General features: G+C 55.6%; 225 protein-coding genes, 4 tRNA genes and 1 other RNA gene (1 of these 230 only partly in view). 121 read left to right on the forward strand and 109 right to left on the reverse strand.

Translation table 11 applies throughout. The features are described 5' to 3' along the window. The 6 genes in view from citF to ACG1VR_RS20210 are tightly spaced (at most 23 nt apart) and all read right to left on the reverse strand, a layout consistent with a single transcriptional unit that may run on beyond the window. On the reverse strand, positions 1-514 hold the 5' end (the start) of the coding sequence (citF, locus tag ACG1VR_RS20185; protein WP_279049734.1) for a citrate lyase subunit alpha. It extends 1,010 nt beyond the left edge of the window; only the first 514 of its 1,524 coding nucleotides appear in the window; its start codon is at positions 512-514; the stop codon falls past the left edge of the window. A 10-nt stretch (positions 515-524) separates the two neighbouring features. Continuing rightward, a complete protein-coding gene (citE, locus tag ACG1VR_RS20190; RefSeq protein WP_395489659.1) occupies positions 525-1,400 on the reverse strand; it encodes a citrate (pro-3S)-lyase subunit beta in 876 nt (291 codons plus the stop codon). Beyond that, positions 1,397-1,690 (reverse strand): citrate lyase acyl carrier protein, encoded by a 294-nt coding sequence (gene citD / locus ACG1VR_RS20195; RefSeq protein ID WP_016534705.1) that lies wholly within the window; start codon positions 1,688-1,690, stop codon positions 1,397-1,399. Before citD ends, citE begins: the two co-directional genes overlap by 4 nt. Before the next feature lie 23 nt (positions 1,691-1,713). Continuing rightward, on the reverse strand, positions 1,714-2,757 hold the full coding sequence (citC, locus tag ACG1VR_RS20200; RefSeq protein WP_395489660.1) for a [citrate (pro-3S)-lyase] ligase: 1,044 nt from the start codon (positions 2,755-2,757) through the stop codon (positions 1,714-1,716). Positions 2,758-2,761: 4 nt separating this feature from the next. Next, positions 2,762-3,631, reverse strand: a complete 870-nt coding sequence (locus tag ACG1VR_RS20205; protein WP_395489661.1) for a fumarylacetoacetate hydrolase family protein — start codon at positions 3,629-3,631, stop codon at positions 2,762-2,764. Positions 3,632-3,654: 23 nt separating this feature from the next. Beyond that, on the reverse strand, positions 3,655-5,019 hold the full coding sequence (locus tag ACG1VR_RS20210; RefSeq protein ID WP_016534702.1) for a 2-hydroxycarboxylate transporter family protein: 1,365 nt from the start codon (positions 5,017-5,019) through the stop codon (positions 3,655-3,657). Between the two features lie 306 nt (positions 5,020-5,325). Between ACG1VR_RS20210 and ACG1VR_RS20215 the strand changes: the two genes are divergently transcribed. Next, on the forward strand, positions 5,326-6,942 hold the full coding sequence (locus ACG1VR_RS20215; protein ID WP_172568446.1) for a sensor histidine kinase: 1,617 nt from the start codon (positions 5,326-5,328) through the stop codon (positions 6,940-6,942). A 10-nt stretch (positions 6,943-6,952) separates the two neighbouring features. Continuing rightward, positions 6,953-7,642 (forward strand): response regulator, encoded by a 690-nt coding sequence (locus tag ACG1VR_RS20220; RefSeq protein WP_016534699.1) that lies wholly within the window; start codon positions 6,953-6,955, stop codon positions 7,640-7,642. A gap of 26 nt (positions 7,643-7,668) precedes the next feature. Here ACG1VR_RS20220 and ACG1VR_RS20225 read toward each other — a convergent pair whose 3' ends face one another. Further along, on the reverse strand, positions 7,669-9,189 hold the full coding sequence (locus tag ACG1VR_RS20225; RefSeq protein WP_279049726.1) for a PAS domain-containing methyl-accepting chemotaxis protein: 1,521 nt from the start codon (positions 9,187-9,189) through the stop codon (positions 7,669-7,671). Between the two features lie 305 nt (positions 9,190-9,494). Here ACG1VR_RS20225 and proP point away from each other — a divergent pair, with 305 nt between their 5' ends. The 7 genes from proP (at position 9,495) to ygjG (ending at position 17,939) form a co-directional block, all read left to right on the forward strand. Further along, positions 9,495-11,000, forward strand: a complete 1,506-nt coding sequence (gene proP, locus ACG1VR_RS20230) for a glycine betaine/L-proline transporter ProP (RefSeq protein ID WP_115586304.1) — start codon at positions 9,495-9,497, stop codon at positions 10,998-11,000. A 249-nt stretch (positions 11,001-11,249) separates the two neighbouring features. Next, positions 11,250-12,818, forward strand: coding sequence for an ABC transporter substrate-binding protein (locus tag ACG1VR_RS20235; RefSeq protein ID WP_395489662.1), 1,569 nt, complete (start codon positions 11,250-11,252; stop codon positions 12,816-12,818). A 99-nt stretch (positions 12,819-12,917) separates the two neighbouring features. Then, positions 12,918-13,961 (forward strand): ABC transporter permease, encoded by a 1,044-nt coding sequence (locus ACG1VR_RS20240; protein WP_395489663.1) that lies wholly within the window; start codon positions 12,918-12,920, stop codon positions 13,959-13,961. Beyond that, entirely contained in the window at positions 13,961-14,794 is an 834-nt protein-coding gene (locus ACG1VR_RS20245) for an ABC transporter permease (RefSeq protein WP_395489664.1), read from the forward strand. Before ACG1VR_RS20240 ends, ACG1VR_RS20245 begins: the two co-directional genes overlap by 1 nt. After that, positions 14,787-15,620, forward strand: coding sequence for an ABC transporter ATP-binding protein (locus ACG1VR_RS20250; RefSeq protein WP_395489665.1), 834 nt, complete (start codon positions 14,787-14,789; stop codon positions 15,618-15,620). Before ACG1VR_RS20245 ends, ACG1VR_RS20250 begins: the two co-directional genes overlap by 8 nt. Beyond that, the gene (locus ACG1VR_RS20255; protein WP_395489666.1) at positions 15,607-16,335 is read left to right on the forward strand and encodes an ABC transporter ATP-binding protein; all 729 of its coding nucleotides are present in this window, start codon (positions 15,607-15,609) and stop codon (positions 16,333-16,335) included. The genes ACG1VR_RS20250 and ACG1VR_RS20255 overlap by 14 nt, the downstream gene beginning before the upstream one ends. 206 nt (positions 16,336-16,541) lie before the next feature. Further along, the gene (gene ygjG / locus ACG1VR_RS20260; RefSeq protein ID WP_216845781.1) at positions 16,542-17,939 is read left to right on the forward strand and encodes a putrescine aminotransferase; all 1,398 of its coding nucleotides are present in this window, start codon (positions 16,542-16,544) and stop codon (positions 17,937-17,939) included. A 101-nt stretch (positions 17,940-18,040) separates the two neighbouring features. Here the strand turns inward: ygjG and lsrG are convergent, their stop codons facing one another. Then, entirely contained in the window at positions 18,041-18,331 is a 291-nt protein-coding gene (lsrG, locus tag ACG1VR_RS20265) for a (4S)-4-hydroxy-5-phosphonooxypentane-2,3-dione isomerase (protein ID WP_172568455.1), read from the reverse strand. Continuing rightward, a complete protein-coding gene (lsrF, locus tag ACG1VR_RS20270; RefSeq protein ID WP_216375371.1) occupies positions 18,328-19,218 on the reverse strand; it encodes a 3-hydroxy-5-phosphonooxypentane-2,4-dione thiolase in 891 nt (296 codons plus the stop codon). Before lsrF ends, lsrG begins: the two co-directional genes overlap by 4 nt. A gap of 170 nt (positions 19,219-19,388) precedes the next feature. On the opposite strand from lsrF, the gene lsrK reads away from it, so the two are divergent. From lsrK to ACG1VR_RS20300, 6 genes are all read left to right on the forward strand, one after another. After that, positions 19,389-20,969, forward strand: coding sequence for an autoinducer-2 kinase (lsrK, locus tag ACG1VR_RS20275; RefSeq protein WP_395489667.1), 1,581 nt, complete (start codon positions 19,389-19,391; stop codon positions 20,967-20,969). A gap of 173 nt (positions 20,970-21,142) precedes the next feature. Beyond that, complete coding sequence (locus tag ACG1VR_RS20280) at positions 21,143-22,126, forward strand: alpha/beta fold hydrolase (protein WP_395489668.1); 984 nt, start codon at positions 21,143-21,145, stop codon at positions 22,124-22,126. A gap of 80 nt (positions 22,127-22,206) precedes the next feature. Further along, positions 22,207-22,947, forward strand: a complete 741-nt coding sequence (locus ACG1VR_RS20285) for a response regulator (protein WP_016534686.1) — start codon at positions 22,207-22,209, stop codon at positions 22,945-22,947. Continuing rightward, a complete protein-coding gene (locus ACG1VR_RS20290) occupies positions 22,944-24,248 on the forward strand; it encodes an ATP-binding protein (RefSeq protein ID WP_395489669.1) in 1,305 nt (434 codons plus the stop codon). The genes ACG1VR_RS20285 and ACG1VR_RS20290 overlap by 4 nt, the downstream gene beginning before the upstream one ends. A gap of 135 nt (positions 24,249-24,383) precedes the next feature. Next, positions 24,384-25,574, forward strand: a complete 1,191-nt coding sequence (locus ACG1VR_RS20295) for a cytochrome c biogenesis protein/redoxin (RefSeq protein WP_395489670.1) — start codon at positions 24,384-24,386, stop codon at positions 25,572-25,574. A 134-nt stretch (positions 25,575-25,708) separates the two neighbouring features. Then, complete coding sequence (locus ACG1VR_RS20300; protein ID WP_395489671.1) at positions 25,709-27,727, forward strand: FAD-dependent oxidoreductase; 2,019 nt, start codon at positions 25,709-25,711, stop codon at positions 27,725-27,727. Here the strand turns inward: ACG1VR_RS20300 and rlmG are convergent. Next, entirely contained in the window at positions 27,724-28,860 is a 1,137-nt protein-coding gene (gene rlmG / locus ACG1VR_RS20305; protein WP_172568462.1) for a 23S rRNA (guanine(1835)-N(2))-methyltransferase RlmG, read from the reverse strand. The two genes, ACG1VR_RS20300 and rlmG, sit on opposite strands and share 4 nt — an antisense overlap. Positions 28,861-28,944: 84 nt before the next feature. On the opposite strand from rlmG, the gene ACG1VR_RS20310 reads away from it, so the two are divergent. From ACG1VR_RS20310 to sstT, 4 genes are all read left to right on the forward strand, one after another. Further along, positions 28,945-29,445, forward strand: coding sequence for a M48 family metallopeptidase (locus ACG1VR_RS20310; RefSeq protein ID WP_172568463.1), 501 nt, complete (start codon positions 28,945-28,947; stop codon positions 29,443-29,445). A 46-nt stretch (positions 29,446-29,491) separates the two neighbouring features. Continuing rightward, positions 29,492-30,490 (forward strand): Gfo/Idh/MocA family protein, encoded by a 999-nt coding sequence (locus tag ACG1VR_RS20315; protein WP_016534680.1) that lies wholly within the window; start codon positions 29,492-29,494, stop codon positions 30,488-30,490. 241 nt (positions 30,491-30,731) lie between these two features. Continuing rightward, on the forward strand, positions 30,732-31,700 hold the full coding sequence (locus tag ACG1VR_RS20320; RefSeq protein ID WP_395489673.1) for a TerC family protein: 969 nt from the start codon (positions 30,732-30,734) through the stop codon (positions 31,698-31,700). Positions 31,701-31,965: 265 nt separating this feature from the next. Next, a complete protein-coding gene (gene sstT, locus ACG1VR_RS20325) occupies positions 31,966-33,210 on the forward strand; it encodes a serine/threonine transporter SstT (protein WP_172568465.1) in 1,245 nt (414 codons plus the stop codon). 28 nt (positions 33,211-33,238) lie between these two features. On the opposite strand, the gene ACG1VR_RS20330 is transcribed toward sstT, so the two are convergent. Together ACG1VR_RS20330 and uxaC are read right to left on the reverse strand one after the other, a co-directional pair. Further along, positions 33,239-34,726 (reverse strand): UxaA family hydrolase, encoded by a 1,488-nt coding sequence (locus ACG1VR_RS20330; RefSeq protein WP_395489674.1) that lies wholly within the window; start codon positions 34,724-34,726, stop codon positions 33,239-33,241. An 18-nt stretch (positions 34,727-34,744) separates the two neighbouring features. Continuing rightward, positions 34,745-36,157: a glucuronate isomerase gene (uxaC, locus tag ACG1VR_RS20335; protein WP_016534676.1), complete on the reverse strand. Its 1,413-nt coding sequence runs from the start codon at positions 36,155-36,157 to the stop codon at positions 34,745-34,747. 370 nt (positions 36,158-36,527) lie between these two features. Here uxaC and ACG1VR_RS20340 point away from each other — a divergent pair, with 370 nt between their 5' ends. The 11 genes from ACG1VR_RS20340 to ACG1VR_RS20390 all read left to right on the forward strand — a co-directional run bounded on the left by ACG1VR_RS20340 (position 36,528) and on the right by ACG1VR_RS20390 (position 43,841). Then, positions 36,528-37,829: an MFS transporter gene (locus ACG1VR_RS20340; protein ID WP_395489675.1), complete on the forward strand. Its 1,302-nt coding sequence runs from the start codon at positions 36,528-36,530 to the stop codon at positions 37,827-37,829. 106 nt (positions 37,830-37,935) lie between these two features. Continuing rightward, positions 37,936-38,712, forward strand: coding sequence for a transcriptional regulator ExuR (gene exuR, locus ACG1VR_RS20345; RefSeq protein WP_172568467.1), 777 nt, complete (start codon positions 37,936-37,938; stop codon positions 38,710-38,712). A 320-nt stretch (positions 38,713-39,032) separates the two neighbouring features. Further along, a complete protein-coding gene (yqjA, locus tag ACG1VR_RS20350; RefSeq protein ID WP_016534671.1) occupies positions 39,033-39,695 on the forward strand; it encodes a DedA family general envelope maintenance protein YqjA in 663 nt (220 codons plus the stop codon). Between the two features lie 9 nt (positions 39,696-39,704). Beyond that, positions 39,705-40,082 carry an EnvZ/OmpR regulon moderator MzrA gene (gene mzrA / locus ACG1VR_RS20355; RefSeq protein WP_016534670.1) on the forward strand — a complete coding sequence of 126 codons (378 nt, stop codon included), beginning with the start codon at positions 39,705-39,707 and terminating at the stop codon, positions 40,080-40,082. A gap of 176 nt (positions 40,083-40,258) precedes the next feature. Beyond that, positions 40,259-40,627, forward strand: a complete 369-nt coding sequence (locus tag ACG1VR_RS20360) for a DUF1090 domain-containing protein (protein WP_039897856.1) — start codon at positions 40,259-40,261, stop codon at positions 40,625-40,627. A gap of 51 nt (positions 40,628-40,678) precedes the next feature. Continuing rightward, positions 40,679-40,984 carry a YqjD family protein gene (locus ACG1VR_RS20365; protein ID WP_016534668.1) on the forward strand — a complete coding sequence of 102 codons (306 nt, stop codon included), beginning with the start codon at positions 40,679-40,681 and terminating at the stop codon, positions 40,982-40,984. A gap of 1 nt (position 40,985) precedes the next feature. After that, positions 40,986-41,381 (forward strand): phage holin family protein, encoded by a 396-nt coding sequence (locus tag ACG1VR_RS20370; protein ID WP_016534667.1) that lies wholly within the window; start codon positions 40,986-40,988, stop codon positions 41,379-41,381. Next, positions 41,381-41,671 carry a YqjK-like family protein gene (locus ACG1VR_RS20375; protein WP_016534666.1) on the forward strand — a complete coding sequence of 97 codons (291 nt, stop codon included), beginning with the start codon at positions 41,381-41,383 and terminating at the stop codon, positions 41,669-41,671. Before ACG1VR_RS20370 ends, ACG1VR_RS20375 begins: the two co-directional genes overlap by 1 nt. Before the next feature lie 216 nt (positions 41,672-41,887). Next, positions 41,888-42,280 (forward strand): DoxX family protein, encoded by a 393-nt coding sequence (locus ACG1VR_RS20380; protein WP_016534665.1) that lies wholly within the window; start codon positions 41,888-41,890, stop codon positions 42,278-42,280. A 74-nt stretch (positions 42,281-42,354) separates the two neighbouring features. After that, positions 42,355-43,347, forward strand: a complete 993-nt coding sequence (locus tag ACG1VR_RS20385; protein ID WP_395489676.1) for a glutathione S-transferase family protein — start codon at positions 42,355-42,357, stop codon at positions 43,345-43,347. A gap of 104 nt (positions 43,348-43,451) precedes the next feature. After that, complete coding sequence (locus tag ACG1VR_RS20390) at positions 43,452-43,841, forward strand: DUF805 domain-containing protein (RefSeq protein ID WP_016534663.1); 390 nt, start codon at positions 43,452-43,454, stop codon at positions 43,839-43,841. Between the two features lie 54 nt (positions 43,842-43,895). Here the strand turns inward: ACG1VR_RS20390 and mpl are convergent, their stop codons facing one another. Further along, a complete protein-coding gene (mpl, locus tag ACG1VR_RS20395) occupies positions 43,896-45,281 on the reverse strand; it encodes a UDP-N-acetylmuramate:L-alanyl-gamma-D-glutamyl-meso-diaminopimelate ligase (protein ID WP_016534662.1) in 1,386 nt (461 codons plus the stop codon). Between the two features lie 175 nt (positions 45,282-45,456). Here mpl and fbp point away from each other — a divergent pair, with 175 nt between their 5' ends. Both fbp and ACG1VR_RS20405 read left to right on the forward strand, forming a co-directional pair. Next, the gene (gene fbp / locus ACG1VR_RS20400; RefSeq protein WP_016534661.1) at positions 45,457-46,455 is read left to right on the forward strand and encodes a class 1 fructose-bisphosphatase; all 999 of its coding nucleotides are present in this window, start codon (positions 45,457-45,459) and stop codon (positions 46,453-46,455) included. Between the two features lie 115 nt (positions 46,456-46,570). After that, on the forward strand, positions 46,571-47,713 hold the full coding sequence (locus ACG1VR_RS20405) for an IS481 family transposase (protein WP_395488908.1): 1,143 nt from the start codon (positions 46,571-46,573) through the stop codon (positions 47,711-47,713). A gap of 110 nt (positions 47,714-47,823) precedes the next feature. Here the strand turns inward: ACG1VR_RS20405 and ACG1VR_RS20410 are convergent, their stop codons facing one another. Next, positions 47,824-49,032 (reverse strand): IS256 family transposase, encoded by a 1,209-nt coding sequence (locus ACG1VR_RS20410; protein WP_395488870.1) that lies wholly within the window; start codon positions 49,030-49,032, stop codon positions 47,824-47,826. A gap of 86 nt (positions 49,033-49,118) precedes the next feature. Further along, complete coding sequence (locus tag ACG1VR_RS20415; protein ID WP_395489677.1) at positions 49,119-50,672, reverse strand: methyl-accepting chemotaxis protein; 1,554 nt, start codon at positions 50,670-50,672, stop codon at positions 49,119-49,121. Between the two features lie 283 nt (positions 50,673-50,955). Between ACG1VR_RS20415 and ppa the strand changes: the two genes are divergently transcribed. After that, positions 50,956-51,486: an inorganic diphosphatase gene (ppa, locus tag ACG1VR_RS20420; RefSeq protein WP_016534659.1), complete on the forward strand. Its 531-nt coding sequence runs from the start codon at positions 50,956-50,958 to the stop codon at positions 51,484-51,486. A 51-nt stretch (positions 51,487-51,537) separates the two neighbouring features. Here the strand turns inward: ppa and ACG1VR_RS20425 are convergent, their stop codons facing one another. From ACG1VR_RS20425 to tamA, 5 genes are all read right to left on the reverse strand, one after another. Continuing rightward, a complete protein-coding gene (locus tag ACG1VR_RS20425; RefSeq protein ID WP_016534658.1) occupies positions 51,538-51,888 on the reverse strand; it encodes a type II toxin-antitoxin system ChpB family toxin in 351 nt (116 codons plus the stop codon). Further along, positions 51,882-52,133: an AbrB/MazE/SpoVT family DNA-binding domain-containing protein gene (locus tag ACG1VR_RS20430; protein WP_016534657.1), complete on the reverse strand. Its 252-nt coding sequence runs from the start codon at positions 52,131-52,133 to the stop codon at positions 51,882-51,884. The genes ACG1VR_RS20425 and ACG1VR_RS20430 overlap by 7 nt, the downstream gene beginning before the upstream one ends. A gap of 226 nt (positions 52,134-52,359) precedes the next feature. Continuing rightward, complete coding sequence (locus ACG1VR_RS20435; RefSeq protein ID WP_039897855.1) at positions 52,360-52,704, reverse strand: gamma-glutamylcyclotransferase; 345 nt, start codon at positions 52,702-52,704, stop codon at positions 52,360-52,362. A 2-nt stretch (positions 52,705-52,706) separates the two neighbouring features. Further along, positions 52,707-56,483, reverse strand: coding sequence for a translocation/assembly module TamB domain-containing protein (locus tag ACG1VR_RS20440; RefSeq protein WP_395489678.1), 3,777 nt, complete (start codon positions 56,481-56,483; stop codon positions 52,707-52,709). Continuing rightward, on the reverse strand, positions 56,480-58,216 hold the full coding sequence (gene tamA, locus ACG1VR_RS20445) for an autotransporter assembly complex protein TamA (RefSeq protein ID WP_395489679.1): 1,737 nt from the start codon (positions 58,214-58,216) through the stop codon (positions 56,480-56,482). Before tamA ends, ACG1VR_RS20440 begins: the two co-directional genes overlap by 4 nt. A 213-nt stretch (positions 58,217-58,429) precedes the next feature. Between tamA and msrA the strand changes: the two genes are divergently transcribed. Both msrA and ACG1VR_RS20455 read left to right on the forward strand, forming a co-directional pair. Further along, positions 58,430-59,068, forward strand: a complete 639-nt coding sequence (gene msrA / locus ACG1VR_RS20450) for a peptide-methionine (S)-S-oxide reductase MsrA (protein WP_395491127.1) — start codon at positions 58,430-58,432, stop codon at positions 59,066-59,068. A gap of 256 nt (positions 59,069-59,324) precedes the next feature. Continuing rightward, positions 59,325-60,662 carry a hemolysin family protein gene (locus ACG1VR_RS20455; protein WP_395489680.1) on the forward strand — a complete coding sequence of 446 codons (1,338 nt, stop codon included), beginning with the start codon at positions 59,325-59,327 and terminating at the stop codon, positions 60,660-60,662. Between the two features lie 57 nt (positions 60,663-60,719). Here ACG1VR_RS20455 and ACG1VR_RS20460 read toward each other — a convergent pair whose 3' ends face one another. Then, on the reverse strand, positions 60,720-60,926 hold the full coding sequence (locus ACG1VR_RS20460) for a DUF1107 domain-containing protein (protein WP_008460430.1): 207 nt from the start codon (positions 60,924-60,926) through the stop codon (positions 60,720-60,722). 328 nt (positions 60,927-61,254) lie between these two features. Between ACG1VR_RS20460 and ACG1VR_RS20465 the strand changes: the two genes are divergently transcribed. Next, the gene (locus tag ACG1VR_RS20465; protein WP_039897852.1) at positions 61,255-61,812 is read left to right on the forward strand and encodes a YtfJ family protein; all 558 of its coding nucleotides are present in this window, start codon (positions 61,255-61,257) and stop codon (positions 61,810-61,812) included. Here the strand turns inward: ACG1VR_RS20465 and cysQ are convergent. Continuing rightward, positions 61,802-62,548: a 3'(2'),5'-bisphosphate nucleotidase CysQ gene (gene cysQ, locus ACG1VR_RS20470; RefSeq protein ID WP_395489681.1), complete on the reverse strand. Its 747-nt coding sequence runs from the start codon at positions 62,546-62,548 to the stop codon at positions 61,802-61,804. The two genes, ACG1VR_RS20465 and cysQ, sit on opposite strands and share 11 nt — an antisense overlap. A 202-nt stretch (positions 62,549-62,750) precedes the next feature. Here cysQ and ACG1VR_RS20475 point away from each other — a divergent pair, with 202 nt between their 5' ends. Continuing rightward, positions 62,751-64,682: a bifunctional 2',3'-cyclic-nucleotide 2'-phosphodiesterase/3'-nucleotidase gene (locus ACG1VR_RS20475; protein WP_395489682.1), complete on the forward strand. Its 1,932-nt coding sequence runs from the start codon at positions 62,751-62,753 to the stop codon at positions 64,680-64,682. Positions 64,683-64,687: 5 nt separating this feature from the next. Here the strand turns inward: ACG1VR_RS20475 and ACG1VR_RS20480 are convergent, their stop codons facing one another. Next, positions 64,688-65,083: a helix-turn-helix domain-containing protein gene (locus tag ACG1VR_RS20480; protein WP_016534647.1), complete on the reverse strand. Its 396-nt coding sequence runs from the start codon at positions 65,081-65,083 to the stop codon at positions 64,688-64,690. 92 nt (positions 65,084-65,175) lie between these two features. Here ACG1VR_RS20480 and ACG1VR_RS20485 point away from each other — a divergent pair, with 92 nt between their 5' ends. The 3 genes from ACG1VR_RS20485 (at position 65,176) to ACG1VR_RS20495 (ending at position 67,970) form a co-directional block, all read left to right on the forward strand. Beyond that, positions 65,176-66,024: an SDR family oxidoreductase gene (locus tag ACG1VR_RS20485; RefSeq protein ID WP_395489683.1), complete on the forward strand. Its 849-nt coding sequence runs from the start codon at positions 65,176-65,178 to the stop codon at positions 66,022-66,024. Positions 66,025-66,102: 78 nt separating this feature from the next. Continuing rightward, complete coding sequence (locus ACG1VR_RS20490; protein ID WP_395489684.1) at positions 66,103-66,924, forward strand: AraC family ligand binding domain-containing protein; 822 nt, start codon at positions 66,103-66,105, stop codon at positions 66,922-66,924. 80 nt (positions 66,925-67,004) lie between these two features. Beyond that, a complete protein-coding gene (locus ACG1VR_RS20495; protein WP_039897851.1) occupies positions 67,005-67,970 on the forward strand; it encodes a DMT family transporter in 966 nt (321 codons plus the stop codon). A 69-nt stretch (positions 67,971-68,039) separates the two neighbouring features. On the opposite strand, the gene ACG1VR_RS20500 is transcribed toward ACG1VR_RS20495, so the two are convergent. Next, on the reverse strand, positions 68,040-69,695 hold the full coding sequence (locus tag ACG1VR_RS20500) for a methyl-accepting chemotaxis protein (protein ID WP_016534643.1): 1,656 nt from the start codon (positions 69,693-69,695) through the stop codon (positions 68,040-68,042). A gap of 244 nt (positions 69,696-69,939) precedes the next feature. Here ACG1VR_RS20500 and ytfE point away from each other — a divergent pair, with 244 nt between their 5' ends. After that, entirely contained in the window at positions 69,940-70,602 is a 663-nt protein-coding gene (gene ytfE, locus ACG1VR_RS20505) for an iron-sulfur cluster repair protein YtfE (RefSeq protein ID WP_172568475.1), read from the forward strand. A 72-nt stretch (positions 70,603-70,674) separates the two neighbouring features. Here the strand turns inward: ytfE and cycA are convergent, their stop codons facing one another. After that, a complete protein-coding gene (gene cycA / locus ACG1VR_RS20510; RefSeq protein ID WP_016534641.1) occupies positions 70,675-72,087 on the reverse strand; it encodes a D-serine/D-alanine/glycine transporter in 1,413 nt (470 codons plus the stop codon). 278 nt (positions 72,088-72,365) lie between these two features. Continuing rightward, a complete protein-coding gene (gene fklB, locus ACG1VR_RS20515) occupies positions 72,366-72,986 on the reverse strand; it encodes an FKBP-type peptidyl-prolyl cis-trans isomerase (protein ID WP_039897848.1) in 621 nt (206 codons plus the stop codon). Positions 72,987-73,209: 223 nt separating this feature from the next. On the opposite strand from fklB, the gene ACG1VR_RS20520 reads away from it, so the two are divergent. Further along, a complete protein-coding gene (locus ACG1VR_RS20520) occupies positions 73,210-73,800 on the forward strand; it encodes an OapA family protein (protein WP_395489685.1) in 591 nt (196 codons plus the stop codon). A gap of 231 nt (positions 73,801-74,031) precedes the next feature. Here ACG1VR_RS20520 and rplI read toward each other — a convergent pair whose 3' ends face one another. From rplI to rpsF, 4 genes are read right to left on the reverse strand one after another with little or no spacing between them, the layout of a single operon-like run. Then, the gene (gene rplI, locus ACG1VR_RS20525) at positions 74,032-74,481 is read right to left on the reverse strand and encodes a 50S ribosomal protein L9 (RefSeq protein WP_008460412.1); all 450 of its coding nucleotides are present in this window, start codon (positions 74,479-74,481) and stop codon (positions 74,032-74,034) included. Between the two features lie 41 nt (positions 74,482-74,522). After that, positions 74,523-74,750, reverse strand: coding sequence for a 30S ribosomal protein S18 (rpsR, locus tag ACG1VR_RS20530; RefSeq protein ID WP_000135199.1), 228 nt, complete (start codon positions 74,748-74,750; stop codon positions 74,523-74,525). Between the two features lie 4 nt (positions 74,751-74,754). Further along, positions 74,755-75,072 (reverse strand): primosomal replication protein N, encoded by a 318-nt coding sequence (gene priB, locus ACG1VR_RS20535; RefSeq protein WP_016517637.1) that lies wholly within the window; start codon positions 75,070-75,072, stop codon positions 74,755-74,757. Positions 75,073-75,077: 5 nt separating this feature from the next. Then, positions 75,078-75,473: a 30S ribosomal protein S6 gene (gene rpsF, locus ACG1VR_RS20540; RefSeq protein WP_016517636.1), complete on the reverse strand. Its 396-nt coding sequence runs from the start codon at positions 75,471-75,473 to the stop codon at positions 75,078-75,080. Positions 75,474-75,821: 348 nt separating this feature from the next. Here rpsF and yjfY point away from each other — a divergent pair, with 348 nt between their 5' ends. Next, complete coding sequence (gene yjfY, locus ACG1VR_RS20545; RefSeq protein ID WP_016517635.1) at positions 75,822-76,097, forward strand: DUF1471 family protein YjfY; 276 nt, start codon at positions 75,822-75,824, stop codon at positions 76,095-76,097. A gap of 96 nt (positions 76,098-76,193) precedes the next feature. Here the strand turns inward: yjfY and ACG1VR_RS20550 are convergent, their stop codons facing one another. From ACG1VR_RS20550 to ulaA, 6 genes are read right to left on the reverse strand one after another with little or no spacing between them, the layout of a single operon-like run. Then, positions 76,194-76,883 carry an L-ribulose-5-phosphate 4-epimerase gene (locus ACG1VR_RS20550; protein ID WP_016517634.1) on the reverse strand — a complete coding sequence of 230 codons (690 nt, stop codon included), beginning with the start codon at positions 76,881-76,883 and terminating at the stop codon, positions 76,194-76,196. Next, complete coding sequence (locus ACG1VR_RS20555; RefSeq protein WP_395489686.1) at positions 76,870-77,739, reverse strand: L-ribulose-5-phosphate 3-epimerase; 870 nt, start codon at positions 77,737-77,739, stop codon at positions 76,870-76,872. The genes ACG1VR_RS20550 and ACG1VR_RS20555 overlap by 14 nt, the downstream gene beginning before the upstream one ends. A 10-nt stretch (positions 77,740-77,749) precedes the next feature. After that, the gene (locus ACG1VR_RS20560; RefSeq protein ID WP_395489687.1) at positions 77,750-78,406 is read right to left on the reverse strand and encodes a 3-keto-L-gulonate-6-phosphate decarboxylase UlaD; all 657 of its coding nucleotides are present in this window, start codon (positions 78,404-78,406) and stop codon (positions 77,750-77,752) included. Between the two features lie 10 nt (positions 78,407-78,416). Next, positions 78,417-78,881, reverse strand: a complete 465-nt coding sequence (gene ulaC, locus ACG1VR_RS20565) for a PTS ascorbate transporter subunit IIA (protein ID WP_016517631.1) — start codon at positions 78,879-78,881, stop codon at positions 78,417-78,419. A 9-nt stretch (positions 78,882-78,890) separates the two neighbouring features. Further along, positions 78,891-79,196, reverse strand: a complete 306-nt coding sequence (gene ulaB, locus ACG1VR_RS20570) for a PTS ascorbate transporter subunit IIB (RefSeq protein WP_039897845.1) — start codon at positions 79,194-79,196, stop codon at positions 78,891-78,893. A gap of 13 nt (positions 79,197-79,209) precedes the next feature. After that, complete coding sequence (ulaA, locus tag ACG1VR_RS20575) at positions 79,210-80,601, reverse strand: PTS ascorbate transporter subunit IIC (RefSeq protein ID WP_016517629.1); 1,392 nt, start codon at positions 80,599-80,601, stop codon at positions 79,210-79,212. Between the two features lie 368 nt (positions 80,602-80,969). Between ulaA and ulaG the strand changes: the two genes are divergently transcribed. Both ulaG and ulaR read left to right on the forward strand, forming a co-directional pair. After that, positions 80,970-82,034 carry an L-ascorbate 6-phosphate lactonase gene (gene ulaG, locus ACG1VR_RS20580; RefSeq protein ID WP_395489688.1) on the forward strand — a complete coding sequence of 355 codons (1,065 nt, stop codon included), beginning with the start codon at positions 80,970-80,972 and terminating at the stop codon, positions 82,032-82,034. A gap of 99 nt (positions 82,035-82,133) precedes the next feature. Next, entirely contained in the window at positions 82,134-82,889 is a 756-nt protein-coding gene (gene ulaR, locus ACG1VR_RS20585) for an HTH-type transcriptional regulator UlaR (protein WP_016517627.1), read from the forward strand. Between the two features lie 2 nt (positions 82,890-82,891). On the opposite strand, the gene yjfP is transcribed toward ulaR, so the two are convergent. Continuing rightward, positions 82,892-83,620 (reverse strand): esterase, encoded by a 729-nt coding sequence (gene yjfP / locus ACG1VR_RS20590; RefSeq protein WP_395489689.1) that lies wholly within the window; start codon positions 83,618-83,620, stop codon positions 82,892-82,894. Between the two features lie 166 nt (positions 83,621-83,786). Between yjfP and bsmA the strand changes: the two genes are divergently transcribed. Beyond that, positions 83,787-84,116, forward strand: coding sequence for a biofilm peroxide resistance protein BsmA (gene bsmA / locus ACG1VR_RS20595; protein WP_016517625.1), 330 nt, complete (start codon positions 83,787-83,789; stop codon positions 84,114-84,116). 156 nt (positions 84,117-84,272) lie between these two features. After that, on the forward strand, positions 84,273-84,548 hold the full coding sequence (gene yjfN / locus ACG1VR_RS20600; RefSeq protein ID WP_016517624.1) for a DUF1471 family protease activator YjfN: 276 nt from the start codon (positions 84,273-84,275) through the stop codon (positions 84,546-84,548). Between the two features lie 19 nt (positions 84,549-84,567). On the opposite strand, the gene ACG1VR_RS20605 is transcribed toward yjfN, so the two are convergent. From ACG1VR_RS20605 to nnr, 15 genes are all read right to left on the reverse strand, one after another. Further along, positions 84,568-86,202: an isovaleryl-CoA dehydrogenase gene (locus ACG1VR_RS20605; RefSeq protein WP_395489691.1), complete on the reverse strand. Its 1,635-nt coding sequence runs from the start codon at positions 86,200-86,202 to the stop codon at positions 84,568-84,570. Positions 86,203-86,312: 110 nt separating this feature from the next. Next, the gene (gene rlmB, locus ACG1VR_RS20610) at positions 86,313-87,044 is read right to left on the reverse strand and encodes a 23S rRNA (guanosine(2251)-2'-O)-methyltransferase RlmB (RefSeq protein WP_016517622.1); all 732 of its coding nucleotides are present in this window, start codon (positions 87,042-87,044) and stop codon (positions 86,313-86,315) included. Between the two features lie 195 nt (positions 87,045-87,239). Beyond that, the gene (rnr, locus tag ACG1VR_RS20615) at positions 87,240-89,684 is read right to left on the reverse strand and encodes a ribonuclease R (RefSeq protein WP_395489692.1); all 2,445 of its coding nucleotides are present in this window, start codon (positions 89,682-89,684) and stop codon (positions 87,240-87,242) included. Between the two features lie 37 nt (positions 89,685-89,721). Beyond that, positions 89,722-90,147 carry a nitric oxide-sensing transcriptional repressor NsrR gene (nsrR, locus tag ACG1VR_RS20620; protein ID WP_039899082.1) on the reverse strand — a complete coding sequence of 142 codons (426 nt, stop codon included), beginning with the start codon at positions 90,145-90,147 and terminating at the stop codon, positions 89,722-89,724. Between the two features lie 177 nt (positions 90,148-90,324). Next, the gene (locus tag ACG1VR_RS20625) at positions 90,325-91,623 is read right to left on the reverse strand and encodes an adenylosuccinate synthase (protein ID WP_016517619.1); all 1,299 of its coding nucleotides are present in this window, start codon (positions 91,621-91,623) and stop codon (positions 90,325-90,327) included. Positions 91,624-91,725: 102 nt separating this feature from the next. Further along, complete coding sequence (locus tag ACG1VR_RS20630; RefSeq protein ID WP_039897843.1) at positions 91,726-91,923, reverse strand: DUF2065 domain-containing protein; 198 nt, start codon at positions 91,921-91,923, stop codon at positions 91,726-91,728. A 61-nt stretch (positions 91,924-91,984) separates the two neighbouring features. Continuing rightward, positions 91,985-92,989, reverse strand: a complete 1,005-nt coding sequence (hflC, locus tag ACG1VR_RS20635; protein ID WP_016517617.1) for a protease modulator HflC — start codon at positions 92,987-92,989, stop codon at positions 91,985-91,987. A gap of 2 nt (positions 92,990-92,991) precedes the next feature. Next, the gene (gene hflK, locus ACG1VR_RS20640; protein ID WP_016517616.1) at positions 92,992-94,248 is read right to left on the reverse strand and encodes an FtsH protease activity modulator HflK; all 1,257 of its coding nucleotides are present in this window, start codon (positions 94,246-94,248) and stop codon (positions 92,992-92,994) included. Positions 94,249-94,332: 84 nt separating this feature from the next. Beyond that, positions 94,333-95,613 carry a ribosome rescue GTPase HflX gene (gene hflX, locus ACG1VR_RS20645; RefSeq protein ID WP_172568484.1) on the reverse strand — a complete coding sequence of 427 codons (1,281 nt, stop codon included), beginning with the start codon at positions 95,611-95,613 and terminating at the stop codon, positions 94,333-94,335. Between the two features lie 75 nt (positions 95,614-95,688). Then, a complete protein-coding gene (gene hfq, locus ACG1VR_RS20650) occupies positions 95,689-96,000 on the reverse strand; it encodes an RNA chaperone Hfq (RefSeq protein ID WP_016517614.1) in 312 nt (103 codons plus the stop codon). A 101-nt stretch (positions 96,001-96,101) separates the two neighbouring features. After that, positions 96,102-97,046 carry a tRNA (adenosine(37)-N6)-dimethylallyltransferase MiaA gene (gene miaA, locus ACG1VR_RS20655; RefSeq protein WP_016517613.1) on the reverse strand — a complete coding sequence of 315 codons (945 nt, stop codon included), beginning with the start codon at positions 97,044-97,046 and terminating at the stop codon, positions 96,102-96,104. After that, entirely contained in the window at positions 97,039-98,919 is a 1,881-nt protein-coding gene (gene mutL, locus ACG1VR_RS20660) for a DNA mismatch repair endonuclease MutL (protein ID WP_395489693.1), read from the reverse strand. Before mutL ends, miaA begins: the two co-directional genes overlap by 8 nt. 9 nt (positions 98,920-98,928) lie before the next feature. Then, positions 98,929-100,260 (reverse strand): N-acetylmuramoyl-L-alanine amidase AmiB, encoded by a 1,332-nt coding sequence (gene amiB, locus ACG1VR_RS20665; protein ID WP_395489694.1) that lies wholly within the window; start codon positions 100,258-100,260, stop codon positions 98,929-98,931. A gap of 13 nt (positions 100,261-100,273) precedes the next feature. Continuing rightward, a complete protein-coding gene (gene tsaE, locus ACG1VR_RS20670; protein WP_016517610.1) occupies positions 100,274-100,735 on the reverse strand; it encodes a tRNA (adenosine(37)-N6)-threonylcarbamoyltransferase complex ATPase subunit type 1 TsaE in 462 nt (153 codons plus the stop codon). Between the two features lie 4 nt (positions 100,736-100,739). Then, positions 100,740-102,251 carry a bifunctional ADP-dependent NAD(P)H-hydrate dehydratase/NAD(P)H-hydrate epimerase gene (nnr, locus tag ACG1VR_RS20675; protein ID WP_395489695.1) on the reverse strand — a complete coding sequence of 504 codons (1,512 nt, stop codon included), beginning with the start codon at positions 102,249-102,251 and terminating at the stop codon, positions 100,740-100,742. Between nnr and queG the strand changes: the two genes are divergently transcribed. Next, on the forward strand, positions 102,250-103,389 hold the full coding sequence (queG, locus tag ACG1VR_RS20680; protein ID WP_395489696.1) for a tRNA epoxyqueuosine(34) reductase QueG: 1,140 nt from the start codon (positions 102,250-102,252) through the stop codon (positions 103,387-103,389). The two genes, nnr and queG, sit on opposite strands and share 2 nt — an antisense overlap. A gap of 273 nt (positions 103,390-103,662) precedes the next feature. Here queG and ACG1VR_RS20685 read toward each other — a convergent pair. The 4 genes from ACG1VR_RS20685 to orn all read right to left on the reverse strand — a co-directional run bounded on the left by ACG1VR_RS20685 (position 103,663) and on the right by orn (position 104,693). Further along, positions 103,663-103,738: transfer RNA gene (locus ACG1VR_RS20685), tRNA-Gly, on the reverse strand. Positions 103,739-103,774: 36 nt separating this feature from the next. Next, a tRNA-Gly gene (locus ACG1VR_RS20690) sits at positions 103,775-103,850 on the reverse strand. A gap of 36 nt (positions 103,851-103,886) precedes the next feature. After that, positions 103,887-103,962 (reverse strand) — tRNA-Gly (locus ACG1VR_RS20695). A 185-nt stretch (positions 103,963-104,147) separates the two neighbouring features. Further along, positions 104,148-104,693: an oligoribonuclease gene (orn, locus tag ACG1VR_RS20700; RefSeq protein WP_016517605.1), complete on the reverse strand. Its 546-nt coding sequence runs from the start codon at positions 104,691-104,693 to the stop codon at positions 104,148-104,150. 113 nt (positions 104,694-104,806) lie between these two features. Between orn and rsgA the strand changes: the two genes are divergently transcribed. From rsgA to mscM, 3 genes are all read left to right on the forward strand, one after another. After that, a complete protein-coding gene (rsgA, locus tag ACG1VR_RS20705; protein ID WP_039897842.1) occupies positions 104,807-105,862 on the forward strand; it encodes a small ribosomal subunit biogenesis GTPase RsgA in 1,056 nt (351 codons plus the stop codon). 79 nt (positions 105,863-105,941) lie between these two features. Further along, positions 105,942-106,907, forward strand: a complete 966-nt coding sequence (gene asd / locus ACG1VR_RS20710) for an archaetidylserine decarboxylase (RefSeq protein ID WP_016517603.1) — start codon at positions 105,942-105,944, stop codon at positions 106,905-106,907. A 36-nt stretch (positions 106,908-106,943) separates the two neighbouring features. Continuing rightward, positions 106,944-110,282, forward strand: a complete 3,339-nt coding sequence (gene mscM, locus ACG1VR_RS20715) for a miniconductance mechanosensitive channel MscM (protein ID WP_039897840.1) — start codon at positions 106,944-106,946, stop codon at positions 110,280-110,282. A gap of 38 nt (positions 110,283-110,320) precedes the next feature. Here the strand turns inward: mscM and ACG1VR_RS20720 are convergent, their stop codons facing one another. Continuing rightward, positions 110,321-111,211, reverse strand: a complete 891-nt coding sequence (locus tag ACG1VR_RS20720; protein WP_395489697.1) for a LysR family transcriptional regulator — start codon at positions 111,209-111,211, stop codon at positions 110,321-110,323. Between the two features lie 105 nt (positions 111,212-111,316). Here ACG1VR_RS20720 and ACG1VR_RS20725 point away from each other — a divergent pair, with 105 nt between their 5' ends. Further along, positions 111,317-112,018, forward strand: coding sequence for a pirin family protein (locus ACG1VR_RS20725; protein WP_172568490.1), 702 nt, complete (start codon positions 111,317-111,319; stop codon positions 112,016-112,018). Positions 112,019-112,086: 68 nt separating this feature from the next. Here the strand turns inward: ACG1VR_RS20725 and ACG1VR_RS20730 are convergent, their stop codons facing one another. The 3 genes from ACG1VR_RS20730 to ACG1VR_RS20740 all read right to left on the reverse strand — a co-directional run bounded on the left by ACG1VR_RS20730 (position 112,087) and on the right by ACG1VR_RS20740 (position 114,674). Then, positions 112,087-113,184 carry an AAA family ATPase gene (locus ACG1VR_RS20730; protein WP_395489698.1) on the reverse strand — a complete coding sequence of 366 codons (1,098 nt, stop codon included), beginning with the start codon at positions 113,182-113,184 and terminating at the stop codon, positions 112,087-112,089. Positions 113,185-113,427: 243 nt separating this feature from the next. Next, positions 113,428-113,806, reverse strand: an RNA gene (rnpB, locus tag ACG1VR_RS20735) — RNase P RNA component class A. Positions 113,807-113,864: 58 nt separating this feature from the next. Further along, entirely contained in the window at positions 113,865-114,674 is an 810-nt protein-coding gene (locus ACG1VR_RS20740; RefSeq protein ID WP_016517598.1) for a DeoR family transcriptional regulator, read from the reverse strand. Between the two features lie 251 nt (positions 114,675-114,925). Between ACG1VR_RS20740 and kbaZ the strand changes: the two genes are divergently transcribed. The 8 genes from kbaZ (at position 114,926) to ACG1VR_RS20780 (ending at position 123,125) form a co-directional block, all read left to right on the forward strand. Then, complete coding sequence (gene kbaZ, locus ACG1VR_RS20745; protein WP_395489699.1) at positions 114,926-116,218, forward strand: tagatose-bisphosphate aldolase subunit KbaZ; 1,293 nt, start codon at positions 114,926-114,928, stop codon at positions 116,216-116,218. Positions 116,219-116,242: 24 nt separating this feature from the next. After that, positions 116,243-116,716: a PTS N-acetylgalactosamine transporter subunit IIB gene (gene agaV / locus ACG1VR_RS20750; protein ID WP_395489700.1), complete on the forward strand. Its 474-nt coding sequence runs from the start codon at positions 116,243-116,245 to the stop codon at positions 116,714-116,716. 10 nt (positions 116,717-116,726) lie between these two features. Beyond that, positions 116,727-117,509 (forward strand): PTS N-acetylgalactosamine transporter subunit IIC, encoded by a 783-nt coding sequence (gene agaW, locus ACG1VR_RS20755; protein WP_016517594.1) that lies wholly within the window; start codon positions 116,727-116,729, stop codon positions 117,507-117,509. Then, positions 117,499-118,374 (forward strand): PTS N-acetylgalactosamine transporter subunit IID, encoded by an 876-nt coding sequence (gene agaE, locus ACG1VR_RS20760; protein ID WP_016517593.1) that lies wholly within the window; start codon positions 117,499-117,501, stop codon positions 118,372-118,374. The genes agaW and agaE overlap by 11 nt, the downstream gene beginning before the upstream one ends. Before the next feature lie 15 nt (positions 118,375-118,389). Beyond that, a complete protein-coding gene (agaF, locus tag ACG1VR_RS20765) occupies positions 118,390-118,824 on the forward strand; it encodes a PTS galactosamine/N-acetylgalactosamine transporter subunit IIA (protein ID WP_172568494.1) in 435 nt (144 codons plus the stop codon). Positions 118,825-119,168: 344 nt separating this feature from the next. Next, entirely contained in the window at positions 119,169-120,323 is a 1,155-nt protein-coding gene (locus ACG1VR_RS20770; protein WP_279051387.1) for an SIS domain-containing protein, read from the forward strand. A gap of 10 nt (positions 120,324-120,333) precedes the next feature. Then, positions 120,334-121,212: a tagatose-bisphosphate aldolase subunit KbaY gene (gene kbaY, locus ACG1VR_RS20775; RefSeq protein ID WP_227318419.1), complete on the forward strand. Its 879-nt coding sequence runs from the start codon at positions 120,334-120,336 to the stop codon at positions 121,210-121,212. A 23-nt stretch (positions 121,213-121,235) separates the two neighbouring features. After that, complete coding sequence (locus ACG1VR_RS20780; protein WP_395489701.1) at positions 121,236-123,125, forward strand: enterotoxin; 1,890 nt, start codon at positions 121,236-121,238, stop codon at positions 123,123-123,125. Positions 123,126-123,133: 8 nt separating this feature from the next. On the opposite strand, the gene ACG1VR_RS20785 is transcribed toward ACG1VR_RS20780, so the two are convergent. Together ACG1VR_RS20785 and rsmI are read right to left on the reverse strand one after the other, a co-directional pair. Continuing rightward, positions 123,134-123,769: a hypothetical protein gene (locus ACG1VR_RS20785; RefSeq protein ID WP_395489702.1), complete on the reverse strand. Its 636-nt coding sequence runs from the start codon at positions 123,767-123,769 to the stop codon at positions 123,134-123,136. Positions 123,770-123,911: 142 nt separating this feature from the next. After that, positions 123,912-124,778: a 16S rRNA (cytidine(1402)-2'-O)-methyltransferase gene (gene rsmI, locus ACG1VR_RS20790; protein ID WP_016517587.1), complete on the reverse strand. Its 867-nt coding sequence runs from the start codon at positions 124,776-124,778 to the stop codon at positions 123,912-123,914. A 62-nt stretch (positions 124,779-124,840) separates the two neighbouring features. Between rsmI and ACG1VR_RS20795 the strand changes: the two genes are divergently transcribed. Genes ACG1VR_RS20795 through dolP form a run of 4 tightly spaced genes read left to right on the forward strand, consistent with a single transcriptional unit; the run spans position 124,841 to position 128,522 of the window. Continuing rightward, on the forward strand, positions 124,841-126,949 hold the full coding sequence (locus ACG1VR_RS20795) for a penicillin-binding protein activator (RefSeq protein WP_395489703.1): 2,109 nt from the start codon (positions 124,841-124,843) through the stop codon (positions 126,947-126,949). Continuing rightward, the gene (locus ACG1VR_RS20800) at positions 126,907-127,302 is read left to right on the forward strand and encodes a YraN family protein (protein WP_395489704.1); all 396 of its coding nucleotides are present in this window, start codon (positions 126,907-126,909) and stop codon (positions 127,300-127,302) included. Before ACG1VR_RS20795 ends, ACG1VR_RS20800 begins: the two co-directional genes overlap by 43 nt. Positions 127,303-127,323: 21 nt before the next feature. After that, on the forward strand, positions 127,324-127,914 hold the full coding sequence (gene diaA / locus ACG1VR_RS20805) for a DnaA initiator-associating protein DiaA (RefSeq protein WP_008453676.1): 591 nt from the start codon (positions 127,324-127,326) through the stop codon (positions 127,912-127,914). A gap of 32 nt (positions 127,915-127,946) precedes the next feature. Further along, on the forward strand, positions 127,947-128,522 hold the full coding sequence (dolP, locus tag ACG1VR_RS20810; protein WP_039899080.1) for a division/outer membrane stress-associated lipid-binding lipoprotein: 576 nt from the start codon (positions 127,947-127,949) through the stop codon (positions 128,520-128,522). Between the two features lie 102 nt (positions 128,523-128,624). Here the strand turns inward: dolP and ACG1VR_RS20815 are convergent, their stop codons facing one another. The 10 genes from ACG1VR_RS20815 to ACG1VR_RS20860 form a co-directional block, all read right to left on the reverse strand. Beyond that, on the reverse strand, positions 128,625-130,535 hold the full coding sequence (locus tag ACG1VR_RS20815; protein WP_039897836.1) for a transcription antiterminator: 1,911 nt from the start codon (positions 130,533-130,535) through the stop codon (positions 128,625-128,627). 46 nt (positions 130,536-130,581) lie between these two features. Beyond that, positions 130,582-131,733, reverse strand: a complete 1,152-nt coding sequence (locus ACG1VR_RS20820; protein WP_172568500.1) for a lactonase family protein — start codon at positions 131,731-131,733, stop codon at positions 130,582-130,584. 185 nt (positions 131,734-131,918) lie between these two features. Further along, complete coding sequence (locus ACG1VR_RS20825) at positions 131,919-132,659, reverse strand: KDGP aldolase family protein (protein ID WP_395489705.1); 741 nt, start codon at positions 132,657-132,659, stop codon at positions 131,919-131,921. Positions 132,660-132,661: 2 nt separating this feature from the next. Beyond that, positions 132,662-133,774, reverse strand: a complete 1,113-nt coding sequence (locus ACG1VR_RS20830; RefSeq protein ID WP_395489706.1) for a DgaE family pyridoxal phosphate-dependent ammonia lyase — start codon at positions 133,772-133,774, stop codon at positions 132,662-132,664. Between the two features lie 13 nt (positions 133,775-133,787). Continuing rightward, positions 133,788-134,891, reverse strand: a complete 1,104-nt coding sequence (locus ACG1VR_RS20835; RefSeq protein WP_016517579.1) for an amidohydrolase/deacetylase family metallohydrolase — start codon at positions 134,889-134,891, stop codon at positions 133,788-133,790. A gap of 54 nt (positions 134,892-134,945) precedes the next feature. Beyond that, positions 134,946-135,587 carry a DUF4310 family protein gene (locus ACG1VR_RS20840; protein ID WP_016517578.1) on the reverse strand — a complete coding sequence of 214 codons (642 nt, stop codon included), beginning with the start codon at positions 135,585-135,587 and terminating at the stop codon, positions 134,946-134,948. A 9-nt stretch (positions 135,588-135,596) separates the two neighbouring features. After that, complete coding sequence (locus ACG1VR_RS20845) at positions 135,597-136,373, reverse strand: DUF4311 domain-containing protein (RefSeq protein WP_395489707.1); 777 nt, start codon at positions 136,371-136,373, stop codon at positions 135,597-135,599. A gap of 24 nt (positions 136,374-136,397) precedes the next feature. Then, positions 136,398-136,694: a DUF4312 family protein gene (locus ACG1VR_RS20850; protein ID WP_016517576.1), complete on the reverse strand. Its 297-nt coding sequence runs from the start codon at positions 136,692-136,694 to the stop codon at positions 136,398-136,400. A gap of 2 nt (positions 136,695-136,696) precedes the next feature. Next, complete coding sequence (locus ACG1VR_RS20855) at positions 136,697-137,059, reverse strand: SFCGS family glycine-rich protein (protein ID WP_016517575.1); 363 nt, start codon at positions 137,057-137,059, stop codon at positions 136,697-136,699. A gap of 17 nt (positions 137,060-137,076) precedes the next feature. Beyond that, a complete protein-coding gene (locus ACG1VR_RS20860; protein ID WP_016517574.1) occupies positions 137,077-137,379 on the reverse strand; it encodes a PRD domain-containing protein in 303 nt (100 codons plus the stop codon). Positions 137,380-137,829: 450 nt separating this feature from the next. Between ACG1VR_RS20860 and ACG1VR_RS20865 the strand changes: the two genes are divergently transcribed. The 3 genes from ACG1VR_RS20865 to ACG1VR_RS20875 are packed head-to-tail and all read left to right on the forward strand — an operon-like array spanning position 137,830 to position 139,391. Then, positions 137,830-138,150: a type II toxin-antitoxin system RelE/ParE family toxin gene (locus ACG1VR_RS20865; protein WP_395489708.1), complete on the forward strand. Its 321-nt coding sequence runs from the start codon at positions 137,830-137,832 to the stop codon at positions 138,148-138,150. After that, complete coding sequence (locus ACG1VR_RS20870; protein ID WP_016517571.1) at positions 138,140-138,418, forward strand: helix-turn-helix transcriptional regulator; 279 nt, start codon at positions 138,140-138,142, stop codon at positions 138,416-138,418. Before ACG1VR_RS20865 ends, ACG1VR_RS20870 begins: the two co-directional genes overlap by 11 nt. Before the next feature lie 34 nt (positions 138,419-138,452). Further along, on the forward strand, positions 138,453-139,391 hold the full coding sequence (locus ACG1VR_RS20875; RefSeq protein ID WP_016517570.1) for a LysR family transcriptional regulator: 939 nt from the start codon (positions 138,453-138,455) through the stop codon (positions 139,389-139,391). On the opposite strand, the gene mdcH is transcribed toward ACG1VR_RS20875, so the two are convergent. The 8 genes from mdcH to mdcA all read right to left on the reverse strand — a co-directional run bounded on the left by mdcH (position 139,375) and on the right by mdcA (position 146,454). Beyond that, the gene (gene mdcH / locus ACG1VR_RS20880) at positions 139,375-140,283 is read right to left on the reverse strand and encodes a malonate decarboxylase subunit epsilon (protein ID WP_172568504.1); all 909 of its coding nucleotides are present in this window, start codon (positions 140,281-140,283) and stop codon (positions 139,375-139,377) included. The two genes, ACG1VR_RS20875 and mdcH, sit on opposite strands and share 17 nt — an antisense overlap. Beyond that, complete coding sequence (locus tag ACG1VR_RS20885; protein ID WP_395489709.1) at positions 140,280-140,900, reverse strand: malonate decarboxylase holo-ACP synthase; 621 nt, start codon at positions 140,898-140,900, stop codon at positions 140,280-140,282. Before ACG1VR_RS20885 ends, mdcH begins: the two co-directional genes overlap by 4 nt. A gap of 3 nt (positions 140,901-140,903) precedes the next feature. Beyond that, positions 140,904-141,863 (reverse strand): AEC family transporter, encoded by a 960-nt coding sequence (locus tag ACG1VR_RS20890; protein WP_016517567.1) that lies wholly within the window; start codon positions 141,861-141,863, stop codon positions 140,904-140,906. A 133-nt stretch (positions 141,864-141,996) separates the two neighbouring features. Then, complete coding sequence (mdcE, locus tag ACG1VR_RS20895) at positions 141,997-142,797, reverse strand: biotin-independent malonate decarboxylase subunit gamma (protein WP_395489710.1); 801 nt, start codon at positions 142,795-142,797, stop codon at positions 141,997-141,999. Next, positions 142,797-143,627: a biotin-independent malonate decarboxylase subunit beta gene (locus ACG1VR_RS20900; RefSeq protein ID WP_016517565.1), complete on the reverse strand. Its 831-nt coding sequence runs from the start codon at positions 143,625-143,627 to the stop codon at positions 142,797-142,799. Before ACG1VR_RS20900 ends, mdcE begins: the two co-directional genes overlap by 1 nt. Next, the gene (mdcC, locus tag ACG1VR_RS20905; RefSeq protein WP_016517564.1) at positions 143,620-143,919 is read right to left on the reverse strand and encodes a malonate decarboxylase acyl carrier protein; all 300 of its coding nucleotides are present in this window, start codon (positions 143,917-143,919) and stop codon (positions 143,620-143,622) included. The genes ACG1VR_RS20900 and mdcC overlap by 8 nt, the downstream gene beginning before the upstream one ends. Before the next feature lie 10 nt (positions 143,920-143,929). Beyond that, positions 143,930-144,799 carry a triphosphoribosyl-dephospho-CoA synthase gene (locus ACG1VR_RS20910; protein ID WP_395489711.1) on the reverse strand — a complete coding sequence of 290 codons (870 nt, stop codon included), beginning with the start codon at positions 144,797-144,799 and terminating at the stop codon, positions 143,930-143,932. Further along, positions 144,799-146,454: a malonate decarboxylase subunit alpha gene (gene mdcA, locus ACG1VR_RS20915; protein ID WP_395489712.1), complete on the reverse strand. Its 1,656-nt coding sequence runs from the start codon at positions 146,452-146,454 to the stop codon at positions 144,799-144,801. Before mdcA ends, ACG1VR_RS20910 begins: the two co-directional genes overlap by 1 nt. Positions 146,455-146,843: 389 nt before the next feature. Here mdcA and ACG1VR_RS20920 point away from each other — a divergent pair, with 389 nt between their 5' ends. Continuing rightward, the gene (locus ACG1VR_RS20920) at positions 146,844-147,476 is read left to right on the forward strand and encodes a CatB-related O-acetyltransferase (protein WP_395489713.1); all 633 of its coding nucleotides are present in this window, start codon (positions 146,844-146,846) and stop codon (positions 147,474-147,476) included. Positions 147,477-147,512: 36 nt separating this feature from the next. On the opposite strand, the gene cybC is transcribed toward ACG1VR_RS20920, so the two are convergent. After that, positions 147,513-147,899 (reverse strand): cytochrome b562, encoded by a 387-nt coding sequence (gene cybC, locus ACG1VR_RS20925; RefSeq protein ID WP_016517560.1) that lies wholly within the window; start codon positions 147,897-147,899, stop codon positions 147,513-147,515. Between the two features lie 58 nt (positions 147,900-147,957). Continuing rightward, the gene (gene pmbA, locus ACG1VR_RS20930; RefSeq protein WP_039899078.1) at positions 147,958-149,310 is read right to left on the reverse strand and encodes a metalloprotease PmbA; all 1,353 of its coding nucleotides are present in this window, start codon (positions 149,308-149,310) and stop codon (positions 147,958-147,960) included. 100 nt (positions 149,311-149,410) lie between these two features. On the opposite strand from pmbA, the gene yjgA reads away from it, so the two are divergent. Further along, on the forward strand, positions 149,411-149,965 hold the full coding sequence (gene yjgA, locus ACG1VR_RS20935) for a ribosome biogenesis factor YjgA (protein ID WP_016517558.1): 555 nt from the start codon (positions 149,411-149,413) through the stop codon (positions 149,963-149,965). A 59-nt stretch (positions 149,966-150,024) separates the two neighbouring features. Here the strand turns inward: yjgA and ACG1VR_RS20940 are convergent, their stop codons facing one another. The 3 genes from ACG1VR_RS20940 to epmA form a co-directional block, all read right to left on the reverse strand. Further along, entirely contained in the window at positions 150,025-150,654 is a 630-nt protein-coding gene (locus ACG1VR_RS20940) for a LysE family translocator (protein ID WP_172568511.1), read from the reverse strand. A gap of 65 nt (positions 150,655-150,719) precedes the next feature. Continuing rightward, complete coding sequence (locus ACG1VR_RS20945) at positions 150,720-151,250, reverse strand: GNAT family N-acetyltransferase (RefSeq protein WP_395489714.1); 531 nt, start codon at positions 151,248-151,250, stop codon at positions 150,720-150,722. A gap of 68 nt (positions 151,251-151,318) precedes the next feature. Beyond that, entirely contained in the window at positions 151,319-152,296 is a 978-nt protein-coding gene (gene epmA / locus ACG1VR_RS20950) for an elongation factor P--(R)-beta-lysine ligase (protein WP_039897831.1), read from the reverse strand. A 383-nt stretch (positions 152,297-152,679) separates the two neighbouring features. Between epmA and frdA the strand changes: the two genes are divergently transcribed. From frdA to frdD, 4 genes are read left to right on the forward strand one after another with little or no spacing between them, the layout of a single operon-like run. After that, positions 152,680-154,470 carry a fumarate reductase (quinol) flavoprotein subunit gene (gene frdA / locus ACG1VR_RS20955; RefSeq protein ID WP_395489715.1) on the forward strand — a complete coding sequence of 597 codons (1,791 nt, stop codon included), beginning with the start codon at positions 152,680-152,682 and terminating at the stop codon, positions 154,468-154,470. Then, positions 154,463-155,197: a succinate dehydrogenase/fumarate reductase iron-sulfur subunit gene (locus tag ACG1VR_RS20960; protein ID WP_216375057.1), complete on the forward strand. Its 735-nt coding sequence runs from the start codon at positions 154,463-154,465 to the stop codon at positions 155,195-155,197. The genes frdA and ACG1VR_RS20960 overlap by 8 nt, the downstream gene beginning before the upstream one ends. Before the next feature lie 10 nt (positions 155,198-155,207). Then, positions 155,208-155,603, forward strand: coding sequence for a fumarate reductase subunit FrdC (gene frdC / locus ACG1VR_RS20965; RefSeq protein WP_395489716.1), 396 nt, complete (start codon positions 155,208-155,210; stop codon positions 155,601-155,603). 10 nt (positions 155,604-155,613) lie between these two features. Next, on the forward strand, positions 155,614-155,973 hold the full coding sequence (frdD, locus tag ACG1VR_RS20970) for a fumarate reductase subunit FrdD (RefSeq protein WP_016517551.1): 360 nt from the start codon (positions 155,614-155,616) through the stop codon (positions 155,971-155,973). A 41-nt stretch (positions 155,974-156,014) separates the two neighbouring features. Here frdD and ampR read toward each other — a convergent pair whose 3' ends face one another. Next, positions 156,015-156,890 carry a LysR family transcriptional regulator AmpR gene (gene ampR / locus ACG1VR_RS20975; RefSeq protein WP_395489718.1) on the reverse strand — a complete coding sequence of 292 codons (876 nt, stop codon included), beginning with the start codon at positions 156,888-156,890 and terminating at the stop codon, positions 156,015-156,017. 128 nt (positions 156,891-157,018) lie between these two features. Between ampR and ampC the strand changes: the two genes are divergently transcribed. Both ampC and ACG1VR_RS20985 read left to right on the forward strand, forming a co-directional pair. Continuing rightward, entirely contained in the window at positions 157,019-158,170 is a 1,152-nt protein-coding gene (gene ampC / locus ACG1VR_RS20980) for a CMY2/MIR/ACT/EC family class C beta-lactamase (protein ID WP_395491128.1), read from the forward strand. A gap of 107 nt (positions 158,171-158,277) precedes the next feature. After that, complete coding sequence (locus tag ACG1VR_RS20985; RefSeq protein WP_016517548.1) at positions 158,278-158,811, forward strand: lipocalin family protein; 534 nt, start codon at positions 158,278-158,280, stop codon at positions 158,809-158,811. On the opposite strand, the gene sugE is transcribed toward ACG1VR_RS20985, so the two are convergent. After that, entirely contained in the window at positions 158,808-159,125 is a 318-nt protein-coding gene (gene sugE, locus ACG1VR_RS20990) for a quaternary ammonium compound efflux SMR transporter SugE (protein WP_016517547.1), read from the reverse strand. The genes ACG1VR_RS20985 and sugE overlap by 4 nt on opposite strands. 288 nt (positions 159,126-159,413) lie before the next feature. On the opposite strand from sugE, the gene ACG1VR_RS20995 reads away from it, so the two are divergent. Beyond that, a complete protein-coding gene (locus tag ACG1VR_RS20995; protein WP_016517546.1) occupies positions 159,414-160,022 on the forward strand; it encodes a response regulator transcription factor in 609 nt (202 codons plus the stop codon). A gap of 31 nt (positions 160,023-160,053) precedes the next feature. Here ACG1VR_RS20995 and ecnB read toward each other — a convergent pair whose 3' ends face one another. The 3 genes from ecnB to efp form a co-directional block, all read right to left on the reverse strand. Beyond that, positions 160,054-160,200 (reverse strand): lipoprotein toxin entericidin B, encoded by a 147-nt coding sequence (gene ecnB, locus ACG1VR_RS21000; protein WP_016517545.1) that lies wholly within the window; start codon positions 160,198-160,200, stop codon positions 160,054-160,056. A 101-nt stretch (positions 160,201-160,301) separates the two neighbouring features. Further along, positions 160,302-160,436, reverse strand: a complete 135-nt coding sequence (locus ACG1VR_RS21005; RefSeq protein ID WP_016517544.1) for an entericidin A/B family lipoprotein — start codon at positions 160,434-160,436, stop codon at positions 160,302-160,304. A gap of 62 nt (positions 160,437-160,498) precedes the next feature. Continuing rightward, on the reverse strand, positions 160,499-161,065 hold the full coding sequence (gene efp / locus ACG1VR_RS21010) for an elongation factor P (protein WP_016517543.1): 567 nt from the start codon (positions 161,063-161,065) through the stop codon (positions 160,499-160,501). Between the two features lie 41 nt (positions 161,066-161,106). Here efp and epmB point away from each other — a divergent pair, with 41 nt between their 5' ends. Beyond that, complete coding sequence (epmB, locus tag ACG1VR_RS21015; protein WP_172568518.1) at positions 161,107-162,135, forward strand: EF-P beta-lysylation protein EpmB; 1,029 nt, start codon at positions 161,107-161,109, stop codon at positions 162,133-162,135. Between the two features lie 40 nt (positions 162,136-162,175). On the opposite strand, the gene ACG1VR_RS21020 is transcribed toward epmB, so the two are convergent. The 4 genes from ACG1VR_RS21020 to ACG1VR_RS21035 form a co-directional block, all read right to left on the reverse strand. After that, entirely contained in the window at positions 162,176-162,547 is a 372-nt protein-coding gene (locus ACG1VR_RS21020; protein WP_262360750.1) for a DUF4156 domain-containing protein, read from the reverse strand. Positions 162,548-162,658: 111 nt separating this feature from the next. Beyond that, positions 162,659-164,302, reverse strand: coding sequence for a chaperonin GroEL (gene groL / locus ACG1VR_RS21025; RefSeq protein WP_016517540.1), 1,644 nt, complete (start codon positions 164,300-164,302; stop codon positions 162,659-162,661). A 40-nt stretch (positions 164,303-164,342) separates the two neighbouring features. Further along, entirely contained in the window at positions 164,343-164,636 is a 294-nt protein-coding gene (locus ACG1VR_RS21030) for a co-chaperone GroES (protein WP_008453772.1), read from the reverse strand. 134 nt (positions 164,637-164,770) lie between these two features. Beyond that, positions 164,771-165,247 carry an FxsA family protein gene (locus tag ACG1VR_RS21035; RefSeq protein ID WP_016517539.1) on the reverse strand — a complete coding sequence of 159 codons (477 nt, stop codon included), beginning with the start codon at positions 165,245-165,247 and terminating at the stop codon, positions 164,771-164,773. A 343-nt stretch (positions 165,248-165,590) separates the two neighbouring features. Between ACG1VR_RS21035 and aspA the strand changes: the two genes are divergently transcribed. The 6 genes from aspA to ACG1VR_RS21065 all read left to right on the forward strand — a co-directional run bounded on the left by aspA (position 165,591) and on the right by ACG1VR_RS21065 (position 171,368). Beyond that, positions 165,591-167,027 carry an aspartate ammonia-lyase gene (aspA, locus tag ACG1VR_RS21040; protein ID WP_016517538.1) on the forward strand — a complete coding sequence of 479 codons (1,437 nt, stop codon included), beginning with the start codon at positions 165,591-165,593 and terminating at the stop codon, positions 167,025-167,027. Positions 167,028-167,142: 115 nt separating this feature from the next. Further along, positions 167,143-168,444: an anaerobic C4-dicarboxylate transporter gene (locus ACG1VR_RS21045; RefSeq protein ID WP_016517537.1), complete on the forward strand. Its 1,302-nt coding sequence runs from the start codon at positions 167,143-167,145 to the stop codon at positions 168,442-168,444. A gap of 87 nt (positions 168,445-168,531) precedes the next feature. After that, positions 168,532-168,855, forward strand: a complete 324-nt coding sequence (cutA, locus tag ACG1VR_RS21050) for a divalent cation tolerance protein CutA (RefSeq protein ID WP_039897826.1) — start codon at positions 168,532-168,534, stop codon at positions 168,853-168,855. Then, complete coding sequence (locus ACG1VR_RS21055) at positions 168,831-170,564, forward strand: protein-disulfide reductase DsbD (RefSeq protein WP_395489719.1); 1,734 nt, start codon at positions 168,831-168,833, stop codon at positions 170,562-170,564. Before cutA ends, ACG1VR_RS21055 begins: the two co-directional genes overlap by 25 nt. Positions 170,565-170,602: 38 nt before the next feature. Further along, the gene (locus ACG1VR_RS21060) at positions 170,603-171,178 is read left to right on the forward strand and encodes a transcriptional regulator (RefSeq protein WP_016517534.1); all 576 of its coding nucleotides are present in this window, start codon (positions 170,603-170,605) and stop codon (positions 171,176-171,178) included. Positions 171,179-171,292: 114 nt separating this feature from the next. After that, positions 171,293-171,368: transfer RNA gene (locus tag ACG1VR_RS21065), tRNA-Phe, on the forward strand. A 441-nt stretch (positions 171,369-171,809) separates the two neighbouring features. Here ACG1VR_RS21065 and ACG1VR_RS21070 read toward each other — a convergent pair. Both ACG1VR_RS21070 and asr read right to left on the reverse strand, forming a co-directional pair. Next, a complete protein-coding gene (locus ACG1VR_RS21070) occupies positions 171,810-172,952 on the reverse strand; it encodes a Fic family protein (protein WP_395489720.1) in 1,143 nt (380 codons plus the stop codon). A gap of 584 nt (positions 172,953-173,536) precedes the next feature. Continuing rightward, positions 173,537-173,968, reverse strand: coding sequence for an acid resistance repetitive basic protein Asr (asr, locus tag ACG1VR_RS21075; RefSeq protein ID WP_216375068.1), 432 nt, complete (start codon positions 173,966-173,968; stop codon positions 173,537-173,539). 366 nt (positions 173,969-174,334) lie between these two features. Here asr and ACG1VR_RS21080 point away from each other — a divergent pair, with 366 nt between their 5' ends. The 11 genes from ACG1VR_RS21080 to ACG1VR_RS21130 all read left to right on the forward strand — a co-directional run bounded on the left by ACG1VR_RS21080 (position 174,335) and on the right by ACG1VR_RS21130 (position 185,293). Further along, positions 174,335-176,479, forward strand: a complete 2,145-nt coding sequence (locus ACG1VR_RS21080; protein WP_395489721.1) for a TonB-dependent receptor plug domain-containing protein — start codon at positions 174,335-174,337, stop codon at positions 176,477-176,479. Further along, positions 176,479-177,363 carry a hemin ABC transporter substrate-binding protein gene (locus tag ACG1VR_RS21085; protein ID WP_395489722.1) on the forward strand — a complete coding sequence of 295 codons (885 nt, stop codon included), beginning with the start codon at positions 176,479-176,481 and terminating at the stop codon, positions 177,361-177,363. Before ACG1VR_RS21080 ends, ACG1VR_RS21085 begins: the two co-directional genes overlap by 1 nt. Further along, the gene (hutW, locus tag ACG1VR_RS21090) at positions 177,353-178,699 is read left to right on the forward strand and encodes a heme anaerobic degradation radical SAM methyltransferase ChuW/HutW (protein WP_395489723.1); all 1,347 of its coding nucleotides are present in this window, start codon (positions 177,353-177,355) and stop codon (positions 178,697-178,699) included. Before ACG1VR_RS21085 ends, hutW begins: the two co-directional genes overlap by 11 nt. Continuing rightward, a complete protein-coding gene (hutX, locus tag ACG1VR_RS21095) occupies positions 178,696-179,193 on the forward strand; it encodes a heme utilization cystosolic carrier protein HutX (protein WP_395489724.1) in 498 nt (165 codons plus the stop codon). The genes hutW and hutX overlap by 4 nt, the downstream gene beginning before the upstream one ends. Next, the gene (locus tag ACG1VR_RS21100; protein WP_395489725.1) at positions 179,190-179,813 is read left to right on the forward strand and encodes an SDR family oxidoreductase; all 624 of its coding nucleotides are present in this window, start codon (positions 179,190-179,192) and stop codon (positions 179,811-179,813) included. The genes hutX and ACG1VR_RS21100 overlap by 4 nt, the downstream gene beginning before the upstream one ends. A gap of 115 nt (positions 179,814-179,928) precedes the next feature. Beyond that, positions 179,929-180,774 carry a glutathione-dependent disulfide-bond oxidoreductase gene (yghU, locus tag ACG1VR_RS21105; protein ID WP_016517519.1) on the forward strand — a complete coding sequence of 282 codons (846 nt, stop codon included), beginning with the start codon at positions 179,929-179,931 and terminating at the stop codon, positions 180,772-180,774. A 166-nt stretch (positions 180,775-180,940) separates the two neighbouring features. Then, positions 180,941-181,855, forward strand: a complete 915-nt coding sequence (locus ACG1VR_RS21110) for a metal ABC transporter substrate-binding protein (RefSeq protein WP_395489726.1) — start codon at positions 180,941-180,943, stop codon at positions 181,853-181,855. Beyond that, positions 181,852-182,670, forward strand: coding sequence for a manganese/iron ABC transporter ATP-binding protein (locus ACG1VR_RS21115; RefSeq protein WP_016517517.1), 819 nt, complete (start codon positions 181,852-181,854; stop codon positions 182,668-182,670). The genes ACG1VR_RS21110 and ACG1VR_RS21115 overlap by 4 nt, the downstream gene beginning before the upstream one ends. Further along, entirely contained in the window at positions 182,670-183,527 is an 858-nt protein-coding gene (gene sitC, locus ACG1VR_RS21120) for an iron/manganese ABC transporter permease subunit SitC (protein ID WP_016517516.1), read from the forward strand. Before ACG1VR_RS21115 ends, sitC begins: the two co-directional genes overlap by 1 nt. Beyond that, complete coding sequence (locus ACG1VR_RS21125) at positions 183,524-184,372, forward strand: metal ABC transporter permease (RefSeq protein WP_172568529.1); 849 nt, start codon at positions 183,524-183,526, stop codon at positions 184,370-184,372. The genes sitC and ACG1VR_RS21125 overlap by 4 nt, the downstream gene beginning before the upstream one ends. A gap of 57 nt (positions 184,373-184,429) precedes the next feature. Then, positions 184,430-185,293 carry a MurR/RpiR family transcriptional regulator gene (locus ACG1VR_RS21130; RefSeq protein WP_016517514.1) on the forward strand — a complete coding sequence of 288 codons (864 nt, stop codon included), beginning with the start codon at positions 184,430-184,432 and terminating at the stop codon, positions 185,291-185,293. A gap of 4 nt (positions 185,294-185,297) precedes the next feature. Here ACG1VR_RS21130 and ACG1VR_RS21135 read toward each other — a convergent pair whose 3' ends face one another. Next, positions 185,298-185,690, reverse strand: a complete 393-nt coding sequence (locus ACG1VR_RS21135) for a RidA family protein (RefSeq protein ID WP_395489727.1) — start codon at positions 185,688-185,690, stop codon at positions 185,298-185,300. A 20-nt stretch (positions 185,691-185,710) separates the two neighbouring features. After that, entirely contained in the window at positions 185,711-187,147 is a 1,437-nt protein-coding gene (locus ACG1VR_RS21140) for an amidohydrolase family protein (RefSeq protein WP_395491129.1), read from the reverse strand. 202 nt (positions 187,148-187,349) lie between these two features. Between ACG1VR_RS21140 and ACG1VR_RS21145 the strand changes: the two genes are divergently transcribed. Together ACG1VR_RS21145 and ACG1VR_RS21150 are read left to right on the forward strand one after the other, a co-directional pair. Then, positions 187,350-188,570 (forward strand): amino acid deaminase, encoded by a 1,221-nt coding sequence (locus ACG1VR_RS21145; protein WP_395489728.1) that lies wholly within the window; start codon positions 187,350-187,352, stop codon positions 188,568-188,570. 118 nt (positions 188,571-188,688) lie between these two features. Continuing rightward, the gene (locus tag ACG1VR_RS21150; RefSeq protein WP_395488908.1) at positions 188,689-189,831 is read left to right on the forward strand and encodes an IS481 family transposase; all 1,143 of its coding nucleotides are present in this window, start codon (positions 188,689-188,691) and stop codon (positions 189,829-189,831) included. Between the two features lie 160 nt (positions 189,832-189,991). Here ACG1VR_RS21150 and ACG1VR_RS21155 read toward each other — a convergent pair whose 3' ends face one another. From ACG1VR_RS21155 to ACG1VR_RS21170, 4 genes are all read right to left on the reverse strand, one after another. Further along, positions 189,992-191,317: a PTS sugar transporter subunit IIC gene (locus ACG1VR_RS21155; RefSeq protein WP_039897820.1), complete on the reverse strand. Its 1,326-nt coding sequence runs from the start codon at positions 191,315-191,317 to the stop codon at positions 189,992-189,994. After that, a complete protein-coding gene (locus ACG1VR_RS21160; RefSeq protein WP_395489730.1) occupies positions 191,310-192,707 on the reverse strand; it encodes a glycoside hydrolase family 1 protein in 1,398 nt (465 codons plus the stop codon). Before ACG1VR_RS21160 ends, ACG1VR_RS21155 begins: the two co-directional genes overlap by 8 nt. 11 nt (positions 192,708-192,718) lie before the next feature. Beyond that, entirely contained in the window at positions 192,719-193,030 is a 312-nt protein-coding gene (locus tag ACG1VR_RS21165) for a PTS sugar transporter subunit IIB (protein ID WP_039897817.1), read from the reverse strand. A 559-nt stretch (positions 193,031-193,589) separates the two neighbouring features. Continuing rightward, positions 193,590-194,333, reverse strand: coding sequence for an SDR family oxidoreductase (locus tag ACG1VR_RS21170; protein WP_395491130.1), 744 nt, complete (start codon positions 194,331-194,333; stop codon positions 193,590-193,592). Positions 194,334-194,455: 122 nt separating this feature from the next. Between ACG1VR_RS21170 and ACG1VR_RS21175 the strand changes: the two genes are divergently transcribed. After that, entirely contained in the window at positions 194,456-194,815 is a 360-nt protein-coding gene (locus tag ACG1VR_RS21175) for a winged helix-turn-helix transcriptional regulator (RefSeq protein WP_395489731.1), read from the forward strand. 14 nt (positions 194,816-194,829) lie between these two features. On the opposite strand, the gene ACG1VR_RS21180 is transcribed toward ACG1VR_RS21175, so the two are convergent. The 3 genes from ACG1VR_RS21180 to ACG1VR_RS21190 all read right to left on the reverse strand — a co-directional run bounded on the left by ACG1VR_RS21180 (position 194,830) and on the right by ACG1VR_RS21190 (position 198,840). After that, positions 194,830-195,705, reverse strand: coding sequence for a diguanylate cyclase regulator RdcB family protein (locus tag ACG1VR_RS21180; protein ID WP_016517503.1), 876 nt, complete (start codon positions 195,703-195,705; stop codon positions 194,830-194,832). Then, entirely contained in the window at positions 195,705-198,068 is a 2,364-nt protein-coding gene (crfC, locus tag ACG1VR_RS21185) for a clamp-binding protein CrfC (protein WP_395489732.1), read from the reverse strand. Before crfC ends, ACG1VR_RS21180 begins: the two co-directional genes overlap by 1 nt. A 103-nt stretch (positions 198,069-198,171) precedes the next feature. Beyond that, complete coding sequence (locus ACG1VR_RS21190) at positions 198,172-198,840, reverse strand: WYL domain-containing protein (RefSeq protein ID WP_115586368.1); 669 nt, start codon at positions 198,838-198,840, stop codon at positions 198,172-198,174. A gap of 409 nt (positions 198,841-199,249) precedes the next feature. Here ACG1VR_RS21190 and ACG1VR_RS21195 point away from each other — a divergent pair, with 409 nt between their 5' ends. The 13 genes from ACG1VR_RS21195 (at position 199,250) to phnP (ending at position 208,632) form a co-directional block, all read left to right on the forward strand. Further along, entirely contained in the window at positions 199,250-199,585 is a 336-nt protein-coding gene (locus ACG1VR_RS21195; RefSeq protein ID WP_016517500.1) for a zinc ribbon domain-containing protein YjdM, read from the forward strand. Positions 199,586-199,686: 101 nt separating this feature from the next. Beyond that, positions 199,687-200,121, forward strand: coding sequence for a VOC family metalloprotein YjdN (gene yjdN, locus ACG1VR_RS21200; protein WP_395489733.1), 435 nt, complete (start codon positions 199,687-199,689; stop codon positions 200,119-200,121). A 468-nt stretch (positions 200,122-200,589) separates the two neighbouring features. Beyond that, positions 200,590-201,315 (forward strand): phosphonate metabolism transcriptional regulator PhnF, encoded by a 726-nt coding sequence (gene phnF, locus ACG1VR_RS21205; RefSeq protein ID WP_016517498.1) that lies wholly within the window; start codon positions 200,590-200,592, stop codon positions 201,313-201,315. Beyond that, positions 201,316-201,777, forward strand: a complete 462-nt coding sequence (gene phnG, locus ACG1VR_RS21210) for a phosphonate C-P lyase system protein PhnG (RefSeq protein WP_395489734.1) — start codon at positions 201,316-201,318, stop codon at positions 201,775-201,777. Continuing rightward, positions 201,774-202,358 carry a phosphonate C-P lyase system protein PhnH gene (gene phnH, locus ACG1VR_RS21215; RefSeq protein WP_016517496.1) on the forward strand — a complete coding sequence of 195 codons (585 nt, stop codon included), beginning with the start codon at positions 201,774-201,776 and terminating at the stop codon, positions 202,356-202,358. Before phnG ends, phnH begins: the two co-directional genes overlap by 4 nt. After that, complete coding sequence (locus ACG1VR_RS21220; RefSeq protein WP_395489735.1) at positions 202,358-203,422, forward strand: carbon-phosphorus lyase complex subunit PhnI; 1,065 nt, start codon at positions 202,358-202,360, stop codon at positions 203,420-203,422. The genes phnH and ACG1VR_RS21220 overlap by 1 nt, the downstream gene beginning before the upstream one ends. Continuing rightward, the gene (phnJ, locus tag ACG1VR_RS21225; protein ID WP_016517494.1) at positions 203,415-204,260 is read left to right on the forward strand and encodes an alpha-D-ribose 1-methylphosphonate 5-phosphate C-P-lyase PhnJ; all 846 of its coding nucleotides are present in this window, start codon (positions 203,415-203,417) and stop codon (positions 204,258-204,260) included. The genes ACG1VR_RS21220 and phnJ overlap by 8 nt, the downstream gene beginning before the upstream one ends. Further along, entirely contained in the window at positions 204,257-205,015 is a 759-nt protein-coding gene (gene phnK / locus ACG1VR_RS21230) for a phosphonate C-P lyase system protein PhnK (RefSeq protein WP_016517493.1), read from the forward strand. The genes phnJ and phnK overlap by 4 nt, the downstream gene beginning before the upstream one ends. Positions 205,016-205,024: 9 nt before the next feature. After that, the gene (gene phnL, locus ACG1VR_RS21235; protein WP_395489736.1) at positions 205,025-205,729 is read left to right on the forward strand and encodes a phosphonate C-P lyase system protein PhnL; all 705 of its coding nucleotides are present in this window, start codon (positions 205,025-205,027) and stop codon (positions 205,727-205,729) included. Continuing rightward, complete coding sequence (gene phnM / locus ACG1VR_RS21240) at positions 205,716-206,852, forward strand: alpha-D-ribose 1-methylphosphonate 5-triphosphate diphosphatase (RefSeq protein WP_172568544.1); 1,137 nt, start codon at positions 205,716-205,718, stop codon at positions 206,850-206,852. The genes phnL and phnM overlap by 14 nt, the downstream gene beginning before the upstream one ends. Beyond that, on the forward strand, positions 206,849-207,436 hold the full coding sequence (phnN, locus tag ACG1VR_RS21245; RefSeq protein WP_395491131.1) for a ribose 1,5-bisphosphokinase: 588 nt from the start codon (positions 206,849-206,851) through the stop codon (positions 207,434-207,436). Before phnM ends, phnN begins: the two co-directional genes overlap by 4 nt. After that, positions 207,429-207,896: an aminoalkylphosphonate N-acetyltransferase gene (phnO, locus tag ACG1VR_RS21250; RefSeq protein WP_395489738.1), complete on the forward strand. Its 468-nt coding sequence runs from the start codon at positions 207,429-207,431 to the stop codon at positions 207,894-207,896. The genes phnN and phnO overlap by 8 nt, the downstream gene beginning before the upstream one ends. Next, entirely contained in the window at positions 207,874-208,632 is a 759-nt protein-coding gene (gene phnP, locus ACG1VR_RS21255; protein WP_395489739.1) for a phosphonate metabolism protein PhnP, read from the forward strand. Before phnO ends, phnP begins: the two co-directional genes overlap by 23 nt. On the opposite strand, the gene yjdP is transcribed toward phnP, so the two are convergent. Further along, positions 208,629-208,952: a DDRRRQL repeat protein YjdP gene (gene yjdP, locus ACG1VR_RS21260; RefSeq protein WP_395489740.1), complete on the reverse strand. Its 324-nt coding sequence runs from the start codon at positions 208,950-208,952 to the stop codon at positions 208,629-208,631. The two genes, phnP and yjdP, sit on opposite strands and share 4 nt — an antisense overlap. A gap of 69 nt (positions 208,953-209,021) precedes the next feature. Further along, positions 209,022-209,471: a bifunctional allose-6-phosphate isomerase/ribose-5-phosphate isomerase RpiB gene (gene rpiB / locus ACG1VR_RS21265; protein WP_016517486.1), complete on the reverse strand. Its 450-nt coding sequence runs from the start codon at positions 209,469-209,471 to the stop codon at positions 209,022-209,024. Between the two features lie 357 nt (positions 209,472-209,828). Here rpiB and alsR point away from each other — a divergent pair, with 357 nt between their 5' ends. From alsR to alsK, 6 genes are all read left to right on the forward strand, one after another. Beyond that, positions 209,829-210,719: a D-allose utilization transcriptional regulator AlsR gene (gene alsR / locus ACG1VR_RS21270; protein ID WP_039897815.1), complete on the forward strand. Its 891-nt coding sequence runs from the start codon at positions 209,829-209,831 to the stop codon at positions 210,717-210,719. A gap of 57 nt (positions 210,720-210,776) precedes the next feature. Beyond that, positions 210,777-211,712 (forward strand): D-allose transporter substrate-binding protein, encoded by a 936-nt coding sequence (alsB, locus tag ACG1VR_RS21275; RefSeq protein ID WP_395489741.1) that lies wholly within the window; start codon positions 210,777-210,779, stop codon positions 211,710-211,712. Between the two features lie 135 nt (positions 211,713-211,847). Further along, a complete protein-coding gene (gene alsA / locus ACG1VR_RS21280; RefSeq protein ID WP_395489742.1) occupies positions 211,848-213,380 on the forward strand; it encodes a D-allose ABC transporter ATP-binding protein AlsA in 1,533 nt (510 codons plus the stop codon). Continuing rightward, positions 213,359-214,339 (forward strand): D-allose ABC transporter permease, encoded by a 981-nt coding sequence (gene alsC / locus ACG1VR_RS21285; RefSeq protein WP_395489743.1) that lies wholly within the window; start codon positions 213,359-213,361, stop codon positions 214,337-214,339. Before alsA ends, alsC begins: the two co-directional genes overlap by 22 nt. 135 nt (positions 214,340-214,474) lie before the next feature. Beyond that, complete coding sequence (gene alsE, locus ACG1VR_RS21290) at positions 214,475-215,170, forward strand: D-allulose 6-phosphate 3-epimerase (protein ID WP_039897812.1); 696 nt, start codon at positions 214,475-214,477, stop codon at positions 215,168-215,170. Further along, on the forward strand, positions 215,154-216,098 hold the full coding sequence (alsK, locus tag ACG1VR_RS21295; protein WP_395489744.1) for an allose kinase: 945 nt from the start codon (positions 215,154-215,156) through the stop codon (positions 216,096-216,098). The genes alsE and alsK overlap by 17 nt, the downstream gene beginning before the upstream one ends. Here the strand turns inward: alsK and ACG1VR_RS21300 are convergent. Then, positions 216,031-218,613 (reverse strand): ATP-binding protein, encoded by a 2,583-nt coding sequence (locus tag ACG1VR_RS21300; RefSeq protein ID WP_395489745.1) that lies wholly within the window; start codon positions 218,611-218,613, stop codon positions 216,031-216,033. The genes alsK and ACG1VR_RS21300 overlap by 68 nt on opposite strands. A 105-nt stretch (positions 218,614-218,718) precedes the next feature. Next, positions 218,719-219,861, reverse strand: a complete 1,143-nt coding sequence (locus ACG1VR_RS21305; RefSeq protein WP_395488908.1) for an IS481 family transposase — start codon at positions 219,859-219,861, stop codon at positions 218,719-218,721. 286 nt (positions 219,862-220,147) lie between these two features. Here ACG1VR_RS21305 and ACG1VR_RS21310 point away from each other — a divergent pair, with 286 nt between their 5' ends. The 5 genes from ACG1VR_RS21310 to ACG1VR_RS21330 all read left to right on the forward strand — a co-directional run bounded on the left by ACG1VR_RS21310 (position 220,148) and on the right by ACG1VR_RS21330 (position 224,841). Beyond that, positions 220,148-221,671 (forward strand): sugar ABC transporter ATP-binding protein, encoded by a 1,524-nt coding sequence (locus tag ACG1VR_RS21310; RefSeq protein ID WP_395489746.1) that lies wholly within the window; start codon positions 220,148-220,150, stop codon positions 221,669-221,671. Further along, the gene (locus ACG1VR_RS21315) at positions 221,664-222,656 is read left to right on the forward strand and encodes a ribose ABC transporter permease (protein ID WP_395489747.1); all 993 of its coding nucleotides are present in this window, start codon (positions 221,664-221,666) and stop codon (positions 222,654-222,656) included. Before ACG1VR_RS21310 ends, ACG1VR_RS21315 begins: the two co-directional genes overlap by 8 nt. Before the next feature lie 30 nt (positions 222,657-222,686). After that, positions 222,687-223,631, forward strand: a complete 945-nt coding sequence (locus ACG1VR_RS21320) for an ABC transporter substrate-binding protein (RefSeq protein WP_172568556.1) — start codon at positions 222,687-222,689, stop codon at positions 223,629-223,631. Between the two features lie 72 nt (positions 223,632-223,703). Next, positions 223,704-224,387, forward strand: a complete 684-nt coding sequence (locus ACG1VR_RS21325; protein WP_395489748.1) for a D-lyxose/D-mannose family sugar isomerase — start codon at positions 223,704-223,706, stop codon at positions 224,385-224,387. A gap of 301 nt (positions 224,388-224,688) precedes the next feature. After that, entirely contained in the window at positions 224,689-224,841 is a 153-nt protein-coding gene (locus ACG1VR_RS21330) for a Hok/Gef family protein (RefSeq protein WP_071704069.1), read from the forward strand. Positions 224,842-224,887 lie beyond the last annotated feature (46 nt).

The raw sequence follows: 224,887 nt of genomic DNA on the forward strand, positions 1-224,887 counted from the left end.
CATTGCCGAACTCATCGCTACACGGCACGCCCAGAAACGCCACGTCGATGTTCAGCTCGCCGTCCTGCAACAGCTTCACGCGGCCGCCGTGGGAGTGAATTTGCACCGGCTCGTCCATCAGGCCGTGAGAAATAGCCTCCGCCAGCTTGCCGCGCATGCCCGAGGTGTAAATACGGGTGATAACGCCGGAGCGGATGTGCTCGATAAGCGCTTCATTGCAGGTCATCAACGAACTGGAGGCCAGAGTGAGGTTTTTAAAGCCGAGGCGAGCGAGCGTGGCGACTACGTGGTTAATCACGCGGTCTCCCTCGCGAAACGCGTGATGGAAGGAAATGGTCATGCCGTCTTGCAGGCCGCTACGGGCAATCGCCTGCTCCAGCGTGCCGCAGAGTTTGCGGTTTTTCTTCGCCTCAGCGTCCTTAAGCCACGGGGTAATCTGGTGCGCACCTTCAAAATCAGTGAGATGCGAAAGATGCGGGTAATCGAGGTGCAAAAGTTCAGTCATATTGCTCATTGTTTTATCCTTAGCGACGCACGCCGGAAGCAGAAGCGCGTTCCAGCACCACCTGCGCGTGATTGATAATTGGCGCATCAATCATCTTGCCGTTGAGCGACACCACGCCCAGCCCGTTACGCTCGCCTTCATCCGCCGCGGCAATCACCCGGCGAGCATAATCAACCTCTTCCTGAGTCGGCGCGTAGGCGTTATGCAGCAGCTCAATCTGCCGTGGGTTAATCAGCGATTTCCCGTTGAAGCCCATCTTGCGGATCAGCTCGACTTCGCGCAGGAATCCCGCTTCGTTATTCACGTCCGACCAAACCACATCGAAGGCATCAATTCCTGCGGCACGAGCGGCATGCAGCACCGCACAGCGGGCATAGAAAAGCTCCGTGCCGTCGCCACGTTCGGTCTGCATATCCATCACGTAGTCAAACGCCGCCAGCGCAATACCGATAAGGCGCGGGGAGGAACGAGCAATAGCCACGGCGTTTATCACGCCCACGGCGGACTCAATCGCCGCCATTAATTTGGTGGAACCTAGCTCGCGCCCGCACGCTTTTTCAATGCGTTCAAGGTGCGATTCAAGCAGGAAAATGTCTTCCGGCGTATCGGTTTTCGGCAGGCGCACCACGTCCACACCGGCGCGGACAACAGCTTCAAGATCGGCAAGACCAAAAGGCGTATTCAGCGGATTGATGCGTACCACGGTTTCAATATCGCGGTACATCGGATGCTGGAGCGCGTGGAATACCAGCACGCGGGCGGTATCTTTCTCGCGCAGGGCAACCGCATCTTCCAGATCGAACATGATCGAGTCCGGGCGGTAGATAAAAGCGGTTGAAAGCATGGCGGCATTGGCGCCGGGGAGAAATAGCATGCTGCGACGGAGTTTTTTCATTGTAATTTTTCCCAGTCAATTTGCTCGACGTTGGCCGCACGCAGCACCGCGCTTTGCAGCCGGGCGCGGATCACGCAGTCCAGCGCGCCTTTGTCTTCAAGAATAAAAATGCCCTCTTTCACCCCGAGCTGTTGCAGGGTCTGCTCCGCTACTTTGCGAATCTGCTCGCCAAACTGCTTTTGCACTTCGCTGTGGGTAATCAGGCTGAATTCCCCTTCGGCGGGAGCCACCCGCACCAGCAGATCGCTGGACTCGAGCGTGCCGGCTAAAGCTTCCTTAACTATTTTCATAAGGCTTTGTCCTGGTTAAAAAATCAGGCCACATCCAGAGTGTAATAACGCTGGAGATGGCTAAAGGTTGTTTCCGGGACAATTTCCCGGATGCGGGCCATTTGCTGGCTCTTGAGTAAGGCACGGACTTCCGAGGCGGATATCGCCCGTCCGGCGGCGTGGCATTTACGCGGCAGCTCCACCACCTGAAGCGAGGCGGCGCTATGGTTGCGGTGTACCTCAAGCCAGTAGCGCATGGCCTGGTTGTACTCACGCGTGACGGCGCAAAACGGTTCGTTACCAACAAAACGGTGGGTAATACCGAGCGCGGGAGCGATGTAGTCGCGGAAAATCATCAAGTCCATCGCGCTCCAGGTTTTGTCGATAAGGCCGCTCTCCTTCAGGAAATAGCCCGGAAAAGTGGCGCGGGAAATCAGGTAGTCGGAACCCCGATGCACGATGACGTTCGGCAAATGCGCCACGCCCCGGCAAACCATCTCCCAGCGCTCTTCAAACGGGAAAAAAGAGGCGTCTTCACGTACCACGAACAGATGCAACCAGTCGCAGCGCGCCGCCGCCTGCTCCGCTAAATAGCGGTGACCCAGGGTGAACGGGTTGGCGTTCATCACAATCGAGCCGATGCGGCTCCCGGGCTTGCGCTTTTTTTCCAGCCCGGCGCAGTAGCGGCTGATGCCGACGGGCGTGTTTTCCATCAGCACTGCCGTCTCGTCCACCTGCACCAGCGGCCAGAAGCCGCCCTGGCGAAAGCGCTCGAGATTGTGCGGCCGGGTAAACAGAAACAGATGCGCATTGCCGCGATCCATCGCAATGTGCTGTATCTCGCCCAGCAACCGAACGCTGAGGTTGTCGCCGCGCCAGGCCTCATCCACCGCTACGCATTTGATGGTGCGCCACGCCAGCCCCGCACAGCCCACGATCCGGCGTCCCGCAGCGGCAACCACAAACAGCTGAATATCGCCGTCGAGGCCGAGCTGATTGCATTCCAGTAGCTCACGGATCGCCGCCAGCTCATTCGGCTGCCTTAGAGGATCGACGGTTCTGAACTCAATGGGTGTGGAGTGGTACATGGCGTTAGTGGGCCACCGCCACGGCGGCCTGCGGCGCACGCGCTTCAACGATCACATTGCTCAGATGGCCGATGCGTTCAATTTCAACTTCAATGCGATCGCCCGGTTTCATAAACAGCGGCGGCGTACGTTTTTTACCTACCCCGCCCGGCGATCCGGTAATGATCACATCGCCTGCGCCGAGCGAAGTGAAGGTGCTGATGTATTCGATAAGCTCCGCCACTTTGTGGATCATGCTGCGCGTGTTGTCTTCCTGCACCATGCGGCCGTTAAGCCAGGTGCGGATCGCCAGATCGTGAGGATCGGTAATTTCGTCGGCGGTGGTCATCCACGGCCCAAATGAACCGGTCTGTGGCCAGTTTTTTCCGGCGGTAAACCAGCTGTGCTGCCAGTCCCGCGCCGAACCGTCCATGTAGCAGCTGTAACCGGCAACGTGGTTCAGAGCGTCTGCGGCGGCGATATTCACTCCGCCTTTGCCGATGATCACCGCCAGCTCGCCTTCGTAATCAAATTCGCTGGAGTGGTGCGGTTTAACTACCGGGCCGTTATGTCCAGTCTGAGAATCCGCAAAGCGCACGAACAGCGTGGGTGCAGGGTTGTGCTGGTCAAACTCTTTGCGCTTGTCGGCATAGTTCATGCCGACGCAGAGGATCTTTTCCGGGCGCTCAATCACCGGCAGCCAGCTGACATCGGCGGGAGAGAAGTCGGCGGCCAGCGCGGCAAACGGCAGCGCTTCGTGTACGGCATCCGCCGCCAGAAGGGCTTTAAGATCCGCAAAGCGGGTGCCTAAGCGACGGCCAAGATCAACAATACCTTCCGGCGTAACGATGCCGTAGCTACGCCGACCCTGTAGTAAATAACTCGCGAGTTTCATAACAGTTCCTGGTTAATCAAAAATCAGACAAGAAAGTTGCCAAGCACCAGCAGCGCCACCGAAACGTTAATTGCGCCGCCGATGCGGGTGGCAATTTGTGCGAACGGCATCAGCGACATGCGGTTGCCTGCGGTAAGAATCGCAACGTCGCCGGTGCCGCCCTGTCCGCTCTGGCAGCAGGAGACAATCGCCACGTCGATAGGGTGCATACCGATTTTTTTACCGACGAAGAAGCCGGTCGCCACCAGCGCGCTGACGGTGCTGACGATGACCAGCAGGTTGTTGATGGTGAAAGCGTCAACCAGCTCGTTCCACGGCGTAATCGCCACGCCCACGGCGAAGAGGATTGGGTAGGTGACGGCGGTCTGGAAGAATTTATAAACCACCTGCGAACCGGCAAGCATGCGCGGAGAAACGCCGTGGCAGAGCTTGATAAGAACGGCAACAAACAACATGCCGACCGGTGCAGGCAGGCCAATCAGTTTGTGCAGCAGCATGCCGACCATGTAGAGCAGCACCGCCAGCAGCGCGCCGGAAGCGATAGTAGTAACATCCGCTTTACCGCTGAACATCGACGTGGAGGGCTCTTTCTCACCGTTGGCTTTTTTGCCCGGCATCAGCTCCCCTTCCCCGGTCAAATGCGGGAAGCGCTTACCCAGTTGGTTCAGGCAGCCGGAGATAACAATCGCCGTCAGGCTACCCAGCATCACGATAGGCAGAATGCGGCCCAGCGCCACGCCCTGGTCCATATGCAGCAGGGTGGCATAGCCGATGGAAAGCGGAATAGCCCCTTCGCCCACGCCGCCGGCCATAATAGGCAAAATCAGGAAGAAGAAGATCTGGAAGGGTTCAAGGCCTAACGCCAGCCCAACGCCCATGCCAACAACCATGCCAACCACTTCACCGCACAGCATAGGGAAGAAGATGCGCAGGAAGCCCTGAATCAGCGCGGTGCGATTCATGCTCATGATGCTGCCGACGATAATGCAGCAGATGTAGAGATAGAGAATGTTGGTGGATTTGTAGAATTTGGTGGTGGACTCCACCACTACATCCGGCAGCAGCCCGTAATAGACCAGCGCGGAAGGGATAAAGGTGGCGCAGATGGCGGCGGCACCCATTTTGCCGATAACCGGCAGGCGCTTACCGAACTCGCCGCAGGCGAAGCCGAAGAAAGCCAGAGTGGCCACCATCACCACGATGTCGCTCGGCAGCTTGCCGCCCAGGCAGTCAATGGCTATCAGCGCGCCGGCCAGGACAAACAGCGGCAGCGGGATAATGCCCACTTTCCAGCTGTCGAGAATATGCCACCAGCGCTCCTTCATCGACGGCTTATTAATATCAATAGGTTCTGGAATGATGTTGTAGGAATCATCGGTCGTGCTCATAATCAAGCTCCTTATTTTAATTTGTCGGAGCAGACTAAAAGATTAAATACCCATGTAATGTGAGGGCAAGCAGATTAAAACCGTTAATTTAAAGGCATCTATGGCGTTAATGGTTTTAATTGTTGTCGTGGTTTTTATGGTTTTTATTAATAGGCTTAGAGAAACCTTAAGCTGGCCTAAAAAACAGCAGATAGAGGATGAAAAACGCCGTTGCGTGAGGTTGTTCAAACTTTCACTCAAAGCCACGTAGACTGCGGCTCATCAGTGTTAAGCTGGCGTCTTGCTCTGCTGAATACACGCTGGATTATGAAAGTCTCTTTTCAAATACGCTTATTTATCTACCTCGTCGCCTTTTTTTCGGTGCTATTTTGCATGCTCGGCACCTATTACTATTTCGACGTTGGCCGCCAGCTTTATCAGGAAATGAGCACCCGCGCCAGAATTCAGGCAGAAGATATTGCCTTAATTCCCACATTACAGGATTCTGTAGCCAGAAAGGATATTCCGGCAATCCATAGCTTTATGCAAAAACTGGTTAGCCACAGCGACGCCAGCTTTATCGTTATTGGCGATGACCACGGCATCCATCTCTACCACTCGGCCTACGCAGACCGGGTGGGCAAAACCCTGGTCGGCGGCGATAACGAAGAGGTTTTACAGGGCAAAAGCATTACCACTTTGCGCCAGGGCGGCCTTGGTCTTTCATTACGCAGCAAAGCGCCGATTTTTGACCAACACGGCAAAGTCATCGGCATCGTTTCCGTCGGCTACCTGAAAAGCTATCTCGACGATGTCACCTCCGGCAAAGTGATTAATATTCTGCTGGCCGCCGCTTTTCTGCTGGTCGCCTTATTCGTTTTTTCCTGGTACTTCACCCGCAGCATTAAAAAGCAGATGTTTTCCCTGGAGCCCAGGCAGATAAGCCTGCTGGTGCGCCAGCAGAAGGCGATGATGGAGTCGATTTATGAAGGGGTGATAGCCATTGATAGCCAGTCGCATATTGAGGTTATCAATAAGGCGGCGAAAAAACTGCTCGGACTGAACCAGCCTTCGCGCGAGATCAGAGGCAGGCAGCTTGCCGAGGTGATTAACCCGGTCGCGTTCTTCAACCCTGAAGTGATGCTGGCTCGCGATACCCACGACGAAATTTGCGCCTTCAACGATCTCAGCGTAGTGGCAAGCCGGGTGCGCATCGAACTGGAAGGCAAGTTGCAGGGATGGGTTATCACCTTCCGCGACCGCAAGGATATCGACAGCCTGAGCTTCCAGCTAAGCCAGGTAAAACGCTATGTCGACAACCTGCGCATCATGCGTCATGAGCAGTTAAACCGTATGGCGACGCTTGCCGGGCTGCTGCATATGGCACGCTACGACGAGGCAAAACGCTACATCAAAGCGCAGTCCGAACATGCTCAGGAAGTGCTGGATTTTGTCTCAGCGCGTTTCTGCTCCGCCACGCTTTGCGGGCTGCTGCTCGGGAAATATGCCAGAGCGAGAGAAAAAGGGGTGGTGCTGGCGTTCGACCCGGCCTGCAGCATGACCCGCATGCCCGCTAACGTGCCGGAGTCAGAGCTGATTTCGATAATTGGCAACCTGCTGGATAACGCAATTGAAGCCACGCAGCGCGCCGAAGGCGAACACCAGCCGGTTGAAGTGTATATCGTGCTCAACGAACGAGAACTGGTGATTGAAGTGGCCGATCACGGCGTAGGCATTGCCCCGGAGCTGCGTGAGCATATTTTCACCCCCGGCGTCACCACCAAAACCCACGGCGATCACGGGCTGGGGCTGCACCTTATCGCCAGTTATGTTGCGCTGGCAAAAGGCAGCGTGGAGGTTTCCGACAACCTGCCGAGCGGAACCGTTTTCTCGGTCTTTATTCCAGACGTTGTCGTTCCGGGCAGCAACCTCAACCCAACGTAAGGCTTTTAGTATGCAGAATGAAATGATTAATGTGCTGATCGTGGAGGATGAGAGCGAGCTTGCCGCCCTCCATGCGGAGCTTATCGATAAGCACCCTCACCTCCATCTGGTTGGCATTGCCAGCAGTCTGGCCGCCGCCCAGCGCCTGATGCGCGAAAAGCAGCCTCAGTTGCTGCTGCTGGACAACTATTTGCCCGACGGCAAAGGCATCACGCTGTTCGGCAGCGACCTGCTCAAGCAGTATCCGTGCTCGGTCATTTTCATTACCGCCGCCAGCGATATGGATACCTGTAGCCAGGCCATCCGCAGCGGCGCGTTTGACTACATCCTGAAGCCCGTTTCGTGGAAGCGTCTGAGCCACTCTCTGGAGCGCTTCGTACAGTTCAGCCAGCAGCAGCGCGAATGGAAAGTGGTCGATCAGCAAAACGTCGATAAGCTTTATGAACTACAGGCAAGAAACGCCCCGCTCGACGCGGGCAGCAAGGGGATTGAGGAAAATACCTTAGAGCTGGTGCAGCGCCTGTTTCGCGAGGGCGAAGCGCAGCGCTGTTTTTCAGTGGACGACGTGGTAAGCGAAACCAAACTGAGTAAAACCACCGCCCGCCGCTACCTGGAGCACTGCGTCGAAAAAGGTTTTCTCAGCGTAGAGATGCTGTACGGCAAAATTGGTCACCCCCGCCGTTTATATAAGCGCAGCTGAGCGGATAATTTATCCGCTCTACGTCGTTATCCCAGCACGGTTACCGCATCCTGCAGGCGGGTAGCGCGGTGTTTAACCATCGCTGAAACCTGCGCACCTTCCTCCACCAGCGCGGCGTTTTTCTGAGTGATGGAATTTAATTCCGCCACCGCGCGGGTGATATCCGCCAGGCCATCGGCCTGTTCCGAAGTGGCATGGCTAATCTGGCCAAGAAGCTGGGTCACGTTTTGCACCTGAGCCACGATGTCCTGCATGGTTCGGCCCGCCTCGTGAACCTGTACCGTGCCCGACTGTACCTTGCTGGCGCTGGCGTCGATAAGCTTACGGATATCGTTGGCCGCGCTGGCGCTGCGCTGAGCCAGATTGCGAACCTCACCGGCAACCACCGCAAAGCCTTTGCCCTGCTCACCGGCGCGGGCCGCTTCTACCGCCGCGTTAAGCGCCAGAATATTGGTCTGGAAGGCGATGTCGTTGATAAGGGTGGTGATAGAGCCGATGCGCTGCGTGCTATCTGCAATATCGTCCATGGTGGTCACCACGGTTTCCATCGCGTGGCCGCCCTGGGTGGCTGCATCGCTGGCGGAGCTGGAAAGTTTGTCTGCCGCCGCCGCGGTTTCCGAGTTGGTTTGTACCGAAGCCGCCATTTGGTTCATGGTCGCCACGGTTTGCTGCACGTTGACCACCGTCTGACGGGTACGCTCGTTAAGATCGTCATTACCTTTAGCCATGGCTTCGCTGCCGGTACGCACGTTTGCCACCTGGCTGCTGACATCATTAATCAGCCAGCGGCACATCAGGCCAAGCTGGCCGATAGAGCGCAAAATGGTGCCAATTTCGTCGCTACGCTGGAGGTGCTTAACGCGATGGCTGTTACCGGTTGCGACTTCCAGCGCCTGGCGTTTAACGTTTTCCAGGGGACGTGCGATTTGCCACTCCAGCAGGATACAGGCGAGCGCGGTAAATGCCGTAATGGCCAGCATTTGCAGCGGGTTCTCGCCGAGCGCAAAAGCGGCCGCCATCAGCAGCACAAACAGTCCGCCCATCAGCCCGCGAATACGCCAGCGCAGGGAAAGCGTCGGCAGCTTGCCAAACAGGCCTTTGCGCAGTACCAGGCCTTTGTAAACGGTCTTGTTGCTGCGCCCTTCGTTCAGGGCCTTATACAGCGGCTCGGCGGCGGCAATTTCTTCCGGCGTGGCCTTGGTGCGAATCGACATATAGCCGGTCGTTTTTCCGTTGCGCACCACCGGTACGGCATTGGCCCGCACCCAATAATGGTCGCCATTTTTACGGCGATTCTTCACGATGCCGGTCCACGGCTCGCCCTGTTGCAGGGTAAACCACATGTCGGCAAATGCCGCTTTCGGCATGTCGGGATGCCGCACGACGTTGTGTGCAGCGCCGCTCAGTTCATGAAGCTGGTAACCGCTGACCTGCACGAAGGTATCGTTAGCGTGGGTAATGTAACTTTGCAGATCGGTGGTGGACATCAGGGTCGTATCGTCATCGAGCGTGTATTCGCGCTGGGTGACCGGCACATGGGCGGACATAGCAACTCCCTTTGAGAGGTTATCCAGATGTTAATGCTTTAGTGGTATCTATGTTATGTCGGCGCAGTGAAATTTTACTTTAGTTAAAAAATTTGATATTGATCACACTTCCAGGTATTAGCCACAATATTAATGAGACTAGCTTAAGCATTGCATTTTAAATAGTTTCAATGTGTTATTACTTGTTCACCTCTCTTTGCTGGCACCTGAACTGAGTGCTGCTGTTTTCGCCAGCGTTTGTTCATCGGCACACTACACTTACAGAGGGAATTTTTACCCCCGCAAGGAAAACTCGAGGATAAAAAATGTTAAAAAGGAAAAAGAAAGTCAGGCCGATTAAGGTCAGTGATGTCACTATCATTGACGATGCGCGCCTGAAAAAAGCCATCACTGCCGCCTCACTCGGTAACGCGATGGAATGGTTTGATTTTGGTGTTTATGGTTTTGTTGCTTACGCCCTGGGTAAAGTCTTCTTCCCGGATGCCAGCCCAAGCGTGCAGATGATTGCCGCGCTGGGGACCTTCTCTGTTCCTTTCCTGATTCGCCCGCTGGGCGGCCTGTTCTTTGGGATGCTAGGGGATAAATACGGTCGTCAGAAAATTCTGGCTATCACCATCGTCATCATGTCGCTCAGTACCTTCGCCATCGGGCTTATCCCGTCTTATGCCACCATCGGCATCTGGGCACCTATCCTGCTGCTGCTGGCCAAAATGGCCCAGGGCTTCTCGGTAGGCGGCGAATATACCGGGGCGTCTATCTTTGTGGCCGAATACTCACCCGACCGAAAACGCGGCTTTATGGGCAGCTGGCTGGACTTCGGTTCAATAGCCGGATTTGTCTGCGGCGCGGGCGTCGTGGTGCTGATTACCGCGATTGTCGGCGAGGAAAGCTTCCTCGAATGGGGCTGGCGTATTCCGTTCTTCCTGGCGCTGCCGCTGGGCATCATCGGCCTCTACCTGCGCCACGCGCTGGAAGAGACTCCGGCGTTCCAGCAGCACGTTGAGAAAATGGAACAGGGCGACCGCGAAGGGCTGGCCGAAGGGCCGAAGGTGTCGTTTAAAGAGATTGCCACCAAACACTGGCGCAGCCTGCTGGTGTGTGTCGGTCTGGTGATTTCCACCAACGTAACCTACTACATGCTGCTGACCTACATGCCGAGCTACCTCTCCCATAACCTGCATTATTCGGAAGAGCATGGGGTGCTGATAATCATCGCCATTATGGTGGGGATGCTGTTCGTACAGCCGATGATTGGCCTGCTGAGCGACCGTTTTGGCCGCCGTCCGTTTATCTTCCTCGGCAGTCTCGGCCTGTTCCTGCTGTCCATTCCGGCGTTTATGCTGATTAACAGCAACGAAATTGGGCTGATTTTTGCCGGTCTGCTGATACTGGCGGTGGTGCTGAACTTCTTTATCGGCGTAATGGCATCCACTCTGCCAGCGATGTTCCCGACCCATATTCGTTATAGCGCCCTTGCCAGCGCCTTTAACATCTCGGTGCTGATTGCGGGCGTGACGCCTACGCTTGCGGCCTGGCTGGTAGAAACTACCCAGAACCTGATGATGCCTGCTTACTACCTGATGGTCGTGGCGATTATCGGCTTTATCACCGCCATCACCATGAGAGAGACGGCGAATAAACCGCTGAAAGGCGCAACGCCGGCGGCCTCTGATATTGCCGAAGCTCGTGAGATTGTTCAGGAGCATCACGATAATATCGAGCAGAAGATCGAGGACCTGGATAAGGAAATCGAAGACTTACAGGCGAAACGTACCCTGCTGGTGCAGCAGCACCCGCGCATAAACGAGTAGTTTTTCCCTCCTGACTAAGGGGTACAGGGAAAGAATGAGAAAGCCTCCGCCTTTGCGTGGAGGCTTTTTTTTGCGCCTTTTCCCTGCGAGGAAAACTGAAGGAATGAGGATTCTCAGCACTTTATGGCATTGGATATATCGTATATTTATATGCAAAGCGCAATTTTGACTTTGTGAATTGCGATAACTCACCTAACGTAAATACACTTAGAAAAAGCCGATAAAAAACACAATTTACAGGGTGCACACATGCAAAGAAAAGTTCTGCCATTACTGTTGCTTGCCGCGCTGTCCGCGGCTTCTCATGCCGCCACGCCGCCGGATACCCTGGTTGTCGCTCAGGGGCTGGACGATATCGTCAGTCTCGACCCGGCCGAAGCCAACGAGCTTTCCAGCATTCAGACCGTGCCAAGCCTTTACCAGCGCCTGGTGCAGGCCGACCGTACCGACCCGGCTAAAGTTGTGCCAATTCTGGCCGCCAGTTGGGAAGGCGATGCCGCCCATAAAAAGCTGACTATTAAGCTGCGCCCGGATGCCAAATTTGCCTCCGGCAACCCGCTGCGCCCGGAAGACGTTATTTTCTCATACACCCGCGCGGTGACGCTGAACAAGTCCCCGGCCTTTATTCTCAACGTGCTCGGCTGGCAGCCGGATAACATCGCAAGCCAGCTGAAAAAGGTCGATGACCACACGCTGGAAGTACACTGGACGGCGGACGTCAGCCCGGCGGTAGCGCTGAATATTCTCTCCACGCCAATCGCCTCCATCGTCGATGAAAAGGCGGTAGAGCCTAATGTTAAAGCTGGCGACTTCGGTAACGAGTGGCTGAAAATGCACTCCGCCGGTAGCGGCCCGTTCAAAATGCGCGTCTATCAGCCGCACCAGGCCATCGTGCTGGACGCCAATCCAACCTCGCCTGGCGACGCGCCAAAAGTTAAAAACATCATCATTAAAAACGTGCCCGATCCGGCCGCCCGCCGCCTGCTTATCCAGCAAGGTGACGCCGACATCGCCCGTGATTTAGGCTCTGACCAGACCAGCGCTCTGGAAGGTAAACCGGGCGTGAAAGTGCTGAGCATTCCGTCCGCCGAGCAAAACTATCTGGTATTTAACGTCGGCAATAACGCTAACCCACTGCTGAAAAACCCGGCGCTGTGGGAAGCGGCTCGCTACCTCGTGGACTACCAGGGGATTACTAAAGATCTGCTGAAGGGCCAGTATTTCGTGCATCAGAGCTTCCTGCCGGTCGGTTTCCCGGGCGCGCTGGAGAACTCACCGTTTAAATTTGACCCGGCTAAAGCCAAAGAGATCCTCGCCAAAGCGGGAATTAAAGACGCTCACTTCTCTCTGGACGTGGAAAACAAGCCGCCGTTTATCACCATTGCCCAGTCCATGCAGGCGAGCTTCGCCCAGGGCGGCGTGAAGGTTGATTTACTGCCTGCCGCCGGTAGCCAGGTTTACGCCCGCGTTCGCGCCAAACAGCACCAGGCGGCGATTCGCCTGTGGATCCCTGACTATTTCGACGCCCACTCCAACGCCAGCGCCTTCGCCTATAACGACGGCAAGGCCAGCACCGTTGCCGGACTGAACGGTTGGCAGATACCAGAGCTGAGCAAGCAAACGCTGGCGGCAGTTGCCGAAGCTGACCCGGCCAAACGCAAAACGCTCTACACCAAACTGCAGGAAGAATTGCAGCGTAGCTCCCCGTATGTGTTTGTTGACCAGGGTAAAACCCAGGTGGTGGTCCGCGATAACATTAAAGGCTACCAGCAAGGTCTGAATGCGGATATGGTGTATTACGACAACGTCACTAAGTAATCAGACAACCCTCACTCTACTAAGATTGTTCCCCTCTTCCTGACCGGGAGAGGGCGGGGTGAGGGTTTTATTACCCTCAGCGCATAAAAAGAGTACCCCATGTCCGAAGTTTCGCCTTCGTCGCACCGCCTGCGCCGACCGCTGCTAACCCTGCTGCAGGGAATATTTACCCTCGCTCTTACCCTGCTCGGCCTGCTGCTCATCACCTTCGCTTTGTCCGCCCTTTCACCGGTCGACCGGGTGCTACAAATTGTCGGCGATCACGCCAGCCAGTCCACTTACGATCAGGTTCGCCACCAGCTCGGGCTGGATCAATCGCTTCCCGTCCAGTTCTGGCACTATCTGGTGAACCTCGCCCATGGTGATTTAGGCACGGCAAGCTCCACCGGCCAGCCGGTGCTGCATGACCTGCTTGCCGCCTTCCCCGCGACCCTGGAGCTGGCTACTCTGGCGCTGATTATCGGTAGCGTACTCGGCGTGCTGTTTGGCGTGCTCTGCGCGCGCTTTGCCGGTTCACCGTGGGATTTAGCGGTTCGCACCTTTACCCTGCTCGGCAACTCGGTGCCCATTTTCTGGTTAGGGCTGCTGATGCTGGCGCTGTTTTACGCCCGCCTGCAATGGAGTTCAGGCCCCGGCAGGCTGGACGATATTTACCAGTACAGCGTCGAAGCCAAAACCGGCTTCGTGCTGATTGATACATGGCTTTCCGGCGACAAAGGCGCGTTTATCAACGCCGTCAGCCACATGATTTTGCCGGTGCTGCTGCTGGCCTATTACTCGCTTGCCAGCATTACGCGCCTGACGCGCACCGCCTGCCTGAGCGAAATGAACAAAGAGTACATCACCCTGGCACGCGCCAAGGGCGCCGGTGATATGGCCATCCTGTTCCGCCACGTGCTGCCGAATATTCGCGGCACGCTGCTGACCGTTATCGCCCTCGCCTATACCAGCATGCTCGAAGGTGCGGTGCTGACGGAAACCGTCTTCTCCTGGCCGGGCATTGGCCGCTATCTCACTACCGCGCTGTTTGCCGGTGATACTACCGCCATCATGGGTGGTACGCTGGTGATTGGCGTGTCGTTTGTGATTATCAATAACCTGACCGACATTCTGGTGCGTGCCACCGACCCGAGGATCCGCTAATGCCGTCTTCTCTTTTTCTGCGACGCATGCTGCGCTCCCCGGCCGCCCTCAGCGGGCTGTTGATCATCGCCGTGCTGGTGCTTATCGCGATTTTTGCCCCGCTGCTGGCCCCGTTCGATCCCAACTGGCAGGACGCTGCGGCTCGCCTTCAGGCCCCGAACGCCCATCATTTGCTGGGCACGGACAGCTACGGCCGCGACCTGCTTTCTCGCCTGCTGTACGGCACCCGTCCGGCGCTTGGCCTGGTGCTGCTGGTCACGGTCATTACCCTGCCGCTGGGCCTCCTTATCGGTATTCTTTCCGGCTATTACGGCGGCTGGCTTGAGCGGATCCTGATGCGCTTTACCGACGTGGTGATGTCGATGCCGCGCCTGATTCTGGCTTTTGCTTTCGTGGCGATGCTCGGGCCAGGGCTGGTTAACGGCGCGCTGGCGCTGGCTTTGACCACCTGGCCTGCCTACGCACGCCAGGCCCGAAGCGAAATTCAGCGGCTGCGCCATAGCGACTATCTCGCCGCCGCCGAGATGATGGGCATTAAAGGATTACGCCTGCTGGGCGGCCATATTCTGCCGCTTTGCCTACCGTCGGCCATCGTGCGCCTGGCGCTGGATCTGGCGGGAATTATTCTGGCAGCCGCCGGGCTTGGCTTCCTCGGCCTGGGCGCTCGCCCGCCGATGTCGGAATGGGGCGCGATGATTGCCGACGGCATGCAGGTCATTTTCGACCAGTGGTGGATTGCCGCAATCCCGGGTACCGCCATTCTGCTGAGCAGCCTGGCATTTAATCTGCTGGGCGACGGCCTGCGTGATGTACTGGAGCCGCAACATGACTAACAGAATTAGCGTTTCGGGGCTGAATATCGACTATCCGGGCAGCCGTGTGGTCAGCAACCTCTCTTTTACACTGGGCAACGAACGCCTGGCGCTGGTGGGCGAATCTGGCTCCGGCAAATCAATGACCGCCAGAGCGCTAATGGGCCTGGTGCGTAAGCCCGGCAAGGTGAGTGCGGAGCAATTAAACCTGCTGGGGCATGATCTGCTGGATATGAATGCTCGCGCCTGGAACCAACTGCGCGGGAGCGAGATTTCGATGGTGCTGCAAGACCCGCGCTATGCGCTGAACCCGGTGAAAAACGTGGCGCAGCAAATCGACGAAGCGCTGCGCCTGCATCAGAAATTGTCTTCCGCAGAGCGCCGCGAGCGTTGCCACGAGCTGGTGCGCTCCGTTGGCCTGCCGGATGCGGTACTCGCGCGCTACCCCGGTGAGCTGTCCGGCGGTATGGGTCAGCGCGTGATGATTGCCATCGCGCTTGCTAACAATCCTAAAGTGCTGATTGCCGACGAACCCACCTCGGCGCTGGACGCGCGCCTGCGTAACCAGATCCTTGAGTTACTCGTGGCACAGTGCGAGCAGCGGCAGATGGCACTCCTGCTAATCAGTCATGACCTGCCTCTGGTGGCTGAACATTGCCAGCGCGTGCTGGTGATGTATCAGGGCCAGAAGGTGGATGAAATGGCCGCCAGCAAGCTAGCGCAGGCAGAGCATCCTTACACCCGAACGCTCTGGACCTGCCGCCCGAATGCGGACACTTATGGGCATATGCTGCCGACGCTAAACCGCGGTGAATTCCAGCAAGGAGAAACGAATGGCACTCGTTAATGTCAGCGGCCTGAACGTACAGTTTGCGGCAAAAGGCGGCGTAAAAACCGCCGTGGCCGGTGCCAGTTTTGGGGTTGAGCAAGGGGAAACATTTAGCCTGATAGGCGCTTCCGGCTGCGGAAAATCGACTATTCTGCGCGTGCTTGCCGGTCTACAGCGCGAGTGGCACGGTTCCGTGGCGCTGCTGGGTAACAACATCGCTCCCGGCAAACGTTTTCAAGGTGCGCTGCGCCGGGATGTACAGATGGTTTTTCAGGATCCTTATGCCTCGCTGCACCCGAATCACACGCTCTGGCGCACGCTGGCCGAGCCGCTGAAGATCCACGGGGAGAGCAATATTGAGGCGCGGGTGGAAGAAGCTTTAAGCCAGGTGGGCCTCCCGGCGGACGCGGCTAAACGCTACCCGCATCAGCTTTCCGGCGGCCAGCGCCAGCGTGTGGCGATTGCCAGAGCGCTGCTGTTGCGCCCAAAAATTCTGCTACTGGACGAGCCAACATCGGCGCTGGATATGTCGGTACAGGCCGAAATTCTTAACCTGCTAAACCGCCTGAAACAGCAGCACGGCATGACCTATTTGCTGGTCAGCCACGATGCGGATGTGATTGCCCACATGTCCGACCGCGCGGCGTTTATGGCAAACGGCGTGATTGAGCGCAGCTTCGACCGCGCTGCGCTGGTTGCCGGTGAGCACCGGATGGAAAACTCTGCACCTTAACAGTGCATAGAGGTGAACTTCAGCGCTTCCTGCTGCAAATTCCGACAGCAGGAAAGCACGCAAAATGTAATCCGATGTGATTAATTATTGCACAGCATGATATTTAAGGAGGTTTATCCCGATTTAGCTTACGGAACGCTACCTGGCGCAATCCCTGCAATACTTATCCTGTGTATCGCGTGATACGCCACATCCAGGAGCACATTTTGAACAGGTTACCTTCCAGCGCCTCGGCCCTTGCCTGTACGGCGCACGCATTGAGCATTATCGAAAAGAAGTCACTCAGCCATGAGGAGATGAAGGCGCTAAACCGGGAAGTTATCGACAGCTTCCAGCAGCATGTTAATCCGGGTTTTCTTGAATATCGCAAGTCCGTTACCGCCGGTGGGGATTACGGAGCCGTAGAGTGGCAGGCGAACAGTTTAAATACGCTTGTCGACACCCAGGGTAAGGAGTATCTCGACTGCCTGGGCGGGTTCGGCATTTTTAACGTGGGGCACCGTAATCCAGCCGTTGTTTCCGCCGTACAGCACCAGCTTGAAAAGCAGCCGCTGCACAGCCAGGAACTGCTCGACCCCCTGAGGGCAATGCTTGCTAAAACGCTTGCGACGCTGACCCCGGGTAAACTTAAATACAGCTTCTTTAGCAACAGCGGGACGGAATCGGTTGAAGCGGCAATAAAACTCGCTAAAGCCTATCAGTCGCCACGCGGTAAATTTACCTTCATCGCTACCAGCGGTGCGTTCCACGGTAAATCTCTTGGGGCTTTATCCGCCACCGCAAAATCCACATTCCGCAAACCTTTCATGCCTCTGCTGCCTGGCTTCCGCCACGTACCCTTTGGCAATATCGACGCGTTACGCAGCCAGTTCAGCGAATGCCGTAAAACCGGGGATGACGTAGCCGCGCTTATTCTGGAACCTATTCAGGGCGAGGGCGGCGTTATTCTGCCGCCACAGGGCTACCTGCCCGCCGTGCGCCAGCTTTGCGACGAGTTTGGCGTATTGCTTATTCTGGATGAAGTACAAACCGGGATGGGGCGCACCGGCAAAATGTTCGCCTGCGAGCACGAAAACGTGCAGCCGGATATTCTCTGCCTGGCTAAAGCGCTTGGCGGCGGCGTGATGCCGATTGGCGCAACGGTTGCGACAGAAGAGGTGTTCTCGGTTTTGTTCGACAACCCGTTCCTGCACACCACCACGTTTGGCGGCAACCCGCTGGCCTGTGCCGCGGCGCTGGCGACCATTCACTACTTGCTGGAAGAGAATCTGCCCGCTCAGGCCGCCCAGAAAGGGAGATTCCTGCTGGATGGCTTCCGCGCGTTGGCCCGTGAGTTCCCGGATCTGGTGGTTGAGGCTCGCGGCCAGGGGATGCTGATGGCAATTGAGTTCCGCGATAACGACATCGGCTATAACTTTGCCAGCCAGATGTTCCGCCAGCAGGTGCTGGTTGCGGGCACGTTGAATAACTCAAAAACCATCCGCGTAGAGCCGCCTCTGACCCTGACGCTTGAGCAGTGCGAACAGGTGCTGGGCTGCGCTAAGCGTGCGCTTGTGACGTTGCGCGTGACGCAGGATGAAACGGCTGAAGCGCAGGAAAGCTGATTGACCCTCACCCCAACCCTCTCCCTGAAAGGGAGAGGGAGTTTTCAGCTCCCACTTTGCTTTATCCCCTCCGGGAAGAGGGCCAGGGTGAGGGGCAGCCCTTAAGGCAGCAGTCCGATAAAACTCCGCTTCTTACGCGGCTCCGACATCATCTCATCCAGCTTCTCAACGCAGGCCAGATAGTGCGGGGTTTTCTTATGCGCCAGCACCGCTTCGTCATCCTGATAAGCTTCGTAAATAAAAAACCTCGTGGCAACTTCCGGGTCCTGCAACACGTCAAAACGCAGGTTTCCCGGCTCTTTAATCGCCCCTTCGTGATTGGCGCGGAACACTTCCAGAAACTCGTCCACGCGTTCGGGCTTAATGTTTATCTCTACCAGCGTCACGTTCATGCTTTCACTCCCTGATGTTTTGCTTCAAGCCATAGCTGATAAGCTTCCCGGGCGGAAAAGTTTTCGTGAACCACCTTTTTCACCGCCTGTAGCATGGCGAGCGGGGCTTCTGACTGGAAGATATTGCGCCCCATATCCACGCCGGACGCGCCCTGGTCTATCGCCTTAAAGCACATCTCCAGCGCCTCCAGCTCCGGCAGCTTTTTGCCTCCGGCGATGACTATCGGCACCGGGCAACTGGCCGCTACTTTCTCAAAGCCTTCTTCTACAAAGTAGGTTTTCACAAACTGCGCGCCAAGCTCAGCCGCAATGCGGCTCGCCAGCGAAAAATAGCGGGCGTCACGCGTCATCTCTTTGCCTACGCCGGTAACCGCCAGCGTAGGAATGCCGTAGCGGGTTCCTTCATCCACCAGCTTGATGATGTTGTTGATCGACTGGTGCTCATATTCACTGCCAATATAAATCTGCGCCGCCACCGCGCTGGCGTTCAGGCGCAGCGCATCTTCCATAGTGACGGCTACGCTCTCGCGAGAGAGTTCGCTAAGAATTGAGTTCCCGCCGGAAGCCCTAAGCACCACGGGTTTGTTGGTGGCCGGAGGCACTACGCTGCGCAGGATGCCGCGGGTACACATCAGCACATCGGTTTCAGGAAACAGCGGGGCTATGGACAGGTCGATACGCTCCAGGCCGGTGGTCGGCCCCTGAAAATAGCCGTGGTCAAAAGCCAGCATCACGGTACGCCCGGTGTCCGGGTTGAAAATGCGCGCCAGCCGCGACTGCATGCCCCAGTCCAGCGCGCCGCTGCCCTTCAGGTAAAAGGCCCGGTTCTCCTGCGGGCGGCCAATGCCGAAGTCTTTTCCGTCTTTGATGTCATCCAGATCTGCCATGATGTCCTCTCCCGGAATTCGTCTTTGAATAACAGATAGTGTTCAAAAACTTAGTCATGGATCGGCAATTGCAACCGTGCAGCGATCACAAAACATTCAAATAGATCGGTCAGATCGCTCGCTATGGCTAAGAGTTTATCTATTGAACGGATGACGCAAGAGGCATGCTAATGAGTTATTTACTTGCACTGGACGCCGGGACGGGCAGCATTCGCGCCGTTATCTTCGACACAGCAGGCCACCAGATTGCCGTCGGCCAGGCAGAGTGGAAGCATCTCAGCGTGGATAATGTGCCGGGCTCTATGGAGTTCGATCTTGCCGTCAACTGGCAGCTAACCTGCCGCTGCATTCGCGAAGCGTTGCATAAAGCCAATCTTTCCTCCGCCGCGATTAGCGCGGTTTCCTGCTGTTCCATGCGTGAAGGGATCGTGCTGTACGACAGCGGCGGTGAACCTATCTGGGCCTGCGCCAACGTTGATGCCCGCGCCAGCCGTGAGGTCAGCGAGCTTAAAGAGATCCACGACTTCCGGTTTGAGTCCGAGGTGTATCACGTTTCCGGCCAGACGCTTGCCCTGAGCGCCATGCCGCGCCTGCTGTGGCTGGCGCATCATCGCCCGGATATTTATCGCAAAGCCGCAACCGTCACTATGATCAGCGACTGGCTGGCGGCCAGACTCTCCGGCGAGCTGGCCGTTGATCCTTCTAATGCTGGCACCACCGGCATGCTTGATCTGGCGACCAGAGACTGGCGCCCCGCGCTGCTGGATATGGCCGGGCTGCGGGCAGATATTCTTTCCCCGGTGAAAGAAACCGGGACGGTGCTTGGCGGCGTGACGCAACAGGCGGCAGAGGAAAGCGGCCTGCTGAAAGGCACGCCGGTAGTGATGGGCGGCGGCGACGTGCAGCTTGGGTGCCTCGGGCTGGGCATTGTCAGAGCCGGGCAAACCGCGGTGCTGGGCGGGACTTTTTGGCAGCAGGTGGTTAACCTTCCGGCGATCAAAACCGATCCGGAAATGAACATCCGCATTAACCCGCACGTCATCCAAAATATGGTGCAGGCGGAGTCCATCAGCTTCTTTACCGGCCTGACGATGCGCTGGTTCCGGGACGCCTTCTGCGCGGAAGAAAAGCTGCTGGCCGAGCGGCTGGGCGTAGACACTTACGCCCTGATGGAAGAGATGGCCAGCCGCGTTCCGGCAGGCTCCCACGGCGTGATGCCGATTTTCTCAGACGCGATGCATTTCAAGCAGTGGTATCACGCCGCGCCGTCGTTTATTAACCTCTCCATTGACCCTGAGAAATGCAACAAGGCGACGCTGTTCCGCGCGCTTGAAGAGAATGCGGCAATTGTTTCGGCCTGCAATCTCGAACAAATATCCGGATTTTCAGGGGTAAAATTTGATTCGCTGGTGTTTGCCGGAGGCGGCTCAAAAGGCGCGCTCTGGAGCCAGATTCTTAGCGACGTAACCGGGCTGCCGGTTCGCGTTCCGGTGGTTAAAGAGGCAACGGCATTAGGCTGCGCCATTGCGGCGGGCGTGGGGGCCGGGCTGTTTGACTCGCTGGCCGCTACGGGAGAACGCCTGGTGCAGTGGCAGCGCGAATTCACGCCAAATCCGGAGCACCGCGAGCTGTACAACGAAATGAAGCGCAAATGGCAGAAGGTTTATGCCGACCAGTTGACGTTGGTGGACAGCGGCTTAACGACCTCGATGTGGCAGGCTCCGGGGCTTGCGCCGAGAACGCCGGTGTAATCTTTCCCCTCACCCCAAAGGGGCTAGGGGGAAAACAAACCGCTTTGTATCACACTGTATCCAGAACCCGGTCAGATACGCCGCCATGCAAAAAGGACGGTTTGGAAAACACGCCGCCTACAATCCCATGATGTGATAGCCGAACACTTTGTTACGGCTTCGGAGAAAACATCATGTTCAACAAACTCACCCTGTCTGCACTGATTGCTCCACTTTCCCTCTCGGTGGTTTTCGCCTGCCAGGCGGAAGCTGCTGGTTTTGACTCAAAGCAGATAAAACAGATCGATGCGGGCGTGCTGAGCGTCGGCTATGTCGACCTCGGCCCGAAAGACGGCCAGCCGGTTATTCTCCTGCACGGCTGGCCCTACGACATCAACAGCTTCGCCACGGTAGCGCCCGAGCTGGCGAAGCAGGGCTACCGGGTTATCGTCCCTGACCTGCGTGGCTTCGGCAGCACCCGCTTCCTTTCGGCCACTACGCCACGTAACGGCGAGCCGGTCGCGATTGCAGACGATACCCTGGCGCTAATGGACGCGCTGCATATCAGGCAGGCGGTATTCGCCGGTTATGACTGGGGCGCACGCACCGCAGATATCGTCGCGGCGCTGCACCCTGAGCGAGTTAAAGCTTTGGTATCGGTCAGCGGCTATCTGATTAGCAGCCAGCAGGCGGGCAAGAAACCGCTGCCGCCGAAGGCCGAGCTGCAATGGTGGTATCAGTTCTATTTCGCGACTCCGCGCGGCGCGGCGGGCTATGCGCAGAATACTCACGACTTCGCCAAACTTATCTGGCAGCAGGCTTCTCCGGGCTGGAAGTTCAGCGACGAGACGTTTAATACCAGCGCCAAATCGCTGGATAACCCGGACCACGTCGCCATTACGTTAAGTAATTATCGCTGGCGTCAGGGGCTGGAAAACGGTGAGCAGAAATACGCGGCAGACGAGGAAAAGCTGGCGGCGCTGCCGAACATCAGCGTGCCGACTATCACCATCGAAGGGGATAACAACGGCGCGCCGCATCCTGCACCGCAAGCCTATGCCGCAAAGTTTACCGGCAAGTACGAGCACCGCACCTTCAGCGGCAATATCGGTCATAACCCGCCGCAGGAAGCACCGGAGGCCTTTGTTAAGGCAGTGGTGGATGCCAGCAAGCTGTAGTACAAAAAGAAGCACGGCCGTTTTGCAGCGAGCGGCTATGCTGGTTTCAGCCCCCCATTTTTTAGCGCCAGGAGCCCCAGGTGGAACACATTGATCATATTCTCGTTGTGGACGATGACCGCGACATTCGCGAACTCATTGTCAGCTATCTGGAGAAGTCCGGCTACCGCGCTAGCGGTGCGGCCAACGGTAAAGAGATGCGGGCGACGCTGGATAAGCAGCACGTCGATTTAGTGGTGCTGGACGTCATGATGCCGGGCGACGACGGGCTGACGCTGTGCCGCCAGCTGCGCAGCGACAAACATAAAGACCTGCCGATCCTGATGCTGACCGCAAGAAACGAAGATACGGACAGGATCCTCGGCCTGGAAATGGGTGCCGACGACTACGTGGTCAAACCCTTTGTCGCCCGCGAGCTGCTGGCACGGATCAAAGCGATCCTGCGCCGTTTCCGCGCCCTGCCGCCTAATTTGCAGGTTACCGAAGCCGGGCGGATCATCGCTTTCGGCGAATGGCAGCTAGATACTTCAGCCCGCCACCTGATTGACCATCAGGGCACCATTGTCGCGCTTAGCGGCGCGGAATATCGCCTGTTGCGCGTATTTCTGGATCACCCTCAGCGCGTGCTGTCCCGGGATCAGCTTTTAAACCTGACGCAGGGCCGCGACGCCGAGCTATTCGAGCGTTCTATCGATCTGCTGGTCAGCCGCGTGCGTCAGCGCCTGAATGAAGACGCGCGAACGCCGGCCTATATCAAAACCGTGCGCAGCGAAGGCTACGTGCTCTCCGTCCCGGTGGTGATTGTCGAGGCGCGAGAATGAGGCTCTGGCCACGCTCCCTGCTCTACCGCCTGTTTCTCATCGTTTTGCTGGGACTGGTGCTCGCAAACGCGCTTACGCTCTCGCTGACGACCGCCGAGCGCATGAGCAGCGCCCGAAACGTCATGCTGGATAATCTGCAAAACAACGTTGCCACCAGCGTGGCAATTCTCGACAAGCTTTCTGCAGGCGAACGCCCGGGATGGCTTGAGCGACTGGCGCGTGAAAATTATCACTATATTCTCGGGCCGGGCACGCCGGGGAAAAGGCCCGTCGACGAGCGTTCAAAAGATGCAATTAACTCGCTAAAAGAAGCGCTCGGCGGCAGCTATGCGCTGAATTTTACCGCCCTGCCCGGTGCGGCATCGCACGTTCAGGCTCATTTGACCCTGGCCGACGGCTCTCCGCTCACGATTGATATCACGCCGAGAATGCCGCCGATTGAGAGCTGGCTGCCGGTGGTAATTGTTATTCAGCTCCTGCTATTAGCGCTGTGCGCGTGGTTTGCAGTGCGCCAGGTTGTCCTGCCGTTTACCCGCTTTACCCATGCAGTAGAGGCGCTGGAGCCTGCGGCATCGGCCCCTTCCACCATGCCGGAGAGCGGCCCGGTTGAAGTACAACATGCCGCCAAAGCGTTTAATGCCATGCAGGCGCGGATCCAGATGCACCTGAAAGAACGTACGCAAATTCTGGCGTCGATCTCTCACGATCTGCAAACGCCGATCACCCGCATGAAGCTGCGCCTGGAAATGAGCGACGAGCCGGAGCTACGCGACAAGCTAATGCAGGATCTCGACAACATGACCCATCTGGTGCGCGAAGGCATCGCCTATGCGAGATCCTCAGAAACGCTTGAAGAACCGCAGCAACGTATCGAACTGAGAGCCTTTGTCGACAGCCTGACCTGCGACTACCAGGACGTGGGTAAGCCGGTGCAGTTTGCCGCACCTCAGGCCGCGCTTGCGCTCTCGACCTGCCCGCAGGCGCTGCGCCGTATCCTGACCAACCTGCTGGATAACGCATTGAAATTCGGCACCGCCGCTGAACTGAGCCTGGAACGCCAGGGTGAAAATCAGGTCACGCTGACGGTTATCGATAACGGCCCCGGCATTCCCGATGAAGAGCTTAGCGCAGTGTTACAGCCGTTTTACCGCATCGAAAATTCAAGAAACCGCGATACCGGCGGCACCGGGCTGGGGCTGGCTATTGCCGCTCAACTCGTCGGCCAGCTGGGCGGCTCATTAACCCTCGCTAACCTGCCGCAGGGCGGGCTGAAGGCCAGCATTACCCTGCCGATCGCGTGATTGTATCGCTCTGTATGCCTGCGCAACGGCGACAAACAAACTGACAATCAGGCCGGTTTCCCCACACACCGCGAACACATCAGGACGTTTTAATGGCCCGAGCCATTCAATCATCCTTTAACCGTGAGGTGTGTTATGACCGTTCTGATTGCCTTTCTTGGCGGCATACTGAGTTTATTAAGCCCCTGTACCCTGCCCGTCATTCCGTTACTTTTCGCCGCATTTAGGGGCAATAAGCAGCAAATTGCCGCTCTTTTTCTCGGGATGGTAAGCATGTTTACCGCCGTTGCCCTGCTGGTGACTGCCGCCGGAGAGTGGATTGTTAAGGCTACGCTGGTTGGCCGCTGGGTCGCCCTGGCAATGCTGGCGCTTGCCGCCCTGACGCTAATCTTCCCTCACCTCGCCGGGCGGATTACGCGCCCCGCCGTGCAGTTGGGTAACGCCATCAACGACAAAAGCAATCGCACTCGCGGCACGCTGTCGGCATTTCTGGCCGGGCTGGCCGTCGGCCTGCTCTGGTCCCCCTGCGCGGGGCCAATCCTGGGTGCCATCCTCGGCATCGGCCTGTCCGGCTCCTCGACGGTGGCCGCCGGTTTGTTGCTTGCCGCCTATGGTTCAGGGTGCGCGCTGATGCTGGCTCTGTTGTGGTTCTGCGGCTACCGGATTATGGCCCGCCTGCGTGAAAAAATGGCGCTGATGGAGCAGCTGCGCCGCGTGGCCGGGGTTGCGATGCTGGCAACGGTAGTCCTTATCGCCTCCGGCACCACTTCGGCACTACAAAATGCTAACGGCGCGGCTGCGAAGCTGGAGCAACGTTTATTGGCGCTTTCCCCCGTAACGACGGCAGCGCCAAAGCTACAGCCCATCGTCGATACAGCCCCGAGCAGCGCCATGCCTTCGCTGGCAGGAGGAACGGCCTGGATAAACAGCCCGGCGCTAACGCCCGAAGCGCTGAAGGGCAAGGTTGTGCTTATCGACTTCTGGACCTTCGACTGCATTAACTGCCAGCATTCTCTGCCGCACGTCCGCGAGTGGGCGAATAAGTACAAAGATCGGGGACTGGTGGTGATTGGCGTTCATACGCCGGAATATCCGTGGGAAAAAGATCTCGATTCGGTGAAAAAAGCGGTGGCTAAGTGGCAGTTGCCGTACCCGGTGGTCACCGACAACAACTACCAAATCTGGAATGCGTTTGGCAACCAATACTGGCCCGCTCACTATTACTTTGACGCCCGCGGCCAGCTACGCAATGTCTCGTTCGGCGAAGGCAACTATGAGCAGCAAGAACAGGTAATACAGAAGCTGCTCCAGGAAGCGCATACCTGATTTTTCTCCTCCGGGGAGGTGGGAATTTGAATCACATCACATTCGCCGCACTCCCCTTTTCCCTTTTACGCCGCGACGGCTAAATTAGAACTCATCCGACCACATAACAATAATTTTACATATTGGAATCGTCTATGAGCTACTCGTCGCTGCTTGCCCCTTTGGATCTTGGCTTCACCACCCTGAAAAACCGCGTGCTTATGGGGTCGATGCATACCGGCCTGGAAGAGTTGCCGGACGGCGCAGAGCGCCTGGCTGCCTTTTATGCAGAGCGCGCACGCCACGGCGTAGCCCTGATTGTGACCGGCGGCATTGCACCCTCATCTTCCGGGGTAACAATTGCCCACGGCGCGGTGTTGAACGATAAAAACCAACTTGCCCATCACCGCGTGGTAACCGATGCCGTTCACCGCGAAGGCGGGAAAATTGCGCTGCAAATTCTGCATACCGGCCGCTACAGCTATCAGCCAAAGCTGGTCGCTCCGTCGGCCATTCAGGCTCCGATTAACCCGTTTAAACCCCACGCCCTTAGCCATGAAGAGATCCTTACCCTCATCGAAGACTTCGCCAACTGCGCCAGCCTGGCTCGCGAAGCGGGCTATGACGGGGTAGAAATAATGGGCTCCGAAGGCTACCTGATTAACCAGTTTTTAGCGGCGCGCACCAACCAGCGCGACGATGAATGGGGCGGCGACTACTCGCGCAGAATGCGCTTTGCGGTAGAAGTGGTGCGCTCGGTTCGGGAAAGGGTTGGCAAAGAATTCATTATTATCTATCGCCTGTCGCTGCTCGACCTGGTCGAAGGCGGCGGCAACTTTGAGCAAGCCGTTACCCTGGCTAAAGCGATAGAAAAAGCGGGCGCAACGCTTATAAATACCGGCATTGGCTGGCACGAGGCGCGTATTCCAACCATCGCTACTTCGGTGCCGCGCGGGGCGTTCAGCTGGGTGACGAAAAAGCTCAAAAGCCACGTCGCGCTGCCGCTGGTCACGACCAACCGCATCAACACCCCGGAAACCGCCGAGCAAATTTTGGCCCAGGGTGACGCGGATATGGTCTCGATGGCCCGCCCGTTTCTTGCCGACGCCGAGTTTGTCTCCAAGGCCGCCGCGGGCAAAGCAGAGCAAATCAATACCTGCATCGGCTGTAACCAGGCCTGCCTGGATCAGATTTTTGCCGGAAAGGTCACCTCCTGCCTGGTAAACCCCCGTGCCTGCCACGAAACCAAAATGCCGATTCTGCCCGCAGCGACTCTCAAAAATATCGCCGTTGTGGGCGCAGGCCCGGCGGGTCTTGCCTTTGCGGTGAACGCCGCCGGGCGCGGCCATAAAGTCACGCTGTTTGACGCAGCCGCAGAAATTGGCGGGCAGTTTAATATCGCCAAGCAGATCCCAGGCAAAGAAGAGTTCTTCGAAACGCTACGCTATTACCGCCAGATGCTGAAGCTGAACGGCGTTGAAGTACGCCTCAACCAATACGTTAACGCTGCCATGCTCGGCGGCTATGACGAAGTGGTTCTGGCCTGCGGTATTGAACCACGCATGCCGGATATCGAAGGCATTAGTCATTCTAAAGTGCTGAGTTACATCGACGTGCTGCGTGAGAAAACACCGGTCGGCAATCGCGTGGCGGTGATTGGCGCGGGCGGCATCGGCTTTGATACTTCGATGTACCTGAGCCAGCAGGGCGAGTCCACCAGCCAGAGCATCGCCGAATTCTGCGTGGAATGGGGCATTGATACCAGCCTGCAAAATGCCGGAGGGCTGTGCCCGGAAGGCGCTCACCTGCCCAAAAGCCCGCGTAAAATCTATCTGCTACAGCGCAAAACCAGCAAACCGGGAGAAGGCCTGGGGAAAACGACCGGCTGGATACATCGCACCACGCTGCTGGCTCGCGGCGTGAAGATGATGGCGGGCGTGAGCTACGATCGTATTGATGATGCCGGGCTGCATATTACCGTCGGCGGCGAGCCGCAGCTGCTGGAAGTGGATAACGTGATTATTTGCGCCGGGCAAAACCCGCGCCGCGAGCTGGAGCAGCCGCTAAGGGAGATGGGCAAAACCGTGCATTTGATTGGCGGTGCCGATGTGGCGATGGAGCTGGATGCCCGACGCGCTATCGCGCAGGGCACCCGTCTGGCGCTGGAGATTTAGCTGCGGCGGCCTAACTTAACCGCTTTGAGCACCACGAACTTGCTGTTAGTGGCGACCGTGGTGCAGTTACCGAAGATCTTCTTCAGCTTGCGGAAGTAGTCGAGGTGGCGGTTAGCCACGATATACAGCTCGCCGTTGATTTTCAGGCAGCGGCGGGCGTGGTGGAACATCTCCCACGCAATCTGGTCGGTCAGCGCGTGCTGCTGGTGGAACGGGGGGTTACACAGCACCGCGTTGAAGCGGAACGGCTCCACGCCGGACAGCCCGTTGTTAATCATAAACTCGCAGCGGTCGATATCGCCCGGCAGGTTGGTTTCAACGTTCAGGCGGCTGGACGCGACCGCCATCGGCGATTCGTCCACAAACACCACCTGCGCCTGCGGATTTCTTTCCAGCAGCGTCAGGCCAATTACCCCGTTGCCGCAGCCCAGGTCCACAATCTCGCCTTCCAGATCGGAAGGCAGGTGCTCAATAAAGAAACGTGCGCCAATGTCCAGCCCGGTGCGGGAGAAGACGTTCGCATGGTTGTGAATGGTCCACGGCGTGCCTTCCAGCTTCCAGCTCAGCGTTTGCGGCGCATCGGCCAGCTCCGGCTTTGTCACGGTTGGGTTAATCAAACGCGCCTTTTTCCACGCCAGCGAGGTGGTGGTTGGCCCAAGAATTTTTTCAAACAGCTCAAGGGTCGAGTTATGAACGTCGCGCGCTTTAGCACCCGCGATGATGCGGGTTTCCGGGGTAACAACCTTGCGCAGGGCGCGCAGCTGTTGCTCCAGCAGCGCCAGGGTTTTAGGCACTTTAATCAGCACCAGGCCCGGCGCCTGCGGATACTCAGCGGTGCTGTCGAGGAAGGTTACGCTGTTTTCCGCGATGCCGTTCTCGCGCAGGTTTTCACGCGTCGCCAGTTCGCTCAGGTATGAGTCACTGATGCTGTAAGGCTTGTGCTCCGCCAGCACGCAGGCGAGCGTGCCAAAAGTATCGTTGAATACAAGAACGGGGCCGACTGGCTCAAGTTCGTCCACCTGTTGCAACAGGTAGTCATCTGCCGCTTCCCACGCCTGCAGCGGGTTAACGTCGTCCGTTTCTGGAAAACGTTTCAGCGTCAGTGAACGAAAACCGTTGTCTAATTGGCTCATCGGCCCTCCTGGATGGTAAAATTTGGTGATATCCCCATAGCGGGGGCGAGAGTATACCTTTTTTTCCTTCAACCTGAGACAAGCATGAGCGAACTGATTTATTTAAGCGGCTATCCCGAGCATTTGCTCTCCCAGGTTCGTACCCTGATTGCCGAGCAGCGCCTGGGCGAAGTGCTGGAGAAGCGCTACCCGCAGAGCCACAATATCGCTACAGATAAAGCGCTTTACGCTTACACTCAGGAGTTGAAAAGCCAGTTTCTGCGTAATGCTCCGCCGATAAATAAAGTCGCTTATGACAGCAAAATCCACGTTCTGAATAACGCGCTTGGGCTGCATACCGCTATTTCGCGCGTGCAGGGCAACAAGCTGAAAGCTAAAGCGGAAATCCGCGTGGCGACCGTTTTTCGCGGCGCTCCTGAAGCGTTTTTACGCATGATCGTAGTGCATGAGCTCGCGCATCTTAAGGAGAAAGATCACAACAAAGCGTTCTACTCCTTGTGCTGTCATATGGAACCGCAGTATCACCAGTTAGAATTCGACACGCGGCTTTGGCTGACGCAGCTGTCGCTCAGCGGCGCGGCCTGATTAAACCCGTGCCCCTTTATCAACCTTCCGGAGAACGCCCCTGTCTATGATACGTTTCGCTGTGGTTGGCACCAACTGGATAACCCGTCAATTCGTGGATGCCGCTCATGAAAGCGGCAAATATAAGCTCACTGCGGTTTACTCGCGCAGCCTTGAGCAGGCTCAGGCTTTCGCCAATGATTACCCGGTGGAGCACCTGTTCACATCGCTTGAAGCAATGGCCCAAAGCGACGCCATTGACGCGGTATATATTGCCAGCCCTAACTCGCTGCATGGCCCGCAAAGCCTGCTGTTCCTCAGCCACAAAAAACATGTGATTTGCGAAAAACCGCTGGCTTCGAACCTGCGCGAAGTGGAAGCGTCTATCGCCTGCGCCCGCGAGAATCAGGTCGTGCTGTTCGAGGCGTTTAAAACCGCCAGCCTGCCGAACTTTATTGCCTTACAGCAGGCGCTGCCGAAGATCGGGAAGATCCGCAAAGCGCTGCTCAGCTACTGCCAGTATTCTTCGCGCTACCAGCGCTATCTGGACGGCGAAAACCCGAATACCTTCAACCCGGCGTTTTCTAACGGCTCGATTATGGATATCGGCTTCTACGTGCTGGCCTCTGCGGTGGCGCTGTGGGGCGAGCCTCATTCCGTTCAGGCCACCGCCTCGCTGCTCGACAGCGGCGTGGATGCCCACGGCAGCGTGCAGATGAACTACGGCGATTTCGACGTCACCCTGCTGCACTCTAAAGTGAGCGACTCCGCTATTCCAAGCGAGATCCAGGGCGAAGCCGGTTCGCTGCTTATCGAGAAAATCTCGGAATGCCAGCGCCTGACCTTTATCCCGCGCGGCGGAAAACCGCAGGATCTTACGCTGCCGCAGCATATCAACACTATGCTGTATGAAGCGGAGACCTTTGCGCGGCTGGTTGAAGAGAACGAAGTAAATCATCCGGGCCTGGCGACCTCGCGCGGCACTTCGGCGCTTGCCACCGAAATTCGCCGCCAGACGGGCGTGAAGTTTCCGGCGGATGACGTACCAGAGCAGCTTCCGGCATGATGAGCGGCAAAAAAGCGTAACGGGATATTGACGCCGACGGCGGCCTGTCATATTTTGTTACTCGCAAAGGGGAGTAACTTCATTGCCGGTTAATCGTCATTACGATGCGCAAGCATCCGGTTGCCGGGCAACGTCGCAGACGTTGTAAGTGAGACCTTGCCGGAAGGCGAGATCCCTGTTGCAAGCGAAAGCGGCTGGCGTCTTCTGACGTTAGCCGTTTTTGTTTTTAAGGAATCTCATTATGCATACTGTCGGTACCCCCCTCCTCTGGGGCAGCTTTGCGGTCGTGGTCGCCATCATGTTGGCTATCGATCTGCTGGTTCAGGGCCGTCGCGGCTCGCAAACCATGTCTATGAAACAGGCGGCCATCTGGTCGCTGGTCTGGGTCTCTCTTTCCCTGCTGTTTAACCTCGCCTTCTGGTGGTATCTCAGCGGCACCGCTGGCCGCGAAGTCGCGGACACCCAGGCGCTGGCCTTCCTCACCGGTTACCTGATTGAAAAAGCGCTGGCGGTCGATAACGTCTTCGTCTGGCTGATGCTGTTCAGCTACTTTGCCGTGCCCGCTGCGTTGCAGCGTCGGGTGCTGGTTTACGGCGTACTGGGCGCGATTGTGCTGAGAACTATCATGATCTTCGGCGGCAGCTGGCTGATTACTCAGTTTGAGTGGCTGCTGTACGTGTTCGGCGCGTTCCTGCTGTTCACCGGGATCAAAATGGCGCTGGCGAAGGAAGACGATACCGGCATCGGCGAGAAGCCGCTGGTTCGCTGGCTGCGCGGCCATCTGCGCATGACGGATAAAATCGAGAACGAGCGTTTCTTCGTCCGCCATAACGGGCTGCTGTACGCCACTCCGCTGCTGCTGGTGTTGATTCTGGTTGAGCTGAGCGACGTCATCTTCGCGGTAGACAGCATTCCGGCAATTTTCGCCGTCACCACCGACCCGTTCATCGTGCTGACCTCGAACCTGTTCGCTATCCTCGGCCTGCGCGCTATGTACTTCCTGCTGGCAGGCGTTGCGGAGCGCTTCTCAATGCTGAAGTACGGCCTGTCGGTTATCCTGGTGTTTATCGGCGTGAAGATGCTGATTGTCGACTTCTACCATATCCCGATTGCCGTTTCTCTGGGCGTAGTGGGCGGTATTCTGGCGGGAACATTGATAATCAACGCCTGGGTTAACCACCGTAACGACCGTAAAAACTCGGCTCAATAAGCCGGGCTCAATTCACTTTAAAGGGGCGTAATGCCCCTTTGTCATTCTGGCAAATCGCTAAAAGCCTGAACTGCCGTTTATGTCACACAGATGTTAATGATCAGTTGCAAAATCTAACGCTGAGCGCAATTCCAGCGCGAATTGCTTTGTCCTTCGGACATTTTCCTTATACTCAGCGGGCAAACACATTTTCTTACATCCGCTCAGACGTAGCCCACTACGCACGCGGTACGCAACGACATCACTGATATACAGGAAGGTATTCATGGATCCGCAAGCTTCTGGATTATTGCAGCGCTTTGCGCGCGGCAGCCTGGTTAAACAAATTCTGATAGGCCTGGTGCTCGGCATCGCGCTGGCGCTTATCTCTGAACCGGCGGCTACCGCCACCGGCCTGCTCGGCACGCTGTTTGTTGGCGCACTTAAAGCGGTAGCGCCGGTGCTGGTACTGACGCTGGTCATCGCTTCTATTGCCAACCATCAGCACGGCCAGAAGACCAATATTCGCCCGATTCTGGTGCTCTATTTACTGGGGACTTTTTCCGCTGCGTTAACGGCGGTTGTGGTCAGTTTTATGTTCCCTTCCACGCTGCATCTGACCACCGGCGCGACCGATATTACGCCGCCTTCCGGTATTGTGGCGGTTATTCATGGCCTGCTGATGAGCATTATTTCTAACCCGATAGACGCTCTGTTAAACGCCAACTACATCGGCATTCTGGTTTGGGCCGTCGGGCTGGGCTTTGCCCTGCGCCACGGTAATGAAACCACCAAAAATCTGGTTAACGATCTTTCCGACGCGGTGACTTTCATCGTGAAGGTGGTTATCCGCTTTGCGCCGATTGGGATCTTTGGGCTGGTGGCCTCAACGCTCGCGACAACCGGCTTTTCCACGCTGTGGAGTTATGCGCAATTGCTGCTGGTACTGCTCGGCTGTATGTTCGGCGTGGCGCTGATAATTAACCCGCTGCTGGTGTTTATCACCACCCGCCGCAATCCTTACCCGCTGGTACTGGCCTGCCTGCGTGAGAGCGGCGTTACCGCATTCTTTACCCGCAGCTCGGCGGCGAATATTCCGGTTAATATGAGCATGTGCCAGAAAATGAATCTCGACCGCGATACCTACTCGGTTTCGATTCCTCTGGGGGCAACCATCAATATGGCCGGGGCGGCTATCACCATCACCGTGCTGACGCTGGCGGCGGTGCATACCCTGGGCGTACCTGTCGATTTACCTACCGCGCTGCTGCTAAGCGTAGTGGCTTCGCTGTGCGCCTGCGGAGCTTCTGGCGTGGCGGGTGGATCGCTGCTGCTGATCCCTCTGGCCTGCGGCATGTTCGGCATCCCGAATGAGATTGCCATGCAGGTGGTTGCCGTGGGCTTTATTATCGGCGTGCTTCAGGATTCTTGCGAAACCGCGCTTAACTCTTCGACCGACGTTATCTTTACCGCTGCCGTTTGCCAGGCGGAGGATGCTCGTCTTGCGAAGAGCGATCCGCTGCGAGGATAGTTTTTTCCTCCCCGCCACCGGCGGGGAGCTAAAGCGTTACGCCACTCTTAAACAGCGCCAGCTCGCGAAAGTCGTTTTTCTCGTTGCAGGTGCTTTCCCCGTTTACCGTGCGAACAATTACATCAATAAACTGCTCCAGCAGCTCAGGCATGGTGCTGCCGTGCAGCAGGCTCCCGGCGTCAAAATCAATCCAGTGCGGTTTTTTCTCAGCCAGCTCGCTGTTAGTGGCGATTTTCAACGTGGGTACAAAGCCGCCATAAGGCGTGCCGCGCCCGGTGCTGAACAGCACCATATGGCAGCCCGCTGCGGCCAGCGCGCTGGTCGCCACCGCATCATTTCCGGGCGCGCTAAGCAAGTTCAGCCCGGCCTCTTTTAGCCGCTCTCCGTAGCGCAGCACGTCAACAACCTGGCTGCCTCCGGCTTTCTGCGTGCAGCCGAGGGATTTCTCTTCCAGCGTGGTGATGCCGCCCGCCTTGTTTCCCGGAGAAGGGTTTTCGTAAATCGGCTGGTGATGCTCGATAAAATAGCGTTTGAAGTCGTTAACCATGGCGACGGTTTTCTCAAACGTTTCTTCATCGCGACAGTGGCTCATCAGAATGCGTTCTGCGCCAAACATTTCCGGCACTTCCGTCAGCACCGTGGTGCCGCCGTTCGCCACCACATAGTCGGAAAAGAGGCCCAGCATTGGGTTGGCCGTAATGCCGGAAAGACCATCGGAGCCGCCGCATTCAAGGCCGAACTTCAGCTCGCTGAGCCGGCCCGGCTGGCGGGTGTCGTGGCGCATAACCTGATACAGGGCGTGAAGATGCTCCAGCCCCGCCTCAACTTCATCATCCTGCTGCTGCAAAGCCATAAAACGCACGCGGCTCGAGTCATACTCGCCCAGCGTTTCGCAAAAGGCGGCTATCTGATTGTTTTCACACCCAAGCCCCACCACCAGCACCGCTCCGGCATTGGGATGATGCACCATGTTTTGCAGCATGGTACGGGTGTTGAGGTGATCGTCTCCCAGCTGGGAACAGCCGAACTGGTGGCTGAACAGATACGCTCCGTCAATGCCTTCCGCGTCGTTGGTCTGCTTCAAAAAGCGGTTCAGCATCTGGCGCGCTATGGCGTTTACGCAGCCGACGGTTGGCAGGATCCACAGCTCGTTGCGCACGCCCACCGCGCCGTTCTCCCGGCGATAAAGATTAACTTCGCGATCGCTCGTCCGTTTGCCCGCAGAGGCAAATTCGGGCTGATAGCGATACTCATCTATGTCGTTAAGATTGGTCCGCAGGTTATGCGAATGCAGATGCTCGCCGACGGCGATCGCAGACAGAGCATGGCCTATCGGCAGGCCATACTTCACAACGTTTTCATCGGCGGCGAGCGCCCGAAGGGCAAATTTGTGCCCACGAGCTACCGGCTGGGGCAGCGAAAATTCACTCTGCCCGAGCGTTATCGCCTCTCCCTCCGGCAGGTCTACCAGAGCGACGGCAACATTGTCCCGGGGGTGGATCTGGATGTATCGCATATCGGCCTCGGTCGCGGGTTAATTCAGCTCAATGGCAAAGTAGTCACGGGCGTTGTTAAAGCAGATGTTTTTTACCATCTCGCCCAGCAGCGGTAGATCTTGCGGCACTTCGCCCGCCTGCACCCAGTGGCCAAGCATGCGGCATAAAATCCGGCGGAAATATTCATGGCGGGTGTAGGAGAGGAAGCTGCGGCTGTCGGTGAGCATACCGACGAAGCGGCTGAGCAGGCCGAGCTGGGCAAGCTGGGTCATCTGCCGCTCCATGCCGTCTTTTTGATCGTTAAACCACCAGCCTGAGCCAAACTGCATCTTGCCCGGCATCCCTTCGCCCTGGAAATTACCGATCATCGTGCCCAGCACTTCGTTATCGCGCGGGTTCAGGCAGTAGAGAATGGTTTTCGGCAGCAGGTTCTCTTCGTTTTGCTTACTCAACAGTTTTGACAGCGGCTCGGCCAGCGGCCTATCGTTGATTGAGTCGAAGCCCACGTCCGCCCCCAGCAGCTTGAACTGGCGCTGGTTGTTATTGCGCAGCGCACCGATGTGGTACTGCTGCACCCAGCCACGGCGTGCGTACTCGGTTCCCAGCCAGGACAGCACGGCGGTTTTAAACTGTGCAACTTCGGTTTCATTGAGCAGAGCGCCCGCCAGGCGACGAGCCAGAATAGCGTCCAACGTGGCTTCATCGGCCTCGGCGAACAGCACGACGTCCAGCGCATGGTCGGCAACTTTACAGCCGTGCGCGGCAAAGTGATCCAGCCGCTTGCTTAAGGCAGCCTGAAGATCGCCGAAGCGGCGAATATCGGTATCAGAAACGGCGGCCAGTTTTGAGATGTATTCCGCAAAGGTCGCCTGTTCAATGTTAAATGCCCGGTCCGGACGCCAGCTCGGCAGCACTTTGACGTCAAAATCGGCATCTTTTGCCACGGCAGCATGGTGCTCGAGAGAATCAACCGGATCGTCAGTGGTGCCGACCATTTTCACGTTCATCTGCTTCATGATGCCGCGAGCGCTGAAGGAGTCCTGCGCCAGCAGGTCGTTGCCCTGGTGCCAGATTTCATCCGCCGTTGCCGGGGAGAATAGCTTCCCGGTGATGCCGAACGGGCGGCGCAGCTCGAGGTGCGTCCAGTGATAGAGCGGGTTGCCGAGAGTATGCGGTACGGTGGCGGCCCAGGCGTCAAACTTTTCGCGGTCGCTCGCATCCCCGGTACACAGCCTTTCCGCAACGCCGTTGGTACGCATCGCGCGCCATTTGTAGTGATCGCCCTTCAGCCAGATGTCATACAGGTTTTTAAAGCGATAGTTGTCGGCGATTTGCTGCGGCGGCAGGTGGCAATGGTAATCAAAAATCGGCTGCTGTTTTGCGTAGTCGTGATAAAGACGGCGGGCGAATTCGGTATCAAGAAGAAAATCTTCAGTCATAAACTGGGCCATGGTCGGGCGTCCTCTGCAAATAACGATTCTATGCTTGTGCATGATGGAACAAAGTTATCACACCAATTTTTCAGCAACGACCTGATTTTTGCGTATAAGGTCACAAAAACAGCAGATTAATTCGCCACAAACGGCCCCAAACCCCGCTACAACCCGCATCAGATCTGGCCGCAAAGGCGCTTTATCACGCCGTTCTTCCGGAAAAAGCTTTTGTGATATCACTCAACTTATAAAGATGTATGACAAGTTATCTTTCAGCCGTCGATGTCCCTCTTGCTATGGAAAGCCAGCCGCAGGCCTGGGTGACAAAAATAACAATGGATGCCGGTTTACCTGAAAACGTTCAAATGAAGACGGGATGGGGTTAGAAATGCGAAAGATAAAAGGTTTACGCTGGTACATGATAGCGCTGGTGACCCTGGGCACCGTGCTGGGCTATCTGACCCGCAATACGGTCGCCGTTGCGGCACCCACGCTGATGAGCGAGCTGCATATCACCACCCAGCAATATTCGTGGATAATTGCCGCCTATTCCGCCTGCTACACCGTGATGCAGCCGGTTGCGGGATATGTGCTGGACGTGTTGGGTACTAAAATAGGCTACGCGGTCTTCGCCGTGGTATGGGCAGTTTTCTGTGCCGCCACCGCGCTGGCGGGCAGCTGGGGCGGGCTGGCGCTTGCCCGCGGTGCGGTTGGTGCGGCCGAAGCAGCGATGATCCCTGCGGGGCTTAAGGCCAGCAGCGAATGGTTCCCGGCAAAAGAGCGTTCCATTGCGGTGGGCTATTTCAACGTTGGCTCCTCAATCGGCGCGATGATAGCTCCGCCGCTGGTGGTCTGGGCAATCGTCATGCACAGCTGGCAGATGGCGTTTATCGTGACGGGCGTCCTGAGTTTTATCTGGGCGATGGTTTGGCTCTGGTTCTATAAAAACCCCCGCGACCAGAAGAAACTCAGCGGCGAAGAGCGCGAATACATTATCAGCGGCCAGGAAGCTCATCATCAGACCGATAACACCAAAAAAATGTCGGCCTGGAAGATCCTGCGTAACCGCCAGTTCTGGGGCATTGCCCTGCCGCGCTTTCTTGCGGAACCGGCCTGGGGCACCTTTAACGCATGGATCCCGCTGTTTATGTTCAAGGCCTACGGCTTTAACCTGAAAGAAATCGCGATGTTCGCCTGGATGCCGATGCTGTTTGCCGACTTCGGCTGCATTCTTGGCGGTTACCTGCCCCCGCTGTTCCAGCGCTGGTTTGGCGTTAACCTGATTGTTTCCCGCAAGCTGGTGGTCACCATGGGCGCGGTGCTGATGATTGGCCCCGGCACCATTGGCCTGTTTACCAGCCCTTACGTCGCCATTGCCCTGCTGTGCGTGGGCGGCTTTGCTCACCAGGCGCTATCCGGCGCATTGATCACGCTCTCTTCCGACGTTTTCGGGCGCAACGAGGTGGCGACAGCAAACGGCCTGACGGGGATGGCAGCCTGGACCGCCAGCACGCTGTTTGCCCTGGTCGTCGGCGCGCTGGCTGACACCATGGGCTTTAGCCCGCTGTTTGCCGCGCTGGCGGTATTCGACCTGCTGGGCGCTATCGTTATCTGGACGGTACTGAAAAATCAGCCCGCCAGTGAGCTGACGCCCGAAATCGTTCCGGCAAAAGCCGTCGTGCAGTCTTAAACTTAGCCGCCTTCGGGCGGCTTTAATCCCGATGCTTGCTAGAGCGTTATCTGAAAAAGTGGTATAACAAATTTACTCACGCCGCAGCCCTTTTTTGGAGCAACTTATGGACGCCATAGAACCCCGCCGCCTGTATCAGCAGCTGGCCGCTGAACTTAAACATCGTATCGAGTCCGGGGTTTACCAGGTCGGAGAAAAACTGCCTGCGGAGCGCTATATCGCGGAAGAGAAAAACGTCAGCCGTACGGTCGTGCGCGAGGCGATAATCATGCTGGAGGTTGAAGGTTACGTTGAAGTCCGCAAGGGTTCCGGGATCCACGTCATTTCCAGCCAGGCAAAATATATGACGGTGCCGGACGAGCGCTTTGAATTTGCCAATTATGGTCCTTTCGAGCTTTTGCAGGCCCGCCAGCTGATTGAGAGCAATATTGCCGAGTTTGCCGCCACTCAGGTGACCAAGCAGGACATTGTTAAGCTGATGGAGATTCAGGAAAAAGCGAGAAAAGAGCAAACCTTCCGCGATTCAGAATGGGATCTTCAGTTCCATGTGCAGGTGGCGCTGGCTACGCAAAACGGCGCGCTGGCCACTATCGTGGAAAAAATGTGGAGCCACCGCATTTACAATCCGTACTGGAAAAAATTACACGAACACATGGATATGCGCCCGGTTGATAACTGGTGCGACGATCATGACCAAATCCTTAAAGCCTTGATTCGCAAAGATCCTGCTGCGGCTAAACTGGCCATGTGGCAGCATCTGGAAAATACTCGCCAGGTGCTGTTTAACGCCACCAGCGATGATTTTGAGTTCAACGCAGACCGCTATTTGTTTGCTGAAAATCCGGTAGTTCATCTTGATAAAGCGGCAAACGGTCAAAAATAGTCATTTTTCCGCCCGAGGGTAAGCAAACCATAAATAGTGTCAGCGTTTGTAAATACCCTCGCCAGCCTCCCCGCCAGTAAGCAAAATCATTCCTCAACAAACTGCAAATACTGTGACGTATAACGCGTAGTTTTGTTACAATTAGATGCAATTTCACCGTCTGTACGGGTTTCCGTCCTTCTGGCTGTCGTTTCACACGATGTTATTCCGACACCACAGTAGGGGCAGTGGATTGTAGCCAGCAACTAACTATAAAAACCATGCTGCATTCTGCTCATCCGTTTACACCGGCGGCCTAAACGAAGTGCCAGGAACACTGAATGGAACTACTGACGCAACTGCTCTCCGCTCTCTGGAGCCAGGATTTTGAAACGCTCGCTAACCCCTCGATGGTTGGCATGCTCTACTTTGTGCTGTTCATGATTTTATTTCTCGAAAACGGCCTGCTTCCGGCGGCATTTTTGCCCGGTGACAGCCTGCTGGTTCTGGTTGGCGTTCTGATAGCGAAAGGGTCTCTGGGCTTTGCGGAAACTATCGCTCTGCTCACCATAGCGGCAAGCCTCGGCAGCTGGCTGGGCTACATTCAGGGGCGCTGGCTGGGAAATACGAGGCTGGTACAAAACTGGCTTTCTCATCTGCCTGCGCACTACCACCAGCGCTCACACCAGTTATTCCATAAGCACGGCCTGTCGGCGCTGCTGGTGGGGCGTTTTATCGCATTTGTTCGTACCCTGCTGCCAACTATTGCCGGGTTATCGGGTCTTAGCAGCACACGCTTCCAGTTCTTTAACTGGATGAGCGGCCTGTTGTGGATATTGATTCTCACCACCCTGGGCTATTTGCTGGGCAAAACCCCTGTGTTCCAGAAATACGAAGACGCATTAATGTCGTGCCTGATGCTTATCCCGGTGGTGCTCCTTGTCATCGGCCTCGTAGGTTCATTAATTGTGCTCTGGCGTAAAAAACGCGGTCAAAGCAGTTAGAGAGATTCGATGAAATTAGCTTTCACAGGCCGCCTTCGGGCGGCGCTGCTTGTGGGTGCGCTGGCGCTGGTCGCGCTGGTTATGTGGTCCGGCATGCAGAATAAAGATTCCACTCTTGAGATACGTGCCTCGCGGCAGGGCGGGAGCATACCTGACGGTTTTTACGTCTGGCATCATCTCGACGCCAACGGCATCCGCTTCAAAAGTATTACGCCGCTGAATAACACACTGCTGGTTACTTTTGATTCCAGCGCACAGAGTGAAGCCGCAAAGGAAGTGCTGAACCGTACGCTGCCGCAGGGCTATGTTGTGGCCCAGCAGGACGGCGATAGCGACGCGCTGGCATGGCTCTCCATCCTGCGCCCTGACCACAATCATCTCGGTTAATCACCCTTCTCTGAGTCCGAATTTATTATTACCCTCTGGGTTTTTAGTTGATTCATGACTATGCTTTATCTGTTTTTACCGCTCATTATCAGCGCTTTTAAACGAAACTCTGGAACGACGCATAGGGTATTATCACCCGATAATTTGTGCATCGTCTTACAATGGAAGGTCAAATCATGAAATACCGCACCGTACTGGCTCTTGCTTTACTCACCCTGACTTCTGCCGCTCAGGCCGCTTCGCTTTGCGGTGAAAAAGAGCAGGATATTCAACGCGAGATTGGCTATGCGGAAAAACACAATAACCAGCATCGTATTGATGGCCTGAAAAAAGCGTTGAGCGAAGTGCGCGCAAATTGCAGCGACAGCAGCCTGCGCGCCGAACACCAGAAAAAAATCACCCATCAAAAAGAAGAAATTGAAGAACGTAGAGCCGATCTCAATGAAGCCCGCCAGAAGGGCGACCCGGAAAAAATTGCTAAACGCGAGAAAAAACTGGCAGAAGCTGAAGACGAATTGAAAGCTTTAGAGAAGCGTGATTACTGAGACAGGTAGTCGCAGACTTTAAGGATCCACCTCAAACACTCGGAGAGAATTATGTCAAAAGATACTACGTCAGAACATTTGCGCGCTGAGTTGAAATCCCTGGCAGATACGCTTGAAGAAGTCCTGAGTGCTTCCACGGACAAGTCGAAAACCGAACTGGATAAGCTGCGCACCAAAGCAGAAAAAGCGCTCAAAGAGAGCCGCTCTCGTCTCGGCGAAACCAGCGAAGCCATCGCCCAGCAAACCCGTGAAGCCGCGGCAAAAGCTGACGATTATGTTCGCGAGAACCCGTGGACAGGCGTTGGGATTGGTGCGGCGGTAGGCGTCGTACTGGGTGTGCTGCTGGCTCGCCGCTAAGATGGCTGATTCTCATCAAAGCCAGGGGCCGGGCAAGAGCGTGCTCGGCATTGGTCAGCGGCTGGTCACCATTCTGGTTGGAATGGTTGAAACCCGCCTGCGCCTTGCCGTGGTTGAGCTGGAAGAGGAAAAAGCGCATCTCGTTCAGCTGCTGCTGATGCTCGGCCTGACGATGCTGTTTGCCGCTTTTGGCCTGATGAGCCTGATGGTGCTGGTTATCTGGGCCGTTGATCCGCAGTATCGCCTCAACGCCATGATTGCGACCACCGTGGTACTGCTCTCTCTGGCGCTGATCGGCGGTATCTGGACGCTGAGAAAATCCCGGCAGTCGACTTTGCTGCGCCATACCCGGCGCGAGCTGGAAAACGACCGGACCCTGCTGGAAGAGGATAAGTAATGAGCGATGCAGAACGCACTAAGCGTAAGGCGCATCTGCTCAGCCAAATCCAGCAACAGCGTCTCGACCTCAGCGCCACAAGGCGGGATTGGTTGCAGGTGACCGGCCCTTACGATCGCGGCTGGAACACTCTGCTAAGCCTGCGCAGCTACGCCATGATAGCCAGCAGCGTGCTGGCTATCTGGTCGGTACGGCACCCAAGCCTGCTGATGCGCTGGGCGAAGCGAGGTTTTGGCGCCTGGAGCGCCTGGCGAATGATCCGCAACGCGCTGAATCAAAACCCACGCTAGCCCCCACAAACACCGCCTCGATGGCGGTGTTTTTACTTTTGCCGCTTAGTTCACTCAGGATATTTGAAGGACTTAGACAGTTTTCCTTGCTAACAATCCTTTTTCACCCCGTCTATTATCCTCTCCATCGACGGCAAGCACCGGTAATCACTGGAGTTTGCGCCCCCTTTAAGTCCTGGCAATGAACGCCGGAAAAAAGAACCGCTGGAGAGTAAAATGAAAAAATTAGAAGATGTTGGCGTCCTGGTTGCTCGTATTTTAATGCCAATCCTGTTTATTACCGCTGGCTGGGGCAAAATCACCGGTTATGCTGGCACTCAGCAATACATGGAAGCGATGGGCGTGCCGGGCGCACTGCTGCCGCTGACTATCCTGCTGGAGTTCGGCGGCGGTCTGGCTATCCTGTTCGGTTTCCTGACCCGTACCACCGCGCTTATCACCGCGCTGTTTACTCTGCTGACGGCGTTCCTGTTCCACAGCAACTTTGCTGAAGGCGCGAACTCCATCATGTTTATGAAGAACTTCACCATCGCGGGTGGTTACCTGCTGCTGGCCGTCTTCGGCCCGGGCGCAATCAGCCTCGACCGCGTACTGAATAAAAAGTGGTAAGCGTTCTATACTGATGAACACTGAGAAAGCGAAGACATTGTCTTCGCTTTTTTGCTATTGAGGAGGAGAAAAAAATGGGGCAACTCATCGACGGCGTCTGGCATGACGTCTGGTACGACACCAAATCGACCGGCGGCCGCTTCAAGCGCACCGAATCCGCCTTCCGCAACTGGCTGACCGCAGACGGCACCGCCGGTCCAGACGGTAGCAAAGGCTTTGCCGCCGAAAAAGATCGCTATCATCTGTATGTCTCCCTCGCCTGCCCGTGGGCGCACCGCACCCTGATGGTTCGCAAGCTGAAAGGTCTCGAGCCCTTTATCTCTGTTTCCGTAGTACACCCGCTGATGCTGCAAAATGGCTGGACGTTTGGCACAGACTTCCCGGACGCAACCGGCGACACTCTTTATCAGCACGATTTTCTCTATCAGCTCTATCTTCAGGCAGACCCGAACTATACCGGGCGCGTTACGGTGCCGGTGCTGTGGGATAAGAAAAATCAAACCATCGTCAGCAACGAGTCGGCTGAAATCATCCGCATGTTCAACACGGCGTTTGATGCGCTTGGTGCGCGAGCAGGAGACTACTACCCCGAAGCGCTGAGAAGTGAGATAGATGAGCTAAACGGCTGGATCTACGACTCGGTGAATAACGGCGTGTATAAAGCAGGATTCGCCACTTCGCAGGAAGCCTATGACGAAGCCGTCGACAAGCTTTTCATCTCTCTGGAACGTCTTGAGCAAATCCTCGGCCAGCACCGCTATTTAACCGGTAACCAGCTGACCGAGGCGGATATTCGCCTGTGGACGACGCTGGTACGCTTTGATCCGGTGTATGTCACCCACTTCAAATGCGACAAACGCCGCATCAGCGACTACCCCAATCTTTACGGCTTCCTGCGCGACATCTATCAGTTGCCGGGGATAAGCGAAACGGTGAGCTTCCCGCATATTCGCAACCACTACTATCGCAGCCATAAAACGATTAACCCAACCGGTGTTATTTCCGTCGGCCCTGCGCAGGATTTAGACCAGCCGCACGGGCGCGATGTCCGGTTTAGCCGGGGTTAAGAATATTCACCACAACAATGATTTACGGCCCAGATTTTCACGACTATTCTTGAAACGATCGCTTATCTATCGGGTGATTTTCGGATAATCAAGGCGGGCCGTAAATGGATTGGTATTTCAAAGCATTAAGAAATTATCTTGGTTTTAGCGGCCGTGCACGCCGCAAAGAGTACTGGATGTTCCATCTGGTGAACTTCATTCTGGCTGGCGTACTCAGCGTGCTGGACAGAATGCTTGGACTTCATATCTATAAAGATGAAGGAGCGCTCACCACAATTTACAGCATCCTGGTTTTCCTGCCGCTCTGGGCAGTACAGTTCCGCCGCCTGCACGATACCGATCGTTCCGCATGGTGGCTTCTGCTGCTGCTGATCCCTGTCGTTGGCTGGCTGATTATTCTGGCGTTCAACTGCCAGAACGGGACGCCAGGCGTTAACCGCTTCGGTGTGGATCCTAAGGTAACAGACACATTTAAAGTGGCTGGCTCGCTTTAAACAAAAAGGGCGTACCCGAAGTACGCCCTTGACCGCATGCTACACGGGCTTGGCTTAAATAGCCTGCTCGTCCGCAAGTTCCGCTTTTTTAGCCAGACCGTTCAGCAGCTTCTGATGAATGCCGCCGAAGCCGCCATTGCTCATCACCAGAATATGGTCGCCGGGCTGCGCTGTTTTCACAATCATATCGGCCAGCGTATCCACGTCCGCACTCCAGTGCGCTGGCTGCACGCAGGCCTCAGCCACTTCCGCAACCTGCCATGGAATATGCTGCGGTTGCAGCAGGAAGACTTCATCTGCACGCCCCAAAGATGGCGCCAGATCGTCTTTGCAGACGCCCATTTTCATGGTGTTTGAACGAGGCTCCAGCACCGCCAGAATGCGCGCCGTTCCGCCAACTTTACCGCGTAGCGCAGCAAGGGTGGCCAGAATTGCCGTCGGATGATGAGCAAAATCATCATAAACGGTTACGCCATTAGCTTCACCGCGCAGCTCAAGGCGGCGGCGTGCGTTAACGAAACCGCCCAGTGCCTGAGCGGCATCTGCCGGCGTGACGCCAACATGCCGGGCGGCGGCAATCGCCATCAGGCCGTTATGCATATTGTGTTCGCCCACAAGCTGCCAGTTCACGGTGCCGACGCACTCGCCGTCCAGATAGACTTCCCACTGGGAGGCATCGGTCGTCAGCTTTTTAGCCTGCCAGTGGCCCTGCTCGCCAACCAGTTCCTGCTCGCTCCAGCAGCCCATTGCCAGGGTTTGCTTCAGGTTTGCGTCGTTTTCCGGCCAGATAATTTTCCCCTGGCCCGGCACGATGCGCACCAGATGGTGGAACTGCTTCTGGATGGCTTTCAGATCGTCGAAGATATCCGCGTGGTCGAACTCAAGGTTATTGAGGATCAGCGTGCGCGGGCAGTAATGCACGAATTTGGAACGCTTGTCGAAGAACGCGCAGTCATATTCGTCGGCTTCAATCACGAAGAATGAGCTGTCGCCCAGGCGAGCAGAAACCTCAAAGTTCCCCGGTACGCCGCCGATGACAAAGCCCGGCTTATAGCCGCAGGCTTCCAGAATCCAGGTCGCCATTCCGGCCGTCGTGGTTTTACCGTGAGTACCGGCAACCGCAATCACCCAGCGGTCGCGCAGCACAAAGTCATGCAGCCACTGCGGGCCGGACATATAAGGAATGCCCTGCTCCAGCACCGCTTCAACACAAGGATTACCGCGCGTCATCGCGTTGCCGATAATCACCAGGTCAGGATGCGGGTCGAGCTGGCTGGCGTCATAACCTTCGATTAACGAGATCCCCTGCTGTTCAAGCAGCGTGCTCATCGGCGGGTAAACATTGGCGTCCGAGCCAGTCACTTCATGCCCTAAAGAGCGAGCCAGCATCGCCAGGCCGCCCATAAAGGTGCCACAGATCCCTAGAATATGAATGCGCATACGAAACTATCCTTTCTTTGTTTGGCGCACATTCTAACCGTATGGCCTCCGGGGCGAAACGCATTTCAGGATATTCCTTAACTTGCTGGCGCGATTCACCTGTGCGCGATGTTTTGAATATTTGTTAAGATTGTTGCGATCGTTTTATCCAACATAATGATGCAGGGAAAGTGTTATGAAAACGTTAGGTGAATTTATTGTCGAAAAGCAGCACGAGTTTTCTCATGCTACCGGTGAGCTTACGGCTTTACTGTCGGCGATAAAGCTGGGCGCTAAAATCATCCACCGCGATATCAATAAGGCCGGTCTGGTCGATATCCTGGGTGCGAGCGGTGCCGAAAACGTGCAGGGCGAGGAGCAGCAAAAACTCGACCTGTTTGCGAATGAAAAACTCAAGGCAGCGCTGAAGGCACGCGGCATTGTGGCAGGTATTGCCTCCGAAGAAGAGGATGACATTGTCGTCTTCGAGGGCGCGGAGCAGGCCAAATACGTGGTGCTGATGGACCCGCTTGACGGCTCTTCTAACATTGATGTCAACGTCTCGGTTGGCACCATATTTTCTATCTACCGCCGTATCACTCCCGTAGGCACTCCGGTAACCGAAGAGGACTTCCTGCAGCCCGGCAACAAGCAGGTTGCAGCGGGATATGTGGTTTATGGCTCCTCGACGATGCTGGTTTACACCACCGGCTGCGGCGTTCACGCCTTCACCTACGATCCTTCACTCGGCGTATTCTGCCTGAGCCAGGAACGTATGCGCTTCCCGGAGAGAGGCAACACCTACTCCATTAACGAAGGCAACTACATTAAATTCCCGAACGGCGTGAAGAAGTACATCAAATTCTGCCAGGAAGAAGATGCGGCCAGCAAGCGCCCTTACACCTCGCGCTACATTGGCTCTCTGGTTGCGGACTTCCATCGTAACCTGCTGAAAGGCGGGATTTACCTTTATCCAAGCACCGCCAGCCACCCTGAAGGCAAACTGCGTTTGCTGTATGAAGGCAACCCGATGGCGTTCCTTGCGGAACAGGCCGGCGGCAAAGCCAGCGACGGTAAAGAGCGTATTCTGGACATCATCCCAACCACCCTGCACCAGCGCCGCCCTTTCTTTGTCGGCACTCAGCACATGGTTGAAGACGTCGAGCGTTTTATTCGCGAATACCCGGACGCCTGATTTCTTTCTTCTCACCCTCTCCCATCTGTACATACCGGAGACATGGTGAACACTTGTTCGGGGACATGGTAGACACTTACAACTACGGCATAAGAACCCTCTTCCGGAGTCGCTTATGCCCTGGGATGCGAGAGATACCATGTCATTACGTCACGAGTTTGTTCACTTTGCCTCGCAGGACGGGGCTAACATCCGGGCGCTCTGTCGCCACTTCGGCATCGCGCCCGCCACCGGATATAAGTGGCTTTGCCGCTTTCTCGAGGCCGGACTTCCCGGCCTCGCTGACCGCTCACGGGCTCCCCATCATTCTCCCAACGCCACCGCCGCTCAGGTGGCTGACCTGTTACAGCAGGCACACCTGGCCCATCCCCGCTGGGGAGCCCGCAAGATTAAGGCCTGGCTGGAAGCGCAGGGGCACCACCTTCCTGCCGTCAGTACCGTGCACAACCTGATGCACCGTCACGGCCTGCTACCCGGTGTACCGCCGGGTATCCCCTCTGCCGGTCGCTTCGAACACGGCAGGCCGAACGCCCTCTGGCAGATGGATTTTAAGGGACACTTTCCCTTCGCCGGTGGGCGCAGCCATCCCCTCACGCTGCTGGACGACCACTCCCGGTTTTCACTCTGCCTGACGCACTGCGACAACGAGCGGCGTGAGACCGTGCAGTCACATCTGACAAAGGTGTTTGAGCGCTATGGCCTGCCGGAGAGGATGACCATGGATAACGGGGCGCCCTGGGGAGACACCACCGGGACCTGGACCGCGCTGGAGCTGTGGCTGATGCGTCAGGGTATCCGGGTGGGGCACTCGCGGCCTTATCATCCCCAGACGCAGGGCAAGCTCGAGCGTTTTCACCGCAGTCTGAAGGCGGAGGTTCTGCAGGGGAAATGGTTCACGGACAGCGACCAGCTCCAGCGGGTATTTGACCACTGGCGGGAGGTCTATAACTTTGAACGCCCGCATGAGGGACTGAATATGGCGGTCCCGGGTTCGCGCTATCAGCCTTCGGCCAGACAGTACAGAAGCGATGCTCCCGGGCCGGAGTACGATGACGGCGTGGCGGTAAGAAAAGTGGATATCAGTGGAAGCCTGAGCATCAGAGGTATCAGCCTGAAAGCGGGCAAAGCGTTCAGGGGAGAGCGAGTGGGGCTGAAGGAAAGCGGTGAGGACGGTTGTTATGAGGTGTGGTGGTACAGCACGAAAGTGGGAATGATCGACCTGAAGAACCGGTCGATCATCATGGGTAAAAGATGTTAAAAGGTGTTCACTATGTCCCCGAACATCTGTCTACTATGTCCCCGGAACGTACACATCGGGGAGAGGGTTTTTAGCGACCCTGTAAATAATTCTGTGTAACTGCCATCGTGTTAAAGGTGATCGCTCAGGCGGTCACCGAACTCGATAATAAAACGGCTCATCGCCAGCCGCCAGTTCTGGATCGGCATGCTCCATTTTTTCGATGCTGCCTGTATCGCCAGATACACCACCTTCCGCACCGAGTCATCCGTCGGGAACACCTTGCGTTTCTTTATAGCGGCACGGATAACGCTGTTCAGCGATTCGATGGCATTCGTGGTGTAGATAGCTTTTCGGATGTCAGGCGGATAGCCGAAGAACGTATTGAGATTTTCCCAGTGCGCACGCCAGCTTTTGCTGATTTGCGGATATTTGTCATCCCATTTTTCTGCGAACGCATCCAGTGCCATCAGCGCGGCAGCTTCTGTGGGGGTCTGATAAACGGCTTTCAGCCCGCCCGTGACCGCTTTGTAGTCTTTCCACGCCACGTATTTCAGGCTGTTACGCACCATGTGGATGATGCACAGCTGGATGTGAGTCTGCGGATAGACGCTGTTTATCGCATCCGGGAAGCCCTTCAGGCCATCCACGCAGGCAATCAGGATGTCCTGAAGGCCGCGATTTTTAAGTTCCGTCAGCACGTTCAGCCAGAACTTTGCACCTTCATTTTCAGCCAGCCACATCCCCAGAAGCTCTTTCCGGCCTTCGGTATTGATGCCCAGCGCCAGGAACACCGCTTTGTTAATCACGCTGCCGTTCTGGCGAACCTTAACAACAATACAGTCCATATAAACAATGGGATAGAGTGCATCCAGCTGGCGATTCTGCCATTCGGCGACCTGCTCTTTAACGGCATCCGTGACTTTTGAAATCAGGGCCGGTGACACATCGGCATCGTAAATCTCTTTGAACGTATCGACGATTTCCCGCGTGGTCATGCCTTTGGCGTACAGGGACAAAATCTGGCTGTCCATCTGCGTGATACGCGTCTGATTCTTCTTAATCAGCTGAGGCTCAAAGGTATTTTCCCGGTCGCGCGGCGTGTTCAGCTCGATTTCACCGTCGTCGCACAGCAGCGTTTTTGAAGAGTAACCGTTGCGGGTGTTGGTGCCAGTTTTAGGGGCATTTTTCTCGTGCCCGAGGTGGTCAGTCAGCTCTGCATTGAGCGCCGTTTCAACGGTCAGCTTCGTGAGCATGCGGGAAAACTGATTGAGGTCAGCCTCAGTTTTAAGGCCTTTGGCCAGCTCAGCCGCAAGGGCTTTAAGTTTCTTCTCGTCCATAATTTGCCTGTCTCCGTTGTGGGAGTGAACATATCAAAAACAGGCAATTACACAATTTTAATTACAGTCTCTTTTTAGCGCTTCACTTAATAGCGAAATGACGCCATCGCCGTAACCAACTGCTGAGACTGCTCTTCCAGCGAACGGGTTGCCGCCGTAGACTCTTCCACTAACGCCGCGTTCTGCTGAGCCGCTTCATCCATCTGGCTCACGGCAATATTCACCTGCTCAATTCCGTGGCTTTGCTCGTTAGAAGCGTTGGCAATTTCACGTACCAGCCTGGTCATACGCATAATTTCTTCGGCGATTTCATCCATTGTTTCACCGGCCTGCTGCGCCAGTTCGCTACCCTCGCCTACATGCGTCTGAGAGTCAGAAATCAGGGTGCGGATCTCTTTGGCCGCTTCGGCGCTACGGCTTGCCAGAGTGCGAACTTCACCGGCTACCACGGCAAAACCACGCCCCTGCTCCCCGGCGCGAGCCGCTTCCACCGAGGCGTTGAGCGCCAGGATATTGGTCTGGAAAGCGATGCCGTCGATAACGCTAAGAATATCTGCAATACGGCCGGCGCTTCCTGAAATATCACGCATTTTTTCAATCACGTAGCAAACCATTTCACTGCCGCGGTCGGCGGTGTCGGAAACCACTTTAGCCAGCTTATGGGCCTGCTCGGCGTTATCGGCGTTTTGCTTCACGGTGGCGGTGATTTGCTCCATGCTGGCTGCGGTTTCTTCCAGCGAGGTTGCAGTGGATTCAGTACGCTGGGAGAGGTTGAGGTTGCCTGCGGCCAGCTCGCGGCTGCCGGTATCAATCTGAGATGATGCGTCGCGCACGCGGCTTACCGAGTCCACCAGAGAGGTCCGCATCGCCACAATCGCTCCGGCAAGGCGGCCAAATTCGTTGTTACCGGTTTGCGGCAGCGGCTGGGTTAAATCACCTTCGGCGACAAACTCCAGCTGGTGAATGGCTTCATCCAGCGGCTTAAGCAGCAGATGGCGCAGCGCCAGCCACACCAGCACAATGATGGCGGCAGTCAGCAGCGCGGCAAGGATAATAAAGCCAAGAACGATTTTCTTATGCAGCTGGACGCCAGCCACTTCGCTGTTGCCGCGGGCTTCACCCCAGCGCTGAAACGCCTGCACGTCGGTATCAAATTTCTGCCCAAGCGGGATCAGGCTTTTTTCCAGCAGATCGTAATAGTCGTCCGGGCTTTGCTTTTGCAGCGCCGCCAGCATCGGGGCAATCCCCTGAGCCTGATAGGCTGCATAGCTTTTGGCCAGACTTGCCAGAAGAGCATCGCCCTGCTCGTCGCTCACGCCGCTGTCGATAACAGATTTTAGATTTTTCTGCGCCTGCTCTACTTCGACGGTCACATTTTTAGCCGACTTCGTCGCATCATCCAGCATGCCGATTTCCATCTGCCGTACCGACTGACCGGCCTCATTACGGGCGCGCAGCAGCAGAATATAACCATCGCTGACGCGCACCATTTGCTCACCCTGCAGGCGATTAATGCGCTCAAGAGAAGCGGAACTTTGCTGCAGGGCATAAATGCCAATGCCGCTAACAACCAACAGCAGGAACGTCATAACTGCCAACAGCGTCAGCAGCCCCGTGCGAATCGACAAATTTCTCAACATGCTTAATTCCCGGTTTAACGATGGCTCATGAATAAAGTAGTGAGCGTGTTATCGGCAATTTTAGGAAAATGTTTAATCAATTTGCGTTATTTGCGTACGTTAAGTGCTTGTTGCCATGACGTTTAGCGCAGGCAGGTTCGCACGGTTATCCGGGCAGGCGGCCGCGCGGGAGGGCCGTTTAGCGTAGCGTCTTAGGCCGTTGGGGAAAAACAGCAAAAGACATTTAACCGCAGTTGGCTATAATATCGGGCACTTGAAATACACCAGTTTAAAGGAAAGAGACATGAGCTTACTCAACGTTCCAGCGGGTAAAGATCTGCCGGAAGATATCTACGTTGTTATTGAAATCCCGGCTAACGCTGACCCAATCAAATACGAAGTAGACAAGGATAGCGGCGCGCTGTTTGTTGACCGCTTCATGTCTACCGCGATGTTCTACCCGTGCAACTACGGTTACATCAACCACACCCTGTCTCTGGACGGTGACCCGGTAGACGTTCTGGTCCCAACTCCATACCCGCTGGAGCCAGGCAGCGTGATTCGTTGCCGCCCTGTTGGCGTGCTGAAAATGACCGACGAGTCTGGCGAAGACGCTAAACTGGTTGCTGTTCCGCACACCAAACTGAGCAAAGAGTACGATCACATTAAAGATGTGAACGACCTGCCAGAACTGCTGAAAGCGCAGATCACTCACTTCTTCGAGCACTACAAAGACCTCGAAAAAGGCAAATGGGTGAAAGTTGACGGCTGGGACAATGCCGAAGCTGCCAAAGCAGAAATCATCGCCTCTTTCGAACGCGCCGCTAAGAAGTAATTCTCAGCCTGCGAGTAAAGAGCAAACACCGCCTCCGGGCGGTGTTTTTGTTTATTCGAGGATGGCCTGAAGCCTGGCTAAAACTTCCTCAACAACGTCTAGCGGAGCGGCCTCAAGTTTTTGTGCCCCGCGGCATTCAAGATCGACCATTCTGGCCTGGTTAACCAGCACCACGCCGCAGGTCTCCGTCCCGCATCCGCTCAGGGAAACGGCAAAACCTGCGTCCCTTGCGTAATTTCCGCCCTGAGTGATGGGTGCCACCAGCACCGTGCCCGTCTGGTTAAACGCCCGGGTTGAAAGCACCAGAGCAGGACGGCCTTCCCCCTGTTGCTCCCGGCCAACGGCGGGATTGAACCCCACGAGAACGATATCGCCCCTTTCAAAACCCCCACGTCTCACCATACTTCTTTCCCGACCGGGTTATCCTTGCCCCAAATCTCTTCTTCAGACACTTTTGGCGCCGATGGGTCACCCAGAGCCAGCAGTTCGTCCAGAGTGTACTTTTTCCTTACGGGTTTCATAATCAGCTGATTGTTAAACACTTCCGCCTCCATACTTTGCCCAATCTTGAGCCCTAGCTCATCCATTAATGCACCGGGAATGACCATACCAGCACTGTTCCCCCATTTTTTGATGGTGATGCGCATCTCTCTCTCCTGCCGGGTGTGTTATACAAAGTATAAACACAACAACATGAGACTGCGCCAGTTATAAAACTGATTCAGACGCATGAACAGAACAAAATGTGAGCAGAGTTTAATTTTGGAATGGGCTTCCCACGGAAAAATGTACGGCGGATCAAGATGACAAAATAATGGAAGGCCGCAGGGATAAAAAAACGGCTACCTGTTGGGGTAGCCGCTTTAGATGTGCTTAATACTTTTCTCGATCCAGCCAGTTCCCGCTGTCGATGCGCGTTAGCCCGTCCACCGGGCGCTGGTAAACGTACATCCAGGCTCCGCCGTAAGGTGTCTGAATCAGCTGGCGTCGGTACTCGCCCCCTTTGGTGCGCAGTGCATCCAGCTCGGAAAGTGTGGAGGCGTCTATCCGGTAAACTTCACCCGATACGATGCCATCGCCCGGCACGGCGCCTGGATAATGCCCAAGGCTATACAACACGTAGTTTTCCTGCGTGTGGTCGCCCAGCCACTGGGCGTTGGTCATCCAGTGGCTGTTACCTTGTTTGCGTCGTAAACTGCCGTAAACAAATATTCGCATTGCTAAAACTCAAACTGATAGAGCAGATCTAGTGCCTGATCTACGCCAGACACCGCTTCCAGATATAGCTTAGGCATCAGACGATAACGCAGCGTTAACGTCGCCAGAGAGTCAAAAATACCTACGCCATATTTAACCTGAAGACCCGGCAGTACATAGCCGCTGACGACCACCTGGGAAGAGTCTCCTACCCCTGCGGTGTCGAGCGCCAGGTTGCTTACGCCAAACGTCTCGCCGATTTTACCCACAACCTGACCACTTTGTGCAACCCCCAGACCCACAAGCATTGAAGTCATCGCGTCGCCATCGTTGCCGGAAGTGTCTAATCCCTGGCCGCGAAGCAGGTAGGACAAGGCTTCCTGCTGTGACATCGCCGGGTCAGAGAAGATTTCAGCTTTCGGTTCGTCGGCAGGCCCGGTAACCCGAACGCCCGCCGTGACGTCGTTTTCCGTCGCTTCAGGGTTACGCACCGCTTCAATGTTGAGATACGGGTTATCCGGCGGGCCGGAGAACAGCAGCTCGCCTTTGCGCACGATAAGATCCTGCCCATAAGCATGGAAGCGCCCCTGCGGAATGCTGATTTGGCCGTTCAGACCCAGCCCCTGCTTATCCTGCACCATTTTAAGATCGCCGGTGAGGCGAGCTTTCAGGCCGAAGGCATCCAGCCGGACATTATTGCCAACGTGAATCGTCAGATTGCTGTTGATTGGAATACTTGCCGACTTCGGATTCACCGGTTTCAGATCTTTATCCAGCATCACTTCATCGCTGGATACGCCCACCGCGCTGCCCGGCACATCGTGGACCACGATACGCGCCCACGGCACGTCAACATTGCCGTTAAGGGTGAACAGGCTCGGGGTTGCCACAAACTCGATATCCGGGGAAACGTCCAGCCGCACCATCGGCGGCACTGTGATACGCACCTTGCTGCCCTTCGCGGCAATACGCGCCCGCCAGTTGTCGATTTGCGTCCAGTCTGCGTCGCCGCTGAGGACTATTTGCCCCTGTTTGGTTCGCACCACGCCCTGCAGCGTTGAATTCATGCCGTTGAAGTTCATTGCAATCTGGCTCGGCTGCATTTCGAACGGCATAAAGTTGCCTTCAACATCAACGCCGTTGAGTTGCATCTGCCCAAACATCTGAGGACGTTCAAGGTTACCGCCAAGACGCAGGTTAGCATTCAGCGTGCCGTCTGCTTTCTCGCCGCGCGAGAAGATAGCGTTGGCAATAGCCAGCGAGAAGTTACGAATATTGACGTTGCCGCCCAGGTTACGCCGCCCCTGCGGGTCGGTTATTTGCACCTGGCCGTCGAACTGCCCGTTGTTCGCCACTTTGACCAACCAGCCCAGCTGGGCGCGATTGTTCTTCAGCTCAGCGTTCAGGTTTAGCGTATCGAAGGCGACCGGCAGCGTATTTCCGTTAACCACCTGCGCGACCTTCACGCCGCGCCCGCTAAGCGTGACCTGGCCCTGAGGCAGGCCGCCGGACTCGCTGTCCCAGCTCACATCCGCTTTACCGGTAAACACGCCGCTGGCCTGAGTCTCTTCCGGCATCACCGGTTTTAGCATCGCCAGGTCGAAGCGGTTAAGGTTCACCACCGCGCGGCCTTTAGCTCCGGCGTCAATGGTTTGCGGTACGCAAAGCTCGGCGTTCGGGTTAACCCAGCAGTGTGGGCCAATCGCAATCTTCTGTTCTTTATTACGGAAGTCCAGCGTTAGCTCGCGGTTCAGCGCCCACGGGCCAACCGGCGTGTCGAAGCGCGTATCGGTCAGCTTGCCGCGCCAGCGCTCTTCATTGCGGTCAAAGCTGCCGCTGAGGTTCAGCCGCCCGGAAACGGGTTCGCCCTGAATACGCAGCTGAAGCTGGTGCTGCTTTTCATCGCCTTTCGCATCCAGCGTAACCAAATCGACCTTCACGCCGGGCTGAACAACGCGCTCTACGCGCAGGTTGAGGTTGCCGCCGATTTGCTCACTCGACTTCACGTCGCCTTTGAGCAGCACGCGGGCAACGGTCAGTTCCTGCCAGCGCAGGCTATTTGCCGTGAGGTCAGCCAGCAACTGCGGCGCTTTCACATCGCCACGCACCTTGATGATGCCTTTCGCCGTGCCGCCGAGGCCCGGCAGCGCATTATCCAGGTTTGGCGCATTAATGTTGGCGTCCAGGTTGAGATCTTTCTCGCCCAGCTCGCCCTTCACATCCACCGTGTTGCGCCCCAGCTCAATGTGCAGGCCTGGCACTTTCCACTGCATGTAGTTGTTGCCCTGGAGTGCGCCCTGAACGTTCACTTTGTTCTGTTTCACGTTTCCGCTGAGCTTCAGCTCGGGAATATCCATCTGCCAGCTGCCGCCGTACAGGCTGCCGCGGGTTTTGATATTGCCGTCCAGCTTCGCGGGCCAGTCCGGGAACTGCTTCGCGGTATTGATTCCTGCGAGGGTAAGTTCGCCGCGCCAGCTAATCGCTTTGCTCCAGTCCACCAGCGCCTTCAGATCGGTATTGCCCTGAAGCGCAGCCACCCGCAGTTTGTCGAGGCTAAACTGCTGCTCGTTGCCTTTGCCATCAAGCGTTATCGTGGCGGGTGGAACCTGGTCGCCCTTCACGGCGGTGCTGAACGAAAGCTTGTAGTCGGTCATCTTGCCGGTCAGGCGCAGCTTGATGTCATCCGCCTGGTACTGTTTTTCACCGCTCAGCGGCCAGGCAAGCTGCTTGCTGTCCAGCGCGATATTCAGCGGCAGTCCGGCCTCCGCAAGCTTCGCCTGAGCATTCAGTTGCATGCCCACCGGCCCTGAAAGGTTAATGCCGACTTTCAGCTCGTCGCGCAGCGCGCCGCCGACTTTCATCTTCACCTTTTCACCTTTCAGCGGGTCGATGTTCAGCGTGCTGTTAAGGGTCAGATCTACCGGCCAGTTATCCCGCAGCTGGGCGCTGCCGGTGGCGTTCACCAGCCCCTGGGAAGAGTCCACGTCCAGCGCGTCCAGCTTCAGGTTACCGTCGATGCTGCTGACTTTGAGCAACAGCGAATTAATCATCAGATCGGTGTCGCCCGTCAGGCGCAGGCGAGCGCCGCGGAATTCCTGAATATTCAGATTCACCGGCAGGTTTACGTCTGCCATTTCCGGCAGCAGCGGCTTCTCGAAGAGCTTCTGGAGCGTTTCCCCAAGCGGAGCTTCGCCAGGCTGCGGGTTCTGGATCTTCGGCTCCACCACTTCTTCTTTTGCCACCTGCGCGGCTTTCGGCAGGGCAATAAGCAAGCCTTCAAGGCTGGTTGGCGTCAGCGTGAGATTTCGCTGCTCCCAGCTCAGGCCGCTGGAGAAATCCATCACCGAAACGGTGGTGTCGTCGATTTTAACGTTGACGTTGTTCAGCGCCACGCGGCTGAGGGTGATGGGATATGGCGTGGAGAGGTTGAGCGGGCCGCTGTCCTGCTCTTCGACTGGAGCAGACGGCGGCATTTTTTTACTGTCGATAGCGACATCGACATTTTTTAGCGAGAAGTCATTCACGCACAGGCTGCTGTGCCACAGGCAGTTGAGCTTAACCGCAAGATGCACTTCGCCCGCTCGCACCGCAACACCCGGCTGCTCGTAGCTCAGGTTCTTCAGCGTCAGGTTGCGCCAGCCGCCGTCGACCTGGGCGATGTGCAGCCCCGGCACCCAGCGGTTAGCCCCTTTAAATAGCAAATGCAGGCCCGGTGTAGTGCCGACCAGGAAACCTAGTGCCGCAACCAACAAGACAATAACAGCCAACACCGCGAGGCTTATTTTCTTCCAACGACTCATAATTCAGGCCCCAAACCGATGTAAAACTGTAAACCGTGCTCTTCTTTATCGCCAACCGGCACCGCAAAATCGAGCTTGATTGGGCCAACGGGAGACTGCCAGCGAACCCCAACGCCCGCGCCGGTTTTGAAATTACTGCGCTTGATGTCGTTAACCGCTTCGCCGGAGTCAACAAACGCCGCGCCCCACCATTTACCGGTCACGTTGTACTGGTATTCCAGCGAGCCGGTTGCCAGCTTGGACGCACCGGTCAGCTTGCCGTTGCTGTCCTCAGGCGAGATAGATTTGTATTTGTAGCCGCGAATGCTGCGGTCGCCACCGGCGAAGAAACGCAGGTCCGGCGGGACTTTCTTGAAGTTGTTGGTTTCTATCCAGCCAAGGTTGCCGCGCACCACAAAACGGTGTTTTTCATACAGCGAGCGGATCCAGACGTTTTGCGCCTGGAAAACGCCAAAGTCGACGTCTGAACCCCATGTCGTGTTGGAAACATCAATTGAATACCGCTGTGAATCACCCCACGTAGGCATCAGGCCGCCGCGCGAACGCGTACGGTTCAGGCTAACGCCCGGGTAGAGCAGCATCGTGGTGTTGGTGACGTCCGCCTGGGTAAAGTGGTCGAGGCTCCAGCGCAGGTTAACCGCGCGCTGCCAGCCGCTCGACATATCCCAGTAGCGGGAAAGCGCCACGGTTGTTGAGTCAGATTTTGTATCGTTCAGATCGGTGCGTTTGAAGCCGCCCTGCACCAGATAGTATTGCTCCAGCGGGCTTTTGAGCAGCGGCACTTTATAGCTGAAGTCCAGCGTCTGCTCCGGGCCGGAGAGGCTGGTGCTGGTCGTCAGGCTGTGGCCGTACGAGTTCATCCACGGCTTTTTCCAGCTGGCTTTCAGGCGTGGGCCTACGTCGGTTGAATAACCCACACCGGTTTCTATCGTGTTCTCGGTACGGGGAGAAACTACGCCGTGCAGAGGCAGCACTTTGGTCTGCCGGGACTTTTCAAATTCTGGCGCCACAACCACAGAGTTAAACCAGCCGGTTGCCGACAGGCGGCGGTTAAGCTCGGCCAGATCGCTCGACTTGTAGTAGTCACCCGGCTTAAACGGGATCAGGTTTTGCAGGTACTCTTCGCGAATTTGCGAGCCTTCGAAAGTGACGTCACCAAAGCGGTAGCGCTCGCCGCTGTCGTAGTCGATATCCCAGAACGCCTGGTGTCTGTCCAGCGAAACGTCTAGCTGGCTTTTGCGGAAATCACTGTCGAAGTAGCCTTTACGCAGCGCAACGCTGGAAAGCCCTTTTTTGAAGTTGTCGTAATCGGCGTGATCGAGAACGGTGCCGATTTTTGGCCGCTTGGTTAGCAGCTCGAGATAGTCTTTGTCGGTACGTGCACCGCCGCGCAAAATAACATCAGTGCCGCCAATTAACACCGGCGGGCCTGCGTCTACTTTCGCGAGCAGTACCTGTCTGCCACCGTTTGCCGGAGGCGGACGAAGGGTAAAATCAATCGTCGGCTCGTAATAGCCGAGGGCTTTTAGCCCTTCACGAATAGCGTCGTCCACGCGCGCCTGGAAACGGCGATCCGGCGTGACTTCATCACTTTCGATAGTTGAAAGCTGGGCACGTACGTTTTTTTGCAGCTCGCCGCTGAGTCCCTCAACCTGCAAACGCACGTTCGCTGCGCTGGCCCATGTGCTCGCCACACACAGGCTGGTAATACATAAAGTACGGATTGCTGGCACGTTTTCTCCTGAATATCCTTGTTCCCACCCCTGGAAGGAAACGTCATTACCGCTCCGCGGATTAACAAAACCCTAACATTAAGGGTTGAAAATAACTCACTAGCCTAAATCTTTCTTATATGTAATGTAGTCTTTAAGTTGTGTGTATTGTCTGAAATTGCAGGACTGATGACAACCGCTCGCTTTTTTATCGATTTCCCGGAGAAAAACACCATGCATTTGTTCGAAAAAACTCACCCTGTTGCTCAGTCCGAAGCCCTGCCGGGGCGAAACACGCCAATGCCGGTCGCCACGCTTCATGCGGTTAATGAACACTCTATGACAAATGTACCAGATGGGATGGAAATCGCCCTGTTTGCGATGGGATGTTTTTGGGGCGTCGAGCGTTTGTATTGGGAGATTCCCGGCGTTTACAGCACGGCTGCGGGCTACAGCGGCGGCTATACCCCAAACCCAACCTACCGTGAAGTCTGTAGCGGCCAGACCGGCCATGCGGAAGCGGTGCGTGTAGTGTATGACCCGAAAGTCGTCAGCTATGAGCAGCTGCTACAGGTGTTCTGGGAAAACCACGATCCGGCTCAGGGCATGCGCCAGGGCGGCGACGTAGGGACTCAATATCGCTCCGCTATTTATCCCCTGACGCCGGAGCAGGACAAAGCGGCCCACGCCAGCCTTGAACGCTTCCAGGCCGCGATGACCGCCGCCGGTGACAAACGCCAGGTCACCACAGAGATTGCTAATGCAGGCCCGTTCTATTACGCGGAAGACGACCACCAGCAGTACTTGTACAAAAACCCGCAGGGCTACTGCGGCATCGGCGGCATCGGGGTTTGCCTGCCGCCTCAGGCGTAATATTTAAGCCTTTCGATCTAAACTTACCGCCCGGCTGCATTCCACAATGAAAATAATGCTGGATTGCAGCCAGGTAGACTGACCCATTCCGCCGTGCCTCTTTTATAGCCAGTAGCGACACCTCCCCCGCTTACGCTATACTAGTCGTTGAAATTGCTGGCCCGCTCACAAAATCGGCCAGCTTTTCTTGTGTTTGACCCCTTAGATTTTTCAACTTTTCCCTTCCGAGGATCTGGCCACAACAGCCAGATAAATTATGTTAAACAGTATTTTGATAATACTTATTCTTATTGCTATCAGTGCCTTCTTCTCAATCTCTGAGATCTCGCTTGCCGCCTCTCGTAAAATCAAACTTAAGCTGCTGGCCGATGAAGGCAATGTGAACGCGCAGCGCGTACTGAAGATGCAGGAAACGCCGGGCATGTTCTTTACCGTGGTGCAAATTGGCCTGAACGCCGTAGCTATTCTCGGCGGTATCGTCGGCGATGCGGCCTTTTCACCGGCCTTTAAAATGCTGCTGGAACGCTTCCTGTCTCCGGAACTTGCCGATCAGCTCAGCTTTATTATCTCGTTCACCCTCGTCACCAGCCTGTTCATCCTGTTTGCAGACCTTACCCCGAAACGCATCGGTATGATTTCGCCTGAAACGGTCGCTTTGCGAATCATCAACCCGATGCGCTTCTGTCTGTTTATCTTCAGACCTCTGGTCTGGTTCTTCAACGGCCTGGCGAACGTTATCTTCCGCATCTTCAAACTGCCGATGGTGCGTAAAGACGACATTACCTCCGACGACGTTTATGCGATATTTGAAGCCGGTGCGCTGGCGGGCGTGCTGCGTAAACAGGAGCACGAATTGATCGAAAACGTGTTCGAACTTGAATCACGTACCGTCCCGTCCTCCATGACCTCACGCGAAAACGTTATCTGGTTCGATTTACACGCCGACGAGCAGAGCCTGAAGTCCACCATCGCCGAGCATCCTCACTCCAAGTTCCTGGTGTGTAACGGCGATATCGATCACGTTGTCGGCTACGTTGACTCTAAAGAGCTGCTGAACCGCGTGCTGGGCAACCAAAGCATGGCGCTTAACAGCGGCGTGCATCTGCGTAATGCGCTGATTGTGCCGGATACGCTGACGCTGTCCGAGGCGCTGGAAAGCTTCAAAACCGCCGGTGAAGACTTCGCGGTTATCATGAACGAATACGCGCTGGTGGTAGGCATTATCACCCTGAACGACGTGATGACCACCCTGATGGGCGACCTGGTCGGCCAGGGGATGGAAGAGCAGATTGTGGCCCGCGACGAGAACTCGTGGCTGGTTGAAGGCGGGACGCCTATCGATGACGTGATGCGCGTGCTGGATATCGACGAATTCCCGCAGTCCGGCAACTACGAAACCATCGGCGGATTCATGATGTTTATGCTGCGTAAGATCCCAAAACGCACAGATGCGGTGAAATTCTCCGGCTACAAGTTCGAGGTAGTGGATATTGATAACTACCGCATCGACCAGCTGCTGGTGACGCGCATTGATAACAAGCCAACGGCGCTGACGCCAAAGCTGCCCGATGCTGAAGAAAATCAGGAGCAGTAAGCTCCTCAGAAACACGAACGGCCCTTGCGAGGGCCGTTTTTTTTACAACCTTTGGGCCTAGCCCATGTCCGCCTGCAAACGCATGACCTGGCGGTTAACCTCGGACATCACCGAGTAGTGCTGCTTGTCTTTAACCTTCGGGACAAGGATTTTGCCCTTATCAAATTCGAAAGCGCCAACGTCCTTGATATACAACCGTCCACGGAACAGGATCTTCACGTACTTCGCCACCTGAAGGGGGTTGTAACGTTGGAAAATTTTCATTGTTGTTTCACTCCTGCAGTGTTTACGCCCCTGCGAGCCACATTTGGCTCAACAAAATGAGGCGAAAAATTTTGGTGCTCAAAAACTATAGTCCAGATATCCGAGGGGACCTAGTATGTAGCAGTTTTTTTACTAAAAGATTACAAACTTTCAGAACAATCTTTTAATTTGTAAAAAAATAATAGCGTAAGCCTTCAAAATTCAGGGATATGTGCGCCGCTCCGCAAACTGGCATTGTCATTGCGGGACAGATGGTTATTCAGCACATATGCTTAAAACGTCGACTCAAGTGGTCGGATCACCTGCCAACAACAATAAGGAGCTCACTATGACCCTGCGCGGAACTCTGGCGCTTTCCCTTCTGCTGCTGCCGCTTATGGCCTCGGCGCACAACTTCGAGAATAACCAGCGAGTCTCACCGATTGGGATAACCGATAAGGGAGAGTTAGTGCTCGATAACGGTAAGTTTAGCTACAAAAACTGGAATAGCGCGCAGCTGCCGGGAAAAGTGCGGGTGCTCCAGCATATTGCCGGCCGCTCCAGCGCTAAAGAGGAAAATGCTGCGGTTGTCGAAGCCATCAAAGCGGCGAAATTCCCGCACGACAAATACCAGACAACCACCATCGTAAATACCGATGACGCTATAGTCGGCACCTCGATGTTCGTTCGCAGCAGTATAGAGAGTAATAAGAAGGAGTTTCCGTGGTCGCAGTTTGTTGTCGACGGCAACGGCGTGGCGGCCAAAGCCTGGAAACTTGAGCAGGGTGGATCGGCAATCGTGGTGCTGGATAAAGAAGGCCGTATTCAGTTCGCCAAAGACGGCCCGCTAACCCAGCAGGAAGTGCAGCAGGTGATTAGCCTGCTACAGGGGCTACTCAGTAAATAGAAACCCGGAAGCCGGGGTTAAGGAACGACTCGCGCGGGGTGTAATCAAGCGTTTTACCCTGCCAGTCGTGCACATGCGCCCCGGCGGCCACCGCCACGGCATGCCCCGCTGCGGTATCCCAGATATTGGTTGGCCCAAAGCGCGGGTAAAGCTGCGCCTGGCCATCGGCCACCAGGCAAAACTTGAGCGATGAACCAATAGCCGTGGTCTGGTGCTCTCCCATCTGCTGCAAATATTCTTTCAGTTCGTCATCGCTGGCGGCATGAGAGCGGCTCACAACTACGCGCGGCGGGCGGGCATCCCGAACGTGAATTTGGTTACGCACGCCGCACTCTTCCTTCCACGCCTTCCCTTCCGCTGCGCTGTACATGATTTTCAGCACCGGGGCATAGACCACGCCCATCACCGCTTTACCATGCTCGATAAGCGCGATGTTAACGGTGAACTCGCCGTTGCGCTTGAGGAACTCTTTCGTGCCATCCAGCGGGTCAACCAGCCAGTAGCGCTGCCAGTTTTGACGAGTTTCCCACGACTGGGGATCTTCTTCCGACAGCACCGGTATGTCCGGCGTTAACGTCCGTAAGCCTTCGAGAATAATTGCGTGTGCGGCTAGATCTGCCGCCGTCACCGGCGAGTCGTCTGACTTGTGGGTTGCTTCAAGCGGCTTTTCACCTTCATAGACCTGCATGATGGCGACGCCCGCTTCCCGCGCCAGTTGGCAAATTTGTTCTAACATTCTCCACCTCGTGTTGTGTCGCTGCGCGCTGCACCGAGCGAATAACTTATTGTTTTACTTATATCTCATTGCACCGCGATGCGCTATCTGTGAAGCATTTCTGGTTTAGTGCCGAAAATTTCTGGCAGACTTCACAAAATTGTAAGCAACAGTATGTATATACATTGCCCTTTGTGGCGTACCTCTAAAAAGGACATTGAACATGATTAAGTTTAGCGCAACGCTTCTGGCCACGCTGATAGCGGCCAGCGTCAATGCGGCAACCGTCGATCTGCGGATCATGGAAACAACCGATCTGCACAGTAATATGATGGACTTCGATTACTACAAAGATACGCCTACTGAGAAGTTCGGGCTGGTACGCACCGCAAGTTTAATCAATGCCGCCCGCGGTGAAGTCACCAACAGCGTGCTGGTGGATAATGGCGACATTATTCAGGGCAGCCCGCTGGGCGATTACGCGGCGGCAAAAGGCCTCAAGGCGGGAGAAATCCACCCGGTCTATAAAGCGCTGAATACGCTGGACTATACCGTGGGCAACCTTGGCAATCACGAATTCAACTACGGCCTCGACTTCCTGCATAAAGCCCTCGCTGGCGCGAAGTTCCCGTACGTTAACGCCAATATTATTGATACCAAAACCAATAAGCCGCTGTTTACGCCTTATCTGATTAAAGAGACTGAGGTTAAAGATAAAGACGGCAAATCTCAGACTTTACGCATCGGTTATATCGGCTTCGTTCCGCCACAGATAATGACCTGGGATAAAGCAAATCTCAGCGGCAAAGTGACGGTGAACGACATCACCGAAACCGCCCGCAAGTACGTGCCTGAAATGCGCAAGCAGGGTGCGGATGTGGTGGTGGTCATCGCGCACTCGGGCCTTTCCAGCGAGCCTTACCAGGCGATGGCGGAAAACTCCGTTTACTACCTCAGCGAAGTCCCGGGCGTGGATGCGATTATGTTCGGTCACGCCCATGCCGTTTTCCCGGGCAAGGATTTTGCCAGCATTAAAGGAGCCGATATTGAGAAAGGCACCCTGAACGGCGTCCCGGCGGTAATGCCGGGCATGTGGGGAGACCATCTAGGCGTGGTGGATCTGGTGCTGAACAACGACTCCGGTAGCTGGAAAGTCACCGGCAGCAAAGCCGAAGCACGCCCGATTTACGATACCGTTGCCAAAAAATCACTGGCGCCTGAAGATGCGAAGCTGGTGAAAGTGCTGGAACACGATCACGACGCCACCCGCGAATTTGTCAGCAAGCCTGTCGGCAAATCATCGGACAACATGTATAGCTACCTCGCGCTGGTGCAGGACGACCCAACCGTGCAGGTGGTGAATAACGCGCAGCGTGCCTATGTTGAAAAATACATTCAGGGCGATCCGGATCTGGCTAACCTGCCGGTACTCTCCGCCGCCGCGCCTTTCAAAGTCGGTGGCCGTAAAAACGATCCGGCAAGCTTTGTTGAAGTGGAAAAAGGCCAGCTGACCTTCCGCAACGCCGCCGATCTCTACCTTTATCCGAATACCCTGGTTGTTGTGAAAGCGACGGGGAAAGAAGTGAAAGAGTGGCTGGAATGCTCCGCCGGGCAGTTCAACCAGATTGACGTAAACAGCGCTAAACCGCAGGAACTTATCAACTGGGACGGGTTCCGCACCTATAACTTCGACGTTATTGACGGCGTAAATTATCAGGTTGATGTTTCCCAGCCGGCTCGCTACGACGGCGAATGCCAGATGGTTAACCCGAAAGCCGAGCGTATCAAACAGCTGACCTTCAAAGGCAAGCCAATCGATCCGAACGCCGTATTCCTGGTGGCAACCAATAACTACCGTGCCTACGGCGGCAAGTTTGCCGGAACCGGCGACAGCCATATCGCGTTTGCTTCCCCGGACGAGAACCGCTCGGTGCTTGCCAGCTGGATTAGCGCTCAGGGCGAAATTCACCCGGCAGCGGACAATAACTGGCGCCTGGCGAAAATTGCCAGCAAGCAGCCGCTGGATATCCGCTTCGAAACGTCGCCAACCGAAAAAGCCGCCGCGTTTATCAAAGAAAAAGCGCAGTATCCGATGAAAAACGTCGGCAACGACGAGATCGGGTTCGCCGTTTATCAGCTTGATTTAACTAAGTAAGGCTCTCAGGCGTCCCGTTTCTCGCGGGACGCCATCACCTGCGGCAGATTCCCCTCAATCCAGTCCGCCAGCGCGGCGACCTTGCCGGATATTTCATGCCCCATTGGCGTCAGGGTGTATTCCACATGCGGCGGCACTACCGGATAAGATTTCCTGTCGACAAATCCGTCGGCCTCGAGCCATTGCAGCGTTTGTGCCAGCATTTTTTCGCTTACGCCGCCCATCTTGCGTCTTAAATCGCTGAAGCGATGAGTGCCGTCCTGCAAAGCCATCAGGATAAGTACGCCCCAGCGGCTGGTTACGTGCTTCAGAACATCGCGCGACGGGCATTTGTCGCAGAACAGATTTCCGCTGCGCAGCTGTTCGCCCAAAGAAGGAGGTGCTTCGGTGGTTTCACTCATTTGATACTTACCTTTTTGTGCGTACTTACTAAAAGTTAGCTAAGGTGCTAGTGTGACACAACTCGTATGAAACATCACTCAGGAGATTCATCATGATTGCGATTACCGGAGCTTCCGGCCAGCTGGGCCGCCTTGTGGTTGAAGATTTACTGAAAACCGTTGATGCCGCAGAGGTCGTTACCGTAGTAAGAAACCCGGCAAAAGTTGAAGATTTTGCCAGCCGCGGCGTGCAGGTGCGGGCGGCAGACTACGGCGATGTTTCTGCCCTGGCAAAAGCGTTTTCCGGGGTAGAAAAAGTGCTGCTGATCTCCTCCAGCGAAGTCGGTCAGCGTACCGTTCAGCACAAAAATATTATCGAGGCCGCGAAACAGGCGGGCGTAAAACTTATCGCCTACACCAGCCTGCTGCATGCCGACCGCTCGCCTCTGGCGCTGGCGGATGAACATGTAGCCACCGAGCAACTGCTTCAGGCATCTGGCTTACCGTTTGTGCTGCTGCGTAACGGCTGGTACACCGAAAACTATCTTGCCAGCGTGCCGCCTGCGGTTCAGCACGGCGTGTTTATCGGCAGCGCCGGAGAAGGCAAAATCGCCTCCGCCACCCGCGCTGATTACGCAGCCGCTGCGGCAAAAGTGCTGACGCTGGATAACCAGGCAGGCAAAGTTTACGAGCTGGCCGGTGACCAGGCCTGGACGCTTGCAGAGCTGGCGGCGGAAGTCAGCAAGCAAAGCGGCAAACCGGTGGTTTATCAGAACCTGAGCGAAGCCGACTTTAAAGCCGCACTTCAGGGCGCTGGCCTGCCGGAAGGCTTTGCTGACCTGCTGGCAAATTCCGATAGCGGAGCAGAAAAAGGCGGCCTGTTCGACGACGGGCACCAGCTCAGCAAGCTGATTGGCCGCCCGACCACGTCCCTCAGCGACAGCGTAAAAACCGCGCTGTAATTGTTAAAACCTGGTTAATAACTAGCCCTCCACGCTGGCATCTCTATAATAACGGGAGATTCAGCGTGGAGAGAAAGCGTGCAGGGTGTACCCGAGCAGTTTAGCGATGAGAGAGACAGCGCCCAGTTCCGGCATTTGCCGCAGCTGCCGGGCGTTGAGCTTTATCACGCCCATATTGCGAAGTACGCCTTCGAGCCGCATACCCATGAAGCCTTCGGCATCGGAGCAATCACCTGGGGAGCGGAGCGCTTTCGTTACCGCGGGGAACAGCTGGTTGCGCCAACCGATTCGCTGGTTCTGATGAACCCGGACGAGCTGCATACCGGCGAAGCCGCCAGCGAAGACGGCTGGCAGTACCGCATGATTTATCTGGACCCGGATCTGCTGGAGTCGGTAACCGGGGAGCGGAGCTGGTGGTTTAACGCGGCGGTGAACCATGATCCCGCCCGCGCTCGCCAGGTTTCACAGTTTATTGGCGGCCTCTGGCAGGCCGAAGACACGCTGACTCAGCAGGGTTTATTGCTGAATCTGGTCGAAGCTTTTCGCCCCTACGCCCGCCATCTTCCGGGGCTTCGGGAGGGAGCAAATCGCTTCACGCTGGTACGCGAATACCTTTATGACAACTATATGCACACCATCACGCTTGATGATTTAGCGGCGCTGGTGTCACTCAGCCCGTACCATTTCCAGCGCCAGTTTAAGGCCTATTACCACGTTACGCCCCACCAGATGCTGATGGCGATTCGCCTGTGGCACGCCAAGCAGTTTCTCACCGCCGGAATGCCCGCCGCCCAGGTTGCCGCCGCCAGCGGCCTGACGGACCAGGCTCACCTCACGCGCGCGTTTGCCCGGCGCTACGGCATCACGCCCGTGCGCTACCAAAAGCAGGTCTCCCGTTAGCAGGACAGCAAGCTGGTACAATACGCCTCTCTTCTGCCCCCCTACACTTGCCTCAAATTGTGACTTTGCAGGAAAAGAAGATGTTGAGTGGTGTGCTGTATGCTTTGCTGGCGGGGCTGATGTGGGGATTAATCTTTGTCGGGCCAATTATCGTACCGGACTACCCGGCGGCCCTGCAATCCACCGGGCGCTACCTGGCGTTGGGCCTGATTGCCATCCCGATTGCCTGGCTGGGGCGCAGGCGTTTGCTTGAGCTGAGCCGCCAGGACTGGTTTACCGCCCTGAAGCTTTCCAGCGTCGGTAACCTGATTTATTACGTCTGCCTGGCTAGCGCCATCCAGCGTACCGGCGCGCCTATCGCAACCATGATTATCGGCACGCTGCCGGTGGTTATCCCGATTTTCGCTAACCTGCTGTACAGCAAACGCGACGGTAAACTTCCGTGGCGGCGGCTTGCTCCCGCGCTGGTGATTATTGCCGCCGGGCTGATAATGGTTAACACCGCCGAACTCAGTGGAAAACAGGCCGACTTTAGCTGGTGGCGCTATGCCAGCGGTATTCTGCTGGCCTTTATTTCGGTGGCCTGCTGGGCGTGGTATGCGCTGCGAAACGCCCGCTGGCTGCGCGAAAACCCGGACAAAAATCCGATGATGTGGGCAACCGTCCAGGGGCTTTCGACTCTGCCCTTCTCGCTTATTGGCTATGTGGCAGTGTGCTGGTGGATGAGCAGCAGCGAGGCCAGTTTCGCCCTGCCGTTTGGCCCGCGCCCGGAGGTGTTTATCCCTCTGATGCTGGCAATCGCCGTACTCTGCTCGTGGCTGGGAAATCTGTGCTGGAATATTGCCTGCCAGCGCCTGCCGACGGTGATTGTCGGCCCGCTGATTGTTTTTGAAACCTTAGCGGGCCTTGCTTACACCTTTATGATTCGCCACAGTTGGCCGCCGCTATTAACGCTGTGCGGCGTACTCAGCCTTGCCATTGGCGTGGTGCTCGCCGTGCGCTCAAAGCCGGAAAAACCGACCGTGGTGCAGGTTTCCGGGGTGTAAAAAAGCCGGGCTTACTGCGCCCGGCCAGAAGTCAAATAATCCCGCCAGGCCACTGGCTAACGGGATTTTTTAGAAGGTTTCCCAGTTCGCATCGGATACCGGAAGCGCCTGCTTTGCCTTCAGCAGCGGCGTTTTTACCGAAGCCGCTTTTACCTGAGCCGGTTGGCGACGGCTAACTTTAAACACCGCAACCGCCTCATTAAGGCGCGAAGCCTGCTCTTCAAGCGCCGCAGCCGCTGCGGCAGACTCTTCCACCAAAGAAGCATTCTGCTGAGTCACGCGGTCCATCTCGGCAACGGCCTGGCCTACCTGGTCGATACCTCGGCTTTGCTCATCTGAGGCAGAGGCGATTTCACCCATAATATCGGTTACGCGAGTGACCGCCCCGACAATCTCAGCCATGGTTTTTCCTGCTTCGTTCACCAGCTCAGATCCTGCATTCACGCGCTCGCCGGAATCATCAATCAGCGCTTTAATTTCTTTGGCAGCCTGGGCGCTGCGCTGGGCCAGAGTGCGAACTTCCCCGGCAACTACGGCAAAACCACGCCCCTGCTCACCGGCGCGAGCGGCTTCTACCGCCGCGTTAAGCGCCAGAATATTGGTCTGGAAGGCAATTCCGTCGATAACGTTGGTAATTTGAGCGATCTTGCTGGAGCTGGTCGCGATTTCGTCCATTGTCCGCACGACGCCCTCAACCACGCTGCCGCCCTTTTTCGCGGTAGTTGATGCATCCAGAGCCAGGCGGGAAGCCTGACGAGCGTTGTCGGCATTCTGTTTCACCGTTGCCGTCAACTGTTCCATGCTGGCCGCGGTCTCTTCAAGAGAAGCAGCCTGCTGCTCGGTACGAGAAGAAAGATCGTTGCTGCCAGCAGAGATTTCACCCGCGCCGGTGTAAATGGTGTCGGCACCGTCACGCACCACACCCACGGTATTGGCCAGCGATTTTTGCATCTCGTCTACGCTGTTTGCCAGCAGGGCCATTTCGTTTTTGCCCTGAACATCAATGGACTGAGTGAGGTCACCTGCGGCAATAGCGCGGATATGCCCCATAACCTCATTCAGTGGCAGCAGCAGAACGCGGCGCATCGCTACCCAGCTCATCACAATCACAAAAATCACGCACAGCATTACGGCGCTGAGGATCCACAGAATGCGCTGATAGTCGTTCTGATTATCACGAACTCCCTCGCTCGAAAGTTCAGATTGCTCGGCTCGCCATTCACGGTAAACCTTCTGCATAGCGACCTGCTTCTGCTCCGCATTCTGTTTGAACATCTGCTCCAGATTACTTTGACCCAGGAAGGTGTTCATTTTTGCCAGCGTGGAAGAGTAGTTGCGATATTGCTCTTCCAGCTCTTCGCTCAGATGCGGGCGCAGGCCCGGCGTATCGGGCAGAGCCTGATATTTTTCATAGTGGTTCTGGGCTTCGGCTAACAGAGTGTTGGTCGTGGTAACCAGCTCCTGAAGCTGACCGCCGTTAATCTGGTTAGCCAGGCTGCTCTGAATGCGCAACATCCCGCGGTTCAGCGTTACGCGAGCCTGGTTCAGGGCTATCCACGCATCGGTAAATTCCGCCACGTTTTGGCTGGAAAGCTGGGAAACGGTGAAGTTATTTTTATCGTTATTGAGGGCATTGATGAAAACCGTGGCCGAGAGGAGCTGCATTAAGCCCAGCGCAATCAGAACGGTAATTAGCAAGGTGATGACTTTCATTCGTTTAAACATGTATTGCCTTTTCTTATACAGGTATTGTCCGACGTCTAACTATCGGCAGCTTGCCCTGGTTATTTATGCCGCTGTGCAATACGAACCACCATTTATGGGGATTTTTTGTAAGCATTCAGTATGTTAAAGCGAAAACTTTTTTTGTGATGCAAGTCTCACTGTAATCAGTGCCCCGAAAGGGTTATAGTGCCCGGATAAAGATGCATTTAAAATACACCTTATAATTCACTATGAGGATCTTGCTATGGCGTACCGCGATCAACCTTTAGGCGAACTGGCGTTAACGATTCCACGCGCCTCCGCGCTGTTCCGTAAACTGGACCTGGATTTTTGCTGTGGCGGCAAACAAACGCTGCTGCGGGCCGCCGGTCGTAAAGAGTTAAATCTGGAAGAGATTGAAGCCCAGCTTGCCGCCCTGGCCGACGAGCCGGTGGAGAAAGACTGGCGCAGCGCCCCGCTGGCGGAAATCATCGACCACATTATTGTTCGCTTCCACGACCGCCACCGCGAACAGCTGCCGGAACTGATTTTGCAGGCCACCAAAGTTGAACGCGTGCATGCCGATAAGCCAAACGTACCAAAAGGGTTAGCAAAATACCTGACCATGCTGCACCAGGAACTTAGCAGCCACATGATGAAAGAAGAGCAGATCCTGTTCCCGATGATTAAACAGGGCATGGGCGCGCAGGCCGGTGGGCCTATTAGCGTGATGGAGAGCGAGCATGATGAAGCCGGTGAGCTGCTGGAAGTTATCAAGCACACCACCAATAACGTGACGCCGCCACCGGAAGCCTGCACGACGTGGAAAGCGATGTATAACGGGATTAACGAACTGATTGACGACCTGATGAACCACATCAGTCTGGAGAATAACGTCCTGTTTCCGCGGGCGTTAGGCGGGGAATAAACAAGCTCTTCCCGTCACTTAACCCCTCTCCCGGGAAGGGAGAGGGTATTTTTACTGCCTATTCCAATCCGGCTATTTGCCGATGTTCGTCAGGCGTTTCTTGCCGATGAGCAGCCAGCCAGCACCCAGTACGATGAACCACAGCGGCGTAACGATCAGCGCCTGGCGGGTATCGTCTTCAAGCGTCAGCAGCACAATTACAAACACAAAGAAGGCCATACAAACCCAGCACATCAGTTTGCCGAGCGGCATCTTGTAGATGGATTTTTCATGCAGTTGAGGACGCTGCTTGCGGTACACCAGGTACGAGCAAAGAATGATGGTCCAGACAAACATAAACAGAATCGCAGACACGGTCGTTATCATGGTAAATGCGGCGATAACGTTCGGGTTTACGTAAAGCATCACCACGCCGCCAAGCAGGCAGATACAGGAGAACGTTAGCCCTTTAGCCGGGACTGCACGTTTGGAAAGCTTAGCGAATGCTTTCGGCGCCATGCCGTCCTGTGCCAGGCCAAACAACATACGGCTGGTTGAGAATACGCCGCTGTTGGCAGACGAAGCGGCAGAAGTCAGCACCACGAAGTTAATGATGCTCGCCGCCGCAGGCAGGCCGACCAGCACAAACAGCTCAACGAACGGGCTCTTATCCGGCACGACAGAGCTCCACGGCGTCACCGACATAATGATAATCAGCGAGAACACGTAGAACATAATGATGCGCAGAGGAATTGAGTTGATCGCGCGCGGCAGGGATTTCTCAGGGTCTTTTGTCTCAGCGGCGGTTGTGCCCACCAGCTCAATGCCCACAAAAGCAAACACCGCTATCTGGAAGCCGGCAAAGAAGCCGCTCAGCCCTTTCGGGAACCAGCCACCGTCGTTCCACAGGTTGTTGAAAGAGGCCTCAACGCCCGACGGAGAATGGAAGCTGGTCAGCACCATCACCAGGCCGATAACGATCAGCGCAACGATGGCGACGATTTTGATCATCGCAAACCAGAATTCCATTTCACCGAACATTTTGACCGTAGCCAGGTTGAGGCTCAGGAGCACGATCACCACGGCCAGGGACGCGACCCAGTCCGACAGGCCGGGGAACCAGAACTGCGCGTAGGCGGTTATCGCCACCACGTCCGCCATACCGGTGACCACCCAGCAGAACCAGTAAGTCCAGCCGGTAAAATACCCGGCCCAGGGCCCCAGCAGGTCGGCGGCAAAGTCGCTGAAGGATTTATATTCAAGATTGGACAGCAACAGCTCACCCATCGCCCGCATCACGAAGAACAGCATAAAGCCGATTATCATGTAGACGAAAATAATGGACGGCCCCGCGAGGCTGATGGTCTTTCCTGACCCCATAAACAAGCCGGTGCCAATTGCACCCCCAATGGCAATAAGCTGAATATGGCGGTTTGTTAAATTACGCCGTAGCGACTGCTCAGTCGGAGCCTGAGCTTCGTCTGTAACTTTGACCTGATCTACCATGTTTGTATTTTCCTGTACCTGTCTGTTTTTTCAGGCTCTACTGGCCCGTGAACTGTTTTTAAATGATGTTGTTTGCGTGATACGAGGTAAGAATCGGCGGGATAAATAGTAAGCACAAGGTTATTGTTAATTTTTTGTTTAATTTGAGTGTGAAATCGCATTCACAGCGGGATACAGCTCACAAAAATACCCGGAACGAGGATTAATGCAAGATAAAATCACGCTTATTTATTATTAGTCAATTTAAAACCCCGCCAGAGACGGGGCTGAAGGCTGGATTACAGAATTTCCAGCAATTCCACTTCAAATACCAGGGTGCTGAACGGCGGGATAGAAGCACCGGCGCCGCGCTCGCCGTAGGCGAGGTTGTGAGGAATAGTCAGTTCCCACTTAGAGCCAACCGGCATCAGGGTCAGCGCTTCAATCCAGCCAGCAATAACGCCGCTAACCGGGAATTCAGCAGGTTCGCCACGCTGTACGGAGCTGTCGAATACGGTGCCGTCGATCAGTTTGCCGGTGTAGTGAACGCGAACGTGATCTTTACGCGCCGGGATTGGGCCAGTGCCCTGGGTCAGAACGCGGAACTGCAGGCCGGACTCGGTGCTGCTCACGCCTTCTTTTTCTGCGTTCTGCTCGAGATATTTTTGACCTTCTACAGCCATTTCTTTCTGACGCTCACGGCGCACTTCATCAGCACGTTCGTGAACTTCGCGCAGCGCACGGTGAACAACGTCAACAGGAACCGCCGGGGCATTCCCTTCCAGCGCATCGCGCAGGCCAGCGACCAGCGCTTCTGGCAGTAAACCCTGCAGGCCGGATTCGCTCAGTTGCTGACCTACCTGTAAACCAATACCGTAACTTGCTTGCGCTTCGACGCTGTCAAAAGAAGGGGTTGTCATGGATTTTCCTTTCATGATGTTTAAAAGCAAGCCCGCAGCATAACAGCGTCAAACAGCAGGGTAAAATGCAAATGGAGGAAAGGTGACAAATGCAAACGAAACGGGAACAATAGCTTAAGCGGGCGCAGAATTGCGGTTTACCGTCACGGAAACCCGGATTGCTTAGCGCATCAAACAGTTAGCGTTCTATACTGGACAAGTATTATTTCGAGGAGGGTTGTCGATGCAATTCGCTGTTAAACCATGGCTTACGCGGATTTGGCATGCACCTGAGCATTTCCGCCTGATGGATCCGTTGCCTCCCCTGCACCGCCGGGGCATTATTCTTGGCGCAGCATGCATTGTTATCGGCTTCCTGCTGCCCACCGCTGACGACGCCAGCCGCCCGGTCACGCGCGATGCCCAGCTCTCCGTTCAGTCCCAGTCACCTATGCAGGCCGAACTGGTTCCTCCTTCGAATAATACCAGCGCTCCCGCTACGCCCGTTGAGCCAGCAAGGATAGAAGAACAAACTCAGGCCCCGGTGCCGCAAGATAATAATGATATCGAGCAGCAGTGGCGCTCCTATCGCGTAGAGTCGGGCCAGACCATGGCGCAGCTGTTCCGCGATCATAATCTGCCGCCTGCGGATGTGTATTCGATGGCCCAGGTTGAAGGGGCAAACAAGCCTCTGAGTAATTTGCAAAGCGGCCAGATGGTGCAGGTACGCCAGAATGCCAACGGCGTGGTGACGGGCTTAACGATTGATATCGGTAACGATCAGCAGGTGCTGTTTACCCGCCAGCCGAACGGCAGTTTTATCCGCGCGCAGTAAAAATTGCGGCCTCAGAAAAGCAAAACGCCAGCACGAGGCTGGCGTTTTTAGACTGGTGGCAAACACCCAAAAAACGTGGTTTTCGGGTGTTTGGGGTAAATCAGAAGATATTCTTTATCTTCTTAGTTCAGCCCGCATTCAAACATTACATCGAGATGAACTTTGCCACCCGTTCCTGAAAAGCAAAACGCCAGCACGAGGCTGGCGTTTTTACGAGCAGTGAATAATAAATTATTCAGCTACAACGTTTACAGTCAGTTTAGCGAATACTTCGCTGTGAACCTGGAAGTCCACTTCGTGCTCACCGGTGGTGCGCAGAACGCCGTTCGGCAGGCGAACTTCGCTCTTGGCAACAGCAACGCCAGCTGCAGTAACAGCGTCAGCGATGTCGCGAGTACCGATGGAACCGAACAGTTTACCTTCGTCGCCAGCTTTAGACGCGATGGTTACGGTTTCCAGTGCGTTGATTTTCTCAGCGCGAGCTGCAGCTGCAGCCAGAACGTCAGCCAGTTTAGCTTCCAGTTCTGCACGGCGTGCTTCGAAGAACTCAACGTTTTTCTTGGTAGCAGGAACAGCTTTACCCTGTGGTACCAGGAAGTTACGAGCATAACCCGCTTTAACGTTAACCTGATCACCCAGGCTACCCAGGTTTGCTACTTTATCAAGCAGAATAACTTGCATTACCTTATCCTCTCAAAGTCGTATTAATGGACCGTGACCGATTACTGATGACGATCAGTGTACGGCAGCAGAGACAGGTAGCGAGCGCGTTTGATAGCGCGAGCCAGCTGACGCTGGTATTTTGCACGGGTACCGGTGATACGGCTTGGGACAATCTTACCGCTTTCGGTGATGTAGTTTTTCAGCGTAGCGATGTCTTTATAGTCGATCTCTTGAACGCCTTCCGCGGTGAAACGGCAGAACTTGCGACGACGGAAATAACGTGCCATATGGCTAGTCTCCAGAATCTATCAATTCAATCTGCTCGGCATGCAATACCACTTTGTTCAGCCCATTCTTCATCTGATGACAAGTAATGAACCCGTGAACCGTGATTTGCGTACCGACCGTTATACTGTGAGTAATGGCCTGGTTCGCGTGCCCGCTAACAATAACTGGCATTCGGCACCATGCCTGCCGGTTAAGACCGGCTTCCTGCTGCACAGAACGATGCTCAAGCACGAACTGGCAGTGAGGAATTCCTGAGGGGCTGACCTTGCGAAGGGGCGTCTTGCACACGGTGCCAGACAACGCCAGGCGGTTGGCCGTCATCAGAATTACTCTTCAGAATCCCCAGCATCTGCATCGTCAGCGGTTTCGCTAGCGAAATCATCGCGACGCTCACGGCGTTCGTCTTTCGCTTTAACCATTGGAGATGCTTCGGTAACCGCGTGCTTAACGCGCATAACCATGCTGCGGATAACGGCGTCGTTGAAGCGGAAGTTAGTTTCCAGCTCATCGATCGCTTCCTGCGGAGCTTCAACGTTCAGCAGAACGTAGTGAGCTTTGTGCAGTTTGTTGATCGGATAAGCCAGCTGACGGCGGCCCCAGTCTTCCAGACGGTGGATCGTACCTTCTGCTGCAGTAATTGCACCAGTGTAACGTTCGATCATACCCGGAACCTGTTCGCTCTGGTCAGGATGGACCATAAAAACGATTTCGTAATGACGCATCGAATTGCTCCTTACGGATTATTCAGCCTCCTGTCAGGGTCAGCCGCGGCCCATGGAAGCAAGGAACGTGTTTGAATTGCGGCTGAAAAATTGACGCGTAATCATACTTACCCGGGCCTCTAAACTCAAGGGCGCGTGCAAATTAATTATCTTCATTGCAGGGGATTTCGCTAAGCGTGTGAATTACAAAACAAACTGCTGGATAGGCTAAATATTTTGAAAGAGACCATCAGAAATGGTCACTTTTTATTCACCCGGCAGGGATTACACTTATTGATAACAGGCCGCCACCAGCCATTAACAGGAGCGACGACCACTGGTTACACACTTGTTGTAGTGGAGCGCATCATGAAAAATATCGCAATTGCCCTTGCCGCAGCGCTGCTGTTATGTGCAAACGCGACGGCTGCCATCAAAATCGACAGCCGCCAGGCCAGAAATATGGACGATGTTCAGAGCCTGGGCGTAATTTACATCAACCATAATTTCGCCACCGTTCCGGAAGCTGAAGCCGCCATCAACCAGGACGCCGACCAGCACGGCGCGAAGTTTTATCACACTATTATTATGAGAGAACCCGGCAGTAACGGAAATATGCACGTCAGTGCGGATATCTACCGGTAGCCCAGCAGTAAGCGTAAACACCAGAGAAACACCACGATCGATAATACCCATGTTTGACTTTGCCCCCGCTTGCGGGGGCTTTTTCTTGCTGCGCTGTTATTTGGGCTGCCCGTAATAAGCGCCCGGCCCGTGCTTGCGCTGAAAGTGCTTATTCATCAGATAACTATCAATCGCCTCTCGCTGCGGGTTGATTCCCCCGGTTATCCAGGCCATACGTGCGACCTCCTCCATCACCACAGCATTATGCAGAGCCTCGTCCGCATCTTTCCCCCAGGCGAATGGGCCATGCTGATAAACCACGACGCCGGGCGTGTGCAGAGGATTAACCTGCCCTATGGTTTCAATAATGACCCTTCCGGTATTGAGTTCATATTCCTCGGCGACTTCAGCGCTGGTTAACGGGCGCGTGCAGGGAATATCCCCGGAGAAATAATCTGCATGCGTTGTCCCCAGTGCCGGAATCGCTCGCCCCGCCTGAGCCCAGGCCGTGGCGTGGGTTGAGTGGGTGTGAACCACACCACCGATTTCCGGATAACGTTGATAAAGAGCCAGGTGTGTCGCGGTATCCGATGATGGGCGATATCGCCCTTCCAGATGCTCGCCGGTCAGGCTGACAACCACCATGTCATCCACCGTCATCTGCTCATACGCTACGCCGCTTGGCTTAATGACGATACAGCGGCGATCCCTGTCGATAGCGCTGACGTTTCCCCAGGTAAAGGTAACCAGCCCGTGACACGGGAGAGCCATATTCGCTTCGAATACCTGTTGCTTAAGCTGCCGCATGCTTTACCTCCACCGGGAGTCCGGCATTTTTCATTCGGGCCAGCACCCAGTCCCGCGCGGCTCTAACCTCGGCGACCGGGTCTTCGGCCGATTCACTCCACATCTCAATCAGATATGGCCCACGGTAGCCGCTTTGCCTCAGCGTCCTGAAGCAGCGCTCAAACTCAACAACGCCCGTGCCAAACGGCACATTCTTAAATACCCCGGGCAGGGTATCTTTTACGTGAACAGCGACGATATGCCCGCTGCCCGCCTGCAGCTCCATCTGCACGTCGTTATCCCAGGCCGAGAGATTGCCAATATCAGGGTAAAGCTGGAACCACGGGTTATTCAGATAGTGGGCATAGCCCAGCGCCTTGCTGATGGAGTTCATCAGCGGATAGTCCATGATTTCCATTGCCAGCGTGACCTGAGCGCGGGCGGCCATTTCCACCGCCTGCTGCAAACCGTCCCGGAAACGGCAGCGGGTTTCATTATTTGCCTGCTGGTAATAAACGTCGTAGCCCGCCAGTTGAATAACGCGTATGCCGACATCCTGAGCCAGCGCTATTGCTTTGCGCATAATCTCCAGCCCCCGATTGCGCACCTCGTCATCTTCGCTCCCCAGCGGATAGCGGCGATGGGCGCTCAGGCACATCGACGGCACGCGCACGCCCGTTTCGGCCACGGCCTCTACCAGCGCCATTCGCTGCTCACTGCCCCAGTCCAGCCTTGCCAGACGCTCGTCGGTTTCATCCACCGACATTTCGACAAAATCAAAATGAAGCCCGGCGGCAAGAGTTAAACGTTCTCGCCAGCACTCTCCTGCAGGGAGCGCTTTTTCATAAATACCAAGTGGAACCCGCTTGTCTAACATAGGCTCCCCTTTAGCCCCACAGGTGGGCAATGGTGTGCTTAAACTGGCGGGCGGCTTCGACCGGGCTTGCCGCATCACGTATGCTGCGCCCGGCAATAAAGACATGGATGGGAATGCCTTTAAACAGCGGCAGATCTTCCAGCGCCAGGCCACCGGTTACGGTCACCTTGAAGCCCATGTCAGCAAGGCGCTTTATCGCGCTGATGTCTTCCTCACTCCACGCAATTCCGGTGGCCTGAGCGTCCCGGCTGCGGTGATAAACCACCTGCTGGATACCGACATCACGCCACGCCTGAGCCTGCTCCCACGTCCAGAAGCCGGTCAGCTCGATTTGCACATCGCCGTTAAACTCACCGGCAACGTCGAGCGCGCCTTTGGCGGTGTTGATATCGGCGCAGCAAATAACCGTTACCCAATCTGCATTCGCTTCAAAACACATGCGCGAGAGGATTTTCCCGGCATCGGCAATTTTGGCATCCGCCAGCACAATCTTGTGCGGATAGAGTGCCTTAAGGTCACGAACCGCACGCACGCCCTCCCCCACGCAAAGAATGGTGCCCACTTCAATAATGTCGACCTCCTCGGCTATCAGGCTCGTTGTCCGGTAAGCATCTGCCAGAGTCTGGTTGTCCAGCGCCACTTGTAACATAGGTAATGAATGAGTCATTTACTGGTCCTTATGCAGCCGCCGCTGCACGGTCGATTAAATCAAGCACCTCTTGCTCTGAGCGGCAGGCGCGTAAACGGTCAAAGTTTTCTTCATCTTCAAACAGGTTCACAATTTGCATGATGCCAACCTCCTGATGAGCATTGGCATCCACCGCCGCCATCGTAATCAGGATGTCCACCGGGTCGTTGTCCTCGTGGTTAAACATCAGCGGCGTTTTCAGCGTCACCAACGCAAAACCGGTGCGTTTAACGCCTTCTTCCGGGCGGCCATGTGGCATAGCCAGACCCGGGGCGATAACAAAATAAGGGCCGAACTGCGCCACGCCATCGAGAATGGCCTGGTAGTAGCGTGGCTCGACAACGCCTGCTTCCACCAGTAAATCAACGCCAATCCTGACCGCCTCCTGCCAGGTTGCGGCCTCCGCCTGCAGGCGCACAGAGTGGTTTTGAGCCAGGGAATCACGTAGCTTCATATGCCCTCCTTAAATCATGTCCTGCGCAAAATGCTCACCAATTACCGCCATCAGCTTGGGGCCGAAGTCGGCAGCGGAAAGCATGTTGCGAACGCCGATAACGTACTTATTGCCCGTGACCGTGATTTCACCGGCAACGTGAGTCGAAGCAATGATGATGTCCGCTCCGCTCAACTCACTTTTGTATTCACCCACGGCACAGCTGTTGACGGTGTGGTTAATGCCTTGCTGAGTAAGAAATTGATCCACTTTCATTTTCATAATCATGGAGCTGCCCTGCCCACAGCCACAAACGGCAAGAATGCGTACGGTCATAATCTCAATCCCTTTAGTTAACTGAAGTTTCACTGAGAGCCATGTCCTCTTCCTTTCGCAGCGTGCGCCCGGCGAAGAACATGTAAATCAGGGCGATAACAATAACGACGCCCATAAACCACAGACCAAGCGTCAGCCCCTGCATCAGCGGCGGTGCAAGAATCGACCAGTCGGCCATGCCCATCCACGCGCTAAGCCCGGTGAGATGAACCGCCCAGACGCAACCAAAGATTTCGATCATGCCCATCACCAGGCAAATCTTGAGCGCTGCGCGCCAGCCGCCGAAATGGTTAGCAAAGACGCCGATGGTGGCGTTAGAGAAGAACATTGGAATAAAGCCCGGGATAATCATGATGGATGAGCCGCAGGCGATAAGGACCCCAACCGCGATTAGCTGGCCTACGGTGCCCCAAAGGAAGCCCCACACCACGGCGTTTGGCGCAAAGCTATAAATGGCCGCGCAGTCGATGGCTAATACCGCGCCGGGTATTAAGCGTTGTGAAATACCGTTGAAAGCTTCAGAGAGTTCAGCAACAAACATGCGAACACCCTGCACAATGATGAAAATTGCCACCGCAAACTGGAAGCCGGTTTGCAGGATATAGAGAGTCCAGTGCGTTTTTCCGGCCATGGCCTGAACGGTATCAAGTCCGAACGAACAAAGGATTACGCCGAAGAAAAGCGTCATCACAATGGCGGTGGAAACGATATTGTCATGGAAAATATTCAGCCAGCCGGGCAGCTTAAGATCTTCAACGCTCTCCTCTTTTTTACCCAGCCTCGGCGCAATTTTGTAGGCAATCCACGAAGCAAACTGCTGCTGATGGCCGATGGAGAAACCGCTGTTTTCCGTTATCTCCTGCGTCGGCTTGAACATCATGTTTGAGGTGATGCCCCAATAAAGCGATACCAGCACCGCGGTACAAATAATCGTGGTCCACATCGGGTAACCGAGGATGTAGAAAAATACGGCAATAAGCCCGGCCTGCTGGAACATGATATGGCCCGTCAGCATGATGGTGCGGATGCCGGTTATACGGCGCAGCAGCACGTAGCAAATGTTCAGCGCCAGCGCGAGCAGAACCGCGTACCCCACCCAGCTGTAGGCGTCGCCCATTTTTTCAATCGCAGCCATCATAGACGCATAAGTGTCTGATATAGCTCCGTTAATCCCGTACACCTCCGACATTTTTGCCACTACCGGTTTAAAGGTACCTGTCAGGATGCCGGAACCCGCCTGGAGCAACATAAAGCCGATAATAGTTTTGATCGTCCCTTTGATAATCACGCTGGCGCTTTTGCGCAGCAGCAGGTAGCCGAGGCAGGTAACGATCCCCAGCAGCAACGGGGCGTTAGTCATTACCTGATCAAAAAACAGGGTAAAGACGTGATAAAGGATCTCCATAAAGCTCTCCGTAGGATGGTCGCTCCCTGCTTGCTGACAAACAGGCGGATTGAAAACTCAGCCACACTCTATCTTTCAAAAGTAATCACAAGAAGATCAAAAATGATTATTTGTGAGATGCCCCGCATTTTATTTACCCTACCCCTTAAAGGGCTTATTTTCATTCAATAAGCGCTCAAAATAATTCTTTATAATCAAAATCATAATAAATAAAAAAACATTTTAACCTTTATAATCAAGCTGCTTGTCCGCTCCATACACATAGTCACCAGGTTAAAAAAATGCTTTTATACGCTGATTATTCCTGTCAATATAAATCAAATTGAATCATAAAATGATTAAATGGCGACAAAAAAAGGAGTTATCCGATGAGTAAAATTGCTTCGATTACCCGAGAATCCTGGATCCTGAATACTTTTCCTGAGTGGGGAAGCTGGCTTAATGAAGAGATTGAGCAGGAGGTGGTCGCCCCCGGCACCTTTGCGATGTGGTGGCTTGGCTGTACGGGGATCTGGTTGAAATCTCAGGGTGAGGCAAATATCTGTGTGGATTTTTGGTGCGGAGTTGGGAAGCAGAGCCACGGCAACCCGTTAATGAAAACGGGTCATCAGATGCAGCGTATGGCGGGCGTTAAGAAGCTCCAGCCGAATCTCCGCACCACGCCTTTTGTCCTCGATCCTTTCGCAATTCGCGAGATTGACGCCGTGCTGGCTACGCACGATCACAACGATCATATTGATGTGAACGTTGCCGCCGCCGTCATGCAAAACTGCGCCAAAGATGTGCCGTTTATCGGGCCACAAACCTGCGTGGATATCTGGATTAGCTGGGGCGTCCCACGCGAACGCTGCATCGTAGTGAAGCCGGGTGACGTGGTAAAAGTTAAAGATACTGAAATACACGCGCTCGATGCTTTTGACCGTACCGCGCTGATTACGCTACCGGCCGGGCAAAAGGCGGCGGGAGTGTTGCCCGACGGCATGGATAACCGCGCGGTAAACTACCTGTTTAAAACCCCCGGGGGAACGCTCTACCACAGCGGAGACTCCCACTACTCTAACTATTATGCGAAACACGGAAACGAGCACAAAATTGATGTGGCGTTAGGTTCCTACGGCGAGAACCCACGCGGTATTACGGATAAAATGACCAGCGCCGATATCCTGCGTATGGCCGAATCCCTTAATACAAAAGTCGTTATCCCTTTCCATCATGATATCTGGTCAAATTTCCAGGCCGACCCGCAGGAGATCCGCGTGCTGTGGGAAATGAAAAAAGATCGTTTGAAATATGGCTTTAAGCCGTTCATCTGGCAGGTTGGCGGCAAATTCACCTGGCCTGAGGATAAAGATAGTTTTGAATACCACTACCCGCGCGGGTTTGACGACTGTTTTACCCTTGAACCCGATTTGCCGTTTAAATCATTCCTGTGATGTCATGCCGGGCATCGGCCCGGCTTTTTTGTTTATCCATAGGTATTTCAAACATTTTCAAATATCATCTTTCTCTATCATCTCTCATCGGAACTACGCATGACGGAAGCACAGCGCCACCAGATTTTGCTCGATCTACTGCAACAATCCGGATTTATTACGGTTGAACAGGCGATTGAACGTCTGGGTATTTCTCCCGCAACCGCAAGGAGGGACATTAACAAGCTCGATGAGAGCGGCAAACTGAAGAAAGTACGCAACGGCGCAGAGGCGATTACCCAACAGCGCCCGCGCTGGACGCCGATGAATATTCATCTGGCGCAGAATCACGATGAAAAAAGCCGCATCGCCAATGCCGCCTCGCAGTTGGTGAACCCCGGCGAAAGCGTAGTCATTAACTGCGGTTCCACCGCGTTCTTACTCGGCCAGCAGATTTGCGGCAAACCGGTACAAATCATCACTAATTACTTGCCGCTGGCAAATTATCTTATCGAGCAGGAGCACGACAGCGTGGTCATCATGGGCGGCCAGTACAATAAGAGCCACTCGATTACGCTCGGCCCGCAGGAGAGCGAAACGTCTCTGTATGCCGGACACTGGATGTTTACCAGCGGCAAAGGGCTTACCGCCGAAGGGCTGTACAAAACCGATATGCTCACCGCGATGGCGGAGCAGAAGATGTTGAGCGTAGTCGGGAAACTGGCCGTGTTAGTGGACAGCAGTAAAGTTGGGCAGCGGGCCGGTATGCTGTTTAGCCGCGCAGACCAGATAGATTTAGTGATAACCGGCAAACACGCCGATCCTGAAGTAGTAAAAAAACTTCAGGATCGCGGTGTTAAAGTGATGCTGGTTTAGGTTTACAGATGGCGGGCAAAAAACTGGCTTGTGGCTTCCAGCGCCTCGGGTGTAATGCGGTGTTTAACACCGGCTTCCCACAGACAGGTGAGGTTTTTGTCCTGCTTGCTGGCGATTAACGCCTGCTGGAGCCTCAGGGTCTCTACGGCGGGAACCACGTCATCGGCCTCGCCGTGCCAGAGCAGCAGCGGCCTGTCGGCAAGGCGTTCAAGTTGCTGGCCGATATCATAGTCCACCAGTCCGGCAATAATTCCCTCTCTCTCTTCAGCCGCTGGTGGATAAAGGGTTTGCGCCAAAGTAGTGAAATAACCCGATCCCATCAGGCAGGCAACGCAGCGAACCTCCGGGTGGCGAGCCATGATGCCCAGCGCCGTCATGCCCCCCATAGAAGCTCCGGCCACCGCCACTCTTCCCTCTGCAATCAACTTCTTTTCCATAAGAAACTGATAAAGCTCAGGAAATTCATCAATACTGGTTTTTAAAATCGGCCAGAGCTGTAATAGCCGGGCGCTTGCGTTGCCGTCGTAGCGAGCGCCGTGGTCGCGCGCATCCGGCATCACTACTCGGAACCCGGCCTGGGCAAGCGCCACGGCGAAGTAGCTGTAAACCAGTTTAGAGGAGGTAAATCCGTGGTAGAAAATGACCGTTGGCAGCGGGGCTTCTTTCATTCCGGCGGGTACGGCATGCAGGACTTCAACGCCTGCAAACGGCTCATTATAAATTTCAATCATCTTCTCTTCTCCTCCGGCGAAATATCAGGGAAAGTAGCCGCTATTAGGGATTATTGTAACGGTGAGATCCAGTTAGCGATTTTCATTCGAAAGTGAGTTAAAAGCGCGCCTCAGATAACAGATCGGGAACATTCCCCCTTTTCAGCGCCAAACCCGGAACTACACTATGACAGTCAAGAAACGAGAAACCATCATGCTTCGGCTATCCGTGCTAATTACAGCGGCGTTATTGAGCGCCTGCAGCGTGCTTCAGGGTTCGCCGCAGCCAGCTCCACCGCTCCGCGATTATCCGCAGGAAATACAGCGTCCTCAAACTGCGGAGCTAACCAAAATCGGTACGGTTTCAGCCGTAGTACGCGGCTCTCCAATGGACTCAGAAGCCATTATTAAGAAGAAAGCCGCAGCAGCGAAAGCCGATTATTACCTCATCATTATGAATGATGAGACCGTAATACCGGGTCAGTGGTACATACAGGCTATTTTGTATCGAAAATAACGTAGCGGACACGCGTTATTTATTGATATTTACACAGCTTTTCGCCGCTTGATGGTTTCTTGTGCACAATTAACCCCGCCCTCAGGAAGCGGGGTCTGCTTTGAGTAAGCGAAGGATTGCCCTGTGACTTCGGGGTAAATTAATAAGGAACTGACAATGAAACGATCTCTTGCCTTAACTACACTGCTGTTATCTGTTGGCCTGATTCCGACTCTGGCTCAGTCAGCCGAGTTTGCCAGCGCGGATTGCGTGACGGGCCTTAACGAAATCGGATTAATTTCGGTGAATGATATTTTCGGCAGCCCGCAGGACGTCGAGCGCATGATTGCGCTGAAAGCTGACGAGCAGGGTGCTTCCTGGTACCGCATTATTCAAATGCAGGAAAACCTCCAGGCCGACAACTGGCGAGCACAGGCGATTATTTACGCCTGATTACCCGCCGGAGAAATCATCAGGCCATGCCTCCCGTTGCCCGCAGCAGCACATCGCTGATGACCTGCTCGGGCAAAAGCGTTTCGCCTCGGTCATCAAGCTTCATGCGGCACCACGCTTCAGCGGCCGGTGGAGAAAGAAATCGCAGCAACTGCGCTCCACAGGCAAGATCTGCCAGCTGGCGAATAATCTCCCTCCCTCTCTCCTCCTGCGGTTTACGCAACCTTTGCTGAAGCTGCCGCCAGCTGCGGTCAAAATGCCGGTTTTGCCCTTTTACTTCGTCAAACTCGCTATGCAGCATCTCCATGACCGCAGGCTGTTTAGCCAGCACGCGCAGCACGTCGAGGCTCATAATGTTGCCTGAGCCTTCCCAGATACTATTTACCGGCATTTCGCGGTACAGGCGAGGCAGCTCGCTATCTTCGCAATAGCCGATCCCCCCCAGCACCTCCATTGCCTCTGCCACAAACCCAATGCCGGCCTTACAAACGCTAAACTTGGCGGCGGGCGTGAACAGGCGGCTATAGGCGAGTTGTTGAGCATCCCCCGGGGATTCCCAGGCCCGCGCCAGGCGGAACAGAAACGCGGTTTGCCCTTCAAGATGCAATGCCATTTTCCCCAGTAGCTGGCGCATGATCGGCTGCTCGATAAGGCTTTTACCGAAGGCCTGCCGCTGGAGCGCATGATACAAAGCGACCGACAGCGCGCGTCGCATCAGGCCATGGCTGCCAAGCGCGCAATCGAAGCGGGTAAAACCGCCCATTTTAAGGATATGGCGCACGCCCTCGCCTTCTTCGCCGATAAGCCACCCGGTGGCATCGCAGAATTCTGCTTCGGCGCTGGCATTCGAGCGATTTCCGAGCTTATCTTTGAGCCTTTCGAGGCGCACCGCATTGCGCTGGCCATCGGGCAGAATGCGCGGCAGAAAATAGCAGGATAAGCCCCCTTTTGCCTGAGCCAGCACCAGGTGCGCATCGCTTTGCGGTACTGAGAAAAACCATTTGTGACCGACCAGTCGATAAGGCTGACCTGCTCCCCGGTTGCCCAACGGCTCCGCCTTAGTGGTATTGCTCAATACATCCGATCCGCCCTGCTTCTCCGTCATGCCCATGCCAATCAGCAAACCGCGCTTTTGCTCACCGGGCTGAAAATGCGCGTCATAGCGGTCACCCAGCAGCGGCCTGCGCCAGCTTTCAAACGCCTTCGGCAGATGTTGCAGTAGCAGCGGCGTGGCGCCAAAGGTCATGGTTATCGGGCACAGCGTGCCCGCTTCTACCTGAGCATGTTGAATAAAGCGTGCCGCACGGGCGACAAACGAGCCTTGCCTGGCATCTTCCTGCCACGCAAGGTTATGCACTCTGTTAGCAAACAAGCCCTGCATCAGCAGGTGCCAGGCGGGGTGAAAGCGGATATCGTCCAGCCGCTCTCCGCTGCTATCGTATCGCAGCAGCTCCGGCGGGTTAGCGTTAGCCAAACGACCCAGTTCGAGAGATTCCGCAGACCCCAGCTGCTGGCCAATACTGGCCTGAAGCTCCGCATCCCAGCCTGCGCCTTCGCGAACTAACGCCTCTCGCAGGGAGATATCGGAAAGAAAGAGATTGCTGTTGCTGAGGGGCAACGGTTGGTTAAAAACGGTGTGAGTTTGCCAGCGCATCCTGTTCCCTCCATCTTTGGCAATGCCTTTAAGTATGGACGGAGATGGCGCTTCTGCGCGGAGGGGGATCACAAACGGGGCGGTTTACACCCCGTTTGCGTTAAGGCTAATTAACCGCGCTGACGCACGATTTCAAACAGGCAAACGCCGGTAGCCACGGAGACGTTCAGGGAGGAAACGGTCCCGGCCATCGGGATGCTGACCAGTTCGTCGCAGTGCTCGCGAGTCAGGCGACGCATACCTTCACCTTCCGCACCCATCACCAACGCCATCGGGCCGGTAAATTTGCTCTGGAACAGAGTATGGTCAGCCTCACCCGCAGTCCCCACAATCCAGACGTTCTCTTCCTGCAACAGACGCATAGTGCGTGCCAGGTTGGTTACGCGGATCAACGGAACATTTTCCGCCGCGCCGCAGGCAACTTTTTTCGCCGTCGCGTTAAGCTGGGCGGAACGATCCTTAGGAACGATAACCGCGTGAACGCCCGCAGCATCTGCGCTACGCAGGCATGCTCCGAGGTTGTGCGGGTCAGTTACGCCATCAAGGATCAACAGGAACGGACGTTCATGCTCGGCAATCAAATCCGGCAGATCGTTTTCCTGGTACTGACGACCCGGCTTCACGCGGGCAATAATCCCCTGGTGAACCGCGCCTTCGGCTTTCTCGTCCAGCCACTGGCGGTTTGCCACCTGAACCGGAATGCCCTGCGCTTCAACAGCGTGGATCAGAGGCATCAGGCGCTTGTCTTCGCGACCTTTCAGGATAAACACTTCCTGAAAACGCTGCGGAGCACGTTCAAGCAGGGCCTGGACGGCGTGAATGCCGTAAATAATTTCACTCATTGATGTCACTCATTGCGGACGAGAGATCGCCCGTGTTGGTTTATTCATGTCTATGTTTAGCCCCTCACCCCGGCCCTCTCCCCAAAGGGACGAGGGAGAAAAACGATAAGGCCTTCCCCGTTTACACGAGGGAGTACATCATCATTCTGTCTGTCCCCTCTCCCTTTCAGGGAGAGGGTTAGGGTGAGGGTAATATCAGCTTACCGGCTTTTTAGCCGCGCGCTTCGCCTTGGTCGCAGCCGCTATTTTACGGGTTTTGTCCGACGGCGCTTTGGCTTTCTTCGGTTTCTTTCCGGCCTTCTCTTTCTTCGCTTTGGCACCGTCCTTCTCTTTACGGAAGGCGTTGTCAGGCTCGAAGTTTACGCGCTTACCGGCCTGACGGCGTTTGGAAGGCGCTCCGCCAGCTCCTTTCTTCGCTTTATCCTTCGCCGTTTTACCTACGCCACGCGGCGCACGCTGGCTTGAGATAAGCGCGAAGTCGATTTTACGCTCGTCCATGTGAACGGCTTCAACCCGAACTTCAACGCGGTCACCCAGGCGGTAAGTCTGACCGCCGGACTCGCCAATCAGGCGCTGGCCAATCTGGTCGAAACGATAGTAATCGTTATCCAGCGTCGAGACGTGAACCAGCCCGTCGATAAACAGATCGTCCAGGCGAACGAAGAAACCAAACCCGGTTACGCTGGCGATGATGCCGTTGAAGACCTGGCCCACCTGATCCTGCATAAAGTCGCATTTCAGCCAGTCAGCTACGTCGCGGGTTGCTTCGTCGGCGCGGCGTTCCGTCATCGAGCAATGCTGACCAAGCTGGAGCATCTCTTCCATGCTGTAGTGCCAGCCGCCGGACTCGGTGCTGTTGCCTTTATGGCCCTGCTCTTTTGCCAGCAGATATTTGATGGCACGGTGCAGCGACAGGTCCGGGTAACGGCGGATAGGCGAAGTAAAGTGCGCGTACGATTGCAGCGCCAGACCGAAGTGGCCGCGGTTTTCCGGATCGTAAATTGCCTGTTTCATGGAGCGCAGCAGCATGGTTTGCAGCATTTCATGGTCAGGACGATCGGCGATGGAGGCCAGAAGGTCAGCGTAATCACGCGGCTCTGGTTTCTGCCCGCCCGGCAGCTCAAGACCCAACTCCGCCAGTACCGAGCGGAACGCGGTGATGGCGTCATTGCTCGGACGATCGTGGTCGCGGAACAGCGCAGGTTCGTTATTTTTCTCAACGAAACGCGCCGCCGAGATATTCGCGAGGATCATGCACTCTTCGATAAGCTTATGCGCGTCGTTACGCACGGTTTGCTCTACGCGTTCGATACGACGTTCAGCGTTGAAGATAAACTTCGCCTCTTCGCTTTCAAACGAGATGCCGCCGCGCTGGGCGCGGGAGACTTCCAGCACTTTATAAAGGTTATGCAGCTCTTCGATGTGCTTCACCAACGGCGCGTACTGCTCGCGCAACTCCTGGTCGCCCTGCAGCATATGCCAGACTTTGGTGTAAGTCAGGCGCGCGTGGGAGCTCATCACCGCTTCATAGAATTTGTAGCCGGTCAGGCGGCCTGCGGCTGAAATAGTCATTTCGCAGACCATACACAGGCGGTCAACCTGCGGGTTGAGCGAGCACAGACCGTTGGACAGCACTTCCGGCAGCATAGGAACAACCTGCGACGGGAAGTAGACCGAAGTGCCACGATTGCGCGCTTCGTTATCCAGCGCGGTTGGCGGACGCACGTAGTAGCTCACGTCGGCAATAGCGACCCAGAGGCGCCAGCCGCCGCCGCGTTTTTTCTCGCAGAATACGGCATCATCGAAATCTCGGGCATCTTCGCCATCGATGGTCACCAGCGGCAAGTCGCGCAGATCAACGCGGCCAATTTTGGCTTCTTCCGGCACTTCTTCCTTCAGGGTCGAAACCTGCTCTTCAACCTCTTTAGGCCAGACGTAGGGAATTTCATGAGTACGCAGCGCCATATCCACGGCCATGCCGGTGCCCATATTGTCGCCGAGCACTTCAACAATCTTGCCGATGGCTTTGGTGCGGCGGGTCGGGCGCTGGGTCAGCTCAACCACCACCACAAAGCCCATACGGGCACCCATCAGCTCTTCAGGCGGGATCAGGATATCGAAGCTGAGGCGGCTGTCGTCAGGCACCACAAAACCAATACCAGCATCGGTAAAGTAGCGGCCAACGATTTGACCGGTTCTTGGCTCCAGCACGCGGACAATACGCGCTTCGCGACGGCCTTTGCGGTCGGCACCCAGCGGCTGCGCCAGCACCAGGTCACCGTGCATGCACATCTTCATCTGCTCAGATGAAAGATAGAGATCGTCTTTACGCCCTTCCACGCGCAGGAAGCCGAAGCCATCGCGGTGGCCAATCACTTTGCCTTTGAGTAAATCAAGGCGTTCCGGCAGCGCATAGCACTGACGGCGGGTAAAGACCAACTGCCCGTCACGTTCCATCGCACGCAGGCGACGGCGCAGGGCTTCAATCTGTTCTTCACCGGAAATTTTTAGTTCGTCTGCCAGTTCTTCACGATTGGCAGGTTTTTCACGTTTTGAGAGATGATCGAGAATAAACTCCCGGCTTGGGATCGGGTTTTCGTATTTTTCGGCTTCTCGTTCCTTAAAAGGATCTTTTGACATTTCGGGTCCTCCGTTGTCATCCACAGATGGAGTGTGATTAGTCCACCAGCAGTAATTTGTAGAGCGGTTGGTTTTGGTCCACCAGATCGGCCAGCGTGTGCTTATCAAGCTCCTTCAGGAAACTTTGCACCGCTTCGGCCAAAGCCTGCTTGAGTCGACAAGCCGGGGTGATATGACAAAACTCACTGCTACAGTTCACCAATGAGAGCGGCTCCAGCTCACGCACCACGTCGCCTATGCGGATAGTCTCCGCAGGCTTACCAAGGCGGATGCCGCCGTTTTTTCCTCGCACGGCCATTACATAACCCGCGCGGCTGAGTTGATTGATGATTTTCACCATATGATTTCGGGACACGCCGTACACCTCTGTCACCTCAGAAATGTTGGTCATTCTCCCTTCGGGGAGAGAAGCCATATAAATCAAAGCACGTAAACCGTAATCAGTAAAACTCGTTAACTGCACATCAACCTCATGGGTGGGAGGGGAAACGCTTTGCACAAGGCAAGGTGTACCTTAAACCAGGCACATATTGATGATAAACCAGCCATAAGGCTGCCAGCTAATTTATTTGGCGAGAATAGCGAATAAAGCGGCGGGAAACGAGCAATACGGGGTGTGGAGCCACACCCCGCCACATCATTATGCGTCGAACGGATCGCGCAGAATCATGGTTTCAGTACGGTCTGGGCCGGTAGAAATGATATCAATCGGCACGCCGGTGACTTCTTCAATGCGTTTGATGTAGTTCAACGCTGCCTGCGGCAGACCGCTACGCTCTTTCACGCCAAAGGTGGTTTCGGACCAGCCCGGCATGACTTCGTAAATCGGCTCGATACCTTCCCAGTCATCCGCCGCCATTGGGGTGGTGGTGACTTCACGGCCGTCCGGCAGACGGTAGGCTACGCAGATTTTAACTTCTTTCAGGCCATCCAGTACGTCCAGCTTGGTCAGGCAGAAGCCGGACAGGGAGTTGATCTGCACCGCACGACGCACGGCAACCGCATCCAGCCAGCCGGTACGACGACGACGACCGGTGGTGGCACCGAATTCGTTACCCTGTTTGCACAGGAACTCGCCGATGTCATCGAACAGTTCGGTTGGGAACGGACCTGCACCCACGCGGGTGGAGTAGGCTTTGATGATACCCAGAACGTAATCAACATAACGTGGACCAATGCCGGAGCCGGTCGCTACGCCACCCGCGGTGGTGTTGGAAGAGGTTACGTACGGATAGGTACCGTGGTCGATGTCCAGCAGCGTACCCTGAGCACCTTCGAACATGATGAAGTCGCCGCGTTTGCGCGCCTGATCCAGCAGGTCAGACACGTCCACCACCATGGAGGTCAGGATGTCGGCAACCGCCATCGCATCATCCAGCACTTTCTGGTAGTCAACCGCTTCAACTTTGTAGAAGTTCACCAGCTGGAAGTTATGGTATTCCATCACTTCTTTCAGCTTGTCTGCAAAGGTGGCTTTGTCAAACAGGTCGCCAACGCGCAGGCCACGACGGGCCACTTTGTCTTCGTAAGCCGGGCCGATGCCGCGACCGGTCGTACCGATAGCTTTAGCGCCGCGAGCTTTTTCACGCGCAACGTCCAGCGCAACGTGGTAGTCAAGGATAAGCGGGCAAGCTTCAGACAGCAGCAGACGCTCACGTACCGGAATCCCGCGGTCTTCCAGCCCTTTCATCTCTTTCATCAGCGCCGCAGGAGACAGCACAACGCCGTTACCGATGATGCTGGTGACGTTTTCGCGGAGAATACCTGATGGAATAAGATGGAGAACGGTTTTTTCACCGTTGATTACGAGAGTGTGGCCTGCGTTGTGACCGCCCTGGTAGCGTACAACATATTTAGCCCGTTCAGTCAGAAGATCTACGATCTTTCCTTTACCTTCGTCACCCCATTGGGTGCCCAGTACGACGACGTTGTTACCCATTTTTCAAAATCACCGTTTGCTTAAAAAAGGATTCTACCATCGGTTTCCCAGATGAACAGCCCTTTTAGTACACAAAATAGTATTCTGCCGAATAAATTTTGCTCAGTTGCCGCCGCGACTCAACATGTAGTAGATCACGATGCCTGCAACCACAAGACCTCCGCCAAAACGGCGCAACAGCGTGTCGGGTAATTGTGCCATAGCGAGGATCATACGCCGCCAGATGCGTGGGTAGAGCATCGGCCCAAGCCCCTCAAGCACTAAAACCAGCGCAAGAGCCAGCCAGATTGTTGAATTCATAATCATCCTTTACGGGCATAAAAAAAGAGCCGGTAAACCGGCTCTTTCATCACATTAAAGATTAGCGTGAGCTGGTAGTTGGCGTCTTCATGTAGCGGAAGAAGTCACTGTCCGGGCTCATGACCATAATGTCCTGGTTTGACTGGAAGCTCGCTTCATAAGCACGCAGGCTACGAATAAAGGCATAGAAGTCCGGGTCCTGGCTAAACGCGTCGGCAAACAGCTTCGCTGCTTCAGCATCGCCTTCACCGCGGGTCATACGGCCCTGACGCTCGGCTTCTGCCAGCGTACGAGTCACCTCGTAGTCAGCGGTAGCGCGCAGCTTCTCAGCCTCTTCCTGACCCTGTGAACGATGGCGACGTGCAACCGCTTCACGCTCGGCGCGCATACGGTTATAGATAGCCTCGGACACTTCGGTCGGCAGGTTGATCTGCTTGATACGCACATCCACCACTTCAATACCCAGCGCAGCCATACTGTTCGGGTTAATCACCGGCACTTTGCCGTTGGTTTCCTGAGTCACACGCGCTGCTGCCGATGCAATGGCATCGTCCGCCGCCGGCGTGGCGACTTCGTCATCCGTACCCGCAGAACCGGAGTTCAGCGCATCGCGCACGTCCAGCGTCAGGCGACCACGAGAGTCGGTTACGATGTCTTTCACATCCAGACGACCAATTTCAGAACGCAGACGGTCGCTGAACTTACGTTTCAGCAAGACTTCTGCCTGAGAAACATCGCCGCCGCCTGTCGCCAGGTAGTAACGGCTAAAGTCGCTGATACGCCACTTGATATAGGAGTCAACGATCAGGTCTTTCTTCTCTTTGGTAACGAAGCGATCGGCCTGGTTGTCCATGGTCTGGATACGAGCATCCAGGGTTTTCACGGTTTCAATGAATGGGATCTTGAAGTGCAGACCCGGCTCATAAACCAGCGGTTTGTTTTCGTCATCACGCAGGACTTTACCGAAGCGTAATGTAATGCCGCGCTCACCCTCATGCACCACAAACAGCGAGGTGTAAATCACGACCAGCACGATGATAATTACTGCAATTAAAGACTTACGCATCGTTATTCACTCCCTACGCGCTGGGTATCGTTGCGCTGCGCGTTAGCGCGACGGCTATCCATGACATCGCCACTCGAGGAGGACGAAGAGGTGCTGGCACTGCTGCCGGAGCTGGACGCTGGCGGCAGACGCAGCAGATTGCTCGCCGCGCTGTTATCGCTCTTTGCAGCTGGCTGCTGAGCGCCACCCTTCAACATCTGATCCAGCGGAAGCACCATCAGGTTGCCACCTTTGTCGTTAACCAGCACTTTACGGGTGTGGCTAAGCACTTTTTCCATGGTTTCGATATACAGACGCTCGCGGGTAATTTCCGGCGCGGCTTTATATTCAGGCAGCAACCTGGCAAAGCGAGAAACTTCACCCTGCGCTTCCAGAACGGTCTGCACTTTATAAGCACGGGCCTCTTCCAGAATACGCTGAGCCTGGCCGTTAGCACGCGGCTGGACTTCGTTGGTGTACGCTTCCGCTTCACGGATGTACTGCTGTTCGTTTTCACGAGCAGAGATAGCATCATCAAACGCCGCCTTCACTTCTTCCGGCGGACGCGCCGTCTGGAAGTTGACGTCCAGCAGGGTTATCCCCATGTTGTACGGGCGAATCGTCTCTTCCAGCTCGCGCTGGGTGTCGCTACGAATAATGGTACGACCCTCGGTGAGGATCTTATCCATGGTGTATTTGCCGATAACGCCGCGCAGCGCGCTGTCGGTTGCCTGACGCAGGCTGTCGTCCGCGCTGGTTACGCTAAACAGGTAACGCTGCGGATCGGTCACGCGGTACTGCACGTTCATTTCAACGCGCACCACGTTTTCATCAGAAGTCAGCATCACGCCTGAGGCGGCCAGTTCACGGACCGACTCAACGTTAACGGCCTGAACGCTGTCGATAAAGGTCGGCTTCCAGTTCAGACCCGGCTCAACCAGATGGCTGAACTTACCAAAGCGGGTCACAACACCGCGTTCGGCTTCTTTAATGGTATAGAACCCGGTTGCGGCCCAGATAATTACGACCGCGACGGCAACGATACCGACGATACGACCGCCAATGGGATTACCCGGCCCCTGCGATGAAGCACCGCCGCTGCCGCCACTTTTTCCGCCCCCAAGGCCACCGAGCTTTTTGCTCAGCTTACGGAAGATATCATCCAGATCAGGTGGCCCCTGATCGCGCCCTCCTTTGTTACCCCCAGAGTCGCCGCCAGGCTTGCTGCTTCCCCACGGGTCGCGGTCCTGTCCGTTATTACCGGGCTGATTCCACGCCATGTTTATGCTCCATATTTGTTGTGCGGTGATATCCCCCGAGGGGGAAATAGTCTTCAGGACATTTGTGAGCCGGCTTGATTGCGTCTAAACGATGTAATCCGCCAGTGCCGGTTCTTGTTTACAGAGGCGGCGCCAGTCCACGATGGGCATACGAACTTCTAACCCAAGAGAACCGTCTTCCTCTGTCCACTCTTTTTCTATTGCCTGAAGCTGATAAAAACGGCTCCGCAAGCGGCCTTCCTGAGGAGGTAAACGCAGCGTGTGCTGCGCAATTTCACCAGACAAACGCTCGGTCAGAGCCTGGAAAAGCAGTGGGACACCGGCCCCGGTCTGAGCGGAAAGCCAGACCCGGATCGGCACATTCTCGTCGTTCCTGTCGATGCGCGGTTCGAACTCGTCCAGCGCATCGATTTTATTCATGACCAACAGAGACGGGATTTCATCTGCTTCAATCTCTTCCAGTACGGTATCGACTGCTGCAATGTTTTCCTGCATCCGGAAGTCAGCCGCGTCAATGACGTGTAACAACAGCGTGGCCTGACGTGTCTCCTGCAAAGTGGCTTTAAACGCCGCTACCAGGTCATGCGGCAGATGGCGAATAAAACCTACAGTATCTGCCAGCACGGTTTCGCCCACATCGGCGACGTCAATGCGGCGCAGCGTAGGATCGAGTGTGGCAAATAGCTGATCCGCGGCGTAAACATCTGCCGCGGTAATTCTGTTAAACAGCGTGGATTTACCGGCGTTGGTATAGCCCACCAATGAAACCGTCGGCACATCTGCTTTATTGCGTGAACGGCGCCCCTGCTCGCGCTGTTTTTCAACTCGTTCTAAGCGCGAGAGGATCAGCATAATTCGGTTACGCAGTAAGCGACGGTCGGTTTCGAGCTGGGTTTCACCCGGGCCGCGTAAACCAATCCCGCCTTTCTGACGTTCAAGGTGGGTCCAGCCGCGCACCAGGCGAGTAGCCAGATGGCGAAGCTGAGCCAGCTCAACCTGCAATTTACCTTCATGGGTACGTGCACGTTGGGCGAAAATATCTAAAATTAACCCGGTGCGGTCGATGACACGACACTCGCACAGAGCTTCAAGGTTACGTTCCTGGGCGGGGGATAACGCGTGATCAAACAGCACAACCGACGCCCCAGTAGCTTTTACAGCTTCGGCAATTTCAACGGCTTTGCCTTCACCAACGAAATACTTTGGGTGCGGGGACTTGCGGCTACCGGTCACCACCTGCAATGCTTCGACGCCGGCTGAAGAGACCAGGGATTCAAACTCCACCAGGTCTTCCATATCTTTGTCTTGCGAAAAATAGATGTGTACCAGCACCGCCTGCTCACCGGCATCATAACGGTCAAACAAGCGTATAACCTCTCAAAAAGACCAGCGGGGAACGCAGCTGAACTGGTCCCCCGACCGGGAAAACAGCCTTCGACCTTATTCGGTCTCTTCGCCGTCTTGTTGCGTCGCAGAACCAGCCTGCGCGCTGCCGCCGTGATGGTAGCCGCCAGAACCGCCGGTGCCGGTGTTATTGCTATGATGAGAAACCGGACGAGACGGAACAACGGTAGAAATCGCGTGCTTATAGACCATCTGGCTGACCGTGTTTTTCAACAGGATCACGAACTGATCGAAAGACTCAATTTGCCCTTGCAGCTTAATACCATTCACCAAATAAATAGAAACTGGAACACGTTCACGACGCAGTGCGTTCAAGAACGGATCTTGTAAAGATTGCCCCTTAGCCATTCTATCTTTTCCTTATATGTTTGTTGTTTGTCACTCAAGAGCGATTAGCTCTGAAAAACTGCGTAAAAATTTGCGCACGCTGACGTTTCAATTGTACACATTCACCCATGCTTCGCACTAACAACCTGTAGCACTTCGCTGTATGCCTGTTCAGGATTTTCACTGTCTAACCAGTGAACACCTTCCCAACCACGCAGCCAGGTCATCTGGCGCTTAGCCAATTGACGCGTCGCGCAAATACCTCGATAAACCATCTCGTCATAGGAGGTTTCACCCGCCAGATAAGACCACATCTGCCGGTAACCCACACAACGAATGGAAGGCATCTCCGTATGCAAATCTCCGCGAGCAAAAAGCGCCCGCACTTCTGCTTCAAAACCTGAAGCTAACATCTGATGATAACGCTGCTCAATTCGCTGATGGAGCAGTTCACGGCTCGCCGGGGCGATGGCGAACTGATGCACCTGATACGGCAGAGCTTCTCCTGACGTTTGCGTCAGTTCCGTTAAAGTTTTACCCGAAATGAAAAAAACTTCCAGTGCCCGGGAAAGCCTTTGCGGATCATTTGGATGAATCCGGGCGCCCGCAACGGGATCAATCTGTTCCAGTTGGCGATGCAACGCGTCCCATCCCAGCTCTGCTGCCTGTTTCTCTATCTTCGCTCTCACTTCAGGGTCGGCTGACGGCAGCGGCGAAAGCCCTTCCAGCAGCGCCTTAAAGTAAAGCATTGTTCCGCCCACCAGCAGCGGGATACGCCCGGCGGCGGTAATCTCTGCCATCTCGGCCAGCGCATCGCGGCGAAAATCCGCTGCGGAGTACGCCTGAGCCGGGTCAAGAATGTCCAGCAGCCTGTGCGGCGCCTGGGCCAGTTCCTGCTCCGTTGGCTTAGCGGTGCCGACATCCATTCCACGATAGATGAGGGCCGAATCCACGCTTATCAACTCTACTGGTAAAGTTTTACGCAAATTAATAGCAAGAGCGGTCTTGCCGGAGGCCGTTGGCCCCATTAAAAAAATCGCCTGAGGCAGTTTTTTATCTTCAGTCATGTTTCAGGGCGTTCATCGCCGATTGTAAATCAACAGGTTGCAGTAAGCCGCCGGGCGGTGATTTCACCAGCTGCGGGCAAAGACGTTCGACTTCAGCCAGCAGGGCAATAGCCTGAGCCTGGCTCCAGTGCTCGTTATCGCTCGCAAGATGACGAGCAATCCACATAGCGAGCTGGCTCTGCGAGACTTCTGCCTGTTGCGCCAGGTATCCTGGCAGTTCGTGAATCAAGATTTGTAAATTTTGTTTCCGTAAAGGTAAAGGTACTGTGCGAATTGTTATTTGACGGGCGTCAGTATCAAATTCGATGCCCATTTCTTTCAAAAGCGATTGATATTTAACCAATACATCATGTTCCTCACGGCTGACTTTAAGCCGCAGAGGGATCAACAGCGGCTGAGCGCGCAGCCCCTCGCTGCCGGGCGAGAGCTGCGCCTGTTTTAACCAGCGCTCGGCAACCGCCAGCGAGAGCAGCGCAAGCTTACCCTGGCGCTCAAGCAGAGCGGTATCGGGGGGTAAAACCGTCAGCACCCGGCCAAAGCTTTGCGAGTGGCCTTCCAGCGCCCCCGGCTCTTCTGCACGTGCTACCGGCGGCTGGCTGACTTCCGGCGTGTCCAGCAGTTGGCGGTATAACGCGCCCTGCTGCTTCTGGTAGCCCGGCGAAGCATGCGGCCAAAGCGGCGTACTACCGCCCGCACCAGAGCGCCCACCGCCTGCCGAAGAAGACGATGAAACCGGGCGCGGCGAAGGCTCCCGAGGCTCACTTTCTACGGCCGGAGTGGCAAACTGGTTACGCCCGGCGGCAACCCGGTTTTCAGGCTGCCAGCGTTCGGCGGGCAGCTCCGTTGTCTCTTCCAGCGCCAGCGCATTTTCGCTTTGCTGTTGCAGCACGCTAAGCACGCCCTGATAAATAAAATCATGCACCAGTCGCGACTGATGAAATCGCACTTCATGCTTGGCGGGGTGAACGTTAACATCCACCTGATGAGGATCTATCTCCAGATACAGCACGAAAGCCGGCTGCTGATCGACCCCGAGTTTATCCTCACAGGCCTGGCGGATGGCGTGGTTAATTAGCCTGTCGCGCATCATGCGGCCATTAACATAGCAATACTGAATTTCCGCCAGCGCAGACGTTGTGGCGCGCGGTTCGGCAACCCAACCGCGCAGTGCCAAATCACCGTGCTGCCACTCAATGGCCAGCGCTTGCTCAAGAAACGGCGTGCCGCAAATAGCGCCGAGCCGCCTTTCACGAGGCGCTCCGTCCTGAACCGCACGATACTGGCGGATCATCTTACCGTTGTGATTGAGCGTGATGGAGACGTCGAAGCGCGCCAGCGCAATGCGGCGCACCACTTCATCGATATGATTAAACTCGGTCTTTTCGGTACGCATAAACTTGCGGCGTGCCGGAGTGTTGTAAAACAGGTCGAGAACTTCAAGCGTCGTCCCTACCGGATGTGCGGCGGGTTTCACCGTAACATCCTGGTCGCGCCCTTCCGCATATGCCTGCCAGGCTTCGCTTTGCTCTGCGGTACGCGAGGTCAGCATCAGGCGGGACACAGAGCTGATACTGGCCAGCGCTTCTCCGCGAAATCCCAGACTAATAATCGCTTCCAGATCGTCAAGCGAAGCGATTTTACTGGTCGCGTGGCGGGCCAGCGCCAGCGCCAGCTCCTCCTGTTTAATGCCGCAGCCGTTATCGCGGATGCGGATAAGTTTCGCGCCCCCACGTTCAATATCAATGTCGATGCGCGTGGCACCGGCATCGAGGCTGTTCTCGACCAGCTCTTTCACTACCGACGCAGGGCGCTCTACAACCTCGCCAGCGGCGATCTGGTTCGCAAGCTGCGGCGGCAGAACCTGAATCGGCATGTTATCTCCTTAGTTAGTAATCGCGACCTGCTGCGGCGAACCTGCCTGCGCGCGGGCGGTCTGCTCACTCCCCGGAGCCGATTGCAAAGGGTGCTCCCGGAAGTAGTTTCGCAGTCCTTCGTAAATCGCCTGGGCAATTTGCTGCTGATAGCTATCGCTGCCTAACTGGCGCTCTTCGGAGCTGTTGCTGATAAACCCGGTTTCGACCAGCAGAGAAGGGATATCCGGCGAGCGCAGCACGCCCAGGCTGGCATGCTCGGGGCGGCGTTTGTGCAGCGAACCTACGCGCTGCAATTGGGCCAGCACTTTTGTCGCCACATCATACCCGACGCGCTGTGAATGACCGAACTGCAAATCAAGCACCGCCTGGCTGAGGTAAGGGTCCGCCTGGCTGTTGGCCAGCACGTCACCCGCGCCGCCCAGTAACTCAGACTGCTTCTCGTGCTGCTCAAGCCAGCCCGCCATCTCGCTATTAGCCCTGCGGTTGGAGAGAACCCAAACCGAAGCCCCGGTTGCATCGCGGTTAGGCGCGGCGTCAGCATGAATAGAAACCAGCAGGTTGGCATTTTGCTTACGCGCCACGTCGGAGCGGCCCATAACCGAAATAAAATAATCGCCATCGCGGGTCAACACACCGCGGAACATTGGGTCGTCGTTCAGCAACGCCTTGAGCTTGCGGGCTATGGAGATAGTGACGTTCTTCTCCTGAGTGCCGCCGGGGCCAATGGCACCGGGATCCTGGCCGCCGTGCCCGGCATCAATCGCCACCACAACGGTATCCGACGGGCCGTTGTTTTTAACCCTGGCAGCCGGACGGGTAACGGTATTAGAGCCGATTACGCCGGTTACCTGCTGCGGTTTGAAGGGATTACGGGCCGGATCGGGCGAGCGAACGGGAGCCGCAGGCTCAGCTCGCTTAGCCACTACTGGCGGCGGCGGTGGAGGCGGCGATGCATCTGCATTAATGGTAAAGATGACGGTATAATTGGCGCCGTTCTGCTGCTTAACGGCGCGCGTTTTACCCGGCTGGGTTAAATCGACCACCAGACGCAGCGACTGTTCGTCTTTAGGCTGCCCGGAACGAATGCTTTTCACCAGATTACTGCCGCTAAACTGTAGCGGAAGCCCGCGAATCACGCCGGTTTGCTTAATATCCAGCGCGACGCTTCGTTTATCGTCCTGCGAAAAAGTATATTCCGGGTCACCCATAAAACTGAAGGTGATACGCGCCTGGTTATCACCGTTAGAAACCTGAATATCCGAAAGCGTTGCCGCTCCAGCCTGTGCGCAGCACATCAGCAGGAAGCCGGCCATCAACCAACCTTTCACGCGATAGATCATCCCGTCATCCTTGTTATTTGGCTAACCGCGCCAGTAACGACTCACCAGATGAGGAAACAGCTGCAATGCGTGCCTCACGCCCTTGCGCCTGGTAGCTTAGGTGAAGTTCGACATCCGGTTCCGGGAGCACACCTTTCCCCTGCTGCGGCCACTCAACCAGGCAAATAGCGTCGTTGGTGAAGTAATCGCGAATTCCCATAAACTCCAGCTCTTCCGGATCAGCCAGTCGATATAAATCAAAGTGATAGACCATCAGGTCATCAAGCTGATACGGCTCAACGAGCGTATAAGTTGGGCTTTTAACGTTGCCCTTATGACCCAGCGCCTGCAAAAAACCGCGGCTAAAGGTGGTTTTTCCCGCCCCAAGATCGCCATACAGGTAAATAACCGTTGCGCCTTCGCAGGCTCGCGCCAGGCTATCGCCCAGCTGTAATGTTGCCGCTTCGTCAGGTAATTCAATAACACGATTCATCATGGCTTCAGGTATTCAAATCCGGGTTAACAAACAGGTAAAGCGTCGATAGCAGGTCGCTCGCCAGCATGCCACGCATTCCGCTCTGGCGGGCCAGTACATCTGCGGCCGCGCCATGAACGACACAGCCCGCGCAGGCAGCATCATACGGGGTAAGCTTCTGTGCCAGCAATGCGGCAATAATGCCAGATAGCACATCCCCCATACCGCCGCTGCCCATCCCGGCATTACCCACGTCTATAATCGCCAGGCTATCTTGATGAGCAACCAGCGTACCGGCTCCTTTTAAGACCACCGTTCCACCATAACGTTTTACCAGACGCCTGGCGGCAAGTAAGCGGTCACTCTCAATTTGTGACACAGCGCAATTAAGCAGCCGTGCGGCCTCGCCAGGATGGGGAGTTATCACGCGATTCTGACGTTTATCCGGATTGATTGCCAGAAGGTTGAGCGCATCCGCATCCCAAAGCATCGGTTTACGGCTGCTCTCCACTTTTTGTAGGGCCTTTTTGCCCCACTCCTGCTGGCCTAAGCCGGGGCCAATGGCAACCACGTCGGCCCATTCCAACGCCTCATCCAGCGATTCCGGCGTCAGCTCATGAACCATTAATTCCGGGCGAGCGGTCAGCAACGGCGCGATATTCTCCCGACGGGTAAGCACCCGAACCAGCCCTGCCCCGGCACGCAGCGCGGCCTCCCCGGCCATGCGGATAGCGCCCGCCGTGCCGTGGTCGCCGCCGATAATCACCAGCCGCCCGTTATCGCCTTTGTGTGAGGTTGGGCGTCTCGGGTTGATCCAGTCGGCAAGCTGCCGTGTATCGAAGCGCGCAATTGGAGGCTCCTGCCCGAGCAACCACGGCTCAAGCCCCAGAGCCGAATAATGCAGCCTGCCCACCACATCACGCGCTTTACCGGTCAGTAACCCCGGCTTCAGGGCGATAAAGGTCACGGTATCCTTAGCCTGGACAACGGCCCCCGGCGTTGCGCCGGTCTCAGCCAGCAGGCCAGAAGGAATATCCAGGGCAATAACCGGAGCAGGATGCTGATTAATACGCTCGATAAGCCGCGATATGTTTTCGCGCGGGGCGCTGGCCAGCCCGGAGCCGAGCAGCGCATCAATAATCAAATCAGTATCAGAAGGCCATGCCTGCTGCGGGTCGTGAGGAACGCCACCGGCGTTTAGCCAGGCCGCGCGAGCCTGGTGCGCCTCTTCCGGCAGAGGCTTGTCGCTTTCTACCGCCAGCAAGGTGACATGAATGCCAGCGGCCTGAGCCAGACGAGCCACAACATAGCCGTCGCCGCCGTTATTGCCCTTGCCGCATACAACCAGCCAGCTGCGCGTCTCCGGGTAATGCTCCCGTGCGATTTGAAACGCCGCCTCACCCGCCCGCTGCATCAGTTCATACAGCGTCAGGCCGAGGCTGTCGGCAGCCTCCGGCTCGGCGTTACGCAGCCAGTCCGCTGGCCAGACTGAATGTGGTATACTTTTAGCGTACTTTTTCAGGTTATGGTCCGTCATGTCACAGCCCCTCGATTACAATCAATTAGCGCAAAACATCAAACTGTGGGGCGAAGAGCTTGGCTTCCAGCAGGTTGGTATTACCGATACCGACCTCTCCGCCAGCGAGCCGGAGCTGCAGGCATGGCTGGACAAGCAATACCACGGCGAAATGGACTGGATGGCCCGCCACGGCATGATGCGCGCCCGCCCGCACGAACTGGTGCCCGGCACGCTGCGGGTGATTAGCGTGCGCATGAATTACCTTCCCGCCAACGCGGCTTTCGCCTCTACGCTAAAAAACCCGCAGTTAGGTTACGTCAGCCGCTACGCGCTGGGCCGTGACTACCATAAAGTTTTGCGTAACCGCTTAAAAAAGCTTGGGGAAATGATTCAGACCCACTGTTCCACGCTGAATTTTAGACCTTTTGTTGACTCAGCGCCGCTTCTTGAGCGCCCGCTGGCTGAAAAAGCCGGGCTGGGTTGGACAGGTAAGCACTCACTTATCCTCAACCGCGAGGCAGGATCGTTCTTTTTCCTCGGCGAGCTGCTGGTTGATATACCGCTCCCGATCGATAAACCGGTGGAAGAAGCCTGCGGCCGCTGCGTGGCATGCATGACGATTTGCCCGACGGGGGCCATCGTTGAACCCTACACGGTGGATGCCCGCCGCTGCATCTCCTACCTGACGATTGAACTTGAAGGTGCTATCCCGGAGGAATTCAGGCCGCTTATCGGCAACCGCATTTACGGCTGCGATGACTGCCAGCTTATCTGCCCGTGGAACCGCTACTCGCAGCTTAGCGATGAGGACGATTTCAGCCCGCGTCGCGCCCTGCACGCCCCACAGCTAACGGAACTGTTCGCCTGGAGCGAGCAGCACTTCCTGCGGGTGACAGAGGGATCGGCCATTCGCCGCATTGGTCATTTACGCTGGTCGAGAAATATTGCGGTTGCGCTCGGCAATGCCCCCTGGGATGAAGCTAATCTTGCCGCACTTGAACAGAGAAAAGGTGAGCACCCACTTCTGGATGAGCATATTGAATGGGCGATTGCGCAACAAATAGCCAGGCGAAGCGAGCAGGCAGTGGAAGTTCAGTTGCCGAAGAAACAGAGGCTGGTCAGGGTCATCGAAAAGGGGCTGGTGCGCGACGCGTGATATGTCCACAGCGTGTGCATAACATTCAAAAACGCTTTGTCATTCAAGCGTCAAAATTTCCGCAAGTATTACATTAATATTTCGAAATTAAATTATTTCTATAAAAATCAACGAATTAAAATATTAGTGTAAAAAATATTACATTCGTAGCATAGCGAAAGGCGCAGACAATCCTGTGGATAAGTCTGTTCACAATAATATTGCAGAGTAACAAAATGCCATCCCCGACGCCTGCTGGGCGCTGTGGATAATTTGTACTTGAAAGGAAAAATTTGGAGCGGGAAACGAGACTCGAACTCGCGACCCCGACCTTGGCAAGGTCGTGCTCTACCAACTGAGCTATTCCCGCTTGGGTGGTGCGTGGCTGTAAAAGCCAATCAAATTTTGGAGCGGGAAACGAGACTCGAACTCGCGACCCCGACCTTGGCAAGGTCGTGCTCTACCAACTGAGCTATTCCCGCTTGGGTGGTGCTGGCTGTGAAAGCCAAATCAAATTTTGGAGCGGGAAACGAGACTCGAACTCGCGACCCCGACCTTGGCAAGGTCGTGCTCTACCAACTGAGCTATTCCCGCTCTGTGTATCTCTGCAATTTCTGCATCGGTACGGGAGGCGCATTATACGAGAAATCGTTTTTGTCGCAAGCCCTGAAACGTTTTTTTTCTCGTTTTTTATCTGACTGCCGATTAAATCGACAGGATGATTATTTTATCATCTCAGGTGGCTATTTTCCCCTCACCTTTCGGCAAGGGGACTGTTTTTAAAGCTTAATAAAATTCTCGCGATAATAAGCAAGTTCCGCCACCGACTCGCGAATATCATCCATCGCCTGGTGCGTACCCTGTTTTTTAAAGCCCGGCAAAATTTCTGGCTTCCAGCGGCGAGCCAGTTCTTTCAACGTGCTGACATCGAGGTAACGGTAGTGGAAATATGCCTCCAGCTCCGGCATGTATTTGAACAGGAAGCGGCGATCCTGGCCGATACTGTTACCGCAGATAGGCGAGGTATTCGCAGGCACCCACTGTTTAAGAAACTCCAGCGTCGCCAGTTCAGCCGCATGGTCGTCAAACGAGCTGGCCTTCACGCGCTCCACCAGGCCGCTGGCGGTGTGGGTACGAACGTTCCAGTCGTCCATCAACGCAAGCTGCTCGTCGGACTGATGTACCGCGATGGTCGGCCCCTCCGCCAGAATATTCAGGTTGGCATCGGTCACCAGGGTAGCAATCTCAATTATGCGATCCCGCTCGGGGTCCAGACCGGTCATTTCTAAATCAATCCAAATCAGATTGTTTTCGTTTCCACTCATGCTATTTTCCACCCTTCTTGTGCGTCGCCCACCCTTGACGATGGGTTAATTCGTATAAAATAGTGTGTATCATAGAGGTTTTGCCCACCAGGGGCGACCAGGAGCCAGTACGCTTGAGCAAAAATAAACTCTCCAAAGGCCAGCAGCGCCGCGTTAACGCGAACCATCAGCGTCGTCTGACAAAAACCGTGGAGAAAGCCGATTACGACGACGCCCAGTTTGGTGAGCCGCGCGAAGGCACGGTTATCAGCCGCTTTGGCCAACACGCGGACGTAGAGTCCCATGAAGGCACGGTCCACCGCTGCAACATTCGTCGCACCATTCGTTCGCTGGTTACCGGCGACAAGGTGGTCTGGCGCTTAGCGAAAGAGGCGGCAGAAGGCGTCTCGAAAAAAGGCATTGTCGAAGCGGTTCATGAACGAACCTCGGTTCTGACGCGCCCTGACTTTTACGATGGCGTAAAACCCATCGCGGCAAATATCAACCAAATCATTATTGTTTCGGCTATTTTGCCGGAACTCTCGTTGAACATTATCGACCGCTACCTCGTCGCCTGCGAAACCCTCGACGTTGAGCCTCTGCTGGTCCTGAATAAAACAGACCTGCTGGACGAAGACGGCCTGAAGTGGGTCAACCAGCAAATGGATATCTATCGCAAGATTGGCTATCGCGTACTGATGGTGTCCAGCTACAAAGCGGAAGGCCTTAAAGAGCTGGAAGGCGAGCTGGTTGGCCGCATCAGCATCTTTGCCGGTCAGTCTGGCGTCGGCAAATCCAGCCTGCTTAATAACCTGCTGGGCTTCATCGACAAGCAAATTCTGGTAAATGATGTTTCCGACGTCTCCGGCCTCGGGCAGCACACCACCACCGCATCACGCCTGTACCATTTCCCGGGCGGCGGCGACGTTATCGACTCGCCGGGCGTGCGTGAATTTGGCCTGTGGCACCTTGAGCCTGAACAAATCACCCACGGATTTGTCGAATTCAATGATTATTTAGGCCGCTGCAAATACCGCGACTGCCGCCATGATAACGATCCGGGCTGTGCCCTGCGTGAAGCCGTCGAGCGCGGCGAGATAGCGGAAACACGCTTTGAAAACTACCACCGCATTCTGGAAAGTATGGCGCAGGTAAAAACGCGTAAAAGCTTTTCTGAAACTGACGACTGACAATTAAGCTGGGCATCGCTAGAATCGCCCCCTTTTCTGTATCAGCCCGACCATCAGGGCATTTAGCCAGGAGGCTATTTTGTTAGACAACATTAAACTTTCGCTTCAATACATTCTGCCAAAACTGTGGCTGACACGCCTGGCAGGCTGGGGCGCAAGCAAACGTGCTGGCTGGCTGACCAAGCTGGTCATCGACCTGTTTGTGAAATACTACAAAGTTGACATGAAAGAGGCGCAGAAGCCGGATACCGCCGCTTACCGCACCTTTAACGACTTCTTCGTACGCCCGCTGCGAGATGACGCTCGCCCGCTGAATACCGACCCGAACGTGCTGGTGATGCCTGCCGACGGCGTAATCAGCCAGCTTGGCAACATTGAAGAAGACAAAATCCTGCAGGCAAAAGGCCATAACTACAGCCTGGAAGCTTTGCTTGCAGGCAACTACCTGATGGCAGACCTGTTCCGCAACGGCAGCTTTGTTACCACTTACCTGTCTCCTCGCGATTACCACCGCGTGCATATGCCGTGCAACGGCATCCTGCGTGAAATGATCTACGTTCCCGGCGACCTGTTCTCCGTAAACCATCTGACCGCGCAAAACGTTCCGAACCTGTTTGCCCGTAACGAACGCGTAATCTGCCTGTTCGACACAGAATTCGGTCCAATGGCGCAAATTCTGGTAGGTGCTACCATTGTTGGCAGCATCGAAACCGTTTGGGCCGGCACCATTACGCCGCCGCGCGAAGGCGTTATCAAGCGCTGGACCTGGCCTGCAGGTGAAAGCGAAGGCTCCGTTGCGCTGCTTAAGGGCCAGGAAATGGGCCGCTTTAAGTTAGGCTCTACGGTGATTAACCTGTTTGCGCCGGGCAAGGTAAACCTGGTCGAACAGTTGAAGAACCTCTCCGCGACTAAAATCGGCGAAGCGCTGGCCGTTTCTACCGCACCGGTTGTCGAGCCTGAAGTGCCGGTAAGCGAAATTCCTGCCGACGTTGTCGCCTCTGATGAAGCGCCCAACGTTCAGGAAGAAGATAGCCGCAAAGACTAACCGCTCTCTATTTCGAGTTTTAGCAAGGTAACTGACGTGCGCCTGATTATCACTATTCTGATGGCCTGGTGCCTCAGCCTGGGGGCGTACGCAGCTACCGCCCCCGACGCAAAACAAATCTCTCAGGAACTGGAGCAGGCTAAGGCCGCCAAGAATACGCCAAACCAGGCGGAAATCGTCGAGGCTCTCCAGTCCGCTCTCAACGCGCTGGACGAACGCAAAGGTTCGCTCGAGCGCGCCGAACAGTATCAGCAGGTCATTGATAACTTCCCCAAACTGTCGCAAAACCTGCGCAAGCAGCTGACCAACCTGCGGGATGAACCCGATGAAGTGCAGCCCGGAATGTCCAGCGACGCGCTCAACCAGGAGATCCTGCAGGTCAGCAGCCAGCTTCTGGATAAAAGCCGTCTGGCGCAGCAGGAACAAGAACGCACCCGCGACATTAGCGACTCTTTAAGCCAGCTGCCGCAGCAGCAAACCGAGGCGCGACGCCAGCTTAACGATATTGAACGCCGGGCAGGCACTCAGACAGGCGGCGGCTCGCCGCTCTCTCAGGCACAGCATTTCTTCCAGCAGGCTGAGTCCGCACGCCTGAAGGCGCTGGTCGATGAACTGGAGCTGGCGCAGCTTTCCGCTAACAATCGCCAGGAGCTTTCGCGCATGCGCGCCGAGCTGGCGCAAAAGCAAAGCACGCAGCTGGACGCTTATCTTCAGGCACTGCGTAATCAGCTGAACAGCCAGCGCCAGCGTGAAGCCGAGCAGGCGCTTGAAAGCACCGAGCTGCTGGCAGAAACCAGCGCTAACCTGCCGCCGGAAATCGTCGAGCAGTTCAAAAACAACCGTGAACTCTCCCAGGCCCTGAACCAACAGGCCCAGCGGATGGATCTCGTTGCCTCCCAGCAGCGGCAGGCCAACAATCAAACCCTGCAGGTACGCCAGGCGCTTAACACGCTGCGCGAGCAGTCCCAGTGGCTGGGGGTTTCAAACGTGCTGGGTGAAGCGCTACGCGCCCAGGTTTCGCGCCTGCCGGATATGCCAAAACCGCAGCAGTTAGATACCGAACTGGCTCAGCTGCGCGTCGAACGCCTGCATTTTGAAGATCTGCTGAACAAACACGCCCAGCTGCGCCAGGTCCGCCAGGCGGACGGCAGCCCGCTGACGGCAGAGCAAAACAAAATTTTGCAGGCTCAGCTACGCACCCAGCGCGAATTGCTCAACTCTCTTTTGCAAGGTGGCGATACCCTGATCCTCGAGCTAACCAAGCTCAAAGTCGCGAACAGCCAGCTGGAAGACGCGCTGAAAGAAGTTAACGAAGCGACCCACCGCTATCTGTTCTGGACATCAGACGTCAGCCCTATGGGCATTAGCTGGCCGCTTGTTCTGGTGCAGGATCTGCGCCGTCTGATCTCGCTGGATACCTTCAGCCAGTTGGGTAAAGCGGCGGTGATGATGGTCACCAGCAAAGAGACGCTGCTGCCGCTGTTTGGCGCATTAATCCTGGTGGGCTTCAGCATCAGCTCTCGCCGTCACTTCACCGCATTTCTTGAACGTTCCAGCGCAAAAGTCGGCAAAGTTACCCAGGATCACTTCTATTTGACGCTGCGAACGGTGTTCTGGTCGATTCTGGTCGCCTCCCCGCTGCCGGTGTTGTGGGCCACCCTGGGTTATGGCCTCCAGGAGGCCTGGCCGTACCCGATTGCGGTGGCAATTGGCGACGGCGTGACCGCCACCGTGCCGCTGCTTTGGGGCGTGATGATTTGTGCCACCTTTGCCCGCCCTACCGGTTTGTTTGTGGTGCATTTTGGCTGGCCGCGCGAGCGTGTCGGCCGGGCAATGCGCTATTACATTCTGAGCATCGGGCTGATTGTACCGCTGATCATGGCGCTGATTATGTTCGATAACCTCAACGACCGGGAGTTCTCCGGCTCGCTAGGCAGGCTGTGCTTCATCATGATTTGCGGGGCGCTGGCTATTGTCACCCTGAGCCTGAAGCGTGCCGGGCTGCCGCTCTACCTCGACAAACAGGGCAACGGCGAAAACATCGTCAACACCATCCTGTGGAACCTGCTGATAAGCGCTCCGCTGTTTGGCATTCTGGCGGCCGCTGTCGGCTACCTGGCTACGGCGCAGGCGCTGCTGGCCCGCCTGGAAACCTCGGTGGCTATTTGGTTCCTGCTGCTGGTGATTTACCACATCATCCGCCGCTGGATGCTGATTCAGCGCCGCCGTCTGGCGTTCGACCGCGCCAAACATCGCCGGGCCGAAATTCTTGCCCAGCGCGCACGAGGTGAAGAAGAGACGGCACACGCCAACAGCACCGAAGGTTCAGTGGAAACGGTGGACGAGCCGGAGGTCGATCTTGATACCATCAGCGCCCAGTCGCTGCGCCTGGTGCGTTCGATTCTGACGCTGATAGCGCTGCTGTCGGTGATTGTTCTGTGGTCGGAAATCCATTCTGCTTTTGGCTTCCTCGGCAACATCACGCTATGGGACGTCACTTCCACGGTGCAGGGAGTGGAAAGCATTGAGCCGATTACGCTTGGTGCGCTGCTGATTGCCATCCTGGTGCTGATTATTACCACTCAGCTGGTGCGTAATATGCCTGCCCTGCTGGAACTGGCTATCCTGCAGCACCTGGATTTAACGCCGGGCACCGGCTACGCGATAACCACCATCACCAAATATCTGCTGCTGCTGATAGGCGGCCTGGTGGGCTTCTCAATGATCGGTATCGAGTGGTCGAAACTGCAATGGCTGGTTGCCGCACTCGGTGTCGGCCTCGGTTTTGGCTTACAGCAAATCTTCGCCAACTTCGTCTCCGGCCTGATTATCCTGTTTGAGAAGCCGATCCGTATTGGCGATACGGTCACTATTCGCGACCTGACGGGAACCATCACGCGTATTAATACGCGCGCCACCACCATCAGCGACTGGGACCGCAAAGAAATCATCGTGCCGAATCAGGCGTTTATTACCGAGCAGTTTATCAACTGGTCGCTTTCGGACTCGGTAACGCGTGTGGTATTAACCGTGCCAGCGCCTTCTGAGGCCGACACTGAAGAGGTTACGGAGATCTTATTGCAGGCCGCACACCGCTGCTCTCTGGTGCTGGAGACGCCGCAGCCTGAAGCCTTCCTGGTCGATCTCCAGCAGGGCATTCAGGTATTTGAGTTGCGTATCCATGCCGCTGAAATGGGCCACCGTATGCCGCTGCGCCACGAGATCCACCAGCTGATTCTGCAGGGCTTCCGCGAACATAATATCGAGATGCCGTTCCCACCGTTCCAGATGCGTCTGGAGAGCCTCGGCGGGCAGCGTAGCACCAAAGCAATTAAATCAGCGGGAAGAGCCGGCAGAACGCCTGGCAGCCTGTAACAGAAGAGAAAACGCGTTGGCAAAACCAACGCGTTTTTTTATTTCAGCAGCTTAGGCAGTTCGCGCAGGCACCAGGCTTTTGCCTCACCCATGCTGTCACGCCGCCAGGCCATGATGATATCAATTTCGTTGCTGTATTCCGGGCTAACCACCCGCAGGCGCCCCTCGGCAATATCCTGCTCAACCAGCGGATAAGGCATGGTTGCCACGCCCAACCCGGCCAGCAGCGCCAGTCTTTTTTCCTCTATCGAACTGACCGTCAGGCGCGGCTGTTTATCCAGCAGGCGTACCGTCAGCACCGGCCTTTCTCGGGCGGTATCCGCCACCGCAACGCCGCGATACTTCACGCGCGTGACGTCAGAGAGCGGCTCCGGCTCCTGGTGAATCGGGTGATCCGGCGCGGCAACATACACGCTCATCACCTTATAGAGCTTACGGGAGTTTATCTCCGACGAGCTGCGGAAGTGCATATCCGGGGCGATCACGATGTCCGCACGCCCCTGCTCCAGCCGCTCCCAGGCACCGGCCAGCACCTCGGTAAAGATAGACAGCTGAGTATCGGCTTTCTCCGCCAATTTACCCACCAGCGGGAACAGCTTCTCGGTGGGCACCAGCGCCTCGGTGACAATCGTCAGATTCGCCTCCCAGCCTCGCGCCAGCGCCTCAGCGTCCGTCGTTAGCTTGTCAGCCGCCTCCAGCAGAACCCGACCACGTTCAAGCAGCATACGCCCAACGTTGGTGAATTTAGTGCGGTGGCCGGAACGGTCAAATAGCACCACATCCAACTCTTCTTCCAGCTTTTGCATGGTGTAGCTCAGGGCTGACGGAACACGCCCCAGCTCGTCGGCCGCGGCGGCAAAACTGCCCCGTCTGTCAATTGCATCCATGACTCTCAACGCTTCCAGCGTCAACGCCCTTTCTTTTGCCATCTCGTTCTCATTCAGGAAATTTGAACATACCGAGCAGATTAACTGGCTAACAATGAAGCGTCCAGACCCTTACCATGGGTTTAGTGTAAAGAGAGGTCAAGAATTATGATTACGACAAGAACAGCCAAACAGTGTGGTAAAGCTGACTACGGATGGCTGCAGGCTCGCTACACCTTTTCTTTTGGACATTATTTCGACCCGAAACTGCTGGGCTACGCCTCCCTGCGCGTGCTCAACCAGGAAGTTCTGGCTCCCGGCGCGTCGTTTCAGCCGCGCAGCTACCCTAAGGTAGACATCCTCAATCTGATCCTGGAAGGGGAAGCGGAGTACCGCGACAGCGAAGGTAACCATGTGCAGGCAAGTGCGGGGGAAGCCTTGTTGCTTTCAACCCAGCCCGGCATCAGCTATAGCGAGCATAATATCAGCAAAGATAAGTCGCTGACCCGCATGCAGCTCTGGCTGGACGCCTGCCCGGAACGCGAAAATCCACTGGTGCAGAAGATCCCGCTCAGCGGCGCATCACACCAGCTTATCGCCTCCCCGGACGGGGACAATAACAGCCTTCAGCTGCGCCAGCAGGTGTGGGTGCATCATATCGAAATGCAGAAAGGTGAGCAGCTAAGCTTCCAGCTGCACGGCCCGCGCGCCTACCTGCAGTCGATTCACGGCACGGTACACGCCGTTACGCCTGCGGAAGAAAAGGAAGGCTTAACCTGCGGCGACGGGGCGTTTATTCGCGATGAAGCGAATATTACTTTGGTGGCAGATACGCCGCTGCGAGCGTTGCTGATTGACTTACCAGTCTAGATTTAATCCACTCCGCCCCTCTCTCCACACCCGTTTCGGAGAGGGGGTTAGCGTGGAAGGATATCGGATTACGAAAGCCGATTAACCCTCGTCTCGCCCCGCTCAATCCCCAGTTCATACAGCGTAAACGAAGTATGCTTCTCAATTAGCTTTGCCAGTTCCGGCGAGTGGCTGGTGAGCCAGATTTGCGTGTAGCGGCTCGCCTCGGCTATTAGCCGCGCCAGGGCCGGAAGCATTTGCGGGTGGAGGCTGTTCTCCGGTTCGTTGAGGGCAATAAACTGAGGCGGGCGCGGGCTAAGCAAGGCCACCGTCAGGCACAGAAAACGCAGCGTCCCGTCGGAGAATTCTGCGGATTCCAGAGGACGGTTAATGCCGTGGCGGTTCATCATCATCTGGAAGCGGCCGCCAGCGTTGTCGCAGAAAAATGCGCACTCCGGGAATGCCTCACCCAGCACGGTAAACAGCAGTTCGCTATCGCCAATCTCAACGATCGTCTGGAACGCTGCGGCAAGGTTTAAGCCATCGCCTGCAAGTACGGGCGAACGGTATCCAACCTGTGGGAGCCGCAGTCCCGCCCCCTTCGAAATATCGAACTCATGGTAGAAACGCCAGTTGCGCAGCGTTTCGCGTGCGCTGGAGACTTCAGGGTACAAATGCGGCTCGCCAAGCTGGCCAAAAAGCGACTCATTTTCGTACAAAGAGGCGGCGTGCGTGACCTTTTCGCCATTAACATCATTGAGAAAAACTGACTGATTTCGACGATGCATAATCGATCCGGAAGGGCGACGTCGGTAGCCGCTAAGCCAGATTTGTTCTTCTTTAACAATAGGATCGAGATCGAACATCGTGGGGTAAGGCAGCTTGTCGGGGAAGCCAACCTGTAGCTCATACTCAAAAGAGTCAGTTTCTACCGCCAATGTCATCCTGCGTGGAGCGCTGGCATAGCCACGCGCCCGCTCACCGGCCCACATCACTTTCTGGATCCCTCCCTCATCGGATAGCCAATGAGAAAGCTGCCCGGTGCCCGCGCCGTGGATCAAATGGATCGCCTTATAAATATTCGACTTGCCGCAGCCGTTGGGGCCAAACACCACGTTCAGGCGCTCCAGATCGATGGAAAGCTTGCGCACGGAACGGTAGTTGTCGATATACAGGGATTTGATCATGGCTCTGCCTGCGTAGTGGGCTCAGAGCGGTATTATGACAAATGCCTGACGAAGCGCATCAGTTTCGAAGATCACAAAGCAAAACGCCCCGCAAACTTGCACCTGCGGGGCGTTTATTAAGAAGTTGAAGCTGAGCGATAAGCCGCTTTCTTTCCATGAAGAGCATCGTGGACAGTCATTCATCTTCCCGTCCCGTAAAAGCAAAACGCCCCGCCAGCTTTCACTGGTGGGGCGTCTCTGAATGGTTGAAGCTGACCGATAAGCCGGGTTCTGTCGTGGACAGTCATTCATCTAGGCCAGCAATCGCTCACTGGCTCAAGCAGCCTACCCGGGTTCAGTACGGGCCGTACCTTGTGAACCCCTATTTGGCCTTGCTCCGGGTGGAGTTTACCGTGCCGCGAGCTGTTACCAGTCGCGCGGTGCGCTCTTACCGCACCCTTTCACCCTTACCTGATCCCGCTTGCGCGAGCCATCGGCGGTTTGCTCTCTGTTGCACTGGTCGTGGGTTTCCCCCCCAGGCGTTACCTGGCACCCTGCCCTATGGAGCCCGGACTTTCCTCCCCTCCGCCCGTCTCCCCCCGAAGGAGGACGACGACGAAGCGGCGACTGTCTGGTCAGCTTCGGCGCGCAGTATAGAGGGTTTCGCCCCCCCTGTCACGCGGCCTGACTACGGGTGAGGGTTACTCGCCAACCAGCACCACATCAATGCCGCCTTTACGCAAAGCGTTAAGGCTTTCGGCCGGAATACCTTTATCGGTTATCACCCGATGAATACGCTGGGTATCAATGATTTTATGCAGGCTGGAGCGGTTAAATTTGCTGGAGTCCGTTACCACAATAATACGCTCAGCCACCTCGCACATTTTACGGTTAAGCCTTGCTTCATCTTCGTTGTGGGTGCTCACGCCGCGCTCCGGATCGATAGCATCCACCCCGAGAAACAGCATATCGAAATGGTAGTTCTGCAATGATTGCTCCGCACAGTCGCCGTAAAACGACTGGGACTGGCGCCGCAGATGCCCGCCGGTCATTAACAGTTCAACACCTTCCGCTTCGAGCAGCGCATTAGCTACGTTGATGCCGTTGGTCATCGCAATGACATCTTTATGCTGGCGCATCAGGCGCGCTATTTCATAAGTCGTTGTACCTGAATCAAGAATCACCCGAGATCCTGGCGTAATCAGATCTGCCGCCACTCTGGCAATGCTGCGCTTGAGGGAGGTATTGAGCGAGCTTTTGTCTTCCACAGAAGGCTCTGCCGCCATGCTGCCAGGCTCGCAAATGAGCGCTCCGCCATAGGCACGCATTGCGATGCCCTGCTTCTCCAGAAAGGCCAGATCGTTACGGATAGTCACGGTAGACACGCCGAAAAATGACGACAAATCATTAACCTGTACGCTTCCCTGCTGGCGGAGACGCTGAATAATCTGCTCGCGCCGTTCGCTGGTGCCGGGGATACGTTTATCCGTCGCCGAATCGCTGTTGCTCATAGGAGATCCTTTCTATATATCTTTCGTTTCATTTCTCTTTGCCTATTAACACCTTTCTTTTAGCGGAAAGCAAGTCCCTGGAATCGGCACCATCTGCCATTTTTACTGCAACCCCACCCTTTCATTATGTTTCTTTTGCGAAACAGATCTCAATTCCATTATCTTTCTTTTTATTCTCAAACCACAATAAGGCACGATTAAATGAAATGAATCGAAAGGAGTTGTTTTAATCAATCGCTGCGGAGAGGAAAGTGAAACAGTTAACCGAGTTTGTAGCTAACCACAAAAAGAACAAGCATTGCGGAGTTTTCGCGGTTTGTTCCGCCCATCCGCTCGTTCTCGAGGCGGCGATGCGTCATGCCCGCGAAGCGGACGCAGACTTGCTGATTGAAGCGACTTCAAATCAGGTTGATCAATACGGCGGCTACACGGGAATGACGCCAGCAGACTTCTGCGGGTTTGTTTACCGCCTGGCTGAGCAACATAACCTCCCCCACGCCAGGATTATCCCTGGCGGAGACCACCTTGGCCCGAATCGCTGGCAAACCCGCCCGGCCGAAGAGGCAATGGCTCACGCCGAAGAGTTGATTCGCACCTACGTGGCCGCGGGATTTAAAAAAATTCACCTTGATTGCAGCATGTCCTGTGCCGATGACCCCGTTCCGCTAACCGACGAACTCGTCGCAGGGCGTGCGGCCAGGCTGGCGGTGATAGCCGAGCAAACCTGCATTGAGCACTTTGGAAAGTCGGACCTGGTGTACGTCATAGGCACCGAAGTCCCGGTTCCCGGCGGCGCTCATGAAACCCTGGCTGAACTGGCCGTAACCTCGCCACAGGCGGCAAAAAAGACCCTGGAAGCCCACCGACATGCTTTCGAACAAAGCGGGCTTAGCGGCCTGTGGCCACGCATCATCGGCCTGGTAGTCCAGCCCGGCGTTGAGTTCGACCACACCCAGGTCATTGACTATTGCCCGGAGAAATCCCAGCCGCTAAGCAAGATGATAGAAGCCTCGGAAACCATGGTTTTTGAAGCCCACTCGACCGATTACCAGACGCCGCAGGCCCTGTCCCGGCTGGTTGAGAACCACTTCGCAATACTGAAAGTCGGCCCTGCGCTCACCTTTGCACTGCGTGAAGCCCTGTTCTCCCTCTCGGCCATCGAGCGAGAGCTGCTTCCTGCCCACAGATGCTCGGGCCTAAGGGACGTACTGGAGACGGTTATGCTGGACAACCCGGCGCACTGGCAGCAGCACTATCACGGTAAAGGCGATGCCCTGCGGCTCGCTCGCGGCTACAGCTATTCTGACCGGGTGCGCTACTACTGGCCGGATCGTGATATCGATGAAGCCTACGACACGTTGGTAAAAAATCTCGCGAATGAACCTATCCCGCTGCCGCTGATCAGCCAGTACCTGCCTCTTCAGTACGCAAAAGTGCGTGAGAGCCAGCTATCAGCCACACCTCACGAGCTGATAATCGACCATATTCAGGATGTGCTGCGCCAGTACCATGCGGCCTGTCATGGCGAAATGTCTTCTGATTAACACAATGATAATAAGGAAAATAACATGCCAAACATTGTTTTAAGCCGCATTGATGAGCGACTGATCCACGGCCAGGTTGGCGTGCAGTGGGTTGGGTTTTCCGGCGCTAACCTGGTGCTGGTAGCCAATGACGAAGTCGCCGAAGACCCCATCCAGCAAAACCTGATGGAAATGGTGCTGGCCGAAGGCATTGCGGTGCGTTTTTGGCCGCTGCAAAAAGTTATCGACAACATTCACAAAGCCGCAGACCGCCAGAAAATTCTGCTGGTCTGCAAAAGCCCGCAGGACTTTTTAGCCCTGGTCCAGGGCGGCGTTCCGGTCCAACGCATCAATGTCGGCAACATGCATTACGTCGAAGGTAAGAAACAGGTCGCCAAAACCGTCTCGGTGGATGAACAGGACATTGCCGCTTTCTCCTGCCTTAAGCAGGCCGGGGTGGAGTGTTTCGTTCAGGGCGTTCCCACAGAATCGGCTCAGGATCTCTATAAACTTCTCTGAGGTATTTGCTATGGAAATCAGCTTACTACAAGCGATAGCGTTAGGTGTCCTGGCCTTTATTGCCGGTCTGGATATGTTCAACGGCCTGACGCACATGCACCGCCCGGTTGTGCTTGGCCCGCTGGTTGGCCTGATTCTGGGGGATTTACACACCGGTATTCTCACCGGCGGCACCCTTGAGCTGGTCTGGATGGGGCTGGCTCCGCTTGCCGGTGCCCAACCGCCTAACGTCATTATCGGGACGATTGTCGGCACCACTTTCGCCATCACTACCGGCGTGAAGCCCGAAGTTGCCGTCGGCGTTGCCGTGCCGTTTGCGGTGGCGGTGCAAATGGGGATAACGTTCCTGTTCTCTATCATGTCCGGGGTAATGGCTCGCGCCGACCGCATGGCGGCAAACGCGGACACCAGAGGCATAGAGCGAATCAACTACCTGGCCATGCTGGCTCTGGGCATCTTCTATTTCCTGTGCGCATTTTTACCGATCAACTTTGGCGCGGAACACGCCAAAGCGGCCATTGACATGCTGCCGGCCCGGTTGATTGACGGCCTCGGCGTTGCCGGCGGGATAATGCCCGCTATCGGCTTCGCCGTGCTGCTAAAAATCATGATGAAAAACGTCTACATCCCTTACTTCATTATCGGCTTTGTCTGCGCAGCCTGGCTCAAACTGCCGGTTCTGGCGATTGCTGCGGCAGCGCTGGCGATGGCTTTAATGGACCTGATGCGTAAAGACCCGACTCCCCCGCAGCCTTCCCGCGCCCAGCAAGAGGAATTTGAAGATGGCATCTGATACCCAAACTCTGCCTCAGGCCACTGAAACAGAAACCGTCATCACCGGCGGCAACGATAATATTTATCAGGATCAGACCATTGGCGCTGAGCTGACGAAGAAAGACATTAACCGCGTAGCGTGGCGCTCCATGCTGCTTCAGGCTTCGTTTAACTACGAACGTATGCAGGCCTGCGGCTGGCTGTACGGCCTGCTGCCTGCCCTGAAAAAAATCCATACTAACAAGCAAGATCTCGCTCGAGCCATGAAAGGACACATGGGGTTCTTTAACACTCATCCATTCCTCGTGACCTTCGTTATCGGCATTATCCTGGCTATGGAGCGTTCAAAGCAGGATGTAAACAGTATTCAGAGCACTAAAATTGCCGTTGGCGCACCGCTCGGCGGGATAGGCGACGCCATGTTTTGGTTAACGCTGCTGCCAATATGCGGCGGCATCGGTGCCAGCCTGGCCTTACAAGGATCTATTCTTGGCGCCGTGATATTTATCGTGCTGTTTAACGTGGTTCACCTCGGCCTGCGCTTTGGGCTGGCGCACTATGCTTACCGCATGGGTGTTGCGGCCATTCCGCTTATCAAGGCCAATACCCGCAAGGTAGGCCATGCCGCTTCCATTGTCGGGATGACAGTAATTGGCGCCCTGGTTGCCACCTATGTTCGCCTGTCCACCACGCTGGAAATTACCGCCGGGGATGCCGTCGTCAAGCTTCAGACGGACGTTATCGACAAGCTAATGCCCGCGTTTCTTCCGCTGGTTTACACCCTGGTGATGTATGCCCTGGTTCGCCGCGGCTGGAGTCCTTTACGGCTTATTTGCATCACCGTCGTTCTGGCGGTCGTCGGGAAATTCCTTCACTTCCTGTAAAAGAGAGGAAAGCACATGCTAAGCATAATTGTCAGCGGGCACGGAAGCTTTGCCAGCGGTCTGGAGCAGGCAATGAAACAGATCCTGGGCGAACAGCCGCAAATTATCGCCATCGACTTCCCGGAAACGTCATCCACCGCGCGGCTTACCGGCCAGTTTGAAGAAGCCATTAACCGCCTTGACGAGCGCGAGGGGCTAATTTTTCTGACTGATTTGCTCGGCGGCACACCGTTTCGTGTGGCCTCCACCCTGGCGCTTGAAAGGCCCGGGCGCGAAGTCATTACCGGCATTAATCTTCAATTGCTTCTGGAAATGGTGCTGGAGCGAGAAGGCCTGAACAGCAGCGAATTTCGCCAGATGGCGCTCGAGTGCGGCCACCGCGGCTTAACCAGCCTGGTTGATGAGATGGCACGCCACCGCTCGGTTGAGGCCGCTGGAGAAGGCATATGACAGGGCAGTATTGATCTGCCATAAGCCGATTTCGATTAATAAAAGCGTCCCCCCTATAGCGCTTTCAATGTGTACCACTTTGGTCTGCGGCCTGCTCCGTCGCAGACCTTTTCTTTCCTTTCCAAAAATCCATCATTTCAATAAAAACCATTATTAATTAATGAGATAAACAAAACGCTCAATATAGATCACGATTTTCGTTTTATTTCTTTTTTGATGTTGATCTTACACTTCCCTTTCTATACATTTCCTTTTAAGCAGGAAACTCATTAAGTGAAATGAAACGAAAGGTTGTCATGCGCACATGAGCTGACACCTGACCACGCAATACTAAGGAACACGTCATGAGCGAAACCCCGGCAGCCGCCGTCAGCGGCAGCACCACCTGGACAGAAAGAGAGATCCGCCAGCAGCCCGCCAGTTGGATCAGATCGCTACAGCAGATCGCTCGCTTACGCGAACAAATCGACGCTTTCCTTGCGCCGCTGCTGGTAAAAGAAGATCTAAAAATTGTGCTTACCGGCGCGGGAACCTCCGCTTTTATTGGCGATATTATTGCTCCCTGGCTGTCTCGCCATACCGGAAAGAACTTTGTCGCTATTCCCACCACGGATTTAGTCACCAACCCGCTGGATTACCTCTCGCCCGGGCAGAATACGCTGCTGGTCTCTTTTGCCCGCTCCGGCAATAGCCCGGAAAGTGTGGCGGCGGTTGACCTGGTGAATCAGCTGGTGCAGCCTCGCCATCATCTGATGATTACCTGCAATGAAGCCGGCAGCCTTTACCGTAATGCCTTACACGACGAGCGATCTCTGCCGCTGTTGATGCCGGCCGAAACCCACGACCGCGGGTTTGCAATGACCAGCAGCATCACCACCATGATGGCCAGCTGCCTCGCGGTATTTGCCCCGGATATTATCAACTCCTCTTCATTCCAGGACGTGGCGCACCGCTGCGCTCAGATAATCGAATCGCAGGGGGACTTCAGCGAAATGCCGTTTGGCGACCAGCCATATCAGCGCGTGGTTTATCTCGGCAGCGGCGGTTTACAAGGCGTAGCCCGCGAAGCCGCGCTGAAAGTTCTGGAACTTACGGCAGGCAAACTGGCCGCATTTTACGACTCGCCAACCGGCTTCCGCCATGGCCCTAAATCGCTGGTGAATAACGCAACTCTGGCAGTCGTGCTGATTTCAAGCGACCCGTATACAAGGCTGTACGACCTGGATCTGCTGGCCGAACTGCGCAGGGATCGACTGGCAATGCAGACCATCGCGATTTCAGCCGTCAGCAGCCCGGAGATCGAAGCAGGGCCGCATATCCTGCTGCCCGCCGCCCGGGAGTTTCTGGATATCGAACAAGCGTTCTGCTTCCTGATGTATGCACAAATTTTTGCCCTGACCGCATCGGTTAAAGCAGGTATTACCCCGGATACACCTTCCGCCAGCGGCACCGTAAACCGCGTGGTGAAAGGCGTAGTGATTCATCCCTGGAAAGGCTGAGAGGTTACCCATGAGCATTATCTCCACTAAATATCTGCTTCAGGACGCACAGGCCAGGGGCTACGCGGTACCGGCTTTTAACATCCACAATGCCGAGACTATTCAGGCGATTTTAGAAGTCTGCAAAGAGCTGAACTCGCCGGTTATCCTTGCCGGTACGCCGGGCACTTTTAAACATATCGCTTTCGAAGAAATTTATGCGCTTTGCGAGGCCTATTCCGAGAGCTACGGCATACCGCTGGCGCTGCATCTTGATCATCATGAAACGCTGGCGGATATCACCCGCAAGGTTAACGCGGGCGTACGCAGCGCCATGATCGACGGCAGCCACTTCCCGTTTGCCGAAAACGTGAAGCTGGTGAAATCGGTAGTGGATTTTTGCCACCGCTTCGACTGTAGCGTAGAGGCCGAACTCGGCCGGCTTGGAGGCGTTGAAGACGATATGGATGTCGATGAGGAGAGCGCCTTCCTGACCGATCCGCAGGAAGCCCGGCGCTTTGTTGAACTTACCGGTGTAGATAGCCTGGCCGTCGCCATTGGTACCGCCCACGGCTTGTATACCAAACGTCCAAAAATCGACTTTAAGCGGCTGGGGGAAATCCGGGAAGTGGTCTCCGTGCCGCTGGTTTTACACGGCGCCAGCGATGTTCCGGATGAATTTGTTCGCCGCACCATTGAGCTGGGCGTCTGCAAAGTGAATGTGGCAACGGAACTCAAAATCGCCTTCGCCGCCGCGGTCAAAAAATGGTTTGGCGATAATCCGGAAGGCAATGACCCGCGCTATTACATGCGCGTCGGCATGGACGCAATGAAAGAAGTGGTGCGCAGCAAAGTCGCGGTTTGCGGCTCAGCCAATAAATTGCTGCCGGAACCGGAAGCCGCTCTGTAACCTCGCAACGCTAAGGACCTCTGATGAAGACAATAATAAAAAGCTCTCTACTCCTCCTGCTGATGAGCAATGCCGCGCTGGCGGCGCAATACCAGCTGGATAACAACAATCTGGCGATAACGTTTGATGATGCAAACTCTGCGGCGGTAGTGAAAGACAAACTGTCCGGGCATAAACTCGCGCCTGTTGAGCTATTTTTTATGACGCTGCCCGATGAAAAGGTCATTCACACCGCTGACTTTAAAATCAAAAATGTCAGCAAAAAAGACGATGCCATTCAGATAGATTACGAGCGTGACGATTTTGCCGTCAGCGTAGTGTTCAAGGTATTAAAAGGAAAATACGCCGCTATCGACTATACCTTGCAGGCAAAGGGCCAGCCGCGCGACGTCGCTAAAATAACCTTCTTCCCAACCAAGGGGCAGGCTCAGGCACCTTACGTCAACGGCGCAGTCAACAGCTCGCCGATTGTGGCCGACAGCTTCTTTATGCTGCCGCAAAAGCCCATCGTGAATACTTACGCCTACGAAACCACCACTAACCTTAACGTCGAGCTAAAAACGCCGATTAAAACCGACGCGCCCGTTACCTATACCACGTATTTCGGAACCTTTGAGGCCACTGACCAGCTTCGCCGCAGCTTTAATCAGTTCATTAACGTTATGCGTCCGCGGCCTTACCAGCCCTATCTGCATTACAACAGCTGGATGGACATCGGCTTCTTTACGCCCTACAGCGAGAAAGATGTTCTCACCCGTATGGATGAATACGCCCGTGAGCTGATTAATAAACGCGGCGTTAAGCTGGACGGCTTCCTGCTCGACGATGGCTGGGACGATCTCACCGGTAAATGGCTATTTGGCCCGGCATTTAAACACGGCTTCAGCGCCGTTAAAGAAAAGGCAGACAGCTTGCATACCTCAATCGGCCTGTGGCTCTCGCCGTGGGGCGGTTATAACAAACCTCGCGACGAACGCGTGTCCCACGCCAAAGAGAATGGTTTTGAGACGGTAGACGGAAAATTCGCCCTTTCCGGCCCCAACTACTTCCGCAACTTTAACGAGAAGATAATTGGGTTAATCAAAAATGAGCACATTACCTCGTTCAAGCTCGACGGCATGGGCAACGCCAACTCTTATATCAAGGGCAGCCCCTTTGCCTCCGACTTCGATGCGTCTATCGAGCTGATTAAGAACATGCGCGCGGCCAATAAAGACCTGTTTATCAACCTGACGACCGGCACCAACGCCAGCCCGTCCTGGCTATTTTATGCCGACTCCATCTGGCGGCAGGGCGACGATATTAACGTCTACGGCAAAGGCTCTCCGGTACAGCAATGGGTAACCTACCGCGACGCTGAAACTTATCGCTGTATCGTGCGAAAAGGCCCGCTGTTCCCGATAAACTCATTGATGTATCACGGTATTGTCAGCGCCGAGCATGCCTACTTTGGGCTTGAGAAGGTCCAGACAGACGGCGACTTCGCCGACCAGACCTGGAGCTATTTTGCTACCGGCACCCAGCTGCAAGAGCTGTATATTACGCCGTCGATGCTGAACAGCGCCAAATGGGACACGCTGGCTAAAGCGGCTAAATGGTCGCGGGAAAATAGCAACGTGCTGGTAGACAGCCACTGGATAGGCGGCGACCCAACGCAGCTTGAGGTTTATGGCTGGGCGTCCTGGAGCAAGGAGAAAGCGATTTTTGGGCTGCGTAACCCATCCGATAAGCCGCAGAGCTACTATCTGGACTTGAGTAAAAGCTTTGAAGTACCGGACGGCGAGGCCACGCGCTTTACGCTAAAAGCCGTTTATGGCGATAACGCAACGCTTACGGGAGATTACAGTAAACCGCTGATTGTGACGCTGAAGCCGCTGGAAACGCTGGTGGTTGAGGCTACGCCGGTAAGGTAGAGCTCACTTCAGGCCTGGGAAACCAGGCCTTCATCCACAGAGAAACTCGTGCGTTTTTCCGCCACCAGCACAACGCCATGCTGGGACTCGTCAGGCGACAGGCTCCAGATTTCAGACTCAGGAATACATTCGCTGTCATAGCATACTCTTTCCCCATCATAGGGATAGAAGCACCCGCTTTCGGTATCCAGAATGAAAACGCTTATATCCTTTGATGAACGGGCAATGCGTTTCCATATCGCCTGACCGCCAATATACTGCTCGTGATCGCTCATCAGGATAAGATCCTGCTCAACGATGAGGTGTTCATAAAGCGTAGTGGCAACCCGGGTATCCCGGGCGGGGTTATCTACAACAATCCCCTCAACCTGAGAAACGGCTTTTGATTCCCAATAGCGCTTAACGGCAACAATCGATTCATTCTGCCTGGCACTCTTACGCGGAATTAAATCGAGTTTGGCAACAACAGGATGGCGAAGCTCATCGTTCTCATCCAGCACGGGTTCTGCATAAATAATGGCCGCAGCGCTTTTATCCTTGCGTAAAACGATAAGCGCAGGTGGGCCAAGAATATCCGTAGTACCTGACACATCGAAGGCTCTTTCCAGTGCAGCAGGACTATAGCTAATGGGATAAACGGCCATTTTCGACTCCCCTGGTATCAATACCGGCATAAACTTTAACTCCCTTAAAGTTATTCAGTGAAGTGCAAAATAACACCAGGGAGTTCATTGTTTATACAATAAAGCGTTTATGTTTCAAAAACTGCGAGGGGTCTCGAGAAAGTTATCCCTTATTGTTTTCTAAAGCATATTTATACAGCGCGTTCTTCTTCACGCCGTGAATTTCGGCGGCAAGCGCGGCGGCTTTCTTCAGCGGAAGTTCAGCCTGCAACAATGCGAGCGTGCGCAGGGCATCGGCCGGTAGCTCATCATCGCTTTGTGCCTTAAAACCTTCGACTATCAGCACCATTTCGCCCTTGCGGCGATTCTCATCTTCTTTCACCCAGGCCAGCAGCTCGCCAATCGGCGCGCCCTGGATAGACTCCCAGGTTTTGGTCAGCTCGCGCGCCAGTACCACATAGCGGGACTCGCCGAGCACCGCGCAGATATCTTCCATGCTATCCAGCAGGCGGTGGGTGGACTCGTAGAAAATCAGCGTGCGTGGCTCCTGCTCTACCGCCTTCAGCGCGTCGCGGCGGCCTTTGGATTTTGCCGGCAGGAAGCCTTCATAACAGAAGCGGTCGGACGGTAAACCTGCGGCGCTCAAGGCGGCAATAGCGGCGCACGGGCCGGGCAGCGGCACAACGCGGATCCCGGCTTCACGGCAGGTACGCACCAGATGATAGCCGGGGTCATTAATCAGCGGCGTACCGGCATCAGAAACCAGCGCAATGCTTTGGCCTTCTTTCAGCTTCGCCAGCAGGGTTTCGGCTTTTTGTTGCTCGTTGTGATCGTGAAGTGCGAACAGTCGCGCATTAATCGCAAAATGCTGCAGCAAAAGGCCGGTATGGCGAGTATCTTCTGCGGCAATCAGATCAACGCTTTGCAACACCGAGAGGGCCCGCTGGGTGATGTCCCCGAGATTGCCGATAGGCGTCGGGACGATATAGAGCGTATTGGCTAAAATCGCCGCCGTTTCGTGTTGTTTCATTGTTTCATCCGTATTGCCGATTTAATATTGTACATTGGGATTTAAAAACCACTGGATACAGAATGCTACCCTCAACCTTGAATCGTTCAAAAGCCGGGCGCTGCCTGCCTGTTTTGCTCGCTGCGCTAATTTTTGCCGGCTGTTCTACTCAGGCGCCGGATCAATCCGCCGCGCTGCTGCAGGGCGAAACCACCGCCGGGTCAGCGTACTATCTGCAACAAATGCAGCAAAGCGCAGATGATAGCAAGACCAACTGGCAATTACTCGCCATTCGTGCCCTGCTGAAAGAGGGGAAACCTCAGGAGGCCGTACAGCTGTATAACCAACTGCCGCAGGAATTGACCGCTGCCCAGGCCCGCGAACAGCAGCTTCTGGTACCGGAAGTGAAGATTGCGCAGAAAGATTTCAACGCGGCCTCGGCCCTGCTGGAAAAGATAGATCCATCCACGCTCGATAAGAGCCAGCAAAGCCGTTATTACCAGGCGGTGATTGACTCTTCTCAGGGGCGTCCTTCTCTGGCACTGCTGCGCGCTTATATTACCCAGGAGCCGCTGCTCAAGGGCGATGCACGCCAGAAGAACATTGACGGGATTTGGCAGGCGCTGTCACAGCTCTCCGCGGAGCAGATGAACAGCATGGTCATCAACGCCGACGAGAATACTCTGCAGGGCTGGCTGGACTTACAGCGCGTCTGGAGCGATAACCGCAACGATCCGAAGATGCTGAAAGCGGGCATCCAGGACTGGCAAACGCGCTACCCGAACAATCCGGGCGCAAAGACGCTCCCAACCCAGTTGGTTAATGTCCAGAACTTCAAGCCTGCTTCGACCGGGAAAATTGCCCTGTTGCTGCCGCTAAACGGCCAGGCCGCGGTATTTGGCCGCGCTATCGAACAGGGTTTTGAGTCCGCTAAAAACAGCGGTTCTGCCCCGGTTGCCGCCGTGCAGCCACAGGTTCAGCCAACAGACCCTCATACCCAGCAACAGCCAGCTCCGCAGCCTCAGGTTCAGCAACCGCAGGCCGCTCAGGCACCCGTAGACCCCAATGCCGCCGTCAGCCCGTCCAGCGCTTCCGTTAGCGATCTGACCGACCAAAAAGCACAGTCGGCCTCAATCCAGCCAGCGACTGATGCGCCAGCGGCACCGGCGGCACAACCTGCCGGAGAGGCCTCAAGCTCTGCCCCTGCCAACCCATCGGCGGAAATCAAAGTCTACGATACCAGCTCTCAGCCGCTGTCTCAGGTGCTGGCCCAGGCACAGCAGGATGGCGCGACCCTGGTGGTCGGGCCGTTATTGAAAAATAACGTCGATGAGCTTGCCGGTACAAACAGCCCGCTGAATATCCTGGCGCTTAACCAGCCGGAAACCGTGCAGAATCGCCCAAATATCTGCTATTTCGCCCTTTCTCCGGAAGACGAAGCCCGCGATGCAGCCCACCATATCTGGCAGCAAAATCACCGCAGCCCGCTGCTGTTGCTGCCTTCTAACGCCTTTGGCGACCGCGTGGCCAAAGCCTTTGCCACCGAATGGCAGAAGATTGGCGGCGGCCTGGTGCTACAGCAGAAATTTGGCTCCGTAAGCGACCTCAAACGCGGCATTAACAGCGGCTCCGGCATAGCGTTAACCGGTACGCCGGTCAGCACACCGTCCAACACGGCGCCGGGCGTCACCATCGGCGGCCTGACCATTCCGGCGGCACCAACGGATGCACAAATTACCGCCGGCAGCAGCGGCAGCGTCGATTCGGTGTATATCGTTGCCACTTCCGATGAAGTCGCTCTGATTAAACCGATGATCGCCATGCGCACCGGCAGCCGCAGCGCCGCGCAGCTGTATGCCAGCTCCCGCAGCTCTCAGGGCGTTAACGGCCCGGACTACCGCCTGGAAATGGAAGGCCTGCAGTTCAGCGAAATCCCGATGCTCTCCGGCGGCAACCCGCAGTTGATGCAGCAGGCGCTGAGCCGCGTTAATAACGACTATTCGCTGGCTCGCCTGTATGCCATGGGCGTCGATGCCTGGTCCCTGGCCAACCATTTCTCCCAAATGCGCCAGGTGCCGGGCTACCAGCTTAACGGGAATACCGGGCAGCTGACCGCCAACCAGGATTGCGTAATTAACAGGAAGTTAAATTGGCTGCAATTCAGTCAGGGCCAGATCGTCCCGGTTTCCTGAACCGCCAACAAAGCGGCGCGCACTATGAGCAGCAGGCGCGCCGCTATCTCGAGCGCAAGGGATTGCGCTTTATCGCTTCGAATGTGCGCATACGCGGCGGTGAACTCGACCTCATAATGAAACAGCAACAGGTTATCGTCTTCGTTGAAGTTCGCTTTCGGCGTAACGATAAGTTCGGCGGCGCTGCCGCCAGCGTTACCCGCTCTAAGCAACAACGCCTGCTGCACGCCGCACAGGTTTGGCTGAGCAGCAGCGGGAAAAGTTTTGATACTGTGGATTGCCGTTTCGATGTGTTAGCCTTCACCGGCAATGAAATAGAGTGGCTGACCAACGCGTTTGCCGCCGATATCTAAAAAACTCCAGGTAGAATCAACGTGCTCGAAAGAATCAAAGTCTGCTTCACGGAAAGTATTCAAACTCAGATTGCCGCAGCGGAAGCCCTGCCGGACGCCATTTCCCGTGCCGCAATGACGCTGGTTCAGTCTCTGTTGAACGGCAACAAAATCCTCTGTTGTGGCAACGGCACCTCCGCCGCCAACGCACAGCATTTTGCTGCCAGCATGATCAATCGCTTCGAAACAGAGCGCCCCAGTTTACCGGCCATTGCACTTAATGCAGATAATGTGGTCTTAACCGCGATCGCTAACGATCGCCTGCATGAGGAAGTGTACGCCAAACAGGTGCGTGCTCTGGGCCATGCCGGAGATGTCCTGCTGGCAATTTCCACCCGAGGTAACAGCCGTGATATCGTCAAAGCGGTAGAGGCAGCCGTCACCCGCGACATGACAATCGTCGCGCTAACGGGCTATGACGGGGGTGAACTGGCAGGGCTGTTAGGGCCGCAGGATGTAGAAATCCGCATCCCTTCTCACCGCAGCGCACGCATTCAGGAAATGCACATGCTGACGGTGAACTGTTTATGCGATCTGATCGACAATACGCTATTTCCCCACCAGGATGGCTAATAGCAATCTTTGAGAAAGGAGAAGGAATGAACATGAAGGCCTTTACGCCAATTGCTGTTCTTATTTCCGCGCTGCTGCTACAGGGCTGCGTCGGTGCCGTTGTTGTGGGAAGCGCCGCCGTGGCGACCAAAACCGCAACCGACCCGCGTACCGTAGGTACTCAGGTTGATGACGGCACGCTGGAGCTACGCGTGAACAGCGCGCTCAGCAAGGATGAGCAAATCAAGAAAGAAGCACGTATTAACGTCACGGCTTACCAGGGCAAAGTGTTGCTGGCTGGCCAGTCTCCGAACCCTGAACTGGCTTCCCGCGCCAAGCAAATCGCGTTGGGCGTAGACGGCGCCACCGAAGTGTATAACGAAATTCGCATCATGGCTCCGGTAGGCCTGGGCACGGCTTCAAGCGACACATGGATAACCACCAAAGTGCGCTCGCAGCTGTTGACCAGCGATCAGGTTAAATCGTCTAACGTGAAGGTCACCACCGAAAACGGCGAAGTGTTCCTGCTTGGCCTGGTGACGGAGCGTGAAGGCAAGGCTGCGGCCGATATTGCCAGCCGCGTGAGCGGCGTGAAGCACGTAACTACCGCGTTCACTATCCTGAAATAACTGCCCCTCACCCTAACCCTCTCCCCACAGGGGAGAGGGGATAACACCAGCTATCAGATTGAATTGCCTCTATACTTTCCCCGGGGTGAGGGCCAACTACATTTACAGCTTACTCAGGCACTCCATCGCCACCGCCTTAAAGCTGGCAAAATCCTTGCTGTCACGCAGTCGAACCATCGCCCGCTCCCGCAAGAACGTCACAAATAAATCGTAAATTGCCATCGCCTCTTCATACTCGCTCTTGCTGATAGCCAGCAGGAAGATAACGTGCGCCGTCTCGTCGCCCCAGCTAATCCCCTCCGGCGCCAGCACGGTGTAGACCACCGTTTTCTTCGCCAGCAGCCCCAGGGAGTGCGGCAGAGCAATGCCTTCTCCGAGCATGGTGCTAACAATCGCCTCGCGCTCCACCACCGAAGGATGGAAATCGGCATCCACAACACCCTCACGCTCCAGCTGTTCACAGAGCGTCATAAAGAGCTGCTGCTGGGTCATTGGGCCGTCGATGATGCGGAAATGGCTGGCATCAAAAAATTTCTCCAGCATGTAAGGCCGCGTTCTGTCCACCAGCACCAGCTTGCCGAGCTGCTCGAGCTGATAATCGGTCGGGAACGGAGCCATCAGCACTACCGGCTTTTCCTTTTCGGCTATGCGCGCGGTGCTGATAACAAAATCCGCCTCCACGCTTTCCAACTGCTCATAGTCGCGCAACGAGATGATACTGGTGATTTCTACCTGCGGATATTTACGCATCAGCATGGCCTGGAGCATGCGCACCGTGGAGTTGCCGGTATCGCAAACCAGCAGTACGCGCGGGTGGCGCTGGTAGCCAATGTTGTAATGGCGCTCCAGCCCGACGCCGATATGCAGCACCAGAAAACCAATTTCGTTTTCACTTATCGCATACGGGGTGTATTTGCCCCAGCTCGATACCGCCGCCAGCGTCATGTCATAGGCCAGCGGGTAGTGCTGCTTAATATTGGCCAGCAGCGGGTTAGGAATATTTATCTGGTAGCGCACCCGGGTAATCATGGTTTTGATATGGGTGAGCAGGTCGGCGTGCAGCTGCTCGTCGCCCAGCAGATTGTAGTTATAGTGCGTATTGATGTAGCGCAGGATGTAGTTCACCAGCGCCTCATCGTCGTCGGCGCTGATGGCGCTGGGCGCAACTTCCTGCACCTGGCGCGCGGCGATGTGCACCTGTAGCCACTGCTCTTCTGCTTCGGAGAGCGGTTTACCCGCCAGCTTTTGTAGCAATGCGGCTATCTGGCGAGCGGCCTCTTTTACCTGGACATCCACGTTATCAGCGGTGAATTCCGGCAGCGGATAACCTTCGCTAATGCGGCGTACCGCCACCGAGCAATAGAGGCGAATAAACTGCTCGCCTTCGTCGGTTAAGCGAATTCGGCAACGGGTAAAACAGTCATGCAGCGGCCCGGCCAGCAGCTCAGGAACGCCTGCGTTGAGCGCTTCTTCCGTCAGCAAAGGATTTTCGCTGTCTTCCAGCGTCAGCTGCCAGAGCAAGTCCGTCAGGCAGGCGCGAATCGACATCTCGCTGCCAAACAGCTTCATGCCGTGGCGCGGGCGAGTTTCTATGGTCAAATGGTAGCGCGTAAACCACTCGCGGACTTCGGCCATATCGCTTTGTAACGTCGCCCGGCTGACGAACCACTCCTCGGCCAAATCTTCCAGCTTGAGCGAAAATGCCGCCGTCAGAAAACGTACCACCAGATAATGCACACGTTCCGGCGAAGTGCGCGGGATGCGAAGCTGGCGCGGCCGGTGCTGAACCAGTTCTCCGTAACGTTCGGCATCCTCAATATTCAGCTGATAACCCGCGCCGCGGGTCAGCGTAAACTGCGCGCCAAAGCCTGCCATCAGGGCATTGAGCGCCGTAATATCGGCCCGTACCGTGCGGGTAGAAACCGACAAACGCCGCGCCAGTTCATCCTGGGGCAGCGTTTCGTTTTGCAGCATCTCAAAGAGTTGAGCCAGACGTTGATTGGGAAATCTCACAACCGTTTCCTTTGGTTAGCGGAGCGCGCTGGCGCTCCGTCCTGCTCTACTTAAACGGGGTGAAGACCATCTGCGACGGACTTCCCACCGCCGTATAATCCTCGATAAAGGTCAATTTACCGCTCCCCGGCGCCACGCTAAAGCGGGTGATATTGTCGCTGCGCTGATTCAGGGCATAGAGATGTTTACCGCTGCCGTCCAGCGTCAATCCGCGCGGGTAATCGCCCCGCGTCCAGACATCATCCTGATGCGTTAACTCGCCGTTCGCCGCCACGCTAAAATGGGCGATGCTGTTATGCAGCCGGTTGGCAACATACAGCTGCTTGCCGTCCCGGCTAAGCACCAGGCCTGCCGCGAAACTCGTGCCCTTATACCCCTTCGGCAGCGCCGAAATTGTTTTGCCTTCGCTCAGCGTACCCTTGCCACCATCCAGCTTGTAGTGAGTAAGCGTAGAGGCCTCTTCGTTAATCAGCCACAGGCCTGAACCGTCGGCAGAAAAGACAAAATGACGTGGCCCAGCGCCTTTGGATGACGCGGCAATAAACGGCGGATCGTTCGGCTCCAGCGAGCCTTTGCTCTGATCGAAACGATATTGATAGACTCGATCCAGACCCAGATCGGTTGAGAAGACGAACTTCCCGCTCGGATCGGCGGCAATCATGTGCGCATGCGGCCCGTTATGATCGCTGGCCGCAAAGCTGCCTTCTGCCGCAGCCTCCGGTTTTGCCGCTCCCGGCTCGCCGCTGTCCTGATGCTTATCGCTGGCTTCTTGCAGGCTGCCGTCGGCATTCACCGGCAGCACGGCGATAGAGCCGCTAATATAGTTTGCCACCAGCAGGTGCTTGCCCTGAGGCGTTAGCGAGAGATACACCGGCCCCGCGCCGCCGGAGGAGACCTGGTTCAGCTCGGTCACGCTGCCGTCATCGCCAACGCGCAATGCCGCTATCACGCCTTTCTCCGCTTCGCTGGCAACATAAAGCGTTTTACCGTCCTGCGACGCCGTAAGCTGCGCGGCGTTAGGCAGCGAGCTGACCAGCGTTTTATCGCTCAGCGCGCCGGTCTTAGCGTCAACCAGGAAGCGATAAAGCCCTTCGCCGTTTGGGTTGTAGGTGCCGACCCAGGCATAATGGCTTTGCGCCGCGCTGTTTCCAGCGGCAAGTAAGGCAAATGAAGCAACAAGCAGAGTGCGTGCAGACATGCGTTGATCCTCGAAGTGTGGTTGATGAGGATTATACCCTCACCCTAACCCTCTCCCTAAAAGGGAGAGGGGATCTTTCTATTTCACATCAACCTACTTTTCCCCTATCTCCTATGAGAAAAGGGGATCTTTCTTTTCCCCCTCGCCCCTTTGGGGAGAGGGTCGGGATGAGGGGAAACAGTGCTTTACCCCACCAGCTTCTTCGTCATCGCCAGCAGCGTCGCCACGTCAGCCGGGCGAGTATTACCGCTGGCTTTGTCGATAATCGAGCTGTAGATATGTGGGATCACTTTGCTCACGCCCGCGTCCAGCGCAATCTTCAGGATCTCCTCGAAGTTCTCCAGATCGATACCGCCGGTTGGCTCCAGCCAGAAGTCATGCTTCGCGCAGGCTTCTGCTACGGCCTGATATTCAGCGCGGCATTCCAGCCCGCCCATCGGGAAGTATTTGATTGAGCTGCCGCCCATATCTTTCAGCAGCGCAATGGCGGTTTCTACCGGCACGATGCCGTCCGGCGCACCGGAGCTTAACGGCCCGGTGGAAATTTTTACCATGCCGACAGTGCCGGTCGGTGAAACCAGGCCATTGACCACGCTTTCGTTCTGGCCCAGCAGCGCGCGGCTGGTGCCTACGCCGGTAAACACCTGGTTGACGTGCTGCGGCTGGATCTGGCCGGAAATCTCGCTCACCATTGCCGACTGATTCGGATCGCCCGCGCCCAGCCCGACGGACAGCGCGTTATCAATCAGCGCCGCGTAGTCGCGCATATCGGCAACCGCGCTTGGTACATCCGGGTAGTTTTTAGAAAGCACGCCGACCAGCACATGGCCTTCCGCCGCCTGATAAATGTCTTTAGCATTCTCTTTAGAGCCTGCCAGCACGTTGAGACAGACGCGGTCACGATAAAAATTTGGGGTCAGTTTCATGCTTATTTCTCCTTGCTTACCAGCGCTTTAATGCAGCGGTAAATAATCTCCAGCTGTGCCGCGCTCACGCTGCGCACATCCGCTTCGATAATGCCTTCGTTAGCTTTGTAGCCGCGGAAGTAGATGGCGTATTCGCCCTGCTTCAACGCGCCCACCAGCTCGCCGGTGCTGATGTCGACGGTCGCTTCATCGAATTTAATTTCACTGCGTGCGATATCACGGCCAGCGGAATCCCAGACAACACGAGCGGTTACGCCGTTAATCGTATTCAGGTTCTCGATAAAGGGCGTCATCTTCGCGACCATTTCCGCACCGCTCTCTTTCGCCGCGCTAAGGTAATGCTCAATGGCGCAGGTCAGGCCGAGAATGCCTTCTTTGCCGACCTTCATCGCACGGCCAATACCGCCGGTTTGCAGTTTTACCCATTCAACGTACTGCTCTTTACCGATGACCAACCCGCTGGTTGGCCCTTCAATGGCTTTCGCGCCGCTGTAGATAACCAGGTCGGCACCGGCACGGTAATAGCATTCCAGGTCTTCTTCCGCCGCAGCATCAACGATCAGCGGCAGATTGTGTTTACGCGCGACGACCACGGCCTGCTCAACGCTGAGCATGCTTTTCTGCACCGAATGGTGGGATTTGATATACAGAATCGCCGCCGTGCGCGGAGAGATAGCCGCTGCAAGCTGGTCGGCTGAACATTCGTTGGCGTAACCCGCTTCAACAATTTTGCCGCCGCCGAGGTTGACCATCGTGCCGACCGGTGCGCCAAAGTTAACGTTGTGCCCTTTTGGCAGCACGATTTCATTATTCTCCAGAGGAGCCGCGTGCAGGTTCTCAATCAGCCACTGATTATCTTTCACCAGCACCGCCGCCACGGACTGGGCGATACCCGCAGAAGCGCAGGAAACCACGGTCGCCGCTTCAACGTCGAGCAACCCGGCAATGTAGGCGCCGGTTTTATTCACCAGATCCTTCATTTCGAAATAATGATTCATGCCGGTGGTCACCGCTTCAACCACTTCCGGGCGTGGGGTAGAAACGCCCAATGCGGTCATGCGGCCTGAAGCATTAATCACTTGTTTTAAATTGTATTTCTCATAAATCGAAGACATGTTCTGCTTTCCCTTATTCACAGTCAAACCACTTCCCGGCGCGCACCACGGCAAGCGCCACCAGCGCCCGATCGCCCGTCAGCGTCTGCTGTTCGGCATCGGTAAAGACGGTTGGCTCGCGGCGCAGTTCAAAGAGGGTCAGGTCGCCGTCCAGCCCAACGGCCAGGCGGCCTTTGTTTTTCAACCTCAGCCCGTCGGCAGCGTGGGAAGTCACGCAGTCAATAACCTGCGGTAGCGACAGGCCGATGGAGAGGAATTTCGACATCACCGCCCCCAGGGAATGCACCGGGCCGCTAATGCGGTTGCGGCAGTAGATATCCGAGCTGATGCTATGCGGCAAAATGCCCTGCTGGATAGCTACTCGCGCCACTTCAAAACTGAAGCTGGCAGTACCGTGGCCAACATCCAGCCGCACGCCGCGCTGAATCGCCCGGGAAACGCAAGCACGAAGCTGGCCTGCCGGGTTCAGAATGCGGTTAGGTTTGCCGTTATAGCAGTGGGTGATAATGTCGCCGCTGGTGAGCAGCTCGGCCACTTCGTCAAGATCCGGCGGGTTATTGCCGATGTGAACCATCAGCGGCAAATCGCCATTCTCTTTCTGAATTTCTTTCGCTCTCACCAATGGCGCAATGCCGTTTTCGCCGACTACGCTGCTGCTCATTCGCGCTTTCAGGCCGACGATAAAATCAGGGAGGCGCTTCACCGCCTCGCGTACCGCGTCGCCGTCGATATTGTTCATATTCGACAGCTCGTTCTGGGCTATCAGCCCGACGCGGGAAATATTCAGCAAGGCGTAGACTTCGGTCGCGGCACTGCGGGTGATTTGATAGAAGTCGTCTACGTCATCAGCCCCGGTGCTGCCCGCATCGATTACGGTCGTCACGCCGGTGTGAATGCCCACGCTGTCAGGTTCATCGTGGTAGATAGGGGATTTGGGATAACAGTGGACGTGGGAGTCAATCCAGCCGGCGCTGACGTAGTATTCTCCGTTCAGCTGGCGCTCTTCACTTGCTGCGCCCGCAATCTTACCCAAAGCGGCAATTTTGCCGTCCTTCAGGGCGATATCGATAACGGTATCGTCCACCAGCCGCGCCTGGCGCAGGATCAGGTCAAACATGTTTTTCTCCTTAACTGGCGGCGAGCCGCAGCCCGTCCGCCCTGGAAATACTGCTTACAACGCTACCGGGAAGATGGAGCCTAAGATCATGGCACCGAGGATCGCACCGCCGGTAATCGGTTTGCCCCAGAGGTAAAACAGCAAAGAGCCAATTAATGAACCGATACCAATCGGAATCGACGCCGTCATGGCGCTGAGAATAATCAACGGCCCCAGGAAGCGACCGGAGGCATTACCCGCGCCCATCATTACGTCTGCGCCGTAGGTAGAGTCGCTCTGGTTGATGGTGAATTTACGGGCGAGAATGATGATGTAACCAATCGCCAGACCAATCACCAGGCCAGTCACCAGCGATGCGCCGAAGTTGGCTACCGGGAAGACAAAGCCCGCGCCCAGCAATAGCGCCGGAACGCCAAGGCCAACGCCGGTCTGAATGGCTCCGCCGATATCCAGAATCCCCACCAGCGAACCTTCAATGATGCGGGCAAACAGGAAACTAGCGCCGAACGCGGCTACCGCGCCGTATACGCCGGTATCAATCCCCGACTTCAGCATCGCCACAAAAGCGACTTCGTTGAAGGCACCGATACCGTACAGGTAGTACATATGCGTCCCGGCAAAGACGCCGGAAGAGAGCAGACCAACGAAGATCGGGAACGACCAGTCGGCATACCAAAAACCTTTATTCTGTTCCATGGTGGCCTCTTATTTTCCGCTGACGGCGTTATGGATAAGACTCAGCCAGTCCGGCGTGGTCAGATGGAAGGATTCGATCATTTTCATATCGAAGCCGCGGAAGAAGGCGCTCAGCACAAACAGAGCAACGATAGCCCCCATCATCACTTTAGTGACGCGGTGCCAGCCGCTCTCTTCAACACCTTTACCGATAAGAATCCCCAGCACCAGGCCCGGTACGGCGTTGCCCATAATCAGCTGTGCTGCGCCGCCGAAAATGGTTGCCCAGAAGCCCGATTTTTTACCGGCATCAATTGCCGCCAGCCAGAAGATAACCGGCATCACGGTGTTAACCAGCAGGTTAGCCGCAGGCACCAGAACCTTAACCGCCGTCACCTGTAGCGCGGCAGGAACCGCAGAGGCGGTGCTGTTGAGAAACGCCACCACAACCATGCCGATAATGCCGCAGGTGATGGCCATTTTTTTCGGGTCGTGCAGGGTTTCTGCCACGTTACGGTTTTTCACCATCAACGCCGCGGCACCCCAGTTAGGGATAATGCGATGGTCAACATCCTGGGTGAAGGCCCCCGCAGCCACCGAGGATGCCCAGGCGTTGAAGAAGAAGCCGAGACCAAAGGAGAAGTGAGAAGCCGGATCGCCTTCGCAGGAGTTCAGCTCGCCGAGTGTACGAAATGCGCCCATTCCCTGAGAGGTTGGCGCGTGGAACATACGCGCGGCCCCGGCGCCAACGCCCACACCGACGAGCCCGCCGATAATGAGTGATTTAAATAAGATAATGAGGAACATGTATCTGCCCTTGTTGGAGTTGTTTTAGTGCGCGACGAAATCCACCTCATCGAGGTTAAGAGCCGTCACGTTGACGGAAACATCCAGCTCCACGCTGTAGCTCCGCCTTTCCCGGCGCAGAAAGAAGAACAGAAAAGCTTCTTTGCGCACCCTGACCTGCGCCTGAACAACCTGCACGTCCTGTGGCTCAATGCGCAGCAGAATTTTGTTGGTGGACTTGAGCACCGTACCCTGAACCTGGTTCAGGGCATCGGAGAAGGCTTTGGCTTTAGTATCGCCGCGCCCGCTGACTCGCACCGTAGTTGCGAATTTCTCTTTCATACTTAGCTGCCGTACTTCTTGTTCCAGGCCAGGACCAGGCGTTCACCCAGCTCTTCTTTATCCATAAAACCAAAGCCAAGAACGTTATTGCCTTCGTTAATCGCGGTGACGCCTTCTTCCACAGAACGCATGCCGTATTTCGCTTTGTAGCCGTGTTTGGTTTGCGCGGTGATAGCACCTGCACCGCCGCTGCCGCAGAAGGAGATACCAAAAGTGGCGTTCTCGGCCTTCATCACGTCACCCAGTTTCATGTCGGCGGCGACGCCCGGAATAACCACGGCGCGACCGCCCGCTTTTTCGATCCCTGCGGCAACTTTCTGGCCTTTACCCAAACGGTCGCCGATCACTACGGTAATTTGTTCCATCGTTCTCTCCTGATTATTCAAAGATTGTCTTTCGCCACTTCGAAATGCACTGACAGTAACCACGCCTCTTCCACCGGCAGGTTGCCAAACTGATCCACTACCGCCTGAGCCATCGCCATCGACTCTGAAGATATTTCTTCGAACAGGCTCTCATCCACTTCCGGCAGCGGCTCTCCGGTAAGCGACCGATGTGCCATCGCTTTCACATGGGAGGCCAGCATCTGCTCCTGTACCGCGTTGGGCGTGATGTTCTTGCTCTTAAACAGCGCGTGGATAAAACCCTGTACGCGCGCCGTTAATTCCTCGGCTTCATTAACCATTACCGCTCCGTTGTTCACCCTGGGTACCTCGTTAACTAATCTGTTTTTAAGCTATCCGGCGGGAAGAAAGGTTTGTAGCGAGTTGTTTTCCACTTCGAAGTGGAAATCGGGGCGGCAATAGTGATCTGTTCCACATAAAGGGCGGGAATGGCGGTTTTTCACTGCCATGACGTGCGTTAAGTCACATAACCGGGCGATGAAACGAAAGATATCCAGCGACGTTTTTTGTTCGAAACTGTGACGAGAGGAAGGTTTTGTCGCCATCATTGGCGTTGCTTATGACCAAGTGGAAACGGCCTGCGAGGAGCTGCGCAAAGCCAGGAGAGGAGCGCAGCGTTAAGAAAAAATAATTGTAGAATCGAATCCGGATTAAGTCCCTCGCGGGTTTAAAATCTGGTTAGCCCTTGAGCTAACATAGCCTATAAGCTAATATTTTCTCAGGAGGAGAGTATGTTCACTCTGGTTTTTCACAATGAAGCGGAAACGGAATTCACCGAGCTCCCCGCCATCCTTCAGGTGAAAATGACCAGGTTATTAAAGAAACTGGAAGCTAATCCCCGTTTACTCAGAGAACCTGACACCAGACATCTCGGAAAAGGCTTGTTTGAAATACGGACGATGGGCACGGACATAGCACGAGGATTATGGTTCTATCAGAGCGGTGAACGTATTTTTCTGCTGCGCATTTTCATCAAAAAATCCCCGAAGATCCCACCTGGAGAAATTGTGTTAGCCTTCCGTAGGCTGGAGGAAATGAAGCATGAAATATAAAACACTCGACCAGATTCATGAACAATCCATGCACAACCCTGAGTATCGTGCCGCCTGGGAAGCAGAAGAGGCATTAGAATGCCTTCAGGAAACATTACAGAAGTGGCGTGCTGAAGCAGGACTCACCTCCGCTCAGGTAGCGGAAAAAATGGGGGTTAAACCTCCAACCGTTTCAAGAATGGAAAGAAATGCCACTAAAATGAGCTACGAAACCCTGATGCGCTATGCACGCGCCTGTGGCGTAAACTTCAGACTTCAGCAGGTTTAAACCTGCCTCTGGACCAGGAAGCCCAATCCCCCGCATGAAAATCGACGCCGAAATCACCTTCCGTAAGCTTGAGATATTTATGGAGTTTATGGAAAAGGGCAACATTGCCCGCACCGCCGAAGCGCTGGGCATTAGCGGGGTTAGCGTGCATCGCGCCCTGCATACGCTGGAAGAAGGCGTGCGCTGCCCGCTGTTTATTCATAAAGGGCGCAATCTGGTGCCGCTGGAGTCGGCTTTTACCCTGCTGGAGCACAGTAAAGAAGCGGTGGCGGTAATGTCGCGGGGGCTTATTGAGGCTCGCCAGACGGCGGGCGTTGGCCAGGGGCGGTTACGCATCGGCACGCTCTATTCGCTGACGCTGGAAACCGTGCCGAAACTGATTATGGGCATGAAGCTTCGCCGCCCGGATCTGGAAATGGATCTCACCATGGGCTCCAACCAGGTGCTGCTCAATATGCTGGAAGACGGCGTACTGGATGCCATTCTGATATCCCTCTCCGAAGGCGAAGTAGACCGCTCGCGGCTCGAAGTTCTGCCGCTGTTCAAGGACGATATTTTTCTCGCCACGCCTGGGAATTATCCCCTGGATACCAGCCATCCAGCGGATTTACGTGAGTTTGACGGCGAGAAGTTTGTTTCCCTGGCCGAAGGTTTTGCCACCTATGCAGGTTTTCAGGAAGCCTTCCATATCGCCGGTTTTGAGCCGGAAATCGTCACTCGCGTAAACGATATTTTCTCGATGGTGAGTCTGGTGCAGGCGGGTGTCGGGCTAACGCTGATACCGGGCAGAATGAAAAAGGTTTATGAAAATTCAGTGCAACTGCTGAGGCTCGCCGAGCAGTATCAGATGAAGCAGACTATCGCTATTGTCTTCCCTCGTGCCCGCGAGCTTGACCCGAACCTGCTGGCGCTGGCGGCCGAAGGGCGTATGTACGCCCGCTCGTTTGTCGATACGCCTAACGCGCCGCTCTAGTTCGTTCGGCAAGGCGTGAAATCACCGCCACGCTATTCTGCTCGCGGCAGACGGTTAGCCCTTCACGGAACGCCTGCCGGGTCAGCCCTGACAATACGCTTCCCGGCGGCATTTCTATTGCCAGGCGCACATCTCTCTCATTGGCCGCCACCATCGCATCACGCCAGCGCACCGTACGCGCCATATTAAGCGCCAAATCTTCGGCTATTTGCTCCGGTTGCCATAGCACGCGGCCCGTGCTGCCGCTGAGGTAAGCACGGCGCGGCCGGTTTACGCTCACGCCGTCAAAAGCCTGTTTGAGTTTCTGGGCCGGTTCATTCAGCAATGCGCAGTGAGAAGGAACGCTAACCGCGAGCTGCCGTGCTTTTTGCGCCCCTTTTGCCAGCGCTTTTTGCGCCACCTGCGCCATATCGTCTTCGCGCCCGGCAATAACAATTTGCTGCTCGGCGTTGATATTGGCGATATAGGTTCCGCTGCCCTCGACCAGGGCTTCCACCTGGCCTAAAAGCAGCCCAACGATGGCGGTTAAGCCGTAACCTTCAGGATAAGCCTGTTCCATAAGATCGCCGCGCAGCGCAACCAGTTTTAAAGCATCCTCAAAGCTTAATACTCCGGCAATGACCGCCGCTGGAAAAGCGCCGATTGACAGGCCGCTGACCATATCCGGCTCAACGCCGTTGCGCTCAAGGTCTCGCGCCCAGGCCACCCCGGCTATCAACAGGCAAAGCTGCACGGCGCGGGTATGTCTGAGAGCAGAATGAGTATCAAGCAGGTCGGTTTCATCCCCCAGAACGCTACGCACCTGCGCCATTATGGCGTCGCGTTCGGGCAGATTTTGCAGCATACCTGGCCGCTGCGTACCCTGTCCGGGAAAAGTAAAGAGTATTTTCATACATCGTCCTCCGGCATCCATGGATTGCTGGTCAGCACCGGGCCACGGCTGGTTTTCAGCAGCACTCGCCCTGCCCTCAGCCATTCCGCCAGCGCAAACCCGCCGTAAGGCGTTTCAATTTGCGTATCGGCGCGGCACAGCAGCCTGGCGGTCAATGCCTGCCATTCCACCAGCGCCTCCATCTCCTGTGGTTCAGGGCAGCGAATCAGCAAGTCGAGATCGCTCTCAGCGTGCAGCACCGGCACTTCCGTCGCCAGCGCATAGCCAACGCTTCCGGTTATGCCCCAGACCCACGGCCACTGGCGACCTGCCAGTTGAATTGCGCTCTGAACCGGCGGCATAGAGACAAAAGGAGAATGAAGAAGTGCCTCGCGGCTAGCTAATGCTTCCGGGCTGACAACACGCTTAACGCCTGCGGCATTCGCCCACCCGGCAGCACGTTGCTCCCGACGCATCCCGCGGATACCCACCGGAATGCGCCCTTCACGTTCAACATCCCGCCGCACCACCACCGGCAGCGCGGGGCGCCACTGGCCTGCGACCCACTCCTCGCCAGCGCCTTCAAGAGCGCTGCGGTCAGCCAGCCAAAGGAGATCGTGGGGGCGGAATGTCGACATAAGTTAAAGTCCTGAAGTCAGTGAGATAAACAGCGGTAGCGACAGGATAGAGAGTACCGAGCTTAGCAACAACACGGCTTCCGCATCCGGAGACTGCACGCCAAAGCGGTTTCCAAATACCACGCCGAAGAAACCTGCCGCCAGCGCAATCATCAGAATAGAGGTGATGGCTACCGGCCCGGTCAGGCCCAGCGCCAGCACGATGCCCCAGGCGATAAACGGCTGAATCAGCAGTTTGGTAATGGTCGCCGTTATCACCACGGTGTTGATTTGCAGCTTACGGGCAGAAAGGATAACCCCGGTCAGGAACAGCGCGGCAGCGGTTGCGGCCAGGCCCAGCGGCTTAATTGAAGCCAACAGCAGCTCCGGCATGCGAATACCGAGTGCCGACAGCACAACCCCCAGCAGCGGCCCCCAGACGATAGGTTTTTTCACCGAACGCCACATCAGCACCGGCAGCATTGCCAGCGTAGAACCGCTGGCTTCACCGGCAGCGCGCGCTTTTTCGCGTTCCAGAATCAGCAGGCAGAACGGCGTCATCAGAACGGAACCGCAGGCAATTGAGACCGCCACCGACAGCGAAGTCGACGGGCCTTCGCCCAGCACGCTGCCCAGGATGGGCAGACCCAGCGCCGCGTAGTTAGGTAAGGCTACGGTCAAAGTCAGTACGGCCGCATCCTGCGGAGACTTTTTAAACACGCTGGTCGCCAGGAAATAAATCGCCGCATAGGTTATCCACATCGCCAGCACCAGCACCACAATCAGCGGTGACTGCTGAACGATCCCAAGCCACGGAGTTTGCACGGTAGCGCTGAACAGTGCCGCAGGTAGCGCAAAATCCATGACAAAAATGTTTAACAGCGAGACATTTTTGTTATCGACCATCTTCGCTTTGCCGGCGAAAAAGCCCAGTAGCATGATGACAAAAATAGGGGCCAGAGCATGAACAATCACGTAAGTCATAACTTCACCTTGATTAAAAAAGAGAGTCAGCACGGTCGCGATGGTTATTATTTTTCAGACGTTTTTTTTACTCAGGCGCGGAGTACGCGCCTGGTTTTATCGTCTGGCAGGTCTGTCTTATTACCAGCGCTTATTACCAGCTGGCACGCATGCGTTCGCGAACCAGCGCCGAGCTATGACGGTTCTTAGCATTGAGTCTGTTTTTCAACGTGTTATCTGTGCGAGCGTCATCAACGGCCGCCACTAATGCAGCATTTACTTTTGCCACATCTTCACTTTGCGGCGCATCCGGGTTGTTGATGTCCAGCAGGGCGGAAAGCAGCCCCAGCGTTTCATAATTGCTAATGTCGTAGGCCATTGGCGGGATGGTGGCGGCCAGTTTTTCCAGCGCCTCTACGGTGCGCAGCGTAATGCGGGCGGCCGACTCTTTACCCATCGCGTGGATCATTACGCCCTGGTCGTTAAAGGCCACCAGGCGGTTTGCCTGGTAACCGTGCGCCAGAAACGCCCCGGACATTGCTTTACCCACGATCAGCCCCACAACCGGATGACCGGCAAGACGAGCGTTAGCATAGGCTCCGGCAGCACCGGCCAGCGCCTGGTGAATACCAAATGCTTCCTCACGGCGGCCATAAGCCTGGCTTGGAACATCAATCACCGCCACAATGGCGCGCTTTTCGGCCTTATCGGCGTCTTCGGCAACGGTTTCGCTGACGACTTTTGCCAGCGTCCAGCCCTCGAGCAGGCCAACTTCGCCGCCTGCGGCGCGGGGATAATGATTATTGGCGTCCGGCACTACGGCGATAAAGCGCGCCGGTTTCCCGTCAACGTTGCCGTCAGCCACCTGCACGGAGGCGCACAGGCCTGCCATGCGCGGTGCATTCGGGGCTAAAGTGTCCAGCCAAACGGCGGCACGATTCAGTTTCTGGCTCATTAGTGTTTCTCCCCAAAAAGCTGTTTGATCTGTTCGGCATCGGCCTGTTTGTTGGTGTCGAAGTGGGTCAGGCGCTCCAGATACCACGCGTAGTTATCGGTGCGGTGCTTCGCCGGTACGCCTTTGGCAATAGCGTCGTTCACCGCCTGTTTCACGGCATGAACGCCGTCGCCCACCAGGGCATCAACCAGCCCGCTCTGGAAGCGAACCTCGCCCCCGGTCATGCTCCAGATAAATGGACGGTCGCGGGAGTCGTATTCATCAATCCCCGCTTCCTGCTCGATAACCTGCGGGCCGTTCAGGCCGAGACGCGCTTCGCGGGTTACAATCAGGTAGCTGCAAAGCGCCGCGGCAATCGACATCCCGCCGAAGCAGCCCACGGTACCGGCAACCACGCCGATGACCGGGGTATAACGGCGCAGGTCAACTATCGCCGCATGGATATCTGCAATCGCCGCCAGGCCAAGGTTAGCCTCCTGCAAGCGCACGCCGCCGGTTTCAAGGCACAGCACGGCCTGAGTAGGAATTCCGTTGCGGTTATCTTCCGCCGCCAGCTCAAGCGCCGCGGCCATTTTCGCACCGGAGACTTCGCCCATGCTGCCGCCCTGGAACGCACCTTCGATGGCAATCACCACCGCTGGCCCGCCGTTAATGGTGCCTTTAGCGACCACCATGCCGTCGTCAGACTGCGGCACAATGCCCTGCGGCCCTAACCACGGCGAGATGATGCCGTCGAACGGGTCAAGCAGTTCACGGTAGCTGCCTTCGTCTAACAGCAGGCGCGCACGGTCACGCGCTCTCAGTTCAATAAAGCTGCTGTCGTCACGCATGAGCCACCTCCTCAAAAACCTGTTCAATACGAATACGCGCCACGCCCGGCGTCGCGCCGAAGTCGTGGATCTGCATCTGCCCGGCAGGCAGGCTGCTCAGCGCGCTGAGACGGGTAAATAATGCTTTCCAGCGTTGCTCGCTGTTATCGACGGAAGTGGTGATGTCGATGGTCAGCGCCTGCCCCTGGTCTGCGGTAAACAGGACTTCCATATCGCCGGAGCCAACCACGCCAGCCAGGGCCTTGCCTTTGGCCGTGCGGGTTGCCGGAAATGACAACGTAATGTGTTCCATAACGCCCTCGTTAAATAAGTGTGTGAAGCGGGGCGGCATCGTTGGCGATACCGTCCAGCAGCAAGGTAGCGGCGAGTAAATCTGCCGCGCCGCCCGGAGAGGCATTGAGCGCCAGCATTTGCTGGTCAAGCACCGCCAGCGCGCTGCGGCCTTCCGCCGTTGCGCTGCCTCCGGCTACCAGCACGCTACGCGCGCCGTTCTGCATGGTTTCCAGGCCGGTTAACCCGGCACGGGAGAGCACACAGGTATCCGAAAGCGAGGTCATAATCGCCATCAGAGCATCAACCCGCGCCTCGCTTTCCGAAGCCCCGAACTGACGGCTACGTCGCAGCTGCGGCAGCGCAAGATGCATGACGTGAGGGAAACCTTGCTGAGCCTCCTCTCTGGCGCCCGGTACGCGATAACGCCGCGTCGCCCTTAACCCCTTGCTGAAGATTTTTGGCGCGGCATCGTCCGGCAGGGCCGCTAGTTGGGCGGCGGTAGCGGCAATAGCTTTGCTGCTGCCCGCCATGCCGTGCATCGCGGCAGCCGAAACCAGCAGGCCAAGCGCCCAAATGGCTCCGCGATGGGTGTTAACGCCGCCGGTAGCGGCCATCATCTGCTGCTCACCTTCGCGGCCAAGACGCCCCACCAGCTGGCGCAGCGCGATGTCTGCCGGACGTTCCCAGCTTTGTAATGCCAGAGCATGAAATGTCGGGGTCAGGCTGTGCGCCGAGCGCTCCATCAGCGCCAGACTAAGGTCGTGATGCGCGCCGTTTCCCCGACTGTCCACCAGACCGGGTTTCGGGCTTAAACGCGCTTCTTCAAGAAGGCTTTGGGTCGCCGCCCTTGCCAGCTCGCTCACACTTTCCTCAACGCCTTTCTGTGGATGTAATTTCATTACCAGCTCCGGAATTTCGCAGGCGGGTTATAAAGACCGCCGGACCATTCAACCAGGTCCGCCACGCTGCTGGCAGCCAGCAGAGAACGCGTAGCATCGCTGCGGCGAATACCCATATCTTCCGGGTAAACGACTTTGCCGCTTTGGCGCAGAGCCGCCACGCGCTTCGCATCCACGCCCAGGCCGATGTCGGTAATGCCTGCTACGGCCGCAACCATTGCGCGGCGCTCTTCAAGGCTCTCCGCACGGTACAGGTAAGCAATGCCTTCTTCGGTCAGGACGTGGGTAACGTCATCGCCATAAATCATCACCGGAGCCAGCGGCATCCCGGAAGTTTTGGCAACTTCCACCGCGTCCAGGGTTTCTACGAAGGTCGGTTTCACGCCCGCCTGGAAGGTTTCAACCATCTGCACAACAAGCTTTTTGCCGCGCTGCATCGGGTCTGGTTCGGTAATCATGTTCAGCCAGGCTGGCGTTGCATGGCGGCGGCCGTGCGGGTCATGGCCCATATTTGGCGCACCGCCAAAACCGGAAAGGCGACCACGAGTGACGGTTGAAGAGTTGGCAAGGCCGTCAACCTGAAGGGTTGAGCCGATGAACATATCCACCGCGTACTGGCCCGCAAGCTGGCACATCGCGCGGTTGGAACGCATGGAGCCGTCCGCACCGGTAAAGAACACGTCCGGGCGGGCACGAATGTACTCTTCTATTCCCAGCTCGCCGCCGAAGCAGTGAACGCTCTCCACCCAGCCGCTTTCAATCGCCGGGATCAGCGTCGGATGCGGGTTCAGGGTCCAGTGCTTACAAATTTTGCCTTTCAGCCCAAGCTGTTCACCGTAAGTCGGGAGCAGAAGTTCGATGGCGGCGGTGTTGAAGCCGATACCGTGGTTTAGGGACTGCACCTGATGCTCGGCGTAGATACCTTTGATGGCCATCATCGCCATCAGGATGTGTTCCTGTTTGATCAATCGCGGGTCGCGGGTGAACAGCGGTTCGATAAAGAACGGCTTATCGGCAACCACCACGTAGTCAATCCACGAACCGGGAATATCAACGCGCGGCAAATCGCAATCATCGTCGACCAGCTCATTAACCTGGGCGATAACAATCCCGTCGTGGAAGGCGGCGGCTTCGACCAGCGCTGGCGTATCTTCGGTACTTGGCCCGGTGTACAGGTTGCCTTTGCGGTCGGCTTTATACCCGGCAATCAGCGCTACGTTGGGCGCAAGATCGACGTACAAGCGGGCATAAAGCTCAATGTAGGTATGGATAGAGCCTATCTCTAACTGGCCGTCTTCCAGCAGTTGGGAGATACGCAGGCTTTGGGTTCCTGAGAATGAGAAGTCGAGCTTGCGGGCGATGCCTTTCTCAAAAATATCGAGATGTTCGCTACGTCCGACGCTCGGCATAATCATGTGCAGGTCGTGAACTTTTGCCGGGCTGACTTCGGCCAGCATGCGGGAAAGGAAATCCGCCTGTTTTTGGTTATTCCCTTCCAGCACCACCCGGTCGCCCGGAGCAATCAGCTTTTCCATCACCTCGACAAGATTGCCGGTGGGAATGACCTTCCCCTGCACGTTGCTGGACGCCATACGCCGCTGTTTCTCGCTGCGGCGGGTGTTCCAGACGCGGGCAGGCGTTTGGCTAGCACTCATTATTAACCTCCTGATTCAGCTAATCATTTTGATTTGCTTTAGTCTGGATAAAGTGTGCGCCGCGCGGGAGAGGCTATCAATTAAGCTCAGGGATCAATCATTAGCCTTAGAGTAATAATGGATATTTCGTTTTGTGACAGACTTAAAGTGAAAAGCGGGCGGGCTTCAGCTAGCCTGTGGGGTTTTGGCGGGTAAAAGGTTTACTCCGGCACCGGTAATGATAAAATTACCCCGTTATCTCTCTTGATGTTAAAGCCTAAAAGGTCATCACAATGCTCATTAATCCTCTGTTAAAGCAGCCGCGCATCGCTTAGCGCCCTTCATGCTTTCCTTTCTGTAAACCGAGGCGGAACCCTGTTCCGTGGGCACACTATTGTGAGAAATAAATCATGTCAGAGACAGATAAACACTGGTCTCGTGTGGAGTACCTGCACGAAACGGTGACCAACCCCAATATTCATATTAAAGGCCGCCACAGCTACTACAGCGACTGCTGGGATAACGGTTTTGAGCGCAGCGTTGTTCGCTATCTCCAGGGCGATGCGCTCAGCCAAAGCTGGGAGCCAATCGGCCACCTTGATCGGCTTTGGATTGGCGATTACGTCTGCATCGCCGCGGAAGCGGTTATTTTAATGGGCGGCAATAATACGCATCGCAGCGACTGGTTTTCGCTGTATCCGTTTATGGAAACCCTCAAGGGATCGTATCGTCCCAAAGGGGATACCCATATAGGCGACGGCAGTTGGATTGGCATGCGGGCGATGATTATGCCGGGAATAACCCTTGGTGAAGGGGCGATTGTTGCCGCAGGGAGCGTAGTCACCAAAGACGTTAGCCCCTATAGCGTAGTTGGCGGCAATCCGGCCAGGGTTATTGCCTGGCGCTTTGATCCATCGACCATAGAGCGGCTGCTGAAGCTGAATGTGTACCGGCTTAGCGACGAGCAGTTCGAGACCATCAGGCCGTTGTTGAGCAATAACGATATTGACGCGCTGGAGCTTGCCGTGAGGAGTCTGGCGTAATGACGGCGGGCGGGTTAAACCCGCCCGTTTTAAAACTTAGCGGAATTTCTTGTGGTAAGTATCGCGAGTGGCCTTAAATTCTCCGGCCGCGGCCTGAGCTTCCTGCACTTTGCCTTCGTTTGCCAGCTTCAGAGCGCCGTCAATCTGGCCCACGAGAATATCAAACCCGTGGCGGTACTCTTTCATGTTGGCGCTGTCGGCTGCTTCGTTTTCCAGCTTCGGCGGCGTGCCTTTTTGCGCGTCCAGCGCCGCTTCACGCATATTGCTCAGCGAGGTTTTCAGCTCGGCTGCATCTTTGGTGCTAAGCACGGTTTTGTAGTTCTTCGCGATGATGTCCATGTCGTCGCCAACGTCTTTAGCAAAAGCGGCGCCGGACAACAAAACGGATGATACTGCTAACATTGCAATCAGTTGCTTACGCATTTACTCACCTTATCTTTTTTATATGAGAAACGGGCGCGGAACGACGCGCCACATTGCTTTACTGACCGGCTATCTTCATCTCCGGAAGTAAGACTGAACCACACTGAATATTGCTACGTGTTTCTATATCGTTGCCAACGGTAACAATGTTGCGCCACATGTCCTTCAGGTTACCGGCGATGGTGATTTCGCTCACCGGATATTGTATTTCGCCGTTCTCAACCCAGAAGCCCGCGGCACCGCGAGAATAATCTCCGGTAATGCCGCTTACGCCCTGCCCCATCAGCTCGGTCACCACCAGCCCGGTGCCCATTTCTTTCAGCATTTCCTCAAAACCGAGGCCCTGACCGGCAATGCGCCAGTTATGAATGCCGCCGGCATGGCCGGTGCTTTTCAGGCCCAGCTTACGCGCAGAATAGTTGGTCAGCAGCCACTGTTGCAGCACGCCGTCTTTAACGATATCGCGGCGAGAGGTCACGACGCCTTCGCTGTCGAACGGCGTGGAAGCCAGCCCTTTCAGCAAGTGCGGATGCTCTTCAATGGTCAGCCATTCCGGCAGGATTTGTGTGCCGAGCGCGTCCAGCAGGAAGGTGGATTTACGGTAAACGGAGCCGCCTGCAATCGCGCCAACCAGGTGGCCAAACAGCCCGGTCGCCACTTCATTGGCAAAAATGACCGGCGCTTTCATGGTCGACAGCTTGCGCGGGGAAAGACGAGAAAGCGTGCGGCGGGCGCAATCGGCACCTACCCATTCAGGCGTTTTCAGGTCTTCCATCGCACGGCCAATGGTGTAGGCATAATCACGCTCCATATCGCCGTTCTCTTCGGCAATCACGCAGCTGGAGAGCGAGTGGCGCGTGGAGCAGTAGCTTTGCAGCATGCCGTGGCTGTTGCCGAACACTTTAATGCCGTAATGGCTATTGAAGCTGCCGCCTTCGGTATTGGTAATGCGTTTATCCACGTTCAGAGAGGCCTGCTCTGCCCTGGCCGCCAGCTCAATGGCCTTGTCGGGATCGATTTCTGTCGGGTGGAACAAGTCTAAGTCCGGCGCGTCAAAGGCCAGCAGCTCTTTGTCCGCCACGCCCGCATAAGGGTCGGGGGAAGTAAAGCGAGCGATATCCAGCGCCGCCTGCACGGTGCGGGCAATCGCGTCCGGGCTGAGGTCGGTAGAGGAGGCGCTGCCTTTGCGATTTTGATGATAAACGGTGATGCCCAGCGCACCATCGCTGTTAAATTCGACGTTCTCCACCTCACCGTAGCGGGTGCTGACGCTGATACCGGTGGTTTTGCTGACCGCGACTTCTGCGCCGTCCGATTTGCCTTTCGCCAGCTCCAGCGCCTGTGAAACCGCCTGCTCCAGAACCTGACGTTGTTGTGCTACTTGCGTGTTTACTTTCATCGCGACTGCCATAATGTAAGGTGAGTCGTTCAAGTCTAACAGGATCAGAACAATTTCGCAGTGCAGCCCCTTTGCTGGTAATATCCGCGTCAACTTTTTTAAGGAGCCTAATATGACCAAGCAGCCCGAAGACTGGCTCGACGATGTGCCCGATAATGAAAATGAAGACGAAGATGATGAAATTATCTGGGTCAGTAAAAGCGAAATTAAGCGCGATGCCGAAGAGCTAAAACGCCTGGGTATGGAGCTGATGGAGCTGGGTAAAAACGCCCTCGATAAAATCCCGCTCGACGACGATTTACGTGCCGCCATTGAGCTGGCGCAGCGCATTAAAAAAGAAGGCCGCCGCCGCCAGGTGCAGCTGATCGGCAAAATGATGCGATCCCGCGATGTTGACCCGATTCGTCAGGCGCTCGACAAGCTGAAAAACCGCCATAACCAGCAGGTTTCGCTGTTCCACAAGCTGGAAGCGCTACGTGACCGCCTGGTAGAAGAAGGCGACGAAGCGATGACCGAAGTGCTGAGACTATACCCGCAGGCCGACCGCCAGCAGTTGCGCGTGCTTATCCGTAACGCACAAAAAGAAAAAGCGGCCAATAAGCCGCCTAAGTCATACCGTCAGATCTTCTCTTATCTGCGCGAACTCGCAGAAGAGCAAGAGCGCTAAAAGTTAGCGCTGGCCGAAGGCTTTTCGCCGGGCCAGCGCAAAACTTCCCTGCCCGTTTCTCAGGTCAAATTACTGCGGCGATAGAGCGCCACCCCAACCGCCAGCACGGCGAGCATCCCCGCACAGCTACGGTTTACCCAGCGCATAACATTAGCGGAAAATTTACGCATCGCGTGGCGACCACCCCAGGCATAAATCGTCATCATAATGCAGTCGATTACCGCGCTGACCAGCGCCAGAATCAGATACTGAGTCGCCACCGGCTCCTGCGGGCGAATGAACTGCGGTAAAAATGCCGAGAAGAACAGCAGCCCTTTTGGGTTAGACAGGCCAACCATCAGCGAGCGCAGAAACGCCGTTTTCCCCGTTGCTACCGCCGCCGAGGCGCTAACCGTTAAAGCTTTAGCCGGGGCGCGCCACAGCACGTAGGCCAGATAGACCAAATAGAGAGCTCCGCCCCACTTCACTACCGCAAAGAGCTGCTCGGAGGCCTGTAGCAGCGCACCAAGCCCGCAGCCGACTGCGCCAATAAGCAGCAGGTCAGCCAGCACCGCACCAAGAAAACCATAGCCTGCGATGCGCATCCCGTAGGTGGCGCCGTTATTTAAAGCCAGCAGCATAGACGGGCCGGGCGTGACCATTACCGCACTGACGGCAATGACGTAGAAAAACAGAGTGGTGATATCCATCAACAAGATCCTGGTGAAAGCACATCAATGCCCGGCGAAAACTTGCCGCCGGACGAAGAGAAAATTTAAGGCCGACGCGCCATAACCACGCGGCATAAATCATCAAAAAATCGCAGATACTGAGGCTCGCTGATTTTCTGCGGATAGCTAAGCACGATCAGTTCATGATCGGGGATTTCCGGGTGATAAGTCGGGTGGTGATGCTGATAACTGTTTTCGCAGAAACCGAGGCTTTGATAAAAACGCAGCCTTTTGCGGGCAACCTCGGTAGTCAGCGGATCGATTTCAAGAATGGTTTGTGGGTAAAGCTGTAAAAACTGGCTGAGCATTCTTTTGCCGTAGCCCTGGGCGCGCAGCTGGCCGTTGACCGCCAGATGCTCAATATAGCTATAGTCACCGAAGTCCCACGCGCCAATCATGCCGATAAACTCCTCGCCGTCGAACCAGGCCTGGAGACTGTAATTCGGGTTAGCCAGGGCGCTCACCTTCGCCGCAGGCTGGCGTTTTTCATGGCGCGGGAAGGCGCTTTCATACAGCTCGTCCACGACATCAAAATAGCGTGAACTGCGGTCGGTTATCCTTTTTATCGTCAGCATAGTTATCGTCCATAAAGCCTGCGCTGCCGCCGAAACTCTCCGCCGACAGCGCGATACGCAGTTGGGGATTAAGCGCGGTCGACCGTAAAGGCCAGCACGTCAGCCAGTTTTTCTGCCCCCAGCGCCAGCATAATCAGGCGATCAACGCCCAGCGCCACGCCGGAACTGTCCGGCATGCCTGCTTCTAAAGCCGCCAGCAGGTTAACATCTACCGGCTGTTGCGGCAGGCCGCGCGCCGCGCGTTTGCGGTTATCTTGCTCAAAACGCTGCTGCTGTTCACGCGCGTCGGTCAGCTCGTGGAAACCATTCGCCAGTTCAAGACCTTTGAAGTAAACCTCAAAGCGCTCGGCCACGCGGTGATCTTCGGTGCTGATTTGCGCCAGCGAAGCCTGGCTTGCCGGGAAGTGGTAAACGAAAGTCGGCTTATCTTTACCAATCTGCGGCTCAACGCCCATGGCAAACAGCAATTGCAGCAGCGTGTCGCGGTCTTCTTCCTGGTCGGCAATGTTGCTCAGGTCGAGCTTCGCCGCAGCTTCGCGCAGCTGCGCTTTGTCGGCAGAGAGCGGGTCTATTTCCAGATGGCGCTGGAAAGCCTGCTGATAAGAGAGGCTCTCCGCCGCACCGCACTCCAGCACCTGCTGTAGCAGGTCGTCGACCTCGTTCATCAGACGGTACATATCGTAGTGCGGGCGATACCACTCCAGCATGGTGAATTCAGGGTTGTGATGACGCCCCATCTCTTCATTACGGAAACTGCGGCACAGCTGGAACACCGGGCCACAGCCCGCCGCCAGCAGGCGCTTCATGTGGTATTCCGGGCTGGTCATCAGGTACAGATTGAGGCCTTGAGAGTGGCCTGGACCAACGAAACGGGTTTCAAACGGCACCATATGGATGTCGGTGACCGTCGCCTGACTCATGCAGGGAGTTTCCACCTCCAGAACGCCGCGATCGGCAAAGAAGCGCCGGATCTCCGCCATAATGGCGGCGCGTTTTAATAGATTGGGGATGGACGCGCTCGGCTGCCAGGTGGCCGTTTCGCTCATGGGTAATTCTCCGTATTTATACAAGGCCGAGAAGTCTACCCGCATCACAGAAAGGAGACAAATTTTGCGCAGAAAATTTTGCTTATGGCGCAGAGCCGCCGGGAAATCGCTGGCTTTCCTTTAGATTCGGCGCGCCGTTTTTTTGCCGCTTTTACACCATTTTCAAAGCCAATTATGTGACCTGATTCATTAACAGAAGTAATTAATCAGCTCACAGAACGGCAAAAAAATCGAACAAATCAAATTTCCCTAAAATCCCTCCGGTTATACTCAATCTACCTACAAAGGAGCAGGGAAATCCCTTTCGCAGCCGCCGCCGTATCGACGGTGAACAACCCATTGGTCGTGTAGCTTTGCGAATCACTAAAATCTGGAGGAATGTCGTGCAAACCTTTCAAGCCGATCTCGCCATTATAGGCGCCGGTGGAGCAGGCCTACGGACAGCCATTGCGGCAGCCCAGGCCAACCCACAGGCAAAAATCGCTCTGATTTCCAAAGTCTACCCAATGCGCAGCCACACGGTTGCCGCCGAAGGGGGTTCCGCCGCCGTCGCGCAGGATAACGACAGCTTTGAATACCACTTCCAAGACACCGTAGCCGGGGGGGATTGGCTTTGTGAGCAGGACGTGGTCGACTACTTTGTCCACCACTGCCCAACCGAGATGACCCAGCTTGAGCAGTGGGGATGCCCGTGGAGTCGCCGCCCTGACGGCAGCGTCAACGTGCGGCGCTTCGGCGGCATGAAGATAGAACGTACCTGGTTCGCCGCCGATAAAACCGGCTTCCACATGCTCCACACCCTGTTCCAGACTTCACTCCAGTTCCCACAAATCCAACGCTTTGACGAACATTTTGTCCTCGACATCCTGGTGGATGACGGCCAGGCTCGCGGCCTGGTTGCCATGAACATGATGGAAGGCGAGCTGGTGCAAATCCGCGCCAATGCGGTTGTCATGGCAACGGGCGGTGCGGGTCGCGTTTATCGCTATAACACCAACGGCGGCATCGTCACCGGCGACGGCATGGGCATGGCGCTCAGCCACGGCGTACCGCTGCGCGACATGGAGTTTGTGCAATATCACCCAACCGGGCTGCCGGGCTCCGGCATCCTGATGACCGAAGGCTGCCGCGGCGAAGGCGGTATCCTGGTAAATAAAGACGGCTATCGCTATTTGCAGGATTACGGCATGGGGCCAGAAACCCCGCTCGGCGAACCGAAGAACAAATATATGGAGCTTGGCCCGCGCGACAAAGTGTCTCAGGCTTTCTGGCACGAGTGGCGCAAAGGCAACACCATTTCCACCCCACGCGGGGACGTGGTTTACCTCGACCTGCGCCATCTCGGCGAGAAGAAACTGCTCGAGCGCCTGCCGTTTATCTGCGAGCTGGCGAAGGCTTATGTCGGCGTCGACCCGATTAAAGAGCCGATTCCAGTGCGCCCAACCGCACACTACACCATGGGCGGTATTGAAACCGACGCCCAGTGTGAAAGCCGCATCAAGGGGCTGTTTGCGGTAGGCGAATGTTCCTCCGTCGGCCTGCATGGCGCCAACCGTCTGGGCTCTAACTCGCTGGCAGAGCTGGTGGTGTTTGGCCGCCTGGCGGGTGAAAAAGCCGTCGAGCGTGCCGCTCAGGCACAGCCAGCCAACGACGCGGCGCTGAACGCTCAGGCAGCCGACGTTGAAGCGCGCCTGAAGCAGTTGGTGAACCAGGAAGGCAATGAAAACTGGTCGAAAATACGCGACGAGATGGGGCTTTCTATGGAAGAAGGCTGCGGGATTTACCGCACGCCTGAGTTGATGCAGAAAACCGTCGATAAGCTGGCCGAACTCCAGGAGCGCTTCAAGCGCGTGCGCATTACCGACACCTCCAGCGTCTTCAACACCGACCTGCTTTACACCATCGAGCTGGGCCACGGCCTGAACGTTGCCGAATGTATGGCGCACTCGGCGCTGGCGCGTAAAGAGTCACGCGGCGCCCACCAGCGCCTCGACGAAGGCTGTACCGAACGTGATGACGTCAACTTCCTGAAACATACGCTGGCCTTCCGCGACGCCGACGGCACCACGCGCCTCGACTATAGCGACGTGAAGATTACAACGCTGCCTCCGGCAAAACGCGTGTACGGCGCGGAAGCGGAATCCGCCGACAAAAAGGAGAAGGCAAATGGCTGAGATGCAGAATCTGAAGATTGAGATTGTGCGCTACAACCCGGAAACGGACAGCGAACCGCATAGCGCAATCTACGAAGTGCCTTTTGACGAGCAAACCTCATTGCTGGATGCTCTGGGCTATATCAAAGATAACCTCGCGCCGGATCTCAGCTACCGCTGGTCCTGCCGCATGGCTATCTGCGGCTCCTGCGGCATGATGGTCAACAAAGTGCCGAAGCTTGCCTGTAAAACCTTCCTGCGGGAATACACCAACGGCATCAAGGTGGAGGCGCTGGCCAACTTCCCGATTGAGCGTGATTTAGTGGTCGATATGACCCACTTCATCGAGAGCCTGGAAGCGATTAAGCCGTACATCATCGGCAACACTCGTACGCCGGAGCAGGGGCCGAGCAAGCAAACGCCTGCCCAAATGGCGAAATACCACCAGTTCTCCGGCTGCATCAACTGCGGGCTGTGTTATGCCGCCTGCCCACAGTTTGGCCTCAACCCTGAGTTTATTGGCCCGGCGGCGATTACCCTCGCCCATCGTTACAACCTGGACAGCCGCGACCACGGCAAGAAGCAGCGTATGCCGCAGCTTAACGGGCCGAACGGCGTGTGGAGCTGCACCTTCGTGGGCTTCTGCTCCGAAGTGTGTCCGAAACACGTTGACCCGGCAGCCGCCATCCAGCAGGGCAAAGTCGAAAGTTCGAAAGACTTTTTGATTGCCACCCTGAAACCACGCTAAGGAGTGCACCATGACGACTAAACGTAAGCCTTATGTTCGCCCCATGGCACCGACGTGGTGGCGGCAGCTTGGCTTCTACCGTTTCTATATGCTGAGGGAAGGCACCTCGGTTCCCACCGTTTGGTTCAGCATCGTGCTGATTTACGGGATTTTCGCCCTGAAGCACGGCGCGGAAAGCTGGGCTGGTTTTGTTGGTTTTCTGCAAAACCCGATAGTGATTATTCTCAACCTCATCACCCTGGCCGCCGCCTTGCTGCATACCAAAACCTGGTTTGAGCTGGCCCCTAAGGCCGCTAACATCATCGTTAAGGATGAAAAAATGGGGCCAGAGCCGGTGATTAAAGGGCTGTGGGCCGTCACCGCGTTGGTGACTATCGTTGTGCTGCTTGTGGCACTGTGCTGGTAAGGAGGATGTCGTGATCAATCAAAATCCAAAGCGCTCCGACGAGCCGGTATTCTGGGGTCTTTTTGGCGCAGGCGGGATGTGGGGCGCGATTTTCGCCCCGGTTATCGTGCTGCTGGTCGGCATCATGCTGCCGCTTGGCCTGTTCCCAGGCGATGCCCTGAGCTTTGAACGCGTGTATGCCTTCTCCCACAGCTGGATTGGCCGCCTGTTCCTGCTGCTGATGATAGTCCTGCCGCTGTGGTGTGGCCTGCACCGCATTCACCACGCGATGCACGACCTGAAAATCCACGTTCCGGCCGGGAAGTGGGTGTTCTATGGGCTTGCCGCTATTTTAACCGTGGTAACCGTCATCGGTTTGCTGACGCTTTAACCGCTCAGTACACGACAAGGCCTGCCACCGTGCAGGCCTTTTTAGTTTGCACATTGCCCGGCAAGCCAGCTCGAAAAATCCAGCATAGCCGGGGTTTCCACCCGGGATTGCAGCCTCGTTAACCAATAACTTCCCAGGCTTATACGGGTGTCAAAAGGGCAGATAATTCGCTCGCTGTTCAACAAGTGAGTAAACATATTCACCGGGGCGATGGCGACCCCGGCACCCGCCTGCGCGGCCTCCAGCATCGTCACGGAGGAGTCAAATACCATCACCAGATGCGTTGGCGAGGGCGGCTGTTCACCCGCGGCGTGCAGCCAGGCGGCCCACTCGTCGCGCCGATAGGAACGTAGCAGGGTGAACTTCAGGACATCAGAAGGCTTTTGTAGCTCTGATGCCAGCGCGGCAGAGCACAGAGGAGCCAGCGGGGCATCACACAGGAATGTAGCTTCGGTGCCATGCCAGGCTCCGCTGCCGAACCGCACCGTGTAATCCAGCCCTTCTGCCGCCGGGTCAACCCGGTTGTTGTGGGTCGAGAGTTGTAAATCGATATGCGGATAACGCCGGCGAAAATGCTCGAGCCTCGGCAACAAAAAACCCGTAGCAAACGTCCCCACAACGCCTACCTTCAGTTTCTCCCTCGCCTGAGCGCCGGAAAAACGGTCCAGCATTCCCGCTATGCGGTCGAACGAGTCGTTTAGCACAGGTAACAGGTTCTCCCCTTCCGTAGTGAGCATTAAGCCGCGGGAAACACGAACAAAAAGCTGGCAGTGCAGATGCTCTTCAAGGGATTTCACCTGCTGGCTAATCGCCGAATGGGTGACGTTTAGCTCGATAGCGGCATTAGTAAAACTTAGATGCCTGGCGGCGGCTTCGAAGGCGCGTAGCGAGTTAAGGGGAATATAGCTGCGTGTCATGGCTTTTTCCGTTAGAAAATCTTAAGGCTAATGCCAAATTTAATCGTTTGTCATCCAGAGTCAAATCCAACAAACTTGCCTCGTCTGATGGGCCCGGACAGCTATCATCTCTCTATGGAAGGTTATCAATCATGAAAAAATCCCTCTGCCTGACGCTGCTGCTCGCCGCCTCATGCTCTACTTTTGCCGCACCAAAGCAGCTCACCGCGCAGCAGATCGAAAAAATCGTTAATCGCACGATTTCGCCGCTGCTGAAAGAGCAGGCGATCCCAGGCATGGCAGTCGCCGTTATCTATAAAGGCTACCCGCTGTATTTCACCTGGGGCAAAGCCGACGTGCAGCATAACGAGCCGGTAACCCGGCAAACGCTGTTCGAGCTTGGTTCGGTCAGTAAAACATTTACCGGCGTCCTGGGCGGGGATACGCTGGCTCGCGGCGAGATAAGCCTGAGCGATCCGGCACAAAAATATTGGCCAGAGCTAACCGGCAGCCAGTGGAAAGGAATAACGCTATTGCAGCTGGCAACCTATACAGCAGGTGGGTTGCCACTACAGGTGCCTGATGAAGTTACCGACAGCGCCTCGCTGCTCAACTTTTACCAGTCGTGGCAACCGCAGTGGGCACCGGGCAGCAAAAGACTCTATGCCAACGCCAGCATTGGGCTGTTTGGGGCGCTGATGGTTAAGCCTTCAGGAATGGACTTCGAGCAGGCGATGACAACGCGAGTACTGGAGCCATTAAAGCTGACCCATACCTGGATAACCGTTCCTCCCGCTGAAGAGAGCCATTACGCCTGGGGCTACCGCAACGACAAAGCAGTACGTGTTTCACCGGGTATGCTGGATGCAGAAGCCTACGGCGTTAAGTCCAGTATCGAAGATATGGCGCACTGGGTGCAGGCGAATATGGCGCCGGAGCGGGTTGAACAGAAAAATCTGCAACAAGGGATCAAGCTTGCACAATCTCGCTACTGGCGGATTGGCAGCATGTATCAGGGCCTGGGCTGGGAAATGCTGAACTGGCCGCTGAAGGGCAAAGTGGTTATCGACGGCAGCGATAATAAAGTCGCCCTTGCCCCGCAGACCGCGGTGGCTATTGACCCACCGGCCCCGGTAGTGAAGGCATCCTGGGTACACAAAACCGGCTCAACCGGCGGCTTCGGTAGCTATGTGGCCTTTATTCCTGAAAAGCAGTTGGGCATCGTGATGCTGGCGAACAAAAGCTACCCGAATCCTGAGCGGGTAAAAGCTGCCTACGCTATTCTCGAAGCGCTGCAATAACCTCCCTCACGGCCTGTTCACCACGGGCCGTATTATTTCCGGCTTCGCTCACACTTTTTTCCCTGCCGCCATCTACACTTAGCTAAAAACCCTGGAAGGAATCTGCTATGCGCATTTGGCCCGCTGTCACCGCGCTTGCGGTTGCATTTTTCGTTGTCTCCTGTAGCGCCCCAACCCCTCCCGCCAGCGTCACGGTGGTTAAAAACTTCGAAGCAAAACGCTTTATCGGCACCTGGTACGAAATTGCCAGGCTGGATCATAGTTTTGAAAGTGGCCTGAATCAGGTTACGGCAACTTATAGCTTTATGGATGACGGCGGGCTGCGCGTGATTAACCGCGGCTTCAACCCCGACAGGCAGATGTGGCAGCAAAGCGAGGGCAAAGCTTACTTTACCGGAGACCCGAGCGTAGCCGCGCTGAAGGTTTCGTTCTTTGGCCCCTTCTATGGCGGCTACAATGTGATTGCGCTGGATAAAGATTATCGCCATGCGCTGGTCTGCGGGCCGGATCTCAACTATCTGTGGATACTTTCCCGCACGCCAACCATTAGCAACGAGATTAAACAGCAAATGCTGGCCGCCGCCACCCGGCAGGGATTCGCGGTGGATAAACTCATCTGGGTGAAACAACCCGGCTCTTAATGAGTGGAAAGTTTCAGCCCAATAATGCCCAATACGATCAGAGCCAGGCTAATCAGGCGTGCCGGGTTAGCCGACTCTCCGAGCAGCAAGATACCGGTAATCGCGGCCCCAACGGCGCCAATACCGGTCCATACCGCGTAGGCCGTGCCGGTGGGCAACGTCTTCATCGCCCAGGAGAGAAGCGCCATACTAACCACCATAGCAATAATCGTGATAACGCTTGGCCACAGGCGGCTAAAACCGTGGGTATATTTAAGCCCTACTGCCCAAACAACTTCCAGTAATCCGGCAATGAAAAGAATAATCCAGGCCATAACAGCTCCAGTAAAAATGGGGCCGTCCCCGCTGTAAGATGCGCTTGCGGGTCGTCCCGCAAGGCTTAGGTGAGAACACTATCTTAGCACCGCTTTAGTGCTCTGGAAAACCGCGCCTACACGCCCCACAATGAAATAATCGTTTCAATCGACAGGCCTTGCTAAGCCTGGAATTGACCGCGAATTAGCTCGTATTTCCCTGATTCATTTGACAACTTTTGTACATATGATTAAACGTGGTTTGCCAGCCTGCAAACGCCGTAGTAATGATTAACGTGAAACGTGAAAATGTATAAAATATTGTTGGTTGATAGGTGTTACTTCAGCCGTCAGGGACTGACGCACTTGCTCAATCAGAAAAATAATCTGGCTACGGCAGTGAGTATTTCAGAGACAGACAATTTACTTCTCGCCCGGGAGAAAATTATAAAATGGCAGCCCAATATGGTTATTGCCGACTTTAATAGCTTTTCAACCTCATTACATAATATCCAGCAACTTTCGACCATTTACTCCGCCTGCGGCGACACCACCCGCCTTCTTCTGCTGCAAAGCGGCCAGCACTCCCTGATTGCCGAATACTGCGCAACCCAGGGCAGCCATGACATTTGGGATAAGTCGCTATCTTTACCGGACTTAACCGCAATTATTCAGCAGACCATTGCACAACGACCGCCGTTTCGTGAAACAAAACGTCATATAACTCCGCTACTGACTTTACGCGAAGAGAGAATATTAAAACTCTGGAAGGAAGAGGCGAATAATGAATATATCGCGCGGGTAATGGATATAAGTATAAAAACAGTTTACACCTACAAGCGTAATATTCGTTTAAAACTGGGCGCGGATAATAGACTGGCGCTATTCCTGAATATTCCTGAGGCTGTTTTAGAATAGCGGCACGGTTATATTACCGTACCGCAAATCGTTATTGCTGGGCTTTAGTTGCTGCTCCAGAAATTGCATGTCCGCCGCTTTGGATATCCTCACCTACGCCGCGCGTGGTATTGCAGGCGGTCAACAAGGATGAAAGAACGACGAGAGAGAAAAACGCAGCAATGGTTTTCTTAATCATGAGCTTTTCCTTTTACCAATGTTGTTTGTGTATAGCTTGTTAAGCATAGACAAAAAACGGAGCGATGAAGGAAAAGTGGAGCGTTTTCGGAACAGAGGAAATTATTTGTTGGCCGCGCGCTCGATAGCGCCGCCGAGATGCTGCAAGTCTTCGCCGAATCCACGGGTCGTATGACAGCCCGACAGCGCAGTAGCTAACAGTGAGAGAAAAAGCATTTGTTTCAATAAACGGTTCATCTTCCCTGCCTCAAAAAGCGGCGGCGCGAGCCTGAATGCACCGCGCCGCGAACCTTCGCGAATTACTTCACGCGAGAAACGTATTCACCAGAGCGGGTGTCAACTTTGATGACTTCGCCAATCTGTACGAACAACGGAACTTTAACTACAGCGCCGGTGCTCAGGGTAGCTGGTTTACCGCCGGTACCTGCGGTATCGCCTTTCAGGCCTGGGTCAGTTTCAATGATTTCCAGCTCCACGAAGTTTGGCGGAGTCACGGAAATAGGCTGGCCGTTCCACAGGGTCACGATGCACTCGGCCTGGTCCAGCAGCCATTTAGCATTTTCGCCAACGGCTTTTTCGTCCGCGGCCAGCTGCTCAAAGGTCTGGTTGTTCATGAAGTGATAGAACTCACCGTCGTTGTACAGGTAAGTCAGGTTCATATCGACAACGTCAGCGCCTTCAGCAGAGTCGGTAGACTTGAAGGTTTTCTCAACGCGGGTACCGGTCAGCAGACGACGCAGCTTAACGCGCGCGAATGCCTGGCCTTTGCCCGGTTTTACGAATTCGCTGGCTTCAACCGCGTACGGTTCGCCATCCATCATGATTTTAAGACCGGCACGGAAATCGTTGCTAGAATAAGTCGCCATAAGGCCCTCTGAAATTGTTAACTGGTAGCTTAGCCAAAAAAATGGCACACATTGTAACCCTAAATCCCCCTCACAGAGAAGATTGGTTAACGCAACTTGCCGATGTTATAACCGATCCTGATGAACTGCTGCACATTTTAAATGTAGCGGACGATGAAGAACTGCTTGCCGGGCGCGAAGCAAGGCGGCTTTTCGCGCTGCGGGTGCCGCGTGCATTCGTCGCGCGTATGGAAAAGGGCAACCCGAACGATCCTTTACTGCGCCAGGTATTGACCGCAAAGCAGGAGTTCGTTGCCGCGCCAGGCTTCACTACCGACCCGCTGGAAGAGCAGCATAGCGTAGTGCCAGGCCTGCTGCATAAGTACCGCAACCGCGCCCTGCTGCTGGTTAAAGGCGGCTGCGCCGTTAACTGCCGCTACTGCTTCCGCCGCCATTTCCCGTATGCCGACAACCAGGGCAATAAGCGCAACTGGCAAACGGCGCTGGGCTATATCAGCGAACACCCGGAACTGGATGAAATCATCTTCTCCGGCGGCGATCCGCTGATGGCAAAAGATAGCGAACTGGACTGGCTTATCAACGAACTGGAGGCCATTCCACACATCAAGCGTCTGCGCATTCACAGCCGATTGCCGATTGTCATCCCGGCCCGCATTACCGATGCCCTGGCAGAAAGATTTGCCCGTTCCACCTTACAAATTCTGCTGGTAAACCACATCAACCATGCGCAAGAGCTTGGCGACGAGTTCCGCAGCGGGATGGCAAAACTGCGCCAGGCCGGCGTGACGCTGCTCAACCAAAGCGTATTACTGCGCGGCGTGAACGATAACGCCCGGACTCTGGCCGACCTGAGCAATGCGCTGTTTGATGCGGGCGTGATGCCCTATTACCTGCACGTACTCGACAAAGTACAGGGGGCGGCGCATTTCATGGTGGAAGACGAAGAAGCACGGGCGATTATGCGCGAGCTGCTGACGCTGGTGTCTGGTTATATGGTGCCGAAACTGGCAAGAGAGATTGGCGGAGAGCCGAGCAAGACGCCGCTGGATTTACAGCTGCGGCAAAAGTGAGGCAAGATACCCTCTCCCGAAGGAGAGGGTGCAGGCTAAATCAGTTCGGGCACTTATAAACCTGGCCGGTCATTTTGCTGGCGGTCGGGGCAAAGCTTGAAAGCAGCGTCTGGCTCGGGCTGCTCACGCCGTACAGAACGTTACCGCCCATCTCAGCCGCATTATTACGCAGTGCATTCGCCGCGCCGCGCATAGAGCCGCCTTCATCGCCGTGCTGGCCGGACAGCCAGTTGCTTTGCTCGCCGGTCGCCGTGCCTAACAGACGGCATTCGCTCCCCGGCTTATCTTCCACGAAACGAACGCTCTGGCCGCTGGCTGTCAGCGAGTTGCCCGTGCTACATCCTGCCAGCAGCAGCGCTGCCACAACCACTCCTGATGAGACTTTCATGCGCATGTTATTCCCCGTAATCAAGGTATTGAGCCGTTATCGCCCGGTAAGACCTTATACCAGACTGTGGACAAAAGAAAAAACCCTCAGACATTTCTGACTGAGGGTTTCTTTAACACAAGGTGCTAAGGCGAATTACATCATGCCGCCCATGCCACCCATGCCGCCCATACCAGCAGCACCTAAATCAGGTGCGTCGCCTTTAGGCAGGTCGGTAACCATGCATTCGGTGGTGATCATCAGACCCGCAACGGAAGCCGCGTACTGCAGAGCAGAACGGGTTACTTTGGTTGGATCCAGAATACCCATGTCGATCATGTTGCCGTATTCTTCAGTTGCAGCATTGTAGCCATAGTTGCCGTCGCCCGCTTTCACGGTGTTAGCCACTACAGAAGGCTCTTCGCCGCAGTTCAGAACGATCTGACGCAGAGGAGCTTCCATTGCGCGCAGCGCAACTTTGATACCCACGTTCTGATCTTCGTTCTGGCCACGCAGCGCGCTCAGTTTAGACGCTACGCGAATCAGCGCAACACCACCACCGGCAACCACGCCTTCTTCTACCGCAGCACGGGTCGCGTGCAGGGCATCGTCAACGCGTGCTTTTTTCTCTTTCATTTCAACTTCGGTAGCAGCACCGACTTTGATTACCGCAACGCCGCCTGCCAGTTTCGCTACGCGCTCCTGCAGTTTTTCACGGTCGTAATCAGAGGTTGCTTCTTCGATTTGCTTACGAATCTGACCAACGCGGCCCTGAATAGCGGCCTCTTCACCCACGCCATCGATGATGGTGGTGGTGTCTTTGTTGATAACAACGCGTTTAGCCTGACCCATATCTTCCAGAGTCGCTTTTTCCAGCTCCATACCGATCTCTTCAGAGATAACGGTACCGCCGGTCAGAGTTGCGATGTCCTGCAGCATAGCTTTACGACGGTCGCCGAAGCCAGGCGCTTTAACCGCAGCCACTTTCACGATGCCGCGCATGGTGTTAACCACCAGGGTCGCCAGCGCTTCGCCTTCAACATCTTCAGCGATGATCAGCAGCGGTTTGCCTGCTTTAGCAACGGCTTCCAGCACCGGCAGCATTTCGCGGATGTTGGAGATTTTTTTGTCAGCCAGCAGGATGAACGGGCTTTCCAGCTCAACAGCACCGGTTTCCGGCTTGTTGATGAAGTAAGGAGACAGGTAGCCGCGGTCGAACTGCATACCTTCAACTACATCCAGTTCGTCTTCCAGGCCAGTACCGTCTTCAACGGTGATAACGCCTTCTTTACCGACTTTATCCATCGCTTCAGCGATCAGTTTACCTACGGTTTCGTCGGAGTTAGCGGAGATAGTACCAACCTGAGCAATTGCTTTAGAGTCGGAGCACGGAACGGACAGCGTTTTCAGCTCTTCAACAGCTGCAACAACGGCTTTATCGATGCCGCGTTTCAGATCCATTGGGTTCATGCCAGCAGCAACGGCTTTCAGACCTTCGGTGATGATAGCCTGAGCCAGTACGGTTGCGGTGGTGGTGCCGTCGCCTGCAGCGTCGTTCGCTTTAGAGGCAACTTCTTTCACCATCTGCGCGCCCATGTTTTCGAACTTGTCTTCCAGCTCGATTTCACGCGCTACGGAAACACCATCTTTGGTGATGGTCGGTGCACCGAAAGATTTATCCAGAACCACGTTACGGCCTTTAGGACCGAGGGTAACTTTCACTGCATCTGCCAGTACGTTAACGCCACGCAGCATTTTTACACGAGCGTCGTTACCGAATTTTACGTCTTTAGCTGCCATTTCTTCTATTCCTCAAATTCGTTCAGGTTCGTGCGTCAAATTACGCTTCAACAATTGCCAGGATGTCGCTTTCGGACATGATCAGCACTTCTTCGTTGTCGATTTTCTCGGACTTCACGCCGTAGCCATCGTTGAAGATAACGATGTCACCTACTTTAACGTCCAGCGGCTGCACGCTACCGTTTTCCAGGATGCGGCCTTTACCGACAGCGATGATCTCGCCACGAGTTGATTTGCCTGCTGCTGAGCCAGTCAGAACGATGCCGCCCGCAGATTTGGACTCAACTTCTTTACGCTTGACGATGACACGATCATGTAATGGACGAATGCTCATTGATAGCTCTCCTTTGAGAAAGTCAGTATCAGATATTTAGGTAACGCCGGCCCAAACGGGTTATCGGCTGGTGACCTGAGAAATGGGGATGGGCTCTCCCCCCTTCAAGGGGGGAAAACAAAAAAAACTAAAATTTAACGATCGTCGCGATGCTGGTCATCGAGACGCTTTGGTCCGTCGTCTTTACGCTGAAACTCGCCGTCGAAAGTGTTACCCCCTTCGCTACCGGCGCTAAAGCCGCCGCCCGGCATACGGGAAAAGCGTAAATGCGGCATCAATTTCAGCGTCAGGTGCTTTTGCACCGGCGGCAGCAACAGCAGCAGGCCGAGGAAGTCGGTAAAGAAACCCGGCAGCAGCAGCAGGATACCGGCGATGATCAGCGAAACGCTTTTAATCATCTCGGCCGCCGGACTTTCGCCCGCCGCCATCTTCTGCTGCATCAGCATCAGGTTTTTAAAGCCCTGGTTACGCACCAGCGACAGGCCAATCACCGAAGTGAAGATAACCAGAATCAGGGTCATAAAGACCCCCATAACATGTGCCACCTGTATGAACAGCGAAATCTCGATGTACACATAAAGGAAAATGGCGATAAACGGGATCCAGCGCACCGTACGCTCCTGTAATCGGGCGAGTCCTGAAGTGGCCTCGCAAAAATGGGTTAGCAATCACGCGTAGAGGTGAAATGGCGACGAGAGCGGAAAAGATCAATGCTTGAGCGGTGAAATTTTTCTGGAAATTTTCAACTGTTGACCTATATCACATATTAATAATTGTTATGCAACGCGGCTTTTAATAAGTGATCCAGGTTACTGCTTTTCGCTATCATCAGCATATGATCACGAAAACGCGGCCGAATATGGACATAATCATCGGTCAATTAAACTCACAACCACATTTCGTGTGTGTGAATAATACAGCGCATTTATCTGCAGCTTTACTAAGAAGGTTCACATGTTAAATAACATTCGTATCGAAGAAGATTTGTTAGGTACCAGGGAAGTGCCAGCGGATGCCTATTATGGTGTTCACACTCTGCGTGCGATTGAAAACTTCTACATTAGCAACAGTAAAATCAGCGATATACCAGAATTTGTACGCGGTATGGTCATGGTAAAAAAAGCGGCGGCAATGGCGAACAAGGAACTGCAAACCATTCCGAAGAGCATCGCTAATACCATTATCCAGGCCTGCGATGAAGTTCTGAACAACGGCAAATGCATGGATCAGTTCCCGGTAGACGTTTACCAGGGCGGCGCCGGTACTTCCGTCAACATGAACACCAACGAAGTGCTCGCCAATATCGGCCTCGAACTGATGGGCCACCAGAAAGGTGAGTACCAGTTCCTGAACCCGAACGACCACGTCAACAAATGCCAGTCCACCAACGACGCTTACCCAACCGGCTTCCGTATTGCGGTTTACGCCTCAATTATCAAACTTATCGACGCTATCAACCAGCTGGGCGAAGGCTTCCAGCGTAAAGCGGTTGAGTTCGCAGAAATTCTGAAAATGGGCCGTACCCAGCTGCAGGATGCCGTCCCAATGACTCTCGGCCAGGAATTCCACGCGTTCAACGTGCTGCTGACCGAAGAGACTCGTAACCTGCTGCGCACCGCGGAACTGCTGCTTGAAGTTAACCTCGGCGCAACCGCCATCGGTACTCGCCTGAATACCCCGGATGGTTACCAGCAGCTGGCGGTTCAGAAGCTGGCTGAAGTGAGCGGCCTGGCTTGCGTACCGGCGGAAGACCTGATTGAAGCAACCTCCGACTGCGGCGCTTATGTCATGGTGCACAGCTCGCTGAAACGCCTGGCCGTGAAGATGTCGAAAATCTGTAACGACCTGCGCCTGCTCTCTTCCGGCCCGCGTTCCGGCCTGAACGAAATTAACCTGCCGGAACTGCAGGCGGGTTCATCCATCATGCCAGCCAAAGTGAACCCGGTAGTGCCAGAAGTGGTTAACCAGGTCTGCTTCAAAGTTATCGGCAATGACACCACCGTGACCATGGCTTCTGAAGCCGGTCAGCTGCAGCTGAACGTGATGGAGCCGGTTATTGGCCAGGCGATGTTTGAGTCTATCCACATCCTGACCAACGCCTGCTACAACCTGCTGGAAAAATGCATCAACGGCATCACCGCTAATAAAGAAGTGTGTGAAAGCTACGTGTATAACTCCATCGGCATCGTGACTTACCTGAACCCGTTCATTGGTCACCACAACGGCGATATCGTCGGCAAGATTTGTGCGGAAACCGGCAAGAGCGTGCGCGAAGTCGTACTGGAGCGTGGCCTGCTGACCGAAGCCGAGCTGGACGATATCTTCTCCGTCCATAACCTGATGCACCCGGCTTACAAAGCTAAGCGCTATACCGATGAAAACGAACAATAATTCATCAGCATAAACGCCAAAAGGCACGTCCAACCGGACGTGCCTTTTTCATTTCAACGGTATACGAAAACATAACAACTCATTTTCATCTCATTAAAACATCAAGGAAGCAACCATGATAGTCATCGAACTCATCATCGTGTTAGCAGCGATTTTTCTGGGGGCAAGGCTTGGCGGGATAGGCATTGGCTATGCGGGAGGGCTTGGGGTACTGGTTCTCGCGGCCATCGGCGTGAAACCTGGCAGCATTCCCTTCGACGTTATCTCTATCATCATGGCGGTTATCGCAGCCATCTCCGCGATGCAAATTGCGGGCGGCCTCGACTACCTGGTTCACCAAACCGAGAAGCTGTTACGCAAGAACCCTAAGTACATCACCATTCTTGCGCCTATTGTGACCTACTTCCTGACTATCTTCGCCGGCACCGGCAATATCTCACTGGCCACGCTGCCGGTGATTGCCGAAGTCGCCAAAGAACAGGGCATTAAACCCTGCCGCCCGCTCTCGACGGCCGTGGTCTCTGCCCAGATAGCCATTACCGCCTCACCAATTTCCGCCGCGGTGGTTTACATGTCTTCGGTGATGGAAGGCCACGGCGTCAGCTATATTCATCTGCTGTCGGTCGTGATTCCGTCCACGCTGCTGGCGGTGCTGGTGATGTCATTCCTGGTGTCTATTCTGTTCAACTCCAAACTCTCTGACGACCCGGTTTATCTGAAACGCCTGGAAGAAGGCCTGATTGAGCTGCGCGGCGACAAGCAAATTGAAATTAAACCGCGCGCCAAAACCTCCGTCCTCCTCTTCCTGTTGGGCGTGGTTGGCGTGGTTATCTATGCCATCGTCAACAGCCCGAGCCTGGGCCTGGTGGCAACGCCGCTAATGAACACCACCAACGCGATTCTGATTATTATGCTGGCCGTCGCCACGCTGACAACGGTCATCTGCGGCGTGGAAACGGAAAGCATCCTGAATTCCAGCACCTTCAAGGCCGGTATGAGCGCCTGTATTTGTATCCTCGGCGTTGCGTGGCTGGGCGATACTTTTGTTGCCGCTAACATCGACTGGATCAAAGAGACGGCGGGCAGCGTTATCCAGGGGCATCCGTGGCTGCTGGCGATAATCTTCTTCTTTGCCTCGGCCCTGCTTTACTCCCAGGCCGCCACCGCGAAGGCACTGATGCCGATGGCGCTGGCTCTTAACGTATCGCCTTTAACCGCAGTGGCCTCTTTTGCCGCCGTCTCCGGCCTGTTTATCCTGCCAACCTACCCAACCCTGGTTGCGGCGGTGCAGATGGACGATACCGGCACGACCCGCATCGGCAAATTTGTCTTCAACCACCCGTTCTTTATTCCCGGCACGATGGGCGTAGTGCTGGCGGTATGCTTCGGCTTCCTGATAGGTAGCGTGCTGCTGTAAATCTCCTCAAAGACGGGTCGTAATTCGGCCCGTCCTCTCCTCCTCATGCTATAGTCGATGCCATTTCCTCCCGTAATGAGGTTTGTGATGTCGATGACTCAGGCTGTAGTTGTACTCTGTACCGCACCGGATGAAGCCAGCGCTCAGGACCTGGCGGCTAAAGTTTTGGCCGAGAAGCTTGCGGCATGCGTTACGCTGCTGCCGGGCGCAACCTCGCTCTATTATTGGGAAGGGAAACTGGAGCAGGAGTACGAAGTACAAATGCTGCTGAAAAGCGACGTGGAGCACCAGGAAGCGCTGCTTGCCTGCCTGAAGTCCCACCACCCTTATCAAACTCCAGAATTACTGGTTCTGCCAGTTGCACATGGAAACAGTGAATATCTCTCATGGCTTTACGCATCCTTACGCTAGTCCTGCTGCTTTGTAGCTCGCAGGCCTTCGCCGGGCTTTTTGACGGCCAGAATAAAACCCAGTTTGTGCCGGTGGATCAGGCCTTTGCCTTTGACTTCCAGCAGTCCGAACACCAGCTCACCCTTAACTGGCAGATTAAACCCGGCTATTACCTTTATCGCCAGCAGATCAAAGTCCAGCCCGCCAGCGCCGACATTGCGCCGCTTAGCGCCCCCAAAGGCAGCTGGCATGAAGACGAGTTCTACGGAAAAACGGAGATCTTTACCGACCAGCTTTCCCTGCCGGTAACGATAAATTCCGCCAGCAAAGGTTCAACGCTAAGCGTGACTTACCAGGGCTGCGCCGAAGCAGGGTTCTGCTATCCACCGGAAACTCGCGTTGTGCCGCTGAGTGCGGTAGCTCCCCTGGCTCAATCGGATTCTGCAATGTCTTCCCCCCTCTCCCCTGAAGGGGAAATGGCCGGGGTGAGGGCCACAGACAACTCCGCACCTTCATCGCTCCCCTTCTCTTCGCTATGGGCATTCCTGATAGGGATCGGCATCGCCTTTACTCCCTGCGTGCTGCCGATGTACCCGCTTATCTCCGGCATCGTGCTGGGAGGTAAACAGCGGCTTTCAACCGCCAGAGCGCTGCTGCTGGCCTTTGTCTATGTGCAGGGCATGGCCTTGACGTATACCGCCCTCGGCCTGGTCGTTGCCGCTGCCGGGCTACAATTCCAGGCCGCGCTACAGCATCCTTACGTGCTTATCGGCCTGTCTGCGCTGTTTATCCTGCTGGCCGCCTCGATGTTCGGCCTGTTTACTCTGCAACTGCCCTCCTCGCTTCAGACCCGCCTTGCGCTTATCAGCAACCGTCAACAGGGCGGCTCGGCGGGCGGAGTCTTTGCCATGGGCGCTCTAGCCGGGCTTATCTGCTCGCCGTGCACGACTGCGCCACTCAGCGCCATCCTGCTCTACATCGCCCAGAGCGGGAACATGTGGCTCGGCGGCGGCACGCTTTACCTCTATGCTCTCGGCATGGGCCTGCCGCTGATCCTCATCACCGTCTTTGGCAACCGGCTGCTGCCGAAAAGCGGCCCGTGGATGGAAAGCGTTAAAACCGCGTTTGGCTTCGTAATCCTCGCCCTGCCGGTCTTCCTTCTGGAGCGTGTACTGGGCGACATTTGGGGCCTGCGCCTCTGGAGCCTGCTCGGCGTGGCATTCTTTAGCTGGGCGTTTATTACCAGCCTGAGTGCGAAAAAATCGTGGCTACGTGTACTGCAAATCGCCCTACTTGGCGCCGCGCTGGTTTGCGTTCGCCCGCTACAGGACTGGGCGTTTGGTGCACCTGCGGCCACGCAGAATACTCCGCACCTTAGCTTTAATCAGGTTGCCACCGTTGAACAGTTGGACCAGGCGCTGGCAAACGCTAAAGGCAAGCCGGTAATGCTCGATCTGTACGCAGACTGGTGCGTGGCCTGTAAAGAGTTCGAAAAATACACATTTAGCGATCCTCAGGTGCAAAGCGCGCTATCTGGCACCGTTTTACTTCAGGCCAACGTGACGGCAAATAACGCCGCCGATAAGGCTTTGTTGAAGCATCTACAGGTGCTTGGCCTGCCGACAATTTTGTTCTTTGACACCAACGGCAAGGAGCAACCGGCGGACCGCGTAACCGGCTTTATGGATGCAAAGGCGTTTAGCGAGCATTTGCACAATCGCAGGCAGTAAACAACACTTAACCCGTTGGGAAACGTAAGGAGAAGACCGTGCAACGCGAAGAAGTTTTAGAGCACGCCCTGCATGTCCTTGAACGAGAAGGCATAGCCAGCACGACGCTGGAGATGGTGGCCGCCGAGGCCGATTATCCTGTCGACAAGATCCGTCAGTTCTGGCCGGACGGCGAAGCCATGCTGTACGACGCCCTGCGCTATCTCAGCTCGCAGGTAGATGTCTGGCGCCGCCAGCTGATGCTGGATGAGGAAATGTCTCCTGAGCAGAAGCTGCTGAGGCGCTACCAGGCGCTGGCCGAATGCGTCAATAACCAGCGCTACCCCGGCTGTCTGTTTATTGCCGCCTGCACTTTCTACCCTGACCCAACGCATCCGATCCATCAGCTCGCGGATCAGCAGAAAAAGGCGGCCTGGGAGTACACTCACGAGCTGCTAACCCAGATGGAAGTGGACGACCCGACCATGGTTGCGCACCAGATGGAGTTAGTATTAGAAGGCTGCCTGAGCAAGCTATTGGTCAAACGTAGCCAGGCAGACATCGACACGGCCCGCACGCTGGCAGAAGACATTCTGCGCTTTGCGCTGTGCCGCCAGGGCGGTGCCTTAACCTGAAGCTGCACTTTTTAGCCGCTCTGAATGAAAAGCAGCCAATCAGCATGGTTTCAGCTATTTTTTATGACAAAGCCGTTGACGCCTAACGACCTTTACGGTTTAATGCCGCCCGTTGCCCGGATAGCTCAGTCGGTAGAGCAGGGGATTGAAAATCCCCGTGTCCTTGGTTCGATTCCGAGTCCGGGCACCACTATTTAAAGAAACCAGCCTACGGGCTGGTTTTTTGCTTTCTGGCGTCTGGACTCTTCATCGAACTAAAGTTCGGTTACTCGTATCATCCTGATACTCGCCCTTCGGGCCAGCGCAAGCACTGTTCAAAAACGTTCCCGACGTTTTTGTACTCATCTCATCCTGATACTCGCCCTTCGGGCCAGCGCAAGCGCTGTTCAAAAACGTTCCCGACGTTTTTGTACTCATCTCATCCTGATACTCGCTCTTTGGGTCAGCGCAAGCGCTGTTCAAAAACGTTCCCGACGTTTTTGTCCGAGTCCGGGCACCACTATTTAAAGAAACCAGCCTACGGGCTGGTTTTTTGTTTTTAGATTTTTAGATTTTTAGATTTTTATCTAAAATTTACGTTATCTGGCCAAAAAGACTTAAACAGAAATTATCAGTCAGATATCCCCTGATCTCACAAATCAGGAATAAAACCTTCTTCCCTCAGTACCTTAATCACCCCACGAATCAGATATGAGTTCGAAAACTTCGCCGTATAGATGCGAGCACCTTCTTCTACAGGCTGGAGTAATCCCCGCTCAATCAGCTTACCTAGCTGATAGGTCACCTGCGTCGGTTTAAGGTCAGGTAAAACGGTGCGGAGATCGCCTGCTTTTATCGTCCCCAGCTCAACTGCACGTTTCAGAACTTTCGATTCCAGCAAATTTATCAGTCCTCTCTCCAGCGAAAAGTCGATAGCCGGGTACAGGATTTTTTTGCTCAGGAAAGCATTATTTGTCAGTTGATCGACTTTCTTCAGCTCAGATGAGATCCCCGAAAGGACATATAAGCACCATTCCTCCAGCCCCCGATCGGTTCCCTTATCGGCTAACGAAAGCATGGCGTAATAACGTTCGCGATCGTTACAGAATACCGCTGTCGGATTAAGTACCCTGCCACCCGCCTGAACATTAAAACCATATTTGATCAGTAACGCATACGTCAGCAATCTGACCGTGCGGCCATTGCCATTACCAAATGGATGTATCCAGCCAAAACGGTGATGTACCAGCGCAATCTTCATCAGATCATACTTTGGCTTGTCGGCACGATTAATAAAAGCGGTCAGTTCCATCATATAATCAGGAACACGGATGTGATCCGGAGGAAAATGATCGGACTGGGCGATACTAACGTTATGTTGTCGGTATGCACCGGGCGTTTTATCGCCCTCCTGTTGCAGCCCCACAACTGCCAGGCTATGTAACTCGCGGATAAAATATTCCGTTATCTCATCGCCATTGCTCAGGTATTCGTCAATGAACTCCATCGCGGCTTCAATATTGTTGATTTCTTTGAGCTGGTCTGTGGAACTCTGTGTTCCTTCAACCTTGCTTTCAACATAGTCGGCAAGTGTCGTGTGATTCCCCTCGATCCTCGCAGAACCCAGGCTCTCCAGCATGTGGAAAACGGCTTTCAACTGCGCAAACAGAATAGGGTGGACATCCGTTTCCAGCCTCAGATGCCGTAGTAACTCCAGTTCCGTCAGCGCATCGACCAAAGGGGAGTCAAAACTAGGGTTCAGAAGCGAGAGTTCAAAGTGATTAAATTGAGCCATGATGTTTAACCATCTCAACTTGCTTATAGCAACATCTCAAAAGTGTAGCAAAAATCTCAATATAATCTATGAATTAGATTTTTTGTAATTCAACATTATGTCAAATCCTTCCAGCCCACTTATCTGATTTATATTTCGAAGCCAAATAATCACAGGTCCACGCTAAAGGCGGTCAGGCATTTTTTCGCACAACCCAGGGAAGAGAGCATGGGTTAACATTCTTATTGGCGGCCGCAAAGGCCAAAGGCGAGAACAGAGACGGCGGGTGGAACTAACTAAGCCAAAAATTCAGCGCGATAACGCCGCAGGTTATCAGCAGGGAGAGGATTAACTCGAAACTGTAGCGTCGCAACATTATCTGCACTCCAGAAAGAAACACCCGGCAAGCCGGGTGTCTGGCTCGGTGGCAAACAGGTAAAAAACAGGGTTTTTACCTGTTTGGGGTAAAGCAGAAGACACCCTTCTTTGCGTTTTTCCGCAGGCGATAAATACGTTCCAAACGTCGTTATTTATCTCTAATAAAACACCCGGCAAGCCGGGTGTTCATGTTAACGCTTTAAGCTACCGGGGTTGCCCCGTTAAACTTACGCTGCTGGCTGAGCAGCGGGTTTCACAGCAGCTTTGTGGTGTTTCTTAACGTGTTTTTTAGCGGCCTGGGCTTTCTGAGCAACGGGTTTTACCGCTTTTTTGTGGTGCTTTTTAGCAGCCTGAGCCTTCTGAGCGGCAGCCGGTTTTACTGCTTTTTTGTGGTGCTTTTTGGCAGCCTGGGCTTTCTGCTCGGTCGCTGGCTTAGCGGCTTTTTTATGGTGCTTTTTAGCAGCCTGGGCTTTCTGAGCGGCAGCTTTTTTGTGTTTCTTATGGTGCGTTACTTTTGCAGCAGGTGCTTTAGCGGCAGCAGGCGCAGCGGCGGTAGTTGCCGGAGCAGCGGCCGGAGCGGTAGCAGTAGTGTCAGCAGCGAAAGCGGCAGAAGACAGACCCATAGCAGCGGCAACAACCAGAGCTAATACTTTTTTCATTTCGACATCCTCGAATTTATTTGAGTGTTAACCCCACTGCGGGGCCGTTGAAATGAACTATAGGCCTGCCGACAAAACTCTTCAGTGAGTGATTGGTATCGGCGTGTAATGAAATGTACAACAAAGAATGGCATCGCTTTTAGCCAAAGGTTTCGGGCAACTCACTCCTCCTCTCTCCCTTAACTCCGTATTTAATCCCTGTATTTTCAATTGATTTTGAACCAGAAACCGCCGGGCCGGGGGGCAATTTTGACCAAAATCAAAGTTGTATATGGTTTGCACGTTAAACGGTGGATATCGTCTTCACTCCTGGATATAAACACGAACGATAATAACTATCATTAACATTTATATGAATGGGTGATTATGCCAGGGACACGTAAAGACAGGCTCGCTTTCTCTACCTTACCGCTGTTTGTCGTCACCTCTGTTTCGGCAACGGTAGCGACACCGGCTCAGGTGAATGCCCCATCTGAAGAAACGATGATTGTCAGCACCAGCCGCTCGGATCTCAACCTGTGGAACAGCCCGGCAACCATTCAGGTGATTGGCAGCAAGGCGCTGGAAAACTCAACCAGCGTTTCGGTTGCCGACGATCTGCGGGATATTCCCGGCGTGGAAATTACCGATAACGCCCTCGCGGGACGCAAGCAAATACGCATCCGCGGCGAAGCCTCATCGCGCGTGCTAATCCTCATTGACGGCCAGCAGGTGACCTACCAGCGAGCCGGGCAGGACTATGGCGCAGGCTTACTGATTGATGAGTCAGCACTTGAACGCATTGAGGTCGTTAAAGGCCCTTACTCCGTACTCTATGGTTCCCAGGCCATCGGCGGAGTGGTGAATTTCATCACCAAAAAAGGCGGAGACAAGCCGCTGGGCGGGATAGTAAAAGCGACTTACAACTCGTCGACAGCTGGCTGGCAGGAGTCCGCTGCGGCATGGGGAAGTATCGGGCGTTTCGATTATCGAATCAACGGAAGCTATTCAGATCAAGGCAACCGCGACACGCCGGATGGCCGCCTGAACAATACCAACTTCCGCAACAACGGCCAGGGCATCTGGCTGGGCTACAACTTCGATCGTCATAAAATTGGCCTCTCGCTCGATCGCTACCGCCTCTCTACCCAAACCTGGTACAGCGATACCGACAACCAGTTTGATGCCTTCAGCGTCAAGATCCCCGATATGACGCGTGAAAAAATAGGGCTGTTTTACGATTTTGATGCCGACGGCGACTACCTGAAAAAAATCCATCTCGATGCGTATAGCCAGACTATCGCCCGCACGTTTGAAAACGAAGTCGCCACTACGCAGGCGATCCCGTCGCCGATGATTAAAGTGCTGACGGTCAGAAACCAGACGCATACCAACGACAAGCAGTACACCCAGGGGGTCACGCTGCAAAGCAACTTCTCGCTACCGGCGAATAATGATCTGGTGATAGGCACACAATATCAACACGATAAGCTTACCCAAACCTCACAGGGCTACACGCGCCAGACGGCAAAAACGGGATTCTTTGATATCGAAACCCGCACCCAATCCCAGGATGAGTCGGAGCAAAGCAACACGTCATTGTTCGCCCAAAATGCCTGGCAATTTGCGGACGACTGGACCTGGACCCTTGGTGCCCGCCAGTACTGGCTGTCGTCAAAACTGGTGAAAAGCCACTCTCAGAAGGTTGAAAATGGCGTAGCAACCAGCAGGATTGCAAACGGCCAGACCACCAGCGATAACCAGTTTGTCACCTCCACCAGCCTGAATTATTCAGGATTTAAAGATATTGAACTGCGTGCGGCCTTTGCTCAGGGCTATGTCTTCCCGACCCTGACGCAGCAGTTTATGCAGACCTCAGCAGGCGGCGGCGTAACTTACGGCAATCCGGGCCTCAACGCCGAACACTCCAATAACTACGAAATGGGCGCCCGCTATAAAGGCAATATGTGGATGATAGACAGCGCCGTCTATTACTCAGAAGCAAAAGACTACATCGCCTCTCTGGCCTGCAACGGGCAGGCAGTCTGCCAGGGCAATACCAGCGGTTCTCGCAGCAATTATCGCTATTACGACAATATAAATCGGGCCAAAACGTATGGCATGGAGCTGAGTGCGGAATACAACGGCTGGGCAGTGTCTCCTTACGTGAGTGGCAATATCTTGCGTCGCCAGTATGAAGGCAGCTCGTTAAAAACATGGAACACCGGCGAGCCAGGCCTCAATGGCCGTGTCGGAGTGAAGCATACGCTGCTGCTCAATGCCTTTAACTTAACGTCGGACGCGTTTATTCGTGCAGCCTCCAGCGCACGAGACAGCACCAGCGATGCCGAAAAACGTTATCCAGGCTGGGCAACACTAAACCTGGCATTCAACGCGGAATTTGGTTCGAACGACCAGTATCAAGTTAACCTTGCGCTAAATAACCTGACAAATAAACGCTATCAGACCGCTCAGGAAGCGATCCCGGCGGCAGGCTTTAATGCGGCAGCCGGCTTTGGGTGGAAGTTCTGATGAGCAAAAACATCGCTGCCCTGCTGTTAGCGCTTGCCGTTTCGGTTTCTGCCGGCGCCAGCGAACGACTGGTTGTCGCCGGGGGGTCACTAACCGAGCTGATCTTCGCCCTGGGTGCAGGCCAGCATGTCGTCGGCGTGGACGAAACAACCGCCTGGCCGCCGGAAACCGACAAATTGCCGCATATCGGAACATGGATGCAGTTAAGCAGCGAATCTATCCTCTCTTTGCGCCCCACCACGTTTATTACCTGGCAAGATGCGAAGCCACAAATCGTCTTTGAGCAGCTTCGAAAGCTAAAGCTAAATGTTCTGACTCTCCCGCGTATTCCGGCCACGGTTGACCAGATGTACGCCAACATTCAGACACTTGCCAATGCCCTGGCGCGCCCTCAGCAGGGCGAGGCATTGATCGCTAATCTACAGAACCGGCTTGATGCCATTGCAAAAAGTAGCGCGCAAAAAAGTCACCCCGTAAGAGCCATGTTCATTCTCTCCGCCGGAGGCAGCCTTCCACAAGTGGCGGGCGCAGGCAGCGTCGCAGATACCATCCTGAAGATGGCGGGCGCCAATAATATTGCCCGGCATCGCCAATACCAGAGCTACAGCACCGAAGCGATGATCGCCGCGAACCCGGACGTGATTGTGGCTACCACTCAAATGACGCAAGGCGACCCCAACGCGCTGAAAGCCATCCCCGGGATCACGCTCACCTCCGCCTGGAAAAATAAGCGCATAGTCATTATCGACCAGGCGTTGATTTTAGGGATGGGGCCGCGAATCGCAGAAGCCGTGGAACAGCTGCATCACCAGTTTTGGCCGGAGCCCGGCCAGAACGGTGAGTTATTTTTTGAAAATATGAGCGATGTTAATAATGAAACCTGAACTGGATCTCAAATCCCACTTCGCATTGCCCGGCGGCCAGCCCTTTAAAGATCGTCACGCCACCATGCCGTGGCGCGGTGCAATGCCCATAGCCAAAGAACAGCTTGAGCAGGCCTGGCAGAACGTTATCAATACTCCCGCGCCCGCAGGAAAACGGCTGGTATACCTGCATATCCCCTTCTGCGCAACGCACTGTACTTTCTGCGGTTTTTATCAGAACCGTTACGAAGAAGATCATTGTGCCCGCTACACGGATGCCCTGCTGCGAGAAATAGAACTGGAGGCCAGCAGCCCCCTGCATCAGTCCGCGCCGATCCACGCAATCTATTTTGGTGGCGGTACGCCTTCCGCTCTGTCAGCCAAAGATCTGGCCCGCATTATCACCGCCCTGCGCCGCAGCCTGCCGCTTGCCCCTGACTGCGAAATTACCATTGAAGGCCGGGTGCTGAACTTTGACGATGAGCGGATAGATGCCTGCCTGGACGCAGGAGCCAACCGCTTCTCTATTGGCATTCAGTCGTTTAACAGCAAAATACGCAAAAAAATGGCGCGCACGTCAGACGGCCCAACCGCCAGGCGTTTTATGGAAAACCTCTGCAAGCGCGATCGCGCCGCGGTAGTTTGCGATCTGCTGTTTGGCCTGCCGGGGCAGGATCAAAAACTGTGGGCGGAGGATCTGGCTATTGCGGGAGACATCGGCCTCGACGGCGTCGATCTCTATGCTCTCAACCTGCTGCCTCAAACGCCGCTTGGCAAAGCGGTGGAGAACGGCCGGGTTGCGCTTCCCTCACCTTCTGAACGCCGCGACCTCTATCTTCAGGGCTGCGAATTTATGGATGATGCGGGCTGGCGCTGCATCAGCAACAGCCACTGGGCACGCACCACGCGCGAACGGAATCTCTACAACCTGTTGATCAAACAGGGTGCGGACTGCCTGGCATTTGGCTCCGGTGCAGGCGGCTCGGTAAACGGCTACTCATGGATGGTCGAACGCAATCTGGAAGCCTGGCACGCCTCCGTTGCCGCTGGCAAAAAACCACTCATGATGATGACCCACACAACTGACCCGGGCTATCGCTGGCGGCACCGGCTACAGTCCGGCATCGAAACCGCCCGCGTGCCGCTTGATGAACTGACCGCTCACGCCAGCGAGCTTCAGCCGCTGTTAACCCAATGGCACGCGGCGGGCTTAACGCGCGACAGCTCCACCTGTCTGCGTCTGACGGACGAAGGCCGCTTCTGGGCCAGCAATATTTTTCAGTCTCTGCAAATGCTGCTCCCCGCGCTCAATACGCCTGAAAATACGGACCAAAAACCTCAAGGAGTTACCCAATGAATCCCGTTTCCCTCGAAGAATATTTAAAAACGCAGCCGGACGGCACCCTGGAATCCATCGCCGCCCAATACAGCACCACGCTGCTGGATGTAGTCAAGCAGCTGCCGCCGCTGGCGCTGGTGGGCGGCGAATATTTTGATACCGTTTGGGATGCGGTGGGCGAATGGGGCAGCGTCACCACGCTGGTTCACACCGCAGATGTTATTCTTGAATTCTCCGGCGAGCTTCCTTCTGGCTTCCACCGCCACGGTTACTTTAACCTGCGCGGGAAGAAAGGCATGACGGGGCATATCAAAGCGGAAAACTGTACCCACATCGCGCTGGTCGAACGCCAGTTCATGGGGATGGACACCGCTTCGATTCTGTTCTTCAATCAGGCGCAGAGCGCGATGCTGAAAATATTCATTGGCCGCGACGAACATCGCCAGTTGTTAACCAGCCAGCTTGCAGCCTTCCGCATGCTGGCTCAAAAACTAAAGGAAAGTATTGCATGACGCCGTGGTTAATTTTTGGAGCAGGTGGAAAAGGGGTTGGGGCTTTAACGGCGATGCTGGCGCTTAGCGAAGGGCGCAGAGTTATTGCACTCGTGCGCAATGAAGAAGCCGCGCAAAACTTGCGTAATGCCGGAGCTGAAGTTGTCGTCGGCGACGCCTGCGATGAAGCGCGCGTGGAAAAGGCATGCCGCCTGGCGGGAACGGAAGCCACGGTGATTTCAACCATGGGCGGCTCGCAGGATTATCTTGCCCACCGCACGGTTATCGACTGCGCCGAAAAAGCGGGTATTTCGCGTATGGTGCTGGTCACCTCGCTTGGCTGCGGTGAAAGCTGGCCCTGGTTATCCGATCGCGCAAAAGCAGCATTTGGCCAGGCCGTACGGGAAAAATCCCTCGCAGAAAGCTGGCTGCAAACCAGCACGCTGGACTTCGCCATTCTGCGCCCCGGCGGCCTGCTTCACGGTGAACCAACGGGCAAAGCCATTCGCAGCCAGCACACCGAAATCCACGGCCTTGTTATGCGTGCAGATGTTGCCGCCCACGCCGCGGAACTGGCTCGTTCACCCAGCCTTAACGGTCAGGTTTACGGTCTTGTTGAACCGGGGTTAAAACCCGCCTGATACAGCGCCGGGCTTTCGCTTTTCTGGCTGTATTGCCCGGCCTGCTCTTCCCTCCTGCTACACTTCCAGGTAATTATCGAAGGATAACTAACCTGAGAAGAAGGCAGAAACCCACATGTCCGAACACAACTATCAGCCACCAAAAGTCTGGACCTGGAACAAGACCGACGCCGGTCAGTTCTCCAGCATCAACCGCCCTGTTTCCGGCCCGACCCACGAAAAAACGCTGCCGGTAGGCAAGCACCCGCTGCAACTCTACTCGCTCGGCACGCCAAACGGCCAGAAGGTCACTATCCTGCTGGAAGAGCTACTGGCGCTGGGCGTTAGCGGCGCAGAATACGACGCACACCTGATCCGCATCGGCGAAGGCGACCAGTTCTCCAGCGGCTTTGTGGAAGTGAACCCAAACTCAAAAATCCCGGCGCTGTTTGATCACTCGGTCACTCCGCCGCTGCGCGTATTTGAGTCCGGCAACATCCTGCTTTACCTCGCAGATAAATTCGGCCACTTCCTGCCGAAAGATATCGCAGGGCGCACCGAAGCGCTGAACTGGCTGTTCTGGCTGCAAGGCTCCGCTCCGTACCTGGGCGGCGGTTTCGGCCACTTCTACCACTATGCACCGGTAAAAATTGAATACGCCATCAACCGCTTTGCGATGGAAGCCAAGCGCCAGCTGGACGTGCTCGACAAGCAGCTCGAAAAACACCGCTTTATCGCCGGAGATGAATACAGCATCGCCGACATTGCCATCTTTACCTGGTATGGTTCGCTGGCGAAGGGCGGCCTGTACGAATCCGCCGAATTCCTCGACGTGGCGTCTTACAAGCACTTTGGCCGCTGGGCCGATGAAGTCGCCAACCGCCCTGCGGTAAAACGCGGCCGCGTGGTTAACCGCACCTGGGGCGATGTTCAACTGGCCGAGCGCCATGACGCATCTGATTTTGACACCTTAGGTTTATAAGCTCCTCCTCCAGCCCTCTTCCCGAAAGGGAGAGGGTCTTTTTCCCGCAGCCCCCGCTTACTTAAATCACACAAATGATAATTATTTGCATTTAGTTATAGCAACAGCTATGTTTTATAGCATGTGCTATAAACGCTGAATCAATAATCACTCGTGAGGGAAGACGATGCCCGGGAAATTGAGACTTACACAGATAATACTGGCGGCCGGCACGGCGCTGATGGTGCTTTCTGGCTCCGCGCTGGCGCAGGCAAAATTTAAAGCGGTGACCACGTTTACCATTATTGCCGACATGGCAAAAAACGTCGCAGGAGACGCCGCAGAGGTAGAGTCGATAACCAAGCCGGGCGCTGAAATCCACGAATACCAGCCCACGCCTGGAGATATTCGCCGGGCGCAGGGCGCGCAGCTGATCCTGACTAACGGCCTCAACCTTGAGCTGTGGTTTGAGAAGTTTTACCAGCACCTGAAAGGCGTTCCCGAAGTTGTGGTAACCACCGGCATCCAGCCAACCGGCATTACCGAAGGGCCTTATAACGGTAAACCTAACCCGCACGCGTGGATGTCGCCGCAAAATGCGTTGATCTACGTCGATAATATCCGCGATGCCTTCGTCAAATACGACCCGGATAATGCCGCGGTGTATACACGCAATGCAGAGATTTATAAGCAGAAAATCAAACAAACTATCGAACCGCTGCGCGCAGAGCTGGCAAAAATTCCCGCCGACAAGCGCTGGCTGGTGACCAGCGAAGGCGCATTCTCTTATCTGGCCCGCGACTTTGACCTGAAAGAGCTTTACCTCTGGCCCATCAACGCCGACCAGCAGGGCACGCCGCAGCAGGTGCGCAAAGTCATCGACAGCATTCGCAAATACCACATTCCGGCAATTTTCAGCGAAAGCACCATCTCAGATAAGCCCGCTCGCCAGGCAGCAAGAGAGTCGGGCGCTCAATACGGCGGCGTGCTGTATGTCGACTCTCTGAGCGCCGCAGATGGCCCGGTACCGACCTATATTGACCTGCTTCGCGTGACCACCAGCACCATCGTCAATGGCATTAATGAAGGGCTAAAAAAATGAGTCGCCGGGCAGGAATTGTCGTCCAGGACGCCAGCGTCACCTACCGTAACGGCCACACGGCGCTGAGGGCGGCGAGCTTTGAAATTCCGACCGGCACCATTGCCGCGCTGGTCGGGGTTAATGGCTCCGGGAAGTCCACGCTGTTTAAAGCGATTATGGGGTTCGTGCGCCTAGCCAGCGGCAGCATCTCGATACTGAGTCTGCCCACTCGCCAGGCGCTGCGAAATAACCTCGTTGCCTATGTACCTCAGTCCGAGGACGTTGACTGGACATTCCCTGTGCTGGTTGAGGACGTTGTAATGATGGGCCGCTTCGGCCATATGGGGATGCTGCGTATTCCCGGCAAAACAGACAAGCTGGCGGTAGAAAACGCGCTGGCTCGGGTCGGGATGAGCGAGTTCCGTAAACGTCAGATAGGCGAGCTTTCCGGCGGCCAGAAAAAACGCGTATTCCTGGCACGCGCCATCGCCCAGGACGGCCAGGTGATTCTGCTCGATGAGCCGTTCACCGGCGTGGACGTGAAAACCGAAGAGCAAATCATCAGCCTGTTGCGTGAACTGCGTGATGAAGGCCGCACCATGCTGGTCTCCACCCATAATCTCGGCGCGGTAACCGACTATTGCGACTATACCGTGCTGGTTAAAGGCACCGTGCTGGCCTGCGGCCCAACGGCAGAAACCTTTACTCAGGAAAATCTTGAACTGGCATTCAGCGGCGTGCTGCGCCACGTCACGCTGACCGGGAAAGAAACCAGCGTGGTAACCGACGACGAGCGGCCATTTATCCGCGGCGCGGCGCTAAAAGGGGAGCCGTAATGTCAGTTCTGCTTGAGCCGTTCAGCTATGGCTACATGTTCAACGCCATCTGGGTTTCGGCGCTGGTTGGCGGCGTCTGCGCTTTTCTCTCCTGCTACCTGATGTTGAAAGGCTGGTCGCTTATCGGCGATGCCCTTTCCCACTCCATCGTTCCCGGCGTAGCCGGGGCCTACATGCTGGGTCTGCCGTTTTCTATCGGCGCGTTTTTCTCCGGCGGCCTGGCGGCAGGCACCATGTTGTTTTTGAACCAACGCACGCACCTGCGGGAAGACACCATCATCGGCCTTATCTTCTCGTCGTTCTTCGGCCTCGGGCTGTTTATGGTGTCGCTCAACCCCACTTCGGTAAACATTCAGACCATTGTGCTGGGGAATATTCTCGCCATTGCGCCGTCCGACATAGTGCAGCTGGCGATTATCGGTTTCGTCTCGCTGGCTATTCTGCTGCTGAAATGGAAAGACCTGATGGTCACCTTCTTCGACGAGAACCACGCGCGCTCCATCGGCCTTAACCCGCTGTGGCTGAAGGGCTTGTTCTTTACTCTGCTCTCGGCAACAACCGTAGCCGCGCTGCAAACCGTGGGCGCATTCCTGGTGATTTGCATGGTGGTCACGCCGGGCGCGACGGCTTACCTGCTGACCGACCGCTTTCCTAAGCTGCTGGTGATTTCCGTCACGCTGGGAACCCTGACCAGCGCCTTCGGCACCTGGATAAGCTACTTCCTTGACGGCGCAACGGGGGGCATTATCGTGGTTCTGCAAACCCTGCTGTTCCTGCTGACCTTCGTGTTCGCCCCTAAACACGGCCTGCTGGCTAACCGCCGCCGCGCGCGCCTGAGCCTGGAGCAAACGCCATGAGCCTGTTAGACACCCTGCTTTCTCCTTTTGAATTCGGCTTTATGATCAATGCCCTGGTGATGACCACGCTGGTCGCTATCCCGTGTGCGCTGCTCTCCTGCTTCCTGGTGCTCAAAGGGTGGGCGCTGATGGGCGACGCCATGAGCCACGCGGTGTTCCCCGGCGTGGTTATCGCCTGGATGGTGGGCCTGCCGCTCGGCGTCGGGGCGTTTGTTGCCGGGCTGTTTTGCGCCTTTGCCACCGGCTATTTGCAGGATAACAGCCGCATCAAACGCGATACGGTTATGGGCATCGTCTTCTCCGGCATGTTCGGCGCGGGGCTGGTGCTCTACGTCTACCTCAAGCCGGACATCCACCTCGACCATATTCTGTTCGGCGATATGCTCGGCGTAAGCTACAGCGATATCCTGCAAACCGGCGCCATTGTGCTGCTTACCGCGCTGGTTGTAGCCCTGAAATGGCGAGACCTGCTGCTGCACGCCTTCGATCCTATCCAGGCCCAGGTTTCCGGCCTCAACGTCAAGCTGCTCAACTATGGCCTGTTATGCCTGGTTTCGCTGACCATCGTTGCGGCGCTGAAAGCCGTGGGGATAATTCTCGCTATTTCGCTGCTTATCGCGCCCGGCGCTATTGCTTCGCTGCTGACGCGCACTTTCCTGTCGATGATGCTGGTCGCCGTGACGCTGGCTATCGTGATTTCTTTCGCCGGTGTTTATCTCTCGTTCTTTATCGACAGTGCGCCCGCCCCTACCATCGTAGTGCTCTCCGCGCTGGTATTTATCGCCGCTTTTATTCGGGCCACCATGAAACAGAGCCGAATGGAGGCCATCACGCAGCAACCCTGACGGCACTTTTATGGTACAAAGTATCTTCTCTCTTTTCGCCAGTATCAGGGTTGCGCCATGAGCTACACCATCGACATCATTTCCTGCATCACCGACCGTTTTGTCGAACTGACGGCCACCGAAAAGCGCATCGCCCAGTTTATTCTGGACGATGTGCAGTCCGCCGCGACGCTGCCGATTGCCGAGCTCGCCCGCCTGACGGAAACCAGCCAGGCCTCGATAACCCGCTTTGCCCGCGCCATTGGCTGTAAAGACGTGCGCGAGCTGAAGGTAAAACTGGCTCAGTCGCTGGCGGTCGGGCAGCGCTTTATTCTCGACGTGCCGGATCTCGAAGGCGTACAGGGAATTTATGAAACCATCATCAACGTGCTGGAGATTAACCGCCGGGTGCTTGACCCTCAGTCGCTGAAAAAAGCGGTGGCGTATCTTAGCGATGCCCGCCAAATACTGGCGCTGGGGATGGGCGGGGGCTCAACGATTTGCGCCCAAGAATTACAGTTTCGCCTGTTCCGTCTTGGCCTGCCGGTCGTCAGCCAGAGCGACGGACTGCTGGTCAGAATGATGGCAGCTTCGGTGTCATCTAACGACGTGGTGGTGGCGTTATCGCTGGGCGGCTACACGCCGGAAGTGGTGGAAAGCGCCGCGATTGCCCGCCAGTATGGCGCGAAGGTCATCGCGATTACGCCGCAGGAAACCCCGCTGGCGCAGCAGGCAGATATCGTGCTACCGCTGGTTGTCAGAGAAAACGACTACATCTTTAAGCCCAGCACTTCGCGCTATGCGATGCTGGCGATGGTTGATGTGCTGGCCACCGAACTGGCGATGGCCAACAAAAGCCAGGCTAAAGACCGGCTGCGCCGCATCAAGCTGGCGCTGGACAGCCATCGCGGCGGCGTGGATCGCCAGCCGCTTGGGGATTAGAGTCTTAGCCCCGGTCAGCCCGGTAGCAGGTCACATCCACTTCAACTTTGCAGTCCACCACCAGGTCCGCTACGCAGCAAACGCGGGCCGGCGGGTGGCCGCCAAAGAAGTCGCGAAACACCTTATTAAATGACTGAAAATAGCGGGCATCGGTCAGGTAAACCTTCACATGTACCACGTCAGCCAGGGCGTAGCCCGCTTCGGTCATGATATCCACGCAGTTCTGAATCGCCAGCTGTGACTGTTCGACAATGCCGCCTTCAACCACTTCTCCGTCTTTCATCGGCGTCTGGCCGGAAACATATAGCCAGCCTGCCGCTTCAACGGCTTTTGCAAACGGCAGGCTCTGCCCGCCGGTTCCGGTACTGGCGCCAACGCCATAACGTTTAATGCTCATCGTTGCTCCTTGTTCATGAATTATGCCTGCGGACGCAGGAACCTTCCCGCGCGGCCAGTTACCTGTTGCCCGGCGCCATAGCTCATCACGCCGTTAACCATGACGGCTTCAATACCTGCCGCAGGCTGCTTCGGATGACTAAAGCTCGCCACATCACGGACCGTAGCCGGGTCAAACAAAACCAGATCCGCATAATAACCACGCTTCACCAGCCCGCGCTCGGGCAGTTGAAAACGCGCCGCCGACATGCCCGTCATCTTATGGACTGCTTCGGTGAGCGGGAACAATTTCTCATCGCGGCTGTAGTGCCCGAGCACGCGCGGGAAGGCGCCCCACAGGCGAGGATGCGGCATCGGGTCGTTGGGCAGCCCGTCGGAGCCAACCATCGTTACCGGGTATCTCAGCACGCGACGCACGTCTTGTTCGTCCATGTTGTAATAAATTGCTCCGGCGGGCATCAGTAATTTTCCCGCTTCGTGAAGCGACATCGACCAGCTCTGCGCAATCTGCTTCAGGGTCTGCCCCGCCACTTCAGGGTGAGGCCCGGACCAGGTAATCATGATGTCGAACTCGTCGGTTATCTGTTTCATATCCAGCGTCGAAGAACTCGCCGAATACGGGTAGCAGTCACAGGAAACATCCTGCTGCTGGCGTACCTTATCGAACAGCTTCAGGGTCTCAACCGTGCGCCCCCAGTTTTTCGCTCCGGCACATTTGTGGTGCGACACCACCACCGGCACGTTGCCGTGGCGACCAATACGGAAGGCCTCATCCAGCGCATCAAGGATAGGTTCGAACTCAGAACGCAGGTGAGTGGTGTAAATACCCTTTTCTGCCGCCAATTCTTCCACCAGCGCCATCACTTCTTCAGTAGAGGACTGAAACGCGCTGGCGTACGCCAGGCCGGTGCTAAGCCCCAAAGCGCCCTGCTGCAAGGCCAGCTTTAACTGCTTGCGCATGGCGCTGATTTCATCCGCCGAAGCGGTGCGGAACAGGTCATCCATTTGGTTGTTACGCAATGCGGTATGGCCGACGAGCGTGCCAACGTTGATTGCCGGGCGCGCCTGCTCAACCGCGTGGGAGTAGGCCTCAACGGTCGGGTAAATAAATTGCTCCGCTTCGCCGAGCAGGTTCATCGGGTCCGGGACCTGCGTTTTGATAGTCGCTCCAGCCGCGCTGATACCGCAGTTGCCGACAATCACCGTGGTCACGCCCTGGCTAATTTTGGGCAGATATTCAGGGAAACGAATAACGTTGATGTCGTCATGTGTGTGAACGTCAATAAAGCCGGGAGCCAGCACGCGCCCGCCGCCGTCAATTTCACATTCGGCTTCGCCGGTAATGGACGGGGCAATATCGGCAATACGGTCGCCCAATACCGCAACGTCGGCGCGATATTCCGCCCCGCCCGAGCCGTCAATAACGGTGACATTCCTGAAGAGATAATCGAACTTCATCTGCGCCTCACGCCAATAATAATCTGCGTGCAAGTTAACCATTTACAAGCCGGAAAAACAGTGAAAAACTAAACAAAACACCGATAAATCAATGATACTTTTATTCATTTATCAATGGTAAAAATTAAAAATAATATATTTAACAACACATTAAAATTGATACTTAATCTGAAAGAAAGAATAACCCCGGAGGAAATGCGTTATGAAATACCAGGAAATTAACCTTGTACCCCATAAGTCAGCCCTCATTAACCCCCCCGCCAATATCCTGAATGAAGACGTCTGCCTGCCCGCAGCCGTCATCAAAAAATCAGCCCTGAAAAGCAATATCCGCTGGATGCAAAGCTATGCGGATGCACGCGGCGTTTCGCTCGCCCCACACGGTAAAACCACCATGACGCCGTGGATTTTCCAGCAGCAGCAAAAAGCCGGAGCCTGGGCAATTGGCGTCGGCAGCGCCTGGCAGGCGAGCATTGCCATGGTTAGCGGCATCCACCGCGTTCTGATGGTGAACCAGCTGGTTGGCAAAGCGAATATGGCGTTGATTTCACAGTTGAAGAAAAAGTATCCCGACGTTGACTACCTGTGCTGTGTGGACAGCGAGGCTAACGCCCGCGCGCTGTCGGCCTTCTTTAGCCAGCAGGGACAAACGCTGGACGTACTGATTGAGCTTGGCGTGCCCGGCGGCCGCTGTGGCTGCCGTAGCCCGGAACAAGCATTGACCCTGGCCGCGCAATTAGCCGACCTGCCGGGCCTGCGCCTGCGCGGCCTTGAGATGTACGAAGGCGTGCTGCACGGCGAAAATCCTCAGCCGAAAATCGAAGCACTGCTGCGTGATGCCGCCGCGCTGGCCTGTAATCTGGAACGCTATGTAGAAGGTGAATTCCTGCTAACCGGCGCAGGCTCGGTCTGGTATGACGTTGTGTGCAACATCTGGCTGGCCGCAGAAAAACCGGCCAACTGCCGCATCGCAATTCGCCCTGGCTGCTACATCACCCACGACGCCGGTATTTATCAGGAAGCGCAGGAACAGTTAATGGCTCGGGACCAGGTTGCCTGCGATCTCGGCGGGGACTTAACTTCAGCTCTGGAACTGGTAGCGATGGTGCAGTCGGTTCCGGAAAGCGACCGTGCGATTGTGAACTTTGGCAAGCGAGACAGCGCCTTCGATGCTGGCCTGCCGCAGCCTGTCGCCCATTACCGCGAGGGCAAAGCGCTGGCATCCCCGGCAGAAACCATCGAAACAACCGGCATTATGGATCAGCACGCGATGCTGAAACTTAAGCCGGGAGTGGATGTGCAGGTTGGCGATATTCTGGTGTTCAGCACCTCCCACCCTTGCCTGACGTTTGATAAATGGAAGGCGCTGCTGCTGGTAGACGACGAGTATAACGTGCTGGATGAGCTGGAGACGGCATTCTAATTTTTACCCTCACCCTAACCCTCTCCCTATGTACATACCGGAGACATGGTGAACACTTGTTCGGGGACATGGTAGACACTTACAACTACGGCATAAGAACCCTCTTCCGGAGTCGCTTATGCCCTGGGATGCGAGAGATACCATGTCATTACGTCACGAGTTTGTTCACTTTGCCTCGCAGGACGGGGCTAACATCCGGGCGCTCTGTCGCCACTTCGGCATCGCGCCCGCCACCGGATATAAGTGGCTTTGCCGCTTTCTCGAGGCCGGACTTCCCGGCCTCGCTGACCGCTCACGGGCTCCCCATCATTCTCCCAACGCCACCGCCGCTCAGGTGGCTGACCTGTTACAGCAGGCACACCTGGCCCATCCCCGCTGGGGAGCCCGCAAGATTAAGGCCTGGCTGGAAGCGCAGGGGCACCACCTTCCTGCCGTCAGTACCGTGCACAACCTGATGCACCGTCACGGCCTGCTACCCGGTGTACCGCCGGGTATCCCCTCTGCCGGTCGCTTCGAACACGGCAGGCCGAACGCCCTCTGGCAGATGGATTTTAAGGGACACTTTCCCTTCGCCGGTGGGCGCAGCCATCCCCTCACGCTGCTGGACGACCACTCCCGGTTTTCACTCTGCCTGACGCACTGCGACAACGAGCGGCGTGAGACCGTGCAGTCACATCTGACAAAGGTGTTTGAGCGCTATGGCCTGCCGGAGAGGATGACCATGGATAACGGGGCGCCCTGGGGAGACACCACCGGGACCTGGACCGCGCTGGAGCTGTGGCTGATGCGTCAGGGTATCCGGGTGGGGCACTCGCGGCCTTATCATCCCCAGACGCAGGGCAAGCTCGAGCGTTTTCACCGCAGTCTGAAGGCGGAGGTTCTGCAGGGGAAATGGTTCACGGACAGCGACCAGCTCCAGCGGGTATTTGACCACTGGCGGGAGGTCTATAACTTTGAACGCCCGCATGAGGGACTGAATATGGCGGTCCCGGGTTCGCGCTATCAGCCTTCGGCCAGACAGTACAGAAGCGATGCTCCCGGGCCGGAGTACGATGACGGCGTGGCGGTAAGAAAAGTGGATATCAGTGGAAGCCTGAGCATCAGAGGTATCAGCCTGAAAGCGGGCAAAGCGTTCAGGGGAGAGCGAGTGGGGCTGAAGGAAAGCGGTGAGGACGGTTGTTATGAGGTGTGGTGGTACAGCACGAAAGTGGGAATGATCGACCTGAAGAACCGGTCGATCATCATGGGTAAAAGATGTTAAAAGGTGTTCACTATGTCCCCGAACATCTGTCTACTATGTCCCCGGAACGTACACCCTAAAAGGGAGAGGGGATAAAAAAACCATGCTGTCCTGAACTCCCACTCTTGGGAGAAAAGATGAAAGAGCACTCAGTCCTGAGGGGAGAGGGGCAGTAGCAAATTTACTTCGCTTCGGCCAGCGCCTTAGCCTTCTCCTCTTCCTGCTGCTGAAGCTCGGTCTCCAGCATCTTCTTCTCGTAAACCTTAAAGAACGGGTAGTAGATGGCCAGCGAGATAAAGAAGCAGATAAACACCAGCCCGCAGGCGATGAGGTTCCAGTTAGTGGTTATTAATGCCCCCAGCGGAGCCGGGACGGTAAACGGTGGTTTCACCATCATGCGCGGAATTAACCCGCTGATAGTAAACAGATACACCACCACGGTATTCACCATCGGCGCGAGGATAAACGGGATAGCAAGGATCGGGTTCATCACAATCGGCGCGCCGAAAATCATCGGCTCGTTGATGTTAAACAGGCCGGGAATAAACGACAGTTTGCCCAGCTGTTTCAGGTAAATCACCCGCGAGCGAATAAACAACACCACCAGCGCCAGCGTTGAGCCGGTGCCGCCCATTTGCGCATACCACTGGAAGAACTGCTCGGTAAAGATGTTCGGCAAGTCGTAAGCGCTAACGCCGGACTGGAACAACTCCATATTCTGGACAATCGCCTGATCCCACAGCGGACGGATCAGCGGCCCCATCACCGCGTGGCCGTGGATCCCCAGCACCCAGAACACATCAATAAACAGCTGAGTTACGATGCCGCCAAACAGGTTTGTGCCGGTCATAAAGCCCTTCAGCGGCATGATGATGTAGCTGATGATGGCGTTAATATCGACATTCAGAAAATGGCGGGGTATCCAGAAAATCAGCACCACGGCAAGCGTCGGGAACAGCGCTGAGAACGAGCTGGCAACCACCGGCGGTACGCCAGCGGGCATTTTGATTTCTATATTGCGTACTTTAATAAAGCGATAGATCTCAATCGCAATCAGAGAAGAAATGATCGCCCCAAACAGCCCCTGTGAGCTAAGGGAAGTGATAGGAATATAGCGCCCGGCAACGGCCTCCCCGGCGACCGTCACGCCTTGTTTAATATTCACCGGCACAATCATCAGCAGGGTCGCCAGCATCGCCAGCAGGCCGCTGGTAATATCGTTCAGCTTGTAGCTCTTACCGAGGAAAGATCCGATGGTAAAGGCCGCGTACAGCGACATCAGCCCAACCGTGAAACGGAACGGCACATCCAGCATATCGCGCCACGGCGCGATAAAGTCCATGTAGCCCTTGATTGGGATATTCAGCAAAATAACGAAGAAAGATCCGACGATGGTTAGCGGCAAAATAGAGATAAGCCCGTTGCGGATCGCCTGCATATGCCGCTGGTTGCCGATAGCGTTAGCCACCGGCATCAGCTTTTCGGCCAGCCTGTCAAAGCTAGACATGGTCAGCCCCCTCAAACCCATTATTCTCAATGACACCGCGGAACCAGCGCCCGGATTTTTTCAGCGAACGCTGCTGCGTTGCCAGCTCGAGACGGTAGAAACCATAGCGATTTTTATAAGCGTTCTGCCAGGACCAGCAGTCGATAAAGGTCCACATCTGATACCCGAGGCAATAGCTCCCGTCCGCGATAGCGCGGTGCAGCCAGCTCAGGTGCTCCTGCAGGAACTCAATCCGGTAATCGTCCTGTACTTCGCCGTCCACCATAAACTGCTCTTCGTCCATAATGCCGATGCCGTTTTCAGAGACAAACCACGGCAGGTTGCCGTAACGTTCTTTCACCAGCATCGCAATGTCGTAGAGCGCCGGAGGATAAATCTCTATGCCGCGCGAGGTATTCATGCGCCGCCCCGGCATCACGTATTCTTCAAAGAAACGCTCTGGCACAAAGCCGTGCGGTTCCTCAAGCAGCGTTTCACGCGCCTTAACTCGCCGCGGGCGATAGTAATTAATCCCCAATAGATCGACGCGCGTTGCAGCAATAAGCTCGCAGTCGCCCGGTAGGATCTCCGGCATCAAATCATGCTCTTTCAGCAGGGCAATCAGTTCGTCCGGGTAGCGCCCGAGCAGCATCGGCTCGTTTATGCTGCGCGTATAGAACAGGTCGGCCATCTCCGCCGCATGCCGGTCTTCCTCGCTATCGCTGCGCGGGTAAACCGGGATCACGTCCATAATGATGCCTATCTGGCCATCAAGATTTTGTTCTCGCCAGGCGGCAACCGCTTTGCAGTGAGCCATAACGATATGGTGCAGCACCTGAGTCGCCCGGCGGAAATCGGTGACATAGGGATAATGGCGGGGATGCAGATAGCCCGCTTCCGCAGGTATAAGCGGCTCGTTGAAGGTAAACCAGTAGCGCACGCGGTCGCCAAACAGCCGATAACAAATACCGGCATAACGGGCAAAAGCATCCACCACTTCGCGATTTTCAAAGCCGCCCTTTTCCTGCAAGGCCATCGGCATATCGAAATGGTAGAGGTTGATAAACGGCTCGATCCCCTGACGGGTAAGCTCGTTAATCACATCGTTATAAAACTGTACCGCCTGCGGGTTTACTTCTCCGTCGCCGTCCGGGATCAGGCGTGACCACGAAATCGAGGTGCGGAACGAGTTAAGGCCGATATTTTTCGCCAGTTGGATATCTTCCTTCCAGCGCTGATAAAACGTTGAAGTATCGTCGGAGGTCACGCCGTTATAAAAGCGCTCATTAAACTGGTGCGAGGCGTGATCCCAGATGTTATCGCCCTTGCCGTCACCCTCAACCCGGCCCTCAGACTGCGTGGCGCTGGTCGCGGTGCCCCACCAGAAATTTTCAGGAAATCGGTAATCCATCAGATCTCCCGTTATGCGCTTTTCAGCAGCGAAATCGCATGGTCGAGCACTTTGTCGCCCTGCATCGCGCCGTACTGCATCATATCGATGGCGGCAACCGGCACGCCGTGAGGCGCAGCAGCGGCGCTCAGGCTTTGCAGCTGGAATTTGACCTGCGGCCCCAGCAGGATAACGTCCGCCTCGCCGACTATCTGCTCAAAGTCCGAAACAGGCACGGCGGTTATTTCCACCTCAATATCGCGACTGCTCGCAGACTGCTTCATTCTTTCCACTAACATGCTGGTAGACATACCGGCGGCACAGCATAAGAAGATTTTTTTCATCACTTTTCCCTCAGAGAATCAACGCGGTGTCCGCAACACGCGGCAAAATATATTCTGGGTAGTGGCTAAAAAAGCCACAAGAGAGGGGCAACACAGATTCGTTTTTAACGGCTGGTACTTTTGGCGGGAATGTGTGATTTAAAAAGAATTATATTTAATAAACAAAGAAATAAGGCTGTTACTTTTCAGCTTTTACGCGCCCACCAGGCCACTTTTATTGGCAAGAATGGCGGTGTCGTCACAGATAGAAAACCGCACGACGCGCTTCTCTCGATATGTTTAAAAAAATTGAAAATATGTACATATCGCCAAAACATGTCGATGCCATCGACATATTTCGATGACATGTTTAAAAAATGGGGAAAAATGTACATGTTGCCTTGATGTGTCGATGCCAGAGGGATGATGTTTAGCTTTTACCATCAGTCTTTTTTCTTGCTGGTATTGCTGTATCTCAGTTTTGATGGCTGCGGTAATAAACTGCCCTGTGCTTTTACTCCTCCATGTTTTCAATCCATCAATGTCCCTCTCCCCAGCGGGAAAGGGACAGGGTGAGGGGCTATAAATTCCCCACGCCGCCATCGACCAGCAAATCCGTGCCCACCACAAAGGCCGACTCATCGGAAGCCAGGAATACCGCCGCTTTCGCCAGTTCCAGCGCGGTGCCCAGGCGGCCAATCGGCACCAGAGCGCGGATCTCGTCTCTCAGGGCATCTGCTCCCAGGCCGTTTCCTAACTTGCCCAGAGCGGGCGTTTCGGTCGGGCCGGGGCTAAGCCCGTTAACGCGGATGCCTCGCGGATGCAGCTCCCCTGAGAGCGTACGCGCCAGGGAGAGAAGACCCGCTTTACTTGCCGCATAAGCATTGGTTTGCGGCAGGCCAATACGGGCGCTAACCGAGCCACAAACAATCACCGACGAAGGGTTGGCAAGCTGCGCAAGAAGCGCCTGAAGCAGGAAAAACGGGCCTTTGAGATTGGTATTCATCAGCCGGTCATAGGCGTCTTCGTCCCACTCTTCCAGAGGATGATGGGTCACATCTCCGGCGTTGATATACAGCACGTCAATCTGCGGCCAAAGCTGCTTTAGCTCGTCGGCCACCTTCTGCTGCCCGGCAACATCGCCAGCGTCGCTTTTGATGATATGCACATTGCCCAGCAGCGCTTTGGCATCGACCAGGCCCCGCTCGCTGCGCCCGGTTATCGCCACCGTTGCGCCTTCGGCAATAAACTGCCGCGCCGTCTCAAGGCCAATGCCGCTGGTACCGCCGGTAATTAAAGCGTATTTGCCGTTTAGTCTGCCCATCATCTTTACCTCTTTCATCATTGGTGAAGCCATTATTTCCGCTATAGTATCCTTTGGGTAGTAGGCACCAAATGGATACTAAAGCACCAGGTTGAGCGCATTAACGCGCGACGGGAGTGAGCATGACAAAAAATATTTCGCCCCTGCCTCAGGCAGGTAGCAGCTGCCCAATAGTGAGCTTCGTGAATCTCGTTTCGGGGAAATGGGCGATCCCGATCCTTTATCGCCTGATCGTGATAGACGAGGCGGTGCGCTTTAGCGACTTACAGCGAGCGGTTCATCCCATCACCCAGAAAGAGCTGACGCGCCAGCTGCGCCAGTTTGAAGCACGGGGATTGGTGGTCAGGCAGGTCTTCGCCGAAGTCCCGCCGCGCGTGGAATACCAGATTACGGCGCTGGGAAAATCTCTGCGCCCTACGCTCGATTCACTTGCCGAATGGATGACGGAAAACGCCGGGGAAATGGAACAATCTCGTCCCTGAGAATGTGAAATGAACTAGCCGAACACTTCGTCGACCAGCGCGCTGGCAAGGCGCATAGCCGAGCAGATTCGCGGCATACCCAGCGCCACGCCCTGCCAGCTTTGCGTGATGGAATAACTCACCGGCTGCCGCTGCGTATCGCACCCATCGCCGAGCCAGATTAGAGCGTCTTTATGCTCCAGCAGGCCCGGTGAAGTGGGGGCTGCCAGCCAGTCATGATAATAATGGCGGGTACGTGCCGAGGCGTTAACATCCTCGGCAAGACGGCCAATCGCCAGGCTGCGCAGGTGCTCAATCAGCTCTTCTTTCTGCGGCAAACTTCCGTGGCTCACGGCATCGCCGAAGGTTCCCCAGCGCAGTTCTTCCAGCGCAACGTAGCAGCGTGCGGCCGGGGAGAACGAGAAATAATGCCCGCTGCGCCAGCGGGTAAATATCTGCTCGCAGTGAACCTTGCCCTGGCGCACCAGATCCGTTTGCCGGAATTCCGCTTCCATTTTGCTTAGCTGCAAAGAAAGCTGCTGGCGTAAAGCCAGCAGTCGCTCACGCGCCGCAGCAGAATGATGGGCCGTGCGGGCAGAAACTGGCTCCAGCTGCCCAATCCTCTCGCTAATTTGGCTGTTGGCGAGATAGCTCTTTGCCCGATCGGCGGTCAATACTCCGAGCCTTGCCAGCGAGGCCTCCAGCTCATCCTGCGGCGGCATGCCCGCCAGCCCGGAGCGCAGGCGCTCGCCGCCCATGAACAGCTCCGTAAGCTGCTGATAAAAATCTTTGCTTTGCTGGCTTTGCCACGGCTGCCGCGCCACATCAATACTCAGTGCAAAATCGACGGCAAATTTTTCGCTAATACATCCGAGGGTTCTTACCGGCCCTTCCATTAATAGACTGCTCATTATTGCTCCGCTGTGAAAAGCGTCTGGATATCGTCCCGCAGCAGGCGGGTATCCTCGTGAATATAGCGAGCCGTTCTGACGCTTTGTTCTAGCTGGCTCTGCAGGGAAATCAGCACCGTATCATTCTGCTGCCTCGCCGCCAGACTTTGCTGCAAATTGCTGCGAATAGCATCCAGTGCCTGGGAAAAGTCGGCAAAAAAGGTCGCCATACCGGCGGTTACGGAAATGTCGATTTGCGCCGTAATCGCCTGGTTAATTTGCGCCAGAATGGTGGAAACGTGAGCGTGAAGCTTCTGCTGAAGCCGGGTCAGATCGATAACATAGCGGCTGTGGGTGGCAGCATAATCTTCCCAGCCCCAGTCCACTCCGTTCAGCCAGCGGGCAAGAACGCCACGCATCCCACTTTGCGGCTGCATTTCCGACATCAGCACTTCCTGATGGTCGATAACATTGCTAAAAGCCTGCCGGGCATCAAAGCTGAGCTGGTTGGCATTAAACGCAGGAAGGCTTATCTGCGCGCGGAATCCAGCCACCGAAAGCCCGTCGCTTACCCGCTGCTCTACAGGCTTCAGGGCTTCCCGCAACGTATGGCACAAGCCCGCCTCCAGGTTGCTGAGCAGGGTGCCAAGTTCCCCGGTTAAGGTCTCCTGAGCGGCCAGCAAAATACTCTCGCTGGAGGCGCGAACTTTATGCAACAGCAGGCGGGCAGAGCTTTCATCCTCGCCCATTAATTTTTCGCTACCCGGCGCAAAATCCGCGTTACGGGTCAGCGCCTGCGGGTAGAGTGGATGCCGCCTTCGCTCCCCGAGCCGCCCGGTCTGGAAGTATTCATCCAGATCGGCATGGATCTGGGTTTCAAAGCGCTGCACGAACGACGCGATGCTGGCGAGCGCCCCGGATACCTGCCCCTGAATCACCAGGCTTACCGACTGCTGCGTGCTTTGCAGCAGCTGCATATCCTCTTCAAGCTGCCGGATGTTCTCATGCAGGCTATCGTTGGTTACCTGTAATCCCTGGCAGCGGAAGTTCAGATAGCTTTCGGCTCCGTCGGCGTAATCAAGCAGTTTGTGGCACGCGGCGCGCAATGTATACAAAGAGGCGTTGGCATGCGCGGCATGCAAAATAGTTTCAATCGGCGACTCAAACATAGAGTCTTCCCACAGCAGATCGGCCGCATGGCGAAGGTGTTCTATATCGGCTAAATCCGCGCTGCGCCAGCGTCGGCCCAGCGCCGCTTCGGCAAAGTCCTGTACCCAGCGCTGCTGCTCCGGGTCCGGCAGGCGGCCATGGGTAGCCAGTTCGTAACGAGCGCGATTGGCAAGATAGCCCCACATACTGGAAACCGGAAATACTCTGTCCGGGTCGATGCTGCCCTTCATCAGCGTCCCGGCAATCATCGCCTTGACCTGAGTTTCATCGTCGCTATTTCTGTCTTTTTGATCGAATTTATTCACCAGAGCGTACAGCGGCACCGACTTGCTGACGCCTAGCACCGCCTGGCGCACCTCTTCATCAGAGATGGACTTCAGCTGGGTGTAATCCATTACCGCCAGTACAGCAGAGGCCTGCGCCAGCTGCTCCCTGAGCATTTTTTGCAGATGCGGCTGCCCGGCTTCGTTTGGCCCCGGCGTGTCCAGCAGGGTCAGCTGCCCGTGGCCATTCTTCAGCCCGGCCAGATGCACAAATTCCACCTCGATAACCGGCACATGCTCAATCGCGGCGTAAGCTTTAAACGGGAACGCAACGTCCAGCACCCGGGAAAGCCGCACCAGATCGTTCAGGCTTTTCAGGCAGTGAAAAATCGGCTGAGCGCCAAGATAGTGGCGTTCAAATCCGGTGCCGTTGGCAATACGGGCGATTAGCGCATCCATATCACGGTCGATTTCCAGCTTGCCCGCCAGCATTTCGCGGTCGGTCGTCAGCAGCTTTTCCTGTAGTTCCGCCATCAGGCTTTCAATCGGCTTAACGTGCGGAAAATGCAGCACCGGTTCGCGCTGGCCCGGCGTATGGCGAATCAGGGTTGGCAGCGCGGTCATCGGCCGATTGCGGTTGGGCAATACCTCGGTACCAACGATGGCATTAATGGTGGTCGACTTCCCTGCCTTCATGGTGCCCACAATAGCCAGCACCATTTCATGCTGGGTTATTTTGCGCCTTTCGTTTTGCAGCATATCTTTCTGTAATTCGATACCGCGTGGGCTAAACTTCAATGGATGTACGCTGGCCACAGGGTTCGCCACAGAGTTGTTTTTTTCATTCTGTAAAGCCAGCGGAGCGACTTTGAGCGCGTTAAGATTTTGCAGCGCTAATTGCAATAGCCGCTCGGCTTCCTGACTCAATTCAAAAACAGTTTGTGTGTGCATAAAAAATGTTTCCTTAACTCAAATTACCCGATTTATCTCTGCCAAACTTTTTTTGTAATCCTGGCAATACCGGTTTTTATAATTACGTGAGGAAAATAATTTATTAATTAACATTACACCATGCCGCGATCCTGGCTTTTAAGTCACTTTGCCAGACCTGCGGAGAAATAATGGTGAGATGCGGTATCCAATACTGCACCAGCGGAAACAATTGCTCGGGCGAAGCAATATGGCTTGCAAGAAGCAACTCTCCGTTATCGAGTTCCCTGATGGTCTTTTGAAACGGTAATAACTTGCGTTGTTTGAAATGTTCGGCTGCCTGAGCCGAAACTTGTAACAATACTTCAGTTTTTACCCTTTCGCCCCCAGGGTCATCCTGGTTATCAATTAATGGATAAAAAATAGCTTTTCGCTGAGGACTATTTTCATATTCATACCCTACAACCAATAAATCTGGAATAGCCCGCAGAGTAATAAAGTGATTATGGCTTTTTATGTCGTACCACGGATAAAACGCAGCAAGCCCTACGCGCTTGGTAATGCGTAACAGGTCGTTTACGTTAAACTGTCCTTTTAAATGCGAAGAGAGACGCTTTTTCCCCTCGCCGACGTCCTCCAGAATAGCACCAAGCCGGTTCAAATCACGATACGCAGTTCGCATATCTACATCAAAACGCTGGCGGATAATATCAGCGGAAAGGGTTTCCCCCTGATAAAGACTTAAGACGATTTCGGCCAGTCGATCTGCAACTTTTACTTTTGCGCCTTTCATTCTCATCGGTTCCTGCCTCTGTATCGGTACATCCATAGGCCCAACCATACCCCTGTCAAGTGACAGGAGGTGTCAGCGCAATACGCTTTTTTTATTTTTTCAAACAGGTATAGCGCAGCAGCCCACGCTGGCATAGCGGCCCGTAGCTGAATGAAACTAAGTTAAATTAGCCTTATTTAACGGCAATTAAAGCCCGAACTTTAAGTTAAATTTGGCGCTTATTTTCTTGAATGACATGATTTTTGCGTATTAACAGCAGGATGGTGGCTCAGCGGGCCTGAAAGGGTCGCAATAATCCCTGCAAATGTAGGGTTTTGATGTATAATCCCGGCACTTTTTCGCGATTCAGTACGCTTTCGTCGTCAAATCGCTATTTATCATTAATTTATCTTACCTTGAGGATCAGATAATGCAGCTCCCTCATTGCCCGAAGTGCAATTCCGAATACACCTATGAAGACAACAGTATGCTTATCTGCCCGGAGTGCGCTCATGAGTGGAACCCGAACGCCGCTGGCGAAGAGAGCGACCAGCTGGTGGTTAAAGATGCCAACGGCAATCTGCTGGCCGATGGCGACAGCGTCACGGTAGTCAAAGATCTGAAGGTCAAAGGCAGCTCTTCGATGTTGAAAATTGGCACCAAAGTGAAGAACATCCGCCTGGTAGAAGGCGATCACAACATTGATTGTAAAATTGACGGTTTTGGCCCGATGAAGCTGAAATCCGAGTTTGTGAAGAAGAATTAATTTCTGCACCGCAGGCAGCGTTTTGCTGCCTGCCCCCGCCTGGCTTACCTTTCCCGCACCACCTACACTTCTTCTGTACTCTCAACGCAGAGGATTTAGCGATGTCTTTAGCACCCTACATCTCATTAGACGGCCGCTGTAACGAGGCTATTGCCTTCTACCAGCAGGCCCTGAACGCCGAATTGACGTTCAAAATCACCTTTGGAGAAATGCCCAAAGAAGCGGGTAACCCGGAAGAGTGCAGCGGCGCGGCCGAGTATTCTGCCGACAGTATCATGCACGCCAATTTACGGATTGCCGGCAACGAATTGATGATGAGCGACGGTAATATGGGCGGCGAAAAGTCCCGCCACAGCGGCTATGCGTTGTGCCTGGCCACGCATGATGTTAATGAAGGAAAGCGCTGGTTCGAGAATCTGGCCGTGGGCGGCAAGGTCACAATGCCGTGGAGCGAAACCTTCTGGGCGAAGGGCTACGGCTCGCTGACGGATAAGTTCGGCATTCCGTGGATGGTCAATGTCGAAAGAGAAAGATAGTTTATTCTGTTATTCATCTCAGGCCCGAAACTCCGGGCCTTTTCTTTCTCTTCAGGATTAAAAAACCAGGCAAATCAACAGCCATTATTTATTCATTTTTTTGATGTTAATTTATTTATTCCTTTCTTGCACATTTATTCCGCAACAATGAAAAGGTGCCAGGATGATTCTCAACCTGCACATTTTTATTAGTGTATTAAGCAGAGGAATTATTATTTAAGTGATAGTGAAATTTATTTAATGAAAGCACTACGATTCGCCAGGATATAGAATATATCATGCAAGAAATGCTCTATTTATTATTCCATCATTCCATTTTTTCCCTCCATTCTCCGGTGATTCAGATAACTGATTGATTACTCAAGCCCGCGGCGGCTGACTTTAACTCTTCATCGGACAGAAACTAATCGTTAACAAAACCGTCACTTTCCCCCTGCACCATAAGGCAACTTTTGAAGGAGGCCCGCGATGCACTTGTCCAGACATCCGACCAGTTACCCAACCCGCTATCAAGAAATTGCCGCCCGGCTCGAGCAAGAGCTGCGTAACAACTACCGCTGCGGAGACTATCTGCCGGCAGAAAGCCAGCTTGCCGCCCACTACGAAGTCAACCGCCACACGCTGCGCCGCGCCATCGATGAGCTGGTGAACAAGGGCTGGGTTCAGCGCCGCCAGGGCGTTGGTGTCCTGGTGCTGATGCGGCCGTTCGACTACCCGCTAAACGCCCAGGCCCGCTTTAGCCAAAACCTGCTTGACCAGGGCAGCCACCCGACCAGCGAACGCCTGCTGGCGGTACTGCGCCCGGCGTCTCAGGACGTAGCCGACGCGCTTGGCCTTGCAGAGGGCAATAACGTTATCCACCTGCGCACCCTGCGCCGGGTCAACGGCATCGCGGTGTGCATCATCGACCACTATTTTTCCGAGCTGAACTGGTGGCCCGCTCTACAAAGCTTCCACAGCGGTTCGCTGCATGACTTTATTCACGACCAGCTGGGCACGCCTTTAACCCGCGCCCAAACCCGCATCAGCGCCCGCCGTTCCCAGGCTAAAGAGAGCCGCCTGCTGGAAATCCCCAACATGGCTCCGCTGCTTTGCGTACGCACCCTAAACCATCGTGAAGGCGAAGCCAGCCCGGCGGAATACTCCGTCAGCCTGACCCGCGCCGACATGATTGAACTCACAATGGAGCACTAGATGGACGCCAGCCATTTCAACACCGAACAGCGCCGCGCGTGGATGGCGGTGTTGTCCCACAGCCAGGCCAGCGAGCTACAGGCGCGCTGGGATAGCCTGAACATTGCCCCGGAGTACACGCTTATTCGCGCCCCGGAAATCGGCCTGGTGCAGGTTCAGGCTCGAATGGGCGGCACCGGCCAGCGCTTCTTTACCGGCGACGCCACGCTGACCCGCACGGTGGTGAAGCTGGCAAGCGGCACCTACGGCTACAGCTACCTGCTGGGCCGCGACAAGAAACACGCCGAATGCTGCGCGGTTATCGACGCCCTGATGCAGGAATCCGCTCACTTTCAGACGTTACAAGAAACCCTCATCGCACCGCTGGCGGCCAATCGTGAACAACGCCTTGCCGTCCGCCGCGCCGAAGTTAACAGCAGCCGCGTGGACTTCTTCACGCTGGTTCGCGGAGATAACGCATGACACTAATGACCGCTTTTACCCTCCCGGTGCAGGATGCCCAGCAGAGTTTTCGTCGCCTGCTAAAAGCGATGAGCGAGCCGGGTGTGATTGTCGCGCTAACCTCGCTACAGCAGGGCTGGCAGCCTCTGAACGTTGCCACCACCAGCGTGCTGTTAACCCTTGCCGACAACGACACGCCGGTGTGGATAGACGACGCGCTGAGCAACGAATCTGCCATCCAGAATATTCGCTTCCATACCAACGCCCCGCTGTGCGAGCAGCCCGAGCAGGCGCAATTTGCCGTGGCGAGCGAGGCCATATCTTCCAGTCAGTTGAACCTGCTGGCTCAGGGTTGTGATATTGCTCCCGACACCAGCGCCACGCTTGTCCTGCAGGTTTCCAGCCTCAGCGGCGGCCGCATGTTGCGCCTGACCGGAGCCGGGATCAACGAAGAGCGGATGATTGCCCCCCAGCTTCCTGAATGCGTGCTGCACGAGCTGACCGAGCGCCCGCACCCGTTCCCGCTGGGCATCGACCTGATTTTAACCTGCGGCGATCGTCTGCTGGCGATCCCACGGACCACCCATGTGGAGGTGTGCTGATGTACGTTGCCGTCAAAGGGGGCGAGAAGGCAATCTCCGCCGCCCATGCCCTGCAGGAGCAGAATCGACGCGGCGATGAAACGCTAAAAGAACTCAGCGTCGCGCAAATTGAGCAGCAGCTTGGCCTGGCCGTTGACCGCGTGATGACCGAAGGCGGTATCGCCGACCGCGAACTGGCGGCGCTGGCTATCAAGCAGGCCAGCGGCGATATGATTGAGGCGATTTTCCTGCTGCGCGCCTACCGCACCACTCTGCCGCGCCTTGCGGTTAGCGAGCCGCTGAATACGGCGGAAATGCGCCTCGAACGCCGTATTTCCGCCGTCTATAAAGATGTTCCGGGCGGCCAGTTACTCGGCCCGACTTACGACTATACCCACCGGCTGCTGGACTTCACGCTGCTGGCGAACGGTGAAGCGCCCGAGCTGGATACCGCAGATGAGCAAAATGCTCCCTCACCGCATGTTTTCAGCATGCTGGCTAAACAGGGGCTGGCGAAAGCCGAAGAAGATAACGGCGCGCAGCCGGACGATATTACCCGTGATCCACCGGTTTACCCCTGCTCGCGCTCTTCACGCCTGCAACAATTGGTGCGCGGCGACGAAGGTTATCTGCTGGCGCTGGCCTACTCGACCCAACGCGGCTATGGCCGTAACCATCCGTTTGCCGCCGAGATACGCAGCGGCTATGTGGATCTCGAAATCGTGCCGGAAGAACTGGGTTTTGCGGTGAACATCGGCGAATTGCTGATGACCGAGTGCGAAATGGTTAACGGCTTTGTCGCGCCGGATGACGAACCGCCGCACTTTACCCGCGGTTACGGTCTGGCGTTCGGCATGAGCGAGCGCAAAACCATGGCGATGGCGCTGGTTGATCGCGCGCTCCAGGCTCCCGACTACGACGAAACCGTCGCAGGCCCGGCGCAGGACGAAGAATTTGTGTTATCCCACGCGGATAACGTCGAAGCGGCAGGCTTTGTTTCCCACCTCAAGCTGCCTCACTACGTGGATTTCCAGGCCGAACTGGAGCTGCTTAACCGCCTGATAAAGGAGCGAGCAAATGGCTAACCTGAGCGGCTATAACTTTGCCTATCTGGACGAGCAAACCAAACGCATGATCCGCCGCGCCATCCTTAAGGCGGTGGCGATCCCGGGTTACCAGGTGCCGTTTGGCGGCCGCGAAATGCCGATGCCTTACGGCTGGGGCACCGGCGGCATCCAGCTGACCGCCAGTCTGATTGGCGAAGCCGATGTGCTGAAGGTCATTGACCAGGGCGCGGACGACACCACCAACGCCGTCTCTATCCGCAATTTCTTCAAGCGCGTAACCGGCGTAAACACCACCGAACGCACGGAAGACGCAACGCTGGTGCAAACCCGCCACCGCATCCCGGAAACGCCGCTGACGGAAGACCAGATCCTGATTTACCAGGTTCCTATCCCCGAACCGCTGCGCTTTATCGAACCGCGTGAGACGGAAACCCGCACCATGCACGCCCTGGAAGAGTACGGCGTGATGCAGGTGAAGCTGTATGAGGATATCGCCCGCTTTGGCCATATCTCCACCACTTACGCCTACCCGGTGAAGGTAAACCATCGCTACGTGATGGATCCGTCGCCAATCCCAAAATTTGATAACCCGAAAATGAATATGTCTCCCGCGCTGCAATTGTTTGGCGCAGGCCGCGAAAAACGTATTTACGCCGTGCCGCCGTTTACCCGCGTAGAAAGCCTCGACTTTGACGATCATCCCTTCCAGGTCCAGGAGTGGGAAGAGCCGTGCGCCATCTGCGGTTCACGCCACAGCTACCTTGATGAAGTGGTGCTCGACGACGCGGGCAACCGCATGTTCGTTTGCTCCGATACCGACTACTGCCGCCAGAACAGTGAGGCCTCTCAGTCATGACCAGCCCGTTACTTTCGGTGAATAACCTGACCCACCTCTATGCGCCCGGCAAAGGCTTTATGGACGTGTCTTTTGACCTGTGGCCCGGCGAGGTGCTGGGTATCGTCGGCGAGTCCGGCTCCGGCAAGACCACGCTGCTAAAAGCCATCTCCGCCCGCCTCGCGCCGCAGGAAGGGGAAGTGATTTACCTCGACCGCTCGCTGTATGAGATGTCTGAAGGCGACCGCCGCCGCCTGCTGCGCACCGAATGGGGCGTGGTACACCAGCACCCAATGGACGGCCTGCGTCGTCACGTTTCTGCCGGCGGCAATATCGGTGAACGCTTAATGGCAACCGGCGCGCGCCACTACGGCGATATTCGTGCAACCGCCCAGCGCTGGCTTGAAGAGGTAGAAATCCCGGCCTCACGCATCGACGATCTGCCAACTACCTTCTCCGGCGGCATGCAGCAGCGCCTGCAAATCGCCCGCAACCTGGTCACCCATCCGAAGCTGGTGTTTATGGATGAGCCAACCGGCGGGCTGGATGTGTCGGTGCAGGCTCGCCTGCTCGATTTACTGCGTGGCCTGGTGATGGAGCTGAACCTGGCCGTGGTGATTGTCACCCATGACCTGGGCGTTGCCCGCCTGCTGGCCGACCGCCTGCTGGTCATGAAACAGGGCAAAGTGGTGGAAAGTGGGCTGACCGACCGCGTGCTGGACGATCCGCATCACCCGTATACCCAGCTTTTGGTGTCTTCCGTCCTTCAGAATTAGGTACTCGCTATGACCAGAATACGGGTTGAAAACCTGAGCAAAACATTTGTCCTGCACCATCAGCACGGCATTCGCCTGCCGGTGCTGGCAAACGCCTCGCTGGAAGTTGAAGGCGGAGAATGCGTGGTGCTGCACGGCCACTCCGGCAGCGGCAAGTCCACTCTGCTGCGCTCGCTGTACGCCAACTATCTGCCGGATGAAGGACATATCTGGGTGAAGCACGACGGCGAATGGCTGGATATCGTGCAGGCTCCGGCGCGGGAAGTGCTGGCGGTACGCCGCCAGACCATCGGCTGGGTAAGCCAGTTTCTGCGAGTTATCCCACGTATTTCGGCGCTCGAAGTGGTGATGCAGCCGCTGCTGGACCTGGGCGTACCGCGTGAAGAATGCGAGGCAAAAGCCGCCGAACTGCTGACCAGGCTGAACGTGCCTGAGCGCCTGTGGCACCTTGCACCGTCCACCTTTTCCGGCGGCGAGCAGCAGCGCGTCAACATCGCTCGCGGCTTTATCGTCGATTACCCCATTTTATTGCTGGATGAGCCAACCGCCTCGCTGGACGCCAAAAACAGCGCCGCCGTGGTGGCTTTAATTCAGCAGGCAAAAGCGCGTGGAGCGGCCATCGTCGGCATCTTCCACGACGAAGCAGTGCGTGAACAGGTGGCCGACCGCCTGCATGAGATGACAGCGATGGAGCCTCAACATGATAGTCAATAATGTTCGCCTGGTACTGGAAGATGAAGTGGTCAGTGGCTCGCTGGAAGTGGCCGACGGTGTGATTCGCAACTTTGCCGAAACCCAGAGCCAACTGCCGGGCGCACACGACGGCGGCGGCGGCTGGCTGCTGCCGGGGCTGATTGAGCTGCACACAGATAATCTGGATAAATTCTTTACCCCGCGCCCAAAAGTTGACTGGCCGGCACACTCGGCAATGAGCAGTCATGACGCATTGATGGTCGCCAGCGGCATCACCACCGTGCTGGACGCGGTAGCCATTGGCGACGTGCGCGACGGCGGAGACAGGCTGGAAAACCTGGAAAAAATGATCAACGCCGTGGAGGATACGCAAAAACGCGGCCTCAACCGCGCCGAGCATCGCCTGCACCTGCGCTGCGAGCTGCCGCACCACACCACGCTGCCGCTGTTCGACAAGCTGGTCGACCGCGAACTGGTTTCCCTGGTGTCGCTGATGGACCACTCGCCGGGCCAGCGCCAGTACGCCGAACTGTCGAAATACCGCGATTACTACCAGGGCAAATATCACCTGACGAACGAGCAGATGGACCGCTTCGAGGAAGAGCAACTGACGCTGGCGGCACGCTGGTCGCAGCCAAACCGTCAGGCCATTGCCGCCCGCTGCCGCGACCGCAATATCGCGCTTGCCAGCCACGACGACGCCACCTCGGCACACGTTGTTGAGTCGCATGAAATTGGCAGCGTCATTGCTGAATTCCCGACCACGCTGGAAGCAGCCGAAGCCTCACGCCGCCACGGCATGAGCGTATTAATGGGCGCACCCAACATCGTGCGCGGCGGTTCCCACTCCGGCAACGTGGCGGCCAGCCATCTGGCGCAGGCCGGGCTGCTGGACATCCTCTCCTCAGATTACTATCCGGCAAGCCTGCTGGATGCGGCATTCCGCGTGGCGCACGACGACGGCAATAGCTTCACGTTAGCTCAGGCGGTGAACCTGGTGACGCGCAACCCGGCACGGGCGCTGAATCTGAACGACCGCGGCACGCTGGCGGAAGGGAAGCGGGCGGATTTGGTGCTGGCGCATATGCACGGCGACCACATCCACGTCGATCACGTCTGGCGCCAGGGAATTCGGGTGTTCTGATGAGTAAACTAATCTGGCTGATGGGCCCGTCCGGCTCCGGCAAAGACAGCCTGCTGAGCGCTCTGCGCCAGCAGGAGCACGAAAGACTGTTGGTGGCGCATCGCTACATCACGCGCGCCGCCGACGCAGGTTGCGAAAACCACGTCGCGCTAAGCGCGAAAGAGTTTGACCAGCGCCAGCAGCAGGGTCTGTTTGCCCTGAGCTGGCAGGCGCATCACCAGTCATACGGCGTCGGCGTGGAGATGGATATATGGCTCGAAGCCGGATTTGATGTGGTGGTTAACGGCTCCCGGCAGCATTTACAACAGGCTCGGGAGCGCTATGCGGAAGCGCTGGTGCCGATTTGCCTGCAAGTTTCTACCGACGTTCTGCGCTATCGCCTGGAACAGCGTGGGCGGGAGAATACGGAGCAAATCGAGCAGCGGCTGCAACGGGCGGCGCTTTACGCGCCGGAGGGGGATGATTGTCTGGTACTCAACAACGACGGGAGTCTGCTACAGTCAGCCGAATTATTTATGCGGCTGCTGGCCCGGCACCGCTCGAACGTCATCCCTCTTCACCGCAAGGAGCCTCGCCATGTCTGATGTTGTTAAGTTAAAAGCCGCCGCTATCGAAGACAGTGATACCGTTTACCGCATGATCTGCGAGTTAAAGCAGGCCAAAGCAGACCGCTCTGGCTTTAACGCCTGCTTCGCCGAGAACCTGCGCGACCCAAACATTTATTATCAGCTGGCATGGCTGGGCGATAAAGCGCTGGGCATGATTAGCCTGCATCTGCAATATCATCTGCATCATGGTCGCCGCATAGGCGAGATTCAGGAACTGGTTGTCATGGAGGAGGCTCGCGGGCACGGCGTGGGCAAACAGCTGCTAGCCTGGGCCGAAGCGCAGGCTCGAAAAGCCGATGCGGAGCTGACCGAGCTTTCTACCAGCACCGGTCGTAAAGACGCGCACCGCTTCTACGAACGGGAAGGCTACCGCGCAACTCATCTGCGGTTTACCAAACCGGTGGAGACCCCCAATGACGCTGAAGTTAACGCTTAGCGGCACCGGCGGAGCGCAGCTCGTCCCCGCCTGGGGCTGCGGCTGCGCGGCCTGTTCACGCGCGCGCCACAATCCCGCTCACCGCCGCCGCCCGTGCAGCGCGGTGGTGAAATATAACGAAGCCGTCACGCTGCTGGACGCGGGGCTGCCCGGCCTGATGGATAGCTGGCAGCCGGGTGAATTTCAGCAGTTTTTACTCACCCACTACCATATGGACCATGTGCAGGGGCTATTTCCGCTGCGCTGGGGCGTGGGCGATAAAATCCCCGTCTATGGCCCACCCGACGAGCAGGGCTGCGACGATCTGTTTAAGCACCCCGGTATGCTGGACTTCAGCCACACCGTCGAGCCGTTTGTCGCCTTTACTCTCCAGGCTTTGCGCGTAACGCCGCTGCCGCTTATCCACTCTAAGCTGACCTTCGGCTACCTCTTTGAAACGGCCTACAGCGGGCTGGTGTGGCTCAGCGATACCGCCGGGCTGCCGGAGAAAACGCTCAAGTTTCTTGCCGCCAACCGCCCGGAAGTCGTGGTGATCGATTGCAGCCGTGAACCGAGGCCGGAAACGCCAAAAAATCACTGCGATTTATCGACGGTGATAGCGCTGAATGAGCAAATAGGCAGCCCGAGGGTGGTGTTGACACACATCAGCCACCAGTTCGACGAATGGCTGATGCGCAATAACCTGCCTGCGGGCTTTGAGGCGGGGTTTGACGGCCTGGAGATAGTGCTGGATTAGCGGTCTTCGTCATCCTGAAGCCGGCGCTCTTCATCGTCCAACTGCTGGCGTTCACGATCGAGCTGGTTCTGACGGTCGTCAAGCTGACGGCGGCGGGATTCCAGCTGCCGATAACGTTCTTCGTTCTGACGGCTGAGCGCACGATCCTGCCGATCGTCGTCATCGCGATCGTCGTGGTAAACGCGGTCGTCGCCTGGTTTGTACGCGTCGCTAAACGCCTGCTGAATATTGCCGATAGCATCATCGATAACATCCGCCTGAGCGAAAGGCGCCGCCAGATAAAGCACGCCGAACAGCAGCGCCGTTGTATATTTTTTCATGAGGTCAGTCTCTGAGTTGGACTGGCCTCAGGTTAGACAGCGGCCGCAGGGTGAAGTAGCGGAGGAATCTCAAATTCGCGGCTGCTCAAGGGCGCTAATCGCCTCCACCCTGGCCTGATGACGACCGCCCTCGAACTGCCCGGCAAGCCAGCTATCCACAATCATTTTTGCCAGCTCCAGGCCCACCACTCTTGAGCCAAAGGCCAGAATATTCGTGTTATTGTGCTGGCGAGAGAGCTGCGCCGAGTAAGGCTCGCTGCATACCACCGCGCGAATGCCGGGGAATTTGTTAGCGGTAATGGAAATACCCACGCCGGTACCACAAATCAAAATTCCGCCTTCCACCTCACCGCTCACAACGGCCCCGGCCACCGCGCTGGCGTACTGCGGATAGTCGGTGCGCTCCCCGGACCAGGTTCCTTTGTCCACCACTTCAATCCCCTTCTCCAGCAGGTGCGCGACTATCTCCTCTTTCAGCAGGAAGCCTACGTGGTCGCACCCAAACGCAATTTTTTTCATCGTCAGCCTCACAGTTAGGGTAACTTTACGAACCCGGCAACTTTTGTGATTTAAGACCGGTTCACTGCCCAATTTATCGGCAAAATCGCCGGGTTCGTGGACATTTTTACACCGATGAGCTTTACAGCGCAATGGCATTTTTGGTATTACACGTGATTCACGTAGAGTTACAATTACCGCAAAAATCAAATAAAATTATTTATTTTCATATAGTTATTTAAATTTAATTGATTGGTAAAACTTCACAACAACTTAAACTTTATGAATTAATTGTTTTTGTGAAGTTGATAGCATATTTTCTGTCCACGCTGTGATGTTATAGTTGTGCCTTCACTTTAAGGACATCAAGAGAACATGATGAGTCAGTCTGAAATTGATTCACAGTTGCCGAACGGCATCGGCCTCGCTCCCTGGCTGCGCATGAAGCAGGAAGGGATGACGGACAACGAAAGCCGCATCGTCGACTGGCTGCTTAAGCCCGGCAACCTGAGTGATGCCCCGGCAATAAAAGACGTTGCCGAAGCGCTTTCCGTGTCGGAAGCAATGATCGTTAAGGTTTCAAAACTGCTGGGGTTCAGCGGGTTTCGTAATCTTCGCAGCGCGCTGGTGGCCTATTTTTCCGAGTCGGAGCAGGTACTGCCAACCGAACTGGCATTTGATGAAGCGCCGCAGGATGTGGTCAACAAAGTGTTTAACATCACGCTGCGTACCATTATGGAAGGGCAGTCGATCGTTAACGTGGACGAGATCCACCGCGCGGCTCGCTACTTCGCGAAGGCAAAACAGCGTGATTTGTACGGCGTCGGTGGTTCAAACGCCATCTGCGACGATATTCAGCACAAATTTCTGCGCATCGGCGTACGCTGCCAGGCCTACCAGGACGCGCACATCATGATGATGTCGGCGTCGTTGCTAAAAGAAGGTGATGTAGTGCTGGTGGTTTCCCATTCCGGGCGCACCAGCGATTTAAAAGCGGCGGTGGAACTGGCGAAAAAGAATGGGGCCAAAATTATTTGTATTACCCACAGCTACCATTCGCCGATTGCACGCCTGGCTGATTTTATTATTTGTTCGCCAGCACCAGAGACGCCTTTACTGGGCAGAAACGCTTCCGCACGTATATTACAACTAACATTATTAGATGCACTTTTTGTTTCTGTAGCCCAGCAAAATATTGAGCAGGCAACTTTAAATATGCAAAAGACCGGCGCTATTGTGGATTTCTTTTCACCCGGCGCACTGAAGTAAAAATAACAGATCCCGTTATCACGGGATCTGACTGTACCCTACACTGAGAATATTATTATGAATAAATATCTGAAAATATTCAGCGGCGCTGCTATGGGCCTGATGTTATCCACCAGCGCTTTTGCAGCGGCCGATTATGCGGTGATATTAAAAACATTATCCAACCCTTACTGGGTAGATATGAAAAAAGGGATAGAAGATGAAGCAAAAACGCTGGGCGTCAGCGTCGATATTTTTGCTTCGCCTTCGGAAGGTGATTTTCAGTCCCAGCTACAGCTTTTCGAAGATCTCAGTAATAAAAAATATAAAGGCATCGCCTTTGCACCGCTCTCTTCCGTTAACCTGGTAGTGCCGGTTGCCAACGCCTGGAAAAAAGGGATTTATCTGGTCAACCTCGATGAAAAGATCGATATGGATAACCTGAAAAAAGCCGGCGGCAATGTGGAAGCATTTGTTACCACCGATAACGTCGCGGTCGGGGCAAAAGGTGCAGGCTTTATCATCGACAAGCTCGGCGCCCAGGGCGGCGAAGTGGCGATTATCGAAGGTAAAGCGGGCAACGCGTCCGGTGAAGCGCGCCGCACAGGTGCCAGCGACGCCTTCAAAAAAGCGGGTCAGATAAAGCTGGTCGCCAGCCAGCCTGCCGACTGGGACCGTATCAAAGCGCTCGACGTTGCCACTAACGTTTTGCAACGCAACCCAAACCTGAAAGCCTTCTACTGCGCGAATGACACCATGGCAATGGGCGTTGCCCAGGCGGTTGCCAATGCCGGAAAAGCCGGGAAAGTGCTGGTAGTCGGCACCGACGGCATCCCGGAAGCACGCAAAATGATTGATGCCGGGCAGATGACCGCCACCGTCGCCCAGAACCCGGCGGATATTGGCGCCACGGGCCTGAAGCTGCTGGTGGATGCGGCGAAGACCGGGAAGGTTATAGCCGAGGATAAAGCGCCTCAGTTTAGCCTCGTGGACTCGGTTCTGGTGACGAAATAGTTTTAAACCCGAGTCGTCTGGTGCCCTCACCCCGGCCCTCTCCCACAGGGAGAGGGGGAAAAAAGGTAGCCCTCTTCTTATGGGGAGAGGGTTAGGGTGAGGGGAAACCTTCACTAAAAATGATTGAGGCTCGTCATGGTCACGCCATATATTTCAATGGCGGGGATCGGCAAATCCTTTGGTCCGGTTCACGCATTAAAATCGGTTGATTTAACAATATTCCCCGGCGAGATCCATGCTTTACTCGGGGAAAATGGTGCAGGTAAATCAACCTTAATGAAAGTCCTGTCGGGTATTCATGAGCCGAGCAAAGGCACTATTGTTATTAATGAAGTTAATTACGATAAACTCGATCATAAGCTGGCAGCAAAACTCGGCATTGGCATTATTTATCAGGAACTCAGCGTCATTGATGAATTAACCGTGCTGGAGAATCTTTATATTGGCCGCCACGCGACTAAAAAAGTTTTTGGCATCAATGTTGTTGACTGGAATGAAATGCGTATTCGCGCCGCAATGATGTTATTGCGCGTGGGGTTAAAAGTCAGTCTTGATGAAAAGGTAGTAAATTTATCCATTAGCCATAAGCAGATGCTGGAAATAGCCAAAACCTTAATGCTTGATGCCAAAGTCATTATTATGGATGAGCCAACTTCTTCTTTAACCAATAAAGAGGTGGATTATCTCTTCCTGATAATGAATCAGCTGCGCAAAGAGGGAACGGCGATTGTTTATATCTCCCACAAGCTGGGAGAGATCCGCCGCATCTGCGACCGCTACACGGTAATGAAAGACGGCAGCAGCGTGTGCAGCGGCCTGGTCAGCGACGTCTCTAACGACGATATTGTGCGCCTGATGGTTGGTCGCGAGCTGCAAAACCGCTTCAACGCCATGAAAGAAAGCGCCGGAAACGTTGAGCGCGACACGGTGTTTGAGGTGAAAAACGTCACCAGCCGCGACCGTAAAAAGGTGAAAGACATTTCTTTCAGCGTGAATCGCGGCGAGATCCTCGGTTTTTCCGGGCTGGTAGGTTCCGGGCGTACCGAGCTGATGGACTGCCTGTTTGGCGTGGATAAACGCGCCAGCGGTGAAATTCTGCTTAACGGCAAAAACATTTCTCCGCGTTCACCAATGGACGCCCTGAAAAAAGGTATGGGCTACATCACCGAAAGCCGCCGCGACAACGGTTTCTTCGCCAACTTTTCGATAGCCCAAAATATGGCGATCAGCCGCAGCCTCAAGCACGGCGGCTACAAAGGCGCGATGGGGCTATTCAGCGAAGCCGAGGAGCGTAAAACCGCCGAAGCACAGCGGCAGCTGCTGGCGCTGAAGTGCCACAGCGTAGAGCAAAATATCACCGAACTTTCCGGCGGTAACCAGCAGAAGGTGCTGATTTCCAAATGGTTGTGCTGCAACCCGGAGGTTCTCATTTTCGATGAGCCAACGCGCGGCATCGACGTGGGCGCCAAGGCTGAAATTTACAAAGTGATGCGCCAGCTGGCCGATGACGGAAAAGTCATCCTGATGGTGTCATCCGAACTTCCCGAAATTATCGCCGTCTGCGACCGCATTGCCGTGTTCTGCGAAGGGCGACTGACGCAAATCCTGAGCAATCGCGACGATATCAGCGAAGAGGAGATTATGGCATGGGCATTACCACAAGAATGAAGCGCGACGAAAGCGATAAAAAGCCGTTTAATTTCGCGCAGTTCTGGGACAAGTACGGCACCTTTTTCATCCTCGCGATTATCGTCGCCATCTTCGGCACGCTCTCCGCCGAGTATTTCCTGACGGCCAGCAATATCAGCGCCATCTTCGTGCAAAGCTCGGTCACGGTACTGATTGGTATGGGCGAGTTTTTTGCAATTTTAGTGGCGGGTATCGACCTGTCGGTGGGCGCGATTCTGGCGCTGTCCGGCATGGTGACGGCCAAACTGATGCTGGCCGGCGTTGACCCGTTCCTCGCGGCGCTGATCGGCGGCGTGCTGGTTGGCGGGCTGCTGGGGGCGATTAACGGCTGCCTGGTAAACTGGACGGGGCTGCATCCGTTCATCATCACACTCGGCACCAACGCCATCTTCCGCGGTATTACGCTGGTAATCTCAGATGCCAACTCGGTTTACGGCTTCTCGTTCGACTTCGTGAACTTCTTCGCCGCCACGCCGTTAGGCATTCCGGTGCCGGTGATATTCTCGCTGATTGTCGCCGGAATACTGTGGTTCCTGACCACCCGCACGCGCCTGGGCCGCAATATTTACGCCCTCGGCGGCAATAAAAACTCGGCCTTCTACTCCGGCATCGACGTGAAATTCCACATGCTGGTGGTGTTTATCATCTCCGGCATCTGCGCCGGGCTGGCTGGCGTGGTGTCAACGGCACGCCTGGGTGCGGCTGAGCCGCTGGCGGGGATGGGCTTTGAAACCTACGCCATCGCCAGCGCGATAATCGGCGGCACCAGTTTCTTCGGCGGCAAAGGGCGCATCTTCTCGGTGGTGATAGGCGGCCTGATCATCGGCACCATCAACAACGGCCTCAATATTCTCCAGGTACAAACCTATTACCAGCTGGTGGTGATGGGGGGGCTGATCATCGCCGCGGTGGCCCTGGATCGGTTAATCAGCAAGTAAATTCGTCGTCTTTCGAACGGCAGATGCGTTGGCTGCATCAGCTCACCCCAGTCACATAGTTAGCTATGCTCCTGGGGACTCGCAGCCAGGCCGCCTTTCTGTCGTCCGAAATCCATAGAATTACAGGAGCTTATAGTGAAAATTTCCCCCTCTTTGATGTGCATGGATCTGGCGAAATTCCAGGAACAGATCGCTTTTATCGACCAGCACGCGGACTACTTTCATATCGACATTATGGACGGCCACTTTGTGCCTAACCTGACGCTGTCCCCATTCTTCGTCGGTCAGGTTAAGAAACTTGCCAGCAAGCCGCTGGACTGCCATTTAATGGTGACCCGCCCGCAGGATTACATCAGCCAGCTGGCGCAGGCCGGGGCGGACATTATTACCCTGCACCCGGAAACCATTAACGGCCAGGCCTTCCGCCTGATCGAAGAGATCCGCCGTCACGGCATGAAAGTCGGCCTTATTTTGAACCCGGAAACCCCGGTCGAGGCGATGAAATACTATATTCATAAGGCAGACAAGGTGACGGTGATGACCGTTGATCCGGGATTTGCAGGCCAGCCGTTTATTCCTGAAATGCTGGAAAAGGTGGCCGAGCTAAAGGCCTGGCGCGAGCGCGAAGGGCTGAGCTACGAGATTGAGATTGACGGTTCCTGCAACGCGGCAACCTATGAACGACTCATGGCCGCCGGCGCAGATGTGTTTATCGTTGGCACCTCCGGATTGTTTAATCACGCCCGGGATATCGATGAGGCCTGGCAGGTGATGAGCGAGCAAATCCTGACGGCCAAAAACGAGGTCATGCCCCATGCCAAAACCGCTTAATGTGGTGGCCGGAGTGGATATGGGCGCCACCCATATCCGGCTCTGCCTGCAAGATGAAGCCGGAGAGGTGCTGCACTGCGAAAAGCTGCGTACCGCAGAAGTGATCGCGGGCGGCGTGGTGTGCGGAATAGCTAAACTGTTGGTGGCTCAGCTCGACAGGCTGAACGCCCGCTGCCGGGGAATGGTGATGGGGTTTCCGGCGCTGGTTGGCAAAGACAGGCGCACGATTATTTCCACGCCCAACCTGCCGCTTAGCCCCGCAGAACTTGGCGAGCTGGCCGGTAAGCTTGAGGATGCCCTCGGCTGTCCGGTTGAATTTTCACGTGATGTGAACCTGCAGCTCTCGTTTGACGTCGCGCAGAATGGCCTTCAGCACCAGCAGGTACTTGGCGCTTATCTCGGCACCGGCATGGGTTTTGCTATCTGGCTTAACGGCGCGCCCTGGACCGGAGCGCACGGCGTGGCCGGGGAGCTGGGACATATTCCGCAGGGCGATATGCAGTTAACCTGCGGCTGCGGTAATGCAGGCTGCCTGGAGACGGTTTGCTCCGGGATTGCGCTTAAGCGCTGGTACGATGCCAGCCCGCGCAGCTATGAAATTGGCGAGCTGTTTAACCACGCGCAGCAGGAGCCTTTTGTCATTGCCCTGCTGGCTCACGCCGCACGCGCTATCGCCACCAGCGTCAACTTGTTTGACCCGGACGCGGTTATCCTCGGCGGCGGCGTAATGGATATGCCCGCTTTCCCTCGCGAAGCGCTGGTCGCGCAAATCAAACAACATCTGCGCCGCCCGCTGCCTCACGACTCCGTGTGTTTTATTGATGCTTCATCGTCGTCGTTTAACGGCGCTCAGGGCGCGGCTACGCTTGCCCGCTCCTGCTTCCTGCCCGCGCTTTATGTAGCGCCTCAGCAAGCTGCGCTCGGGTAAAGGGCTTACGCAAGAGTTCCACGTCGGGCAGCCGCTTCTCGCTGCGCCGTAGATCCTGGCCGCTTATTAACAGCAGGCTCAGGTGGGGATGAGCGACGCGAGCTGAGTGGAGCACATCGGCCCCGCTCAGCTCGCCGGGCAACATTAAATCGCTGATAACAATGCTGATGTCCGGCACTTCGGCCATCAGCCGCAGCGCCTGCTGGCTGTCGCCCGCTTCCAGCGTCAGGTAACCGAGTTGGTGCAACTGCTCGCAAAGGGTCTGACGCACGTCGGGCTCGTCTTCCAGCACCATCACAAGTTGGTCAGAAATATCGTCCAGCCTGCCCGCCGCGGGCAACGCTTCCGCCAGATCCAGAGAAGGCGCACGCGGCAATTGCAGCCGTACCTGCGTGCCTTTTCCCGGTTCGCTATCTATTTGTACCCGCCCGCCGGACTGACGCACGAAGCCATAAACCATCGACAGCCCCAGCCCGCTTCCGCTCCCGGTTTGCTTGGTGGTAAAGAACGGTTCAAATACCTGAGCCTTTACCTCCGCGGTCATACCGTGGCCGCTGTCTGCGACCTCCAGCACAACCATGTCCTGCTTGCGCCCTTCCCCGCGCACCACTCGCTGGTTCCAGGTTCGAATTTTAATTTCGCCGCTGCGCCCTTCCATCGCATCTCGGGCGTTCATCACCAGATTAATAATCGCGTTTTCCAGCTGGTTAACGTCTATCCATGCGGGCCAGGCAGGCTGCTGGGCTTCAATCGTTAGCGTTAACTGGGAGGGCAACGAGTGACGCATCAACGGGTCAAGATTATCGAGCAGGCTTTTCATCGCCACTGCTCGCGGGTGAAGCGACTGTTTGCGGGAGAAGGCCAGCAACCTTTGGGTGAGCTGCGCGCCACGCTCTGCGGCTTTAAGCGCCCGTGAAATGCGCACCGCATCAGGTGAATCGGTAGCGGTCAGCTCCAGGCTGCCGATAATGACCGCCAGCAGGTTATTAAAATCGTGCGCCAGCCCGCCGGTAAGCTGCCCCACGGCCTTCATTTTTTGGCTATGAACCAGCGCCTCTTCCAGCGCTTTGCGTTCGCTGCGCTCAAGCACCACATTGACCATACCCCGCCCTGGAACCGGGCTGAAGCGTAGCTCAATGGTACGACCATCCTCCAGCCTTAACTCCTGCGGTTTTGGCAGCGGCCGCGAGAGATTCCCCAGAATATGCTCCTGAAGCGGCCTCACCTGTTTGAGCAAGCCAAGATAGTGCTGCCCACGCTGTAGCCGGTGGGGTTCAAGCCCCAGCAGCAGCGGATATTGCTGATTCCAGACCACCAAAAAACCCTCGCTGTCGAACAAGGCAAAACCGTCACGCATGGCATGGAACGTGGTTTCCAGCAGGGTGCTTTTCTCTTTTAGCAGCCGGGATGTGTGCTCCAGCGAAGCCGTGTTGCGGGCAAAAACGTTAAACGCTCTGGCCAACTCGCCAAGCTCGTCGCGGCGCTGCTGGGCGGGCACGCTCACCTCTTTCTCGCCCTTTGCCAGGCGCGTCATGGCCTGGGAAATCGCCGTTAAGTTAGAACCAAGGTTGCGGTAGATATACCAGCCTGCAAACCCGGTTATCACCAGCGCCAGCAGGGCAAACAGGCCGATAAAGGCGATAATAGACTGCAAATCTTTATGGCTCTGCTGGCTGCGCTGCTGCGACTCCTCCCCGACTTTTTGCACGTACAGGTTGATGTCCTGATTGAGAAATGCCACCAGCGCCTTGATGTGGTACATATGCCAGGCGATGCCTAAGTCGCTCTCCTCAAGCTGGGCCGAAAGCGGCGGCAGCTCGCGCAGACCGGCGCTGAACTGCTGAAGAATTTTTTCCGCCAGCGGGTACGACGCCTGCTCGGGCAGTTGTCGCATGACCTCGCTGAGCTGCCGCACGGCGGGCCTCGGGGATGAAGATTGAATCGCTACCACCAGCAGGCGATCCATCTGTTTCAGCAGGTCGGCATCGGGCACGTTCAGCCCCTCACGTTCGTTAACTTCCTGAAGATGCTCAAGGTAGCTCTGGTTTTGGTACAGCGCACTCAGCAGCAGGTTGCGCTGCAAATGGCGGCGATGGCCCATCACCAACATATTGGTGACGCTGCTTTCCAGCTCGTTGCTGCGTTCGATAATGCGGCTAACCAGCAGCGGCTCACGGGCGGCAAGCGGTGCGTTTGCTAACTGAGAAAGCGAGTTTTGCAGCGCCAGCTGGGTTTGCTTCAGGCTTGCGGCCTCGCTTTGGTATTCCAGCGCACCCACAACCTGAGACAGCCGTACCGCCGCCGTCGCCACGTTTGCCGTATCACGCGCCAGCTCCATGCTGCCCGACATATCGCTCAGCGTTTGCCCCTGCACCTGCTCCTGAATACGGCTGGCGTGCTCAAAGCCGAGAACCGCCATCGCACATACCATTAGCGTCACCGCCACCACCAGCAAATTGAAAAACAGCAGGCGGCCACGGGCGCTGGCGAAAAAGGCGGTGCGGGCTTGGGTCATAGAGGCTCCGTGGTTGTTTATGCCCCCTCACCCTAACCCTCTCCCCCAGGGGTGTACGTTCCGGGGACATAGTAGACAGATGTTCGGGGACATAGTGAACACCTTTTAACATCTTTTACCCATGATGATCGACCGGTTCTTCAGGTCGATCATTCCCACTTTCGTGCTGTACCACCACACCTCATAACAACCGTCCTCACCGCTTTCCTTCAGCCCCACTCGCTCTCCCCTGAACGCTTTGCCCGCTTTCAGGCTGATACCTCTGATGCTCAGGCTTCCACTGATATCCACTTTTCTTACCGCCACGCCGTCATCGTACTCCGGCCCGGGAGCATCGCTTCTGTACTGTCTGGCCGAAGGCTGATAGCGCGAACCCGGGACCGCCATATTCAGTCCCTCATGCGGGCGTTCAAAGTTATAGACCTCCCGCCAGTGGTCAAATACCCGCTGGAGCTGGTCGCTGTCCGTGAACCATTTCCCCTGCAGAACCTCCGCCTTCAGACTGCGGTGAAAACGCTCGAGCTTGCCCTGCGTCTGGGGATGATAAGGCCGCGAGTGCCCCACCCGGATACCCTGACGCATCAGCCACAGCTCCAGCGCGGTCCAGGTCCCGGTGGTGTCTCCCCAGGGCGCCCCGTTATCCATGGTCATCCTCTCCGGCAGGCCATAGCGCTCAAACACCTTTGTCAGATGTGACTGCACGGTCTCACGCCGCTCGTTGTCGCAGTGCGTCAGGCAGAGTGAAAACCGGGAGTGGTCGTCCAGCAGCGTGAGGGGATGGCTGCGCCCACCGGCGAAGGGAAAGTGTCCCTTAAAATCCATCTGCCAGAGGGCGTTCGGCCTGCCGTGTTCGAAGCGACCGGCAGAGGGGATACCCGGCGGTACACCGGGTAGCAGGCCGTGACGGTGCATCAGGTTGTGCACGGTACTGACGGCAGGAAGGTGGTGCCCCTGCGCTTCCAGCCAGGCCTTAATCTTGCGGGCTCCCCAGCGGGGATGGGCCAGGTGTGCCTGCTGTAACAGGTCAGCCACCTGAGCGGCGGTGGCGTTGGGAGAATGATGGGGAGCCCGTGAGCGGTCAGCGAGGCCGGGAAGTCCGGCCTCGAGAAAGCGGCAAAGCCACTTATATCCGGTGGCGGGCGCGATGCCGAAGTGGCGACAGAGCGCCCGGATGTTAGCCCCGTCCTGCGAGGCAAAGTGAACAAACTCGTGACGTAATGACATGGTATCTCTCGCATCCCAGGGCATAAGCGACTCCGGAAGAGGGTTCTTATGCCGTAGTTGTAAGTGTCTACCATGTCCCCGAACAAGTGTTCACCATGTCTCCGGTATGTACAGGGGAGAGGGTTAGGGTGAGGGTCAAGCATTCACTCTAGTTAAGCATTGCACGGATTTTGATAAATATTTCCGCAACGGTAATGTGATCCAGGTTAACTATTCAACTCTATGACAATTATGAACGGCCGCTGACATTTTGTGTTTACCGACGTGTGGTTGACTGGCAACTCCCGATAATCACAACAGGCGGCGCGCTATGAGCAGAGTCCCCATTCTGGAAATGCGCAATATTGCCAAATCTTTTGGCAAATTTTATGCGCTAAAAGGCGTCGACTTAACGGTCTTTCCCGGCGAAATCCACGCTCTGATGGGCGAGAACGGCGCAGGAAAAAGCACTCTGATGAAAATCCTCGCCGGGGCCTATATCGCCACCAGCGGCGAGGTGCTGATTGACGGCCAGCCCTATGCCATCAAAGGCCCAAAAGACGCGCTGAAGGCTGGTATCACCCTTATCTACCAGGAGATGCAGCTGGCCCCGAATCTGACCGTTGCACAGAACATTTTCCTCGGCAGCGAGCTGGCGCGAGGCGGGCTGGTGCAGCATAAAGAGATGCTGACCCAGGCCCAGGCGGTTATCGACCGCCTTGGCGCGCAGTTCAAAGCCAGCGACCTGGTAATGAAGTTGACCATTGCCGAACAGCAGCAGGTCGAAATCGCCCGGGCGCTGCACCGCAACAGCCGTATTCTGGTGATGGATGAACCCACCGCGGCGCTCTCTTCCCGGGAAACGCACCGCCTGTTTGAGCTTATTTTGCGGCTGCGCGATGAGGGCATGGCGATTATCTATATCAGCCACCGCATGGCCGAAATCTACGAGCTGTCCGACCGGGTGAGCGTGCTGCGCGACGGGCAATATGTCGGCAGCCTGACGCGCGAAAATCTCAATGCCAGCGAGCTGGTGCGCATGATGGTTGGCCGCCCGCTTAGCGACTTGTTTAATAAAGAACACAATATTCCGCTTGGCAGCCCGCGCCTTAACGTCCATCACCTGACGGACAACGGGAAAGTCCAGCCCGTCAGCCTGCATGTACGCTCGGGGGAAATCGTCGGGCTAGCGGGGCTGGTCGGCGCAGGCCGCTCGGAGCTGGCGCAGCTGATCTTTGGGGTACGCAAAGCAACGGGCGGATCGATTGAGATCGACGGCGAACCGGTCAACCTTCACTCTCCACGCGAGGCGATTCGCCACGGCATCGGTTTTTTGACCGAAAACCGTAAAGAGCAAGGCCTGTTCCTCGAACTCGCCGCGCAGGACAACATCACCATGGCAACGCTGGAGCGCGACGCGCACTACGGCATGCTCGACCGTAAAAAAGCACAAACCATTTCCGATGACGCCATCAGCCTGCTCAACATCCGCGTGCCGCATGCTCAGGTACGGGCCGGCGGCCTTTCCGGCGGGAACCAGCAGAAGCTATTAATTTCGCGCTGGGTCGCCATCGGTCCGCGCATCCTGATCCTCGATGAGCCAACGCGCGGCGTTGACGTCGGCGCCAAAAGCGAGATTTACCGCATCATGAACCAGCTGGCACGCCAGGGCGTTGCCATTCTGATGATTTCCAGCGAGCTGCCCGAAGTGGTCGGCATGAGCGACCGGGTATACGTCATGCGGGAAGGCAGCATCGCCGGAGAGCTGCTGCGCCACGACATTACTCAGGAAAATATTATGACGCTGGCTACCGGCGTGACCGAGGCCCATAAGAAAGAGGTTCATCATGACTAACTCAGGCACCCAACCGGCGGCTAAGTCCGCATCGCTGAAGAAGGCGCTGTTTGGCGATTTGCTGCAAACCATCGGCATTTTGCCAATTCTGGTGCTGATCATCGCCGTTTTTGGGTTTATCGCGCCAAACTTCTTTACCGAGTCTAACCTGCTCAACATCGCCCGGCAGTCGTCAATCAACATCGTGCTGGCCGCAGGGATGACGTTCATTATTCTCACCGGTGGCATCGACCTTTCCGTAGGGTCGATTCTGGGCACTACGGCGGTAACCGCGATGGTGGTTTCGCTGATGCCGGGCTGGGAAGGGCTTTCTATTCCGGCCGCTCTGCTGATGGGAACCGGGCTTGGCCTGTTTAACGGCATGCTGGTGGCCTGGGCCGGGCTGCCGCCGTTCATCGTCACGCTGGGCACCTATACCGCGCTGCGAGGCGCCGCTTACCTGCTGGCGGACGGCACAACGGTTATCAACTCCAATATTAACTTCGAGTGGATCGGCAACGCCTATCTTGGCCCAGTTCCGTGGCTGGTGGTCATCGCCTTGCTGGTTATTGCGGTGTGCTGGTTCATTCTGCGCCGCACCACGCTCGGGGTTCATATTTACGCGGTGGGCGGCAATATGCAGGCGGCCCGCCTGACCGGCATCAAGGTCTGGCTGGTGCTGCTGTTTGTTTACGGCATGAGCGGGCTACTGTCGGGCCTCGGCGGCGTGATGAGCGCCTCGCGCCTCTATAGCGCCAACGGCAACCTCGGTATGGGTTATGAGTTGGACGCGATTGCCGCGGTTATCCTCGGCGGCACCAGCTTTGTGGGCGGCATCGGCACCATCACCGGCACGCTGGTGGGGGCGCTGATTATCGCCACTCTCAATAACGGTATGACGCTGATGGGCGTCTCCTACTTCTGGCAATTGGTGATCAAAGGGGCGGTGATCATCATAGCGGTGCTGATCGATAAATACCGTACCCGTCACCATCAAAGTGCATAACAACAAAACCCTACGAGTGAGGAAAACAGCATGCGTTTGAAACCGATAGTTACCGCGTTACTGGCTGGTGCGATGATCGCTGGCGCACCGTTCGCTCAGGCGAAAGAGTTAAAGTCGATCGGCGTGACGGTCGGCGATCTGGCCAACCCGTTCTTCGTGCAGATAACCAAAGGTGCCGAACTGGAAGCCCGAAAACTGGCGGGTGATAACGTGAAAGTGACGCTGGTGTCCAGCGGCTACGATCTTGGTCAGCAGGTGGCACAGATCGATAACTTTATCGCCGCGAAGGTGGACATGATTATCCTGAACGCCGCGGATTCTAAAGGCATCGGCCCGGCAGTGAAGCGGGCGAAAGAAGCCGGGATCGTGGTTGTGGCGGTTGACGTAGCGGCAGACGGTGCCGATGCGACGATCACCTCGGATAATACCCAGGCGGGGCAAATGGCCTGTAAATACATAGCCGACCGCCTGAAAGACAAAGGCAACGTGGTCATCATCAACGGGCCGCCGGTTTCCGCCGTGCAGAACCGCGTTGAAGGCTGTGAAACCGAGTTCAAAAAACACCCGGACATTAAGATCCTTTCCTCCAACCAGAATGCTAAGGGCAGCCGTGAAGGCGGCCTCGAAGTGATGACTTCTCTGCTGGCGGCGAATCCAAAGATCGACGGCGTATTTGCGATTAACGATCCGACGGCGATCGGTGCCGATCTGGCGGCTAAGCAGGCGCAGCGTAATGAATTCTTCATCGTCGGCGTGGACGGCAGCCCGGACGGCGAAGAAGCGCTGAAACGCGGCGGCGGCTCGCTGTTTGTTGCCACACCGGCTCAGGATCCACAGGTGATGGCGGCGAAAGCAGTAGAGATTGGTTACGACATTCTGCAGGGCAAACCCGCGCCGAAAGGCCCGGTGCTGATCCCGGTGACGATGATTGATAAGAACAACATCGGCACTTACAAAGGATGGACGGTGAAATAATTTTCCCCTCACCCCTGCCCTCACCGTAACCCTTCCAGGCTTGCTGTGAGGGCCATATCAAAGGGAGGCCAGATGAAACGCTCCGAGGTTAATCAGTTTCTTAATCAAACCCGCCAATTTTTTGCGCGCCACGACATCCAGCTCCCTCCGTTTGCCAGCTTCACGCCGCAAAAGTGGCAACAGCTCGACCCTCTCTGCTGGCAGGAAGTTTTCGACCTGAAACTGGGATGGGACATCACCGCCTTCGGCGGCAGCGACTTTCTCACCATGGGACTCACGCTTTTTACCCTGCGCAACGGCTCGCCTGAAGGATCTCCTTATGCCAAACCCTACGCCGAAAAGGTGATGCACGTCCGTGAGAATCAGCTTACGCCGATGCATTTCCACTGGTGCAAGCAGGAAGACATCATCAACCGCGGCGGCGGAAATCTTATTGTCGAACTGTGGAATTCTGACCCGTTTGAACAACCCGAAGAGTCGGATATCACGGTAGTGATTGATGGTTGCAGCCAGACGCACGCCGCGGGCAGCCGGCTACGCCTGTCTCCGGGGGAAAGCATCAGCCTGCTGCCGGGGATTTACCACAGTTTCTGGGGTGAGGCAGGCTACGGTGATGTGCTGGTCGGCGAGGTTTCGATGGTTAACGACGACGAGCACGACAACCGCTTTCTGGAGCCTCTCGAACGCTTTAATTCACTTAGCGAAGACCAGCCGCCGGAAATATTACTCTGCAATGAATATCGCCACTTTATTTAACGAAATTAAATAAGTCGCGAGTTAAACTGGCAAATAGATTAATTTAAATTATCTATTAACTATTTTTTGCGAGTTCTGTTCCATAAAAATGTAATTTCACCAAAACAAATTACATCTGCGATTTAAATAAGAATAACAGTAAACTAGCAGGCGGGTGCTTAGGGCTTTCGGTCCTGAGCAAAGTAATATCAGTGAGGGAATAAAAGAAAGCCCCGGGCAACTTTCGTTAACCCGAGGCTACCCCTCAACCCAGCAAGTTGAGGTTAGCCTCTTACCCGCTGCAAAGCAAGGAGTAAAAGGCATGAAGCACAGAGAACTGGTTTTCGGCTGCCTGTTAATTATTTGTATAACGTTAATAGCGCTAACTTTATTATCACGTAGCGATCTTTGCGAAGTGAAAATGAAAAACGACAACCAGGAAATAATAGCCAAGCTTGCCTGCTCTATTCGGTAAGACTAACCGGGCGGAGTTATTTCCTCCGCCCGACCTGCCGGGAATA

This window comes from Cedecea davisae, from assembly GCF_044095835.1.
Classification (GTDB): Bacteria; Pseudomonadota; Gammaproteobacteria; order Enterobacterales; family Enterobacteriaceae; genus Cedecea; species Cedecea davisae.

Coding starts and splice junctions, on each gene's coding strand:
- ACG1VR_RS21045 (WP_016517537.1), top strand. CDS start 167,143: ATGATAGTCATCGAACTCATCATCGTGTTAGCAGCGATTTTTCTGGGG.
- cysQ (WP_395489681.1), bottom strand. CDS start 62,548: ATGTTAGAACAAATTTGCCAACTGGCGCGGGAAGCGGGCGTCGCCATC.
- agaW (WP_016517594.1), top strand. CDS start 116,727: ATGGAAATCAGCTTACTACAAGCGATAGCGTTAGGTGTCCTGGCCTTT.
- ACG1VR_RS20730 (WP_395489698.1), bottom strand. CDS start 113,184: ATGATCAAATCCCTGTATATCGACAACTACCGTTCCGTGCGCAAGCTT.
- rlmB (WP_016517622.1), bottom strand. CDS start 87,044: ATGAGTGAAATTATTTACGGCATTCACGCCGTCCAGGCCCTGCTTGAA.
- ACG1VR_RS20910 (WP_395489711.1), bottom strand. CDS start 144,799: ATGAAATTACATCCACAGAAAGGCGTTGAGGAAAGTGTGAGCGAGCTG.
- mutL (WP_395489693.1), bottom strand. CDS start 98,919: ATGCCGATTCAGGTTCTGCCGCCGCAGCTTGCGAACCAGATCGCCGCT.
- fklB (WP_039897848.1), bottom strand. CDS start 72,986: ATGACAACCCCTTCTTTTGACAGCGTCGAAGCGCAAGCAAGTTACGGT.
- ACG1VR_RS20375 (WP_016534666.1), top strand. CDS start 41,381: ATGAGCGATGCAGAACGCACTAAGCGTAAGGCGCATCTGCTCAGCCAA.
- ACG1VR_RS20315 (WP_016534680.1), top strand. CDS start 29,492: ATGATACGTTTCGCTGTGGTTGGCACCAACTGGATAACCCGTCAATTC.
- kbaY (WP_227318419.1), top strand. CDS start 120,334: ATGAGCATTATCTCCACTAAATATCTGCTTCAGGACGCACAGGCCAGG.
- ytfE (WP_172568475.1), top strand. CDS start 69,940: ATGGCGTACCGCGATCAACCTTTAGGCGAACTGGCGTTAACGATTCCA.
- ACG1VR_RS20215 (WP_172568446.1), top strand. CDS start 5,326: ATGAAAGTCTCTTTTCAAATACGCTTATTTATCTACCTCGTCGCCTTT.
- phnF (WP_016517498.1), top strand. CDS start 200,590: ATGCACTTGTCCAGACATCCGACCAGTTACCCAACCCGCTATCAAGAA.
- ACG1VR_RS21190 (WP_115586368.1), bottom strand. CDS start 198,840: ATGAAAGGCGCAAAAGTAAAAGTTGCAGATCGACTGGCCGAAATCGTC.
- alsB (WP_395489741.1), top strand. CDS start 210,777: ATGAATAAATATCTGAAAATATTCAGCGGCGCTGCTATGGGCCTGATG.
- ACG1VR_RS20830 (WP_395489706.1), bottom strand. CDS start 133,774: ATGTCTTCGATTTATGAGAAATACAATTTAAAACAAGTGATTAATGCT.
- ACG1VR_RS20825 (WP_395489705.1), bottom strand. CDS start 132,659: ATGAAACTGACCCCAAATTTTTATCGTGACCGCGTCTGTCTCAACGTG.
- groL (WP_016517540.1), bottom strand. CDS start 164,302: ATGGCAGCTAAAGACGTAAAATTCGGTAACGACGCTCGTGTAAAAATG.
- hutW (WP_395489723.1), top strand. CDS start 177,353: ATGAAACCTGAACTGGATCTCAAATCCCACTTCGCATTGCCCGGCGGC.
- ACG1VR_RS20280 (WP_395489668.1), top strand. CDS start 21,143: ATGTTCAACAAACTCACCCTGTCTGCACTGATTGCTCCACTTTCCCTC.
- ACG1VR_RS20630 (WP_039897843.1), bottom strand. CDS start 91,923: ATGAATTCAACAATCTGGCTGGCTCTTGCGCTGGTTTTAGTGCTTGAG.
- sstT (WP_172568465.1), top strand. CDS start 31,966: ATGGATCCGCAAGCTTCTGGATTATTGCAGCGCTTTGCGCGCGGCAGC.
- citE (WP_395489659.1), bottom strand. CDS start 1,400: ATGAAAAAACTCCGTCGCAGCATGCTATTTCTCCCCGGCGCCAATGCC.
- ACG1VR_RS20440 (WP_395489678.1), bottom strand. CDS start 56,483: ATGAGTCGTTGGAAGAAAATAAGCCTCGCGGTGTTGGCTGTTATTGTC.
- dolP (WP_039899080.1), top strand. CDS start 127,947: ATGAAGGCCTTTACGCCAATTGCTGTTCTTATTTCCGCGCTGCTGCTA.
- ACG1VR_RS20520 (WP_395489685.1), top strand. CDS start 73,210: ATGCAATTCGCTGTTAAACCATGGCTTACGCGGATTTGGCATGCACCT.
- ACG1VR_RS20475 (WP_395489682.1), top strand. CDS start 62,751: ATGATTAAGTTTAGCGCAACGCTTCTGGCCACGCTGATAGCGGCCAGC.
- ACG1VR_RS21125 (WP_172568529.1), top strand. CDS start 183,524: ATGAGCCTGTTAGACACCCTGCTTTCTCCTTTTGAATTCGGCTTTATG.
- ACG1VR_RS20555 (WP_395489686.1), bottom strand. CDS start 77,739: ATGTTAGACAAGCGGGTTCCACTTGGTATTTATGAAAAAGCGCTCCCT.
- ACG1VR_RS20365 (WP_016534668.1), top strand. CDS start 40,679: ATGTCAAAAGATACTACGTCAGAACATTTGCGCGCTGAGTTGAAATCC.
- ulaA (WP_016517629.1), bottom strand. CDS start 80,601: ATGGAGATCCTTTATCACGTCTTTACCCTGTTTTTTGATCAGGTAATG.
- tsaE (WP_016517610.1), bottom strand. CDS start 100,735: ATGATGAATCGTGTTATTGAATTACCTGACGAAGCGGCAACATTACAG.
- mdcA (WP_395489712.1), bottom strand. CDS start 146,454: ATGAGTGCTAGCCAAACGCCTGCCCGCGTCTGGAACACCCGCCGCAGC.
- rpiB (WP_016517486.1), bottom strand. CDS start 209,471: ATGAAAAAAATTGCGTTTGGGTGCGACCACGTAGGCTTCCTGCTGAAA.
- ACG1VR_RS20870 (WP_016517571.1), top strand. CDS start 138,140: ATGAAATATAAAACACTCGACCAGATTCATGAACAATCCATGCACAAC.
- ACG1VR_RS20835 (WP_016517579.1), bottom strand. CDS start 134,891: ATGTTTGACCTGATCCTGCGCCAGGCGCGGCTGGTGGACGATACCGTT.
- ACG1VR_RS20250 (WP_395489665.1), top strand. CDS start 14,787: ATGACTAACAGAATTAGCGTTTCGGGGCTGAATATCGACTATCCGGGC.
- yjdN (WP_395489733.1), top strand. CDS start 199,687: ATGTCTTTAGCACCCTACATCTCATTAGACGGCCGCTGTAACGAGGCT.
- yjdP (WP_395489740.1), bottom strand. CDS start 208,952: ATGAAAAAATATACAACGGCGCTGCTGTTCGGCGTGCTTTATCTGGCG.
- asr (WP_216375068.1), bottom strand. CDS start 173,968: ATGAAAAAAGTATTAGCTCTGGTTGTTGCCGCTGCTATGGGTCTGTCT.
- ulaR (WP_016517627.1), top strand. CDS start 82,134: ATGACGGAAGCACAGCGCCACCAGATTTTGCTCGATCTACTGCAACAA.
- ACG1VR_RS20865 (WP_395489708.1), top strand. CDS start 137,830: ATGTTCACTCTGGTTTTTCACAATGAAGCGGAAACGGAATTCACCGAG.
- lsrG (WP_172568455.1), bottom strand. CDS start 18,331: ATGAACGTGACGCTGGTAGAGATAAACATTAAGCCCGAACGCGTGGAC.
- ACG1VR_RS20410 (WP_395488870.1), bottom strand. CDS start 49,032: ATGGACGAGAAGAAACTTAAAGCCCTTGCGGCTGAGCTGGCCAAAGGC.
- hflK (WP_016517616.1), bottom strand. CDS start 94,248: ATGGCGTGGAATCAGCCCGGTAATAACGGACAGGACCGCGACCCGTGG.
- agaF (WP_172568494.1), top strand. CDS start 118,390: ATGCTAAGCATAATTGTCAGCGGGCACGGAAGCTTTGCCAGCGGTCTG.
- ACG1VR_RS20795 (WP_395489703.1), top strand. CDS start 124,841: ATGCTACCCTCAACCTTGAATCGTTCAAAAGCCGGGCGCTGCCTGCCT.
- hflC (WP_016517617.1), bottom strand. CDS start 92,989: ATGCGTAAGTCTTTAATTGCAGTAATTATCATCGTGCTGGTCGTGATT.
- ulaB (WP_039897845.1), bottom strand. CDS start 79,196: ATGACCGTACGCATTCTTGCCGTTTGTGGCTGTGGGCAGGGCAGCTCC.
- ACG1VR_RS21305 (WP_395488908.1), bottom strand. CDS start 219,861: ATGCCCTGGGATGCGAGAGATACCATGTCATTACGTCACGAGTTTGTT.
- ACG1VR_RS20225 (WP_279049726.1), bottom strand. CDS start 9,189: ATGTCCGCCCATGTGCCGGTCACCCAGCGCGAATACACGCTCGATGAC.
- cutA (WP_039897826.1), top strand. CDS start 168,532: ATGTCGATGACTCAGGCTGTAGTTGTACTCTGTACCGCACCGGATGAA.
- phnL (WP_395489736.1), top strand. CDS start 205,025: ATGACCAGAATACGGGTTGAAAACCTGAGCAAAACATTTGTCCTGCAC.
- ACG1VR_RS20900 (WP_016517565.1), bottom strand. CDS start 143,627: ATGCGTGACGACAGCAGCTTTATTGAACTGAGAGCGCGTGACCGTGCG.
- miaA (WP_016517613.1), bottom strand. CDS start 97,046: ATGACTGAAGATAAAAAACTGCCTCAGGCGATTTTTTTAATGGGGCCA.
- ACG1VR_RS20455 (WP_395489680.1), top strand. CDS start 59,325: ATGTTAAACAGTATTTTGATAATACTTATTCTTATTGCTATCAGTGCC.
- ACG1VR_RS20500 (WP_016534643.1), bottom strand. CDS start 69,695: ATGTTTAAACGAATGAAAGTCATCACCTTGCTAATTACCGTTCTGATT.
- ACG1VR_RS20360 (WP_039897856.1), top strand. CDS start 40,259: ATGAAATACCGCACCGTACTGGCTCTTGCTTTACTCACCCTGACTTCT.
- ecnB (WP_016517545.1), bottom strand. CDS start 160,200: ATGATTAAGAAAACCATTGCTGCGTTTTTCTCTCTCGTCGTTCTTTCA.
- rlmG (WP_172568462.1), bottom strand. CDS start 28,860: ATGAGCCAATTAGACAACGGTTTTCGTTCACTGACGCTGAAACGTTTT.
- ACG1VR_RS20380 (WP_016534665.1), top strand. CDS start 41,888: ATGAAAAAATTAGAAGATGTTGGCGTCCTGGTTGCTCGTATTTTAATG.
- ACG1VR_RS20940 (WP_172568511.1), bottom strand. CDS start 150,654: ATGGATATCACCACTCTGTTTTTCTACGTCATTGCCGTCAGTGCGGTA.
- ACG1VR_RS20855 (WP_016517575.1), bottom strand. CDS start 137,059: ATGGAACAAATTACCGTAGTGATCGGCGACCGTTTGGGTAAAGGCCAG.
- phnM (WP_172568544.1), top strand. CDS start 205,716: ATGATAGTCAATAATGTTCGCCTGGTACTGGAAGATGAAGTGGTCAGT.
- aspA (WP_016517538.1), top strand. CDS start 165,591: ATGTTAAATAACATTCGTATCGAAGAAGATTTGTTAGGTACCAGGGAA.
- ACG1VR_RS21325 (WP_395489748.1), top strand. CDS start 223,704: ATGAAACGCTCCGAGGTTAATCAGTTTCTTAATCAAACCCGCCAATTT.
- yjfP (WP_395489689.1), bottom strand. CDS start 83,620: ATGATTGAAATTTATAATGAGCCGTTTGCAGGCGTTGAAGTCCTGCAT.
- citD (WP_016534705.1), bottom strand. CDS start 1,690: ATGAAAATAGTTAAGGAAGCTTTAGCCGGCACGCTCGAGTCCAGCGAT.
- ACG1VR_RS20320 (WP_395489673.1), top strand. CDS start 30,732: ATGCATACTGTCGGTACCCCCCTCCTCTGGGGCAGCTTTGCGGTCGTG.
- epmB (WP_172568518.1), top strand. CDS start 161,107: ATGGCACACATTGTAACCCTAAATCCCCCTCACAGAGAAGATTGGTTA.
- cybC (WP_016517560.1), bottom strand. CDS start 147,899: ATGCGTAAGCAACTGATTGCAATGTTAGCAGTATCATCCGTTTTGTTG.
- rsmI (WP_016517587.1), bottom strand. CDS start 124,778: ATGAAACAACACGAAACGGCGGCGATTTTAGCCAATACGCTCTATATC.
- ACG1VR_RS21085 (WP_395489722.1), top strand. CDS start 176,479: ATGAGCAAAAACATCGCTGCCCTGCTGTTAGCGCTTGCCGTTTCGGTT.
- yjfN (WP_016517624.1), top strand. CDS start 84,273: ATGAAACGATCTCTTGCCTTAACTACACTGCTGTTATCTGTTGGCCTG.
- ACG1VR_RS20480 (WP_016534647.1), bottom strand. CDS start 65,083: ATGAGTGAAACCACCGAAGCACCTCCTTCTTTGGGCGAACAGCTGCGC.
- phnO (WP_395489738.1), top strand. CDS start 207,429: ATGTCTGATGTTGTTAAGTTAAAAGCCGCCGCTATCGAAGACAGTGAT.
- ACG1VR_RS21300 (WP_395489745.1), bottom strand. CDS start 218,613: ATGACCCAAGCCCGCACCGCCTTTTTCGCCAGCGCCCGTGGCCGCCTG.
- alsA (WP_395489742.1), top strand. CDS start 211,848: ATGGTCACGCCATATATTTCAATGGCGGGGATCGGCAAATCCTTTGGT.
- rpsF (WP_016517636.1), bottom strand. CDS start 75,473: ATGCGTCATTACGAAATCGTTTTTATGGTCCATCCTGACCAGAGCGAA.
- ACG1VR_RS20885 (WP_395489709.1), bottom strand. CDS start 140,900: ATGTCGACATTCCGCCCCCACGATCTCCTTTGGCTGGCTGACCGCAGC.
- ACG1VR_RS20860 (WP_016517574.1), bottom strand. CDS start 137,379: ATGGTTAATGAAGCCGAGGAATTAACGGCGCGCGTACAGGGTTTTATC.
- sitC (WP_016517516.1), top strand. CDS start 182,670: ATGTCAGTTCTGCTTGAGCCGTTCAGCTATGGCTACATGTTCAACGCC.
- ACG1VR_RS21145 (WP_395489728.1), top strand. CDS start 187,350: ATGAAATACCAGGAAATTAACCTTGTACCCCATAAGTCAGCCCTCATT.
- ppa (WP_016534659.1), top strand. CDS start 50,956: ATGAGCTTACTCAACGTTCCAGCGGGTAAAGATCTGCCGGAAGATATC.
- ACG1VR_RS20210 (WP_016534702.1), bottom strand. CDS start 5,019: ATGAGCACGACCGATGATTCCTACAACATCATTCCAGAACCTATTGAT.
- alsR (WP_039897815.1), top strand. CDS start 209,829: ATGAGTCAGTCTGAAATTGATTCACAGTTGCCGAACGGCATCGGCCTC.
- frdC (WP_395489716.1), top strand. CDS start 155,208: ATGACGACTAAACGTAAGCCTTATGTTCGCCCCATGGCACCGACGTGG.
- amiB (WP_395489694.1), bottom strand. CDS start 100,260: ATGATCTATCGCGTGAAAGGTTGGTTGATGGCCGGCTTCCTGCTGATG.
- ACG1VR_RS20255 (WP_395489666.1), top strand. CDS start 15,607: ATGGCACTCGTTAATGTCAGCGGCCTGAACGTACAGTTTGCGGCAAAA.
- ACG1VR_RS20435 (WP_039897855.1), bottom strand. CDS start 52,704: ATGCGAATATTTGTTTACGGCAGTTTACGACGCAAACAAGGTAACAGC.
- ACG1VR_RS20330 (WP_395489674.1), bottom strand. CDS start 34,726: ATGCGATACATCCAGATCCACCCCCGGGACAATGTTGCCGTCGCTCTG.
- yqjA (WP_016534671.1), top strand. CDS start 39,033: ATGGAACTACTGACGCAACTGCTCTCCGCTCTCTGGAGCCAGGATTTT.
- ACG1VR_RS20385 (WP_395489676.1), top strand. CDS start 42,355: ATGGGGCAACTCATCGACGGCGTCTGGCATGACGTCTGGTACGACACC.
- ACG1VR_RS21030 (WP_008453772.1), bottom strand. CDS start 164,636: ATGAGCATTCGTCCATTACATGATCGTGTCATCGTCAAGCGTAAAGAA.
- agaE (WP_016517593.1), top strand. CDS start 117,499: ATGGCATCTGATACCCAAACTCTGCCTCAGGCCACTGAAACAGAAACC.
- exuR (WP_172568467.1), top strand. CDS start 37,936: ATGGACGCCATAGAACCCCGCCGCCTGTATCAGCAGCTGGCCGCTGAA.
- ACG1VR_RS20245 (WP_395489664.1), top strand. CDS start 13,961: ATGCCGTCTTCTCTTTTTCTGCGACGCATGCTGCGCTCCCCGGCCGCC.
- ACG1VR_RS21155 (WP_039897820.1), bottom strand. CDS start 191,317: ATGTCTAGCTTTGACAGGCTGGCCGAAAAGCTGATGCCGGTGGCTAAC.
- ACG1VR_RS20495 (WP_039897851.1), top strand. CDS start 67,005: ATGTTGAGTGGTGTGCTGTATGCTTTGCTGGCGGGGCTGATGTGGGGA.
- ACG1VR_RS20785 (WP_395489702.1), bottom strand. CDS start 123,769: ATGGCCGTTTATCCCATTAGCTATAGTCCTGCTGCACTGGAAAGAGCC.
- ACG1VR_RS21110 (WP_395489726.1), top strand. CDS start 180,941: ATGCCCGGGAAATTGAGACTTACACAGATAATACTGGCGGCCGGCACG.
- ACG1VR_RS21160 (WP_395489730.1), bottom strand. CDS start 192,707: ATGGATTACCGATTTCCTGAAAATTTCTGGTGGGGCACCGCGACCAGC.
- mzrA (WP_016534670.1), top strand. CDS start 39,705: ATGAAATTAGCTTTCACAGGCCGCCTTCGGGCGGCGCTGCTTGTGGGT.
- ampR (WP_395489718.1), bottom strand. CDS start 156,890: ATGACACGCAGCTATATTCCCCTTAACTCGCTACGCGCCTTCGAAGCC.
- ACG1VR_RS20720 (WP_395489697.1), bottom strand. CDS start 111,211: ATGGCAAAAGAAAGGGCGTTGACGCTGGAAGCGTTGAGAGTCATGGAT.
- phnK (WP_016517493.1), top strand. CDS start 204,257: ATGACCAGCCCGTTACTTTCGGTGAATAACCTGACCCACCTCTATGCG.
- ulaC (WP_016517631.1), bottom strand. CDS start 78,881: ATGAAGCTACGTGATTCCCTGGCTCAAAACCACTCTGTGCGCCTGCAG.
- ACG1VR_RS21220 (WP_395489735.1), top strand. CDS start 202,358: ATGTACGTTGCCGTCAAAGGGGGCGAGAAGGCAATCTCCGCCGCCCAT.
- ACG1VR_RS20460 (WP_008460430.1), bottom strand. CDS start 60,926: ATGAAAATTTTCCAACGTTACAACCCCCTTCAGGTGGCGAAGTACGTG.
- ACG1VR_RS21115 (WP_016517517.1), top strand. CDS start 181,852: ATGAGTCGCCGGGCAGGAATTGTCGTCCAGGACGCCAGCGTCACCTAC.
- ACG1VR_RS20820 (WP_172568500.1), bottom strand. CDS start 131,733: ATGTCTGCACGCACTCTGCTTGTTGCTTCATTTGCCTTACTTGCCGCT.
- ACG1VR_RS20845 (WP_395489707.1), bottom strand. CDS start 136,373: ATGTTCCTCATTATCTTATTTAAATCACTCATTATCGGCGGGCTCGTC.
- ACG1VR_RS21130 (WP_016517514.1), top strand. CDS start 184,430: ATGAGCTACACCATCGACATCATTTCCTGCATCACCGACCGTTTTGTC.
- ACG1VR_RS20300 (WP_395489671.1), top strand. CDS start 25,709: ATGAGCTACTCGTCGCTGCTTGCCCCTTTGGATCTTGGCTTCACCACC.
- uxaC (WP_016534676.1), bottom strand. CDS start 36,157: ATGGCCCAGTTTATGACTGAAGATTTTCTTCTTGATACCGAATTCGCC.
- fbp (WP_016534661.1), top strand. CDS start 45,457: ATGAAAACGTTAGGTGAATTTATTGTCGAAAAGCAGCACGAGTTTTCT.
- ACG1VR_RS20465 (WP_039897852.1), top strand. CDS start 61,255: ATGACCCTGCGCGGAACTCTGGCGCTTTCCCTTCTGCTGCTGCCGCTT.
- cycA (WP_016534641.1), bottom strand. CDS start 72,087: ATGGTAGATCAGGTCAAAGTTACAGACGAAGCTCAGGCTCCGACTGAG.
- ACG1VR_RS20340 (WP_395489675.1), top strand. CDS start 36,528: ATGCGAAAGATAAAAGGTTTACGCTGGTACATGATAGCGCTGGTGACC.
- phnG (WP_395489734.1), top strand. CDS start 201,316: ATGGACGCCAGCCATTTCAACACCGAACAGCGCCGCGCGTGGATGGCG.
- priB (WP_016517637.1), bottom strand. CDS start 75,072: ATGACGGCCAACCGCCTGGCGTTGTCTGGCACCGTGTGCAAGACGCCC.
- ACG1VR_RS20960 (WP_216375057.1), top strand. CDS start 154,463: ATGGCTGAGATGCAGAATCTGAAGATTGAGATTGTGCGCTACAACCCG.
- ACG1VR_RS21320 (WP_172568556.1), top strand. CDS start 222,687: ATGCGTTTGAAACCGATAGTTACCGCGTTACTGGCTGGTGCGATGATC.
- ACG1VR_RS20310 (WP_172568463.1), top strand. CDS start 28,945: ATGAGCGAACTGATTTATTTAAGCGGCTATCCCGAGCATTTGCTCTCC.
- ACG1VR_RS20370 (WP_016534667.1), top strand. CDS start 40,986: ATGGCTGATTCTCATCAAAGCCAGGGGCCGGGCAAGAGCGTGCTCGGC.
- sugE (WP_016517547.1), bottom strand. CDS start 159,125: ATGGCCTGGATTATTCTTTTCATTGCCGGATTACTGGAAGTTGTTTGG.
- ACG1VR_RS20740 (WP_016517598.1), bottom strand. CDS start 114,674: ATGAGCAACAGCGATTCGGCGACGGATAAACGTATCCCCGGCACCAGC.
- ACG1VR_RS20780 (WP_395489701.1), top strand. CDS start 121,236: ATGAAGACAATAATAAAAAGCTCTCTACTCCTCCTGCTGATGAGCAAT.
- ACG1VR_RS20560 (WP_395489687.1), bottom strand. CDS start 78,406: ATGACTCATTCATTACCTATGTTACAAGTGGCGCTGGACAACCAGACT.
- ACG1VR_RS20605 (WP_395489691.1), bottom strand. CDS start 86,202: ATGCGCTGGCAAACTCACACCGTTTTTAACCAACCGTTGCCCCTCAGC.
- ACG1VR_RS21005 (WP_016517544.1), bottom strand. CDS start 160,436: ATGAACCGTTTATTGAAACAAATGCTTTTTCTCTCACTGTTAGCTACT.
- ACG1VR_RS20415 (WP_395489677.1), bottom strand. CDS start 50,672: ATGTTGAGAAATTTGTCGATTCGCACGGGGCTGCTGACGCTGTTGGCA.
- rpsR (WP_000135199.1), bottom strand. CDS start 74,750: ATGGCACGTTATTTCCGTCGTCGCAAGTTCTGCCGTTTCACCGCGGAA.
- hfq (WP_016517614.1), bottom strand. CDS start 96,000: ATGGCTAAGGGGCAATCTTTACAAGATCCGTTCTTGAACGCACTGCGT.
- yghU (WP_016517519.1), top strand. CDS start 179,929: ATGTCCGAACACAACTATCAGCCACCAAAAGTCTGGACCTGGAACAAG.
- phnJ (WP_016517494.1), top strand. CDS start 203,415: ATGGCTAACCTGAGCGGCTATAACTTTGCCTATCTGGACGAGCAAACC.
- alsK (WP_395489744.1), top strand. CDS start 215,154: ATGCCAAAACCGCTTAATGTGGTGGCCGGAGTGGATATGGGCGCCACC.
- ACG1VR_RS20850 (WP_016517576.1), bottom strand. CDS start 136,694: ATGAAAGAGAAATTCGCAACTACGGTGCGAGTCAGCGGGCGCGGCGAT.
- ACG1VR_RS20920 (WP_395489713.1), top strand. CDS start 146,844: ATGTCAGAGACAGATAAACACTGGTCTCGTGTGGAGTACCTGCACGAA.
- ACG1VR_RS20995 (WP_016517546.1), top strand. CDS start 159,414: ATGTATAAAATATTGTTGGTTGATAGGTGTTACTTCAGCCGTCAGGGA.
- queG (WP_395489696.1), top strand. CDS start 102,250: ATGTCACAGCCCCTCGATTACAATCAATTAGCGCAAAACATCAAACTG.
- ACG1VR_RS20430 (WP_016534657.1), bottom strand. CDS start 52,133: ATGCGCATCACCATCAAAAAATGGGGGAACAGTGCTGGTATGGTCATT.
- ACG1VR_RS21310 (WP_395489746.1), top strand. CDS start 220,148: ATGAGCAGAGTCCCCATTCTGGAAATGCGCAATATTGCCAAATCTTTT.
- ACG1VR_RS20235 (WP_395489662.1), top strand. CDS start 11,250: ATGCAAAGAAAAGTTCTGCCATTACTGTTGCTTGCCGCGCTGTCCGCG.
- mdcC (WP_016517564.1), bottom strand. CDS start 143,919: ATGGAACACATTACGTTGTCATTTCCGGCAACCCGCACGGCCAAAGGC.
- ACG1VR_RS21165 (WP_039897817.1), bottom strand. CDS start 193,030: ATGAAAAAAATCTTCTTATGCTGTGCCGCCGGTATGTCTACCAGCATG.
- ACG1VR_RS20550 (WP_016517634.1), bottom strand. CDS start 76,883: ATGCGGCAGCTTAAGCAACAGGTATTCGAAGCGAATATGGCTCTCCCG.
- ACG1VR_RS20390 (WP_016534663.1), top strand. CDS start 43,452: ATGGATTGGTATTTCAAAGCATTAAGAAATTATCTTGGTTTTAGCGGC.
- ACG1VR_RS20220 (WP_016534699.1), top strand. CDS start 6,953: ATGCAGAATGAAATGATTAATGTGCTGATCGTGGAGGATGAGAGCGAG.
- ACG1VR_RS21180 (WP_016517503.1), bottom strand. CDS start 195,705: ATGAGCAGTCTATTAATGGAAGGGCCGGTAAGAACCCTCGGATGTATT.
- ACG1VR_RS20295 (WP_395489670.1), top strand. CDS start 24,384: ATGACCGTTCTGATTGCCTTTCTTGGCGGCATACTGAGTTTATTAAGC.
- ACG1VR_RS20485 (WP_395489683.1), top strand. CDS start 65,176: ATGATTGCGATTACCGGAGCTTCCGGCCAGCTGGGCCGCCTTGTGGTT.
- mpl (WP_016534662.1), bottom strand. CDS start 45,281: ATGCGCATTCATATTCTAGGGATCTGTGGCACCTTTATGGGCGGCCTG.
- bsmA (WP_016517625.1), top strand. CDS start 83,787: ATGACAGTCAAGAAACGAGAAACCATCATGCTTCGGCTATCCGTGCTA.
- ACG1VR_RS21150 (WP_395488908.1), top strand. CDS start 188,689: ATGCCCTGGGATGCGAGAGATACCATGTCATTACGTCACGAGTTTGTT.
- yjfY (WP_016517635.1), top strand. CDS start 75,822: ATGAAAAATATCGCAATTGCCCTTGCCGCAGCGCTGCTGTTATGTGCA.
- yjgA (WP_016517558.1), top strand. CDS start 149,411: ATGACCAAGCAGCCCGAAGACTGGCTCGACGATGTGCCCGATAATGAA.
- rplI (WP_008460412.1), bottom strand. CDS start 74,481: ATGCAAGTTATTCTGCTTGATAAAGTAGCAAACCTGGGTAGCCTGGGT.
- agaV (WP_395489700.1), top strand. CDS start 116,243: ATGCCAAACATTGTTTTAAGCCGCATTGATGAGCGACTGATCCACGGC.
- lsrK (WP_395489667.1), top strand. CDS start 19,389: ATGAGTTATTTACTTGCACTGGACGCCGGGACGGGCAGCATTCGCGCC.
- mdcH (WP_172568504.1), bottom strand. CDS start 140,283: ATGAAAATACTCTTTACTTTTCCCGGACAGGGTACGCAGCGGCCAGGT.
- ACG1VR_RS21330 (WP_071704069.1), top strand. CDS start 224,689: ATGAAGCACAGAGAACTGGTTTTCGGCTGCCTGTTAATTATTTGTATA.
- hutX (WP_395489724.1), top strand. CDS start 178,696: ATGAATCCCGTTTCCCTCGAAGAATATTTAAAAACGCAGCCGGACGGC.
- ACG1VR_RS21175 (WP_395489731.1), top strand. CDS start 194,456: ATGACAAAAAATATTTCGCCCCTGCCTCAGGCAGGTAGCAGCTGCCCA.
- alsC (WP_395489743.1), top strand. CDS start 213,359: ATGGGCATTACCACAAGAATGAAGCGCGACGAAAGCGATAAAAAGCCG.
- ACG1VR_RS21100 (WP_395489725.1), top strand. CDS start 179,190: ATGACGCCGTGGTTAATTTTTGGAGCAGGTGGAAAAGGGGTTGGGGCT.
- ulaG (WP_395489688.1), top strand. CDS start 80,970: ATGAGTAAAATTGCTTCGATTACCCGAGAATCCTGGATCCTGAATACT.
- efp (WP_016517543.1), bottom strand. CDS start 161,065: ATGGCGACTTATTCTAGCAACGATTTCCGTGCCGGTCTTAAAATCATG.
- ACG1VR_RS21195 (WP_016517500.1), top strand. CDS start 199,250: ATGCAGCTCCCTCATTGCCCGAAGTGCAATTCCGAATACACCTATGAA.
- ACG1VR_RS21135 (WP_395489727.1), bottom strand. CDS start 185,690: ATGAGCATTAAACGTTATGGCGTTGGCGCCAGTACCGGAACCGGCGGG.
- nnr (WP_395489695.1), bottom strand. CDS start 102,251: ATGACGGACCATAACCTGAAAAAGTACGCTAAAAGTATACCACATTCA.
- ACG1VR_RS20405 (WP_395488908.1), top strand. CDS start 46,571: ATGCCCTGGGATGCGAGAGATACCATGTCATTACGTCACGAGTTTGTT.
- ACG1VR_RS20240 (WP_395489663.1), top strand. CDS start 12,918: ATGTCCGAAGTTTCGCCTTCGTCGCACCGCCTGCGCCGACCGCTGCTA.
- phnH (WP_016517496.1), top strand. CDS start 201,774: ATGACACTAATGACCGCTTTTACCCTCCCGGTGCAGGATGCCCAGCAG.
- ACG1VR_RS20425 (WP_016534658.1), bottom strand. CDS start 51,888: ATGGTGAGACGTGGGGGTTTTGAAAGGGGCGATATCGTTCTCGTGGGG.
- ACG1VR_RS20625 (WP_016517619.1), bottom strand. CDS start 91,623: ATGGGTAACAACGTCGTCGTACTGGGCACCCAATGGGGTGACGAAGGT.
- ACG1VR_RS21140 (WP_395491129.1), bottom strand. CDS start 187,147: ATGAAGTTCGATTATCTCTTCAGGAATGTCACCGTTATTGACGGCTCG.
- ACG1VR_RS20890 (WP_016517567.1), bottom strand. CDS start 141,863: ATGACTTACGTGATTGTTCATGCTCTGGCCCCTATTTTTGTCATCATG.
- epmA (WP_039897831.1), bottom strand. CDS start 152,296: ATGAGCGAAACGGCCACCTGGCAGCCGAGCGCGTCCATCCCCAATCTA.
- ACG1VR_RS20290 (WP_395489669.1), top strand. CDS start 22,944: ATGAGGCTCTGGCCACGCTCCCTGCTCTACCGCCTGTTTCTCATCGTT.
- ACG1VR_RS21315 (WP_395489747.1), top strand. CDS start 221,664: ATGACTAACTCAGGCACCCAACCGGCGGCTAAGTCCGCATCGCTGAAG.
- ACG1VR_RS21070 (WP_395489720.1), bottom strand. CDS start 172,952: ATGGCTCAATTTAATCACTTTGAACTCTCGCTTCTGAACCCTAGTTTT.
- lsrF (WP_216375371.1), bottom strand. CDS start 19,218: ATGGCAGATCTGGATGACATCAAAGACGGAAAAGACTTCGGCATTGGC.
- crfC (WP_395489732.1), bottom strand. CDS start 198,068: ATGCACACACAAACTGTTTTTGAATTGAGTCAGGAAGCCGAGCGGCTA.
- msrA (WP_395491127.1), top strand. CDS start 58,430: ATGCATTTGTTCGAAAAAACTCACCCTGTTGCTCAGTCCGAAGCCCTG.
- ACG1VR_RS21080 (WP_395489721.1), top strand. CDS start 174,335: ATGCCAGGGACACGTAAAGACAGGCTCGCTTTCTCTACCTTACCGCTG.
- orn (WP_016517605.1), bottom strand. CDS start 104,693: ATGAGTGGAAACGAAAACAATCTGATTTGGATTGATTTAGAAATGACC.
- proP (WP_115586304.1), top strand. CDS start 9,495: ATGTTAAAAAGGAAAAAGAAAGTCAGGCCGATTAAGGTCAGTGATGTC.
- ACG1VR_RS20840 (WP_016517578.1), bottom strand. CDS start 135,587: ATGGAACAGAATAAAGGTTTTTGGTATGCCGACTGGTCGTTCCCGATC.
- citC (WP_395489660.1), bottom strand. CDS start 2,757: ATGTACCACTCCACACCCATTGAGTTCAGAACCGTCGATCCTCTAAGG.
- ACG1VR_RS20875 (WP_016517570.1), top strand. CDS start 138,453: ATGAAAATCGACGCCGAAATCACCTTCCGTAAGCTTGAGATATTTATG.
- ACG1VR_RS20770 (WP_279051387.1), top strand. CDS start 119,169: ATGAGCGAAACCCCGGCAGCCGCCGTCAGCGGCAGCACCACCTGGACA.
- pmbA (WP_039899078.1), bottom strand. CDS start 149,310: ATGGCAGTCGCGATGAAAGTAAACACGCAAGTAGCACAACAACGTCAG.
- ACG1VR_RS20945 (WP_395489714.1), bottom strand. CDS start 151,250: ATGCTGACGATAAAAAGGATAACCGACCGCAGTTCACGCTATTTTGAT.
- ACG1VR_RS20205 (WP_395489661.1), bottom strand. CDS start 3,631: ATGAAACTCGCGAGTTATTTACTACAGGGTCGGCGTAGCTACGGCATC.
- ACG1VR_RS20985 (WP_016517548.1), top strand. CDS start 158,278: ATGCGCATTTGGCCCGCTGTCACCGCGCTTGCGGTTGCATTTTTCGTT.
- ACG1VR_RS21055 (WP_395489719.1), top strand. CDS start 168,831: ATGGCTTTACGCATCCTTACGCTAGTCCTGCTGCTTTGTAGCTCGCAG.
- phnP (WP_395489739.1), top strand. CDS start 207,874: ATGACGCTGAAGTTAACGCTTAGCGGCACCGGCGGAGCGCAGCTCGTC.
- rnr (WP_395489692.1), bottom strand. CDS start 89,684: ATGTCAAAAGATCCTTTTAAGGAACGAGAAGCCGAAAAATACGAAAAC.
- mdcE (WP_395489710.1), bottom strand. CDS start 142,797: ATGAGCCAGAAACTGAATCGTGCCGCCGTTTGGCTGGACACTTTAGCC.
- ACG1VR_RS21170 (WP_395491130.1), bottom strand. CDS start 194,333: ATGGGCAGACTAAACGGCAAATACGCTTTAATTACCGGCGGTACCAGC.
- ACG1VR_RS20725 (WP_172568490.1), top strand. CDS start 111,317: ATGATTACGACAAGAACAGCCAAACAGTGTGGTAAAGCTGACTACGGA.